Raw genomic sequence first — 226935 nt, forward strand, 5'->3', positions numbered from 1 at the left:
TGGGGAATATCTGCATCGGGTCAGCGGGCTGGAGGGCGGCGTGCAGGGCGCGGCGGTGCAACTGTGGATCAGTCGCGCCCAGGCCTGTCAGCCGGGTTATGTCTTGCGTGACGGCGAGCTGACGGTGGTGGCCGATATCTGCCAGGAACTGGACGGCCTGCCGTTGGCCATCGAACTGCTGGCAGCGCAGCTCGATGTATTCTCGCTCACCGGTCTGCGGGCGCAGATGGCCGACCCGCGCTGGCTGTTCGGCCTGACACGGCGTACCGGTATCGCACGCCAGCAGTCGCTGGCGGCGGCGCTGGACTGGCGCCATGCGCGGCTGGAGGAACAGCAGCAGAGGCTGTTGATGGGTCTGGCGGCCTTGCCCGCCGTCTTCACGTTCGCTTCGGCGGCCTGTGCGCTCTGTGGCGCCGATTACGCCGTGGAGCAACTGCGCGAAGGGCTGCTGCGGCTCGAGGAAGAGTCGCTGCTTGTTCAGGTCGTCGATCAGCAGGGTGGGCGTTACCGACTCCTGCAGATCGTGCGCCTGCATGCCCTGGCCGGGCGCCAGGACTGGCCGCTGGGGTGGACTGTGGAACGCTGGACAGCCATGGGGCGGGATGTCGACATCCGAAGGCTGGAAGAGCGTGAGTCCCGTGTCTTCACGGCTGAAGCCGGTCCTACAGGTTAGGTTTTGTACGAAAAGTACTGGCGCTCGGCCGTGCGGCTAAAAAAGGCTGGTCCACCAGCCCGATGGATCGCCACCCGACCGCGGCTTGAGCTGCCAAGCGTGCTCATTCCCCCCTCAGCAGCGCTCGCGCTGCGGGCAGTTCCGGCACTTCGCTGTCGCTGGCAAACCCCGCCAGCACCGGCACCAGCAGGGCCTGGCTTTCGGCATTGCGGCCCTCGGCCTGGCAGAGGCGCGCCAGGCTGATGGCGCTGCGCAGTTCCCAGAGCTTGGCGCCTTGTTGGCGGGCGATCTCCAGGGCCTGGCGCAGTTGCCCCTCGGTGCGCTCGTCGGCCTGAGCTTCGGCGTGGCAACGCAGCAGTTCCGCCGTGCACCAGCCGGCCTCGCCCTGCCGGGCGCGTTGCAGCTGCTCGCTGCCGACCGGCCCGCCACGCAGGGTCAGCAGGATGTCACGTAGCAGGCCGGTGGCCGGGCTGGCGGGTTGCACCGGCAGGTTCAGCAGCCGCGCATAGTGCTGGGCCCAGGTATAGAACAGCACTACCGAATGTCGATGGGCGTGGCGCAGCAGCAGTTGCACACGTTCGTTGGCCTGCTGCGGCTGCTCGCTGTACAGCGCGATGGGGCAGCCGGCCAGGGCCAGGGTGTAGCACACCGACAGCCCGTGATCGATCTGCAGGGCCAGTTCCAGGGCCTGATGCGCGATGTGCTGGGCCTGCCGGAGTTCACCCTGCAGCCAGAGGATGCGTGCCAGCACGGTCAGCGCCGCGACGCGCTGGTCGTACTGGATGCCGAAGCCGTAGCTGAAGCGATTGGCGTGTCCGCTCGAGGCCAGGCTCTGGATGACTTCCTCGGCCAACTGCCGGGCGGCGCCCTGTCGGCCACTGTAGTGCAGCGCCAGTACCTGCAGGCGGCGGGCGCTGAGGTCGTTGGCGGCAGCGCCGTTGAGTTGGTCGAATTGCTGGCTCTGCCGCCAGGCGGCCTGATAGTCGCCACGGCACAGATTGACCGCCATGTGCCCGGATACCGCGCGCATCAGGCCATCGGCTTCACCGGCCTGTTCGGCGAGGCGGCGTGCTTCTACGAAGGCATCCACGGTTTCCAGGTCCGGGCCGCGACTGTGGTAATGATCATTGCCCAGTGCCAGGCGCAGTTGCAGCTCCAGGCGCGGGCAGCGGCTGCTGCCCTGATGCAGGGCCTGCAGGGCCTTGCGCACATAGCTGCCATGTTCCTTGAGTCGCGAGAGTTCCTGCCACAGTGGTGCGGAATGCGCCACCAGCGACACCGCCAGCGCCCGTGGCCCTTCACCATTGAGGCCCCAGTCCAACACTTCGCGCACGTCATCCAGGCAGCGCGCATAGCGTGCCAGCCACTGCCGGGTGGGCAGCCGCTGCCAGTCATCACGAGCCTGCTGCATGAGTGCCAGACAGTGTTCGGCATAGCGTTCGAGGGTGGCGGGCAACTCGCCGTGCCGGCGCAGTTTGTCCAGGGCGTAGAGGCGGGTGGTGCCGAGCAGGCGATAGAAGACTTCGTCATCGTCGATCTCGACATTGAGCATCGACTTGTTGGCCAACTGACCGATGACGTGGCTCAGACCCGAGCCGGGCAACCGGGCGTCGCCGGCCACCGCCAGGGCCGAGTCCAGGGCGAAGCGCCCCTTGAACACCGCCAGGCGGTTCAGGCACAGCTGTTCGCCGGGGGCGAGCAGGTTGAAGCTCCAGTCCAGGGTGGTCAGCAGTGTCTGCTGGCGCGGTGTGCCGTCCGGGCGAGCGGCGATGCTCAGCCCGGGGTCGTTCTGCAATTGCTGATGCAGGCCCTGCAGACCCAGCTCGGCCACCTGTGCGGCGGCCAGTTCGATGGCCAGCGGAATGCCCTCCAGGTGCCGACAGATGTCGCTGGCCAGGGCGATGTCATGCGCATCGAGGTTCACGGGTTCCGAGCCGTTCGCGACCCGTTCCAGGAACAGTTGCACGGCAGCGAAACCCAGGGCCTGGGCCTCGGGCAGCTCGCCGGGTGGGCAGTCCAGGCCGTCCAGTCGCTGTACGGTTTCACCTTCGGCACGCAGGCGCTCGCGGCTGGTGGTGAGGATATGCACCTGGGGGGCGCTGCGCAGGATCTGTTCGCAGAGTACGGCCACCGCATCGATCAGGTGCTCGCAGTTGTCGATCACCAGCAGCAGGTGCCGGTCACGCAGCCAGTGGCACAGTGGGCCTAGAGGATCGCCGGCGTCCGGTGCCAGCTCCAGCAGCGCGGCCAGTTGCGGTGCCACGCGCAGCGGGTCGGAAAGGGTCGCGAGGTCGAGCAGGCGGATGCCATCGCGGTAATGACCGATCAACTGCTCGGCGATACTCAGGGCCACGCAGGTCTTGCCGATGCCGCCCGGCCCGGTGAGGGTGATCAGACGCTGCTCGTGCATGTGCTGGAGCACCTGCTCGACCACGGCCTGGCGGCCGATCAGCCGCGCCTGGCGGGGTGGCAGGTTGTGGCTGGCCATCGTGGGCTCCGTGGGCTCGACTCTCGGCGCTGAATGCTGCAGACGCACCACCGGCGCCACCAGGCTGTAGCCGCGCTGGGCGACGGTGACGATGTAGCGCTGGCCATTTTGGCCGTCGCCCAAGGCCTTGCGCAGCGCCGCCATGTGCACGCGCAGGTTGCTGTCCTCGACCACGCTGGTGGGCCATACGCGGCTCATCAGGTGCTGACGGCTGACTACCTCGCCAGGCTGTTCGAGCAGCACCAGCAGGATGTCCAGGGCGCGGCTGGACAGGCGTAAGGGCTGGTCGGTGTCGAGCACCAGGCGCTGCTGCGGGTAGATACGGTAGGGGCCGAATTGCAAAGCCTGGTCACAAGTGGGCAGCACGGCCGGATTCCTGAGCATGAGCCGATGAGGTCAGGTCGCGATCTGCATGTCACGGCCCTGGGGGTTCTTTAGCGCATGACCGCGCCAGGTCAAGGGCGTGATGCCTTCGCTGCGTGAAAAGATATGCGAAAAGTGCGATTGATCACAGAACCCGCACTCCTGGCTGATCTGGGTCAGGCTCAGGTCGGTGTGGGCGATCAGGCACTTGGCACGCAGGATGCGCTGCTCGCGGATCCACTCTTGCGGTGACAGGCCGGTGCTGCGCTTGAACGCTCGCGAGAAGTAGCTGCGTGACAGGGCGCAGGCCTGGGCCAGAACCGTGACTTCGATGTTCTCCCCCAGATTGTCGAGGATCAGTTGCTTGGCCAGCTTTTCTCGCCATGGGCTGAGTCCGCCTAGGGCCGTTTTCGCCGGGCGTGTCGGCGTATGCAGGCGCACGCAGAGGGCACAGGGTAGGCTTCGCGGGAGTCGGGAATTTTGAGTCATGGCCATTGTCCGTAAGTTTCGGGGAGGCATCGCTGCCTGGTACTAGCCCGCACCTTCCATGGGCAAACGTCCGCACAGAGGCCTTCATTTTTGGTGGGACGAAGAGGTATGACGAGTTAATCGTTGTTAATTCTGTCGGCTTCGATAGTGGCTTTTTGCTTTGCGCTGCAGGCCCGGCAGGTCCCGGGCCAGAGCGCCCGGCGGCCTCAGACGCGGCGTTGCAGCCAGCTCAGGAAACCCGCTTTGCGGGTTTGCACGGGGCGGGCGAGCAACACCGCATGGCTGTTTTCCTGACGTACCGCCTGCAGTTTGTTGAAAGCCCGATTGACCTGCTTGCACTGTTCCAGGCAGGCGCGCGCGGTGGCTTTGTCGATGCGGTAGATGATGCTCGAGGTCAATGCCGTGAAGCTGGCCTCCGATGGCGTGTCGCCCAAGACGCTCTGCTCGCCCATGATCTCGGTCGGCCCCATGCGCCCGGCCTCGACACGCTGCTCACCGTCCATCACCGCTGCGCTGACCACCCCGGTGCCGATCACGAACAGCGAGTCGGCCACCTCGTTGACATCCAGCACCACCTGCCCGGCGACGTACTGCTCGGCGATCATCGACTCGGCCAGGCGGTCGCGTTCGGCATCGCTGAGCGAACGGAATACCTTGACCTCGTCGAGCAGCGCCCTGGCACGCGAGGTGGGTGCGCTGTTGCCTTCGCTCTGGCGGATAATGCCGGCCGCTTCCAGGTGCCGGTGTGCCAGATCGAACAGCTGGTTGCGCACCTCGCCCTTGCGCGACAGGTCGGCGATGAAGCCGCTGGCCACGTACTCGGCCATGCTTTCCCCGGACTCCTTGAGCACGGCCTTGGGCGCCGGGGTCAGCAGCAGGCTGTCACTGCCTTGCAGCGCGCGTTGCAGGGCGTCGAGCACCCGGCGTGGACGCACGTGCTTGGGCACCTGGATGCTGATCGACACGCCATGCATGTGGCTGGGCCGGCTGAGGTTGACGATCTTGGCCTTGGCCGCCACCGAGTTGGGCACCACCGCCGTGGCGCCGGCGCTGGTCTGCAGGTGAGTGGCGCGCCAGTCGACGTCCACTACCTTGCCTTCCACGCCATCGAGGGTCACCCAGTCGTCCACCTGGTAGGGGCGCGTGGCGTTGAGCACGATGCCGGAGAACACGTCGCTGAGTGTGCTCTGCAACGCCAGGCCGACGATGATCGCCATGGCCCCGGAAGTGGCCAGCAGGCCCTTGACCGGAAGTTCCAGCACATAGCCGGCGGCGGCCACTGCACAGGCCAGGAAGATCAACGCACCGAACACATCCTGGAGCAGGCGGCCCGACTGCCCGACCCGACGCATCAGCGCCAGGCCGATCAGCACGGTCATGACTCGCGCCGCGTACAGCCACCAGAGGATCGCCAGCGCCGTGGCGCCCAGTTGCATGACGCTGTCGTCGCCCCAGGCCGGGGCCAGCAGCGGGCTGATGCCGCTGTTGATCAGCAGGCTGCCGTAGGCGATGAACAGCGTCAGGCGCAGCGCGGCGCGGGCGATGCGCAGGGGCTGGGGCAGCAGGTGCCACAGCGAGACATCGGCCAGCAGGATGAACGCGCTCCACAACAGCGGGTGATCGAGTAGCAGGGACATGACGGCGGCTCCGCAAGGCAAGGCGCCAGGCCGTTCGCACGGCCTGGCTGGGCAGGATCAGTTGAGGTGGGCTTTCAGCTCGCCGGCGGCCTGGCGCATCGCGGCGCGGACTTCCGGGATGTGGCTCAGCGGGTTGAGCAGGCCGTAGTCGTGGATCATCCCGTTGTAGCGCACGGCGGTGACCGGTACGCCAGCGGCGTCCAGCTTGCGGGCATAGCCTTCGCCTTCATCGCGCAGCACGTCGAACTCGGCGGTCTGCACCAGCGCCGGCGGCAGGCCGCGCAGTTGCTCGGCACTGGCACGCAGCGGCGAGGCGTGGATCTGTGCGCGCTCGCTGGCATCGGTGGTGTAGTTGTCCCAGAACCACTTCATCATGCCCTTGGTCAGGAAGTGCCCTTCGGCGAACTGGTTGTACGAGCCGTCATCGAAGTTCGCGTCGGTCACCGGCCACAGCAGCAGCTGGAAGCGCAGCGCCGGGGTTTTCTGCTCCTTGGCCATCAGCGCGACCACTGCCGCCATGTTGCCACCGACGCTGTTGCCGGCCACGGCCAGGCGCTTGCCGTCGACGCCGATTTCCTTGCCGTGCTCGGCGACCCAGCGGGTAGCGGCGTAGGCCTGGTTGATCGCGGTCGGGTAGTGGGCTTCCGGCGACGGCGTGTAGTCGACGTAGACCGCTACGGCCCCCGAACCCACCACCAGGTCACGGATCAGTCGCTGGTGGGTCGGGAAGTCACCCAGCACCCAGCCGCCACCGTGGAAGAACATGAACACCGGCAGGTCACCCTTGACCTTGGCGGGGCGGACGATCTGCAGGCGGATCTCCTGGCCGTCGGCCTTGATGGTGCGCGGGGTCACTTCCACGCCCGACAGGTCCACCTTCACCGAGGCCTGGGCGCCGGTCAGCACGGCCCGGGCATCTTTCGGGCTCAGTTGCTCCAGGGGCTTGCCACCGCCAGCGGCGAGGGCCTCCAGGAACGCCTGGGTGTCGTGTTCCACACCGGGGCTACCGGCAGCGAAGGCGCTGTTGACGGACAATGCGAGGAGGCTGGCGGCGAGTACTTGGCGAATCGGTTTCATGGCTTTTTCCCTAGTCTTTTCAATTGGATAAGTGTTGGTTGTGGTGAGCGTTCGGGCTCGCTTGCAACGTGGACACAGATTAATTTGGTGCCATCAGGGGAAAAAGCGGCTATAAGGCGTTTAACTGTCAATCAGGAAGAGACAATGAACCCCTTCGAAGACATGCGTATCTTTTGCCAGGTGATGGAGTCGGGCAGCTTCACCGCTGCTTCCGAGAAGCTTGGGTTGTCCAAGCAGTTCGTCAGCCGGCGCCTGATGCAGCTCGAAGAACGGCTCGGCGTACGCCTGCTCAACCGCTCGACGCGACGCCTGGACGTCACGCCACTGGGGCGCAGCTATTACGAAGCCTCGTTGCGCCTGCTCAGCGAAGTGGAACAGGTCGAGCAGGGCATCGCCGGGCAGAACAGCGAGCCGCGCGGCACCATTCGCATCAGTGCGCCGCTGTCGTTCGCCATCGCTCACCTGGGGTGCCTGGTGCCGCTGTTTTTGCAGCGCTACAAGGAGGTCAGTATCGAGGTAGACCTCAGCGACCGCCCCGTGGACCTGATCAGCGAGGGCTACGACCTGGTGTTGCGTATCGGCACGCTGGAGGACTCTTCGCTGGTCGCCCGGCGTATCGCGAGCATTGAGCGGGTGTATTGCGCCAGCCCGCTGTACCTGGCCGAGAGGGGTCATCCAGCCAGCCCGGAAGAGCTTCACGAACATGACTGCCTGCCCTACGGCCATAGCCGCCAGGTGCAGTGGCGCTTCGAAGGGGCGGGCAAACCGACCACCGTGAACGTCGCCGGGCGCATGCGCGTCAACAACGGCGACCTGCTGCGTGATGCAGCCGTCGCCGGCCTGGGCATCACTTACCTGCCGACCTTCATCGTCGGCGCGGCACTGCGCAGCGGCAGCCTGGTTCGGGTGCTGGACGACCTGCGTCCGGCACCGCTGACCCTCTCGGCGGTGTACCCGCAGCATCGCCAGACGTCGCGCCCGGTGCAGGCCTTCATCGAATTCCTCAAGGAGCGTCTGGAAGGCAGCATCGAGGCGGGTGATCGCGACCCGGCCTGAGGCCTGCCTGGTGTGCGGCGCCGATGGTCAGCGCGGCAGCAGGTCGAAGGGGTATTGCACGATCAGGTAGACGCGATCCAGGTCATCGTTGCCTTGCGCGGCATTGCCGCGATGGGTGACGTAGGAGAGTTCCACCGAGAGGTCCTTGAGCGCGCCTCCTGGGGCCTTGTAGGCGAGGGTCAGGTCGCGCTCCCAATGTCGGCCGCCGTTGCCCTGGGCGGGCACGTAGCGCTCCAGGTCGGCGTCGAACGGGTTGTAGGCCCCGCCCTCGGGTGCATGGCTGCCGTCGATGTGGCTGCCGCGCACATAACGTCCCATGAAGCTCAGGCCGTCCCACAGGCGGCTCAGGTCCAGGTCGTAGCGGGCTTGCCAGGATTGTTCGCCGGGGCCGTTGAAGTCGGCATATTTGATGGAGTTTGCCAGGTAGATCGAGTCGCCGCCGACGAAGTCGAATGGCGTATCGCCGTGGATCTTCTGGTAACCGAGGCTGAAGACCTGAATACCGTGACGCAGCTTGAGCATGAGACTTGCGGCCGTGGTGGCGATGGCGCCGGCCCTGGCGTTGCCGCTGTCCAGGGTCCGGTACAGGTTGGCGTCCCAGGAAAAGTGTGTCGCGTCACCCGCCAGCGGATGCAGCCCATGCAGGTTGAAGTAGTACTGCCGCCAGGTGTCGCTCAGCTCGCCGACATACACGGCGGCACCCAGCGGCTGGTCGCCGCGGGTCTCGACGCCCGCCAGGCGCAGGCTGCGACCGGCGGTGCTGGCACCGTAGCCCTGGAAGTCGCCGTGGCCGCTGGACTGGTCCTGGTTCTTGAACGCATCGAACTGCCCGGCGACCAGGCGCAAGCTCGGCAGGGCCTGACTGTCGAGCAGCCAGCCCCGTGCATATTCGGCTTGCAGACGCTTGTCGGCGGTGTCGAACACCGGGGTTTCCACCTCCATTTCGCCGACCAGTAGCCGGGTATCGCCCAGGCGCAGCTTGAGCGCCGCGCCCGCGGATGAGTAGTCCGGTTCGGCGCGCCCATCGCTGTCCAGCGGCAGCAGGCCGGTGCCTGCGGTGCCGCGGCCGCTGTCCAGGCGCAGGCCGACGAAACCGTGTGCGTCTACGCCCAGGCCCACCAGGCCGGGGGTGTAACCGGAACTGAAGCGGGCGGTGAAGCCCTGCGCCCATTCGCGCCGGTAGTTCTGTTCGCGTTGGCGATCATGCCGGTAGTCGCTGTACAGCCAGTAGTTACGCAAGTCCAGGTTGGCCCTGGCGTCTTCCCAGAAACCACCTTCATCGGCCATCGCCGCCTGAGCCAGCAACCCCAGCCAGAGACCGCTCAGCCAGATGAATCCACGCATGCCTGAAGCCTCCGCTGTCAAAGGCACACTATCGCGGTGGCCAGGCCTGGCGGATTGAGGGGATGTGCCCAGGTGGCGGCAGGCTGCTCAGTCGTTGACTTCGATGATGCCCTCGCGCACGGCGAACAGCACCAGGCTGGCGATATCGTGAATGCCCAGGCGGTGCATGACCTGCGAGCGGTGGGCTTCTACGGTCTTCACCGAGAGGCCCAGGCCAACCGCGATGGAGCGGGTCGATTCACCACGGGCGATCAGGCGCAGGATTTCCAGTTGCCGTTCGGTCAGTGCCACGCTGCCGTTGCGCACCGTCTGGCCCTGGGCTTTCTTGACTGCCTGGCTGACCACCAGTGGCACCACGGCCGAAGACAAGTACTGATCGCCACGGCGCAGAGCCTGCAGCGCCAGTTCCAGCTCCAGCACGCTGGCGCTCTTGAGCAGGTAACCATGGGCGCCCAGTTGCAGGCACTTCATGACGAATTCCGAATCGGTGTGCATCGACAGCATCAGCACCTTGCAATGCGGCGCGTGCAGCGCAAGTTCCTCCAGTGTCTGGACGCTGGCGGTGCGCTCCACCGACATGTCCAGCAGCACGATTTCAGGAGCCAGCACGACGGCCAGCTCGATGGCGCTCAGGGTGTCGTCGGCTTCACCGACGATTTCGTATTCGTTGTGTTTTTCCAGCAGTGCCCGGATGCCGGCCCTGAATAGCGGGTAGTCATCGGCGAGCAAGATTCGGCAAGGCATAGATCAGGCCTGTGGCGCATGAGTGTTGGGATGCCGTCTTCGCAAGTGGTTTGAAAACTTCTGCGGGCGTTAGCGCTGCGTTGTTAGTTGTGCCGTACTGCATCGAGACCAGGTGCAATGTGTTTATTCACTATAAGTAAACTTTGATTTTTCGCCTGTTTACTTTTCGGCATTCACTCCATGAGCCTGTACCGAGGTTTACCCCGTCCGGTGAATCGTGCGTCGCCAAGGTTCATTCCCGTCAAGTCTTCGCGCAACTTGTGCGTTCAGGTGGCGTTGTTGTATCCCGTGGCAGATCTGGCTGAGTTGCCATATCGAAGCGAATGCTTCGATCCGCATCCGTCGTGCTGACGCGGACGCCACAGGCAGGCGTCCTTATCCTGTGATTCCAGCTGATCCGTCAGCCGTGTCGAGCATGGTCACCGAACTGCTGGATCAGCAGCGGTACCCTGGATAACGGTTCCACCGTCTGCGCCGCGCCCATGCGGATGGCTTCCTTGGGCATGCCGAACACCACGCAGCTGGCTTCGTCTTGCGCCACCGTCTGTGCGCCACTTTCGCGCATGGCCAGCAGGCCGCGAGCACCGTCGTCACCCATGCCGGTCATGATGATGCCCAGTGTGTTGGCCCCCGCATGGCGCGCCACGGAGCGGAACAGCACATCCACCGAAGGTTTGTGACGATTCACCGGTGGGCCGTCGAGTACCTCGACCTGATAATGCGCACCGCTGCGCTTGAGCTGCATGTGGAAACCACCTGGAGCGATCAGGGCCAGGCCAGTATGCACGCGATCAAGGTGCTTGGCTTCGCGAACTTCGATCTGGCACAGATTATCCAGGCGCCGGGCGAAATCCGCAGTGAATTTCTCCGGCATGTGTTGAACGATCACAATGCCCGGGCAGTCACGCGGCAACTGCCGAAGTACGTATTCCAGTGCCTGGGTGCCGCCTGTGGAACAGCCCAGCGCGACCACCCGGTCGGTGGTCTGCAGGAGTGGGCTGACCGGGGCAGGGGCCTGGGTCTTCTTCGCTGCCAGCCCAGGCACAGCGTTGAATAGCCGCGGGCGTGTGCGGGCGGCTTCTTCGATCTTGCGGATCAGGTCCCCGGACATCTGCTCCAGGCTCTGGCGCAGACCCAGGCGCGCTTTGGTGAACACGCCGACGGCGCCGGCCGAAAGCGCTTCTACGGAAACCCCGGCACCGTCTTCGGTCAGGGTCGAGCAGATCAGCGTCGGCGTCGGTCGCTCGCTCATGATCTGGCGCAGGAAAGTCAGGCCGTCCATGCGCGGCATCTCGATGTCGAGAATCAGCACGTCGGGCCAGTCGCGGCGCATCTTTTCGATGGCATACAACGGATCGCCGGCCTGCCCGATGACTTTGATACCCGGATGATTGTCCAGGCAGCCGGTCAGAACCTGGCGTACCAGGGCCGAGTCGTCGACGATGAAAACCTTGATCATGATATCCGTCTCTGCTGTAAGGCCAGCCTCATCAGCTTGCGCTCGCAGTCGATGCGGCCGCTGTGGCCGTCGATGCTGAGGCGCCGATAGAGGTCGCCCTCCAGGTCACAATGGTCTACTTGCCAGTTGCGTTGCTGGAACTGGCGCAGTGCGAATTCGCTGTTGCTATGGCCAACCTGGCGCATGCCACGGCGCGGCGAGCCGTTCAGCGTACCGCCACCGAACAGGCTCTTGCGGTACTCGCCGGGGCGGGTGCCGAAACGTTGCATGTCTTGCTCCAGGCGACGGAACACCGCCTCGCCGTAACGGGTATCGGCGTCTTCGTCTGGGCCGTTGCTGCGTGCAGGGTCGCGGGGCAGTACGTAGTGGGACACCGACAGCAGGCGCCAACGCGGGTGCCAGAGGATGATCGACACGCAGCTGCCCAGCAGCGTCGTGACCGGCCCATCGTGGCGACCGAAGAAATAGTCGCCCGGACGCAGGAAAAGCGAAGAAATCACAGACATTCGTATACCGAGGGTTGGACCAGTCGCACAGGCAACTGCAGGCCATGGATACTCTCGGCATGGCCAATGAACAGAAGCCCACCTGGGCGCAACTGGCCGATGACGCGCTGCAGGATGCGTTTCTTCTCGTCACCGTCGAAATAAATCAGGACATTGCGCAGGAAGATAGCGTCGAACGGCCCCAGGTCTTCGGCCAGCGGCTGAACAAGGTTGACCTCGCGCAGGGTGAGTCGTTCACGCAGGGCCGCCTGGACGCGGAAGCGCCCGCTCATGTCGCCGATGCCGCTCAGGCAGTAGCGCTGCAACCAACCTTCGGGGAAGTACTTGGCCTGGGCGAGATCGTAGATGCCGTCCTGGGCCTTTTTCAGCACGCTCAGGCTCAGGTCGCTGCCGGTGATCGACCAGTCCTTGGTCGCAGCATGTTCACTGAGCACCATGGCGATGCTGTAGGGCTCTTCGCCGGAAGAGCAGGCGGCGCTCCACAGGCGCAGCGAGCCACGCTGCCGCGCTGCCCACTGGCCCAGGAAGTCGAAATGCGGATGCTCGCGGAAGAAGTAGGTTTCGTTGGTGGTCAGCAGGTCGACGACCAGACGTTTTTCCTGGCGGTACTGCGGCTGTTCGATCAACTGCAGGTATTCCCTGAAGCTGCCCAGACGGTAGTGGCGCAGGCGCTTCATCAGACGCCCGGCCACCAGTGGCCGCTTGTTGTCGGCCAGCTGGATGCCGGAGGCCTCGGCCATCATCTTTTGCAGCTGCCGGAACTCGCTGTCACCGAGTGTCGGCATCTTGAGTGCATCGGCCATCTCAGCTTCCCTTGGCAATCGCTAGGCTGAGCTGGCGAATATCGTCGAGGGACAACACCTGCGGAATGTTCAGGATGATGGTGAAGGTCTGCTCGTTGCGCGCCATGCCGGCGATGAAGTCGGTACGGATGCCCGCGCCGAACGGCGGCGGTGGCACCACCTGCTGCGGGTCGATGTCCAGCACCGCGTCCACCGCATCGACCACCAGGCCGATGCGCTGTTGCTGGTCTTCCATGGGCAGGTCGATGATCACGATGCAGGTGCGCTTGCCGGCTTTGGTCAGCTCGAAGCCGAAGCGTGCCGCCAGGTCGAGCACCGGTACCACGTTGCCGCGCAGGTTGATCACCCCGTGGATGAACGCCGGCATCATCGGTACCGCCGTCACGTCGTGGTATTCGATGATTTCCCGCACCAGGTCGATGGGCAGGGCGTAGGCGGCGTCACGCACGCGGAACGACAGGTGCTGCACGCTCATGTCGTGGGCATTGTCGAACGTTGAGTCGATGGGCTTGGCAAGGTTCATGGTCACACTCCATCAACCGAAACTGACGAACTGACCTTCATCCACCTGGCCCTTGCTGCGCTGCCAGGAGGACGAGCCACCCGAGTGCGTGTCCTGGACACGCGGCAGCGGACGGCTGGCGGCGTTCTCGTCGAAGCGGAAGAAACCGATCAACTCCTGCAACTGGCCAGCCTGGGCGTTCATTTCTTCGGCGGTGGCGGCCAGTTCCTCGGAGGCCGAGGCGTTCTGCTGGGTGATCTGGTTCATCTGGCCCATGGCGATGTTGATCTGCCCGGCCGCGCCGCTCTGCTCCTGGGACGCGGCAGTGATCTCCTGCACCAGGTCGGAAGTCTTCTGGATGTTCGGCACGATCTCGTTGAGCAGGCGACCGGCCTGCTCGGCCAGTTGCACGCTGCTGGAGGCCACCTGGCCGATTTCCTGGGCCGCGACCTGGCTGCGTTCGGCCAGCTTGCGTACCTCGGCAGCCACCACCGCGAAGCCCTTGCCGTGGTCACCGGCGCGTGCCGCTTCGATGGCCGCGTTGAGGGCCAGCAGGTTGGTCTGGTAGGCGATGTCGTCGATGATGCTGATCTTGTCGGCGATCTGCTTCATGGCTTCGACGGTATCGACTACTGCGCCGCCACCCTGGACTGCGTCGTTGGCGGCCTTGCCGGCGATGCCGTCGGTGATCTTGGCGCTTTCGGTGTTCTGCGCGATGGAGGCGGACATCTGCTCCACCGACGCCGTGGTTTCTTCGACGCTGGCGGCCTGTTCGTTGGCGGCCTGGCTCAGCGACTGCGAGGTCGAACTGACCTGCTCGGACGCCGAAGACAGCGCGTCGGCGGCACTGCGTACGTCGCCCAGTATGCTGCGCAGGCGCACCGTGGTGTTCTGCATCGAACTCAGCAACTGGCCAGTCTCGTCCTTGCTGTTGACCTCCAGGTCCTTGCTCAGGTCGCCGGCGGCCATGCGGTTGGAGGCTTCGACGGCGGTGTTCAGCGGCCTGGTGATGCTGCGGGTGACCAGCACGCCAATCAGCATGCCCAGCAGGGTGGCGGCGATAAGCAGGCCGATCATCTGCACACGCGAGCTTTCCGCAATGCTGGTGATTTCATCATTGGCCTGGCCGGTACGGGCTTTCTTTTCCTGGACCATATCGCCCAGCATGCCGTCGATCACGTCGCCGCTGGTTTTCAGCACCGGTATCATTGCCGTGATTTCACTCGCGTCCTGGTACTGGCCGGAGCGATTGCTGATATTCATCGCCTGCTTGACCTTTGCCTCATAGTCGGCCAAAGGCGCATTCAATTTATCCAGTCGTTCCAGACCATCCTTGGTCACGAAGTTGTCGCGGGCCATGGTCATTTGCTTGCGCGTCTCGTCCAAGGCTGCCTGCGCCCTGGCGAAGGCAGCATTGCGTTCTTCCGCGTTGGTGGCCAGCAGACCAGTGCGCAGGGCACGTCCGGAGGTGATCAACTGGATGTTGGCTTCCTGCAGCTGCACCATGCCTTCGACGTCGACGCTGTACATGCGGTCCGACAGCGAGTTGACCTGGTCCAGGTTACGTATGCCCAGCCCGCCGATGATGGCGGTCAGGATGATGACCACCAGAAAGCCCAGTGTCAGCCTTGCTCCTATCTTCATGTTGCGTACGAACTGCATGATGAATCTCCTGAAGGGCTGTTGTATCAGTAGGCATTGGCCGCGTTGGCCGAGCTGGGTGAGGGGGTGTCCACCAGGGACTGCAAATGGCGGAACAGGCTGGGTATATCGAGAATCAGCGCCACCTGGCCGGAGCCGAGAATGGTCGAGCCGCTGATCCCGCGCAGGTGCTGGAACATCTTGCCCAGGGGCTTGATCACGGTCTGCAGTTCGCCATGCAACTGGTCGACGATCAGGCCCGCCTGCAGGCGACCCTGGCTGACCACCACGATGTTGCGCCGCCGCGCCGGCTTGCTGTCCAGGCCGAAGTGGCTGTCGAGGGTGATGCAGGGCATGGGGGCGCCCCGCAGGTTGAGGTAGCCATAGCCGTTGTCCAGGGGTAGGTCAGTGGCTTCCATGCACTCGGTGACCATGTCCAGCGGAATGACGAAGCTGTCATCGCCGACACTGACCAGAAACCCGTCGATGATCGCCAGGGTCAGCGGCAGGCGGATGCGGAAGGTGCAACCCTGGCCGGCGACCGAGTCGATCTCGATGGTGCCGCGCAGCTGGTCGATGGCGCTGCGCACCACGTCCATGCCTACGCCACGCCCGGACAGGTTGGACACCTGCTCGGCGGTGGAGAATCCGGCTTCGAAGATCAGCGCATGGATGTCACGGTCGCTCAGTTGCGCGTCGGCTTCGACCATGCCCTTGGCGATGGCCTTTTCCAGGATGCGCGCGGTGTTCAGGCCACGGCCGTCGTCACTGATTTCCAGCACGATCATGCCGGAGTCGTGATAGGCATTGAGGCTGAGGCTGCCTTCTTCCGGCTTGCCGGACTCCAGCCGTGCGGCGGCCGACTCGATACCGTGATCGATGGCATTGCGCACCAGGTGGGTGAGGGGATCGGCGATCTTGTCGATCACCGATTTGTCGAGTTCGGTTTCCCCGCCACGGATGGTCAGCTGGATCTTCTTGCCCAGCTCCTGGCTGACGTCACGGACCACGCGATGGAAACGGTTGAAGGTCTCGCCGACCTCTACCATGCGCAGCTTCAGGGCGCTTTCGCGGATCTGTTCGACGTGCTGGAACACCGCCTGGGTACTCTCGATGCAACGCGGGTCGCCAGACAGACGCGCCTGCATCTGTGCGCCAGCGGTGCTGATCACCAGTTCGCCCACCAGGTTGATCAGTTCGTCGAGCTTGCTGGCCGAGACCTTGACCAGGGTGTTTTCAATGCTGCGTTTTTCTCGTCCAGCGTTGGCGGCCCCGCGTTCGGCAGGGGCCGCCGGTGCGGGCGACGCCTTGGCCTGAGCCGGCATCGGCGGCATGGGTTGGACCTGCTGGCTGGCCACGGTCGCCGCCGGCGGCAGAACATCCGCCGACGCCAGCACCGGCAGGCCGGCGACACGCTCGATGCGCAGGGTGCAGAAGTCCTGGATGAACTCGAAGACATCGGCGATTTCCTGCTCGCCGGCCGAGCTGTGCAGCTCGATCTCCAGGGCCAGGTAGCACTGGTGCGGGTCCAGTGCGTGCAGGGCAGGCAGGCGATCGGTTCGGGTCTGTACGCGGGTCAGCGTGCCGAGCTTGCTCAGGTAGCGTACGAAGGCTGCAGGGTCGAAACCGTTCTCGAAGAGTTCAGGGGCGAATTCGATATTGATGCGCCAATCGTTTGCGTCTTCGACCTTGGCTTCGATAACGGCCGGTGTGGACGTCTCCATGGGCGCGGGAACGTGCCCCTGGGCCTGCCCGAGGGCGGCAATCAGCGGCGCGTGGCGAGATTCATCGACGTTCAGCTGGCCGCTTTCATCGACGCTTTCGAGCAGGGTGCTCAGTTCGTCCATGCAGGTCAGCATCAGTGAGGTCATTTGCGAGGTCAGGGTCAGCTGGCCATCGCGCACCAGCATCAGCAGGCTTTCCAGATGGTGGGTCAGATTGACCAGTGCGGTCAGGGAAAAGATGCCCGCTGAACCCTTGAGCGTATGCACCGCGCGGAACAACTGGTTGACGGCGTCTTCGTCATCGGGAGAGGTCTCCAGCCGCAACAGGCTGTCCTCGGCGTCCTTGAGCAGATCCCGGCCTTCATCCAGAAAGCCTTGCAGCAATTGATTCCACTGATCGCCACTGAGCATCGGTCAATCCTCGCCAGGGGGCATGGGGTGGAGCATATCCAGAGCCAGCAGCCCGGCCATTTCCATCACGCTGGGCGAAGCCGCCACCACCTCGGTGGGCTGGCCCTGCTCCGTGAGGTGCCGGTGCAGGGCAAGCAACAGCTGCGCCCCCGCGCTGTCCAGCTCGCCGATGCCAGAAAGATCCAGCTGCCAGGCCGGGGCATCGGCAGCCAGCAGCTCCTTGAGCTGCTCATGGGCCTGCTGGACTTCGTAGATGGTCAGGTCGCCGGCCGCCTGCAGCAGGGCCGGAGCTTCAGGGGACGGCTGGCTGAGGGTAAACATGGGCTCAGCCCATCAGCTTTTCGACTGCCGCAAGCAGCTGCTGGGGCTGGAAGGGCTTGACGATCCAGGCCTTGGCGCCAGCCGCCTGGCCTTCGGCCTTTTTCGACTGCTCGCTCTCGGTGGTCAGCATCATGATGGGCGTGAAACGGTATTCCGGGCGGGCCTTGACGGCCTTGACCAGACCGATGCCATCCAGGTTGGGCATGTTGACGTCGCTGATGATCAGGTTGATCTTCTGCCCGGTCAGCTTGCTGAGCGCGTCACGGCCATCGCTGGCCTCGATGACCTGGTGGCCGGCGCTGGTCAGGCTCATCTTCACCAGTTGGCGCATCGAAGCGGAGTCGTCGACGATCATTACGGTCTTGGCCATGTTTCAGGTCCTCGCTAAGGAAAGGCTGTAGTCAATAATTCTGGTAAACCAGGCTTCACTCATTGACGCCGCTCAGAAGAAGGTGACTTCGCTGGCGTTGGTCTGGGTTCGCCCGTGGCGCTCTTCCTCGGTGGTGAAACGCTGGTGCAAGCGTTCGAGCCAGGCGCGCGGATCGTGCAGGCTGTCGTCCTGGTTGCGCAGGGCATCGAGCAAATGCTGCTGGTCGATCTGTACGTGGTCGAGCATCTGGTCGGCACGGTCCTGGAACTGCAGGTTGACCATGATGGCCTGGATGTCCTGCTGAGTATCGCGGGCATCGCGCTGCAGGTCATTGGAGGCACTGGACAGCTCGTTGAGGTTTTCCTCCAGGCGGCCCATGACGGTAGTGACCGAGGCGTCGAGGAACTCCAGGTTGCTGCGCTCGTTTTCGCCCAGCTCGGCGGCGGCGGTGATGGTGGACTGGATGGCGTGGTTGATTTCTTCGACCTTGGAGTCCATGCCCTGGCCGGTTTCCGCCGACAGGGAAGACAGCTTGCGCACTTCATCCGCCACCACCGAAAAGCCCCGGCCATGCTCACCGGCACGGGCGGCTTCGATGGCCGCGTTGAGGGCCAGGAGGTTGGTCTGGCTGGCGATTTCCTGCACTCGCTTGGCCATCTGCTGCAACTGGTCGGCATAGTTGCCGAGCTGGCTGATGGTGCCGATGAGTGTCTGCTGGCGCTGGCTGCTGGTCTCGAATGCCCGGGTGACTTCCGCCAGGCGCTGGTTGGCATCACGCAGGCTGGCCCCGACCCCGCCATTAGCGAGAATGTTCTCGGAATTGCCAAGACTGCTTTCGAGGCGGCTGGCGATATTGCTGAAGCGTTCGAACAGATCGCTGATGTTGCTCTGCAGCAGATCGCGGCTTTGCGCGATGCTGTCACTCCAGCTGGGGACCACGGTGTGCAGCAGGGCAGGGATATCCGCTTGCGAGGTCGCTGCAACGCGTTCGACGGGGTCGATGGCCGGGGGCGGTGCTGCCGGTTTGCGTAGATGCAGTGCCAAGGTGGCGGCGGCGATGACCGCGAGGCCGATGATCACGACGGTGGTTTGTGCGACTACCAGTCCTGTAGCACCAATGGCGATGCCGACCCAAAGAGCAAGATTAATCAACATCCTCGCATCCATTCGAAAACTGGAAAGTTCGAGGATCATATCGGTGGCAAATTGACGCCAATATCGGGGTAACCCTTAAGCCGGACCAACGGTTTTACAAAATTTTTCGCCGAATTTTTTCTTGGATCCAGTGCATGATGCATCAAGAAAAGATTGGCGATTCAGTAAGTTCCTGGCTTAGAGCGCAGATGCAAAACGTGTGTTTCATACACACGCATAGGAAATTTCCTTAAGGGTTGTAGGCAGGGGTGAGCGCTTCCGTCGGGTTTTTATGACGAAAATATGAAGGCCTACGTCGCAGGGGTGATTGGCAGACGGCTGCAGCAATGCTATGCGGCATCTAGGGGAGCAGCCTAGTGTGTCCACTAATTCGATAGGGTGCTGACTATAAGGGTTCTAAGTATTTTTGTTCATGAAAATATTTAATGAGAGTGATTAATATTATTTTTCGGCTGAATCGTTTTTTCGATCTTAGTCGGATACCCCTATAAAGAAAAGGGAGATTCCCGACAGCGCAGCTGCATCGCGCGATGACAGCCGCGGGCGGAGTGACTGACGCAGAGGCCAAAGGCATAACCCCGCCCTCGGCAGGTCGATGCGGGTGGGATGATTTCCACGCCTTACCACTCCCAGCGTTCTTCGCTGTACTGGACATGGGGCGGCAGCACAGCCTTGAGAAACGCCACGTAGCGCTGCAGATGCGCGTCATCGGGCAGGTGAGCTTTGAAGCCGATGGTGGGGTCGTCGATCAGAAGCACGACGAGTCGATACTTGCGATCGATGATCATCCGCTGGAATTTTTTCCAAGGCGGGCTGACGACGAGTTCTGGTTCGGGTCGTTTCCAGCACATCAATTGTGGCGCGCCGTTCAAGAGCAAGTACGCGGTGCCTATCACAAAGACCGACAGAGATTTCAGAACGACGGCAGCGACAGCAACGCCGACAAAGAGGCTGATGATCGACCGTTTAAAACGGGCTTCTGCATTTTCAGGGTAGTCAAGGCAGTGGGTATATTGCAGGTGGGTGGCGTGGACGACATAGTGGAAGACGGATTTTTGATGAAAGAGTCTCAGGGCCAAAAGTGAGGAGAAGGTCGCGCCTAACGCCAGCGCGGAGGCGAATGTTCGACTATCTTCCGAACCTGTCAATGCAACCCATGCCACAGCGGTCCAGGCAAATAAGATGATTCCGATAAGAACTTTTCTTATGAATAGAATTGATTTGCGTGACGCATGAATGGCTTTGATTGTCCACTTGAGTGGGGCAGGTTGCGAGTCTTTCATGAGTTTGGACTGTGTGAGGGCGTCTCGCTGGCCCATGAAGTGTTCCACGCTGAGTGCTCCGGTATGCTTGTCTGGGGTGAATAGAGGTGCTGTTTGTTAAAGTGCATGTTTGAATATTAAGGCGCGACGAGCATGCGTCGTCATGTATTACCATTCCCACGTCTCTTCTCGGTATCGCACATGGGGTGGCAAGACCGTTTGCAAGAAGGCCAGATAACGCTCCACATGTTGGTCGTCGAGTAGGCGTACCTCAAAGCCGATGGTGGGTTCGTCGATCAGTAGCATGACGATTCGATACTTGCGGTCGATGATCACGGTCTTGAAGTCTTGCCAAGGAGCACTTTTGATCAGCTGCGGGGCAGGGCGTTTCCAATGCCATAGACGAATTACGCCATTGTAGATTAGATAGATGATACAAAACAGCAGAACTTGCAGAGATTGCAGGTAGAGTGCAATACTGAAAACAGTGATGAAGAATCCGATTACGATGTGTCTTAGAACGCTCTCCATGTTTTTGGGGTGGTCGAGAGAGTAATGATATTGGCAGTGAGTGGGGTAGAGAATGTAGTGAAAAACTGATTTTTGAAATGCTAGCTTCATGGCTATAAGAAGATAGCAGGTACAGAAGATGGCGAGAGATTTTGCCAGAAGCGAACCGTCCTCCGAGCCGTACGCTATGAACCAGCTCGCGATTATCCATATTAGTAAAATCAGCGTCGTGAAAAAAATCTTCGTATTTCGCGTTTCCTTTCTGCCGCCGTCCAAGCATTTTATTATCCATTCATCCATAGGCTGAATTCCGAGGCTCTCGGTATCCTCTAAATGTTCTGCGTTTTCGCTCGCGATTATCGTTTTTAGTGACATCCAGGGTGCTCCAGTCTCTAAGGTATGACCAGGATCGGTTGTGCGCTGTCGCGATTTTCATGAGTGATAAACCAGGATGATTCTGTCAGCCTCTCATTACTGTCCTGCGTAAAAAGTCTGAGGTAGGATTGAAGGCGATAACTTAAGTTCAAGTGTTTAGTGGGCAACAGAGTGGGCGGATACCAAATTTGTAACTCAGTCGTCTCAGGTCGTTGCCAGCGTGTCAATTGCGGAGCACTCCCAGTCAATGCATGAGGAATTTTGAGACGGCGTAATCTAAGGAGATGATGTGGTTGCACGTTTAGATGTACATCTGAAAGTCGTCAGGCTGGTGAGATTTTATGTGCAAGTTTTATTTTTTCTCAATGTGCCGAATGTTAGGCCGTAATACCGATTTCAGGTAGGCTATATGGCGTTCGAGGTGCGTTTCTTCAATAAAATATAACTTAAATTCATGTGCGATTTTTTCGGTTCTTAGCACGATAAAGTTGTGTTTTCGATCAATGAGCATGGTGTCAAATTTAGTCCATGGGGCGCTCGTTATAGTTTGCGGCTTTGCATTCTTCCAGCTCATGAGGTTGAACAGCCTACTGGCCTGCAGGTAGGCTGCTCCAAGAAAAATGGCGATGAGTGACTCCATATATAACGCGATGATGATATAAAGCGAGAAAAGTCCAATTACAAAGTATTGAAGCAGGATTTCTGTATTGTTGTATTGGTAACGGTTACAGCGGTATTGACCGTGTGTGGAGTGCAGGGTGTAGTGAAAGACCGATTTCTGCATAACGAACTTAAAAAGAAAAAGCAAAACAGTGGTCAGAATCACCGCAGTGGCTTCAACAGCAAATTTGTCAACCTCTAAATTTGCCTGCCACGTCCAGCTAGCCACCCCCCACACGACCGCGATCAAGCCGGCAAAGGTTAGCTTTATGCCCATGATCTTCGTTGGGGAGGCGTCATAAGCTTTTACCGTCCATTCGGGGGAGTACTCGCTATGGTTGATTTCTTTGGCTTGATTGTTCTCGAGGTTTATGCTTGAAAGTAAGGTGTGTAGGGACATGGCGAGCGTTGTTCCGCGCTGAAGGAAAGGAAAGGTACTTAGTTACAGGTCAGCTGCTGGCTGTTATTGCCGCCAGCACCTTTCGATGTAAGAAACATGCCGTGGTAAATGACGTTTGAGAAATACAAGGCATCGTTCGAGGTGCTCATGATCATGTAAGTACATTTCGAAGCCAGCGGTCGTGTCGTCGACGACTAGAGCGATAATGCGATTTTTTTTGTCAATAATCGCCGAGTTGATCGCACCCCAAGGCGGACTATTTACTAGTTCCGGATCCGGAGCTTTCCAGTAGAGCAGATGGAGAGCGCCGTTAAAAATCAGATACAGGCTTCCTAGCAGCAGGACCTCCATGGAGTCCAGTTGCACGGCCAGTATAATCACGAAAATGAAGCATCCCATGATGAAATACCGAAGGATGAGTCTAGAGTCTCGGTGGAAGTAAGGGCAGAAGCTATACTTGGCGAAGTGGTCGAAAAGTGTGTAATGATATATATTTTTTTGAGGGGTGAAATTTAGAAAGTAAATAAACAGCACGGTCGCGGAGATGGCCGGATAAGACACCAGGTAAAGGGCGTCGTCTGGACCGACCCAAATGAAGAAGCCGGCCGCAAGCCATATCGTAAATATCGTGAGGGTGAAAAAGGCTCTAACGCGTATGACGCCTTTTCTATCGCTATCGAACGTGATTATTTTCCATTCGTTCAACACCTGAATGCTGGCGAATGTCTCTTCTTGGGCGGACATGGCGCTTTGCTGCGAGAGAAGGAGGTGGGATGGCATGCAAGGACCGATTCTTGTAAAGGGGTTTTTCGATATGGAGGTAATGAATAGCTTTACGGAATGATCCAGATTTTTTTCGTGCCCTCTCTATCTTTTTTGTAGGTGATTAGCTGATCTGGACTGGTTAATCCGTCACTATGAACGGAACCGGATGTTTTTAATTCGATGTGAAAACGATAGGCTCTGTCTTTTTTATTAAATTGAAACAGGTTTTCTGGATACCATATTTGCATTTCCATGTACTCGGCGTGTTTGTCCAGCGGTACCCAGACTTCCCAGATGACGCTCTGTTTGTACTCTAACTTTGGCCAAGCGGCTGATGAGCGATGTGTGCTCGGTCTCTCATTTTTAACGTGACCCCAGTCGGCGTCACTTTTGAATTCGCCGTTGTGGAAGAAAGCGCTGTTCAGATTTTCTTCTATCTTTTTCTGTGGTGCAGCTGCTAAAAATTGCCGCGTGCTGCAAATTTCAATGTTGACGTACTGTCCACGCAGTTCGCCAGGGATAAGAACTTGTATCCATGCTCCATTCTGTACGGTAGGCGTGTCTTCCATGGTGTCGCCGGCTGCGTAAGGGTCGTAGTAAGTGCTCTTACTAAAAATCAAGGGGCTGAGCTCAATTTCGCGGAAATCTTCTTTTTCCTGAAGGCGACCTTCTGGTGTTTTCGAGTATCTGAGTGGCTGATGGATAGACCAGCTGCATTTGGCGAGCCATGTACCTAGCGCGTCCCGTTTAAGTTTATTCAGTGCAAGAGATGTGGCTAAGTAGCCAAGCCCTAGGACCACTGCGACTATGAAAAAGATCACGTTTCCGACAATACGGGAAGTATATTTTCCGACTACGGTTGGCGCGCTGGTGATCTGCAGGAAACCGGCGACCCCCATGCCCATGACAAACGCCGACTTTATCCGAAGCAGGTTCCGTTCTTCAGAGTCTTTGGCTTTACTCAAATCGCTTTGTATCTCCATTAGCTCCAGCAATGCGGCAGTGAGCAAGAAAAGCCCACTTGCAAAAATCCTGGCCCTAAAAGCCGAAACCGTCTTGCTCAACTGCGCATGACCCTGTGCTTTCCAGAAGTGTGCAGAGCGGTCTAGAAGCGAAAGATTGTTATTGCCTACCCGGATAGCCGGAGCATCCTTAATGATGCTCCAAGGAGCATCGACGAACAGCGACATGAACAGGTTTGCGGTATACCCCAGGTTATATCCAATCTTGATCAGCTCTGGACTGCTTACCTTGCCGTCGTGAGTAGCGGCTTTTGTCACCAGCGCGGTATTGATGAGGTTGATGAAAACCACGCCCACACTGAACCCTACACTCAAGTTGAGGCCACGGCTTTGCATCCATTGCTTCTTGTGTGTGGTCCAGTCGGCTGCTGTGGTCTTACCCAAAGTGATGAAGTCGCTCATCATCGCGGTGACTGCGGTTGTGTACCGGCCGTTTTGGTAGTCGAGCAGCGCGGGGATCTTGATGTCATGGGCCTGAGCCTTCCGCATCAGGCTTTCCAGTTCGTGGGTCAGGCCGTTACGACCCCAGGGTTCTGTGACGAACCAGCGGCGCTGCAGGCTTTGCAACTGCTGGTGCAGGCGCGCGCGTTCCTGCTTCCATTCGTGCAATTTGCGCGGAATATCCGGATCGATCTTCAAACTGTGCGGCGCGTTGGTCAGCACCTGCCCCATCAGCAGGTTGCGCAGCAGTGCTGGAAGATTCTGATGTTCGCCAGCGGCCAGTCTGGCGTCGATCGGGGTGAAGACCATCAGTAGTTTTTCGGTGAGAGCGGCCATGGCGGCGGTGCCGCTGCGCGCCAGGGTCTGCAGAGCGGCGAAGGTATCGCGGGCCGGTTGCTTTAGAGTGTTCATCCATGGCGAATTCGCGAACTCGGTGTGGTTAAGTACGCTGTTCAGCTCCCCGGCACGGCTGGCGATATTGGCGATATCCGAGAACCCGCCAATCAGCTTGCCGGATTCCTGGTGCAGCGCCTCCTTCAGCTCCGGTGAGAAACCGTAGCGCAGGGTGCCGAACAGGGTCGTGGCGTTCTGCTCCTGCTTCAACATCCATAGAGTGGCGTCTTCGCCCTGCACGAAGATCTCCGCCAAATGCAGCATGAGCTCCTCGAGATAGAGCAGGGTGCGCGGGTTGCCGTTGTCGATGAACAGTTTGAGCGTATCCAGGCTGATATGGTTGGACCAGCGCTTGAAGTCGGCCTGGGTCTGCTTCACGCGATCAAGCAGTGTTTTCTTCGTGGCGTGTTGTTGCTGGAGATATCGACGCGCGCCGGGCAGGTCGACTTCACGCCGCCATTTGTCGCGCTCTTTCCATTCCAGGAAGTCGCTGTCTGTGGGTTGGCTCCTGTAGTTTTCGCGCAAGGCATAAAACAGGCGCGAACTTTCATATAGACCTTCCGTCGCATCTTCCGATGGGGGATGGGGAACGATATCGCCGCGGTCCATTTTCCACTGCACCAGATACGCCTCCGCGTCCAGCAGATACTCCTGCGTCCTGCCCGGATCTCCCCGTACCGTCTCCGGCAGCTTTTCCTTGGGCTCGCTAGGCAAGCCACACAGTTGGGAAACGATGTTGGCGATCTGAATGCGATGTTCATGCTCTTCCTGCCAGAGGTGATAAGCCGCCTGGTCCGCCGCGAGTTGCAGGCCAAGGTCCTGGAGGACGGCCAGTGGATCGTCCAGGGCAATGAGCAGGGCGCTGTCTTTGTCGGGCACGCTGCCCAGCCAGTGCACGTCGGCGCCCACCGCGACCCAGTTAGGCTTCTGGCCCTTCGTCGGCGCTTCTGGTGGTGCCTGGGTGGGCACGCTGGTGTCTGCGAAACGTGCGTCTTCGGTGACTTGGCCCGCGTCGATGTCGGCGACTGCCAGTGCCAGTTCGCTCAGCGGCAAGGTATCCGGTTCGTTCATGCTCAGGCTGTAGGCGGCCAGGTCCAGGCGTTTCATCCATTGGGCGCGGCTGCCTTCATGCGAGCGCAGGTGTTCGCAAATGCGCCAGGTCCACTGCATGGGCGCGTAGGCGATATGCAGCACATGCTTGCGCGGATAGAGCAGGTAGGGCTTGGCGTCGCTGTTCTGGTCGACTTTGGGCTTGCGCTGGTCCTGGCCGACATGGGCGTCGCCCCAGATGATGCGCGTGAGGCAGGCATCCTTGGCGCGATACTGGTATTCATGCAGGGTTTTCGCGGTTTCGTCGAAAACATAGAGGTAGCCGTCCTGCAACTGGCGCAGTGTGTAAGGGCGAGTTTGCAGTTGCGGCAGCACGGTCCATCGGCCTTGTGCCGGCAGTGGCTTGAGCGCATTGGGGTCGCTGTCGTGGCGCGATCTGTCCAGGGCGTAGCGCACCGGCACGATGGCAATGTCCGGCCCCTTGAATGGGCAGGTACTGGTGCCGCTGGCCGGTGTCTTGTCGAAGCAACTGGCTAGGCGCTGGCGGCGGTTTCCGGATTTGTCAGTCATGGTCAGGCTCGCAGGCTTGAGGGGCTGGCTGCATGCGGTACTGGTCGAAGGCGTCCAGGCGCAGCTCGGGTGGCAGTTCGGCGCACTGAGGCTGCAGTTGCAGCCAGGTCTGGTAAGGGCCGTCAGCCACGTCGATGAAGTCCGTGCCCAGTTCATGGCGATACCAGGCCCAGGTGGCCAGGGCGAACTCGCTGGTCAGCCCCCAGTCGCGGCCGCTACAGAGCGCATCGGCCAGCCAGGCATCGATGGCTGCGCTGGGCAAGGCGGTGAAGGCTGCAGGGTCTTCATGGTGTATGGCCTGGTAGAGGCGGCGCTGGAACAGGAAGTCATTGGCTTGCTCCAGTGCATCCAATTGCGCCTGGCCCTGAAGGGCGAAGCCGGGGTCCCAGGTGGTCACCGGGGTCAGCACGGCGAACTGCACGGTTTCCTCCGCGCTGGCGTGAGGTGGTTGCCAGGGTTGCCGGGGCCTTTCTACCCACAGGCTGTCTATAGGACCCAGCACCCGATCCCGGTGTGACTGATCGAAGCTGCCCAGCCAGTGGTACAGCACCAGTGGGTCGGCAAACCGCAGCAGGCTGGCATTGCCCAGGTAGTCTGGCGGGCAGAGGAAGCGCCGCAGGTGCCGGGCGAGGTCGACCATCGAGGCGCGGGACTGCAGCAGGCAGGCACAGCGTCGCCAGTCTGCATCGCTGCGCCAGGTCTGGCTCAGACGCTCGCTGGCCTTGACCAGGATGGGCCCCTTGTCTTTGAGTTGGCTCCAGCGGGTGCCCATGTACAGTGGTTCGATATCGAGATTTTCCTGGCGAGCGTACAACTGCCGCAGCGCGTCTGGCTTGAGCAGGCCGTCGACCAGCAGGAACAGCGCACCGCTCATGCTGTGTCCCCTTGGGCAGCGCGCTCACAGACCTCGCAACGACCGGTGCGTTTGAACGCAACGTTCTGTGCCGGCACCAGCAACTGGCCGGCCTGGCCTTGTTCAGCGGCTTGCGCGTGGCCCGGCAGGCGCGGCTGAGCCGGGGTCCCGGTGGCCGGGCTGGCGCCACAGTTGATCCGCACGTCCGGGCCGCTGAGGCTGATGCCGCCGGGGTCGAGCGTGATGCAGCTGCCGCCGGCCATCAGGGTGATCTGCTGGCCGGCATCGAGGACCAGCTTGCTGCCGGCCTTGAGATGGATCTCCTGGCCGGCCTCTATCAGTTGTGCGCTACCGATGCGGATGTGCTGGTTCTGCGCCACGCTGAGGTGGTCGCTGGCCTGCACGTCGGTAAGGCGATCACCTAGCGTGGTGCGGTGTTCCTCGCCTTGGAAATGGCTGTAGCTGTTGGCTTCGATGCGCTCGTGGCGTTCATGGCCGACATGGATTTTCTGGTCGTGGCCGATCTCTTCGTCCCAGTCGCGTTGCGCATGGATGTAGATCTGTTCCTGGCCCTGGCGGTCTTCGATGCGCAGTTCGTTGAATCCGCCTCCGCCGGGGCTGCTCATGCTCTTGAACAGGCTGCGGGTGCGATGTTCCGGCAGGGCGTAGGGCAGCGGGTGGTCGCCGTGGTAGAGGCAGCCGCTGACCAGCGGCTGGTCCGGGTCGCCCTCCAGGAAGGTGACCAGCACTTCCATGCCGACCCGTGGCAGGCTGACCGCGCCGTAGCGGTTGCCGGCCCAACTGCTGGCTACACGGATCCAGCAGCTGGAGTGTTCGTCGCTCTGCGCCTCGCGGTCCCAGTGGAAGCGCACCTTGATTCGCCCATGGGCATCGCAGTGGATCTCCTGCCCGGCCGGGCCGGTGACGATGGCGGTCTGGCTGCCGAGCACGCGCGGCTTGGGGTGTCGCAACGGCGGCCGGTAGAAGGTGTTGGCGGGGATGGCCAGGAAGCGGTTGCGATAGCCCTGGCGCAGCCCCTCGCCACTTGCGCGCGATGTGCCTGCGGACTCTTCCAGCACCTGTGGCTGGCGCCCCTCATGATGGACTTCAGTCAGTAGCCACAAGGTGTTCCAGGTGTCCCGGGGATGATCGGTCAAGGGCAACAGGTGGCCGCTGCGCAGTTGTGGCTGGCCGCTGTGACCGTCGGCCTGGTACTGGTCGTGAAGGTGCCGCTGCAGCGCACGGTTGGCCAGGACCTGGCCGCGTTCACGATGGGTGAAGCGGCCCGGGTAATCGTAGTCTTCGAGCAACACCAGGCTTTCACTGCCGGCTTCGCTGTGCAGCGGCACCCGGGGAATCTCGAAGTGCCAGTCGCGTCGCGCCGTATGGTTGCTGCGGGTCGCCAGACGCAGGTTGAAACGCGTCACCGCCGGGCCGTCGCCCGCCATGCCGGTGTCCGGGTGGTAGCTCTGCGCTGGCAGGCTGGGGAAGAAGGTCTGGTCGTCGCCGAATACCAGTACATGGCCCTGCCGATCGTGCTCGAAGTGATAGTGCAGGCCTTCTTCTTCGCATAGGCGCTGGATGAAGTGCAGGTCGGACTCGTCGTACTGCACGCAGTATTCGCGTGGCGGGCAGGGGGTATAAAGATGGAAGCGCCAGGCATTGGCGAGGATGCCGTGCTCCTTGAGCAGTCGGCCGATGATTTCGGGGGCACTGAGGTTTTGGAAGATCCGCTGGTTGATGCGGTAGGCCAGATTGGCCAGGCGCGGCTGCAGACTGACCTGATAATGGCTCAGCCGCTGACCGCGCTCGCCCTGCAGGATACGCGCGACCTGGCCGTGGATGCCGTGGCCGGCGGCGTCCAGTTGCAGCCAGGCCGGCTGATGGAGCAGGGTGGACAGGTCAAGGTCATGGCGTTCGCTGACCAGTTGCAGGTCGAAGCGAAACGGCTGGTTGAGCGCCTCGAAGCCATCGAAGGCCAGAACCTGAAAGTCGTGCTGGCCTGCGAGGTTCAGGGTGAAGGCCGCACGGTCGGCAGCGGGCATGCCGGATCTCCTTGGTCAGCAGCGGTTTCTGGTCGCGCCCGGGCGGGAAGGCCAGGCTGTGGATGCAACCTTTACCAAGATCCGTGCCATTCCTTTTATTTTCTTTTATATCAATGACTTATGACTTTTTAAGGAGGCGAGCGGGGAGGCTTCACGCGGTTTTCGCGCAATCTTCTGCCTGCCGGTGTGCAAGCCATTGCGCGCGCCGCCAACGCCATGCATGACAGGCCTCTACAGTTCATGGAGGCGCATCAGCTCGACACTGTCGCGCAGAACGTTGCGCACCTGAAGGTTGGAGAGGGGCAGGGCAGGCTCGACGGGCGTATCATGGGCGTTCTTCATTCCCGTGCCCGGAGCCCTGCATGAGCGACGCCAAAGCCGAAATCGTCATCACCTACTGCACCCAGTGCCAATGGCTGTTGCGTGCTGCCTGGTTGGCCCAGGAGCTGCTCAGCACTTTCGGCGACGACCTGGGGCGGGTGTGCCTGGAGCCGGGCAGTGGCGGGGTGTTCCGCATCACCTGCGACACGGTGCAGATCTGGGAGCGCAAGGCCGATGGCGGCTTCCCGGAGGCCAAGGAACTCAAGCAGCGGGTCCGTGACCAGATCGATCCTGAGCGCGACCTTGGCCACAACGATCGCGTGGCCCGCTGACGATTTCAGGGTGCCGGCTGGCGACGTGGCTTGAGTCCGGCCAGCAGGATCGCTGCTACGATCAGCGCCGCGCCGGCCAGCATGCGCGGGCTGGGCGTTTCGGCGAACAGCAGCCAGGCGAAGGCGATGCCGTAGACCGGCTCCAGAGTGAACACCATCGCCGCGACTCGCGCCTTGACCACCGCCAGGCTGGCGATGAACAGGCCATGGGCAAGCCCGGTGCAGAACACCCCGAGCAGGCCCAGCCACAGCCAGTCGATTGTGTTCAGTTGGGTCAACTGCGGGGCGGCCAGTGGCGCCAGGCACAAGGCGACGATGAGGTTCTGACACAACGCGGCCTGGGCGGCGGGCAACTGCCCGGCACTGACGCGGTTGGCCAGCGACAGCAGGGCGAAGGTCAAGCCGGAAAACACCCCCCACAGCAGCCCGCCGGTGGCCTCGCTGCGCAGATCGAAGTGCGGCGTAACCAGCACCAGGCCGGCGCTGACCAGAGCCAGCAGGAGCATTTCCCGGGCGCCGACCCGCTCACGGAACAGCAGCGCTTCGAGCGCCACGGTGAAGGCGGGAAAGGTAGCGAAGCCCAGGGTTGCCACCGCGACCCCGGCCGTTTTCACCGCTAGGAAGAACGCCACCCAATGCACGCACAGCAGCACGCCTGCAAGGACCTGGCGTAGCCCGTGTGTGAGTGACAGGGCCTGCCAGCGCCGTTTACCGGCCCAGCGTATGAATAACGTCAGGGCCAGTGCCGCGAAACCGGCGCGGGCGAACACTATGACCGTCGGGGTGGTGGCCGCCAGCTTGCCGAGTACACCGGCAAAACCCACCAGCAGGGCCCCGCCATGCAGGGCACCCAGTGCAGTACGTGGAGTCATGAGCGTCCTTGCAATAAGAAAGGAAAGGCAGGCGCAGTCTACACAGGCCGCAGCCTGGAGGGTTGTCACTGTACTGCCATGCAGGCGTCACATTCAGGTCACCGCTGCCGGGCAAGCTGGGCAAAACCCAGCGGAGGTCCTCCCATGAGCAGCGCCGAGTTCGCCAAACCCAGCCGCAAGCAACGCGTGCGCACCCTGTGGATCTCTGACGTGCACTTGGGCACCCGCGACTGCCAGGCCGAGCACTTGTCCAGTTTCCTCAAGGGCTATCAGGCCGATCGTATCTATTTGGTGGGCGACATCATCGATGGCTGGAAGATGCGCGGCGGCATGTACTGGCCGCAGGCGCATACCAACGTGATCCGCCGCCTGCTGACCATGAGCAAGCGTGGCACCGAAGTGATCTACATCACCGGCAACCATGACGAATTCCTGCGCCGCTATTCCAAGTTGATTCTTGGCAACATCCAGCTGCTGGACGAGGCCGAGCACGTCACCGCCGATGGCCGCCGCCTGCTGGTGATTCATGGCGACCAGTTCGACGTCATTACCCGCTACCACCGCTGGCTGGCGTTCCTGGGCGACTCGGCCTACGAATTCACCCTGACCCTCAACCGCTGGCTCAACCACTGGCGCGCCCGCTACGGCTATGGCTACTGGTCGCTGTCGGCCTACCTCAAGCACAAGGTCAAGACGGCGGTGAACTTCATCAGCGACTTCGAGCAGGCCATTGCCCACGAGTGCGTGCGCCGCGGCCTGGATGGTGTGGTGTGCGGGCACATCCACCATGCCGAGATCCGTGACGTAGGCGGGGTGGAGTACCTCAACTGCGGTGACTGGGTGGAGTCCTGCTCCGCGTTGATCGAACACCTGGACGGCACCATCGAGTTGTACCGGCTGGCCGACGCCCAGCAGCTGGAAAAGCAGCGCGAGAGCGAAACCGTGCCGGCCGCCTGACCGCGCTGCCTAGAAGGGCACACGCCCCAGCAGCATGTCGCGGAACATCATGAAGTCGCCCAGCAGGCTGTAGAAGGGATGCTGGAAGGTCGCCGGGCGGTTCTTTTCAAAGATGAAGTGGCCGACCCAGGCGAAGCCATAACCGGCCAGCGGGACCAGCCACAGCAGCCACCAGCGGCCACTGCCGATGCCGAATGCCAACAGGAAGATCACCAGGCTGGTGCCCACGAAGTGCAGGCGACGGCAGGTGCTGTTGCGGTGCTCCTGCAAATAGAAGGGATAGAACTGGGCAAAGCTTGAGAATTGCCTGACCTGTTCCATGGGCTGCGTCCTCTATTGGGTCCAGTGCCGTGAGTCTAGCCCCATGCGCACCGGCTCGTCATCAATGGCGCCAGAAGGCCGGGACGCAAAGCACCAGAATGGTGATGATCTCCAGGCGGCCGAGCAGCATGCCAGCCGAGAGAATCCACTTGGCGGCATCGGGCAGGCTGGCGAAGTTGCCCGCCGGACCAATGACCTCACCCAGCCCCGGGCCGACGCCGGACACGGTACTGGCCGCGCCGGTCAGCGCAGTCATCCAGTCCAGGCCCAGCAGCGACAGCAGCAGGGCGATCACGCAAATGGTGATGGTGAAGAAGAACGAGAAGGTCAGGATCGATCGCACGATCTCGTCGTCCAGGCGATGGCCGTTGTACTTCTGCTTGATCACCGCCCGCGGGTGGATGAGCTGGTTGAGGCTGGCCTTGAGCAGGATGTAGGCGACCTGGAAGCGAAAGATCTTCACCCCGCCGGCGGTCGAGCCCGAGCAGCCGCCAATGAAGCCCAGGTAGAAGAACAGCATCAGCGAGAAATTGCCCCACAGGCTGTAGTCGCCCAGGGCGAAGCCCGTAGTGGTAATCACCGAGGTCACGTTCAGCGCGACGTGGCGCAAGGCGTCCAGCCAGGGCAGGTCGGTGGTCAGGCCGTACCACAGAGTCATCAGCGCCCAAGTGACCAGCAGCAGGCCGATCAGCCCCTGCACCTGTTCATCGCGAATCAGTGCTTTACGGTGGCCACGCAGGGTGGCCACGTAGAGGGTGAAGGGCAGGCTGCCAAGGATCATCACCACGATGGCCACCCAGTGCACCGCCGGTTGTGGCCACTTGGCCAGCGACAGGTCTGAGGTGGAAAAACCGCCGGTGGAGATCGCCGACATCGCATGGTTGATGGCGTCGAACAGGCTCATGCCCGCCCACCAGAAGCCCAGGGTGCCCAGCACGGTGAAGCCGACGTAGGCGAGGATGATGTACTTGGCCACCATGTGCGAGCGCGGCATGACTTTTTCCGAGCGGTCCGAGGACTCGGTCTGGAACAGGCGCATGCCGCCGATACGCAGCAGCGGCAGGATCGCCACCGCCATGCCGATGAAGCCGATACCGCCCAGCCAGTGCAGCATGGAGCGCCAGATCAGGATGCCCGGCGACATGTCGTCCAGATGATTGAGCACTGTCGAGCCGGTGGCGGTGATCCCCGACATGCTCTCGAAGAACGAGTCGGTGTAGCTGATGTGCTGGGTCAGCAGAAAGGGCAGGGCCGCGAAGACGCACACCACGATCCAGCTCGATACGGTGAGCATGTACATGTCCCGAGGGCGCAGGTGTACGTGTTCGGGGCGGCCGGGAATCACCAGCGCCAGGCCGGCAATGAAGGTGATGGCACTGGCCCAGAGGAACGAGCGCAGGTCGTCGAGACGGTCGTAGATCACCAGGGTGAGCATGGGCACAACCATGGCGACCGCCAGGGTGATCAGGAAGATGCCGATGATGAAACCGATGATGCGAAGGGTCGGCAACGCCATGAAACTGCTCTGACTGCTGGAAAAGAGGCGCCATTCTACCCGCGTCGCCTGCCAAGTAAACCGCCTGCCCGTCGCGTGCCTGGCACTCGATCGCACGGCGCACAGCCCCTACAATGCCCGACCATCGTTCAAGGAGATTCACCCCATGCAGGCACTCGATGTATTGCTCAATCGCGTTTCGGTTCCGCGGCTGGTCGAACCGGCCCCGGACGCCGCGCAGCGGGAAATCCTCTTTGGCGCGGCGCTGCGCGCCCCTGACCACGGCCTGCTCAAGCCCTATCGTTTCCTCTGCGTCGAGGGCGCGGCTCGCGAACGCATGGGCGATCTGCTGGCCGAGGCCTTGCTGCTGCAAGGCGGCAGCCCGACCGAACAGCAGCTCGACAAGGCGCGCCTGGGGCCGTTGCGCGCACCGCTGGTGGTGGTGGTCATCGCGCGCCTGCAGGATCACCCCAAGGTGCCGCGCTCCGAACAGCGGCTCACCGCTGGCTGCGCTGCCCACGGCATTCTGCTGGCCGCCTACGCCCTGGGCCTGGGCGGTGTGTGGCGCACCGGCGAACTGTCGTTTTCGCCCCATGTGGCCAAAGGCCTGGGGCTGTCGGACGACGAAGAGGTGCTGGGCTTCCTCTACCTGGGCACCCCGCAGAACCCGCCGCGTGTCGCCGCCAAGGAAGACACCGCCACCTTCGTCAGTGCCTGGCAGGGCTGAGGCGACTCAGAGGCTGGCAGTGATCGGCTCTGGCGGCAGCTCCAGCACCGCCAGAAAGCCACCTTCGGGATGATTGGTCAGGGTCAGGCTGCCGCCGTGGCGTTCGGCGGCGCGGCGGGCGATGGCCAACCCCAGGCCATGTCCGGCGCTGGCCTGGCCGGGTGCGCGGAAGAAGGGCTCGCCCAGTTGCGCGAGGTGTTCGCTGGCCGCCCCAGGGCCGTGGTCGCGGACACTGATACGGATGCGCCCGTCACGGCGACTGGCATGCAGCTCCACGGCACGATCGGCCGGGCTGAAGCGCCGCGCGTTACGCAGCAGGTTATCCACCGCCCGCTCGATCATGTCTGGCCAGCCCTCGACGCTCAGCGGCGCCTGCACCTGCAGGTCGATTGGCGGTGGCAGGCCATCGAGCAGCGCGTCGTTACTGACCCGCTGCAGCAGTGTCTGCAGGTCGACCGGCTCGGTCTTGGCCATGTCGGCGTCAAGACGCGCCAGGGTGAGGATTTCGCTGATCAGCGCCTCCAGGCGGTCGCATTCGCGGTCCAGGCGTGGCCAGAGCTTTTCGCGTTCTTCGGGCGAGGCACGGCCGGCCAGGGCCAGGGCGATGCGCAGGCGCGCCAGTGGTGAGCGCAGTTCATGGGACACGTCACGCAACAGCTGGCGCTGGCTGGCGATCAGGCTTTGCAGGCGCGCGCCCATACGGTTGAAGTCGGTGGCCAGCACGCCGAATTCGTCGCGGCGGTTGGCCAGCTGCGCCAGGCTGTGCTGCTGGTAGCTGGTCTGCCCCAGGTCGTACACGGCACTGCGCAGGCGGCTCAGCGGGCGGGTGATGGACAGAGTGACCAGCAGGCTGAACAGGGTCAGCACCACCAGCGCGATGAGCAGTGCACTGATGGGCCAGACCAGGCTCTGACGGTGCCATTGGTCCAGCTCCGGGTGCGGGATGCGGTAGATCAGCAGGTAGGTCTCACCGCTGTTCGGGCTAGTGTATTCAGTGGTGAGGCGGCGCCAGGGCAACTGCTGCGGGTCGTCCTTCTGGCGGGCTTCGAAGGCGGCGGCACGCGGCGGGAAGGTGCCGGGTATGACCGGCTCGCCGCTGCTGTTGAGCACCTGCACATCGATGCGGTGGCGACGCTTGAGCTTTTCCAGGAAGTCCTGCGCCGCGCCTGGGCCTTCTTCTTCGAAATGCGTGGCCCAGCGCTTGGGCAGCTCGTTGAGTACCGGATGGCGGCTGAGGATCCAGGCATCCTGGTTAAGCATGTGGCCGACCAGGATCGACAGGCCTGCCACCAGGGCGATGGCCAGCCAGAAACTGGCCAGGATTCGCCAGAACAATGAGCGCACGGAGCAACCTCTTTCGAACAGGAAAACCCGACATGCGCGGCATGTCGGGTCGGGATGGAGCGAAGGTTACGCGAGAAGCCTGGGTTATTGCGCCTTTTTGGCCTTTTCGGCTTTCCAGGCCTGGAACTCTGCCCACTCGGCACGGCGCTCGTCACGTTTTTGCTTCTCGACGTCGAAGGCCTTCTGCTGCTCGGGGGTGAGCAAGGCGCGAATGGCGTTATCGGTCTTGTCGCGGCTGGCCTGCAGCTCGGCGTCCATGGCCTTCTGCTCAGGGGCAGGCAGCTTGGCGAGGAAGCGCTGGTTGATCTCGCGGCGCTCGTGGGCCTGTTCACCCATCAGCCGCCCGACTTGCATGCGCTGCTCGCGGGTCAGGTCCAGGTAGGCGAGAGGACCGCGTGGCTTGCCGGGGCCGAAGTCCTGGTGCATGCGTGGGCCGGCGTCAGGGCCGTCGATGGGTGGTACGGGGGGCGCGGCCATGGTCACGGTGGGCAGGGCTGCTGCGAACATCAGGGCGATCAGGGTCTTGCGCATGGTGTCTCTCCTGGTTTCCATTGCGGCTCGTGGCCGTTGGTGGACAGTCTAGGGAGAGCAAGGTCAAGCGCGGTCAGGGGTGGGTAAAGCCTTTGTAAAGGGACGCCGCTGCGAAGCTGGCATTCGCGGCGGCACCCTGGCTCACGGGCTGTAGTAGTAGCCGCGGCTGCGCAGCGCGACGATACGCGGCCTGCCGTCGGCATGCGGGCCTATTTTCTTGCGCAGGTTGCTGACGTGCATGTCCAGGCTGCGGTCGTAGAGGGTCAGCTTGCGGCCCAGCGCCAGCTGAGCCAGTTCCTGTTTGTCCAGTGGCTCGCCGGGCTGGCGCAGCAGCGCTTCGAGCAGGCGGCTTTCGGAGACGGTGAGGGTGGTTTCCTTTTCATCGATACTGACCACGCCGCGCATCGGGCTGAAGCTCAGGTCGCCCAGCTCCAGCTGGCTCGGGGCGCTGACCGGGTGGCTGCGGCGCAGTACGGCGCGCAGGCGGGCGGTGAGTTCACGGGGGTCGCAAGGTTTGGCCAGGTAATCGTCGGCGCCCAGCTCCAGGCCGAGAATGCGGTCCAGCGGCTCGCCCCTGGCCGAGAGCATCAGCACCGGCAGTTCGGCATGCTCCGTGCGCAGTTGCTTGAGCAGTTCCAGGCCGCTGCCGTCGGGCAGCATCACATCCAGCACAACGGCTGCCGGGGCGTTCTGCGCCAGCGCATCGCGCGCGCTTTGCCCGTCGTGGCAGGCGCGTACCTGAAACCCTTCCTGCGACAGCCAGCTGCCCAGCAGCTCGCAGAGTTCCTGGTCATCATCAATCAGTAACAGCTCGCTCATGACTCACTCAATTCAGCCAGTGACGACGTTGTTTGCGCCAGCCGCCGGCCAGCATGCCGAGCAGCAGCGCGATCAGGGTAAGGCTGCCGCCGACGGCGAACCACTGCTGAGGTTCGCTCAGCAAAGGCGGCGGTACGGCGGCCTGGGCTTCGCGCAGTTGCAGCCGCAAGCGCTGGTTTTCCTGGCGCAGGCGCGCCACCTGGGTGGTTTCCCGCTCGCCGGCGGCCGCTTCGAGCTGCTGGATGCGTTCGGCGTGTTCGCGTTCCCGGCTTTCCAGGCGTTGCCTGAGCTGGGTCAGCTCGGCTTGTACCGGATCAGGCGAAGCCACCGCTTGCGAGGCGGCCCCGGCATCCTGTTGCACCTCTTCGGCCTGGGCCATCGGGCCGCATGCCAGCCATACCGCCAGCCACCATCCTGAACGCATTCGTCATCCCCTGATCGTCAGTTCGCTGCATCAACAGTGTCGGCAGCGAACCCGCAATGATGAGGGAGGCGATGCGCCAGTAGTGACTGGCACGTGGCTCAGGGCAGGACCTGGCGGAACGGCTTGACCACCACATTGGCATAGACACCGGCGGCCACGAAAGGATCGGCCTTGGCCCAGGTTTCGGCGGCGGCCAGTGAATCGAACTCAGCCACGATCAGGCTGCCGCTGAAGCCGGCCGGACCCGGGTCGTTGCTGTCGATGGCCGGGTGCGGGCCGGCCAGTACCAGGCGGCCGGCATCCTTGAGGGCATTGAGGCGCTCGAGGTGCGCCGGGCGCACGCTCAGGCGCTTTTCCAGGGAGTCCGGGGTGTCGGTCGCGATGATGGCGTAGAGCATGTCAGTCCTTGGTCTTGGTCTTGGTCGTGGAAGAGGCGTCGCTCAGGTAGCGCGCCAGGTAAAGGCCCTGGCCTACCAGGAACAGCAGGGTCATGGCCAGGCTGCCGAAGACCTTGAAGTCGACCCAGAAGTCTTGATAGGTGAAGGCTACATAGAGATTGGCGGCACCGCTGAAGATGAAGAAGACGATCCAGGCGATGTTCAAACGTACCCATACCGGCTGCGGCAGGGTCAGGGCGTGGCCCATGACGCGCTGCACCAGTGGCTTGTCGCCGATGAAATGGCTGCCGAGAAAGGCCAGGGCGAACAGCCAGTTGACCACCGGGGCCTTCCACTTCAGGAAGGTCTCACTGTGGAAGGCCAGGGTCAGGCTGCCGAATACCAGGCAGGCACCGAGGGTCAGCCACTGGCTCTTCTCCAGCATGCGCTGCTTCAGGTAGAGGATGCCGTAGACCACCACGGAGCTGATGATCAGCACCGCCGTGGCACTGAAGATGCCCCCCAGCGTCACTTCGTGACCCAGGAGTTCGACGGCGCGAGGTTCGGTTTTATAGACGATGAAGAACAGCAGCAGCGGAATGAAATCGATGAATTGTTTCACAATGGCAGCCAGAAGCGGGATGTGACGGCATAATAACAAACATCAATGACCGCGAAAGCTTTCCCATGATTGTCGACCTGCACTGCCATAGCACCGCTTCGGACGGCGCCCTAGCGCCCTCCGCGGTGGTCGCCAGGGCTCATGAAAACGGCGTGCGCGTCCTGGCCCTGACCGACCACGACACCCTCGAAGGGCTTCCTGAAGCCCGCGCCGCCGCCCAGGCACTGGGCATGCAACTGATCAACGGTGTGGAGTTGTCCTGCACCTGGGGCGGGGCGACCATCCACGTGCTGGGCTATGGCTTCGCCGCCGACGCGCCGGCGCTCAACGAGGCCATCGCCAGGCTGCATGAGGGCCGCTGGCTGCGCGCCGAGGAAATCAGCCGCAAGCTGGAACTAAAGGGCATGCCCGGGGCTCTTCAGGGAGCCAGGGCGGTGCAGCAGGCGTTGGGCGACAGCGGCAACGCTCCGGCCCGGCCGCATTTCGCGGACTTTCTGGTCAACGCCGGGTTCGTCAAGGACCGCAGCGAAGCCTTCCGCAAGTGGCTGGGCGCCGGCAAGCTGGGTGACGTCAAGCAGCACTGGCCGACCCTGGAAGACACCGTGGCCACCTTGCGGGCTTCGGGCGCCTGGGTGAGCCTGGCCCACCCCATGCACTATGATTTCACCCGCAGCAAGCGGCGTCGGCTGGTCGGCGAGTTCATCCAGGCCGGCGGCCATGCCATCGAGGCGGTCAACGGCATGCAGGCTGCCGAGCAGGTGGGCAGCCTGGCCATCCTGGCCCGGGAGTTCGGCCTGCTGGTGAGTGCCGGCAGTGACTTCCACGGCCCGGGCCACTGGTCGGAGATTGGCATTTACCGGCCCCTGCCCGAAGACCTGCCATCGCTGTGTGAGCGTTTCAAACAAGAATCCAGCGTCGCTGCTGGCTGATACAGGAAGTTACCGTGAGCCAATTCTTTCAGGTCCACCCGGAGAACCCGCAACCGCGCCTGATCAAACAGGCCGTGGAGATCATCAAGGCCGGCGGGCTGGTGGTGTATCCGACCGACTCGTCCTATGCATTGGGCTGCCAGATCGGTGACAAGGGCGCCATCGAGCGCATTCGCCGTCTGCGCCAGCTGGACGACAAGCACAACTTCACCCTGATGTGCTGCGATCTCTCGCAGCTGGGGCTGTTCGCCAAGGTCGATACCGGAGCCTTCCGTGCGCTCAAGTCGCACACCCCCGGCCCGTATACCTTCATCCTCAATGCCACCCGCGAAGTACCGCGCCTGGTGCTGCATCCCAAGCGCCGCACCATCGGCCTGCGCGTGCCAGGGCACCCCATTGCCCAGGCGCTGCTGGCCCAGCTGGGCGAGCCGATGATGAGCGTCAGCCTGATCCTGCCCGGCGATACCTTACCGCTCAGTGACCCGGAAGACATGCGCGAGCGCCTCGAGCGCCACGTCGATCTGATCATCGACGGCGGCATCGGGGGCGTTTCGGCCTCTACGGTGATCAACCTGGCCGAAGGCGAAGCGCAGATCGTCCGCGTCGGTTGTGGCGACCCCACGCCGTTCGCCGAGCCTGCCTGATGACCGAACTCGACGGCCCGGCCGGGCTGCAGCAACAACTGGCGCTGGTGTACGGGCAGCCGTTCAACCAGTTGCCGCTGGACCTGTACATTCCGCCCGATGCCCTGGAAGTCTTCCTCGAAGCCTTCGAAGGGCCGCTGGACCTGTTGCTGTACCTGATCCGCAAGCAGAACATCGACATTCTCGACATCCCGGTGGCGGAAATCACCCGGCAGTACATGGGTTACGTCGAGCTGATGAAGAGCGTGCGCCTGGAGCTGGCTGCCGAGTACTTGCTGATGGCGGCCATGCTGGCGGAGATCAAGTCGCGCATGCTGCTGCCACGCTCCGAAGAAGCCGAGGTCGAGGAAGAAGACCCGCGCGCCGAACTGATCCGCCGGCTGCAGGAGTACGAGCGCTTCAAGAACGCCGCCGAAGGTATCGATGAACTGAGCCGGGTCGGTCGGGACGTCGTGGTGCCGCGCCTCGAGGCACCGCAGGCCAAGGCGCGCAAGCTGCTGCCCGATGTCGCCCTGGAAGAGCTGCTGATGTCCATGGCCGAGGTGCTGCGGCGTGCCGACCTGTTCGAAAGCCACCAGATCAGCCGCGAGACACTGTCGACCCGCGAACGCATGAGCGATGTGCTCGAACGCCTGAAGGGCGGTGGCTTCGTGCCGTTCGCCGAGCTGTTCAGCGCCGAGGAGGGCCGCCTGGGTGTGGTGGTGACTTTCATGGCGGTGCTCGAGCTGGTCAAGGAACAACTGGTCGAACTGGTGCAGAACCAACCCTTCGCCGCCATTCACGTGCGTGCCCGAGCCGAATAGAGCCCCTAGTCATGAATCTCAACGAACCCCGTGATCTGGCTCCTCTGCTGGAAGCCTTCCTGCTGGCCTCGGGCAAGCCACAACCGCTGGAGCGCCTTTACGAGCTGTTCGAAGAAGCGGAAAGGCCAGGGCCGACGGTGTTCAAGAAAGCCCTGCAGATTCTCGGCAAGTCTTGCGAAGGGCGGGCCTTCGAACTCAAGGAGGTGGCTTCCGGTTACCGCCTGCAGATCCGCGAGCGTTACGCACCCTGGGTCGGTCGCCTGTGGGAAGAGCGACCGCAGCGCTATTCCCGGGCGATGCTCGAAACCCTGGCGCTGATCGCCTACCGGCAGCCGATCACCCGAGGGGAGATCGAGGACGTGCGCGGGGTGACGGTCAACAGCCAGATCGTCAAGACCCTGCTGGAGCGCGAGTGGATCCGTGTGGTGGGCTACCGCGACGTGCCGGGCAAACCGGCGATGTTCGCCACCACCAAGGCGTTTCTCGACCACTTCAACCTCAAGAGTCTCGAAGAGCTGCCGCCGCTGGCCGACCTGCGGGAGATGGAGCCCGAGCCGCTGCTGGATATCGACGACGCGCCCGTGCCGGCACACCTGCAGGCACTGGCCGATGCCAGCCTGGACTTCGACGAGGAGGCCGGCGAGGCATCGCCTCCGAAGGAGGAAACCAGCTTCCGCAGCCTGCTGCTGGAACTGGATTCCATGGAACACGGCTTGAAGACCGACTTCGATGACTTGCTGGCCGAGGAACCGCAGGACGACCCGCAAGACCAAGACAGTGAAGAGGATCAGGACCGGCCATTGAACGGTCCGCATTGAGCAGGCCGCGTGTCTGCCCTGTGACCGTGAACATGAGGTAGCCAATGAGCAAGAGCCCCTGCATCAGCCTGTGCAAGTTCGACGCTGACATCTGCATCGGCTGCGGGCGCAGCAAGAAGGAAATCAAGGCCTGGAAGAAGCTCGACAAGGAAGAGCGCAAGGAGATCCTGGCCCTGGCGCGTCAGCGCCTGGACACGCTCAAGCGCACCGGCCGGCGGAAAAAGAAGTGACTCGGCGTGCGCCAGCGGGCACAAGCGCGTATCATGCGCGCCCCTCCGGCCCGCTATGGCCGCAGGCTTATTGAATTTCGCCAGGGCGCGGCACACACTGCCCGCCGGGCAACAGGCATTGCCGGTCCTCGGCAAACCCTGAATCGACACACCGGGAGGTGCCCAGATGAGTGAAAAAGAATTGCAAGAACCCCAGGCCGAGAAGCCGGCTGGCGAGAAGCTGCAGAAAGTGCTGGCGCGTATCGGCGTCGGCTCGCGCCGCGACGTCGAGGCCTGGATCGGCGAAGGCCGCATCAAGGTCAATGGCGTGGTCGCCACTCTCGGCCAGCGCGTCGACCTGCACGACGCGATCAGCGTCGACGGTCAACTGGTCAAGCGTGAGGAAGCCCGCGAGACCGTGCGCCGGGTCATCATCTACAACAAACCGGACGGCGAGATCTGCACCCGTGACGATCCTGAGGGCCGTCCGACCGTGTTCGACCGCCTGCCGCGCCCCAAGGAAGGCCGTTGGGTCAACATCGGCCGCCTGGACATCAACACTACAGGCCTGCTGATGTTCACCACCGACGGTGAGCTGGCCAACCGCCTGATGCACCCGTCCTATGAGATGGACCGCGAATACGCGGTGCGTGTGCGTGGCGAGGTGGACGACGACATGCTGCTGCGCCTGAAGAACGGCGTGATCCTCGAAGACGGCCCGGCGCGTTTCACCGACGTGCAGAAGGCGCCGGGCGGCGAAGGCTTCAACCATTGGTACCACTGCGTGGTGATGGAAGGCCGCAACCGTGAAGTGCGTCGCCTCTGGGAGTCCCAGGGCCTGGTGGTCAGCCGCCTGAAGCGCGTGCGCTACGGCCCGGTGTTCCTCAACTCCGACCTGCCGATGGGCCGCTGGCGCGAAATGACCCAGCAGGAAGTCGACATCCTCGCGGCGGAAGTGGGCCTCAAGCCTGTGGCCCTGCCGGCGATGAGCGGCAAGAGCCGTGAGAAGCTGGAGCGCCAGCAGCGCCAGTCTTCGCGTCCACTGGGCAAAGGCGAGCGTGTGCGTCAGCTGCGTCCGGCGGCCGACGCGCCCGCCGCGGGCGAACGTGCCCCGCGCCAGCCCAAGGGCGAAGAGCGCCCGCGGCCGAACCTGCGCAACGATGCCAAGGGCGGTGATTCGCGCTCCGGCGGTCGCGGCCGTGGTACCCCGGTCGCCGAGCGCCCCAGCGAAGTGCGTCAGCGCCCAGGCAAGCGCCCCGGCCCGGGTCGAAAGCCGTAACTGAGTTCTCCTGCCTCCTGCAAACGCCGGTTTCGACCGGCGTTTGCATTTTCGTACCCGCAACAGACATCAGGTAGCTTCAATGACTGCAAGCGACTCCGGCTTCAAGCGCCGGTTGAAGAACCGCCATATCCAGCTCATCGCCCTGGGTGGCGCGGTGGGCACCGGCCTGTTCCTGGGCTCTGCCGGTGTGCTCAAGAGTGCCGGGCCATCGATGATCCTGGGCTATGCCATCTGCGGCTTCATCGCCTTCCTGATCATGCGCCAACTCGGCGAGATGATCGTCGAAGAGCCGGTGGCCGGCTCGTTCAGTCATTTCGCGCACAACTACTGGGGTGGCTTCGCCGGCTTTCTGTCGGGCTGGAACTGCTGGCTGCTGTACATTCTGGTGGGCATGTCGGAACTCTCCGCCGTGGGCAAGTACGTGCATTACTGGTGGCCGGAGATTCCGACCTGGGTCACCGCAGCGGCGTTCTTCCTGCTGATCAACGCCATCAACCTGACCAATGTGAAGGTTTTCGGTGAAACCGAGTTCTGGTTCGCGATCATCAAGGTCGCGGCGATCGTTGGCATGATCGGCCTGGGCTGCTACTTGCTGCTCAGCGGTCAGGGTGGCCCCGATGCCTCGGTGAGCAACCTGTGGGCGCATGGTGGCTTTTTCCCGCACGGCGTCAGCGGGCTGGTCATGGCTTTGGCGTTCATCATGTTTTCCTTTGGTGGCCTGGAAATGCTCGGCTTCACCGCCGCTGAGGCCGAACAGCCGAAAACGGTCATCCCCAAGGCGATCAACCAGGTCATCTACCGCATCCTGATCTTCTACATCGGTGCGTTGCTGGTGCTGTTGTCGCTGACGCCCTGGGACAGTCTGCTCGGTACGTTGAACGCCTCTGGCGATGCCTACAGCGGCAGTCCTTTCGTGCAGGTGTTCTCCCTGCTGGGCAGCGATGCCGCCGCTCATCTGCTCAACTTCGTGGTGCTGACTGCGGCGCTGTCGGTGTACAACAGCGGCACCTACTGCAACAGCCGCATGCTGGTGGGCATGGCTGAGCAGGGCGATGCGCCGCGCGGCCTGGCCAGGGTCGACCGGCGCGGCGTGCCGGTGCCGGCGATTCTCGCCTCGGCGGCGGTCACCGTGATTGCCGTGCTGCTCAACTACCTGATGCCCGGCGAGGCGCTGGAGCTGTTGATGTCGCTAGTGGTGGCGACGCTGGTGATCAACTGGGCGATGATCAGCTATTCACACCTGAAGTTTCGCCAGCATCTGCAGCGCAGTGGCCAGGTTCCGGCCTTCAAGGCACTGTGGTATCCCTGGGGCAACTACCTGTGCCTGGCCTTCGTGGGGCTGATCCTCGGCATCATGCTGTTGATCCCCGGTATTCGCATCTCGGTGTTCGCGATACCGGTGTGGCTGGCGGTGATGGCTGTGTTCTACTGGCTCAAGCCGCGCCGGGCCAAGCTCGCCTGAGCTGGGTGCGTGGCTGAACACTTCGACGGGAGGCGCTGATGCTGGTCATTTCCAACACGGTCCAGCTGCCGGACAGCGAGATCGAATGGTCGGCCATTCGCGCCCAGGGCGCGGGTGGGCAGAACGTCAACAAGGTCTCCAGTGCCATTCACCTGCGTTTCGATACCCAGGCGTCTTCGCTTCCGGCGCTCTACAAGGAACGCCTGCTGGCCTGGCGTGACAGCCGCATTACCGCCGATGGGGTGATCGTCATCAAGGCCCAGCAGTATCGTACCCAGGAGCAGAATCGCGCCGATGCGCTGCTGCGCCTGGTGGAGCTGATCCAGGCCGCGACCAGAGTGGAGAAGAAGCGCCGGCCGACCAAGCCGACCCTCGGTTCACAGAAACGCCGCCTGGAAGCCAAGAGCCAGCGCGGTTCGATCAAGGCCGGGCGCGGCAAGGTCGATTACTGACTACGGGCCAGTCGGCTGCGGCGATACAGGGTGACGCTGAGTGCCAGGCCGGCCAGTGAGGCCAGGGCGGCGAACAGGAAGATCGACACGAAGCCGAAGCCGGCGGCAATGGCACCGGCCAATGGGCCGGTCAGGCCCAGCGACAGGTCGATGAACAGCGAATAGGCGCCCACTGCGGCGCCACGACTGGACGCCGGCACCAGATTCACCGCCTCGACTCCCAGCGCCGGGAACACCAGCGAGAAACCAAAGCCGGTGAGTGCTGCTCCGAGCAGCGCCAGCTCCGGCGTATTGGCCATCCACAGCGCCAGCAGGCCGAGGGTTTCCACGCTCAGGCAGGCGATCGCCACGCGAAAGCCGCCCAGGCGATTGATGAGGTTGCCGAACAGCAGCCGCGCAATGATGAAGCAGGCGCCGAACAGGGTCAGGCACAGTGCGGCGTTGGGCCACTGCTTGCTGGCGTAATAGAGGGTGATGAAGGTGGCGATGGTGCCAAAGCCGATGGAGCCCAGCGCCAGGCCCATGCCGTGCGGGAATACCCGGCCCAGCACATGGATGAACGGCATGCGCTCGCCGTGCACGATCGGCACCGGGGCTTTTTTCCAGGCCAGCAACTGGCTGAGCAGCCCCAGCAGGATCAGGCTTGTGCCCATGCTGGCCAGGCCGAAAGTCTTGACCATCCAGACCCCCAGTGGGGCGCCGATGGCCATCGAGCCGTAGCTGGCGATCCCGTTCCAGGAGATCACTTTGGCGGTATGTTGCGCACCGACCCGGCCAATGCCCCAGCCGATGGCGCCGGACCCTACCAGGCTTTCGGCACTGCCGAGGATCAGCCGGCCGACGAACAGGCAGGCCACGCTGAGCAGCGGCCATTGCTGCAGCCACACGGCTACCAGCATGAATACACCGCTGACGGCGCAGCCGAGCAGGCCGAACTGCACGGCCTTCTTGCAGCCCAGGTTGTCGATCACTCGCCCGGCCCAGGGCCGGCTGAGCAGGGTGGCCAGGTACTGCACGCTGATCACCAGGCCGGCGGTGATCGTGCCCAAGCCCAGCTCGTTGTGCACATAACCCGGTAATACGGCGATGGGGATGCCGATGTACAGGTAGCCGATGAAGGTGAACATCACGATGGACACGACCTGCAGGGTTACCTGCAGTTGGGTCGGTTGTGGAGCGGATTCAGGTGTGGTCATCAGGCGTCGCAGGTAGTGAAGGCGGTCGAAAGCGTCGAGAGCCTGGAAACTTAGCCTGCTCACGATCGCCGCCCATCATACCGTCAATGCATTGATGTACGACAAGTGTGGGAGAGGATGGCTAACCGATAGCCGCTCGCAGGCGAATTCGCCCAGGCGTAGCGCTGATCAGTTGTTGGCGGGGGACAGCAGACGGGTGGTCACCAGGGCGGCCAGGGCATTTTCCCGGGTGCCGAAGCGGCTGAGCAGGGCGCTCTGCTTTTCCGGGCTCAGGCGGCTCCAGATCTGGATCATTTGTTCGGCGGTGCCGATCAGGGTGTCGGCTTGCTCCGGGGTGAATTCACTCATGAGGGACTTCTTCAGAACGGGGTAGATCGGTCATGACAGGCGCATGGAAAACGGAGGGTCCGTTTTCGATACGCCTGTGGTCAGCCTTCAGTCTTCGCCGAGGGTCTGCTGGCTGTCGTCAGCCGGGGTGCTCTGGTGTTCGGCGGCGACGCCGAGCTCTTGTTGCGCCAGGGCCGACTGGGCGGTTTCCTGGTTGCTTGTGAAGGGAAAGTTCGGGATTTCATGCATAGTCATTGCTCCTCGCAAGGGGTTTGCAGATAGAACCGTGCTTAACAAAGCTGCGACAGGATAACGCAGTGAAGATGACAATCAGACTTTTTTATTTGCCCTGGAAGAAACAAACGCCGTTTCCGGCTGTCTGGCTGGGCCGCTCATTGATGGCCTGGCGCCTGCTCGGCGGCCCCTTCGGTGCGCGCCGCAAGAATGAAGTCGTTGGCATGCAAGCCGCCGATGGCATGCGTCCACCAGGTCACGGTGACCCGCCCCCATTCGGTCAGCAGGGCAGGGTGATGATTTTCGGCCTCGGCCAGGGCCCCTATGGTGTTGGTGAAGGCCAGGGCGCTGGCGAAATCCTTGAAGGCGTAGGTCTTTTCCAGCTGCTTGATGCCATCGCGGGTGTGCAATTGCCAGCCGGGCAGCTGCGGCATCAGCACGACCAGGTCTTCATCGGTAACGGGGCTGGCCTGGCCGTGACAGGGCTGGCAGGGGCGTTGGTCCAGGGTGCTCATGAGCAGACTCCGAGTGGCAGGCTGAACCGACAGGATAGCCTGCCCGGCGCGGCGCTTTGCAGGCATGGACGAAAAAACGCCTCGCCGGGCGTGCCGGGAGGCGTTTTCTTGTTGTTATGAGGGTCAGCTGTTGCCGCAGCCGTTGGCCATGATCTGGTAGCTCATGACGTGCCGCTGGCCGTGGGAGTCTTCGTAGGTCATGCGCACTGGCACCACCTTGCAGACGTTGGGGGTGGGGCTGATCGAGATCACCCGGGCGATATCCGGGTGCGAGCCGTAGGTGTAGGTTTCCACGGCAGGGATGGCGGAGTCTGCCTGGCTGGCCGTTCGGGCAGCGGGTTCGTCAGCCATGACCAGTGTGCTGAAACCGCAGAGTGCCAGAACCCAGAGTGAGCGTTTCATTTTCGGACCTTCTTCAAGTGCCAAATTCAGTGTGCAAGGGGGCGCATCGACCGTTTTCAGGTCGATGGGCGAGCCTTTTTGCGTGGGGGGATGTCGCTTGGTTGCCGATTGGCGAGGCCCATTCTAGGGAGCTGACGACGGGGGATATACGAGTCATGCTGATAAGCGTCTTTGGCAAAACTGCAACAATGCGCCAGGTGGGCGCCGGGCTGCGGGCGGCGCAGGACAGGCACCGAACGGTAAGACCATCGTCGAATGGCCCCACATCCGGTAGCGGGATACAACAACGGCATACAACAACAACTATTCACCGAGGTAACCAAGATGAGTGCAGCTTCCCTGTATCCCGTCCGCCCGGAAGTCGCGGCCAATACGCTGACCGATGAGGCGACCTACAAGGCCATGTACCAGCAGTCGGTGGTCAACCCCGATGGCTTCTGGCGTGAGCAGGCCAAGCGCCTCGATTGGATCAAGCCCTTTACCCACGTCAAGCAGACCTCTTTCGACGATCATCGCGTCGACATCAAGTGGTTCGCCGACGGCACCCTCAACGTCGCCTACAACTGCCTCGACCGTCACCTGGAAGAGCGCGGCGACAGCATCGCGATCATCTGGGAAGGCGACGACCCGTCCGAACACCGCGAGATCACCTACCGCGAGCTGCATGCCGAAGTCTGCAAGTTCGCCAACGCCCTGCGTGGCCAGGACGTGCACCGCGGCGACGTGGTGACCATCTACATGCCGATGATTCCCGAGGCCGTGGTGGCCATGCTGGCCTGTGCGCGCATCGGTGCCATCCACTCGGTGGTGTTCGGTGGCTTCTCTCCCGAGGCTCTGGCCGGCCGCATCATCGACTGCCGCTCCAAGGTGGTGATCACCGCTGACGAAGGTCTGCGGGGTGGCAAGAAGACGCCGCTGAAGGCCAACGTCGACCGCGCCCTGACCAACCCCGAGACCAGCAGCGTGCAGAAAGTCATCGTGTGCAAGCGCACCGGTGGCGAGATCGAGTGGAACCGCCACCGTGACATCTGGTACCACGCCCTGCTGGAAGTGGCGTCGAGCACCTGTGCGCCGAAGGAAATGGGCGCCGAAGAGTCGCTGTTCATCCTCTACACCTCCGGTTCCACCGGCAAGCCCAAGGGCGTGCTGCACACTACGGCGGGCTACCTGCTGTATGCCGCGCTGACCCACGAGCGCGTATTCGACTACCGCCCCGGCGAGGTCTACTGGTGCACCGCCGACGTGGGCTGGGTCACTGGCCACAGCTACATCGTCTACGGTCCGCTGGCCAACGGTGCGACCACCCTGCTGTTCGAGGGTGTACCGAACTACCCGGATATCACCCGCGTGTCGAAGATCATCGACAAGCACAAGGTCAACATTCTCTACACCGCGCCTACCGCCATTCGCGCGATGATGGCCGAGGGCACCAAGTCGGTGGAAGGCGCCGACGGCTCCAGCCTGCGCCTGCTGGGCTCGGTGGGCGAGCCGATCAACCCCGAGGCCTGGGGCTGGTACTACGATACCGTGGGCAAGCAGCAGTGCCCGATCGTCGACACCTGGTGGCAGACCGAGACCGGCGGCATCCTGATCAGCCCGCTGCCCGGCGCCACCGCGCTCAAGCCAGGCTCGGCGACCCGGCCGTTCTTCGGTGTGATCCCCGCGCTGGTCGACAACCTGGGCAACCTGATCGAAGGGCCGGCCGAAGGCAATCTGGTGATTCTCGACTCCTGGCCAGGCCAGTCGCGTTCGCTGTACGGCGACCACGACCGTTTCGTCGACACCTACTTCAAGACCTTCCGCGGCATGTACTTCACCGGCGACGGTGCGCGCCGCGACGAAGATGGCTACTACTGGATCACCGGACGTGTGGACGACGTGCTCAACGTTTCCGGCCACCGCATGGGCACCGCCGAGATCGAGAGCGCCATGGTCGCCCACCCGAAAGTCGCCGAAGCGGCGGTGGTCGGTGTGCCGCACGACCTCAAGGGACAGGGCATCTACGTGTACGTGACCCTCAACTCCGGCGAGGTGCCCGACGAAGCGCTGCGCATGGAGCTGCGCAACTGGGTGCGCAAGGAGATTGGTCCTATTGCCTCGCCAGACGTCATCCAGTGGGCGCCGGGGCTGCCGAAGACCCGTTCCGGCAAGATCATGCGACGTATCCTGCGCAAGATTGCCACCGGCGAGTACGACGCGCTGGGTGACATCTCCACCCTGGCCGACCCGGGCGTGGTACAGCACCTGATCGACACCCACAAGACCATGAGCGCGGCCTGATCGCCGATGCCCACGATGCCCCATCTGGCCTGGCCGGGTGGGGGGTTTTCGTCTGGCAAGCAGGATATTTATCCGTTTGTAGCCAGGCGGGCAGCAGGCCCGCCACCCGTTCCCGCAGCCCATTTGGACGTGCCGCGTCATGCAGGCCGGACGCTGTCGGGCTTGCCGTGCAGCGGGGCTTTGCGAATAATGTGCGGCTTTGCGGCGCGGATTTCTGTTTCAAATGATTTGCGCAAAGCAGCTCGCTTCAGATTTGTCAATGTGGCTTTCATGCAAAGCTAGAGCTTCTGTAACTAGTTGTCGCATTGAAGAAATATCGACTTTCGCCCTGCCGTTAAAATGCCCGCCCATTCGCAATGTCCCATGCAGTTGCTCAACATTGCGCATCGCACATCCGCTACCGCTTGGCGCATTGGGCTCTATGCTCAATCTGTCGCCCACATGATCTACCGATGGAGTTCCAGGAATGAAGAAGCTAGTGCTTTTTGGCGCTTTGGCGTTGTCGATGATCGTCCAGCCGGTATTCGCCGATGAGAAACCCCTGAAGATCGGCATCGAAGCGGCCTATCCTCCGTTCGCCTCCAAGGCCGCCGACGGCAGCATCGTGGGCTTCGACTACGACATCGGTAATGCCCTGTGCGAAGAGATGAAGGTCAAATGCACCTGGGTCGAGCAGGAGTTCGATGGCCTGATCCCGGCGCTGAAGGTCCGCAAGATCGACGCCATTCTGTCGTCCATGTCCATCACCGACGACCGCAAGAAGTCCGTGGACTTCACTGGCAAGTACTACAACTCCCCGGCACGCCTGGTGCTCAAGGAAGGCGTAGCGGTCAGCGACAGCCTGGCGGAAATCTCCGGCAAGCGCATCGGCGTGCAGCGTGGCTCGATCCACGAGCGCTTCGCCCGTGAAGTGCTGGCACCCAAGGGCGCAGTGGTCACGCCCTACAGCTCGCAGAACGAAATCTACCTGGACATCACCGCCGGCCGTCTGGACGGCACCGTCGCCGACGCCACCCTGCTGCAGGACGGCTTCCTGAAGACCGACGCCGGCAAGGGCTACGCATTCACCGGCCCGGCCTTCACCGACCCGAAATACTTCGGCGAAGGGATCGGCATTGCCGTGCGCAAGGGCGACAAGGAAAACCTCGAGCGCCTGAACGCCGCCATCGCGGCCATTCGCGCCAACGGCAAGTACAAGGCCATCCAGGACAAGTACTTCGACTTCGATATCTACGGTAAGTGATACCGGCGGCAAGCAAAGCCGTAATGGCTGCTGTCGAAATGGCGCAACACGGGAAAATCCCGGTTTGCGCCATTTTTTATCTGCCTGTTTGAGGACCACTGAACATGTTGAATGGCTACGGGGCCGTGATCCTCGAAGGCACCTGGCTGACGCTGCAGCTGGCATTGTCGTCGATGGCCCTGGCAATCGTCCTGGGCCTGCTTGGCGTGGCAATTCGCCTGTCGCCCCTGCGCTGGCTGGCCTGGCTGGGCGACCTGTACAGCACCGTGGTGCGCGGAATTCCCGACCTGGTGCTGATCCTGCTGATCTTCTATGGCGGCCAGGACCTGATCAACCGCATCGCGCCGCTGCTGGGCTTCGATGACTACATCGACCTCGACCCGATGGCGTCGGGCATCTTCACCCTCGGCTTCATCTTCGGCGCTTATCTGTCGGAAACCTTCCGCGGCGCGTTCATGGGGATTCCCAAGGGCCAGGCCGAGGCCGGCATGGCCTACGGCATGAGCCGTTTCCAGGTGTTCTGGCGCATCCAGGTGCCGCAGATGATCCGCCTGGCGATTCCCGGCTTCACCAACAACTGGCTGGTGCTGACCAAGGCCACCGCGCTGATCTCGGTGGTCGGCCTGCAGGACATGATGTTCAAGGCCAAGCAGGCGGCGGACGCGACCCGTGAACCGTTCACCTTCTACCTGGCGGTGGCGGCACTGTACCTGCTGATTACCAGCGTCTCGATGCTGGCGCTGCGCTGGCTGGAAAAACGCTACACCGTGGGTGTGAGGGCGGCCGAGCTATGATTTTCGATTACAACGTGGTCTGGGACAGCCTGCCGCTGTACTTCAGCGGCCTGCTGACCACCCTCAAGCTGCTGGGCATTGCGCTGTTCTTCGGCCTGCTGGCGGCCCTGCCGCTGGGTATCATGCGCGTCTCCAGGAACCGCTGGGTCAACCTGCCGGCCTGGCTGTACACCTACGTGATTCGCGGCACGCCGATGCTGGTGCAGCTGTTCCTGATCTACTACGGCCTGGCGCAGTTCGCCGTAGTGCGCGAGAGCTTCCTGTGGCCCTGGTTGTCCAGCGCGACGTTTTGCGCCTGCCTGGCGTTCGCCATCAATACCAGCGCCTACACCGCCGAAATCATCGCCGGCAGCCTCAAGGCCACCCCGGCGGGGGAGATCGAGGCGGCGCGGGCCATGGGCATGTCGCCAGTGACCTTGTACCGGCGCATCCTGCTACCCTCGGCGTTGCGTCGTGCGCTGCCGCAATACAGCAATGAAGTGATCATGATGCTGCAGACCACCAGCCTGGCCTCCATCGTCACCCTGATCGACATCACCGGCGCGGCGCGTACCGTCAATGCCCAGTACTACCTGCCTTTCGAGGCCTATATCACCGCAGGCGTCTTCTATCTGTGCCTGACTTTCATTCTCGTGCGGCTGTTCAGGTTGGCTGAACGCCGCTGGTTGGGGTATCTGGCCCCGAGGAAGGTCTGACATGCAACGTATCGATCATTCATTGCCCTGGAGCAGCCTGGGCACTTCGCGCCAGCTTTCGGTCTTCCGTTTCGGTGCCGGCGAGCGCAAGGCCTACATCCAGGCCAGCCTGCACGCCGATGAACTGCCGGGCATGCGCACCGCCTGGGAACTCAAGCAGCGCCTGGCGCAACTGGAGGCCCAGGGCGCGCTCAAGGGCACCGTCGAGCTGGTGCCGGTGGCCAACCCGCTGGGCCTGGGCCAACTGCTGCAAGGCGCGCACCAGGGGCGCTTCGAATTCGCCAGTGGGCGCAACTTCAACCGGGACTTCTTCGAGCTGAGCGAGCCGGTGGCGGCGCAGGTCGAGGGGCGCCTGGGCGACGACCCACGGGCCAATGTGCAGTTGATTCGCCAGGCCATGCGCGACGCGCTGGCCGCGCTGCCGGCCGCGCAAAGCGAGCTGGAAGGCTTGCAGCGCCTGCTGATCACCCATGCCTGCGATGCCGACGTGGTGCTCGACCTGCACTGTGACGCCGAAGCGGCGCTGCACATGTACGCCTTGCCGCAGCATTGGCCGCAGTGGCGCTCGCTGGCCGCCCACATGGGCATGAAGGTCGCGCTGCTGGCCGAGGACTCCGGCGGCAGTTCATTCGACGAAGCCTGCTCGCTGCCGTGGCTGCGCCTGTCGCGGATCTTCCCACAGGCGCAGATTCCGCTGGCCTGCCTGGCCACCACCCTGGAACTGGGCGGCCAGGCCGACACCCGCCGCGAGCAGGTGCAGGCGCACGCCGACGGCATCCTGGCGTTCCTTGCCGAGCAGGGCTTCATCGAAGGCGCCTGGCCACAGGCTGCCGGCCAGGCGTGCGAGGGCATGCCGTTCGAGGGTACCGAGCTGTTCTATGCACCGCATCCGGGCGTGGTGAGCTTCCTGCGTCAGCCGGGGGTATGGGTCGAGGAGGGCGAGCCGCTGTTCGAGGTCATCGACCCGTTGTCCGACCAGGCCAGCACCGTCTGTTCGACCACCGCTGGCGTGCTGTTCGCCGTCGAGCGGCTTCGCTACGCACAACCCGGTTTCTGGCTGGCCAAGGTGGCGGGGCGCACGGCGCGACGCCAGGGGCGCCTGCTCAGTGACTGACCGCTCTTTTCGGGAAAACCAGATGAACAAACTGCAAGTCCAGGATCTGCACAAGCGCTACGGCACCCACGAGGTGCTCAAGGGTGTGTCCCTGACCGCCCGGGCCGGTGATGTCATCAGCATCATCGGCTCCAGCGGCTCGGGCAAGAGCACCTTCCTGCGCTGCATCAACCTGCTCGAACAGCCGCACGCCGGCAAGATCCTGCTCAACGACGAGGAGCTGCGCCTGGTGCCGGGCAAGGACGGCGCCCTGCGCGCCGCTGACCCCAAGCAGTTGCAGCGCATGCGCTCGCGGCTGTCGATGGTGTTCCAGCACTTCAACCTGTGGGCGCACATGACCGCCCTGGAGAACGTCATCGAGGCGCCGATCCAGGTGTTGAGGGTGTCGCGCAAGGAGGCGATCGAGCGCGCCGAGCACTATCTGGCGCGGGTGGGCGTAGCGCATCGCAAGGACGCCTACCCGGGGCACATGTCCGGTGGCGAGCAGCAGCGCGTGGCCATCGCCCGTGCCTTGGCCATGGAGCCGGAGGTGATGCTGTTCGACGAGCCGACCTCGGCGCTGGATCCGGAGCTGGTCGGTGACGTGCTCAAGGTCATGCAGAGCCTGGCCCAGGAAGGCCGCACCATGGTGGTGGTCACCCATGAGATGGGCTTTGCCCGCGAGGTGTCCAACCAGTTGGTGTTCCTGCACCAGGGGCTGGTTCAGGAGCAGGGCGACCCCCGCGAGGTGCTGGCCAACCCCAGTTCCGAGCGCCTGCGCCAGTTCCTGTCGGGCAGTCTCAAGTAGTACCGCCCTGTGAAGGTGCTTTTTGCCGTTGAACAAGGCATGCTGCGTCAGGCCCGCGGGGCCGGCAGCGTCAGCGGGTGTGCCGCCAGCCAAGGTGGCTGTGGGTGCGGGTCTTATCAGTACTGGATGTCCGAATGACTGCCCATCGAATAGGTTTTCTCGTCTGGCCCGGCACCAGGGCCCTTACGCTGGCCCTGGCCGAGGAAGCCTTGAGCGTGGCCCAGAGGGTCCACCCCGAAGTGCGCTACGAAGCCGTGTTCCTGCAGGCCGAGGCGGCCGGCGCGGTGGCCGAGGAGGGCTGGCGCCTGCCGGGCGAGCCCTGGTCGCCTGCCGCGCTCGAGGGGCTGGGCAAGCTGTTTCTGCTGGCCGACGAGCCACCGGCGCCGGTTTCTGCCAGCCTGGGCAGCGCGCTCAAGTTCCTGGTGCGCAGCGGCTGCATGATTGGCGGCCTGTCGGCCGGGGTCTACCCGCTGGCGCAGCTGGGCCTGCTCGACGGCTACCGCGTGGCGGTGCACTGGCGCTGGCAGGATGATTTCAGCGAGCGCTTCCCCAAGGCCATCGCCACCAGCCACCTGTTCGACTGGGATCGCGACCGCCTTACGGCCTGTGGCGGCCTGTCGGTACTCGACCTGCTGCTGGCGGTGCTGTCCCGCGACCACGGCGCGGAACTGGCCGGTGCGGTGTCCGAAGAGCTGGTGGTCGAGCGCATTCGCGAAGGCGGCGAGCGCCAGCGCATTCCGTTGCAGAATCGCCTGGGGTCCAGCCACCCGAAGCTGACCCAGGCCGTGCTGCTGATGGAGGCGAACATCGAAGAACCGCTGACCACCGACGAGATCGCCCAGCATGTCTGCGTATCGCGCCGCCAGCTGGAGCGCATCTTCAAGCAGTACCTGAACCGCGTGCCCAGCCAGTATTACCTGGAGTTGCGCCTCAACAAGGCGCGGCAGATGCTGATGCAGACCAGCAAGTCGATCATCCAGATCGGCCTGTCGTGCGGCTTCTCGTCCGGCCCGCATTTTTCCAGCGCGTATCGCAACTTCTTTGGCGCCACCCCGCGCGAAGACCGCAACCAGCGACGCAGTAACAGCCCGTTCGAACTGTCCTCGGTGCCCGCTGAGCGCGGTTGAGCGCAACGGCAAGCCATAAGCCGCAGGTTGCAGGCAGGGATTGGCGCTCGTCGCCAGACTTCTTGCAGCTTGCAGCGCAAGCCCTGGCTGTTTTCAATTACCGGTTTGTGAAGCAATATGTCGCCTCTCTGAAAAACGGCCTGCGCTACTGCTCCTGAGCTGTAACAACTTGTCGCCTGCCAGCAAGGCCGGACAAAATGCAGTCCTTACAATTCTTTTCGATGCGCTTGCCAGTTCCAGGCGGGTGCTTCTCTCCAGGAGATTCTGATGTCCGTTGAGCATGCTGCGGTGCAACGCGCCGATTTCGACCAAGTCATGGTTCCCAACTATGCGCCGGCCGGGTTCATTCCCGTGCGTGGCGCCGGTTCGCGCGTATGGGACCAGGCGGGCCGTGAACTGGTGGATTTCGCCGGCGGCATTGCGGTGAATGCCCTGGGCCACTGCCATCCGGCGCTGGTTGGTGCGCTGACCGCCCAGGCCAACAACCTGTGGCATGTATCCAACGTGTTCACCAACGAACCGGCGCTGCGCCTGGCGCACAAGCTGGTCGACGCCACCTTCGCCGAGCGGGTGTTCTTCTGCAACTCCGGCGCCGAGGCCAACGAAGCGGCCTTCAAGCTGGCCCGCCGTGTCGCCCATGACCTGTACGGGCCGGAGAAGTACGAGATCATCGCTGCGCTGAACAGCTTCCATGGCCGTACCCTGTTCACCGTCAGCGTGGGTGGCCAGCCCAAGTATTCCGACGGCTTCGGGCCGAAGATCACCGGTATCAGCCATGTGCCGTACAACGACCTGGCTGCGCTGGAAGCGGCGATCAGCGACAAGACCTGCGCCGTAGTGCTGGAGCCGATCCAGGGCGAGGGCGGGGTGCTGCCCGGTGACCTGGCCTACCTGCAGGGCGCCCGCGCGCTGTGCGACCGCCACAACGCGCTGCTGGTCTTCGACGAAGTGCAGAGCGGCATGGGCCGTACCGGCAAGCTGTTCGCCTACCAGCACTATGGCGTGACGCCCGACATCCTTTCCAGCGCCAAGAGCATTGGCGGTGGCTTCCCGCTGGCGGCGATGCTGACCACCGAGAAGCTGGCCAAGCACCTTGCGGTCGGCGTTCACGGCACCACCTACGGCGGCAACCCGCTGGCCTGTGCGGTGGGCGAGGCGGTAATCGACATCGTCAATACCCCGCAGGTGCTCGAAGGCGTGGCCGCCAAGCACCAGCTGTTCCGCACCCGCCTGGAACGTATCGGTGAGCAGTACGGCGTGTTCAGCCAGGTGCGCGGCCTGGGTCTGCTGATCGGTGCGGTACTGAGCGATGCCTGGAAAGGCCGTGCCAAGGACATCTTCGCTGCTGCCGAGGCCGAGGACCTGATGATTCTGCAGGCCGGCCCGGACGTGGTGCGTTTCGCGCCGAGCCTGGTGATTCTTGATGCGGACATCGAGGAAGGCCTGGACCGCTTCGAGCGTGCCATCGCCAAACTGACTGCCTGATCCAGACCGCCGCGACCTGCCAGCTTCTGGCCGGTCGCGGTGCCCGTTTCCACTGCATGCCGGCTGTCGGCGTGCAGCCCTGACCGCGACACACGCTAAGGAGTGACGCCATGCTGGTGATGCGCCCTGCGCAAATGGCCGACCTGGCCGAGGTCCAGCGCCTCGCCGCCGACAGCCCGATCGGTGTCACCTCCCTGCCTGACGATGCAGGCCGCCTGGGTGACAAGATCGCCGCATCGGAGTCGTCCTTCGCCGCCGAAGTCAGCTTCAACGGTGAAGAAACCTATTTCTTCGTGCTGGAAGACAGCGAGACCGGGCGCCTGGTCGGTTGCTCCGGCATCGTCGCTTCGGCCGGGTATTCCGAGCCGTTCTACAGCTTTCGCAACGAGACCTTCGTCCACGCCTCCCGTGAACTGAAGATCCACAACAAGACCCACGTCCTGTCGCTGTGCCACGACCTGACGGGCAACAGCCTGCTGACCAGTTTCTATGTGATTCCCGAACTGGTCGGCACCGCCTGGTCGGAACTCAACTCCCGCGGGCGCCTGCTGTTCATCGCCAACCACCCGGAGCGCTTCGCCGATTCGCTGGTTACCGAGATCGTCGGCTACAGCGACGAGCATGGCGACTCGCCGTTCTGGGACTCCATCGGCCGGCACTTCTTCAATCTGAACTACGCCGACGCCGAACGCCTTTGCGGCCTGAAGAGCCGAACCTTCCTGGCCGAGCTGATGCCGCATTACCCCATTTACGTGCCGTTGCTGTCCGACGACGCGCAAGAGGCCATGGGGCAGGTGCACCCGCGTGCGCAGATCACCTTCGACATTCTCATGCGCGAAGGCTTCGAAACCGATCACTACATCGACATTTTCGACGGTGGACCGACCCTGCATGCGCGGGTCTCGGGCATTCGTTCCATTGCCCAGAGCCGCCTGGTGCCGGTGAAGATCCAGGCGGGTGAGGACGTACCGCGTGGCGGGCGCCTGTATCTGGTGGCCAATGACTTGCTGCAGGATTACCGTGCCGTGCTGCTGGAGCTGGACTGGGCGCCGGGTCGTCCGGTCACTCTCACCCAGGCAGCAGCGCTGGCCCTGGGGGTCGGGGAAGGCGCCAGTGTGCGCATCGTTTCGGTCTGACGGCCCAGGTCGCCAGGTTAGCCGGGCCCGCAGAGGGTCCGTTGAGGAGAAGAGATGATCGTTCGTTCCGTACGCAGCAGTGACCTGCCCGCGCTGATCGACCTGGCGCGCAGCACCGGCGCCGGCCTGACGACCCTGCCAGCCAATGAGCAGCGCCTGACCCACCGGGTCGGCTGGGCGGAAAAAAGCTTTCGCGGCGAGGCCGAGCGCGCCGACTCCGACTACCTGTTCGTTCTCGAGGACGACGATGGGCGGGTCATCGGCATTTCTGCCATCGCCGGTGCCGTGGGGCTGCGCGAGCCCTGGTACAACTACCGGGTGGGGCTGACGGTCAACGCTTCGCAGGAGCTGAACATCTACCGCGAGATTCCCACGCTGTTCCTGGCCAACGACCTGACCGGCAATTCCGAGCTGTGCTCGCTGTTCCTGCACGCCGATTCGCGCACAGGCCTCAATGGCCGTCTGCTGTCCAAGGCGCGCATGCTGTTCATCGCCGAATTCCCGCAGTTGTTCGGACCGAAGATCATCGCCGAGATGCGCGGCATCTCCGATGCTCATGGCCGTTCGCCATTCTGGGAAAGCCTGGGGCGGCACTTCTTCAAGATGGAATTCAGCCAGGCCGACTACCTGACCGGCGTGGGCAACAAGGCGTTCATCGCCGAGCTGATGCCCAAGTTTCCGCTGTACACCTGCTTCCTGTCCGATGATGCGCGCAACGTCATTGGCCGCGTGCACGCCGAGACCGAGCCGGCGCTGACCATGCTCAAGAGCGAAGGCTTCACCTACCAGGGCTATGTCGACATCTTCGACGCCGGGCCGGCCATCGAGTGCGAGACCAACAAGATTCGCGCCGTGCGCGACAGCCAGGCGCTGGTGCTGTCGATCGGCACCGCCGGTGACGAAGCGCCGCTGTACCTCATTCATAACCGCAAACGCGAAGACTGCCGCATTACCGTGGGGCGTGCGCGGTCGGTGGCCGGCACCCTGGTGGTCGACCCGGCCACGGCCCGGCGCCTGCGCATGGGGCCGGGTGACAACGTGCGCGCCGTGCCGCTGTCGGCGGGTGCCTGATGAACGGCCTGTACATCGACGGCGTCTGGTTGCAGGGGCAAGGCGAGGCCTTCGCTTCACGCAACCCGGTCAGCCAGCAGGTGGTCTGGTCCGGCCAGGCGGCCACGGCGGCGCAGGTGGACCAGGCGCTGCAGGCGGCACGTCGGGCCTTCGCCGGCTGGGCTGTGCGTCCGCTGCAGGCACGCATCGATCTGCTGCAGGCCTTTGCCGCTTGCCTGAAGCAGCGGGCCGATGAACTGGCCCGCCGTATCGGTGAGGAAACCGGCAAGCCGCTATGGGAAGCTGCGACCGAAGTCACCAGCATGATCAACAAGGTGGCCATTTCGATCCAGAGCTACGGCGAGCGTACCGGGGAGAAGAGCGGGCCGCTGGGCGATGCAACGGCGGTGCTGCGGCACAAGCCGCATGGCGTGGTGGCGGTGTTCGGCCCCTACAATTTTCCTGGCCACCTGCCCAACGGGCATATCGTCCCGGCGTTGCTGGCCGGCAATACCGTGGTGTTCAAGCCCAGCGAGCTGACCCCTGGCGTGGCCGAACTGACTCTGCAGTGCTGGGCCGAGGCCGGCCTGCCCGCCGGCGTACTCAACCTGCTGCAAGGTGGGCGCGACACCGGCAAGGCGCTGGCGGCGCACCCGGGTATCGATGGCCTGTTCTTCACCGGTTCCAGCCACACTGGCCAGGCCCTGCATCGCCAGTTCGGCGGCCAGCCGCAGAAGATCCTGGCCCTGGAAATGGGCGGCAATAACCCCCTGCTGGTCGATGAGGTGCAGGACGTCGATGCGGCGGTGTACACGGTGATCCAGTCGGCGTTTCTCTCTGCCGGCCAGCGCTGCACCTGCGCGCGTCGGCTACTGGTGCCGCGCGGCGCCTGGGGTGATGCCTTTCTGGCGCGTCTGGTGCAGGTCAGCGGCAGCTTGCGGGTGGGCGCCTTCGACAGCACGCCGGCGCCGTTCATGGGCGCGGTGATTTCCCTGGCAGCTGCCGAGGCGCTGCTGCAGGCCCAGGCGCAACTGCTTGCCGAGGGCGCCACGCCGCTGTTGGCCATGACCCGTATACAGGACGGCACCGCCTTGCTCAGCCCGGGCATCATCGATGTCACTGCCGTGGCTCAGCGCCCTGACCAGGAGCTGTTCGGCCCGTTGCTGCAAGTGATCCGCCACGCCGATTTCGCCTCGGCCATGGCCGAGGCCAACGCCACGCAGTACGGCCTGGCCGCCGGGCTGCTGTCCGACAGCGAGGCGTTGTACCGCGATTTTTGGCTGCAGAGCCGCGCCGGTATCGTCAACTGGAACAAACCCCTGACCGGTGCCGCCAGCAGTGCGCCGTTCGGTGGGGTAGGGGCGTCGGGCAATCACCGCGCCAGTGCCTATTACGCCGCCGACTACTGCGCCTGGCCGGTGGCGTCGCTGGAAAGCCCGGCGCTGGGCTTGCCGGCCAGCCTGTCGCCAGGCGTCTGCCTGGGCTGAGCCAGGCGTGTTGCAGCATAAGAAAACAGAGCCGTGGAGCCGTGCCGATGAAAACCCGTGAAGTCAATTTTGACGGCCTGGTAGGCCCGACCCACAACTATGGCGGCTTGTCCTACGGCAACGTCGCTTCGCAGAACAACGGCCAGCTCAGCTCCAACCCGCGCGAGGCTGCCTTGCAGGGCCTGGCGAAGATGAAGGCGCTGATGGACCTGGGCTTCACCCAGGGGGTCATCGCCCCACAGGAGCGCCCGGACGTCGCCAGCCTGCGCCGTCTGGGCTTTACCGGCAGCGACGCGCAGGTCATCGAGAAGGCGGCGCGCCAAGACATGCCGCTGCTGGCTGCCAGTTGCTCGGCTTCCAGCATGTGGGTGGCCAATGCCGCGACGGTCAGCCCCAGTGCCGACACCGGCGATGGCCGCGTGCATTTCACGGCCGCCAATCTCAACTGCAAGTACCACCGCAGCCTGGAGCACCCCACGACCAGCCGCCTGTTGCAGACGATGTTCAGTGACCCCCGTCACTTTGCCCATCACCCGGCATTGCCGGACGTCGCGCAGTTCGGTGACGAGGGCGCGGCGAACCACAGCCGCCTGTGCCGGGATCATGGCCAGCCGGGGGTGGAGTTCTTCGTCTACGGTCGCAGCGCCTTCGACACCCGCTATCCGGCCCCGCAGCGCTACCCGGCGCGCCAGACCCTGGAGGCCTCTCGCGCCGTGGCCCGCCTGCATGGCCTGAGCGACGACCGCGTAGTGTTCGCCCAGCAGAATCCGGCGGTGATCGACCAGGGGGTGTTCCACAACGACGTGATCGCCGTGGCCAACGCCCAGGTGCTGTTCCACCATGAAGACGCCTTCCTCAATGGGCCGGCGGTGCTGGGCGAGTTGCAGGACAAGCTGGCGCGGGTCGGCGCCAGCCTGCAGGCCATCGCCGTGCCGCGCGCCGAGGTTGGCGTCGAGGATGCGGTGCGCTCGTACCTGTTCAACAGCCAGCTACTCAGCCGTGACGACGGCTCCATGCTGCTGGTGGTGCCGCAGGAGTGCCAGGCCAACCAGAAGGTCTGGTGTTACCTGCAGGGCCTGCTGGCCAGCGGCGGGCCGATTCGTCAGGTACGGGTTTTCGATCTCAAGCAGAGCATGCGCAACGGGGGTGGCCCGGCCTGCCTGCGCCTGCGCGTGGCCCTCACCGAGGCGGAGCTGGCGGCAGTCAACCCGGCGGTGCTGCTTGACGATGCGCTCTACCAGGCGCTCACCGGTTGGGTGGTTCGGCATTACCGCGACCGCATGCATGAAGAGGACCTGGCCGACCCGCAATTGCTCATCGAATGCCGCACGGCATTGGACGAGCTGACGCAAATCCTTAAACTGGGCGCCGTTTATCCGTTTCAAACAGACTGACCTTCGCGGCGCAGCTGGCTGCGCCCGCCTTATCAAAATGCCTGGAGCACCGGAACATGAGCGACGCCCTGCAGTTGATCCTTGAAGACGCCGATGGCAGCACCCGCACGGTTTCCAGCTCGCGGCTGGCCGTGGTCTGGCAAGGCAAGGAAGTGTGGATCCAGCACGACGGCCGTGGCCAGCTGCTGATCGGGGTCGATGTCGAGGAAGGTGACACCGAATACGCCAACCTGCTGCTGCGGCCCCTGGCGACCAACCTGATGAGCCTTCAGTTGGAGATGGAACCCGCCGATCTTGAGGAAGAAGACGGTCACGTCCATGGACCGGACTGCAATCACTAAGACAGGGAAACGCCTATGCTGGCCCTCGGTAAGCTGCTTGACCTGACCCTAGCCGGCCGTGAGCCGGCGGAAAAGACTCAACTGACCGTCGGCGGCGTGCGTATGCGCTGGCTGGGCGAGGGCGCCTTGGAAGTGCGCCCACCCCAGGGCGGCGACAACGGCCTGGACCTGCTGCTGTCGGCCGGTATCCACGGTAACGAGACCGCGCCCATCGAGTTGCTCGACGAGCTGATTCGCGGCATCGCCCGGGGTGAACTCAAGCCCCGCGCGCGCATTCTCTTTCTGTTCGGCAATCCCGAGGCGATGCGTCGCGGGGTGCGGTATGTCGAACAGGACGTCAACCGCTTGTTCAATGGCCTGCATGAACAGAGCGGCGGTGTCGAGGCGTTGCGCGCCTGTGAGCTGGAGCGCCTGGCCGCCAGCTTTTTCAGCCTGGCGGAGCGCTACCGCCTGCACTATGACCTGCATACCGCCCTGCGTGGTTCGAAGATCGAGCAGTTCGCCCTGTGCCCCTTCAAGGAAGGCCGACCCACCTCCCGCCACGAGCTGGCCTGTCTGCGAGCGGCCGGCATCCGCGCGGCGCTGCTGCAAAGCAAGCCTTCGTCGGTGTTCAGCGCCTATACCCGTGACAAGCTGGATGCCGAAGCCTTCACCCTGGAACTGGGCAAGGCCCGGCCGTTCGGGCAGAACCAGCAGGTCGACCTGTCGGCATTGCGCACGCGGCTGGTCCAGATGATCGAAGGGCGTGAGCCGGAGAACGAGGATGACAGCCTGGAGGGCCTGCAGCTGTTCAGCGTCGCCCAGGAACTGATCAAGCGAAGCGATAGCTTCGTGCTGCATCTGGCCGGTGATGTGGAGAACTTCTCCGAACTGGAAAAAGGCTTTCTGTTGGCCGAGGACGGCGCCACGCGCTGGGTGGTGGAGCAGGAAGGCACGCGGATCATCTTCCCCAACCCTCGGGTCGCCAACGGGTTGCGGGCGGGGATCCTGATTGTCCCGGCAGGCGAGGATGCCCTGCAGGCGCGGGTCACGCCTGCAGGGTGATGCCGATCAGCTGGCCGCTTTCTGCGGGGTGCTGAGGTGGTGCAGCTGGCGGACCTTGGCCAGGGTGTCGGCGCAGGTGCGCGCGGCTTCCTGGCCCTTGTGCACGAAGTGCTCGAAGAAGAATTTCTGGTGCTCTTCGCCGGCGTGGAAGTGGTGCGGGGTGAGCACCACCGAGAATACCGGGGTGCGGGTTTCCAGCTGCACCTGCATCAGGCCGCTGATCACCGACTGGGCCACGAACTCATGGCGGTAGATACCGCCGTCGACCACCAGGCCTGCCGCGACGATGCCGGCGTAGCGGCCGCTTTCGGCCAGCAGCTTGGCATGCAGCGGGATTTCGAAGGCACCGCCGACCTCGAAGAAGTCGATGTCCTGCTCGCTGTAGCCCAGACGGGTGATTTCCGCGACGAAGCCCTGGCGGCTCTGGTCGACGATTTCCTTGTGCCAGCAGGCCTGGATGAAGGCGATGCGCTCGCCGGCGTGGCTCTTGCTGCCGATGGAAGTGGGTTGCACGTGTTCTGACTCCTGTTTATGAATAAAACAGGGCGTTTGGATCGAAGGGGATACTGGCTGCGTAGGAAAACATCTAGGGCCTGCGGCCTTCGCGGAAGCTTTTCCGTATACGATCGACACATCCCGTTCTCTCTTCATCCGGACTATGACCGTCGGCCCCGGAATCGCACCGGGTCTGCTGACCTTCAGGCACGGGTGCCTGAAGCGCTCGCGGGCTAGGCGCGTTGCGCCATTACCGCCGGTGGGGACTTGCACCCCGCCCTGAGAACGTTGCCGGCCCTTTTGACGGGCGGCGCAGGTTTTTTATCACAGTTGCGGACAACATGCTTGGACACTTTGGTAGGGTGTCCAGTCATTTGCTTATAAGCAGTCAGTTCAGGGAGTCTGACAGTGATCGATTTGCGCAGCGATACCGTGACCCAGCCCACTGCCGGCATGCTCCAGGCCATGACCCGGGCACCGCTGGGTGACGATGTGTACGGCGAAGATCCGACGGTCAATCGCCTGCAGGCGGTACTGGCCGAGCGCCTGGGTTTCGAGGCGGCGCTGTTCGTGCCGTCCGGCACCATGAGCAACCTGCTCGGGCTGATGGCGCATTGCGAGCGCGGTGACGAATACATCGTCGGCCAGCAGGCCCACACGTACAAGTACGAGGGCGGCGGTGCTGCCGTGCTCGGCTCGATCCAGCCGCAGCCGCTGGATCACCAGGCCGATGGCTCGCTGGACCTGGAGCAGGTGCGAGCGGCGATCAAGCCCGATGACTTCCACTTCGCCCGTACCCGCCTGCTGGCCCTGGAAAACACCATGCAGGGCAAAGTGTTGCCGCTGGAATACCTGGCTGCAGCCCGACAGCTGACTCACGAACAGGGCCTGGGCCATTACCTCGACGGCGCGCGGCTGTACAACGCAGCGGTGAAACTGAGCGTCGAAGCACAGCAGATCACCCGGCATTTCGACTCGGTTTCAGTATGTCTGTCCAAGGGGCTGGGCGCGCCGGTCGGGTCGGTGCTATGCGGCAGCCGCGAACTGATTGGCAAGGCGGCGCGGCTGCGCAAGATGCTCGGCGGCGGGATGCGCCAGGCCGGGGTGCTGGCTGCGGCCGGGCTGTATGCCCTGGACCATCAGGTCGAGCGCCTGGCCGAGGATCATGCCGCTGCCCAGCGTCTGGGCGAGGGGCTGCGTCGGCTGGGCTACGCCGTGGAGCCGGTGCAGACCAACATGGTCTACGTGCAGGCAGGCGAGCGGGTGGCCGCGCTCAAGGCCTTCTGCGCTGCGCGCGGGGTGGCCATCAATGCCGCGCCGCGCCTGCGCCTGGTTACACACCTGGACGTTTCGGCGGCACAGGTCGAGCAGGTGCTGGAAATCTTCGCCGCCTTCCTGAACACCTAGGCGACCGATAATCCAGTGAATCGTCTCTATCGTACAAACACACTGTACCGGGGACGCAACGCCTATATAATGCGGCCCTTTGCCGTCGTTACGTCATCGCGACGTTCGGATGGGCCTGGCTGCAGTCTCCGTGGAAGAACCAAATGAAAAGCGCAGAAATCCGTGAAGCCTTCCTGAGCTTCTTCGAAGAGCAAGGCCACACCCGTGTAGCCTCCAGCTCCCTGATCCCGGGCAACGACCCGACCCTGCTGTTCACCAACGCCGGCATGAACCAGTTCAAGGACTGCTTCCTGGGCCAGGAAAAACGTGCCTATACCCGCGCCGTGACCAGCCAGAAATGCGTGCGCGCCGGTGGCAAGCACAACGACCTGGAAAACGTCGGCTACACCGCCCGTCACCACACCTTCTTCGAAATGCTGGGCAACTTCAGCTTTGGTGACTACTTCAAGCGCGATGCCATCACCTTCGCCTGGACCTTCCTGACCTCCGAGAAGTGGCTGAACCTGCCCAAGGACAAGCTGTGGGTGACGGTCTACGCCACCGACGACGAGGCCTACGACATCTGGACCAAGGAAGTCGGTGTACCCGCCGAGCGTATGGTGCGCATCGGTGACAACAAGGGCGCTCCGTACGCTTCCGACAACTTCTGGACCATGGGCGATACCGGCCCGTGCGGCCCATGCACCGAGATCTTCTTCGACCACGGTCCGGACATCTGGGGTGGCCCGCCCGGCTCGCCCGAGGAAGACGGCGACCGCTACATCGAGATCTGGAACAACGTCTTCATGCAGTTCAACCGCACCGCCGATGGCGTCCTGCATCCGCTGCCAGCGCCGTCGGTCGACACCGGCATGGGGCTGGAGCGAGTCAGTGCGGTGCTGCAGCACGTGCACTCCAACTACGAGATCGACCTGTTCCAGAACCTGCTGGCGGCCTCGGCGCAAGCCATCGGCTGTGGCAATGAGGGCCAGGCGTCGCTGAAAGTGGTGGCCGACCATATCCGTTCCTGCGGCTTCCTGATCGCTGATGGCGTACTGCCGTCCAACGAAGGTCGTGGCTACGTGCTGCGCCGCATCATTCGTCGCGCCTGCCGCCACGGCAACAAGCTGGGCGCCAAGGGCAGTTTCTTCCACAAGATCGTCGCCGCACTGGTCGCCGAGATGGGCCAGGCCTATCCGGAGCTGGTGCAGCAGCAAGCGCACATCGAGCGCGTGCTCAAGGCCGAGGAAGAGCAGTTCGCCAAGACCCTCGACCAGGGCCTGAAGATCCTCGAGCAGGATCTGGCCGAGCTGAAAGGCAGCGTGGTGCCGGGCGAAGTCATCTTCAAGCTGTACGACACCTACGGCTTCCCGATGGACCTCACCGGGGACATCGCCCGTGAGCGCGAGCTGACCCTCGACGAGGCCGGCTTCGAGCGCGAGATGGAAGCCCAGCGTGAGCGCGCTCGTTCTGCCAGTGCCTTCGGCATGGACTACAACAGCCTGGTCAAGGTCGACGTAGCCACCGAGTTCACCGGTTACGCCGCGACCAGCGGTGCGGCCAAGGTGGTGGCGCTGTACAAGGACGGCCAGTCGGTCAGCCAGCTGAACGAAGGCGAGGAGGGCGTCGTGGTGCTCGACACCACGCCCTTCTATGCCGAGTCCGGTGGCCAGATCGGCGACAGCGGCTACCTGCAGGCCGGCGCCGTGCGCTTCGACGTGCGTGACACCACCAAGACCGGCGGCGCCTTCCTGCACCACGGCGTCGTCGCCGCAGGCAGCCTTAGCGTCGGCACCGAAGTGCAGACCCAGGTGGCAGCCGAAGTACGCCAGGCCACTTCGCTGAACCACTCGGCCACCCACCTGTTGCACGAGGCCCTGCGCCGCGTGCTGGGCGACCACGTGCAGCAGAAGGGCTCGCTGGTCGACAGCCAGCGCCTGCGTTTCGACTTCAGCCACTTCGAGGCGATCAAGCCCGAGCAGCTGCGTGCCCTGGAAGACATGGTCAATGCCGAGGTGCGCAAGAACACCCCGGTACAGACCGAACTCACCGACATCGAGACCGCCAAGGCCAAAGGCGCCATGGCCCTGTTCGGTGAGAAGTACGGCGACACCGTGCGCGTACTGACCATGGGCGGTGACTTCTCCGTCGAGCTGTGCGGCGGTATCCATGCCGAACGCACCGGCGACATCGCGCTGTTCAAGATCGTCAGCGAAGGCGGCGTGGCCTCCGGCGTGCGGCGTATCGAGGCGGTGACCGGCGAAGCCGCGCTGAACTGGGTCAATGCGGCCGAAGATCAGCTCAAGGAAGCGGCCAGCCTGATCAAGGGCAACCGCGACAACCTGCTGGACAAGCTGTCGGCGGTGCTCGAGCGCAACCGCCAGCTGGAAAAACAACTGGAACAATTGCAGGCCAAGGCGGCCAGCGCAGCGGGCGACGATCTGTCGGGCCAGGCGCTGGATGTCAAGGGTGTGAAGGTCCTGGCCGCGCGCCTGGATGGTCAGGACGGCAAGGCGCTGCTGGCGCTGGTCGACCAGTTGAAGAACAAGCTCGGCCGCGCAGTGATCCTGCTCGGCGGGGTTCAGGAAGACAAGGTCGTACTGGTCGCAGGCGTGACCAAGGACCTGACTGGCCAACTCAAAGCCGGTGATCTGATGAAGCAGGCCGCCGCTGCCGTAGGTGGCAAGGGCGGTGGCCGTCCCGACATGGCCCAGGGTGGCGGTGTCGATGCCAGCGCTCTCGATGCGGCGCTGGCACTGACCATTCCTTTCGTGGAACAGGGTATCTGATCCGTGGCGCCGGGCCCGCTGCCTGTCGGCAGGCCCGGTGCGGATCTGAATGTTTAACGGGTGCCCTTTACAGGGCTCTGAGGCGGCTTTGAGATGGCTTTGATCGTACAGAAATTTGGCGGCACCTCCGTCGGTTCCATCGAGCGTATCGAGCAGGTGGCCGAAAAGGTAAAGAAATTCCGCGAGGGCGGTGACGACCTGGTGGTCGTTCTGTCGGCCATGAGCGGTGAGACCAACCGTCTGATCGAGCTGGCCAAGCAGATCACCGATCAGCCAGTGCCACGCGAGCTGGACGTGATCGTCTCCACCGGCGAGCAGGTGACCATCGGCCTGCTGGCCATGGCGCTGATCAAGCGGGGCGTCCCGGCGGTGTCCTACACCGGCAACCAGGTGCGCATCCTCACCGACAGCGCGCACACCAAGGCGCGCATCCTGGACATCGACGACCAGAAGATCCGCGCCGACCTGAAAGCCGGTCGGGTGGTCGTGGTCGCCGGCTTCCAGGGGGTCGACGAGAGCGGCAACATCACCACACTGGGCCGTGGCGGCTCGGACACCACCGGTGTAGCCCTGGCGGCGGCCCTGAAGGCCGATGAATGCCAGATCTACACCGATGTGGACGGTGTCTACACCACCGACCCGCGTGTCGTGCAGCAGGCCCGTCGCCTGGAGAAGATCACCTTCGAAGAGATGCTGGAAATGGCCAGCCTCGGTTCCAAGGTGCTGCAGATCCGCTCGGTGGAGTTCGCCGGCAAGTACAACGTCCCGCTGCGCGTCCTGCACAGCTTCAAGGAGGGTCCAGGCACCCTCATTACCATTGATGAAGAGGAATCCATGGAACAGCCGATCATTTCCGGCATCGCCTTCAACCGCGATGAAGCCAAGCTGACGATCCGTGGTGTGCCGGACACTCCGGGCGTGGCCTTCAAGATTCTCGGCCCGGTGAGTGCCGCGAACATCGAAGTCGACATGATCGTGCAGAATGTCTCGCACGATAACACCACGGACTTCACCTTCACCGTGCACCGCAACGACTACCAGTCTGCCCTGCAGATCCTGGAGAACATCGCGCGTGACATCGGTGCTCGCGAAGCCGGTGGCGACACCAAGATCGCCAAGGTGTCCATCGTCGGCGTCGGCATGCGCTCGCACGCCGGTGTCGCCAGCCGCATGTTCGAAGCGCTGGCCAAGGAAAGCATCAACATCCAGATGATCTCGACTTCGGAAATCAAGGTGTCCGTCGTGATCGAAGAGAAGTACCTGGAGCTGGCCGTGCGCGCACTGCACACAGCCTTCGAACTGGACGCTCCTCGCCAGGGAGAATGAGTCATTTTGTGCCAAGGCGCGGATAATCCGCGCCTTTTGTTTTCTGATCTGCGCACAAAGACTGTTCTTTTCGTTGCGTTAGTCAATACTCAGGCTTGGCTGGTGGCCATTCGGTCTCCGGCTCGTGCCTCGTGGTTTTTCAGACTGTTGTCCCTGAATGTATTGCGTGAGGAGGTAGGTAATGCTGATTCTGACTCGTCGGTGCGCAGAGAGCCTGATCATTGGTGATGGCGAAATCACCGTGACGGTGCTGGGCGTCAAGGGTAACCAGGTACGCATCGGTGTGAACGCGCCCAAGGAAGTCGCGGTTCACCGCGAGGAAATCTACCTGCGTATCAAGAAAGAGAAGGATGAGGAACCAAGCCATTAATTTATTTGGAATTTTTGTTTGCAAACGGGAAAAAGCGTAGTTATTATACGCCCCGTGTTGCGGAGAGCTGGCCGAGTGGCCGAAGGCGCTCCCCTGCTAAGGGAGTACACCTCAAAAGGGTGTCGGGGGTTCGAATCCCCCGTTCTCCGCCATTATTCAAGGCTCGTTGAACGTGGCTTTCCGGTAAAGAAAGCGCTTTACAAATCGATTCGACGACCTAAAATGCGCAACACCCAAATACGCACTCGTAGCTCAGCTGGATAGAGTACTCGGCTACGAACCGAGCGGTCACAGGTTCGAATCCTGTCGAGTGCGCCATTTCAAGATCCTTAGCTGTCATCGGCAAGCCGTATGAAGGTTGGGTGATCTGATACAACCAGCGGTAGGTCTGGTATAAAACCTCCATACGCACTCGTAGCTCAGCTGGATAGAGTACTCGGCTACGAACCGAGCGGTCACAGGTTCGAATCCTGTCGAGTGCGCCATATAGGGAAAGCCCATGTCGAAAGACATGGGCTTTCTGCTTTCTGCCGGACTGGTTCTGTAATGGCTGGCAGGCCGTTGAATTCAAAAAGTTTTTGCATGCGGCAGGCGAGGCGATTATCATACGCGCCTTGTTGCGGAGAGCTGGCCGAGTGGCCGAAGGCGCTCCCCTGCTAAGGGAGTACACCTCAAAAGGGTGTCGGGGGTTCGAATCCCCCGTTCTCCGCCATAACACGCACTCGTAGCTCAGCTGGATAGAGTACTCGGCTACGAACCGAGCGGTCACAGGTTCGAATCCTGTCGAGTGCGCCATACCTGACAAGCCCGTATCAAACGATACGGGCTTTGTCTTTTTGCCAGTGCTGAATTTCAGAAGTTGTCTTTCTTCGCATAAGTGATTGAATTATTTGAAAAAAGATCTTTACAAGCTACTGAATTAGCCTATAATGCGCCCCACGAAACGCACTCGTAGCTCAGCTGGATAGAGTACTCGGCTACGAACCGAGCGGTCACAGGTTCGAATCCTGTCGAGTGCGCCATACGTCAAAAAGCCCGTATCGCCTGATACGGGCTTTTTGTTTTGCGTTTCATTTACCTTTCACGCAGCCTTGCGGGTCGAAACTGACCTGATTGCTGCGGCCATTCTTCTGCGCATAGTGATAGCGCAGCTCACCATTGCGCTGGGTGATCCGGTCTGGGCGCCCCAGCAGATTCTCGACATCGCTGCGGGTCATGCCAGGTGGTGTGCGCCGATCGATGATCGCCAGGCGCCGCTGCTCGGGGCTCAGGCGATTGCCGCAGCCGTCGTCGCGCTGTCCGACGACCACGATCTCCTTTTGCCGCTTCGACGGATAGGCGTCGTAGCGCTCGGGCAGCTGTTCGGGTGTCACGCTGCCGGGCAATGGGTTATAGGCATCCACCGTGCGCGAAGCCTGCCGGCCGTCGCAGCCCAGCGAGGTGAAGGTAACGTGCCCGGCGGCATCTTCGCAGCGCTGGATGGTGCCGGCATGGCCGGTGACGGGCAGGCAGAGCAGGGTGCTCAGCAGGGCGGGGTGCATAAGGTGGCGCATCGTCGAGTCCTCCATGGCGATCGGCGCGTCCAGCCTAGATTCGAACAGGGGCGTCGGCGAGCGTGTTTTCTTGGCTGGATGTGACGTCGTAGCAATACTGACTCGTACGATTGTTAGCTTTGTGCTGCAAGCATCTGTTCTTGCCCGAATTTTCACACGTGCTATCCGGTCAAAGCGGTGTATCATTGCGCCCGTCAGCCCCGCCGGGGCTTGTGGAATACCTCCATGGACTTACCCAGTAGTTACTTGACACCCGTTTTCAGCAATCTAGCTCTACCTGATTGATCTCCCGGCGTGCCCCGCTGCTGGGAGTGGAGTTCGCCTATGACCGAAAGAGAAGTAAAGAAAACGCAGGAAAGCCTGCAGGACCGCCTGGCCCAGGTCGTTGACCTGCTGCATCGCCAGCGCCTGGTCGAAGACCTGACCCACCGTCAGGAGGGCCAGCACCAGGATCGTGTGGAAAACCTGGTTCACCGGCAGAACCTGGTCGAGCTGCAGCGCAAGCTCGATGACCTGCACTCCGCCGACGTCGCCTATATTCTCGAAGCTCTGCCGCTGGAAGACCGTCTGACCGTCTGGCAGCTGGTCAAGGCCGAGCGCGATGGCGATATTCTCCTGGAAGTATCCGACGCGGTCCGGGAAACCCTGATCGCCGACATGGATGACCACGAGCTGCTGGCGGCGGCCAAGGAAATGGACGCCGACGAACTGGCGGACCTGGCCCCCGAGCTGCCTCGCGACGTCGTCCATGAGCTCATGGAAGCCCTGGACGTCCAGCAACGCGAGCGTGTGCGCTCGGCATTGTCCTATGACGAGGAACAGGTCGGCGCCCTGATGGACTTCCAGATGGTCACCATCCGTGAGGATGTGAGCCTGGAAGTGGTCTTGCGTTACCTGCGTCGCCTCAAGGAACTGCCCAGCCATACCGACAAGCTGTTCGTGGTCGACCATGATGGCGTGCTCAAAGGCGTGCTGCCGATCAAGCGCCTGCTGGTCAACGACCCCGACAAGCAGGTGGCCGAGGTCATGGCCGATGATCCGGTGACGTTCCATCCCGAAGAGGACGCCTACGATGCGGCCCAGGCGTTCGAGCGTTACGACCTGATTTCCTCGCCTGTCGTCGACAAGAACGGCAAGCTCATCGGCCGTCTTACCATCGACGAGATGGTCGACCTGATTCGTGAAGAAAGCGAAAGCGAAGTGCGCAGCATGGCCGGTCTGCGTGAGGACGAAGATATCTTCGCCTCGGTGTGGCGCTCACTGCGTAACCGTTGGTCCTGGCTGGCGATCAACCTGATCACCGCCTTCCTGGCTTCGCGGGTGATCGGCCTGTTCGAAGGTTCCATCGAAAAGCTGGTGGCACTGGCGGCCCTGATGCCTATCGTGGCGGGCATAGGTGGCAACTCGGGCAACCAGACCATCACCATGATTGTCCGGGCCATGGCCCTGGACCAGGTCAACACGGGGAATACCGCGCGGCTGTTGCGCAAGGAACTGGTCGTGGCGCTGCTCAATGGCCTGATCTGGGGCGGAGTGATCGGCGCCGTGGCCTATGTGCTGTACGACAGCTGGTCGCTGGGCGTGGTGATGACCGCGGCGATGACCCTCAATCTGCTGCTGGCGGCCTTCATGGGCGTCATCATCCCGATGGGGCTGGCGCGGGTTGGCAAGGACCCGGCCATGGGTGCCAGTGTGATGATCACGGCGATGACCGACAGCGGCGGCTTTTTCATCTTCCTCGGATTGGCCACTGTCTTTCTGCTTTGACGTGCTGATTGGTCGACATAAAAAAACCGCCTTAATTGGCGGTTTTTTATTGAAGCTGATTCTTACAACAATAAAAGAAAAGGACTACAAGAAAAAAGCCAGCACTAGGCTGGCTCCAGGTACTGCTTGCCGCTTACGACTCTTCGGTCGCAAGTTCGGTATCGTGAGCGATCAACGACACCAAGGCGTTCTGTTGACGATGGGAAAGTTGACGGAAACGTTGAAGCAGCTCGCGCTCATTCAGGGTCAGCTCAGGGCTGTCGATGCGTACCGCCGGCTCATCGCCGAAGGCCGCTTCCTGCAGCAGACTCTGTTCAAGCCGCGCGATGATTTCCGAGTTCATGCTGCGGTGGTGGTTTTTAGCTACCTCTTGGACACGGTTACGCATGCCATCAGGTAGGCGGACGACGAACTTGTCAGCCGTACGGCTGGAATAAGTAGCCTGTTTCATAGGGCTCATATATTTAACCGGTTAGTTCAGGGAAAGCGGTTCTAGCAAGTGGCCGCAAGTTGTCTTTGTGTGACAGCACTTTTGGCTAAATGTTCAACCGCGCTATCAAGGGGTCAGCATCATGCCCCAAGACGCCGGATCTTTGGCGCCAAATCTGTGACAAATATTGACTCAGATAAAGGCGTATGGCCAGCACCAATTATCAGAATTGCGAAGGAATTTGCATAGGGCCGATTCCATGCTCCGACAGGATGCCGATCGCCTGACTGCTTTTTGCCATCATGGCTATCTGTATTCAGAGCGTAGAAGGTTACGGCGTGGAATACGAACCTGCTCCGACAAACGTACGTAGCAAGCGGGGAAGGGGGGGCGTCAGCGACGGCTACCGGCAGATGCCTGCACGCCGTACGACCGCCGACTGAAGGGGTGAGTCGTCTGGGTCTAGCGCAGAACAGGATCGAACTTGATGCGCCGGCCCACGACCAGCGCGCCGACGAACAGGCTGGCGAATACGCCGACGGCTATCTTGGCCATCAGGTTGCCTTCTACGGCCTGAGCGGGCAGCAGCAGATCGACGGCAACGGACATCACGGTAAGGATCAGGAACGACAGTGCGGATTTGGACATGGCGACTCTCTCGTTGATCAAGGTTCTACGAGGCGTTTCAGAATACCCAGCGTTGTGTCGCACTGCCGGTCGCCTGGGGCATCTGTTGCGCGTCATTGGTCAGCATAGCCGGGTTGGCAGGTCTTTCCGCCATGATCGCCAGTTGAGGAACCTGGTGCACACCGGTCTGCACCTGAACCTGTTGCACGGGCTGAGCGGGACTTTGCAGAAAATGAAAGGCCACCAGAGCAACCAGGGTCGCGGCGTTCAGTGTGGTGAGGATCATGTTCATTTTCTTGTCCCTGCCCGGAAATGAGAAAGAAAGGGTGTATTGGCAGATAGACATATTGCAGTCTGCATGCCAAATCAAAATCCATAAAAAAACCTTTGAAATCAACAGCTTGAATTGTTTAAGCGGCAGGTGGCTCATGCGTTTTGCAATAATGGCCTTTTGCTGAATTGCAATTTGCACGATCCCTGATGGAACCAAAGCGAAATGCATGGGTCAGGCCCTTGCCGCTGGCCTTGCATCGCGCGGGGAAAGAGCCTAAGCCTCAGGCAGGCCTGAACCTTTTGCTAAATGCTTGTTTTTGCGTAGAATGCCCAGCACCTGATGCCTCGCATCGGGCCTTCTTGCGTTGCGTCCTCTTAGTTCAATGGATAGAACGAGCCCCTCCTAAGGGCTAGATGCAGGTTCGATTCCTGCAGGGGACACATCCTCTCTTCCTGATCCATCCTTCAGGTTTCCCAAGGCCGTTGCCTTGGCTCATCGACCTTCCTGCGTATCGACCTTCCTGTAGGCCAGCCCTGCCGTTCATGCGTCGACCGCCTGGCTGATTCACGGAACGATTTTCGCGGCGTTTTTTCCACTGCATGCAGGCCAATGACTGGCCACGGAGAATAGCCATGATGTCGCAACTTGAATTACGCCAGATCATTGAATCCGGCTTTCTGCCTACCCGTTGCGTATGCAGCATCGGTGTCAATCACCTGATGACGATCAGCCTTTACCACCCCGATCGCGTGCAACCGGCGTTCGTGGCCCATAACCTGAATGCGGCCGAGTTGACGACCTCCCGCGCCATCTCCAGCCTGGTGCACGAACTCAGGCAGGAATATTCGCGACAGGCCAAAAACATCATGGAGGAGCGTCATCAGCGCCAGGTGTCTGCCTGACTTCAAGCGCGTGGTCCCGGCTGCCGGTCGGGACCGCAGATTCAAAAGCGTTCGCCCAGCTCGGTGGTCAGCAGCATGTGTTCGAAGCGCTCTAGGAAGAGGGCTTCGGCCTGGGTATGTTTCTGCTCCCGATTCCACAACAGATAGACATTCACATCGCTGACGCCATCCCCCGGCGGCAGGCGCCACATCTTGCCGGCCTGCACATCGGCCGCGACGATGTGCTCGGGCAGGCAGCCAATGCCGAACCCGCAATCCACCAGGCGCAGAATTTCGTCCAGGCTGGCCGATGAGGCCACGATCCGCCCGGTAAAGCCCTGCTGGTCGCGAAACACGGTCAGCGGCGACAGATTCCCGCCCAACTGGTCGCTGGTGAAACTCACGAAGTTCTCGCTTTGCAGGTCTGCCAGATTGAGGTGCTTGCGACCGAACAGCCGGTGTCTGCGACCGCAGAAGAAGGCGTAGCGCTGTTGCAGCACCAACCGCTGTTCCAGGCGCGGCTGCGGCGTACGGCACAGGCTCAGGCCGAACGAGGCGGTTTTCTGCAGCAGTGCGCTGATCACGTCCGAGCTGCGCAGCACGTCCACTTCCAGTTCGACCTGGGGATAGTCCTGATGGAAGCGGGCCAGGAAGTCGTCGTAGCAGCGTGACTGAATACGGCTGATGCTCAGCAGATGCACCCTGCCAGTCACCGTCTCGGCGGGCTCTTCCAGGGCCGGGCCCAGGCGTGACACCGTGCCGTAAAGCTCGGCAGCGATCTGCAGGACCTCCTGGCCAGCACTCGACAGGCTGATACGTGGACCACGGCGGATCACCAGCGACACCTGCAACTGTTCTTCAAGCCTTTTCAGCGCCTGGCTGATGGCCGGCTGGCTCAAGTGAAGGCGCGCGGCCGCGCGGCTCAGGCTGCCTTCCTGGCCGATCACCAGGAAAGTGCGTAGCAGGTTCCAGTCCAGGCGGTCGTTGAGAAAACGCCGAGCTTCGGGGGAGCGCAGGCCAGAGGAGGGAACGGTCATTATTGTCGCTGCTTATACTGAACTATTCGGATTAGAAGCTTTGCCTAGCATAGGCATTGGCGCATGATCCAGCAACGCACCGTCAGAGTGCCCATGCCTTGCCGCACCACCGCTTTTTCTCCTGCCTATAACAACGACCCTTCAGGAGCCTGCGAAGATGAGCCAGACCTCAACGCCCAGACGCGCCGCCGCAGCTGCCTTTATCGGCACCACCATCGAGTTCTACGACTTTTATATCTACGCCTTCGCGGCCGCACTGGTGCTCGGGCAACTGTTCTTTCCCAGCGACAACCCGACGCTCAGCACCATGGCCGCGTTCGGCAGCTTTGCCGTGGGGTTCATCGCCCGCCCGTTTGCCGGCATGGTGTTCGGCCATCTGGGCGACCGCCTGGGACGCAAGAAGATGCTGCTGTTCACCATGGCGCTGATGGGCCTGGCGACGACGTGCATCGGTTTGTTGCCAACCTATGCCCAGGCCGGGATCTGGGGGCCGGCGGGGCTGGTGCTGCTGCGCCTGCTGCAAGGCATTTCGGTCGGTGGCGAGTGGGGCGGTGCGGTGTTGATGGCCAGCGAGCACGCGCCCAAGGGGCGCAAGGTGTTCTTCGCTTCATTCGCCCAGTGGGGCAGTCCGGCCGGTCTGCTGCTGGCGCTGATCGCCTTTCGCGTGATCAGTGAGATGGACCAGGAAGCGTTGCTCAGCTGGGGCTGGCGCATTCCGTTTCTGCTCAGCGGGGTGTTGATGATGGTCGGCCTGGCCATTCGCTTCGGCGTGCCGGAGTCGCCGGAGTTCACCGAGGTGCGTGAGCGTGACAAGACGGCGCGCTTTCCGGTAATGGAGGTGCTGCGTGGCTACTGGAAACAGATCCTGTTTGCGGCGTCGGCGGTCACCATCGGTTCGGCGGGGTTCTTCTTCACCAACACCTTCATGATTACCTACGTGACCCAGTACCTGGGCATTGCCAAGACCACCATCCTCGATTGCCTGTTCGTTGTCACGGTCCTGCAATTCATCTCGCAGCCCTGCTCGGCGCTGCTCTCCGAGCGGGTCGGCGAAGGGCGTTTCCTGAAGTGGGTGGCGGCGCTGTGCATACTGGCGCCTTATCCGATGTTCCTGCTGGTGCAGACCGGCAATCTGGTCTACATGACCGCCGGTATCGCCCTGGCCGTCGTGCTGCTGGCGGCCCTCTACGCCGTGATCGCCGGCTACATGGCCGAAGCCTTTCCGGCCCAGGTGCGCTATTCCGGCATTTCCATCGCCTACCAGCTCGGCAGCGCCGTGACCGGGGGCACCACTCCCATGCTTGGCACCTTCATCGCCGGTCAGTACACCGGCCAGTGGTGGCCATTGGCGATTTTCTTCAGCGTCCTGGCGCTGATGTCGCTGGTTGGCGTGCTCGGCCTGTCCCACCTGCGCGGCGCCGCTGCACCGCGTGTTGCCCTGTCTACCTCCGAAGGAGCTGCCTGATGACCCGGCCTACCGCCATGCCCGAAGCCGAATGGCAGGCCCGCTGCGACCTCGCGGCGCTGTACCGGCTGATTGCCTATTACCGCATGACCGACCTGATCGACACCCATATCACCCTGCGCGTACCGGGGCCGGAAGGGCATTTTCTGATCAATCGCTATGGCGTGGCCTTCGAGAAAATGCGCGCCAGCGACCTGGTACGCATCGACCTGAACGGCCAGGTGGTCGAGGCCGACTACAACCACGGGCCGGTGAATGCCGCCGGTTTCGTCATCCACTCGGCGATTCACGCGGCACGCCCCGACCTGCACTGCATCATCCACACCCATACCGCTGCCGGCATGGCGGTGGCGGCGCAGCGCGACGGCCTGCTGCCGCTGACCCAGCACGCGCTCAAGTTCTACGGCCGACTGGCTTATCACACCTATGAAGGCATCGCTCTGTCGCTGGATGAACGCGAGCGTCTGGTCTCCGATCTGGGCCGCTACAAGGCGATGATCCTGCGCAACCATGGCTTGCTCGCCGCCGGTGGCAGCGTGGCCGAAGCCTTCCACGAGATCTACTTCCTGGAGCGCGCCTGCCAGGCGCAGATCCAGGCCATGTCGGCCGGTGTGGCGCTGAACTTCCCGAGTGAAGAGGTGTGCCGACACACCGCCGAGCAGTTCGGCCGTGATGGCATCGACGGCATCATCGACCTGGCCTGGCGCGCGGCGCTGAGCCTGATCGAAGAACAACGCATGCAGTGGTGCAGCTGATCATGACGGCCATCGTATTGCTTTGCCAGGACCCGGCACTCGGCGATTGGCTGGCCGGCCTGTTCGCCCGTCACGCCCCGCACTTGCAGGTGTTGCGTGCGCATGAGCCGCAGGCGCGCCAGGCTCAGGTGGCGGTGTGCTGGTTCCCGCCGGCCGGCAGCCTGGCCGAGCTGCCGAACCTGCGCCTGATCCATTCGATCGGCGCAGGCGTCGATCACCTGGCCCAGTACCCGTCCCGCGACCCGCAGGTGCCGGTATGCCGGGTCGTCGATCCGGACCATATCCACGGCATGAGCGAGTACGTGCACTGGGGCGTGCTGCATTTCCATCGTGGTTTCGACCAGGTGCTGGCCGGGCGCGTCGACCAGCGCTGGCAGCGCCCGGTGCAGCGCCAGGCCCGGGATTATCGCGTGGGTGTCATGGGCCTGGGCGCCATTGGCGCTCCGGTCGCGCAGCGCCTGGCGACGGCAGGCTATGCGGTACGCGGTTGGGCCCGTGCGCCCCGGCACATCGACGGGGTGCAGAGCTTCGCCGGTAGTGAAGGGCGGGCGGCGTTTCTCGATGGGCTCGACCTGCTGGTCAACCTGCTGCCGCTCACCGCAGCGACCCATGGCCTGCTCGACCGGCAGGTCTTTGCCTGCCTGGCGCCTGGTGCGGCACTGATCAATGCCGGGCGTGGCCAGCACGTCAATGAAGCCGACCTGCAGGCCGCGCTGGCCGCCGGGCAGCTGCGCGGAGCCTTGCTGGATGTCTTCGAGCGTGAGCCGCTGCCCGCTGATGCCGCGCTGTGGCACACGCCGGGTGTGTGGGTAACACCGCACATGGCTTCGGCAGCTTCCGATGCCTGCATCGCCAGCCAGGTGGCCGCCAACGTCGGGCGGCTGGAAGCCGGGCTGGCACTGAACAACCGGGTCGATCCCGAACTGGGTTACTGAACGGCGGACCACACGTGCCGCCCTGCAAGACGAGGTCATGCATGAAAGCCTTTTTCCACCCCAAGCAACGCCTGCATCACCCGCGCTCCTACCTGTCCCGTGGGCAGATGCGCGAGCCTCAGGAAATCCCCGCACGCATCGACCCCTTGCTGGCGATGGTCGAGCGCCTGGGCTATCCGCTGGTCGAACCTGCCGACCAGGGCATTGCGCCGCTCGCCGCCGTACACAGCCAGGCTTATCTCGATTACCTGCGCAGTGCCTACCAGGAGTGGCACGCCGTGCCGGAAGACTGGGGCGACGAGGTGATGTCGAACATCTTCATCCGCGAGAACAATCCGCTGCGCGGCATCCTCGGCAAGACGGCACGCTATCTGGCCGATGGCAGCTGCCCGATTGGCGCCCACACCTGGGAAGCGGCCTACTGGTCCGCGCAGAGTTCCATCGCTGCAGCCCAGGCGGTCGCCGATGGAGAACCGGCGGCCTACGCCCTGTGCCGCCCGCCTGGCCATCATGCGCGGGCCGAGGCGGCGGGCGGCTTCTGCTTCCTCAACAACGCGGCGATTGCCGCACAGCAGCTCAGGTCGCGCTTCGCCAGGGTCGCGATTCTCGACACTGACATGCATCACGGCCAGGGCATCCAGGAAATCTTCTACGAGCGCGATGACGTGCTGTACGTGTCGATCCACGGTGACCCCACCAATTTCTACCCGGTGGTCGCCGGCTTCGATGACGAGCGCGGCCAAGGGCGTGGCGAGGGCTTCAACCTCAACCTGCCGATGCCCCACGGCGCCAGCGAAGAAGACTTCTTTGCGTGCCTGGCCCAGGCGGAAACCGCGCTGCGCGACTTCGCCCCCGAGGTGCTGGTGCTGTCACTGGGCTTCGACATCTACGAGAACGACCCGCAGTCCAAGGTCGCCGTCAGTCATGCCGGCTTCCAGCGGCTTGGTGAGCGCATTCGCGCGCTGGGCCTGCCGTGCGTCATCGTTCAGGAGGGCGGTTACGACATCGCCACCCTCGACGAGAACGCCCAGCGCTTCTTCAAGGGCCTGGCAGGTCACTGACCGAACGCCGACATGGTCGGGTGAGCGCGTTCAGGCTATCTTCTGCGACATGCCCGGTGTGAGCGACACAGGGAGATATCTGCCAGGAGAGCGAAATGAAGTCCGTCACCACCGCCATTGCGGCCACCCTCGCCATTGCGTGCATGGCGCAGGCGCACGCCGCCTCGGTATACAAGGGGTTGTTCACGGATGGTCAGTCCCGGGTGCTGATGACTCTGCAACTGGAACCGTCGGCCAAGCCCGGCGAGCGGGCGGGGCAACTGCGCATGGCCGAGCCGTGGATGTGCCAGCTGCAGCTGCGCGCGACGGACGGCTACGGCCAGGCGCGCCGTTACGTCTTTGCCGGTGTCGGCGCGGGACGTTGCGATCGCCTGTCGCAAGGCCACCTGAGCGTCGAAGTCGACGGTGACAATGCGGCCGTGCGGGTGTTCGACGCGAAGGGGGCCGAGCGCTACAGCGCCGACCTGATCGAGATCCGTTCCTGAGCGCCTGGTCCCGGCCCATCGGGCACCTTCAGCTCAGACAGCCTGGGCGCCACCTAGAGAGTCATCCACCGGCAGGGGGTTGGACACCCGACCGGGGGTGAGGATCACCTTGCGGCAGTCCTGCTCCTTGCGATCGAACAGCCGGTAGCCCAGGGCGGCGTCCTCCAGCGACAGGCGATGGCTGATGATGGCCTCCGGGCGCAGTCGGCCTGCCTCTATGTGGCCCAGCAGCTCGGGCATGTATTTCTGGACATGGGTCTGGCCCATCCGGAAGGTCAGGCCCTTGTCGAAGGCGTCGCCGAACAGAAAGCCGTGGATGAAGCCGGCATACACGCCTGGCACGCTCACCACGCCGCCACGTCGTACCGTGGCGATGCACTGGCGCAGCGCTTTGCCGCTGCTGCCTTCGAGCTTGAGGGTGGCCAGTACTGTCTCGGTGGTGCTGCCCTTGGCCTCGAAGCCCACCGCATCGATCACCGCATCCACGCCGCGCAGGCCGGGGGTCTGGCGAATGATGGTGTCGGCCGGGTCGTCGTCCTCGGCGAAATTCACCGGTATCACGCCATAGACCTGCTGGGCGTAAGCCAGCCGGTACGGGTGATGGTCGACCATGAACAACCGCTCGACCCCCAGCATGCGCGCGCAGGCCGCGCACATCAGGCCGACGGGGCCTGCGCCGTAGATCGCCAGGCTGGAACCGGGCCCCACGCCACTGTTAAGGACCGCCTGCCAGCCGGTGGGCAGGATGTCGGAAAGAAACAGCACCTGCTCGTCGTCCAGCACGCTCGGCACCTTGATCGGGCCGACATTGGCCTTGGGCACCCGCACATATTCGGCCTGTCCGCCGGGCACGCCACCGTACAGGTGGCTGTAGCCGAACAGCGCCGCCGCTGGCGGAATGGATTTGCGGTTGAGGATCGCACCGCGCCCGCTGTTGGTGGTCTCGCAGGCGGCGTATTGCTCCAGCTTGCAGAAGAAGCAGTCGCCGCAGGCGATGACGAAGGGGATCACCACCCGGTCGCCGCGTTGCAGGCGGGTCACCGCCGGGCCGGTTTCTTCGACGATGCCCATGAACTCGTGGCCGAAGATATCGCCATGGGCAACCGACGGTACTTTGCCGTGGTACAGGTGCAGGTCTGACCCGCAGATGGCCGTGGCAGTGACACGCAGAATGAGGTCGTCGTCGTCCTGCAAGGTCGGGTCGGGCACATCCTCGACCTTGACGTGGTAGGCACCTTGATAGGTCAGCGCTCGCATGGCGTTCCAGCTCCCTTGTGAATGGCCTGTTCAAGCAGAGGAACCCGGCGTGGCAACGATGGTTCAGCCGCGCCCGGAGCCGCTGGACCAACGGACAGGCAGTTCGTCGGCGGGCTGGAGCAAGGCCGGGGTGGTCCCGGTCGATGTTCACGAGGGAGACATGCGCGGTTCCTTCTCCATCCACCACATCGAGCAATGAGGTTCGTGATGAGCAAAGCAAGCGCAAGCAGAAAGACCTTTGACGATCTGTTCGTCCATGAGCTTTCGGACATCTACAGCGCCGAGAAGCAGATCACCCGGGCACTGCCCAAGCTGGCCAGGGCGTCCAGCGATCCGGAGCTGGCCGAGGCCTTCAATTCGCACCTGGAGGAAACCCACGGGCAGATCCAGCGTATCGATCAACTGGTCGAGTCCGCCGGGCTGAAACTCAAACGCATGAAATGCGTGGCCATGGAAGGGTTGATCGAGGAGAGCAAAGAGCTGCTGGATGAAATCGAAAAAGGCCCGATCCTCGATGCCGGGCTGATCGCGGCCTGCCAGAAGGTCGAGCATTACGAAATTGCTGGCTACGGCACCCTGGTGGCCATGGCCCGGCAACTGGGCATGGAGGACGCCGCTTCGCTGCTGGAGGAGACCCTCCAGGAAGAGAAATCCGCCGACGAGAAGCTGACCCGCATCGCCGAGCAGAGTGTCGCCCAGGCGCAGCAGCAGGAGGGGCAGGACGATCAGGCGTAGGAGGCGCTTTCAGCCGCGAAGAGGCCGAGAACCCACAGCCTCTGCGGTGAGCACGAGGTCGCTGCGCGGCTGAAGCCGCTCCTTGTACTGCGCTCTGATCGATCTGTGCTGCAGCAACAGCCGCTCGCGGCAAAGCCTGAGCGGCCCGGATCGGAACCCGACGGTCTCAGCACTCCACCAGGCTGACCGCCAGGCCGCCGCGGGAGGTTTCCTTGTATTTGTCGTGCATGTCGGCACCGGTGTCGCGCATGGTGCGGATCGCTCGGTCGAGGGAGATGAAGTGTTCGCCATCGCCACGCAACGACATCTGCGCGGCGTTGATGGCCTTCACGGCGGCAATCGCGTTGCGTTCGATGCACGGCACCTGCACCAGACCGCCGACCGGGTCGCAGGTCAGCCCCAGGTTGTGTTCCAGACCGATCTCGGCGGCGTTCTCCACCTGCTGTGGGGTGGCGCCGAGAATTTCCGCCAGTCCGGCGGCGGCCATGGCACAGGCCGAGCCGACTTCGCCCTGGCAACCGACTTCAGCGCCGGAAATCGAGGCGTTTTTCTTGCACAGGATGCCCACTGCCGAGGCCGCGAGGAAGAAGCGCACCACGTCGTCGTCGTTGGCCGCCGGGTTGAACTTCATGAAGTAGTGCAGCACGGCTGGCACGATGCCGGCGGCGCCGTTGGTGGGCGCGGTGACCATGCGCCCGCCGGCGGCGTTCTCTTCGTTGACCGCCAGGGCGAACAGGTTGACCCATTCCATGGCGCTGAGGGTCGAGCCGATCACGTTGGGCTGTTCGATGGCCTGCAGGCTCTGGTGCAGGCGCCAGGCACGGCGGCGCACGTTGAGGCCACCGGGCAGGATGCCCTGTTCGTTCAGGCCCTTGTTCACGCAGTCCTGCATGGCGCCCCAGATGTGCAGGATCTTGGCGCGGATTTCCGCTTCGGAGCGCCAGCACTTTTCGTTCTCCAGCATCAGCGCGGAGATGCTCATGTTGTGCGTCTTGCACAGGTGCAGCAGTTCGCGGGCGCTGGAGAAATCATAGGGCAGCTCGGTGCTGTCGCTGTCGAGCCGGCCGCTGGCAGCCTGCTCGGCATCGATGATGAAACCGCCGCCGATGGAATAGTAAGTCTGCTCGTACAGCTCGCCGGTCGGGCCGTAGGCGCAGATCGTCATGCCGTTGGGGTGGAACGGCAGGTTCTCGTCGAGCAGGCGCATGTCGCGGGCCCAGGTGAACTGGATTTCCCGCTCGCCGCCAACTTGCAGGCGGCCGTCCTGAAGCATTTTCTCGATACGCTGGTTGACGTCGGCGATGTCCACGGTGTCGGGCCATTCACCCATCAGGCCCATGACCGTGGCACGGTCGCTGGCGTGGCCGATACCCGTGGCCGACAGAGAACCGTACAATCGCACCTCGATGCGCTCGACGCTGTGCAGCAGCTCGCGCTGGCGCAGATCCCCGACGAAGGTCGCCCCGGCGCGCATGGGGCCTACAGTGTGCGAACTGGATGGACCGATGCCGATTTTGAACATGTCGAAGACGCTGATAGCCATGCCGTATAACCCTCGGATAAATAGCCTGAGGCCTCAGGCCCCCACTCGTGGAGGCTATCTTTGGGCTGCGCTGCCGAAACAACAAACGATTGTTCCTATGCAACGCTTTAGCGGAACTGTTCAATGAGCCGAATCGTCAACGCACAGATGCATGCCTGGCTGCAGGTATTCGCCTGTGCCGCCAGGCACCTGTCTTTCACCCGTTGTGCCGATGAGCTGCACGTCACCCCTGGCGCGATCAGCCAGCAGATGCGCCAGCTTGAAGAGCGGCTGGGTTTCGCGCTGTTCCATCGCGTGGGGCGCGGCCTGGAACTGACCGCCGAGGGCCAGCGCCTGGCCCTGGTCGCCAACGAGGTGCAGAGCCGTATCAGCGATGAACTGCGCCTGTTGTATTCCGGGCAGATCGGCGGGGTGTTCAAGCTGCGTTCGATTCCGTCCTTCTTGCATAAATGGCTGATGCCGCGCCTGCCGCGCCTGCAGCAGGCGTTCCCCGACATCCAGCTGCGGGTGATCGCCGAGGACAGCAGCGGCTCGCTGCGCGACGATGACTTCGACCTGGCCATCGACCTCAACGACGGCAGTTATCCTGGGCTGCTGACTACGCCGCTGCTGGAAGAAGAGCTGTTCCCGGTCTGCTCACCGGCGCTGCTTGAAGGTCGCCCGCCACTGGACGGCCCGAGCCAGCTGGTGCATTACCCCTTGCTGCACGACATCACCGCCTGGCGTGGCAGCTATGAATACGCCGAGTGGGAGTTCTACCTCACCGCCATCGGTGCCGAGGGCGTGGATGTGCGGCGCGGGCATACCTTCAACCGCAACCACCTGACCATCGAGGCTGCGCGTATGGGCATGGGCGTGGCGATCGCGCGCAAGACGCTGATCACCGATGAACTGGTGGAAGGCTCGCTGATCGTGCCGTTCGGTCATCCGATCCAGGCGCGCAAGAAGTACGTGCTGGTCTATCGCGAAGGTGCCCTGAGCACCCCGTCACGCCGTGCGGTGCATGACTGGTTGGTGAACGAGGCGCTGCACGGCTGAGGTTGCACAGACCTGAAGGCTGGCGTGGTCAAGGTCTGGCGACCTCCCGGTTGAACCGGGGTTAGCCGCAATACTGATCTTTTAGACCAAAGCAATCCGATCTGGCGTCGCTTTTGCTTTTCAAGCGCAGAACTTACAGACGCCGCCAAACGCGACTTCGGTGCAGGCCGAGTGGAGGTGTCATGGAAGGGGGTAAGCCGGCAGGGAAGCCGGCTTAGGCGCACTGGGCCAGGGACGGCCCATTGCGCCGGCCCCCTGGAATGGCGCCGGAAGGAGGGAAGTCTGCCCGTAGGGCAGACCCAAGCCAGGAGCAATGGCTTTTGGTTACTTTTGGCGCGCAGGGCACCTGGAAACCAAAAGTAACCCGCCGTAAAGGCGGAAAGGTGACTAAAGGGCATGATGCTGCGGCGGGTGTACCCGATCCAGATAGCCTGCCATTCGCGAGCAAGCTCCCACCGAGCCGCAAAGCGCTTAATCGAACTGTATTGGCTCCAGCCGGCCGCAGGGGCGTTCCTTGCGGCCTGTCGATGCGCCAGTCTCAAGCCAGCGCGGCCAGGCCCAGCCGGTTGGCGCAGTCCTGCAGCGAGCGGCGCTGGGTGTCGGCGTACAGCGCCAGTTCGTCGATGGTTTCGCGGCCCAGGGCCTGCTGGAACTGCTCGCGGTTGGAGTTGCCCTGATAGTGCGCCTGGGCGTCGTCACCGAGGTTGGACTGGAAGATCCCGGCCGCGCTGACCGGCAGGAAGTCTTCGTACACCAGCGGTTCGAACGCGATATGCCCGGCCGCGATCAGCCCTTCGAGGTCCTTGGCCGGTTGGCCGGCGCTGCCCGCCGCGATGCCTTTGGCCGTAGGGAAATAACGGAAGTACGCCAGGTCCTGGCGCCGCATGCTGTCCAGGTCGTCGGGGAAGTCCTTGAAGGTCTTCTCCAGCAGCTCGGCGTAGCGCACCGAGTTGGCTTCGTTGGGGAACTCGCCCAGCTCGTCGCGGGCCACATTCAGCAACTGGTCGTACAGCGCCCGGCCACGCGGGGTGAGTGCCGCGCCGCGCTGCTCGATCTCGCCGAAGCGCGCCGAGTGGCTGCCCGACTCGCTGACCCCCTGGCCAACGAAGGTGATCGGCTCCTGCAGGGCCTTGAAGCTGGTCTGACGCAGCAGGATCGGATGCTGGCGCCGCGGTGGGCCTTCGACCACCGCCTTGGGGGTGATGCCCTTGCGCGGCATGCCGCTCTGCACGGTGTCGATGTCCAGGGTGCGTGGCGTCAGGTGGTTGATGTGCGGCCCGCGGAAGGCCACCACATCGGCGATCAGGCGATGCTGGGCCAGCAGCTGCTGATACTCGGCAAGGGACACGGTGGCGGTGCTGTGCCAGCGGAAGGTCTCCAGCGCCTGCTGGACGAATGCCTCTGCGTCGCTGGCATTCAGGCCGCCGTCGCGCTCGCTCTGTTCGATCAGTTCCAGCACCCGGGGGGTGAAGATCGAACGCTTGGCCAGTACCTGCTCGGCGAAGGCGCGCAGCTGGGCGTCGCCGATCAGTTCCAGGCGCAGCAGCGAGGTGAAGACCCGGAACGGGCTGACCTGCAGGGCATCTTCATGCACTGCGCGAAAGGCCGTCGAATGCACCGGCACCCCGGCCGGAGTCAGGTCGTAGTAGCCCACCGGCTGCATGCCCATCACGGCGAACAGCCGTGCCAGGGTCGCCAGTTCCGCAGGCGTGCCGACACGGATCGCGCCATGGCGCTCCATATCCAGGCGCTCGATCTCGCCGGTGCGTTGCAGGCTCTCGGCCACCGCAGGCTGGTTGGCCAGCACGCCCTGGTTGGTCTCGGCGACCAGCTCCATCAGCGTGCCGTACAGCGGAACTTCCTGTTGGTACATCTGCGACATGGCGCGGGAAAAGCTGGCGCGTATCTCGTCGCGGCTGGCGAAGCGTGCAGTGCTCATCGCAATGGGGTCTCCGGACAATTTCCAGTCATCGGTTCACGGGTATTCAGTCGAGGGCGGCCAGGCATCGTTCGAAGATGTCCAGGCCTTCCTCCAGGATCTCGGGTTCGGTGGTCAGCGGTGGCAGCAGGCGGATGATGTGCCGTGACTTGCCACTGGGCATCAGCAGCAGGCCAGCGTCGCGGGCCAGGCCCAGCAGTTGCGCCAGTTGCGCGCTGCCCGGCGTGCCTTGCGGGGTCATCAGCTCGATGCCGCGCATGCAGCCAGTGCCGGTCAGACGCCCCAGGTAGGGCGAGACGCGGGCTTCCTGCCAACGGCGGTAGCGATTGACGATCGCCTGTTCCTGGCGCTGGCCCCAGAGCGCCAGGTTGTCGTCGCTCATCTGTTCCAGCGAGGCCAGGCCGGCGGCGCAGCCAATCGGGTTGCCGGAATAGGTGCCGCCCAGGCCGCCCTTGGGGAGGGTATCGAGCAGGGTCTTGCGACCGACCACCGCACCCAGCGGGATGCCGCCGGCGATGCTCTTGCCGAGCAGTATCAGGTCGGGCTCGATGCCCAGGCGGGTGAAGGCGAAGCGCTGGCCGGTGCGGCCGAAACCGGACTGGATCTCGTCGGCGATCAGCAGGATGCCATGCGCATCGCACAGCTTGCGCAGGGCCACGGCGAACTCCGGCTCCAGCGCCAGGAAGCCGCCTTCGCCCTGCACCGGCTCGATGATGAAACAGGCCACTTCATCGATATCGATTTCGACGCTGAACAACCGCTCGATGGCCTTGAGCCCCTGTTCGGTGGTCACCCCGGTGTCCTTGCTCGGATAAGGCACGTGGTACACCGCGCCGGGCAGCACGCCCACCTTCTGTTTATAGGGCGCGACCTTGCCATTGAGGTTGAGGGTCGCCAGGGTGCGTCCATGGAAGCCGCCGTCGAAGGCGATCACGGCCGTGCGGCCGGTCACGGCGCGCACGATCTTCAGGGCGTTTTCCGCCGCTTCCGCGCCGCTGTTGGTGAGCATGCCGCTGAGCGGGTAGCTGACCGGTACGAAGGCTTCCAGGCGGTCCATGAAACGCAGGTACGGGTCGTGAGGAACGGCGTTGAAGGCGTAGTGGGTGAGCTTTTCCGCCTGGGCCTGGATGGCCTGTACCACCGCCGGGTTGCAATGACCCAGGTTGAGCACGCCGATGCCGCCCATGAAGTCGATGTAGCGCTTGCCCGAGGTATCCCAGACTTCGGCGTTCTTGCCGTGGGACAGGGTCAGCGGGTGGACCACCGAGATCGACTGGCTGATGTTCGCGCGGGTCATGGGCGACGCTCCGTGCGCAAGGCGCAGGGCAGGGGCGATGGGAGGGCGGCTGGCGAAGACATGGTTCATCCTGAGGTGGTGGACGTTTTGGCTATCTAAGCGAACAACCGGCGCCCGCCGCAAACGAAATAAACTCGCCGAGTCATTCCAATAATTCAGGATGTACCGAACGCCTTTCAGGCCACGGGGGTGCCCAGTCGTGCCTTGATCCAGCCCACGAACGCCTTGACCTTGGGCACCTGAGCGGCATGTTCGGCATGCGCCAGGAAGTGCGAGCCGTCGCTGGGCAGGGGATGATTCCAGGGAATCACCAGCTTGCCTTCGGCGAGTTCCTCGTTGACCAGGTAGCGCGGCACCAGGGCGATGCCGCAGCCGGCCTGGGCGGCGCGGATGCACATGTAGAAGGTGTCGAAACGCGGACCGTGGTAGCTGTTCTGCGAGTGCAGGTCCTGTTGCAGGAACCACTCGTGCCAGGCCTCCGGGCGCGAGGTGCATTGCAGCAGGGTATGGCGGGTCAGCGCCGCGGCGCTCTCGAAGACGTGGCGGGTGAGGACCTCCGGTGCACAGACCGGCACCACCTCTTCCTTGAACAGCTCGATGCAGGTTGCACCCGGCCAGGTGCCCTGGCCGAAGAAGAACGCCACGTCGGCCTTGGCGCGCACCAGGTCGAAGGGTTCCAGTTCGCTGCGGATATCCAGGTGGATACCCGGATTGAGCGCACCGAAGCCCTTGAGGTTGGGGATCAGCCAGCGGTCGCCGAAGGTCGGCTGGGTCGCGATTTTCAGGACCTCGGTCTCGCCGCCATAGGTGAGGATGTAGCGGCTGGAAATGTCGACCTGGGTGAGGATCTTGTTCACCTCGGCCATGTACAGCTCCCCGGCCGGGGTCAGGTGCAGGCGCCGGCGCACGCGCTGGAACAGCGGGTGGCAGAGCATTTCCTCGAGCTGCGCCACCTGCTTGCTGACCGCGCTCTGGGTCAGGTGCAATTCCTGGGCGGCGCGGGTGAAGCTCAGATGCCGGGCCGCTGCCTCGAAGCATTGCAGGGCGGTGGTCGAGGGCATCAGGCGCTTGGACATCGTGGAGTTCCTGCAGAGGTCGAGAAAAAAACTACAGAGGTTATGCTGCTGCACGCCAGCGGTCGAGCGTGCGCTGTGAATGATCGACAACATTCCAAAAAGGAATCATGTTTTTCTAAATCGTCGTTTGTGACGCTGGACAATGTAGATCGATACTGACCGGCATCAATGATTCCCAACCGTCTCACAAGGCAGGAGAACATCACCGTGGTTGCCAAACTCTTGGAAAGTCTGGGCGTGGACAAGAATGCCTACACCGGCGGCGCGCACGCCGTCTACACCCCCATCGATGGCAGCCAGATCGCTTCCGTCAGCCTGGAAGGCAAGGCGCAGGTCACTGCCCGGGTGCAGAGCGCCCACGATGCTTTCCTCAAATGGCGCAGCGTGCCGGCACCGCGTCGCGGCGAACTGGTGCGGATCTTTGGTGAGGTGCTGCGTGAGCACAAGGCCGAGCTGGGCGAGCTGGTGTCCATCGAGGCCGGCAAGATCACCCAGGAAGGCCTGGGCGAAGTGCAGGAAATGATCGACATCTGCGACTTCGCCGTCGGCCTGTCGCGCCAGCTCTACGGTCTGACCATCGCCTCCGAGCGCCCCGGCCACCACATGCGTGAAACCTGGCACCCGCTGGGTGTGGTCGGGGTGATCAGCGCGTTCAACTTCCCGGTGGCGGTCTGGGCCTGGAACACCGCCCTGGCCCTGGTGGCCGGCAACGCCGTGCTCTGGAAGCCTTCGGAAAAGACCCCGCTGACCGCCCTGGCATCCCAGGCACTGCTGGACAAGGCGCTCAAGCGCTTCGGCAGCGACGCGCCTGAAGGCCTGGCGCAGCTGATCATCGGTGACCGTGAAGCAGGCGAAGTGCTGGTCGATGACCCGCGCGTACCGCTGGTCAGCGCCACCGGCAGCACCCGTATGGGCCGTGAAGTCGGCCCGCGTGTCGCCGCACGCTTCGGCCGTACCATCCTCGAGCTGGGCGGCAACAACGCCATGATCCTTGCCCCGAGCGCCGACCTCGACCTGGCCGTGCGTGGCATCCTGTTCAGCGCCGTGGGTACTGCCGGTCAACGCTGCACCACCCTGCGTCGCCTGATCGTGCATCGCTCGATCAAGGACGAGGTGGTGGCACGGGTCAAGGCCGCCTACGGCAAGGTACGCATCGGCGACCCTCGCGAAGGCAACCTGATCGGCCCGCTGATCGACAAGCAGGCGTTCACCGCCATGCAGGATGCCCTGACCAAGGCGCGCGACGAAGGTGGCCAGGTGTTCGGTGGCGAGCGTCAGCTGACCGATCGCTATCCCAACGCCTACTACGTTTCGCCGGCCATTGCCGAGATGCCTGCGCAGAGCGAGGTGGTACGCCACGAGACCTTTGCACCGATCCTCTACGTGCTGGCCTACGACGATTTCGAAGAAGCGCTGCGCCTGAACAACGAAGTGCCGCAGGGCCTGTCGTCGTGCATCTTCACCACCGACGTGCGTGAAGCCGAAGCCTTCCAGGGCGCGGCCGGCAGCGACTGCGGCATTGCCAACGTCAACATCGGCACCAGCGGTGCAGAAATCGGCGGCGCTTTCGGCGGGGAGAAGGAAACCGGTGGCGGGCGTGAGTCCGGCTCCGATGCCTGGAAAGCCTACATGCGCCGCCAGACCAACACCGTCAACTATTCCCGTGAACTGCCGCTGGCCCAGGGCATCGTGTTCGACTGAAGTGTTGCCAGGCCGGGCTCCTGACGGACCCCGGTCTTTTTTTCGTCTTCAGGGCGGGCGGCTGAAGCCGTTCGCTCTGGATTGCCGCCACGTTGATCGCTCTGGGGTTTTTCAATGGCGCAACTCAAACAGGGGTGTCTCTGGGAACAGCTGACCCCGCAACGCCCCGCGTATCCGCCGTTGACCGGCGAGCGCAGCGCTGATGTGTGCATCATCGGCGCCGGCTTTACCGGCCTGTCGGCCGCCTTGCGCCTGCTCGAAGGCGGCAAGTCGGTGGTAGTCGTAGAGGCGCACCAGGTCGGTCACGGTGGCTCGGGTCGCAATGTCGGCCTGGTCAATGCCGGCACCTGGGTCGCCCCGGACGAGCTGGAGAAGGTGCTCGGCAGTGCCGAGGCCACGCGTCTGAACACCGCCCTGGGCGCCGCGCCGGCACTGGTGTTCGCCACCATCGACAAGTACGGCATCGACTGCCAGGACACCCGCACCGGCACCCTGCACATGGCGCATAACGCCAAGGGCCTGGCCGACCTGCGCAGCCGTGTCGAGCAATGGCAGCGGCGCGGTGCGCCGGTGGAGCTGCTGACCGGCAAGGCCTGTGAAGACGCCTGCGGTACCGACCGCATCGCCGGGGCCGTGCTGGACCACCGCGCTGGCACCGTCAATCCCATGGCTTATGTCTCCGGGCTGGCGCTCAATGTGGCGGCCAGGGGCGGGGAGCTGTATGGCGAGTCACCGGTCAGCGGACTGCGGCGCACCGCCGACGGCTGGCAGGTGAGCACCGCCGCTGGCAGCGTGCAGGCCGAGAAGGTCATCATCGCCTCCAATGCCTATACCGAAGGTGACTGGACCGAGGTTCAGCGCCACATATTCGCCGGTTATTACTACCAGGTCGCTTCCGTGCCACTGGAAGGCGCCGCCCAGGCCGAGATCCTCAAGGGCGGCCAGGGTTCCTGGGACACCCGCACGGTGCTGAGCAGCATCCGTCGTGATGCCCAGGGGCGCCTGGTGCTGGGCAGCCTGGGCAATGCCGGCAACTATCCGCTGTGGTTCATCCGCCAGTGGGCCGACCGCATTCAGCAGCATTACTTTCCGCAACTGGGCAACCAGGTGGAGTGGGAGTGCACCTGGACCGGGCGTATCGGCTTTACCCCGGACCACCTGCTGCGACTTCTGGAACCGGCTCCCGGCCTGTTGGCGGCCACCGGCTTCAATGGTCGCGGGGTGACCACCGGCACGCTGGTGGGCAAGTGTTTCGCCGACTACCTGCTCGGCGATAACGATCCCCAGGCCCTTCCGGTCTCCTTCTCGACCAGTCAGCCGGCGCCAGGCAACGCCTTGCGCAGCCTGGGCTACGAGGCAGGCTTCACGCTTTACCATGCCGGACAGTGCCTGCGCGTGGTGCTCTGACCCCAGGAGCGTGCGCGACCTGCTGCTCGGCAGGCCGCGCCTGAGCCAATGACCCGGCCCTGCCTCAGGGCCTGTACATCGCTTACCCGTATACGTGCCCCCATCGCGCGACGCGGCTTTCGGCTGCCTGCGGGGGTGACGTTCACCTTGAGGAAACACCATGGCTACACCGCACAACAAGAACGAGCACCGCTCACTCAAGCACGGCCTGACCTCGCGCCAGGTGTCGATGATTTCGATTGCCGGGATCATTGGTGCCGGCCTGTTCATCGGTTCGTCCAATGCCATCGCCAAGGCCGGCCCGGCGATCCTGATCTCTTACCTGATCGCTGGCACCCTGGTGTTGCTGGTGATGCGCATGCTTGGCGAAATGGCCGTCGCCAACCCGGACAGCGGCTCGTTCTCCACTTATGCCGCCCGCGCCATCGGACCGCGTGCCGGTTTTACCATCGGCTGGCTGTACTGGTGGTTCTGGGTGCTGATCATCCCGGTCGAAGCCATCGCGGGTGCGGACATTCTGCATGCGTGGATGCCGGCCGTACCGTCCTGGCTGTTTGCCTTCCTGATCATGATCGTGCTGTCGGCCACCAACCTGGTCAGCGTGAAGAACTTCGGCGAATTCGAGTACTGGTTCGCGCTGGTCAAGGTGGTGGCGATTCTGGCGTTCATCGGTATCTGTTCGGCGGCTGTGCTCGGTATCTGGCCGCTGGCCGAGGTGTCCGGCGTGCAGCACCTGTGGCAGAGCGGCGGTTTCATGCCCAACGGCTTTGGCGCGGTGCTGGGCGGCGTGCTGGTGACCATCTTCTCGTTTTTCGGCGCCGAGATCGTCACCATCGCCGCCGATGAAACGGCCAACCCCAAGGACAAGATTCGCCGCGCCACCAATCTGGTGGTCTATCGCATTGCGATCTTCTACCTGTTCTCGATCTTCTTCATCGTCTCGCTGGTGGCCTGGAATGATCCGGCGCTGGTCAAGGTCGGGTCGTTCCAGCGCGTGCTCGAAGTGCTCAATGTGCCGGGTGCCAAACTGGCGGTGGATATCGTGGTGTTCGTCGCGGTTACCAGCTGCATGAATTCCGGGCTGTACACTGCCTCGCGCATGCTCTATTCCCTGGCAGCACGTGGCGAGGCGCCCGAGTCGGTGCGCCGGGTGTCCGGCAGCGGGGTACCGACGGTGGCGGTGGTGCTGTCGACCCTGGCGGGCTTCGTGGGCTGCTTCGTCAACTATGCCTTCCCTGGGCAGGTCTTCGGCTTCCTGCTGTCGACCACCGGCGCCATCGCCTTGCTGGTGTACCTGGTGATCGCCATTTCCCAACTGCGCATGCGCGCCATCATGGAGCGTGAAGGCACCGAGATCGCTTTCAAGATGTGGCTGTTCCCATGGCTGACCTGGTTCGTCATCGGCCTCATCACCCTGGTGCTGGGCTATATGCTGGTCAGCCCGAGCTACCGTTACGAAACCCTGCTGACCGCTGCGGTGACCGGTGCGATTCTGTTCATCGCCTTCCTGCGTCGCCAGCCTGTCGCAAGCCCCCGCACTCGACATCGCGAATCGAGGGGCTGACCGCTCCTTCACCGGCTCAGGCCGGCGCGCCCGGCGCGAATGAGGACCATCGATTGATGGCCTTCATTCGCGCCATCGCACCTTCAAATGCCTTTACTCGTTGTCGGCCTCCCTCTTGGCTTGAAGGAACACGTGCCTCGGCGGTATGTCGCTGCGCTATTCTTTCCAGGCTGAGACGTTAGCAATAAGCAGACGAATTATTTAATGGCCTCATATGAAGGGAGTACTTCATATGAAGGGGTATTAGCGTCGCGGGCAAGGCCATGGAAAGCTGAAGTAGTTGAAGTAAAAAACTGTCATATATTGAGGCTGGCGATTGTTTTCGCTGTGTATCGCTTATTTAACTGAAATCTATTTGACAGCGCTTTGACACTTGGACATTCTGGCGCCTTCGCGCTTGGTATGCCACGGAAAATCCTGTTCTTGAAGGGTTCTTTTCCCCCTGAACACTTGCTCGCCCGATGAGGACGAGGGCCATCTCATAATTATAATTTCCAACGCCGCGGCGTGGCTCAAGGGTGGCTGTTCTTACTGCCGTTTCTAACCGATTCTTTAAGGGTGGCGGGTGGTTGATGATCCTCGCCATTAATATTGATAAATAGGTATAGAGCATCTGTGCATGGAATCGCATAGCCTTAACGGTATCGCTATCAAACCTGCTGCAGGTTCGGGGTTCTGGTGGGCGGGGGCGCCGGGGAACTATCCAGTGTCTCGGTCGCGTCTGTTGAAACGTCATTCGAACGCTCGCCAGCATATCGAAACCCTGTTGCCGATCGGCTTCGCCTCGGCCGAGCGCGGCATCGCAGGGGCACTGAGCAGCCTGGCGACGATCACTTCCAGCCTCATCGCCAACCGGCAGTATTGGACGAGGCGGGCGCGGCAGTGGAGCCGGTTGGTCACGCCCGCGCCGTTACACCGAACCCTCTACGAGGCAGCGCTGCATGAAGGCGCCGAGCTGTTGTTCGACGCTTGGCGAGACAGTGGCGCCCAGCGGGGGTGGATGGTTGCGGAGATCGAGCCCAGCGAGTTGCACAGTGCCCTGGGCATGTTCAGGCGAGCCCGGGAACTGGGCAACCTGATGCCCAACATCATGCCCGGTGTGCCAGTCAGTGATATTGGCTGCGAGGTGATCGAAGAGCTGGTCGCCACCGGCCATGCGGTAAACGCCAGCCTGTGTTTCAGCGTTGCGCAGGTGCAGGCCGCGCAGGCCGCTATTCGGCGGGGGCGCTGGCGGGCGCTGCGTGAAGGCATAGGTCTTGCGCGCACCAGGCACCTGATCAGCGTGGTGCCCGCAACGATGTTCGAACACCCAGCGTTCACCGCCCAAGCCGCACGGGCAGGCATCGAATTGTCCGAACAGGACCGCGCCTGGGTGGAAGTGGCCGTTTACCAGGCGCAAGTCAAGGCCAGGTGCGGCCCATCCGACTCGACCAGCCTGGTAATGATGGCGGGCAATTCGCGTTGCCGGTGGCGCGCGCCTGGCCACTGCGCGTCTAACGCCAATCCGCTGGCGAACGGCCTGTACTGCGCGGGTGAAGCGGAGCTGGAAGCGCTGCTCAATCGGCGCAACGATGAGGCGCACGGTGCTGTGCATTTTGACGAACCGGTGCCGGCCGACGTGCTGCATCGCTTGCTGGCGATTCAGGGCGTGCGCCAGCTTTGCGGCATCGAGTCTCTGGACACGGCCTGTTTTTCCAGGCATCCGCTGTACCTTCAGGGGATCTCCAAGAGCCTGCGGGCCTACACGCGGCTGTTGGGCTTCGCCAGGCAGTTGGGTTTGCCGCTGCACGCGGATATCCCGCAGGCCACTGCGGCTGGGCGTTTCTGACCGCTCACCGGGTGAAAATGCTGTCGGCGCCAAGGCATAGTCTGTATGGTGGCTCATCATATCGCTGGGACGCGTTTTGCAGTCCAACTCCCTGAGAGTCTTACCGGATGTCGGCAACCCCCTCTTGCCTGGATTCACCCTCGGTCCTCGATGCCTTGAGGACCCGTACGGGCCACTTGCACACCAGGCTGGAGAAACGCATGCCGTTCTTTTCCAGCCGCCTCGACCTCCTTCTGTATCAGCGCCTGGTGCGTGCCTATTACGGCTTCTACGCCCCCCTCGAGGCCGCCCTGGCGAGCAGCGGGTGGGTTCCCGCCGGGCTGGATCTCGCCGAACGCCGCAAGCTGCCGACCCTGCTGCGTGACCTGCAGGCCCTCGGTGACGATGCCCAGGTGTGTGCCCAGTTGCCGCTGTGCCAGTGCCTGCCGGTGGTCGACAGTCAGGCCGCTTGCCTGGGTGTGCTATACGTTCTTGAGGGGGCGACCCTGGGTGGTCAGGTGTTGCGCCGCGAAATGCACGCCCGGCTGGGGCTGGACGAGCACAACGGCGCCGCATTCCTCGACGTCTACGGTCGCGACACCGGGCGGCACTGGAAAGCCTTCCTGAGCCTGCTGGCGGTGCAGCCGCCCGATCCGGCTTTCCAGCGTGCTGCAGCGCTGGCGGCTGAGTCCACGTTCAGCTGTTTCGAGCAGTGGCTCGAGCAACGGGAGGTTCTCTCTTGAGTCAGATCGACCGTGCCACGTTCGAGCGGCTGCTGGCCAACTGCGCCAGCGAGCCGATCCAGTTCCCCGGTGCCATCCAGCCCCACGGCGTGCTGCTGACCCTCAGCGAGCCGGGTCATGAGCTGCTGCAGGTCAGTGCCAATATCGAAACCTTGCTCGGCCAGCGCCCTGAACAGGTACTTGGCCAGCCCCTGGCCCGGCTGATCGGCGCCGACGCGGCGGCTGCCGTGGTCCAGGCCAGCCAGACCGAGTCATTGGCTGATGCGGCACAGATGCTGATGACGCTCAACGGCCTGGCGTTCGAGGCCCTGCTGCATCGTCACGACGGCGTGCTGGTGCTGGAGCTGGAGTGTCAGGACGTGCACCAGCTGGCGGCCAACGACAAAGGCCTGACCAGTAACATGGGGCGCGTGTTGCGGACCCTCCAGGCGGCGCCGACCCTGCCGGCACTGTATGAAGCCTGCGTTCGCGAAATCCAGAAACTTACCGGTTACGACCGGGTACTGGTCTACCGCTTCGAGGAGGCCGGTCACGGTCAGGTGGTCGCCGAGGCCTCTTCGCCGGACATGGAACTCTACAACGGGCTGTTCTTCCCGGCTTCCGATATTCCTGAGCAGGCCCGCGAGCTGTATCGCCGCAACTGGCTGCGGATCATCCCGGATGCATCGTATAGCGCGGTGGAGCTGGTCCCGCGCTTGCGACCCGACACCGGCCAGCCGCTGGACATGAGCTTCGCCACGCTGCGCAGCGTATCGCCGGTGCATTGCGAGTACATGCGCAACATGGGCGTGCTGTCGTCCATGAGCGTGTCGTTGCTCAAGGGTGACAAGCTCTGGGGCCTGATCACCTGCGGTCACCGCACGCCGCTGTACGTGCCCCCTGAACTGCGCATCGCCTGCCAGACCCTGGGGCAAGTGCTGTCGCTGCAGATCAGCGCCATGGAGGCTCTCGAGGTCAGTCGTCAGCGCGAGGCCAAGCTGCATACCCTGAGCCTGCTCAACCGGGGCATGATCGATGCCGAAGAGAATGTCTTCGACGGTCTGGCGGCCCAGCCCGAGCTGCTCATGCAACTGGTCGACGCCACCGGCGTGGCGATCATCGAGGGCTCGCGCCTGCATTGCCATGGCAGCTGCCCGGAGCCGGCGCAGATCCGTGCCCTGCATGCCTGGCTGAAGGCGCGCAACGAGCCGGTATTCGCCAGCCATCACCTGTCCAGCTTGTATTCGGCTGCCGAGGACTACCAGAAGGCTGCCAGCGGGGTATTGGCAATGAGCCTGCCCAAACCGGTGGACAACGGCGTGCTGTGGTTTCGCCAGGAAGTGAAAGAAAGTGTGGCCTGGAGCGGCAACCCGGAGAAACCGCTGGACATGTGCGATTCCGAGGCCGGCATGCGTCTGCGTCCACGCACTTCGTTCGAAATCTGGAAGGTGGAGATGACCGGCATCGCCACGCGCTGGAGCCATGGCGACGTATTCGCCGCCAATGACCTGCGTCGCTCGGCCCTGGAAGACGATCTGGCGCGCCAGGTACGCCGCGAGCAGCAGGCGGTGAGAGCGCGCGACGACCTGGTGGCGGTAGTGTCCCACGACCTGCGCAACCCGATGACGGTGATTTCCATGCTCTGCGGCATGATGCAGAAGTCGTTCAGCTCGGAGGGGCCGCACACGTCGCGGCGCATTTCGTCAGCCATCGACACCATGCAGCAGGCCGCCAGTCGCATGAACGTGCTGCTCGAAGACCTGCTCGACACCTCGAAGATCGAAGCCGGGCGCTACACCATTTCACCCAGGCCGCTGGAGGTCACGCAGATCTTCGAAGAGGCCTATACGCTGCTGGCACCGCTGGCGCTGGACAAGGCCATCGACCTGGTGTTCTTGCCGGGCCAGGCGCTGACGGTGAATGCCGACCCGGAGCGGCTGTTCCAGGTGTTGTCGAACCTGATCGGCAACGCCATCAAGTTCACCCCCAAACAGGGGCAGATCACCGTGACCGCACAAGCCCATGGTGACCATGTGCTGTTCAGCGTGCGCGATTGCGGCGAAGGCATTGCGCCCGACCAGCTGCCGTTCATCTTCGACCGTTACTGGACGTTGAAAGACAACAATCCCACCGGTACCGGCCTGGGGCTGTACATCTCGCAGGGCATCGTCAAGGCTCACGGCGGTGTGATCACCGCCGAAAGCGAAGTCGGGCAGGGCAGCGAGTTCCGCTTCACCATGCCCATGGCGGTCTGACAGATCCGCAGGCACGGTGTCTGTCGCGGCTGTAGCGCTCCTGTCCGGGGCGCTTCAGCCGGGTGGGTACTCAGTGGCGAATCATCACCGACTTCAACTCGGTGTAGTCATCGATGAACGCCGAACCGAATTCCCGGCCGATTCCCGAGGCCTTGATACCGCCGAACGGCACCGCCGGGTCGAGCAGCGTGTGCATGTTCACCCATACCGTACCGGCCTCGATACGCGGCACCATGCGCATCGCCTTGCCCAGGTCGTTGGTCCACAGGCTGGCGCTCAGGCCGTAGGGCGTGCCATTCATCATCGCCAGCAGTTCTTCTTCGTCATCGTAGGGCAGGAAGGTGGCGATGGGGCCGAAGGTCTCTTCCTTGAGCAGCGTGTCGTCCAGCGAGCGGGCGAGGATCACCGTGGGCTCGACATAGAAGCCTTCGCGATCGAGCAGCCGACCGCCATGCACGATGGTGCACTGCTCGGCCCGTGCCCGCTCGAAGAACTGCCCGAGCTTGTGCTGATGAGTGCGGTTGGTGACCGGGCCGAACTCGGTGCCTTCGTCCAGCGGCGAGCCGATCTTCAGCGCGGCGAGGCGCTGGCTGAGTTTTTCCATCAATTCATCGATGCGCTGGCGCGGGGCGAAGAAACGCTCGCCGGCGGCGCAGATCTGCCCCGAATGCAGAAAGCCCGCTTCGATGGCGCCAGCCACGGCTTTGTCGATGTCCACGTCAGGCAGAAAACCCACCGAGTTCTTGCCACCCAGCTCAAGGGTGGCGCGGGTCAGGTTGGCACCGAAGGCGGTCTTGCCCACCGCGATGCCGGTGGGCACCGAGCCGGTGAACGACACCTTGTCGGTGCCGGGGTGCTCGATCAGTGCCTGACCCACCTTGCCCAGGCCGGTGATCACGTTCAGCGCGCCGGCCGGCAGCCCGGCTTCGATGCCCAGTTCGGCGATGCGCAAAATGGTCAGCGGGGTGAATTCGCTGGGCTTGATGATCACGCTGCAGCCGGTGGTCAGCGCCGAGGCCAGCTTCCAGATGGCGATCATGGTCGAGAAATTCCACGGCACGATGCCGACCACCACGCCGATCGGTTGGCGCAACGTATAGGCGGTGTACTGCTCACCGTTGAACGAAGGCAATGACGGAGTGATGGTCTGCCCGGTGATCTTGGTGGCCCAGCCAGCGAAGTAGCGCAGGAAGTGCGCGGCCTGGCCGACTTCGAAGGCCCGCGAGATCTGGATGATCTTGCCCGACTGCAGGGTCTCCAGCTGCGCGAGTTCCTCGGCGTGTTGCTCCAGCAGGTCGGCGAGTTTGTGCAACACGCTGCTGCGCAGCGCCGGAGCGGTCTGTGACCAGGCGTTGAAACCCTGGCGCGCGGAGGCCACTGCGGCGTCGATGTCCGCCTCGCCCGCATCGCTGACACGGGCGATGACCTGCGCGTCGGCGGGGTTCACCACCTCGATGCGCTGGCTCGACTGGGCGCTGACGCTGCGCCCGTGGATGAACAGTCCGTGGTCGCGTTCGAGGAACGCGCGGACCTGGGGAAGCAATGGAATGTCGGACACGGGGATTACCTCAGGCAGGCGGAGAGCAAAATTGGAAAGGCACGCCAGCAGGGTACGTGCCGGCCTCCTGGCAAGCTTGACCGAGCCTGTCGCGGTCTTGTCCGTGGCTGCCAGATGCAGCGGCGTGTTGCGCGATGGGGGCTGTGAAAAGTGCAATCTTCCGCCCGGAAGGTGCATTTTCCAGGTTTGGGGTGGCGCCCATACTGGCCCCATCACCACTGGGCAGGGCCCGATGGACAAGGCCTGTGGCCGGTCCTGCCGGTGAAGAGTCCTTCCAATAATAAGCAGAGCCTGCTCATGAAAAAGCCCAACCCCTTGCTCGAAGACCTGCGCTCCGTCCTTCCGCAAATCGCCGCCAATGCGGCCAAGGCCGAACAGGCGCGCAGCGTACCTGCCGAGAACATTGCCTTGCTCAAGCGCATCGGCCTGCACCGGGCCTTCCAGCCACGCCACTACGGTGGCCTGGAAATCTCCCTGCCGCAGTTTGGTGACTGCATTGCGCTGCTGGCCGGCGCTTGCGCCAGTACCGCCTGGGCCATGAGCCTGCTGTGCACCCACAGCCACCAATTGGCGATGTTTCCGGCGCGCCTGCAGGACGAGGTGTGGGGCGAGAACCCGGACGCCACTGCCAGCAGCAGCATCGCGCCGTTCGGGCGTACCGAGGAGGTCGACGGCGGCGTACTGTTCAGCGGTGAAATGGGCTGGAGCAGCGGCAGTGACCATGCCGAATGGGCCATCGTCGGCTTTCGTCGGCCGAATGCCGAAGGCGCTCAGGATTACTGCTTCGCCGTGCTGCCACGCAGCGACTATCAGATTCGTGACGACTGGTATGCGGCAGGCATGAAGGGCAGCGGCACCAAGACGCTGGTCATCGACAAGGCCTTCGTACCTGAGCATCGCATCCAGAAAGCCAAGGACATGATGGAGGGCAAGTCTGCCGGTTTCGGTCTGTACCCGGACAGCAAGATCTTCTATGCGCCGTACCGGCCGTATTTCGCCAGTGGTTTCTCGACCATCAGCCTGGGGATCGCCGAGCGCATGCTGGAAGCCTTTCGCGAGAAGACCCAGAACCGTGTCCGCGCCTATACCGGCGCCAGTGTCGGCACCGCAACCCCGGCCTTGATGCGCCTGGCCGAGTCCACCCACCAGGTGGCTGCGGCCCGCGCGTTCCTGGAGAAGACCTGGCAGGAGCATGCCGAGCATGGCGAGCGGCACGAATACCCCTCGCGGCAGACCCTGGCCTTTTGGCGCACCAACCAGGGTTATGTGGTGAAGATGTGCATCCAGGCGGTGGACCGTCTGTTCGAGGCAGCGGGCGGCACCGCCTGGTTCGAAGCCAACGAAATGCAGCGGCTGTTCCGCGACGTGCACATGACCGGCGCCCATGCCTACACCGACTACGACGTCTGTGCGCAGATTCTCGGTCGTGAGCTGATGGGCCTGGAGCCCGATCCGAGCATGGTCTGAACGGCTCGGCCGCGCACCGCTTCGCGTTTGCTCTCGCTATCCACCATCCTTCTTTTCAGGGCAGCCCTGTGCGGTTGCCTGGGAGTCTTGCATGTCTGCATCCATCGCCCCTGCCGCTGCCGCCAGCACGTTCGATCCACGGGCCTTCCGCCGTGCCTTGGGCAACTTCGCCACCGGTGTCACGGTGATCACCGCCATCGATGCCGGCGGGCAGAAGGTCGGCGTCACGGCCAACAGTTTCAACTCGGTGTCCCTGGACCCGCCGCTGATCCTCTGGAGCCTGGACAAACGCTCCGGTAGCCATGAGGTCTTCGACCAGGCCAGCCATTTCGCCGTGAACGTCCTGGCAGCCGACCAGATCGACCTGTCGAACAACTTCGCCAAGCCCCGTGATGACCGTTTCGCCGGCATTGCCCATGAGGCTGGCGTGGGCGGCTCGCCGCTGCTGCTGGACTGCGCGGCGCGCTTCGACTGCGAGAAATTCCAGCAGCTCGACGGCGGCGACCACTGGATCCTGATCGGCAAGGTGGTGGCCTTCGATGACTTCGGCCGTGCCCCGTTGCTGTACCACCAGGGCGCCTATTCGATGGTCCTGCCGCACACCCGCATGACCCGGCGTGAAGAAGGCCAGCCGCCGAGCAGCCACTTCCAGGGGCGTCTGCAGCACAACCTGTACTACCTGATGACCCAGGCACTGCGCGCCTACCAGGCTGGTTACCAGCCACGCCAGTTGTCTACCGGCCTGCGCACCAGCGAGGCGCGCATGCTGATGGTGCTGGAAAACGACGCCGGCCTGGGGCTGGTCGAGCTGCAACGCGAGGTGGCCATGCCGGCGCTGGAGATCGACGAGGCGGTGGCCAACCTGCGCCGCAAGGGACTGGTCTGTGATCGCGACGAGCGCGTGTGCCTGACGCCCAGGGGCGTGGAGGAAACCGAAGCCTTGTGGCGCATTGCCCGCGAGCAGCAGGACAAGGTGTTCGGCGCCTTCAACGACGAGCAGATTGCAACCTTCAAGGCCGTTTTGCAGGCCGTCATCCGCGGCCGTTGAAACGTGGCGCCCCGAATCTGCGTGGCGGATGGGTGACGTTGGCAGAGGCATACAAGCCATCTGGCAGTCATGCACATGCAGCGTCGGCTGATCCGCGATCAGATCGGTATTGGTGTTCTTCACGTCCGGGGTGCGCAGATGCTGTTCAACAACAAGAAACGATGGGGCGACGAACTCAGCCAGGTGTTGCAGCGGCTGGCCGGTGGCGAATCAGCGCTGGCGGCGGATGCCGCGCTGTGGCGTGACCATCCGCAACTGCTCATTGACTTGCAGCGCCTGGCGCTTCAGCGCGAGGCGCTGACCCGGCAGCTACAGCAGGCTGAAGCCGCGCGGGCCGCGTTGCAGGCCGACCTGGATGCCCGGGGTGAGGCCCTGCAGGCCTTGCGTGCCGAACATCTGGATCTGCAGGAGCAATTGCCGGCCTTGCAGACCCATAACGGCCAGTTGCAACAGGCCCTGAGCGCCCAGCAGGACGAGAATGCCTCTTGGGAGCTGCTGCATTCGACCCTGACCGAAGGCTTCTGGGACATTCGCGTGGCCAACGGTCGCATCGACGATCCGGCCAGCTACATGCGCATTTCCGATGCATTTCGCAGCCTGATGGGCTATACGCGCCAGGAGCTGCCCGATGGCTGGGATGCCCAGGTGAACATCTCTCACCCCGATGACCTGCCGCAGGTCATGGCCATCTTCGAGCGCGAAATCGTCCAGCCTGGCGGCAGTGGCGAGTACATGTTCGAGTTCCGCATGCGCCACAAGACCCGTGGCTACATCTGGTGCCGCGAGCGTGGCCGCGCCCAGCGTGATGCTCACGGGGTACTGCTGCGGGTGATGGGGGCGGTGCGGGACATCAGTGACGAGCGCTCGGCGAAGGCCAGCCATGCGCAGATGCTCGAACAGAACGAAGCGACCTACGGGCAGATTTCCACCGTGGTGGGGGTGATCAAGGGCATCGCCGAGCAGACCAACCTGCTGGCCCTCAATGCCGCCATCGAGGCGGCACGGGCGGGTGAGGTCGGGCGCGGCTTCGCGGTGGTGGCCGACGAGGTCAAGAAGCTGGCCCAGAGCACGCGGCATGCCACCCAGCAGATCCAGACCATGCTGGTTCAGGACAACCGCAGCTAGGCGCAAGGCTGTTCAGTTGGACCAGATAGGAGCGGCTTCAGCCGCGAAGCGGCCGCATGTTCACGACAGGTGCAATGGATTTTCTGGCGCTTTCGCGGCTAAAGCCGCTCCCACCGGGCCAGTATTGCGGCTCAAGCCAATACTGGTCAGTTAGGCCGGGTAGGAGCGGCTTTAGCCGCGAAGCGACCGCATGTTCACAGCAGATGCAGTGGATTTCCTGGCGCCTTCGCCGCTGAAGCGGCGCCTACGGGTTTTTACGGTCATAGATGAGGCAGTGGCTCAGCCGAAGTCGTAAAGACTGACCGGGTTGTCCCGCAGAATCCGCGTACGGTCCTGGCTGGAGGGTGCCCACTCGGCCAGCAGGTCGAGGATCGCGGCGTCGTCGGGTTTGTTCTGGTTCACCGTCGGATGCGGCCAGTCGCTGCCCCACACCAGCCGCTGCGGGTTGATGCGCACCAGTTCGCGGGCGACGGCCCCGACGTCCTGGTATCCCGGTGCACCCTGTTTCGAGCGCAGGTAGGGGCCGGACAGCTTCACCCAGGTGCGCTGGTTGTCCAGCAGGCGAGTCAGCGTGGCGAAGGCCGGCGAGGTCACCCCTTCGGGCTGGGGGACGTGGCCCATATGGTCGATGACCAGCCTGGCAGGCAGGTTCGCCAGGCGGGTTTCCAGCTCCAGCAACTGGTTGCCGGGCGCGACCACCTGAACGTTCCAGCCACGCTCGTTGACCCGCGCCGCCAGGCGCTCCAGGTCGTCGAGGCTGGCACCTCCGTAGCTGAGGTTGAAGCGGATGCCACGCACGCCGGCCTCGTGCAGTTCGTTCAGTTGCGCGTCTGTGATGCTGCCGTCCACCACGGCGACACCCCGTGCCTCGCCCTTGGCCTGGCGCAGCCCGTCGAGCAGCAGGCGGTTGTCGGTGCCATAGGTCGACGGCGTGACGATGACCATGCGCCGCAGGTGCAGGCGCTCCTGGACCTGTCGATAGTCGGCCAGCGAGGCATTGGGCGGCAGCAGCTTGGCGTCCGGGGCCGCCGGGTAGCGGTCGTCGTAGAGGTGCATGTGGCAGTCGACGCTGCCGGGCGGAGGCACCAGCCGGGCGGCGTTGTCGCCTGAGGAATAACGGTAGCTGGCCAGTGCGTCCATCGACAGCAGGGCGCCGGTGGCGGCACTGGCCTGGAGGAACTGGCGTCGGGTCATGCTCATGCGCGAATCTCGTTGTTGTTGTCATGAAATGCCGGCCCGTTGCGGGCCGGCGATGCGATCGATCAGGCGCCTTTTTCCTCGGCGGTCTGCGCGAGGCCCGGTTGCTGGCGGCGCGCCGGATCACCCAGCCAGAGCATCAGGCAGACCCCGAGCATGAGGATCGACGCCACCGCATAGAAGGGCACGGAGAACGACTGCGTGGCGTCCTTGATCAGGCCGATCAGGAACGGTCCGGCGAAGCCGCCCAGGTTGCCGATCGAGACGATCAGCGCCAGGCCGCCTGCCGCCGCGCGACCGGTGAGGATGGTCGAGGGAATGGCCCAGAAGGTGGCCTGGAACGCCAGAATGCCGGACACGGTCATTGCCAGGCAGGCGACCTTCAGCACCGAGTTGTCTGCCAGTGCCGCACCCACCAGCGCGACGGCGGCGAAGGTCAGGGCGCTGACCACGTAGGGCAGGCGGTGTTCACTGCGGTTGGCCAGGCGTGCCCAGAGGGTCATCGACAGGGCACCGAGGATGTAGGGCAGGGCGGTGACCAGGCCGACGCTACTGTTGCTCATGCCCAGGCTCTTGATGATCTGTGGCATCCACAGGCCGATGCCGACCGAGCCGACGATGCAGCAGAAATTGATGACCGCCAGGGTGAAGACCTTGGGGTTGGTCAGCGCGCTGCGCAGGGTATGGCCGTGGGACGAGCCGATGGCTTGCTGTTCCTGCTTCAGGCGGTCGTTGAGCCAGGCTTTCTCGCGCTCGTTCATCCAGCGCGCCTTGGCCGGCGTGTCGACCAGCACGAACAGGCAGGCGATGCCCAGCAGCACGGCGGGCAGCGCTTCCACCACCAACAGGAACTGCCAGTTCTTCAGGCCCATGATGCCGTGCATTTCCATCAGCCAGCCCGACAGCGGCGAGCCGATGATGTTGGCCGTGGGAATGCCCAGCAGGAACGCGGCGATGGCCTTGGCCCGCCATTTGCCGGGGAACCAGTAGGTGAAGAACAGGTAGACGCCAGGGGTGAAACCCGCCTCGGCGACGCCGAGCAGGAAGCGCAGGATGCTGAAGCTGACCGGCCCGGTGGCGAAGGCGGTGGCCATCGAGATCAGGCCCCAGGTCACCATGATCCGGGCGATCCAGATCCGCGCGCCGAAGCGCTGCATGAGCAGGTTGCTGGGAATCTCGAAAATGAAATAGCCGAAGAAGAACAGCCCGGCGGCCCAGCCGAACATCGTGGCGGTCAGGCCCAGGTCCTTGTTCATGCTGATGGCGGCGAAGCCGACGTTGGTGCGGTCCAGGTAGCTGACCACGTAGCACAGGAAGATGAACGGCATGATGCGCAGCATGACGCGGCGCAGCAGTTTTTCACCCTCGGCGTCGGACAAGGGGGGGAGCGGAGCGGTAGTGTCCTGAGTCATGACGTCACTCTTTTATTGTTCTTGGACGGTTTTTTTTGCGGGCTGTCAGCTGTGTGAGTACATCGCCAGGCCCGCTGTGCTGGTGGTCACCTGGAGGATCGAGCCGGATTCCGATTCGGTGATGTAGAGGTTGCGGTTGTCTGCGCCGCCGAACGCCAGGTTGGTGTTGCTGATGCCCTGGCAGGAAACGATGCGTTGCAGCGGCTCGGCGACCTTCGACAGCTTCCATACCGAACCGAACCCGGTATGCGCGATGTACAGGTTGCTGTCCTGGTCGAGAGCCAGGCCGTCGGGGCCGCCCAGGCCGCCGTGCAGTTGGGCGAACACCCCGACCTTGCCGATGATCGAGCCGTTGCCCAGGGGGATGCGCCAGATCTGCTGGGCGCGGGTGACGGCGATCAGCAGGTGGTTCAGATGTGGGTCATAGACGATGCCGTTGGGGCTGGGGATGGTGTTGATCAGGCACGACAGCTGGCCGTCGTGGCTCAGCTTGTAGACCCGCCCGCTGGCATCCTGCAGGCCGGTCTGGCCCTGGTCGGTGAAGTAGAGGTCGCCGTTGGGCGCGAACACCAGGTCGTTGACGCCCTTGAAGCCTTCGGAGCCGGCCGATTCCAGCAGAGGTTCGATGTGCCCGCTGTGCGGGTCGAGGACCATGATTCCGCGTTTGTAGTCGGTGATGAAGATCCGGCCATCGCGATGGATTTTCAGGCCATTGGGCCAACCGTCGTATTCGCAGACCAGGGTCCATTCGCCCTGGGGCGAGATGCGGAAGATGCGGCCGTAGGGGATGTCGGTCACGTAGAGATTGCCATGCCGATCAAAGGATGGCCCTTCCAGGAACGAGTCGATTGCACGCCCCTGGCGATTGGCGTCCGCCCAGGCGGTGCGACGCGCGTTGCGGAATTGCTCGGGCAGACGGGTGAAGACCTGGGTCTCGACGACGGCCGGGGCCGGAAAGAAGCTCATGCGGGCCTCCTGTTGCGCAGGTTGTTATTGGATTTAATGAAACGCCATTTCAAAATAAAGCATCAAAAACAAAAAAGCGACCCTGGGGCCGCTCGTTTTTTTGCGATTTACACTCTTTCTTGAATTTTTATCGGGTTTTTATTGACACATTGTTCTGAAGTAAGGGGGGCGTTTTCGCCTGGCGGTGGGTTCAGGCCTGCCGGCCGGAGACACTCAGAACGGCACGGCGACGATCAGCTGGCTGTAGACGTTGGTGCCGTTGCCACCGAACTGGCTGCCGCCGTTGTCCTGGCCCTTGCGTGGTTTGTACAGGCCCACCAGCGGCGTGATGATCAGATGTTCATTGATTGCCCACTCGGCGTACAGGTCGGTTTCCCGGCCGTCGAGGTTGAGCGCCTGGCCCGTATGCAGGGTGCGGTAGTCGAAGAACAGCGCGCCAAGGGTCAGGTTTTCCAACGGCTTGGCTTTCAACCCCAAGTGATGCACCTGCGTGTTGCTATTGAAGGGGCCGGCATAGTTGGCGGCCACCTCACCCTGGAACCAGGTACCGAACCCGCGGTTCTGACCGTTGAACAGGGCGTCCCAGCCTTGCGAGTAGCGGCTGTAGCGGTAGGTGAGGTCCGGGCTCCAGGGCAGGTTCGCGAAGGTGTAGCCGCCTTCCAGGTACCAGGCTTTCTCGGCGCCCGCGTCCTTGTCCTGCCAGGCGTATTCGAAGGAGAAATGCGCGTTGTCGATACCGGCATTGCCTGCACCGCGCAGGCTGTAGATGTTCATGCCATCGCGCTGGCGCTGGAAGTCGCTGGCGTAGCGGTCATCCACGCCCAGGCCGTGGATCCAGGTCAGCCCCAGGGTGCCGGGTGCGGCGCTGTACTCCAGGGTGCCAGCGGCCATTTCGGTCTTGGCCTGGGCACGATTGTCGGACTTGAACCACAGCAGGCTGCCGTGCAGGCCGTCCTTGCCGCCCAGGCGCAGCACTGCGGTCTTGTCGAAGGCATGCCGGGCTGCCAGGTAGTACGCACCGCCGCGGTTCAGGTCGCCATCTGCCACGCCCTTGCCCATGTTGATGCCGTCGTCGTTGATGATGAAGCCGTCGCCCAGGGTGATCACCTGGCGGCCCCATGACAGATCGACGCCATCCTTGCCCAGTAGCGGGAACAGTTCGCCGGACTTCCAGCCGGCGAAGGCTTCGTCGAATTTGCTCGTCCGTTCACTGCCGTCGGTGAAACCGGCGGCGTCGCCGTCACCCCAGGTCGCCGAGCTGACCAGGTTGGCGGTGCCGTACAGGCTGCCGAACGAGCCCAGCCCCTGGGTGCCGCTCAGACCGTACTTGATGAAGCCCTCGCGCCAGGTCGAGCCGCCGGACGTGCCGTCATAGTTCTTGCGGCTGTTGAAGTGCCCATATACGGCGAGGAAGTTGCCGGTCAGGGTGGTGTCGTCGTCGCTGTAAAGCGCCACGGCCTGAGCCTGGCTGGCACCCAGCAGGGTGCTCAGGCCAAGGCCGAGCAGGGTGGGCAGGGTATTGCGTCGGTTGAAGCGCTCCATGGGTGTCGTCCCCTTCGTCTGTGGTTGGCTGCCCGCACAGTTAGGGGTACCCGGTGGACCTGAGTCTTTGCAGCGGCTGCCAGTCTCTTGTCCCTGCTGGCCAGTCAGGCGCGACTGGCAGGCTGCAACAAGACGTCCGTCAGCCAGGGTCAAGACGTCGGGTGAGGGCGGGCGCAAAGTGAATGGCATCAAGCGGCCAGACCTGTGGCATCCGCGGCAACGGCCCGCGACTTGCCTGCCAGGGGTTGCCGCTCACGCCAACGACCACTCCAGGGGCCAGACATGTCACTTCATCAGCAGCTCGACGCGCACCTCAACCGCGGCACGGTCGGTTTTCCCACCGCGCTGGCCAGTACCATCGGCCTGATCATGGCCAGCCCAGTGATCCTCACCGCCACCATGGGCTTCGGCATCGGCGGCAGCGCCTTCGCCCTGGCGATGATCCTCGCGGTGATCATGATGCTGGCCCAGGCCACCACGTTCGCCGAGGCGGCTTCGATCCTGCCGACCACCGGCTCGGTGTACGACTACATCAACTGTGGCCTGGGGCGTTTCTTCGCGATCATGGGCACCCTGGCGGCCTACCTGATCGTCCATGTGTTCGCGGGCACGGCGGAAACCATCCTGGCCGGGGTCATGGCCCTGGTGAACTTCGAACACCTCAATACCCTGGCCGAATCGGCCGGCGGTTCCTGGCTGCTGGGCGTCGGCTTCGTGGTGGTCCTGGGCGTGCTCAACATGTTCGGGGTCAGTGCCTTCGGCAAGGCGGAGATCATCCTCACCTTCGGCATGTGGGTGACGTTGATGACCTTCGGTGTGCTGGGCCTGATCGCTGCGCCGGCGGTGCAGCTCGACGGCTGGTTCGGTGCGTCGCTGGTGGGCACCGATCTGGTGACCGTCCTGTCCCTGGTCGGCATGGCGATGTTCATGTTCGTCGGTTGCGAGTTCGTCACCCCGCTGGCACCGGACCTGCGCCGCTCGGCCAAGGTCATGCCCAAGGCGATGATCCTCGGCCTGTTGGGCGTGGCCAGTTGCATGTTCATCTACGGCGCGGCGATGAAGCGCCAGGTCGAGAACGTGGTGCTGGACGCCGCCACGGGTGTGCATCTGCTGGATACACCGATGGCGATCCCGCAATTCGCCCACCAGGTGATGGGCGATATCGGCCCGGTGTGGCTGGGTATCGGCTTCCTGTTCGCCGGCGCGGCGACCATCAATACCCTGATGGCGGGCGTGCCGCGGATCATCTATGGAATGGCGGTGGATGGCGCATTACCGAAGGTGTTCACCTACCTCAGCCCGCGCTTCAAGACACCAATACTCTGCATTCTGGTGGCCATGCTGATCCCGTGCCTGCATGCCTGGTACCTGGGGGGTAACACCGACAACATCATCCACCTGGTGCTGGCCGCCGTGTGTGCCTGGAGCACTGCCTATCTGCTGGTGACCCTCTCGGTGGTCAGCCTGCGTATCCGTCGCCCCGACTTGCCACGCGCCTATCGGTCGCCGCTGTTCCCGCTGCCGCAGATCGTTTCCAGTGTCGGCATCCTGCTGGGCATGTGGTTCATTACCCCGCCTGGCATGAACCCGGCGGACATCTATGTGCCGTTCGGCGTGATGCTGGCCGCCACGGCCGCCTATGCGTTGTTCTGGACCCTGGTCGTCCAGCGTGTCCATCCGTTCAGGCCGGCGCGGGTCGAAGACGTGCTGGCCAAGGAGTTCGCCAGCGAGCCCGGTGTGCACGCGAAGGAGGTTGGCAGCGATGCTTTCAAGACTGTTTGATCGTCTGAGCGCCGAGCGCAACCCCAGCGGCTACCGGCCTGGAGTGACCCTTGAGCACCTGCGGCGCAACCTTGGCGTGGCGGGTTGGCACCTGCTCGACGCGCAGCGTGCACGGCTGACGCTGGGCGAGCTGGTGTTTGAAGTGCGCGAGCGCACCGAGTCGCAGCTGTTCATGCACTTGGTGATGAGCGAATTCGTGCTGCAGGTGCAGGGCCGCTCGCGGTGCACGGGGCGCTATGCGGTGCACCATGGCGGCGCGATTCGGCGCACCGGCCTGCACTGCCGTGCGCGTGGCGGTGACGGCCAGGCGCTGGCTGACCTGCAGGCGGCACTGTTGCACGATGCGCCGTTGCGCGAGGCGCTGATGCCGCTGGACTTCAAGCACCTGCGCCTGGAAGTGATCGACGGCCTGTGGTGCCTGCGCCTGGAGCACATGGGCGGCAGCGAAGTGGTCAATCGCCTTCCGGCGTTTCGCCGCTACATCGCCCTGGGCGCCGAGCAGAAGGCCTGCCTGTTCGCGGCATTGCAAGCCTGGCGGCGCATCCTCGGCGAGATCTGAGCGCGCCTGGCACGCATCCTGCCTTCATCCGATGAATCCCAGTGACCGTTGTGCGCATATTGTTAACATGTTATCAATGCGCGCATAACAACAAGATTCTCGTGGAGGTAGGTATGCAATCTGATCAGCTCGCCCGCCAGGGCCTCGAACAATGGACGGCCACACTGCATGCCATCTGTGGTCGTTTCGACACCGAGCTGGCCTTCAATCGCTCTCTGTTCATCGGCCAGATCCACACCTGGAAGCGTTCCGGGCTGGAGCTGGCCAGCCTGCGTACCAATGCCGGCAACATCACCCGCCAGGCTGGCAGCGCCGACCTGGACAACGATGCCGAATGCTTTCTGGTCAGCCAGCGCTCCGGCTACTCGCAGATCACCCAGCACGGCACCAGCATCCGCCTGGCGCCCGGTGAGCTGTTGCTCATGGACTCTGCCGGGCACTGCCAGATCACGCCGTTCGGGCTGATCGAGCATGCCTCGCTGTCACTGCCGCGTCGTGACGTCTACAAGGGGCTCAAGGGCCGCCCGGCATTCGGCAGGATCTCCGCCACGCGTACCTGCGGGCGCATGCTGCACGTGCTGATGGATCAGATGTGCAAGCACGCCGGGGATGACGAGAACCCCGAAGACGACCCGTACGGCCTGCAGAATGCCCTGGTCTCGTTGCTGCCGTCGGCCCTCGAACAGGCTGAGGCAGCCTGTGTCGATGCGGCGGTGCTGGGCAATGCCAACCTGCGCGGCTGCGTGCAGAAACTCATCGACGAGTCCCTGGGCCAGCCTGGCCTGACCCCGGCGGCCCTGGCGGCGCGGTTGAATATTTCGGTGCGCCACCTGTACCGGCTGTTCGAAGAGGAAGGCGACAGCGTATGCCGCTATATCCAGCGTGCCCGCCTCAAACGCAGTGCCGAGGACCTGGCCAACCCCTTCCTGCGCAACGAATCCATCACCACCATCGCCTACAAGTGGGGGTTCACCGATTCGGCGCATTTCAGCCGTTCGTTCAAGAAGCAGTTCGAGCAGTCGCCCAAGGATTTCCGCAGCTTGAGCCTAGTGCAGGCTACGGGCACTGCCTGAACAGGTGCGGGCGCAACGGCGCGGTGTCTGGCAGGGTGTCGATGCAATGCACGCTGGCGCCGATCACCTCTTTGGCGTAGTGCTTGGCCTGGGAGGCGAGGTCGGCCAGCTGGTTGGCGTCGATGCGGCCGCAGGCCTCCTGGCGCAGGTGCACGACCCCGATGGACAGCGACAGCAGGGGAAACTCCTGGCGCAGACCCTGGCGATTGAGGGCGATGAAACAACCCGCCTCCAGGTGCTCGGCGCGGTAGAAACGTCGGCACTGGTTCTGGAAATCGTCGAGCAGCGTCTGCAGGCGTTTTTGCCAGTCGTCCGGTCCCAGCACCATCAGGAAGTCATCGCCACCGATATGCCCGACGAAATCGCGGCTCGGGTCGATGCGGTCGTTCAGGCACTGTGCCAGGCACAACAACACCTCGTCGCCACGCGCATAGCCGTAGATGTCGTTGAAAGGTTTGAAGCTGTCGATGTCCACGTAGCAGATCACCGACTCCCGGCCCTGTTGCAGCAGGCGCGCCAGGCACTGTTGGATCGGTACGTTGCCGGGTAGCAGGGTCAGCGGGTTGGCGTAACGGGCCTGCTGGATCTTCATCTCGGTAATCAGCTTGAGCACGTCGATCAACCGGCCCAGTCCCACGTAGCTGCCATTGCAGGTAATGATGAAGTCTTCTTCGATGCGCTGGCGGGCACGGCTGGTCAGCAGCCGGCTGACCTGTTGCAGCGATTGGTTCTGCTCCACGGCCAGGAAGTCTTCGCTCATCAGCCGGCTGATCGGCTTGCGCGCGAACAGCTCGGTGGCGAAAGGCTTGAGCAGCGCTTCAGAAAGCGAATGACGGTGCACGATGCCGCACGGGCGCTGGTGTTCGTCCAGTACCGCGACGGAGTTGAGGTTGGCCTGTTGGCGAAAGGCTTCGAGCACCCGCGCCGTCGGCGTGTCATGGCTGACCGCCGCCTGGCGGTTGAGCAGGGCGCTGAGGTCGGCGTTATCCTCATTCAGCGAGGGGCTGGGACCTTCCGCCTTCGGCAGCATCAGGCGGGCGTCCTGCACCGGGTTTTCCTGCGGGCGGGCCAGCAGATAGCCCTGCACCAGGTCCACGCCCATGTCGACCAGCACACTCAGTTCTTCAGCCAGTTCGATACCCTCGGCGATCACTGTGGCCCGCGAGGCCTTGGCCATCTGCAACATGGAGCCGACGAACTCGCGCTTGACCGCATCCTGGTGGATGCCGTCGATGAAATGGCGGTCGATCTTCACGTAGTCCGGGCGCAGTTCCGACCACAGGCGCAGGCTGGAGTAGCCGGCGCCCAGGTCGTCCAGGGCGATGGAGAAACCCATGTCGCGATAGTGATGCAGGGCCTTGTAGAGCAGGCCGAAGTCATCGGTGGGGGTCTGCTCGGTGAGTTCGATGACCACGTCCTGGGGCGCGATGCCATAGCGCTGCAGCATGCCCAGGGTGCGCCCTGGCGGGTGTGAGGCCTCCAGCAGCGATTCGGGCGAAACGTTGAGGAACAGCTTGCCCGGCAGGGCCTGCTGGCTGAAGCGGCGGCAGGCATTCTCACGGCAGGCCAGCTCCAGCTCGCTCAGTCGGCCGCCTTGGCGGGCTACGGCGAACAGGCTGATCGGTGAATGCAGGGTACTGTTTGACGGGCCGCGGGTCAGGGCCTCGTAACCGAGGATGCGCCGCTCGGAGAGCATGACGATGGGCTGAAACAGACTGTGCAACTCACCACGAGCCAGGATGGAACTCAGCGCGCTCAATTGCTCGGTCACGGTCATGGTGGTCTCTGCTACAAAAATAAAAGGTCTGACCCCCTTACAGGGGACAGACCTTTATTTGACTACAGAATCATGACTGCTTGATGACGGATTGGCAATTTGCCATTAGTTCCGTCGGTTGTTCACTTTTTTGCCACCGAGGCGCTGAGACCCAGATAGTCGATGAGAATACGCCCGGTCTCGGCCAGGTAGGCGTCATCCTCGGGCTTGGCCTTCTCGTCGTCGGTCGGCAGCGCGTCTTCGTCTTCCTTCTTCAGCTCCTTGAGCGGTTCCTCGCCCTTGGCCTTGCGCCGGGTGTTTTCCAGCGCCAGTTGCTGGTTCTCGATGGAGGTATGCTCGGCGCGACGATCGGCTTCGTTGAGGCTGACGGTCTTCTCGCTCATCAGCTTGCGCGCCAGGGCCAGACGGTCTTCGATGAACACGAACTCCGCGTCCTTGACCTTGCGCTGGTCGTGGCGCGCCTGCAACTGCGCGAGGAACGGCTTGAACGGGTCGACTGCCGGACGCACGGCCGGGCGGATGCTGTCCCACGGCATGGCTTCAGGCAGCGCGCTCTCGCCGATTTCCTTGGTGTCGATCAGCGACGGGTAGGTGATGTCCGGCACCACGCCCTGATGCTGGGTGCTCTGCCCGGAAACCCGATAGAACTTGGCCAGGGTCAGCTTCAGTTCGCCATGGTTGAGCGGCTGGATGGTCTGCACGGTACCCTTGCCGAAGGTCTGGCCACCGATGATCAGCGCCCGGTGGTAGTCCTGCATGGCGCCGGCGAAGATCTCCGAGGCCGAGGCCGAGAGACGGTTGACCAGTACCGCCATCGGGCCTTTGTAGAAGGCGCCCTTGGCTTCGTCTTCGAGCACATCGACCTTGCCGTCGGCGTTGCGTACCAGCACGGTCGGGCCCTTGTCGATGAACAGGCTGGTCAGCTCGGTGGCCTCCTGGAGCGAACCACCGCCGTTGTTGCGCAGGTCCAGCACCAGGCCGTCGACCTTCTCGGCCTGCAGCTCGGTAAGCAGTTTCTTCACGTCACGGGTGGTGCTCTTGTACTCGGGGTCGCCCGCGCGATAAGCCTTGAAGTCGAGGTAGAACGCCGGAATCTCGATTACGCCGAGCTTGTAGTCACGGCCATCCTGGTTCAGGTGCAGAATGGATTTCTTGGCGGCCTGTTCTTCCAGCTTCACGGCCTCGCGGGTGATCGACACCACCTTGCTGGTCTGGTCGTTCGGCGCATTGCTGGCCGGGATGATTTCCAGGCGCACCACCGAGCCTTTCGGCCCGCGGATCAGCTTGACCACTTCGTCAAGGCGCCAGCCGATCACATCGACCATTTCCTTGTCGCCCTGGGCCACGCCGATGATCTTGTCGGCGGTGGACACCTGCTTGGTCTTGGCGGCCGGGCCGGCTGGCACCAGGCGCACGATCTTGACGTTGTCGTTGTCGCTCTGCAGCACCGCACCGATGCCTTCCAGCGACAGGCTCATGTTGATGTCGAAGTTTTCCGCGCTGTCAGGTGACAGGTAGTTGGTGTGCGGATCGTAGGACATCGCGAAGGAGTTCAGGTAGGCCTGGAAGATGTCCTCGGCGCGGGTCTGGCTCAGGCGCGCCAGCTGGTTCTTGTAACGCTTGGTGAGGGTTTCCTGGATCTTGGCCGGGTCCTTGCCCGCGATCTTCAGGCGCAGCACCTCGTCCTTGACCCGCTTGCGCCACAGGTCGTCCATCTCGGCTTCGTTCTTCGGCCAGGGGGCGTCCTTGCGGTCGACCAGCAGGGTTTCCTTGGTGGCGAAGTCCATCTTGTCGACGCCCTTGTTCAGCTCCGCCAGGGCGAACTCCAGGCGCGATTTGCTGCGGTCGAGGAAGCGCTTGTAGATGGTGAAGCCGGCGTTGAGGTCGCCGCTTTTGAGGAAGTCGTCGAACTGCGTCTGCCACTTATCGAATTCGGCGATGTCACTAGCCAGGAAGTAACTGCGCGACGGGTCGAGCAGCTTGAGGTAGCTGTTGTAGATGATCACCGAGCGCTTGTCGTCCAGCGGCGGCTTGCTGTAGTGGTGGCGCTTGAGCAGTTCCACCACGTTGAGGCTGGCGATCACTTCGTCGCGGTCGGGCTGAAGCTTGTCCCAGGCGTTGGCGGCAAAGGTGCTGGCGGACGTCGACAGGGTGCCGAGGCCAATGAGCAGGGCGAGGGCGGTGCTCGGGAAGAAATGCTTCATGCTGATTCGACGCGGAGACAATTGATAACGCATATTAGGCCGTCTTAGAAATCGCCGGTTCCATGGACCCGGTCGCATAATGCACAAGCCCGCGCAAAGGCGGCGGGCTCAGTCCTGACTCACTATGGAGGCACCGTGAAGGCATTGCAAGGCGTTAACGGACAGTTGGAATGGGTCCAGACACCAAGTCCGACCCTGGACGTCGGTCAAGTCCGCATCAAGGTCGCGGCGGCGGGGCTCAACCGTGCCGACCTGCTGCAGATCAAGGGCCACTATCCACCACCGCCTGGAGCCAGCGAATTCCTTGGCCTGGAGTGCTCCGGGGTGATCGCCGAGGTAGGTCCCGGCAGCAGTTGGCAGGTCGGCGACCGGGTCTGCGCCTTGCTGGCCGGGGGTGGCATGGCCGAGGAAGTCGTGGTCGACGGTCGCCATGTGCTGCCAGCCCCGGAAAACCTGAGCCTGGCCGAGGCCGCCTGCCTGCCGGAGGTGTATGCCACGGCCTGGTTGAACCTCTTCGAACTGGCCGCCATCAAGCCCGGCGAGAAGGTTCTGCTGCACGCCGGGGCAAGTGGAGTTGGTTCAGCGGCCATTCAGCTGTGCAAGGCCTTCGGCAACCCGGTATGGGTCAGTGTCGGTTCCGCCGAACGCCTGGCCTATTGCGTCGAGCTGGGCGCTCAGGGGGGTGTGGTGCGCGGTGACAACCTCGCCGGCCTGGAAGCCTTCGCGCCGTTCGATGCAGTGCTCGACCCGGTGGGCGGCAACGAATACGCCGCGCTCAACCTCAAGCTGCTGGGCCAGGACAGCCGCTGGGTGCTGATCGGCGTGATGGCCGGGCGCAAGGCCGAGATCGACCTGGCCCAGGTGCTGGGCAAGCGCATTCACCTGTTGGGGTCGACCCTGCGCAGCCGTGACGAGCAGTTCAAGGCCACCCTCATCAGCGACCTGGCCCAGCAGGTCTGGCCGCTGTTCGTCGAGGGCCGCCTCAGCCCGCAACTGTCGCGCACCTTCCCGGCCGAACAGGCCAGCGAGGCCTATGCCACGTTGGAGAGCAACCAGGTGTCAGGCAAGGTCGTGCTGGTCATCGACCCGCAACTGCAATGAGGCGCAGCGGGCCCGGCAACCGCTGCCGGGCCCGCTGCGTTCGGGCCGTTGTCACTTCCAGTGATGGATCGGCCAGCCGGCCTCACGTGCGTGTTCCAGCAGCACCGGGTCGGGATTGACCACGTGCGGGTGGTCGACGGTCTGCAACAGCGGCAGGTCGTTGCGCGAGTCGGAATAGAAACTCGCGCCTTCGAGGTTTTCCCCTTCGGCGTCCAGCCACTGCATCAGCCGTGCGACCTTGCCCTGCTGGTAGGTCAGGGTGCCTGTGGTGGCGCCGCTGTACACGCCATGCTGGACGTCCAGGTCGATGGCCAGCACTTCATCGATGCCCAGGCGCTCGGCGATGGGCGCCACCAGGTGCACGCTGGAGGCGGAGATCACCAGGATACGGTCACCCTGGGTACGGTGTTCGGCGATGGCCTTGCAGGCGTCGCTGAAGATGATCGGCTCGATGACGTCCTCGACCCAGGGGCCGACCAGATGCTCGACTTCTTCGGGGGTACGCCCGGCCATGGGCTCCAGGCTGAACGCCATATAGTCTTCCATGGCCAGCTCGCCGGCCTTGTAGGCGTCCATCATCTCGTTGTTGCGGCGCATGAACGACTCGGGGTCGACCCAGCCCAGGCGGCCCATGTGCTCGCACCACAGCGTCGAGCAGTCGCCGTCGATGAGGGTTTCGTCCAGGTCGAAAATGGCTACGGGCATTGTTGCGGTCCTTTGTCAGCGTGAGGGCGGCACTGTAACCCGTCGCGGCGCCCTCGGTCGCGATAACCCTGCTTCAGGTTCGGCAGAGTGGCGTTGGCACAGGGGCAGTCGTGGCCCGCACGCCGGTCAGGAAAGTGTGCAAATGGCGGCCGGGTCGATGCTCAGCCCGACCCTCTGGCCGTCGGCCTTCAAGTCAGCCGCCGAGCGGTTGAGTACGTCGACCACCAGATCCACCTCGTTGCTGCGTACCCGGTAGCGGATCACGTTGCCCAGCAGGCTGTGGCTGAGGATTTCCCCGGCCAGCGGGCCGTCGGCGTGCAGCTCGATGGCCTCCGGGCGGATCGCCACGCGCCCGGCCATAGGGCGTTGCAGCAGGCGGCTGGCGACAGCGGCGTCGAGCAGGTTGTAGTTGCCGATGAACCCGGCGGCAAAGGCGTCCACCGGCGCGGTGTACAGCGACTCGGCATCACCGCTCTGCACGATACGGCCCTGGTTCATCAGCACGATACGGTCGGACAGGGTCAGGGCTTCTTCCTGGTCATGGGTGACGAAGATCGTGGTCAGGTTCAGTTCGCGCTGGATGGCGCGAATCTGCTCGCGCAGGTGCTTGCGGATGCGCGCGTCCAGGGCCGACAGCGGCTCGTCGAGCAGCAGCAGGCGCGGGCGGGTGACCAGCGAGCGGGCCAGGGCCACGCGCTGGCACTGGCCACCGGACAGCTGGTGCGGGTAGCGCCCGGCGAAATCCTGCAGTTCTACCAGGCGCAGCATCTCGGCGACACGCTGGGCGCTTTCCTCGCGGCTGACTTTCTGCATGCGCAGGCCGAAGGCCACGTTCTGTTCCACGGTCATGTTGGGAAACAGCGCGTAGCTCTGGAACACCATGCCGATGTTGCGCTTCTGCGGGTTGAGCGGCACCAGGTCCTGGCCGTCGAGCAGGATGCGCCCGCTGTCCACCGGAGTCAGCCCGGCGATGCAGCGCAACAGGGTCGACTTGCCGCAGCCGGAAGGACCGAGCAGGGTGATGAACTCGCCCTTGTCGATGCGGCAGTGGATGTCGCTGAACACGGGCGTGCCGGTGTAGCTCTTTTGCAGGTTCTCGATACTGATGAAGCTCATTTCAGTCCTTGTCCTTGTTCAGTCGGTTGGCGACCCAGGTCAGTACCAGCACGAAGAGGAAGTAGGAAATCACCAGGGCACTGTTGAAGTGGCCGCTGCTGTTGCGCATGTTGTTCAGGTACACCTGCAGGGTCTCGTAGCGGGTGCCGACCAGCAGGTTGGCGAACACGAACTCGCCGAACAGGAAGGAGAACGACAGCAGCACGGCGACCATCAGGCCCTTGCGCAGGTTGGGCAGCACCACCATGAAGGCCGCCTGCCAGGTGCTGGCGCCGAGCAGGCGCGCGGCGTCCATCAGGTCGATCAGATTGATCGCCTGCAGGTTGTTGGTGATGGCGCGGTACATGAAGGGCAGGGCGATGGTGAAGTAGCAGCCGATCAGGATCCACGGCGTGCCGACCATGGCCATGCTGCCTGAACCATAGAGCTGCAGCAGGCCCACCGAGGACACCACCGGCGGCACCGCGAAGGGCAGCAGGATGAGGATGTTCATCAACCCGTCGAGCCGCGGGAAGTGGTAATGCACCACGAACAGCAGCGGCAGGATCAGTACCACCGAAAGCAGCAGCGCACCGACGCAGACCAGCAGCGACTGGGCGAAGGCGTTGAGAAAGCGCGCGTCGCTCCACAGCGCCAGGTACCACTTGAAGGTCAGGCCGCTGGGCAGGATGGTCGCCGACCAGCTGGTGGCGATCGAGTACAGGAAGGTGCCGGCCAGCGGCAGCAGCAGGATCAGGAACAGCAGCCAGACCACCGTGCGGTGGTAGAGGCTGGCGGGGCGTCGTTCAGCGCGCGACATGGTAGCTCCTCTTCAGCAGCCACTGGTGTACCAGGGTGACCAGGGTCATCAGGCCGACGAGAATCATCGCCAGGGCGCTGGCCATGTTCGGGTCCAGGGTGATATCGCCGGAGACCATGGCGGCGATGCGGATCGGCAGCACGTTGAAGTTGCCGACGGTCAGGGCGTACACCGTGGCGTAGGCACCGAGGGCGTTGGCCAGCAGGATCACGAAGGTGCCCAGCAGCGCCGGGGTCAGCACCGGCAGACCGATGTGCCACCAGAACTGCCAGGGTCCGGCGCCGAGCAGCGCGGCAGATTCGGACCAGTCCTGGCGCAGGGCGTCGAAGGCCGGGTAGAGCAGCAGCACGCCCAGGGGAATCTGGAAATAGGTGTAGACGATGATCAGCCCGGTCTTGGAGTACAGGTTGAAGTCACCGATGATCCCGCTCTGCTTGAGAATCAGCGTCAGCGCGCCGTTGAAGCCAAGCAGGATAATGAAGGCGAAGGCCAGCGGTACGCCGGAGAAGTTGCTGGTCATGTTGGCGAAGGCGGTGACGAAGTCACGCAGCCGCGAGTCGACCTGGCGCAGCGACCAGGTGCCGATCACCGCGATGACGATGCCGAACAGGCTCGACCAGAAGCTGATTTCCAGGCTGAACTGCATGGCCTGGCGATAGAAGCGCGAGTTGAAGGCCTTGCTGAAATTCTCCAGGCCCCAACCGTTGTCGGACTGCAGGCTGTGGATCGCCACCCAGGCCAGCGGGGCGATCTGGAATACGATGAAGAACAGGGCGAACGGTAACAGGCATGTCAGTGCCAGCCATTGCCCGCGGGAGAACTGCTTCAAATCCGTTGCTCCGGGCCATGAGGTGTAGCGCTGGCGGACGCGGTGTGCGCCACGCCCGCCAGCCGGGTGTCAGTTCATCTCGATGATGACCTGCTCGTTCCACTTCTGTGGCAGGGCCTTGGAAGTCTTCTCCCAGGCCTGCGCGTCCTTGATCGGCGTGACGTGCTTGTACTGTTCGTTGGGCAGCAGCTTGGCCTTCACGTCGTCCGGCAGGGTGATGTGCTCGGCACGAATCGGCCGCGCGTTGCCCTTGGCCAGGTTGATCTGCCCGGCGTCGCTGAAGATGTATTCGCGGGTCAGCTTGGCGGCGTTGGGGTGCTTGGCGTACTTGTTGATGATGGTGGTGTAGCCAGAGATCACCGAGCCGTCGGAGGGGATCAGCACCACGAAGTCATCGGGGTTGGCCATCTTGGCCTTGTAGCTCAGGCCGTTGAAGTCCCAGACCACACCGACTTCCACTTCACCCTTCTCGATGGTCTGGATGGTCGGGTTGGCCAGCGACAGGCGCTTCTGTTTGGCCAGCTCGGTGAACAGCTGCAGGCCCGGCTCGATGTTGGTCTCGTCGCCCTTGAAAGCGAACGAGGCAGCCAGCACGCCGTTGGCGGCCTGGGCGGCGGTGCTCACGTCGCCGATGGAAACCTTGTATTTGCCGGTCTTCAGGTCGGCCCAGCTTTTCGGGACGTCCGAGCCGTGCAGCAGCTTCTTGTTGACGATGAAGGCGATGGTGCCGGTATAGGCCAGCGCCCAGTGGCCGTCCTTGTCCTTGGCCCAGTCCGGAACCTGTTCCCAGGTGCTCGGCTTGTAGGGCTGGGTCACGCCCTTGGCGGCGGCGATCGGGCCGAAGGCCGCCCCGACGTCACCGATGTCGGCGCTGGCGTTATCTTTCTCGGCGTCGAACTTGGCCACTTCCTGGGCCGAACTCATGTCGGTGTCGGTGTGCTTGAGGCCGTACTTGGCGGTCAGGTCGGTCCAGGTGCCTTTCCAGTTTGCCCAGTCGTCGGGCATGCCGACGCTGTTCACGGCGCCTTCGGCCTTGGCGGCGTCTTCCAGGGCTTTGATGTCGGTGTTCGCAAAGGCCGCGTTGCTCAAGGCAATGGCCGAACCCAGCAGTGATGCCAACAAAAGGTGTTTCATTCGAAGCTCCTTGGTGCACTTGCGGCAAGAGGTGTTGGTCGTGGTCTAGATCAGCAATACCTGAGCCAAATTAGGCGCTTTGCATGACATTTTCGTGTCGGGCGCTGGGACTGGCGCGTTTGTTGTTCGCTCAGATGGCGCTGCGAACTAAGCGTAGACTACCGCCCGGGCCTTGCTGGACAAGGTGTTGCGCCGTGTCATGGACTAGTCTTGGCAAGCTTGGCCAGGCGAATGTCACAGGACAGTCATGTCCAGGACATAGGCTCACAGGCAGGTTCCAGAGAGGCGCGCGTGCCCTTGTCTGGGGCTGGTATAGACCAGAAAGGTAGCTTATGCGCGATGATGAACCACGAGCGGTGACCACCATTTGCCACGCCTTGCAGGAGCAGATCCAGCGTGGCCTGTTGCCGCCGGGTGAAAAGCTGCCGGCCGAGCGTCAGCTCAGCGAATTGTTCGGCACGACGCGCATTACCTTGCGTGAAGCCCTGGTGCAGCTCGAAGCCCAAGGCCTGATCTACCGCGAAGAGCGGCGCGGCTGGTTCGTTTCGCCACCCCGGCTGGCCTATGACCTCAACAGCCGCAGCCACTTCCACGCGATGGTCGCCGCCCAGGGGCGCGAGCCACAGACCCAGATGCTCTCGGCGCGCCTGCAGCCGGCCTCGGCGTCGATCTGCCAGCGCCTGCAACTGCCGGCGCTGTCCAGCGTGATCCAGATCTGCCGGGCGCGCCGCATCGACCGGCGGCCCGTGCTGTATGTCGAGCATTACCTCAAGCCAGAGTATTTTCCCGGCATTCTCGACTGCGATCTCGACCAGTCACTCACCGAGCTGTACGCCGAGCGCTACGGGGTGCACTACGGGCAGGTGACTTTCGACCTGTTGCCGACTGCCCTGCATGCCGAAGCCGCTGCGGCCTTGAAGGTGTCACTGGGCACGCCCGGCTTGTGCATCGCGAGGGTCAATCATGACCGCGAGGGGCGGCTGATCGATTGCGACCTGGAGTACTGGCGGCACGACGCGATTCACGTCAGTGCGGTGATGCGCGACCGCTGAGCAGTGCAAGCGGCTTGAGCCGGGATTTACTTGCGGCTCAAACCGGTCCTGCAGGAGTGCTCAGGGCAATTCGGTGCTGGCGTAGAACGCCCCGAGGACCTTGACCAGGTGCGCCAGGTCGTGGCTGCCGGCCAGCTCGCGGATCGAGTGCATGGCGAAGGTCGGCAGGCCGATGTCCACGGTGCGGATACCCAGGTGGCTGGCCGTGATGGGGCCGATGGTCGAACCACAACCCATGTCGCTGCGCACCACGAAGCTCTGCACCGGGACTTCTTCGGCCATGCACAAGTGGCGGAAGAAACCGGCGGTTTCGCTGTTGGTGGCGTAGCGTTGGTTGCTGTTGACCTTGATCACCGGCCCGGCGTTGAGCTTGGGCCCGTGGTTGCCATCATGCTTGTCGGCGTAGTTGGGGTGTACGCCATGCGCGTTGTCGGCCGAGACCAGCAGCGAACGCTGGATGGTGCGCACGTAGTCTTCGTGGTCGCCGACCAGGCGCTGGACGATCTGTTCGAGCATCGGGCCGTCGGCGCCGCAGGCCGAGGCCGAACCGATTTCCTCGTGGTCGGTGCACACCAGCAGGCAGGTCTGCTCGCTGTCGCTGTTGAGCAGGGCCTGCAGGCCGGCGTAGCACGACAGCAGGTTGTCCAGGCGCGCCCCGGCGATGAAGTCCTGGTTGAGGCCGATCACGGCGGCGCTCTGGGTATCGTAGAAGCTCAGCTCGTAATCGAGCACCACGTCGGCGTTGAGGTCGTGCTCGCGGGCCAGTTGGTCGGTGAGCAGCGCACGGAAGTCCGCACGTTCATCACCGGCCACCTGGGCCAGGATCGGCGGCAGTTCGGTCTGCGGGTTGATGTGCCAGCCTTCGTTGGCGCTGCGGTTGAGGTGGATCGCCAGGTTGGGGATCACCGCGATCGGCGCACGGAAGTTGATCAGTTGGCTCTCGACCTTGCCGTCACGGCGGAACGTCACCCGCCCGGCCAGCGACAGGTCGCGGTCGAACCAGGGCGCCAGCAGGGCGCCGCCGTAGACTTCCACGCCCAGTTGCCAGAAACCCTGGCGCTGCAGTTCAGGCTGCGGCTTGACGCGCAGGCAGGGGCTGTCGGTGTGTGCGCCGACCATGCGGATGCCGCTGATCAGTGGCGAGTGGCGACCCATGCGAAAGGCCACGATGGACGAGTCGTTGCGGGTCACGAAATACCGGCCACCGGCTTCGACGGCCCAGGTGTCACGTTCGTCGAGGCGCTGGAAACCGGCGGCTTCCAGATGTTGTACGAGGGTGGCGGTGGCATGGAACGGGGTGGGCGAGGCCTTGAGGAAGTCGATCAGGCCCTTGTTCAACTCTTCACGCATAAATCACTCCAGACAGCAGTGCCGCGAGTTTATCGCATCGGGGCGGTTTTGGCCGCGCAGGATCAGAACGGTGCCGGGCATTCGAAGCGCAGGCGCTCGCCGCTGACCGGGTGGCTGAAACTCAGCATGCTGGCATGCAGGCACAGTCTCGGGGAAGCGGCCAGCGCCTCGGCATGCGCATACAGGCCGTCGCCCAGCAGTGGGTGGCCGATGGACAACATGTGCACGCGCAGCTGGTGCGAGCGACCGGTGATGGGGGTCAGTTCCACGCGGCAGTGATCGGCATGACGTTCGAGGATCTTCCAGAAGGTCAGGGCGTGCTTGCCCTGTTCGTGGTCGACGACGTGGCGTGGCTTGGTCGGCGGGTCGTAGCGCAGTGGCAGGTCGATACTGCCGCTGTCCAGTTCTGGCTGGCCCCAGCACAGTGCGGTGTAGGCCTTCTCGGTCTCGCGGTCGTGGAACTGCCGGGACAGCTCGCGGTGGCTGTCGGCGTCGCGGGCCAGCAGGATGATGCCGGAGGTTTCCCAGTCCAGGCGATGGACAATGCGTGCCTCGGGGTAGCCGTTATCCTGCAGGCGGGTGATCAGGCAGTCCTTGTTGTCCTCGGCGCGGCCGGGCACGGACAGCAGAAAGGCAGGTTTATCGACCACCAGGAGGGCGGCGTCCTGATGAAGAATGCGGATGTTCGACAGCGGCATGCGGGTAGACGGCCTCGGTGCACGATGAAAAACGCGAGCGGCGCAACCGGAGGCCTCCCTGGCGGGAAGCTCCGATTGCGCCGCTGGCGGTTGCCGGATCAGCGATCAGGCAGGGTTACGTTGAGTTCCAGGATCGAGCAGCTGCCCTGGTTTTCCAGAGCGACCTGCACCTGGTCGGACTCAATGCTGACGTATTTACGGATCACTTCCACCAGCTCCTTCTGCAGGGCAGGGAGGTAGTCGGGGGCCGTGTTGCCGCGTTGGCCGCGCTCGTGCGCTACGATGATCTGCAGACGCTCTTTCGCCACCGAAGCGCTGTTGGCTTTCTTGCGGTCGCGAAAGAAGTCGAAAATATTCATGCGTCAACCCCCGAACAGACGTTCAAAGAATCCCTTCTTCTGTACATCCAGGAAACGGTGTTCCCGGTCCTTGCCCAGCAGGCGGTCCACGGCATCGCTATAGGCCTGGCCGGCATCGCTCTGTTCGTCGAGGATCACCGGTACGCCCTGGTTGGAAGCCTTGAGCACCGCCTGGGATTCCGGGATCACGCCCAGCAGGGTGACGGCGAGGATTTCCTTGACGTCGTCGACGCCGAGCATTTCGCCCTTGCTCACGCGCTCCGGGTTGTAGCGGGTCAGCAGCAGGTGTTCCTTGATCGGGTCTTCGCCGTTCTCGGCGCGGCGCGATTTGCTGGCCAGGATGCCCAGCATGCGGTCGGAGTCGCGAACCGAAGACACCTCGGGGTTGGTGACCACGATGGCTTCGTCGGCGAAGTACATCGCCAGGTGCGCACCGGTCTCGATGCCGGCCGGGGAGTCGCAGACGATGTATTCGAACGACTGGCGCAGCTCGTCGAGCACGCGTTCCACGCCTTCCTTGGTCAGGGCTTCCTTGTCACGGGTCTGGCTGGCGGCCAGCACGTACAGGTTTTCGATCTTCTTGTCCTTGATCAGCGCCTGCTGCAGATTGGCCTCGTTGTTCACGACGTTGACGAAGTCGTATACCACGCGGCGTTCACAGCCCATGATCAGGTCCAGGTTACGCAGACCGACGTCGAAGTCGACGATTACCGTCTTGTGGCCGCGCAGTGCGAGGCCGGTACCGATGGCGGCGCTGGTGGTGGTCTTGCCCACACCACCCTTGCCGGATGTAACTACGAGAATCTTGGCCAAGGTGTTTCACCCCTAGAGCAAACGGACTTTCAGTCCAAGAAGAGCGTCCCTTGAAGCGGCGGTAGTCGAACAATGCTGGAAATCACGGAATTTTCGGCTTTAAGGCGGCTATCTGGACAGCACGGGTTAAAACACAAAGTTCTCTGGATTTCCTACAACCTTTGCTACGTTTTCGCGACGAGTCAGAGATGCTTTGATAAATGGCGGCAGTATCCGTTAAAGACGAATGATGTTCAACACATCCCCGGACAGGCTGATCTGCACGCCAGTACCCCACAGCGGATCGCGCCGCAGGTCTTCGGAAACCTTGTACTGGCCGGCGATGGACACCAGTTCGGCGCCCATCTGCTGGCAGAAGATCCGTGCCTTGGCATCACCCTTGATGCCTGCCAGCGCCCGGCCTCGCAAAGGACCGTAGACATGGATGTTGCCATCGGCCAGAAGTTCCGCACCGGGGCTCACCGGGGCGACGACGACCAGGTCACCGCCCTGGGCGTAGATCTGCTGGCCACCGCGCACCGGCGAGGTGATCACCCGGGTCGGCTTGACCAGGGGTTCGGCCGGTTTTTCCACGGGCTTGGGCGCAGGGGCGGGGGCCTCGACCGGATCCAGCGGTCGTTCACGGGCGCCTGAGGGCGGCAGTACCGGCAGATCGATGGCGATGGCGGCGGCGATGTCCTCGATACGGCTGGCGCGAATCGCCAGGGTTCGCAGGCCATGCTGGCGGCAGATGCGCATCAGGCCGGGCAGGTCGACGGTGCCGTCCTGCGGGGCGATCTTGTCCAGGGCCAGGATCAGCGGCGTGTTGCTGAAGAAATTGGGGGCCAGGGCGACCTTGGCCGCCAGTTGTCTGTCCAGGGCCTCAAGGTCGGTACGCGCCAGTTCCATCACGGTGATGGCAAGCATGCTGCCCTTGAGCTGGAACACGGGGTCGAGGTTTTGCTGTTCGGTCTGACTCATGGTCGGGATAGACAACGGCTTGTCGCTAAAAGTGCCGAGACTTATAACGAGAACGTTCGTCAGCCGCAAGCCATGGCGAACCGATGTAGAATGCGCGGCCATCGTTCTGACGGAAGCCTAAATGGATCGCCCGCGTTTTCGCCCCTATTTCCTTCATCCGCGCTTCTGGGCCCTGTGGCTGGGCCTTGGCCTGCTGTGGCTGGTCGTGCAGTTGCCGTTTCGCGTGCTGCTGGTCATCGGCCGCCTGCTGGGCCGGGTGATGTACGGTTTCGCCACTGATCGCAAATACATTGCCGCACGCAACCTGGAACTGTGCTTCCCGCAGCTGTCGGCCGCTGAACGCAAGCGCCTGCTCAAGGAAAACTTCGCCTCCACCGGCATCGCTTTCTTCGAGATGGCCATGAGCTGGTGGTGGCCGCGCAAGCGCCTGGCCAGGCTGGCGCATATCGAGGGGCTGGAACACCTGCGTGAGGCGCAGCAGCAGGGCGAGGGGGTGATCCTCATGGCGCTGCACTTCACCACTCTGGAAATCGGCGCCGCGCTGCTGGGCCAGCAGCACACCATCGATGGCATGTACCGCGAGCACAAGAACCCATTGTTCGACTTCATCCAGCGGCGTGGTCGCGAGCGGCACAACCTCGACTCGCTGGCTGTGGAGCGCGAGGACGTGCGCGGCATGCTCAAACTGCTGCGCAATGGCCGCGCCATCTGGTACGCGCCGGACCAGGACTACGGCGCCAAGCAAAGCGTGTTCGTGCCGCTGTTCGGCATCCAGGCCGCCACCGTGACGGCTACCAGCAAGTTCGCCAAGCTTGGCCGTGCCCGGGTCGTGCCTTTCACTCAGCAACGCCTGGCCGATGGCAGCGGCTACCGGTTGGTGCTGCATCCGCCGCTGGACAATTTTCCCGGCCAAAGCGACGAAGACGATTGCTTGCGCATCAATCAATGGGTAGAAAGGGCCATTACCGAATGCCCCGAGCAGTACCTCTGGGCACACCGTCGCTTCAAGAGCAGACCGGAAGGCGAGCCCAGGCTGTACGCGAAAAGACAATAAGAAAAGGCGATCACTGAGGTTCGTTCGATGTTGGAACCCGCTGTAGTGACACCCCCCGATGACCAGGCCGTGACCGGCCTGATCCTTTCCGGCGGCGGCGCGCGTGCCGCCTACCAGGTCGGCGTGCTGGCCGGTATCGCCGAGCTGCTGCCCTACGGGGCGGCCAATCCCTTTCCGGTGATCGTCGGCACCTCGGCCGGTGCCATCAATGCCGTCAAGCTGGCCAGCGAGGCCATGCGCTTTCGTGTGGCGGTGCACCAGCTGACGCTGTTCTGGCAGAACTTTCGCAGCCATCAGGTACTGCGCAGCGACTGGCCGGGGGTGATTCGCCAGGCCAGTCGCTTCGTGGGCAAGAGTTTGCTGGGCCTGGGCTCGCAGCGTCCGGTGGCGCTGCTCAACAGCGAGCCATTGCGCGACCTGTTGACCGAGCGCCTGGACCTCTCCGGCATCGAGCAGGCGGTCGAAGGCGGTCACCTGCGAGCCGTCGCGGTGACTGCCTTTGGCTACGAGTCGGGACAGGCAGTGACCTTTTATCAGGGGCGCGGCACCATCGACTCCTGGCTGCGCCATCGGCGCATCGGCCTGCCGACGCGGTTGACCGTCGACCACCTGCTGGCCAGCTCGGCCATTCCGCTGCTGTTTGCGCCGGTGAGGGTCGAGCAGGAGTATTTCGGCGACGGTGCGGTGCGTCAGTCGGCGCCGATCAGTCCAGCCCTGCACCTGGGCGCCAACCGCGTGCTGGTCATCGGTGTCAGCGGCAATCCGCGGGGCGTGCAGGCCAACCAGGGGCCGCGAATCACCAGCGGCCACCAGCCGACCCTGGCGCAGATCAGCGGCCATATGCTCAACAGCACGTTCATCGACAGCCTGGAAAGCGACATCGAGCTGCTCGAGCGTCTCAACGGCCTCAGCGCCTTGCTGCCCGACGAGCAAATGCGTCGCCAGCCGGGCATGGCGCCGGTAGAGGTGCTGGTGATTTCGCCCAGCCGTCCGCTGGACGAAATCGCCGCACGGCACCGCCACGAACTGCCGCCAGCGCTGCGCACCTTCCTGCGCGGGCCGGGGGCGACCAAGACCAGTGGCGCCAGCGTGTTGAGCTACCTGCTGTTCGAAGCGGGATACTGCAGCGAGCTGATCGAGCTGGGACGGCATGATGCCAAGATGCAGAGCGAAGAACTGAAGCGTTTCCTGCGCATCGCCTAGCGGCACTACCGGCTGAAGCCTGTTTCCGCTCGTCCCTGGTAGGAGCCAACTGTCTTTCACCGAAGATCGACCAACGGTCAAATTGCACCCTCTCGCCATGGTGCACCATCTCGCACCATGGCGTTTAACCTCACCAGCAGGACTCGCATGCACGCCGTCAGCGCCACCTTCGCGCACTTACCTCGGGCGCGAAGTTGAGCGTATCGGTTCTTGAAGTCCTCGTTGTAACGGACCATCACCAAGGTACTCATGTACATCGCACGGCGTAGCTTCGCGCGTCCGCCGTAAATGTGCCGGTTACCGCGCTTAGTCCCACTGTCGTTGTTGTAAGGCGCCACTCCTGCCAAGGCCGCCACCTGTCCACGACTCAGATCCCCCAGCTCGGGCAGATAGCAAAACAGGCTGGAGATCGACACCGCGCCGATGCCTTTGATCGCTTGCAGGCGGTCCACCAAGGCCCCATCGACCTGTCGAGTCTGTGCAGCAATGCGTCGGTCTGCTGCCTTGATCATCTCTTGGATTTTGGCATTGAGCTCCCGATAGGCCTGCTGCACTTCAGGTTCTTGCGCTTGTTGAATACGGCGACGGTTGTCATCACGCTGCTGAACGAAGGCGTCACGCTGGTTCACCAGTTCGGTCAACTTATCGCGCGCTTCATCGGCCACCACAAACTCTTTCTTTCGCAAGGCATGGGCGAACATGGCCAGCATCTGCGCATCGATCGAGTCGGTTTTGGCTTGCTTGCCCATGGCCAGAGCGAACTGGCGAGCACGCAGCGGATTGATACGCATGACCTTGAATCTGGCCTTGGCCAGGAGTTTGACCGATAACCTTTCATAGCCGCCTGTGGCCTCAACCAGTACCTGCTCGACCCGGTTATCACTCAACCATTGGATAAGCTGGTGGATTCCTTCAGAGGTGTTGGTGGTGCAGAAGCTATTGCTCTGGGGATACAGCGCAATCTGCAGGGTATCTTTGGCGACATCGATTCCGGCGTAGGCGGTCATAAGAAAAACCTCTAGGCTTAAGGGCGAGAGGTCACTCTGAACGGGCTCACGCTTGTTGTTCGAGGTCGGACTCAGTCAACTGTTCGAGCTTGGGGTCAGAGTGAAAAGAGTGGATGGCAGTTGGGCTCCTACACGTGCTCCAGGGCACTGCGGCTTAACAGTTGCCATCCACCCCTCTCACCTCTGACTTTACCCTGTCGAAAGACACAAGCGGCTTCAGCCGCGAAGCCACCGCATTTTCACAGCAAATGCAGTGAATTTACCGGCGCTTTCGCGGCTAAAGCCGCTCCTACCGGGCCACATGACGACCAACTGAACTGTATTGCGGCTCAAGCCGGTCCCTCCGGGTAGGCGCGGCTTCAGCCGCGCAGTGCCTCAGGCGGTCAGGCGATCGTTGCGAAAGTCCTGCAGGGCCTGTTCGATTTCCTCGCGGCTGTTCATCACGAACGGGCCGTACTGCACGATCGGCTCGCCCAGCGGTTTGCCGGCGATCACCAGCACCCGCGCACCCTCGGCGCTGTCGATGCGCAGCTCGCCTGCTTCACCCAGGCGCACCAGGCGGCTGGACGCCACGGTCTGCGCGCAGCCGGCGACCGCGATGCTGCCTTCGTAGACATACAGCAGCACCCGATGCCCCTGGGGCAGTTTCGGGCTGATGCCGGTGCCGGCCGGCAGGTGCAGGTCGAAGTAGTGCGGTTCGGTGTCGGGCCGTTGCACGGCGCCGTCCTGCTGGACCTGGCCGTCGTCGAAGTGCCCGGCGATGGTCACCACCTCGATGCCGTCCGGTGTGGTCAGACGAGGAATGTTCTCGGGCTGAATGTCGCGGTAGCTGGCATCCATCAGCTTGTTCTTACCCGGCAGGTTCAGCCACAGCTGGAAGCCGCGCATCACGCCTTCTTCCTGTTCCGGCATTTCGCTGTGGATGATGCCCCGCGCTGCGGTCATCCACTGCACGCCGCCGCCCTGCAGCAGGCCGACGTTACCCATGTGGTCTTCATGGCGCATGCGTCCTTCGAGCATATAGGTCACGGTTTCGAAGCCGCGATGCGGGTGGGGTGGAAAGCCGGCGATGTAGTCGTCGGGACGGTCGGAGCCGAACTCGTCGAGCATCAGGAAAGGATCGAACTGCTCGACGCCCGGCCCGCCGAATACGCGGGTCAGCTTGACGCCAGCACCATCGGAGGCGGGCTGGCCGACATGGATCGAATGGACTTTGCGGTACGCGCTCATGGGCGGCTCCTCGAATATCAGATGGCGCCATGATAAATGCTTTAAATCGATCAATGGTCCCGAATTACCCATGCAAAGAATCGACTGATTCGATGATTTGGATGGCTTACGACCATGAGAATGCAGGAGTACGAAGAGAAAGGACGTTTCCCACCGCGCTGGCTGCGGTGGCTGGCAGTCAGCTCGGAACAGGACTTTATAGTGGCGTGCTTCTGAAATTGACGGGGTCTACCCGCCGGGAGCGTTGATGAAGGTCCTGCTGCATATCTACAAGAACACTTTGAACTTCGAGGGGCGCGCCAGTCGCCGAGAGGCGGTGTATTACCTTATCCATATGCTGCTGATCGTTGGCGTGCTGGTGTGGATGGACTTCCATTTCAATCTTATTGATCCCGACTGGGGGATTGGCCCCTGTACAGGCATCTTCTCGATGCTGATCTTCCTGACCAATCTGAGTTTCACCATACGCCGCTTGCATGACACAGACCTCAGTGGCTGGTGGTTTCTGATCAATTACGTACCCCTGGTGGGGCCTTTCATATCCCTTTGGCTGATGCTGCAGGCTGGCACACCTGGCGACAACCGCTTCGGTCCGCCCCCCGCACGCATCTGAGCAATGTCGCTGCCGGTGGGGTGCCTTTACCAAGGTTAGGCCCCGGCTTCCAGCAGTATATGAAACGAAAAACGGCCAATCCGGTGCTCCGGATTGGCCGTTTTTCATCAGCCCGAGCCTTACTCGGAAATCATCAGCTTGCGCGATTCGGTGTACACATAGCGCACCTTCTCGTACTCGAACGGCGAGTCCATCTGCCCGTAGCGGAAGCTGGTCACGTAGCGCTTGTCGATACCCCGCAGAATGAGGATTTCCGGGTGGTCGCTGCTGACCTGCGCGACGTTGAGGAAGTTGATCTGCGACTCGGCCGCGATGTCGAACACCAGTCCGCCGGTGTCACGCAGGTTGGACGGGCCGAACAGTGGCAGCACCACATAAGGGCCGGCTGGTACGCCGTAGAAGCCCAGGGTCTGGCCGAAGTCTTCGCTCTGCTTGGGCAGGCCCATGAGCGTCGCCGGGTCCCACAGACCGGCAACGCCGATGGTGGTGTTGAGCAGCAGGCGCCCGGTAGTCTGCAACGAGCGCTGACCCTTGAGCTGCAACAGGCTATTGAGCAGGTTGGGCACGTCGCCCAGGTTGCTGAAGAAGTTGCTCACCCCACTGCGCACGAAGCCGGGGGTGATGTAGCGGTAGCCGTTGACCACCGGCAGGAACACCCACTCGTCGAAGCGATAGTTGAAGTGATAGACGCGGCGGTTCCACGACTCGAAGGGGTCGTAGACCTCCAGGGCGTTGGTCGAGGCGCGTTCGAACTCGCGCTGGTCCAGGCCTGGGTTGAACTTCAGCGACTTGAGCGGCTGAGTGAAACCGTCAGCGTCGTAGTTGCGTACCACCGTGGCCTGGTCTTTGGTGGCGTGGGAAATTTCGGTGGTATCCGCCGCGTGGGCGGTACCGGCGGCCAGCAAGGCGGCCAGCACTAAAGGACGTTTAGCCACGGAAGAACTCCAGCATGGCGTCGCTGTTGACGCGATAGTTGAGGTTGCCGCAATGACCGCCGTATGGGTACACGGTCAGGCGATCGCCGAAGGTCTGGCGCAGGAAACCCAGGTCGCCCGAGCCGAGGATCAGGTCGTCGGCGTTGTGCATGACAGCGATCTTGCTGCTGTTGTGCAGGTAATCCTTCAGCGAATACAGGCTCACCTGGTCGACCAGCTGCAGCAGGCTGCCACCGTCGGTGCGGGCACGCCACATGGGAATCAGCTGTTCGGTCATGTAGCAGTCGAAGTCGCACTGCATGGCCCGCTTGAGGAACGGCGTGAGGCTGGTGCCTTCGGTGATCGGGAACTTCGGTGGGGTGATCAGGCCGCGGCGGTTGATCAGGTCCGAAGTGAAGGCGATATCGGCCGACGAGAAGCGGAACGAGGTGCCGATGAGCATGGCCATCTGTTCGTTGGACAGGTGTTCCTTGGACATCTGGAAGTCGTAGAGCAGCGCATCGTTGAGGTCGATGTAGCCTTTCTGCTGGAAGTAGCGAGTCAGCTTGGCCAGCACCAGCTCATAGAAGGTGGTGGTGTTGTTGATGCCCTTGACCTGGGTCTGTACCAGCTTGTCGAGGTTGCTCACCGAGGTGTACAGGTTGACCGGCGGGTTGAGCAGCAGCACTTTCTTGAAGTTGAAGCTGCGCCGGGTTTCGTCCAGGTGGCTGACGAACGCGGCGTTCAGCGCGCCCAGGCTGTAGCCGGTGAGGTAGAAGTCGGTGATCGGCAGGTCGGTGTGCTGCGCGCGCACGGCCTGCATCACCCGGTACAGGTCTTCGGCGTCTTCTTCGGAAATGCCGGGGGTGGCATAGCGCGAGGCGGAACTCATGAAGTCGTAGCTGGTTGGCGACGACAGCTGCACCACGTGGTAACCGGCGCCGTAGTAGAGCTTCTTCAGGTATTCGTTGAGTGTGCTGTTGTACGCCGCACCGGTGCCGGCGATGAGGAAAATCAGCGGCGCTGCATGGTCCTGGCGGGCCAGGCGATAACGCAGTTTCTTCACGGCCCAGAAGTTGTCTGGCAGGGTGAACTCACGCTCCGGGTGCAGATTGAGGTAGTAGTCGTCCTGGTCGATGTCGTCATCGGACGGCAGGTCGGGGCGCAGGTCGGGTGGCGTCGTGGCGATGGTCGCTTCGAAAGGGTTAGTCAGCGGGTAGCCATAAGTGGCGGGGTCGACGTTTTTCGCCAGGGCGGCTGCACTCAGGCAGAGGCCACCCAGGACTGCAGCGAGGCGCAGGAGACGGAGCATGACTTGATCCCTTGGGAAAGAGGTACAGATGAGAGTCGCAGGCTATGACCATCGGTATGGTGCCAAAGTGCCGTACCTGCAAGCGAGCCTTGTTAAAAGGGTGAAACGATACACCTTTCCAAGGGAATGACCTGTAGGAATGTGCGCTTTTGCGTGTGAAGGCGGATCAGCGGCGGGGGAGGGCAGGAAGGTGTAGGCGGATAGCATAAAGGGAGCCCTGAGGCTCCCTTTTGAATGGCTTTGCATGCTCTTTTTGTTTTTATAGGGCGGTCTGTTGTTGTTTTTGTCAACCGCCCTTCACCGCTTCATGTGCGACCCCCATACGGGGTCAAGAGCAAACGTATTTTTTTGAGCGCTGACTCGCTTCAATCGCCTGCCTGCACAACAGTACGATCCAACCAGTGCCGTGCTACCTCAAGGTAGTTTTATTGTTCTTGCCTGGTTGCGTGGCCTTCCGCAAAAGGCCCGGTGGAGCTGAATCGACTCCAAAAAAATCAGTTGGCTGCGCCTCTGTCCGTGTTGTTCTTGTTATGTCAGAGCCGTTACGTCTTGTTTTTATTGGTTTGTCGCTTGTTTTTGTTCTTGTTGTGCCAGAGATATAGCAGTTGTCGTGCCAACTTTTAAAAATCATTGAATATCAATGACTTAAATGTTTTTGGTGCGCCGTCGAAGGCGTTTTGCGCGTCGATGTGTTCCCGTGTTACCCGCCTGCGGAGCTGTCGGGTCCGCGTCGGGTAACACATTTTGTTTCTATCCTGAGGGTGGGAACGTCGGCGGCTGGGGCGGCTGCCGTACCAGGAAGGGGACGTGTGAAGTGAAACGGCCCCTGCTCATGTCGCATTTACTTCTATGCTGTCGTTGATGGCCGTGTGATGTCGTTTACCGCTGCCTGGGGGTCGTTGGCAGATCATGCCGCTTCACCCGTGAAGCCGATTATCAATGGGCCGGCTGTGCATGGCGCGGTCGGTCGCAGTCGCAAGCGTTAACGAAACGTGGAGGGCGCGCATTGCCCCTTGTGGGCGGGATGGGTCAGCCTGAGAAAAACAACGTAACGATGCCCGACGCTCGTCGGCGCAAGAACTCGACCGGGGAAGTAACGATGAAGATGCGCAAACTCCTGGCGGCCGGTGCCGCTCTGGTACTGGCTGCCAGCTCCACACTGGCCAGTGCTGAAACCAAGACCCTGACCATTGGCTATGTCGAAGGCTGGTCCGACAGCGTCGCCACCACCTTCGTGGCAGCCGAAGTGCTCAAGCAGAAGCTCGGTTACGACGTCAAGCTGCAGTCCGTTGCGGCCGGGATCATGTGGCAGGCCGTGGCTTCCGACAAACTCGACATGATGCTCTCGGCCTGGCTGCCGGGCACTCATGGTGAGTACATGGCCAAGTACAAGGATCAGGTCGTGGACTACGGCCCGAACTTCAAGGACGCCAAGATCGGCCTGATCGTGCCTGAATACGTCAAGGCCAAGAGCATCGAAGACCTCAAGACCGACGAGTCCTTCAAGAACAAGATCACCGGTATCGACGCTGGCGCCGGTGTGATGCTCAAGACCGAGCAGGCCATCAAGGACTACGGCCTGGACGGCTACAAGCTGCAGGCCAGTTCCGGTGCCGGCATGATCGCCGAGCTGACTCGTGCGGAAAAACGCAATGAATCCATCGCCGTTACCGGTTGGGTGCCGCACTGGATGTTCGCCAAGTGGAAACTGCGCTTCCTGGAAGACCCTAAAGGCGTCTACGGCGCCGCTGAAACCGTCGACAACGTCGGCAGCCTGAGCCTGGAGAAGAAAGCCCCGGATGTGGTCGCGTTCCTGAAGAAATTCCAGTGGGAATCCAAAGACGAGATCGGCACCGTGATGCTGGCCATCCAGGAAGGCGCCAAGCCTGAAGCCGCCGCCAAGGAGTGGGTCGAGAAGAACCCGGCTCGCGTGGCGGCCTGGACCGGCAAGTAAGCTTCATCCTGAGTTGATTCGCGGCCCGCGAGCCGTGTCTGGCAAAGCCACCCGGCGCAATGCGTCGGGTGGCTTTTTCGTTTCTGAAGTCTGTTGCGCAGCACGGTATACAGCAGCGTCGGAAAATTAATGTCGTTCTAATACTAAGGTCGTCTGGAGTCGTCTCAAGAGCCGACTAAAGTGAAGCTGTGTCATCTCTCTTATGCTGCGAGGACAAAAACAATGAACGACAGCATCTACCAATCGATACAGAACAACGCGCGCTTCAAGGAGCTGGTGGCCAAGCGCGAGCGGTTCGCCTGGATCCTCTCGGCGATCATGCTCGGGCTCTATGTCGCTTTCATCCTGCTGATCGCCTACGGTCCCCATCTGTTGGGTGCCAAGCTCAGCGCCACTTCCACCGTCACCTGGGGCATGCCGATCGGGGTCGGCCTGATCGTCACTGCATTCATCCTCACGGGTGTCTACGTGCGCCGCGCCAACAGTGAATTCGACGAGCTGAACAACGCCGTACTCAAGGAGATTCAGCAATGATCCGTCGTCTCTTCGCGGCCCTCGGCCTCGCAGCGTTCGCCCCGGCCCTGATGGCAGCTGATGCCCTCACTGGCGCGGTACAGAAACAACCACTCAACGTTGCCGCGATCGTCATGTTCGTGGCTTTCGTGCTGTTCACTCTCTACATCACCTACTGGGCTTCCAAGAAAAACAACTCCGCCTCGGACTACTATGCCGCTGGCGGCAAGATCACCGGCTTCCAGAACGGCCTGGCAATCGCGGGTGACTACATGTCTGCCGCGTCCTTCCTGGGCATTTCCGCGCTGGTCTACACCTCTGGCTACGATGGCCTGATCTACTCGATCGGCTTTCTGGTGGGCTGGCCGATCATCCTTTTCCTGATCGCCGAGCGCCTGCGTAACCTGGGCAAGTACACCTTCGCCGACGTAGCCTCGTACCGCCTCAAGCAGAAGGAAATCCGCACCCTGTCCGCCTGCGGTTCGCTGGTGGTGGTGGCCTTCTACCTGATCGCCCAGATGGTCGGTGCCGGCAAGCTGATCCAGCTGCTGTTCGGCCTGGACTACACCGTCGCGGTGATCCTGGTCGGCATCCTGATGTGCCTGTACGTGCTGTTCGGCGGCATGCTGGCCACCACCTGGGTGCAGATCATCAAGGCGGTGATGCTGCTGTCCGGTGCCTCGTTCATGGCGCTGATGGTCATGAAGCACGTCAACTTCGACTTCAACCAGCTGTTTGCCCAAGCCGTGGCGGTTCACCCCAAGGGTGAGGCGATCATGAGCCCTGGCGGCCTGGTGAAAGATCCGATCTCGGCGTTCTCCCTGGGCCTGGCGCTGATGTTCGGTACCGCTGGCCTGCCGCACATCCTGATGCGCTTCTTCACCGTGAGTGACGCCAAGGAAGCCCGCAAGTCGGTATTCTTCGCCACCGGTTTCATCGGCTACTTCTACATCCTGACCTTCATCATCGGCTTTGGCGCGATCCTGCTGGTCAGCACCAACCCCTCGTTCAAGGATGCAGCCGGCGCGCTGATCGGCGGCAACAACATGGCTGCGGTGCACCTGGCCAATGCCGTGGGCGGCAGCCTGTTCCTGGGCTTCATCTCGGCGGTGGCCTTCGCCACCATCCTCGCGGTGGTTGCCGGCCTGACCCTGGCCGGTGCTTCGGCGGTGTCCCATGACCTGTACGCCAGCGTGATCAAGAAGGGCAAGGCCAACGAAAAGGACGAGATCCGTGTGTCGAAGATGACCACCATTGCCCTGGCCGTGGTCGCCATCCTGCTGGGTATCGCCTTCGAGAGCCAGAACATCGCGTTCATGGTCGGCCTGGCGTTCTCCATCGCCGCGAGCTGCAACTTCCCCGTGCTGCTGCTCTCGATGTACTGGAAGAACCTCACCACCCGTGGCGCCATGATCGGCGGCTGGATGGGCCTGATCAGCGCCGTGGTGCTGATGGTGCTCGGTCCGACCATCTGGGTGCAGATCCTGCACAACCCGAAACCGATCTACCCCTACGAGTACCCGGCGCTGTTCTCCATCGCCATCGCCTTCGTCGGCATCTGGTTCTTCTCGATCACCGACAAGTCCCAGGCTGCCGAAGACGAGCGTGCACTGTTCGTGCCGCAGTTCGTCCGCTCGCAGACCGGCCTGGGTGCCAGCGGTGCGGTCTCTCACTGATCCGCCATCCGGCGCACAGCAAGAAGCAGCCCTCGGGCTGCTTCTTTTTTTTCACTTCAGCGTCGGCCCGGTGGTGGCCGGGCCGTGCAGTCATATCCTGCCCAGCAGCACCAGCACCAACAGGATGACCAGGATGGTGCCGATCACGCCCGACGGTCCGTAACCCCAGCTGCGCGAGTGTGGGAAGACCGGCAGGCCACCGATCAGCAGCAGGATGAGGAGGATGATGAGAATAGTACTGATGCCCATGACGAGTTCCTTCTAACGATTGGGGAAGCCAAGACTGCCGTGAAGATTCAAACCGCGGGGGATTGAAGTTTCAGGCCTCTTGAAAGATCCGACTCTCTGCGTTTATGAAAGGTTCTGAAACAATACGGCGTTTGCCGCCACTTTTTCTGTGTTCGGTTAATGGCGATGTAACTGGTCTGAAAGTTGAAACTTTTTCTGCACGCGGGTATCGCGCTCTATCCGTGGTAGTCACTTGAATAAACTGCGCAGGTTTTAACGCGCCGGCTGTAATCTTGCTTAGGTTCATGTTTACAAGCGCTTGCAGGAGGAGTCATGGGTATGCGCCTGATCGCCGATGCGCTGGTCGTGGTGCATCTGCTGTTCATCATCTTCGTGTTGCTCGGCGGCCTGCTGATGCTGCGTTGGCGATGGCTGGCGCTGTTGCATCTGCCTGCCGTGGCCTGGGGCGCGCTGGTGGAGTTCCTGCACCTTTACTGCCCCCTTACGCCACTGGAAAACCACTTTCGCCAACAGGCCGGACAGCAGGGGTACAGCGGTGGCTTCGTTGAGCATTATCTGATTGCGCTGATATATCCGGCAGGGCTGACGCCGAGTGTGCAGACAGGCCTGGGGATAGTCGTTGTGGTCATTAATGTTCTGGCGTATGGCTGGGTACTATGGCGTCGTCGCGTAAGTTAAGGTGACTTTTCTGACACTCGATACAAGAAAGTAGGAATGTTCTTTCAGTGGTATCTGGCAACTCTGTCAGGCGCAACTGATTTGAAGTTGTCGCATTGAAGCACTTTGCCACTCGCGGCAACCTGCATGTTCCGTCGAACGAGTGAGTGCAGAACATGTTGGTATTAACGCGGGACGTGGGTGAAACCTTTTCCATCGGTGATGAAATCACCGTGCAGATCCTGGGCGTGAGCGGCAACCAGGTGCGCTTCGGCTTCGAGGCGCCCAGGCATGTGAAGATCCACCGCGCCGAGGTGTTCAAGCGCATTGCCCAGACCCTGGCCCGGCCGACCGAGCAGGGACAAGCGGCTCGGCGTGAGGGCGCTTGTCAGTCGAAGAGTTCCTTGGGGACTTCGTGACGCGCCATCAACTGGCACTGCTGGCTCTCGACATCGAAGAAGATCACCGCCTGGCCTTTGGTCAGCGCGTGGCGTACACGCAGCACGCGGGTCTGCAAGGGGGTTTCGTCACCGTTGTCGGTGCCGTCGCGGGTCACGAAGTCTTCGATCAGGCGGGTGAGGGTTTCGGGTTCGAGTTGCTCGTAGGGGATCAGCATGGACGGCTCTCACTGCAGGGCCGGGAATCATAATGCACGGCACAGGGCGGTGCATCAGGCGGATGGGCATCGTGTGGCTCAGTGGGAGCGGCTTCAGCTGTGGAAGGGCTGGCAAATTCACAGCATCGGCGGTGAACATGCGCTCGCTTCGCGGCTGAAGCCGCTCCTACGCGGTGAACGAATCGAATCGCGGCTGAAGCCGCGATGGCGATTACTCGCGTCCTTGGCCGATCAGGCTGTCCACCGGCGGTACGCGGGTTTCCGGCTCCATCTGGGTGTCGTGCTCCAGCTGGTGGCTGAAGCTTTCCAGCGAAGCCTTGGACGGCTGCGCATCGCTGTCGAACACCGGCGGGCTGAGGATGTAGGCGCTGAGCAGCTTGCTCAGGGCCGCCAGGCTGTCGATGTGGGTGCGCTCGTAACCGTGGGTGGCGTCGCAACCGAAAGCCAGCAGGGCGGTGCGGATGTCATGCCCCGAAGTGATCGCCGAGTGCGCATCGCTGAAGTAGTAGCGGAACACATCGCGGCGCACCGGCAGTTCGTTGTCCACGCCCAGTTTCAACAGGTGCCGCGACAGGTGATAGTCGTAAGGCCCGCCGGAGTCGAGCATCGCCACGCTCACTGCATGTTCGCTGGAGTGCTGGCCTGGCGCGACCGGGGCGATGTCGATGCCGACGAATTCGCTGACGTCCCAGGGCAGCGCCCCGGCGGCGCCGGTGCCGGTCTCTTCGGTGATGGTGAACAGCGGGTGGCAGTCGATGACCGGCTCCATGCCGCTGTCCACCACCGCCTTGAGCGCGGCGAGCAGGGCGGCGACGCCGGCCTTGTCGTCCAGGTGGCGAGCACTGATGTGGCCGCTTTCGGTGAACTCCGGCAACGGGTCGAAGGCCACGTAGTCGCCGATACCCACGCCCAGCGACTCGCAGTCGGCGCGGGTGGCGCAATAGGCGTCCAGGCGCAGCTCGACGTGCTCCCAACTGACCGGCATCTGGTCGACGGCGGTGTTGAAGGCGTGCCCGGAAGCCATCAGCGGCAACACGCTGCCACGGATGACCCCGGTATCGGTGAAGACGCTGACCCGGCTGCCTTCGGCAAAGCGGCTCGACCAGCAACCCACCGGCGCCAGGGCCAGGCGACCGTTGTCTTTCACTTCACGCACACAGGCACCGATGGTGTCCAGGTGCGCCGAGACCGCGCGGTCCGGGCTGTTCTTGCGCCCACGCAGGGTGGCGCGGATGGTGCCGCGGCGGGTCAGTTCGAAAGGAATGTCCAGTTCTTCCAGGCGCTCGGCCACGTAGCGCACGATGGTGTCGGTGAAGCCGGTAGGGCTGGGTATCGCGAGCATTTCCAGCAGGACTTTCTGCAGGTAATTCAGATCCGGATCAGGGATGGTCGCATCAGACATGATGGAGGGCTCCTTCAAAGCAGCCGCAACGGCCAGGCCACAGGTAGCAAGCCGGTGTGAAGCGGCTTGCTGCCTGTGGCGGCTGGTGTGCAACTGCCCTAGTTATGGGCGGGCAGGCTATGTGGAAAGAGTAGATCGACAAAGCGTTCTGCGGTGGGTTGCGGTTCATGATTGGCCAGGCCTACCCGTTCGTTGGCTTCGATGAACACGTATTCAGGCTGGTCGGCGGCCGGCACCATCAGGTCCAGGCCCACCACCGGAATGTCCAGCGCCCGTGCGGCGCGCACGGCGGCATCGCTGAGCACCGGGTCAAGAATGGCGGTGACGTCTTCCAGGCAGCCGCCGGTGTGCAGGTTGGCGGTGCGGCGTACGGCCAGGCGCTGGTCCATGGGCAACACGTCGTCGTAGCTGTAGCCGGCATCGCGCACCGTGCGTTCGGTTTCCTGATCCATGGGAATGCGGCTTTCGCCACCGGTGGCGGCGGCGCGACGGCGACTCTGCGCTTCGATCAGTTGCTTGATGGTATGTCGCCCATCGCCGATCACCTCGGCGGGCCGGCGGATTGCCGCAGCCACCACCTCGAAACCGATCACCACGATGCGCAGATCGAGGCCTTCGTGAAAGCTTTCCAGGATGACCCGGCTGTCGAACTGCCGAGCGTGCTCGATGGCCTGCTGTACTTCGTCGAGGCTGCGCAGGTCCACGGCGACGCCCTGGCCCTGTTCGCCGTCCAGCGGCTTGACCACCACGCGGCCGTGCTCTTCGAGAAAGGCCAGGTTGTCATCGGCGCTGCCGGCGCGTTGCTGGGCCGGCAGGCACAGGCCGGCGGCCTTGAGGGTGCGGTGGGTGAGGCTCTTGTCCTGGCACAGGGTCATGCTCACCGCGCTGGTCAGGTCGCTGAGCGATTCGCGGCAGCGCACGCGGCGTCCGCCATAGCTCAGGGTGAACAGGCCGGCGTCGGCGTCATCGACCTGCACGTCGATGCCCCGGCGGTGCGCCTCTTCGACGATGATCCGCGCATAGGGGTTGAACTCCGCCTGCGGGCCGGGGCCGAGGAACAGCGACTCGTTGATGCCGTTCTTGCACTTGATGGCGAAGGTCGACAGGGTACGAAAGCCGAGCTTGGCGTACAGCGCCTTGGCCTGATGGTTGTCGTGCAGTACCGACAGATCCAGGTAGCTCAGGCCGCGGCTCATGAAGTGCTCGATCAGATGCCGCACCAGCACTTCGCCGACGCCGGGCCGCGAGCAGTTCGGGTCCACCGCCAGGCACCACAGGCTGCTGCCTTTTTCCGGGTCGTTGAAGGCCTTGAGGTGGTTGAGGCCCATGACGCTGCCGATCACCGCATTGCTGCTTTCGTCCTCGGCCAGCCAGTACACCGGCCCGCCCAGATGCCGTGGCGTCAGCAGCTCGGGGTCGACGGGCAGCATGCCGCGCGCCAGGTACAGGTTGTTGATCGCTTGCCAGTCGGCCTCACTCTGCGCCCGACGAATGCGAAAGCCGCGAAACACCCGGTGCGCCGGACGATAGTCGCTGAACCACAGGCGCAGGGTATCGGACGGGTCGAGGAACAGCTGCTGCGGCGCTTGCGCCAGCACTTGCTGAGGCGCGGCCACGTAAAGAGCAATGTCACGCTCGCCGGGTTTCTCGTTGAGCAGTTCCTCGGCCAGCACCGCAGGTTCCGGGTAGGTATGGCCGATCAACAGCCGCCCCCAGCCACAGTGCAGGGCCAGCGGGCCGCCGTCAGGCTGCGCGCCGTCTTCGGCGAAGCGCGCCTGCAGGCGTTCGTAGGAGGGGGACTGACGACGCAACAGTCGCTGGCTGTAGGCCGTAGAGTGGGGTTTCATCGATCAGAGTCCTTGTTCGCTCAGCCACAGGTTCAGGGCTGCCAGTTGCCACAGCTTGGAGCCGCGCAACGGGGTGAGCTGGTCCTTGGGGTTGGTCAGCAGGCCGTCGATGGCCGCCGGGTTGAACAGGCCGCGGTCCTGGCTCGGGTCGAGCAGCAGGTCACGCACCCAGTTCAGGGTGTTGCCTTCCAGGTGCTTGAGACCCGGTACCGGGAAATAGCCCTTCTTGCGGTCGATGACCTCGGCCGGGATGACCAGGCGTGCGGCTTCCTTGAGCACGTGCTTGCCGCCATTGGGCAGCTTGAAGCGTGCCGGTACACGGGCCGACAGTTCCACCAGGCGGTAGTCGAGGAACGGCGTACGGGCTTCCAGGCCCCAGGCCATGGTCATGTTGTCGACCCGCTTGACCGGGTCGTCGACCAGCATCACCGTGCTGTCCAGGCGCAGCGCCTTGTCCACTGCCGCCTCGGCACCGGGCTGGGCGAAGTGCTCGCGCACGAAGTCGCCGGCAGCGTCGTGGTCCACCAGCCATTTTGGCTGCACGGTGCGCGCATACTCGTCATAGCTGCGGTCGACGAAGGCCTGGCGATAGGCGGCGACCGGGTCGCTGGCGCCATCGACCTGCGGGTACCAGTGGTAACCGGCGAACAGCTCGTCGGCGCCCTGGCCGCTCTGCACCACCTTGCAGTGCTTGGCGACTTCCCGCGACAGCAGGTAGAAGGCGATGCAGTCGTGGCTGACCATCGGTTCGCTCATGGCGCGGAAGGCCGCCGGCAGTTGCTCGATGATCTCGCTTTCCTGGATGCGCAATTGATGATGGCGCGTGCCGTAGTGACGGGCGATCAGGTCCGAGTACTGGAACTCGTCACCGCGTTCTCCGCCGGCGTCCTGGAAGCCGATGGAGAAGGTCGACAGGTCTTCGACACCCACTTCACGCAGCAGGCCGACCAGCAGGCTGGAGTCCACACCGCCCGACAGCAGCACCCCGACGTCCACCGCCGCACGCTGGCGAATGCCCACCGCCTCGCGAGTGCTGTCCAGTACGCGCTGGCGCCAGTCTTCGAAGCTCAGCTCGCGCTCGTCGTCATGCGGGCCGTAGGGCAGGGTCCACCACACTTGCTGTTCGGTGTTGCCATCGGCATCGATCAGCATCCAGCTGGCCGGCGGCAGCTTCTCGACACCGGCCAGCAGCGTGCGTGGTGCAGGCACCACGGCATGGAAATTCAGGTAGTGATTCAATGCCACCGGGTCGAGCAGCGGGCTGATGTCACCGCCCTTGAGCAGAGCCGGCAGGCTGGAGGAGAAGCGCAGGCGCTCGCCGGTGCGCGAAAGGTACAGCGGCTTGACGCCGAGACGGTCGCGGGCGATGAACAGACGCTTGGCGTCGCGTTCCCACACAGCGAAGGCGAACATGCCGTTGAGCTTGGGCAGCATGTCCTTGCCCCAGGCGTGATAGCCCTTGAGCAGCACCTCGGTGTCACCACCGGAATGAAAGGCATACCCCAGCGCTTCCAGTTCGGCACGCAGCTCGGGGTAGTTGTAGATGGCACCGTTGAAGGCCAGCGACAGGCCCAGGGTGTTGTCGATCATCGGCTGCGCCGACCCGTCCGACAGGTCCATGATCTTCAGGCGCCGATGGCCGAGGGCGACCGGCCCCTGGCTGTGGAAGCCCCAGGCATCGGGGCCACGCGGCGCCATGTGGTGGGTGATACGTTCAATGGCGGCTAGATCCGCCGGTTGATGGTTGAAACGAAGCTCACCTGCTATTCCGCACATAATTCCTTACCGGTTTTCCGTTGGGGAGAAGGGGCGCCCGAAGGCAGCCACTCAGGAACTGACCCGGAGGGCGGCGCAGAGTTTTAGAACAACTGGTTATAAGAAGTTTGAGGATAACGCTGGTTTTTGAAGGATTTGGTCGGGTTTTTCCGGTCAGCAGGGCGCTCTCACTTATGCCATGGGTGAACGTCTAAACGAATGATCTGGGCCTTCGCGTCTCCGCATTAATTGCTCCGGTCGGAGGTGTGTTGCGCCAACTGCTCTACATGCGCGAGCTGGGCAGCCGACTCCTACCTGACCAGGCCTGTATTGCTGGAGTACTCGATGTACGCCGGCTGGTACTGGCAGAAAAACGGCCTGAACACCCTCGCCGACCGGGGTGAACTGGTGGCGATCACAAAGGCAATAAACGGCGGCACCAATTGCTTGGCGGATCGCACGGCGCTGGGCGTGGTGCTCGGCTCGGCCGCCACCTGGACCTTGCAGGACAACGCTTATGGGAAAGTGTTGGCCAGGCAATCAGCGGGTTTCGCTGATGAGCGTGCCCGGTACGGGAAAGAGCGTGAGGACGCGGTAACGGCTGCGCTCGACAAGCTGAAAGATCAGCAGGACCAGCGGCGTGCGCTGGAAGATCGCCTGCGCGCGCAAGATGAGACCCACTACACGGAGATGCAGAATGCTCAGAATGACCGGACGCGTTTGCGTGATCGCCTTGCTACTGCTGAGCTGCGGCTGTCAGTCCTCATTGCCCAGCCCGCCACGGGTGGTGACAGTGGGGTGCGAAAAGCCGCCGGCGCCGTCAGCCTGGTGGATGGCTCCACGAGAGCCGAACTTGACCCAGCGCATGCTCAACGAATTGTCGGCATCGTCGGTGACGGTGACGACGGACTGAGGGCGTTGCAGGCATGTCAAGCTTATGTTGCTGAGTTGACGAACTGAGCCTTTACGGGCCGGAGTGATGGTTGAGTTTCTCCGGCCGCTTGAAGGTGAAGACGCTCTGGCTCGATGGTGCAAATTTCAACCCGTTTCGGCCTGTACCTTGGATTGACTAAGGTTAAGCCGGTGCGAAGTGCTAAGGTTTACGTGAGGAAAAGACTAAGTATTGAGCCTAGTGAAAGAAATATGAGTCCCAGCAAAACCTGGTAGAAGTTGCCGATGCTTATCCCTCTGATTTGTTCGGATAACTGGTTGTGTTTGTTTTTCGAGTTGTCTTCAAGTAATTCGACTCGGAAGGTTAGTTCTTCATTGTTTTCGGACAGCGTATGAAATTCATTAATGCTCTTTGCTTCGAGAAGATTAAGTCTGTCGTTTAATTCGTCGATTCTTTGTCGATCCGTAGCGTGCTCGGATAACTTTACTCGGAGGGATCCACCAACCCTGAGCGATGGCATTCTCAGCCTAGCGTAGCCGCGAACAATTCTAGGCTTTCGGTATGGGGGGAAGTCTGCAAAGATCTTTTTGAGTGATGCCAAGGGGCCACCGGCTTTCATTTCATAAGCTGTATAGATTAGTGAGCCTGCACTCAAAACCAGCCCTATGACTTGCAAGATGAAGCTAATCCACCATAGCACAGGCTTAGATGACGTGATGGCGAACGCGCATAAGGCTCCAGTGCACCCTGCGATGGGCGTGAACCATATGGCCCAATGTCGAAGCAGCCAAGGTAAGAAAAGCTCCTTTGCCCAGACTTTTAGTGGGATTTTTTCGTCAGCATAGTCGTTTTCATATTTGTTCATTGTGGTTCGCTTTTGGTGCGTGGAATCTCAGTGAGTGTTCCTCTCAAGGTGTATCGGCCAGTTGCTCGGCATCTTTGGTGGTACATCGTCCATAGTCGTAAAACCTTCTCCTTCGCAGCGATCGCAGCTATCTCGTTCTGCAATCTGGTCTAGGCACGCGGGACATCTTTGGAAAATAGAAAAGTCTCGCCGTGTCCACCACTTCCAGTACTCGACAAAGCGACCTTTTTCCAGCGCAAGATTGCACATCTCACCAGCGAGGCGGTAGGCGTCTGGATCAACTGACCTGTAGCGCGTTACGTTGTCGATTAGGCGACGCAGCTCGACAAGCACGGACCACTGCCCGTCCCGCTTCAGCCATCGACCGAACAGGCGGGCATGTTCTACGCCAGGGTGGCTGCGCTTGTAAATGAACGTTGAATCCCGCTCATCCAGGTATCCGCTGATCATGCCTGAGTTGAATTCACCCCAGCACAGAAGGTTGCCCGTGAGCACCCCGATCTGTATTTCCCGGCGATTCATTACCGCATACGTTGATGCAGGATGTACCCAGCTGTCGCGACGTTCCTCGGTCCAATACGAAATGGCTCCCGTGAGCAGATCGGCCATGTCCAGGCGCTCCAGCGGCTCTATAAGTCCCGCAAATAGCATGTCGTCTGCCAAGTCACGAAGCATTGCGGCTTGCTCGCGCATGCGACGGTTCCACCGGTCCTCATCGTCGAGGGCTCTTCGCCATTCGGCCTGTGCTAGAGAGCGGATCGAGTCAGTCAAGGAGTACAACTCATATGCTGTTTATATATACAGTAATTCTGCCTTTAGGGCCTGTATAGGTCGCCGCGACAAAAGGAGCTACCCGGTCCGGTGCGCCAACACCTGACCGGGTTGCCGAACCCGCAGACCCTTCCTGCAAGTCCAGCGTGGCCCCTGCTTCGTGCACAAAACACCGCTTGGCCGACCGCCTGATCCTTCTCTTTCCCCCTCATGAAGCATTCACCGGGGGGCGCCCGCTGCACTTCATGCGCCATTTTCGTTGCGGCATACTTAGCTGTGATTGTAAAGTGCCAGTTTGTGGTAAGCGAAGCGTCTATGAAAATTTACGATATGGTGCTCAAAGGAGTTTAAGGAATGTCTACAAGGGCGCTTGAAAGAATTGCGGTTAAGGGATTGCATAATCATATCGATCTAGAGCTAGATTTTAATCCTGGGTTAAATGTTATTTACGGTAAAAACGGCAGAGGGAAGACAACTCTTCTTCATATTATTGCAAATATTCTAGAGTTGGATTTTGTTCGGTTTGTATATCTAAAGTTTGAAAAGATAACGTTAGATGTGGCTGGGGGAAGTAGGCTTGAGATATATAAGTATGAAAAAGGCTATGTTTACATTGAGTTGAACGGTAATGCTGTTGGGATCCGGCTTGATGGACATCCCGTGCCCGCTATATCCGAAAGTGAAATGGATATGCTTAGGGAGGCGTTGGGCGATCGAAGTGTATACCTTCCTGCCTACCGCGCCGTTTTGGAAAAAGTGAGGCCGGCTAGCTATGATCAGGCGCGTGATGCAACCTTTGAGGCAATAAAAAAATCTGAGATAAGCGCGCTGTCAAAGGTAAATAGATCAAAGTTTTGGGCTGGTTTTGATAAGCGGGCTACCCTAGTAGCGCGTAAGACTACGCAGTGTCGGGATTGGTTTGGCCAATTTGTTCCTATTATTCGCTATCCCTCACTTACAGAAGTTATTGAACAAATATCTGAAGAGTTTACTGATGCACAGATGGAGTCTTCCCAGTCTGAGCGTCGGATGCTTTCCACGTCATTCATTGATGTATTCAGGTCTTTGGTGTCGAGGCAGAATACGCCCAGCGACGGTGAGATAGGGTCTTTTATTGAGCGAGTGAAATCCGCGTTAGATATTGAAGAAGATGAACAAGGCAGCTTTCCAGATTACTTCAGAAGTCTAATAGGCGAGTTGCAGAATGCCACTGAATATACGTCATCGCAGGAAAGTGCAGCCCAAAAGCGTGTGCTGAAAATTTATGCAGAGTTGCTAGAGCGTCGTAAGACTGAAAAACTTGCTGCTTTTGAAAAAATAAGAAATTTTGAATCTGCAGTTAATATGTTTTTGGATCATAAGCGATTGAAAGTTGCTCGTCGAGGTTTGGAATCAGGCAGGGATTATGTATTTGTTGAAACTGAGGCTGGTTCTAAATATCCGGTGTCTACTCTCTCATCCGGAGAGCGTCAGATTCTTACAATGCTTTTCTCCGCAACTCGAATGAGTTATCTGACTACAGGAGTTTTCTTGATTGATGAGCCTGAGTTATCGCTTCATGTTGATTGGCAACGGATCATCCTGAGCGAGCTAAACTCGCAGGCTCCTCTGCGGCAAATAATTGCCTGTACCCATTCCCCGGAGGTGGGTGCCGACCATTATGAATCAGTCCAACTTTTTACGCCTGCGGTAGCCTCCAGAAATAACGGGCCCACGATTCCGGCTGATGAAGGTTTTATGGAAGATTTTACATGAGTTCATACAAGGATGTTTCATCGTACGGATTGGCTGTTAGGGTTAGAAGCCACAAAACCGTGCTTGTAGAGGGAGCGACCGATAAGATCGTTATATCTAAATTAATACTATCTAAGACTTACAGTCAAGGGCAAAAGTTACGGTTTTTCATTGATGATGCTTCGATGATCAAAGAAGACCCTATGCTGGCGAGGTTGGGAAATAAAGAAAAGGTTTTGTTAATTGCTAACAGGGTCTCGGATGATAAGTTTGGTGTGGTTGTGGATCGGGAGTGGGATCAGCTGGATATAAGAAACTTGTCAGATGCTGATTTTTGTCAGAATCGCATGGGTGTATATGTCACGAAAGGGCACTCAATAGAAAACTATTGGTTTGATTGTGATGCTGTGATAAGTTTTATTATATCGTCGTTCTCCTCAGTTATTGGAACTGACTTGTTGGATGAAATCAAGGCTAGGTTTCCTGCCATGATTAGGTTCGCTGCGGCTTATTCTATAGCTGCCAAAGAAAGCTCTGCTATAACTCGACTGGGTGATCTGCTTTCGGCGGCGGATGTCGGAATCTCTGGCGGGGTTATTAATCTATTGCCAGTGTACAATGCCAAGGCTCAGGGAAGGGGTGTTATGGGAGATATCCCTTCTCTTGTGGGGGCGAAGTTGCAAGAACTAAATGCTTGTGATGTGGGCCTTTTGAGGTGGATTTGTCATGGGCATTTGGGGGAGGAGGCCATAAGAGCAAGCGTTGCGAAATTAGCTCATTCTTGCGGTGTGAGTCAGAATGTATGTCGCGAGATTGAACGTGGTAAGAAAGTTGAGAAGCTGTCCCATGACACGGACTACCTCAGTCGGCAGGATGATCAGAGTCTGGAGCCTTTGAATCAAGTATTGAGGTGGGTAAGAGAGTAGCTGAACTTAAATTTTTTAAAGCATAGCTCCGAGAGCCCTAGGTATACCCATTTGTCCGGGTAATATGCCCTCGGGCTCAAGGTGCTAAGTCATGATCCGTACCAAATTTTGTACCATTGGGAGTTCCTGTTAGGGGCGGTTGGAGGGCTTCCGCTTTGGAGCGAATGTTGTTGGTGCGTTAGTGGGATTCGTAACCTTCGCTGTTTTTGCTGGCATTTTTGCTCGTAAGCCAGCTGCGCTAACCCCAGAGCAAGTGGCTGCGCGAGCTGAGGCCAAGCGAGTGAACGATGAAGAGGAGCGGGCTGCGAAAGCGAAGAAGGACGCTGAGGCAGCCTTGGCGGAGAAGAACAAGGACCGATCTATCATGGCCGCGATATCTGCAGTAGCTTCGTTGAGGCATCGCTTAAGGCTCCCAAGAGCGCAGATTTTCCCTTTAGCCGGAGCGCGGGTGGTACTCAGCAGTTGGCCGATCAAACCTACATCGTTAGGTCATACGTAGATGCACAAAACTCATTCGGCGCTGAGCTTCGAAATTGGTACACCTGCAAGATTCAATACAGGTCCGGCGAGGACGCTGATTCGAGGAACTGGAAGCTGCACGCGCTGAAGTTCGAAGAATGAGTCTGGGTCAAAACCTGAGCCAATCTGTCGGGAAAGGGAGGGGCGGTCGGAGGATTTGGGGCTTTCAACCACCCGTAAAATCTGGCGCAAAGCCCCGTGCAGCCCTATGGTTCGGTTATAAACATAGGTCGCAGTGCGGGGCGGTTATTTTTTACTCGCAAAGTTGTGGAGATTAAAACTTTGCGTTTTTGGTTTAGGGGGTTATTGTTTTTACTCCGTGCGTGCATAGTTTTTGGTGTTGATCGGAAGTCGAGGGCGCGGTGGCATGCCTGGTGCATATCTTCCTCTACTGAATCGTAGAATAAAGGCGCTTATTTGAAGTTTGATTATTTTGTGAAGTGGTAGTGTGTTGTTGAGTATGTAAACTCTACCTGTTTCTAGTTGCACGCAAACCCCGAACTTGTCGCTGGGTATTTTGTTTCTATAGGGGCATAATTCTATGGGGAATAGCGAGCGCGGTTCTATTTTAATGGGGTAGCTTATAAATTTATTGGTGTTGTGGTCGCTGATTATTTTTATCCACTCAATGTGGTTGGGGGACTGGAAGTATCCAATCGATAGAATGCCAAAAGCTACAGCGCTATCATTGTTTACTCCAAGAACTAGCGAGAGATAATCAATGGCTGATAGCTCCAGTCGCACATGGTGAGCATCTTTTCTTAATGCAAAGAAAAGTGCAAATGTGGCTATGATTATGCTGAATATGGATAGCGTTATAGTTAAATATGCTGGTGGCATTTGGAGTCTTCATAAGTTTTAATGGTGCTGAGTAAGTTATACTTGCAGCATGAAAACTGTCAATCGATATATCGAGGAGAATAGAATTCGACCGCTTGTGTGCTGAGAGGTGTGTGGGACTTCGTAGCATAGGCGCAGAGGCAAGAGAGATAGCTGGTTGATCTACCATGCCCGGAGCGCGTTCTTGGCCTAGGGAATGGATGATGGGTATCGACTATCTTCGCTGGACCATGAAGCTGAGTCTTCGCACGTCACGAGTGGTTTGTACCAATTTTTGTACCAACCGCTGTTCCCGTTAAGGTAAAAATGGGGTCTTGGCACACGCCAAAAGCCCGCTTCAGGCACCTTCCTCATGCACCTGCTATTCCGCACATAATTCCTTACCGGTTTTCCGTTGGGGAGAAGGGGCGCCCGAAGGCGGCCACTCAGGAACTGACCCGGAGGGCGACGCAGAGTTTTAGAACAACTGGTTATAAGAGATTTTTGGATAGGCTGAATTTTTCAGGTCTTGAGGGAGGGTGCCCCGGCCAGGAAAGGCGCGCCCACTTATGCCGTCGAGGGCCTTCAAAGCCACTATGGTCCGCTTGGGCATTATGGGGGTAGGAGCGGCTTCAGCCGCGAAGCGGCCACATGTTCGCAGCCGATGTAGTGATTTTCCTCGCGCTTTCGCGGCTAAAGCCGCTCCCACCCAACCCGAGCCGTATGGATGTCAGGCGTAGGCGTCCACGCCGGCATGCGCCATCAGCCAGTCGCGGTAAGTGGCCAGGTCACTGGTCGACGTGCTGCCGTTGCTGGCTATCAGGGTCTTGCCGTCCAGGCGGCCGAAATCCAGCAGGTATTGCAGGCCCTGCTGGATGTGGGCAGCGCCACTCTTGCTGAGGCTCTGAACGTCGGGCAACTGCACGGTATTGGTGGTGTCGTCGAACTTCGCCCAGTCGGGGTTGCTGCGGTAGCGAGCGGTTGCTTCGGCCAGGGCGCTTTGGGTGCCTTGGTAGATCTGTTCTTCACGGGCCTGCAGCTCGGGCGTCGTGGCGTCAGGGTCGATCACCGTGCTGGCGCCGTCGACCCGTACCTGGTCGCCGGGGGAGTTGATCTTGATACGCGCCGCCTGGGCGGTGCCGGTCTGTAGTGCATTGCGCAGTGATTCGCCGAAAAGCGGCGAGAAGGTGAGTCCTGTCATGCTCTTGCTCCTGAGTTCAGCGTCGATGCGCAGCGCTGGAGCAAGAAACGCACCAGCTGCCGCCAAACCACAGCCCAGAGCCTCTTGTCGGATGGTAAGGGTGTTTGGCAAGGCAGGCCGTTGCCGGGCGGCGGCAGGCTGTGGCCGCTGCCGGACTGCGGGCAACCCCGGCAAGCGTCGTGGCATGAAATCTAAGACAGGCGCTCAGTACCCGGTCATCTCCAGGTAGCCCTCGCCACTCTGGCTGCCACTGACTTCCACAGGCCCTTCCCAGTACGGCACGTCCAGGTCCATCCAGGCCTGGGCGTTGAGTGCCGTGGTGGTCACCCGCAAGCCCTTGCCGGGAATCTCGATGGCCCAGCGGGTCGGCAGGCGACGGCCGGCGACTTCGCTTTGTTCAAGGGGCTGCATGCGCAGCGCTTCCGGACCCAGCGGCTGCGCCGTACCGTCCGGGTCGATCCAGGTGCCGGTGAGGTAGGCCGGGCCCTGGCGATGGCGGATGCGGTAGAGCATCAGCCGCGTGCCGTCCTGCAGGTGCAGGGAAAACCAGTCCCAGCCCTGCTGGTCAGCGGTCAGGGGCTGGCTGCTCCATTCGCGGTCCAGCCAGGCCTGGCCGTTGACCGTATGGCGCTGGCCGTCGATCTGCAGTTCACCGCTGACGGTGAAGAACGGCTGGCTGTAGTAGTAGGACGCCTGACCGGCTTCGGACTTGCGGCTGTAGCCCTGGTCGCCCTGCAGCACCATGGGGCGTTCGCTGCGCAGTTGCAGCTGGTAGGCGAAGGCTTGGTCTTTGGCTTGCAGGTGCAGGTCGCGCATCGGCTCGCTGGCCCGGCTGGTCATCGACCAGTCGTCGATCCAGGCTTCGAAGGGCGCCAGCTGCACTCCGGCCTGGTCGACGCCGCCGCGGGCCAGGCGCTGGGCGGCATGATGGACGTTGGCCGAGGTCACGGCCGCATGGCCCATCCACAAGGTGCTGCTCTGCCAGCCACTGGCCTCGGTGCCGGGCTGCAGGGCGTTGCGAAACAGCGTCCACTGCACGCCGAAGCGCTGGCCCTGGGCGTCCTGCAGGTTGGCGGTGATGTACCACCACTCGATGCGAAAGCCAGGGTGTGGCGCGTGGTCGGCGGGGAAGGCGAAGTGGCGCCCCGGCGTGACCGGGGTATAGCCTTCGACCCGGCTGCCCATGCCGGCGAAGCCCTCGGGGGGCGTTTGACTGTCGTCGCAGGCGCCGAGCAGCAGGGCCAGGCAGATCATCAGCCATCTATTGCTCACGGTCGAAGGTCCTCAACAGGTCGGCCGGCTGGCTGCGCCGCAAGCGCCACAGCGGCCAGGCCGAGGCCAGCAGCGTGGCGCCGAGGGCCAGGGCACCCAGGCTCAGCCATTGCAAGGGGAACAACCGGGTCGGCAGGCGCCAGCCAAAAGCCTGCACCTGGATCACGGCGTTCAGGCACCAGGTCAGCAACACGCCCAGTGGCAGTGCGACCAGCAAGGTCAGCCCGGCCAGCAGCCAGGTCTGGCCGAGGTTGAGCCACATCAGCTGGCGGCGTTCGACACCCAGCGCCCAGAGCGGCGCCAATTGCCCGATGCGTTCCTGGCTCTGGGTGAGCAGGCTGATGAACAGCGCGATGGCGGCCACGCCAAGGGTCAGGGCATTGAGGGCGGCGGTGGCCGCGAAGGTGCGTTCGAACACCTGGGTCGACCATTGCTTGAGCTGGTGCTGGTCGATGATGCGGCTGGCGTCGAGGCCGAAGCGCTGCTGCAGGGCCTGGCTCAAGGCTGGGATGTCCTCGGGCGCCATGCGCAGGTTGAAGCGCATCGGGGCCAGGTCGGGCCAATGGCGCGCCAGTTGTATCGCGCTGGCGAGCAGGTGGCCGCGCGCGTTGCCGTAGTCGGCATACAGCCCCACCACCTGGAGCGACCAGTGTCCGGCAGGCAGCGGAATCTCCACGCGGTCGCCCAGGCCCACACTCAGGCGACGAGCCAGTTGTTCGCTGAGCATGATGCCCTGCTGCTCGGCCAGGCGCTGCCAAGGATCGCCGCCCATGGCCGCCAGCAGTTGCCAGTGCTGGCGGTAGTACGGGTGGTCGAGAATGCCGTGCAGTTCGGCAGGCCAACCCTGCAGACGCAGGCTGACCTGCCAGTCGGGCAGCACTGCGCTGACGGTCGGTTGCTGCTGCAGCCAGGTTTGCAGCTCGCGGGCCTGGGCCGGGTCGACGGGGGTGACGTACAGCTCGGCGCTCAGGCGTTGCTCCAGCCAGCCATCGAAGGTCTGGCGGAAACCGGCGGTCATGCCGCCGGTGCCGACGCTTGCCGCCATGGCCAAGAGCAGCGCCATCAGCGCCAGGCTCAAGGCCGGCAACTGTTGCCGACAGTCGGCCAGGAACCACTGCGCGAGTACCGAGCGCCGGCCTGCCAGCAGTGTGTTCAGCACCCGGTCGAGCAACACCGGCAGCCCCAGGGCAGTACCGAGCAGCAAGGCGGTCACCATTAGAAAGCCACTGGCCAGGCCGCTACCGAAGCTGGCCAGCAAGGCCACCCCCAGGCCGAACACGGCCACCTGCCCCTGGCGCCGTAGCCAGCGGGCATGCACCTTGCGCCAGGCCTGGGCGCGGGCCAAGGCCAACAGCGGCAGGCGCGCGGCGCGCAGCAGGCTGCTGGCGCCGGCCAGCAGGGCGCCGAGCAATGCCATGCCGAGGCTGCCCAGCCACCACAGCACGCCCGGATGCAGCTGGTTGGCCACCTGTGCGCCATACAGGCCGCGCAGGCTGGCGGTCAGGTCTGGCAATAGCAGTGCGGCGAGCATGTAGCCGCTCAGCACCCCGGCACCACCGGCCAGCAGCGCCATGCCCAGCAACTCCAGCACCAAGGCAACGATCAGCGAGCGGGCGCTGACGCCGCTGGCGCGCAGGTTACGCAACAGGCCACGACGCTGTTCCAGGGCCAGGCCGATGGCGGCATGCACGATGAACAGGCCGACCACGAAGGCCAGAATGCCCAAGGCGTTGAGGTTGAGGTGAAAGCTCTCGGTGAGCCGCCCCAGATCGTCGGCAGCCTCGCCGTGTTGCAGGCGCAGTGGTTCATCCAGCCCGGCGGGCAGGGTCGGCGCGCGGGCGGCGAAGGCCGTGTCCAGCCACAGGCGGCTGAGCTGGCCGGGCATGCCCAGCAGGCGCTGGGCCTGGCCGATGTCGGTGAGCAGGGTGCCGGGCGGCATGTTGGGTACGGCGCGCAGGGGCGGCAGCGCCTGGCCGCTGTCGGTGACTGGCTGCTGACCTTCCTGCAGGCCAAGGCTGCCCAGGGTATCCGGCGCTATCCAGGTGACCCAGGGCGGGCGCAGGAAGTCCAGCAGCGCTGCGTTGTCCAGATGCTGCCCGGCCACCGCCTGGTCACGGGGCAGGCTCAGCGGCTCGATGCCCAACAGTTGCAGGCGCTCACCGTTCAGGCTGATACGCCCTTGCAGTTGCGGCGAGACCGGCCAGCCAGCGCGGCGCAATTGCACGAACAGGGTCTCGGGCAGAACCGCGCCTGAGGGGCTGCTCAGCCAGTATTGCGGGCTGCCCCCCAGCCACTGGCTGGCGCGTTGGTAGCTGTCGCGGGCCTGGCCGTTGAGGGCCTGCACGCCGGTGAGCAGGCCGGTGGCCAGCCACAGCCCGACCAGCACGCTGGCCAGTTGCACGGGGTGGCGGCGCCAATGGCTGAGCAGGGCGTACAGGGTCCAGCGCAGCACGGCCATGTCAGCCGGCCTCGGCGCTGCGAATGCGTCCTTTGTGTAATACCACCCTATTGTCCAGACGTGCGGCGACGCGCGGACTGTGGGTGACCATCAGCAGGCTGGTCTGGGTGTCGGCCAGCAGGTCGAGGAGCAGTTGCAGCACCTCGTCGCTGGTGGTTTCGTCGAGGTTGCCGGTGGGTTCGTCGGCCAACAGCAGGCCCGGTCGCGAGGCCAGGGCGCGGCCGATGGCGACGCGTTGTTGCTGGCCGCCGGACAGTTGCTCCGGGTAGCGCTGCAACAGCTCGCCCAGACCCAGGCGCTGTACCAGGTGCGTTTGCCAGTTCGGGTCATGACGCCCGGCCAGGCGTGCCTGGAACGCCAGGTTGTCGGCCACCGACAGGCTGCCGATCAGGTTGAACTGCTGGAACACCAGGCCGATTCCAGTCCGGCGCCAGGCGGCCAGGCCCGCCTCGTCCAGGGTTTCCAGGCGACGGCCCTGAACCTCGATGCGCCCGCTGTCCGGGCGGTCGAGGCCGGCGATCAGGTGCAACAGCGTGCTCTTGCCGCTGCCGGATTCGCCCATGAGTGCCAGGCTCTGCCCGGCTTGCAGGTGCAGGTCCACGCCGTCGAGCACCTGCAAGGGGCCTTGGGCGGTGGGGTAGCGTTTGCGCAGTGCGCTGACCTGCAGCATGGGCGTGTCTCGCGGTGGCCGGTGTCAGAGGCGCCCGCAGGCACGGTTGGCGGCCAGGGCCACGTTCAGCAGGCGCGGCGGCGGCAGGTGCTGGCCGTCCATCAGTGCCGCGTATTCCTCGGCGTTGGCCACTTGCAGGCGTGGGTTGTGCCGACGTTCTTCACCGATGCTCGAACAGGTCCAGCCTTTGTAGTCGTGGGCCGGGAACACCAGGGTGTCGTCGCCCAGGTCGAGCAGGCGCTGCAGGCTGCTCCACTGTTGGCGGGCACTGCCGTTCTGGAAGTCGGTGCGCCCGCTGCCACGAATCAGCAGCGTGTCGCCGCTGAACAGCCACGCCGGCTGGCGGCCCCGGGCGGCAAGCAGGAAGCAGTAGGAGTCGTGGGTGTGGCCTGGGGTGTGCAGCACTCTCAGTTCCCGACCGCCGAAGGCCAGGCTCTGCCCATCATGGAAATTGAAACTCACGCAGCGGGTCTGGCTTTCCTGGCCCAGGCCGGTGTTGCAGCCGGTGGCCTCGCGCAGGTCGCCCAGGGCGGTGATGTGGTCGGCGTGGGTGTGCGTGTCGAGGGCCATGACCAGTTGCAGGTCGAGGTCCGACAACAGCTGCAGGTAGGTGTCCAGGTGCTCCTTCACCGGGTCGATCAGCACCGCCTGGCCGCGGTCGGCCAGCAGGTAGCTGTAGGTGGACGTCTGGCTGTCGAACAGTTGACGAAACAGCATGCGAACCTCCGGTTTTTCAGCACATACAGACACCACCCTAGGGACTATTGCGCTTGAGGTCAAAGCCGCAGGCCGCAAAGCGCCTTTACCGAATCACCATCAATCAGCCCTTGGGCCCGCGAATCAGGCTGCGCAGCACAAAGCGGTTGGGGTGGCAGGCTTCGGCGACGCTGCGTGGCAACGGCAAGGGTTCGTCGTCCAGCCAGGCCGCCAGCAGTTCGGCGGCCAGGGGCGTGGTGATCAGCCCCCGCGAGCCATGCCCACTGTTGACGTACAGGCCATCCAGCCAAGGGCAGGGCACCTGCGGAACCTGGCGGGCATCCCGGGCCAGCGCGGCATACGCCTGTGTGAACGCGGCACGGCCGGCCAGTGGCCCGACGATGGGCAGGTAGTCCGGGCTGGTACAGCGCAGCGCCGCGCGGCCCTGCAGACGTTGCGGGTCGAGCTTGGCGGCGTCGAGGCGCTCGGCCAGGTCCGGGGAGATTTCCTGCAGCAGGTCCAGGTTGCCACGGTGCTCGGCGGCGGTGGGCGTCATGTCCAGGTTATGGAAATCGAAGCTGGCCCCCAGGGTATGTTCGCCGTCGCGCGCCGGCGCCATGTAGCCTTCGGCGCAGACCACGGTGGCCAGCGCCTGGCTGCTGGTGCTGGCGGGCAGGCGGGTAATCTGCCCGCGAATCCGCTTGAGCGGCAACTCGGCGCTCTGTGCGAAACGCTGCACGTCGGCGGCGTTGGCCAGCACCACCACCGGCGCGCTGGCCAGCAGGCGCTCGCCGGCCCAGGCTTGCCACTGATCGTCGTGGCGGCGCAGTTCCAGCACTTCATGGTGCGTAAGCACCTGAATGTTCGGGTGTTCGGCTTGTTGTTGGCACAGCGCCGGTGGATGCACCCAGCCGCCCTCGGGGTAGTAGAGCCCGCCGCAGGGCAGGCCGACCCCGGCCAGGTGCTCGGCGGCGTCACGCGTCACCGGGTGCAGCAGCTCGGCGGAAAAGGCCGTGGCCAGCTGTGCCTGACGCTGTTGCTCCTTGGCGTCGAAGGCCAGTTGCAGCACACCACAGTCGCTCCAGGCGCTGCCGCGTTGCAGGTTTTCCAGCAGGCGCCGGGTATGCCCGAAGCCGCTGAGGATCATTTGCGACAGTGCCGTACCGTGCGCCGAGAGTTTGAGGTACAGCACGCCTTGGGGATTGCCGGAGGCCTCGCTGGCCAGCGCCTCGTGGCGTTCCAGCAAGCTGACCTGCCAGCCGCGCTGGGCCAGGCTGCGCGCCGTGCAGCTACCGGCCAGGCCAGCGCCGATCACCAGGGCCCGACGCTCGGCGGACAGCACAGCCGGGCGGGCGAACCAGGGCTTGGCAGGCGAAGCCTGGGAGGCCTCGGCAGGCAGGCCGTTGAATACGCCGCGCATCACTTCCCACTTTTTGCCGATGCCCGGTATGCGGCGCATGCCGAAACCGGCGGCGATCAGCGCGCGGCGCACCCAGCCGGTGCTGGTGAAGGTGCCCAGGGTCGCGCCGGGGGCCGAGAGCCGGGCCAGCTCGGCGAACAGTCGGTCGTTCCACATGTCGGGGTTCTTGGCCGGCGCGAAGCCATCGAGGAACCAGGCGTCGACCTGCGCATCCAGCTGCGGCAGCATCTCCAGTGCATCGCCGATCAGCAGGGTCAGGGTCACCCGACCGTCGTCGAAGACCAGGCGCTGAAAACCGGGGTGAATGGCTACGTACTGTTTGAGCAACGCAGTGGAAAAGGCGGCCAGCTCCGGCCACAGGCGCAGCGCCCGCGCCAGGTCGTCGCGCTGCAGCGGGTATTTTTCGACGCTGACGAAGTGCAGCCGGGCATCGGCGGGCGCGCATTTTTCGAACAGCTGCCAGGCGCAGAAGAAATTCATCCCGGTGCCGAAGCCGGTCTCGCCGATCACCAGCCGCCCGCCTGCCGGCAGCGCGGCGAAGCGCACGGCCAGGTCATTCTGGGTAAGAAATACATGGCGGGTTTCTTCCAGCCCCAGTTCGGTGGCGAAGTACACGTCGTCAAAGTCGCTGGAGTGCGGGTTGCCCTGTTCGTCCCAGGTGATGGAGGCATGTTGCAGCGGGTTGGTCATGGCAGGCTCGGCGGTGAAGAGGGCGGCATTTTAACCCTGTGCGCCGGTGATGCGCATTGACCCATCCGGTCAAGTAATGGTCTTAATGGGCAAGGTGCTATCAATCAGGGAGATTCCGATGTTCGAATCCGCCGAAATCGGCCATGCCATCGACAAGCAGACCTACGACGACCAGGTGCCGGCGTTGCGCGAGGCGCTGCTCGATGCCCAGTACGAACTGCACGAGCAGGCCCGGCGACCGGTCATCGTGCTGATCAATGGTATCGAAGGGGCCGGCAAGGGCGAGACCGTCAAGCTGCTCAACGAGTGGATGGACCCGCGGTTGATCGAGGTGCGCACCTTCGACCAGAAGACCGACGAAGAACTCGACCACCCGCCGATGTGGCGCTATTGGCGGCAATTGCCGGCCAAGGGGCGCATGGGTATTTTCTTCGGCAACTGGTACAGCCAGATGCTGCAGGACCGGGTGCACGGGCTGCTCAAGGACGCCGAGCTGGACCAGGCGATCAGCGCCGCCGAGCGCCTGGAGAAGATGCTCAGCGACGAGGGCGCGCTGATTTTCAAGTTCTGGTTCCACCTGTCGCGCAAACAGATGAAACAGCGCCTCAAGAGCCTGCGCGACGACCCCTTGCACAGCTGGCGGATCAGCCCGCTGGACTGGCAGCAATCCAAGACCTACGACAAGTTCGTGCGCTTCGGTGAGCGTGTGCTGCGGCGTAGCAGCCGTGAATATGCCCCTTGGCACGTGATCGAGGGCGCCGACGCCAACTACCGCAGCCTGACCGTCGGGCGCCTGCTGCTCGAAGGTCTGCAGGCGGCGTTGCAGGCCCCGCCGGTGGAACCCCAGGGCCTGGCTGTAGGGCCGCGCGGCACCCATGACGACGAATTGACCCTGCTCGACAGCCTCGACCTCAGCCAGCAACTGGACAAGGACGATTACGAGCATCAGCTGATCACCGAACAGGCACGGCTGTCGCGCAACATGCGTGACAAGCACATGAAACGCCATGCCCTGGTGGCGGTGTTCGAAGGCAACGACGCAGCCGGCAAGGGCGGTGCGATCCGCCGCGTGGCGGCCGCGCTGGACCCGCGCCAGTACCACATCGTGCCGATCGCCGCACCCACCCAGGACGAACTGGCGCAGCCTTACCTGTGGCGCTTCTGGCGGCAGATCCCGGCGCGCGGCAAGTTCACCATTTTCGACCGCTCCTGGTATGGCCGGGTGCTGGTGGAGCGGGTCGAGGGCTTTTGCAGTGACACCGACTGGCTGCGCGCCTATGGCGAGATCAACGACTTCGAGGAGCAACTGACCAATGCCGGTGTGGTGGTGGTCAAGTTCTGGCTGGCCATCGATGAACAGACCCAGCTGGAACGCTTCCAGGCTCGGGAGAAGATTCCGTTCAAGCGCTACAAGATCACCGAGGACGACTGGCGCAACCGCAAGAAGTGGCCACAGTACCGGCACGCAGTGGGCGACATGGTCGACCGCACCAGCACCTCGATCGCACCCTGGACCCTGGTGGAGGCCAACGACAAGCGCTGGGCGCGGGTGAAGGTGCTGCGCACCCTCAACGAGGCACTGGAAGCGGCCTTCGCCCGCGATCGCAAGAAGAAATGATCAGCCGCCCCACAGGCCGGCCAGTGCGCCAGCCACCACCACCAGCCAGGGCGGCAGGCGCAGCCAGGTCAGCGCCAGCAGGGCGGCGAGGCCAAGCAGCAGGTCGCGGCTACCGCTGATTGCACCGCCGGCCAGCGGTGCAATCAGGGCCGCCAGCAACAGGCCGACCACGGCGGCATTCACCGCTGTCAGGGCCGCGCGCAGCGCCGGCAATGCGCTCAGCCGTGACCAGAACGGCAGGGCGCCGGCCACCAGCAGAAAAGACGTCGCGAAAATCGCCAGCAAGGCCAGGGCGGCACCGCTCCAGGGGGCCAGCCCGGTATTCAGCGAGGCGCCCAGAAACGCAGCAAAGGTGAACAGTGGGCCGGGCACCGCCTGCGCCGCGGCATAGCCGGCGAAGAACACCGGCTCGCCGACCCAGCCGTTGACCACTACCTCGCTGTGCAGCAAGGGCAGCACCACATGGCCACCGCCGAACACCAGCGCGCCAGACCGGTAGAAGGCGTCCAGCAACGCCAGCCCGGTCCCGGGAAACGCCCCATGCAATAGCGGCAGGCCGAGCAGCAGTGCGACGAACAGCAGCAACCAGGCCACGCCGGCACGTCGACCCACCGGTACGGGTAGTGGGTCTGCGGCACTGGCAGTGGCAGGGCGAAACAGCAGCAGACCCAGCAGGCCGGCAACCAGCAGGACCGCCATCTGCGCGCCGGGCCAGGTCAGCCACAGCGTCAGGCCGCAGGCGGCGAGCATCAGCGCCAGTGCCGCCGGGCCGCGACAGTGCAGGCGGGCCATGGCGTACACCGCCTGAGCGATCACCGCCAGCGCCACCACTTGCAGGCCGTGCAACGCACTGTCGGGCAAGCCCTGTGAATGAGCGATGCCCAGTGCCAGCAGAGTCAGCAACAGGGCCGAAGGCAGTGTAAAACCTGCCCAGGCCGCCAATGCGCCCAGGTAACCACCGCGCGACAAGCCCAAGGCCATGCCCACCTGACTGCTGGCCGGGCCGGGCAGGAACTGGCACAGCGCGACCAGGTCGGCATAACTGCGCTCGCTCAGCCACTGCCGACGCACCACGAAGGCTTCGCGAAAATAACCCAGATGCGCCGCCGGCCCCCCGAAGCTGGTCAGCCCCAGGCGCAGGAAAACCAGGAAGATGGCGGCACCGTTACGCAGCTGGCTGAGAGCAGGGGACATGGCGAACTACTGTGAGATGAGGGCGAGCGGATGTGCTTGCGAAGGCCGCGTCACGTTACAGCAGATGCACAGACTTTGCTGGCCTCTTCGCGAGCAGGCTCGCGCCCACAGGCGACTCGTTCAGCCATCGCTGGCGCTGAGCAATCCGGCGACCTGGCGTGGCTGGCAATTGATATACAACGACGACTGCAACCAGCGCTTGTCCGGGTAGAACGAAAACATGAACTGCCCGCCCTTGAGGCTGTCCACCACCATGCGGGCGACCTCCGGGCGTACCGCCGGGCAGCCCTGGCTGCGACCGATGCGGCCCTGGGTCTGGATCCAGGCAGGGTTCACGTAGTCGGCCGGGTGAATGACGATGGCGCGCTGGCGTGCCTGGTCGTTGAAGCCCGGCTCAAGGCCATCCATGCGCAGGGAGTAGCCATGCTTGCCGGTATAGCTTTCTTCGGTTCGGAACAGACCGATGCTCGACTGATGGCTGCCTTCGAGGTTGGAGAAGCGCGTGGCGAAGTTGTCGCCGGATTGCTGGCCGTGGGCGACCAGGTCGTTGAGCAGCAGGCGTTTGCTCTTCAGGTCGAAGATCCACAGGCGGCGTTCGCTGGAGGCCAGCGAGAAGTCGATGATCGCCAGGCGTTCGGCGGGTGCGGCGCCATTGTTGATGGCACAACGCATGGCCGCCAGGGCGTAAGCCAGCACCTGGCGCTCCAGGCCCGGGGCCTGGCTGCCCAGCTTTTGCAGCAGCGGGTCGCTGGTCGGTCGGGCGGCGAACGCGGCCTGGGCGGGCAGCGCCAGGCAAGCGAGGGCGAGGCAGATCCCCCGGATCGTCTTGAGCATGATCAGGTCTCGATGACAGCAGCCAGCCCCTGCGAGCGGCATGCAGGTGTGTCGGGCACCATTTCGCAGGCGCGGAAAATTCGCGATTCTAACAGCCCGTTCTTCGGGGCCTGCGGGCCAATCCGACGGGCTGCGCTACGTTCGTCGTAAACAGGGAGTGGTGCGTTGGAATTTTCGAACCTTTTGAAGGTCGCTGCGCTGGTCCTGGTGGCACCCTGCGCCGTGGCGCAGCAGGCTTTTCCCGTGCCCACGCCGGTGGCACAGATTCTCAGCGGCCCGGCACTCGACTGCCTGACCCCACCGCTCCCGACGGGCGAGGGCGAGCGGCAGTGGCTCGACGCCTTGTATGCGCCAGGCGGCTACCAACCGCTGTGGAACCGTAGCAGCCTTCAGGCTCTGGTCGGCCAACTCGATGCGTTGGCCGATGACGGGCTCGAACCGCAGGTCTATCACCTCGATGCCCTGCGCCATCTGGCTGCTCAACCGGAGTCTGCCGAGCGCGCCCAGGCCTGCCAGGACGTGCTGGCCTCCACGGCCTACCTGCAGGCACTGCATGACCTCAACGGTGGGCGTCTGGCGCAGGCCCGGGTCGAGCCGCTGTGGCAGCCGGACGACATGCCCCCGGCAGCGGACTTCAACGCCATGCTGGGCATGGCCCTGGCAGAGGTGGCCCGGCCGGAGCGCGCTTTCGAGCAGGCGCGACCCAGCCTGGCGCGCTATCGCGACCTGCGCCAGCGCTATGCCGCGCTGCGTCGCGAGCCGTTGCCACAATGGCTGGCGATACCCGACGGCCCGTTGCTGCGCCCCGGTGCGGTGGACGAGCGAGTAGCCCTGCTCGAACAGCGCCTGCAGGTCCAGGGGGATCTGTCCCAGGGTGTGTTGGCGCCTACACCCTTGCCGTCGACGGTGTACGGCACGGCGCTGGTCGAGGCGGTCAAGCTGTTCCAGCGCAACCACCTGCTCAAGCCCGATGGCGTGGTCGGCCCTGGCACCCTGGCCGAGCTGAACCGCACGGCCGATGAACGCATGGACCAGATCCGTATCAACCTGGAGCGCCTGCGTTGGCTGGCCCATGAGATCCAGCCGACCAGTGTGCTGATCGATATCGCTGGGGCCGAGGTGTTCTTCTTGCGTGACAATCGCGTGGCCTGGCAGGCGCGCACTCAGGTGGGCCGTCCCAGCCGCGCCACGCCGCTGTTGCGCTCGCACATCACCCACCTGACCCTGAACCCGACCTGGACCATTCCGCCGACCATCCTGCGTGAAGACAAGCTGCCCGAGTTGAGCCGCGACGCGGCCGGCTACCTGGCGGCCAATCGCATGCGCGTGATCGACTACGAGGGCAATGAGGTCGACCCGCACAGCGTCGACTGGCAACGCCCGGGTCGGGTACTGGTACGCCAGGACGCGGGTCCCGGCAGCGCCTTGGGGCGGGTGGTGGTGCGCTTCCCCAATCCGTTCTCGGTGTACCTGCACGACACCCCGAGCCAGCGCCTGTTCGACAACCTGCCGCGGCTGTTCAGCTCGGGCTGCGTGCGCATCGAGCGTGTCAGCGAGCTGGTCGACCAGCTGCTGGCCGAAGCCTCGCCGAGCGAGCGCGAGCGTGTTGCCGAGCTGTGGAACAGCGGTGAAACCAAGCGCGTGAACCTGCCCCGGCCGATTCCGATCGTGATGGCCTACTGGACGGTACAGATGGGCGGCGATGGACAATTGCAGTTCCGCCCGGACATCTATGGGCATGACGCGCGCCTGCTCAAGGCGCTGAATCAGGCCAATCGCATCTGAGTGGCCGTTGGTTTCAGTGGCGGGGCGGCAGGGTCGGTTGTCGGGCGATCCACAGGCTTACCAGTAACGCGCAGACCGGCAGCAGGATCCGTACCCAGGGCAGGCTGATGAACCAGCAGGACACGCCGATGCTGATCCACATCAGGCCAATGGCATAGACCTTGGCTTTGAGGGGTATGCCCCGACCCTCCAGATAATCGCGGATCCACGGGCCGAGGCGCGGGTGTCCCACCAGCCAGGCATAAAAGCGCGGCGAGCTGCGTGCAAAGCAGGCCGCCGCCAAAAGCAGGAATGGAGTCGTGGGCAGCACCGGCAGGAAGATGCCGATGATGCCCAAGGCCACGCTCAGCCAGCCGACGCCCAGCAACAGGTAGCGCAGCCACCCGCGAGCGCGGGGGCGCGGTGCAGGGGCGGTCAACTCAGTGGTGGCGGGGCTTGAGGATCGCCGGCTTCTCGTCAGGAGCCTGGCAAAGCAGGAACAGCGCGGTAAGGGCTTCGGGAATCTGCACGATCATGTCGTCCATCAGGTTGGCGTCCTGGGCGATGTCGGCGAATTCAGGCTGTTCGTCGAACAGGCCGGAACCTACCATGATCGGCAGGAGCATTTCGCTGACTTCTTCCTCGGCGCTTTCGAACCAGGCGTTTTCACGCAGGAACACGCCTTCCATGAAACCGATGCACCAGCCGCGCAGGTCGGAGTCGTCCGGGTCGTCGCCCAGGTCCAGGTCGCATGGCAGCTCGAACTCTTCGTCAGAGGCCAGCTGGCGGGCGATGTGCGCTTGCAGCAGGACCAGGGTGGTTTCGATTTCTTCGCGTTGCGCGTCACTGGAATAGTGTGGCGGCTCGGAGAACAGGGCGTCGATCCATTCGCGCTCGGGTACCGGCTCCGAGCAGATCGACAAGGCGGTCAGGTAGCCATGGGCGGCCACGTAGTCCAGTGCTTCTTCATGCAGATCATCTGCATCGAGGAAGACTTGCAGGCGGGTAAGTTGCTCAGCGAAGGACATGGACGGACTACCTTGGAAATAAACGATGCTGAATTCTAGGCCCTGAGCGTTCCAGACGCCAGCCGCGCGGCATGGCCGAGGCCGATTGGCGCATTGCTGTCGGGAACGACCCTTGACCGGGGAGGCTCGGGTATACTGCCGCGTTTTCCGGCTGCGTGGTTCCACTCACGCAGCCCGCTGTGGCAGTACGAACCGGGGTTTTTATGCTCGAACAGGCGCAACGCATTCTCAAGGACATCTTCGGCTACGACCATTTCCGGGGCAGTCAGGGTGCGATCATCGAGCGTGTGGCCAGCGGTGGTGATGCGCTGGTACTGATGCCGACCGGTGGCGGCAAGTCGCTGTGCTTCCAGGTCCCCGGTCTGCTGCGCGACGGCCTCTGCGTGGTGGTTTCCCCACTCATCGCGCTGATGGACGACCAGGTCGCGACCCTCGACGAACTGGGTGTTTCAGCGGCGGCGCTGAATTCCACGCTAAGTGCCGACCAGCAACGTGAACTGGCCGCACGCATGCGCCAGGGGCAGCTGAAGATGCTCTACCTGGCCCCAGAGCGGCTGGTGCAGCCGCGCATGCTGGCGTTCCTGCAAAGCCTGAAGATCGCCCTGTTCGCCATCGACGAGGCGCATTGCGTGTCGCAGTGGGGCCACGACTTCCGCCCCGAGTACCTGCAACTGGGCCAACTGGCCGAGCTGTTCCCCGACGTGCCGCGTATCGCCCTCACCGCCACCGCCGACAAGCGGACCCGCGAGGAAATCGTTACCCGCCTGCACCTGCAGAACGCCGAGCGCTTTCTGTCCAGCTTCGACCGGCCGAACATCTTCTATCGCATCGTCGCCAAGGAGCAGCCCCGCAAACAGTTGCTGGCGTTTCTATCCGAGCGGCGTGGCGATGCCGGTATCGTCTACTGCCTGTCGCGCAAGAAGGTCGAGGAAGTCGCCGCCTTCCTCAGCGACAACGGCTACCCGGCATTGCCTTATCACGCCGGCCTGCCGGCCGAGACACGTGCCGACAACCAGCGGCGCTTCCTCAATGAGGAAGGCTTGATCATGGTCGCCACCATCGCGTTCGGCATGGGCATCGACAAGCCCAACGTGCGCTTCGTCGCGCACCTCGACCTGCCCAAGTCGCTGGAGGCCTACTACCAGGAAACCGGTCGTGCCGGTCGCGATGGCCTGCCCGCCGATGCCTGGATGGCCTACGGTCTGCAGGACGTGCTGATGCTCAAGCAGATGCTGCAGAATTCCGAGGGCGATGAGCGGCACAAGCGCCTGGAGCATCACAAGCTCGATGCCATGCTGGCGCTTTGCGAGGAAACCCGCTGCCGGCGCCAGGCGCTGCTGGCCTATTTCGATGAAGAGCTGCCGCAACCCTGCGGGCATTGCGACAACTGCGTCGACGGCGTACAGACCTGGGACGCCACCGAGGCGGCGCGTCAGGCGCTGTCGACCATCTATCGCACCGGCCAGCGCTACGGCGTCGGGCATCTGGTGGATGTGCTGCTGGGCAAGTCCAACGAAAAGGTACAGAACTTCGGCCATCAGCATCTTTCGGTGTTCGGCGTCGGCAAGGGGCGCTCGGAAGGTGAGTGGCGCTCACTGTTCCGCCAACTGGTGGCGCGCGGCCTGGCCGATATCGACCTGGAAGGCTACGGCGGCCTGCGCCTGACCGACGCCTGCCGACCACTGCTGCGCGGCGAAGTAAGCCTGGAGCTGCGTCGGGACCTCAAGCCGCAGGCCAGTGCCCGCAGCAGCGGCGGCAGCCCGGCCAGCCAACTGGTGCGTGGCGAAGAACGCGAACAGTGGGAAGCGCTGCGCGTGCTGCGTCGGCGTCTGGCCGAAGAGCATGGTGTGCCGCCCTATGTCATCTTTCCCGACTCGACGCTGCTGGAGATGCTGCGCAGCCAGCCGCGCTCCATGGCGGAAATGGCCCGCGTCAGCGGGGTCGGTGCGCGCAAGCTGGAGCGCTATGGCGAGGCGTTCCTCGAAGTGCTCGCCGGCGAGGCCGAGGCGCCCAAGGCAGTGACTGACGTGCGTCATGAGCTGATCAGCCTGGCACGGGCCGGCATGACGCCCGCACAGATCGCGGCGCAGCTGCGCTGTTCGGAAAAGAACGTCTACAGCTTGCTGGCTGAGGCCATCGGCCAGCAGCAGTTGTCGGTGGACCAGGCCCTGGACCTGCCTGAAGATCTGCTCGGCGAGATCCAGGACGCTTTCCTCGATGGCGAGGGTGAACTGCCCGCCGTCAGCGACATTGCCGCCCAGTTCAGTGGCCGGGTGCCCGAGGGCGTGCTTTATTGCGTAAGGGCTGCCTTGCAGTCGGAATTCGAGATGTGAGGCGGCGTCACGCACCTTGCATCGTCGCCATCAGGTTCCTGCATCGCTGCTATCAAGAACCGTTTCAAACAAGAGCTTGTTATGTCATTGACTGATGAACACCGCTTCGGGATGCAACTGGGTCAGCTGACCCGGGGCTGGCGTGCCGAACTGGATCGCCGCCTGGCCGGCCTGGGATTGTCCCAGGCGCGCTGGCTGGTGCTGCTGCACCTGGCCCGCTTCACGACCGAGGCGCCCACCCAGCGCGAACTGGCGCAGAGCCTTGGTGTTGAAGGGCCAACCCTCGCGCGCTTGCTCGACAGCCTGGAGAGCCAGGGGCTGGTGCGCCGCCAGGCGGTACTGGAAGACCGCCGGGCCAAGAAAATCGTGCTCTGCGAAAGCGCCGAACCCTTGATCCAGCAGATCGAAGCCATTGCCAGCACCTTGCGCGCCGAGCTGCTCGCTGGGATCGACGAGGCGGAACTGCAGGTGGCCATGCGGGTGCACGCACGCATACTGGCGAACCTGGAAAGAACCTGAGGCATGGCCCCAGGTTCTCACGCATACTGTCGTTTCATTACCGGGTGTGGAAAGCCAGGAACGGTTTTCTTAAGGGGTCGCATGCTGAAAAGAGTTCGGGTCGCCGGCAGCAGGTTCAGGGCCGGTGTGCGGTTCACGGCGCTTGCCAGCGCCATCGGGATCGGCTCGCTGGGCTGGTCGGGGCTGGCCTTGGCCCTTGGCCTGGGCGATATCCGCCTGAATTCGGCGCTCAACCAGCCGCTGGACGCGCAGATCGAGCTGGTCGAAACCGCCGGGCTGGACCCGGAAGACATCATCGTCAAGCTGGCTTCGCCGGAGGCCTTCGCCAAGGCTGGTGTGGAACGCGCCTTCTTTCTGAACGACCTGCGCTTTACCCCGGTGATTCGCGGCAATACCGGCTATATCGAAGTGGTGTCGAACAAACCGGTGGTCGAGCCCTACCTGAGCTTCCTGGTGCAGGTGTCGCGCCCCAACGGCGATCTGCTCCACGAATACACCGTGCTGCTTGACCCCGCGACCTCGCCAGAAGGGCAGGCGGCGACCCGTGGTCGCACCCAGCGCCAGCAACAGGCCGCCGCCGTGGAGTCGCGCATGCCGGTCGCGCCGCCGATGGCGGTGCAGGGCAAGCACTACACCGTGGTGGCGGGCGACACCCTGGCCAGTATCGCCAGGCGCGTCCAGGGACCGGGGGAAAGAGGCTCGGCGGCGCAGGTGGCCGAGGCCATTCAGGCGCTCAACCCGCTGGCCTTTCCCAAGGGACCGGGCAGTGCGCTGCGTGCCGGTCAGAACCTGCTGCTTCCCGATGCGGCGCAGCCACCGGCCGTACAGCCACCTGAACCCGCCGCCAGCGAGGCAGCGGCGGCAGCCGAGGCCGAGGCGCAAAAGGCCGTGCAACTGGCGGCCGCCGCCATCGAGACGCAGCAACTCGACGATCTCAAGACGCTCAATCGCAGCCTGCAGGAGCAATTGTTCGAGCGCGACAAGGCCGTGACCGAGCTGCGCGCTCAACTCACCGAACTGCGCGATGCTGGCAAGCCTCCAGTGCCCGCGGCGACGACCGCACCGGCACCGGCGGCAGCGCCTGTGGCTGCTGCGGCGCCGGCGCCGGTGGCGTCCAGCGAGGAGAGTTCCTGGTTCAGCCTGCCCTTGCTGATTGCCGCCGCCGTCGTGCTGCTGGCAGTGCTGCTGGTGCTGCGCATGCGCCAGCGTCGCCAGCAGGCCGAGGTCGAACCCGCTGAACGCGAGGAACCGCTGCTCAAACCGGCGCAGCCGATCACCCTGCCAGTGTATGAAGTGCCCGCCGTGGTGTCCCCGGTGGCGGCGGCGCCAGCGGCCTCGTCGCCTGTTCCGACGCCAGCCAGCGCAACCACCTTGAGCAAGGCCCCTGCGGCGCAACGCCCGGCGGGCACTGCGCCCGACGCGCTGGACGGTGTCAGCATCTATATCGCATACGGGCGCTTCAACGAGGCACTGGCCATCCTGCGCGATGCCTCGCACAAGCAGCCGGAGCGTGAAGACATCCGCGAGCGCATTCTCGAACTGCTGGCCGACCAGGGTGATGCCCAGGGCTTCGCGGCCGAGGAGAGCGCCGCGCTGGGCCAGGGTATGAGCGCCGAGCGTATTCAGGCGATCCGGGCCCGTCATCCGCAACTGGAAAAGGCCGCACACTCCGGCGCTGCCCCCGCGGTGGCCGCTGCAGCGGGCATCGTGGCCGGTGCCGGGTTGGCTGGCGCGGCTGCAAGCGAGCCTCAGCCCAGCCCGGCAAGCGTTCCCGCCGAACCCGCGCAACTGGATGAAACCGCTGCCGCTGCGCTCAATCCCGAACATGAAGACGCCTTTCAGCTCAATCTCGACGAGCTATCGCTGGATGCGGACTGGGACCTAGTCGACCCGTTCGACAAGCCGGTGCCCGTCAGCAAGGCCGAGGTCCCGCCCGCAGCCGCCGCCGACCCGAATTTCGCCTCCAACCTGACCGAACTGCCTGAGGTCTTCGAGCTGCAGGACGAACAGTTCCTCAGCGACTTGTCACTGCCGGAAGACGAGGCAGAAGAGTCCATCGAACTGATCGAGCCGGTCGAACCTTCCGGCCTCGACACGGCATTCTCCGTTTCCGGGGTCGATCTGCTCGACGGTCTGGGTGATCTTGGCGAGGTGCCGGACATGCAGGTCGAGGCCATTGAACTGGCTGAGCCGGTGGTCGATAACGAGGCGCTGGACGAAGCGTTCCTCGACAGCTTCGCTGACGATGAAGGCATGGAGTTCGACCTGCTGGAGCTGGACGAAGAGCCGCTGACGCAGATCAACCAGGCGCAGTTGATGATCGACGAGGGCGATATCGACGGTGCCCGGCTGCTGTTGCAGGAGGTATTGGACGGTGCCGACGAGGCGCATCGGAAAATGGCCGAGGACCTGCTGTCGAGCCTGGAATGATCACTGGGCCCGGATTGCGTCCAGCCGAGCAGTAGCGGCCTTAGCCGCAATACTGGTCAGTTAGACCGGGTAGGCGCGGCTTCAGCCGCGAAGCGGCCGCCTGTTCACAACAGACGGTTTCCTGGCGCTTAACCGAAAGGTATTGGCCTTAGCCGCGATCAGGCTGCGTGACGCGTCAGTGCCTTTTCGCGGCTGAAGCCGCTTATGCACTGGCCTGCGGCCGTCAAGCGGCCTCACCGCGCCCGGCTCGTCAGTTGGCCGGACCCTGGGTGCTCAGTGCCAGCAGCTGTTTCTCCTGAACCCAGTCGAAGGGCTCGTCGTTCTGCTCGGCTTCGTAGCGGCGCTCTTCCAGCGCCTGGTACAGGTCGATTTCCTCGTCCGGCATGAAGTGCAGGCAGTCGCCGCCGAAGAACCACAGCAGGTCGCGTGGGACCAGATGGGCGATCTGCGGATAACGCTGGATCACCTGGCAGAGGATGTCCTGGCCCAGGTACTGACTTTCCAGCGGGTCTTTGGGCAACTGCTCGATCAGCTCGTCGAAGCGCTCCATGAACAGCGCATGGTTGGCCTCGTCCACCTGTTCGGCCTCGCCCAGCGCGACCAGGATGCTGCGCAGGTGGGTCAGCAGACCCAGGTGATGGTCGAGAATGGCATCGGCCATGGTGAAGTCCTCATAAGCGAAAAAGGCGCGAGAGTATAAAGCCCTGCGCGCCTGTTGTGGGTGTTGCCTTGGACTAGCGGGTCTTGCCCGGTGCCAGGCTCAGTTGCTCCTTGTCGAAGTCGTCGACGTCGATGACCTTGCGGCGTGCCTGTTCAGCCTGCTCCAGGGCCTGCAGCTCGGCGGGTTGCAGCACGCCGACGCGCAACGCGGCATCGCTGGCCGACTCGCCGGCCTCTACCTGCAACTGGCCATTCTTGTGCGCCTGTTGCAGTTTGCGTCGCACAGGATGGCTGGCCTGCAGCTGATCATAGGCATGCTGCAGGGCGCCTACCGGGTCTTCGGCATCCTGAGGGCGGAAGCAGCCGGCAAGCAGCTGCTCCAGCGCCGCATCGCCCTTGGCGCGACCGAGCAGTTGGGCGATCTCGGCATCCAGCGCATCCGAAGGTCCCTTGTGCCGGCGCCCCAGGGGGAACACCACGACGCGCAACAGCGCGCCCATGAGTTTGTTGGGGAAGTTGCGCAGCAGCTCGTCCAGCGCACGTTCGGCCTGGCCCAGGCTTTCTTCCATGGCCCAGCGCAGCAGCGGGCGCAAGTAACCCGGCGAGCCCAGGTCGTGGTAGCGCTTGAGCGCTGCGGAACCCAGGTACAGGTAGCTGAGCACATCACCCAGACGTGCAGACAAGCGCTCGCGGCGCTTCAGCTCGCCGCCCAGCATCATCATGCTCAGGTCGGCCAGCAGGGCGAACGCTGCTGCCTGGCGGTCCAGGGCGCGGAAATAGCCCTGGCTGAGGCTGTCGCCCGGATGCTTGTCCAGGCGGCCCAGGCCAAGGTTGAGGACCAGGGTGCTGGCGGCATTGCCGACGGCAAAACCGATGTGGCGCATCAGCAGGTCGTCGAACTCGTACAGCGCGCGGTCGTGGTCCTCGCGGGCGGCCAGGGCCATTTCCTTGAGTACGAATGGATGGCAACGGATCGCGCCCTGGCCGAAGATCATCAGGTTGCGCGAGAGGATGTTGGCGCCCTCGACGGTGATGAAGATCGGTGCGGTCTGCCAGCTGCGCGCCAGGTAGTTGTTGGGGCCCATGACGATGCCCTTGCCGCCATGGACGTCCATGGCGTGGGCGATGCACTCGCGGCCGCGCTCGGTCAGGTGGTACTTGAGGATCGCCGAGAGCACCGAAGGCTTTTCGCCGAGGTCCACGGCATTGGCAGTGAGGATCCGTGCGCTGTCCATCAGCCAGGCATTGCCGCCGATGCGCGCCAGGGCTTCCTGGATACCTTCGAAGGCCGACAGCGGCACGTTGAACTGTTCGCGCACCTGGGCGTACTGGCCGGTGACCAGGCTGGTGAACTTGGCAGCACCGGTGCCCACCGCCGGCAGCGAGATGGAGCGGCCTACCGACAGGCAGTTCATCAGCATCATCCAGCCCTTGCCGAGCATGGCCTGGCCGCCGATCAGGAAGTCCAGTGGCACGAAGACGTCTTTGCCGGAGTTCGGGCCATTCATGAAGGCGGCGCCCAGTGGCAGGTGACGACGGCCGATGTTCACGCCGGGTGTGTCGGTGGGGATCAGCGCCAGGCTGATGCCCAGGTCGGTGTCTTCGCCCAGCAGATGGTCCGGGTCGTAGGCTTTGAAGGCCAGGCCAAGCAGGGTGGCCACCGGCCCCAGGGTGATGTAGCGCTTTTCCCAGTTCAGACGCAGGCCGATGACTTCTTCACCTTGCCACTGGCCTTTGCAGATGATCCCGGTGTCGGGCATGGCGCCGGCGTCGGAGCCGGCCAGCGGGCCGGTGAGGGCGAAGCAGGGAATGTCTTCGCCGCTGGCCAGGCGTGGCAGGTAGTGGTTGCGCTGCTCGTCGGTGCCGTAGTGAAGCAGCAGCTCGGCAGGTCCCAGGGAGTTGGGCACCATCACGGTGGACGCCAGGTCGCCACTGCGTGTCGCCAGCTTCATTGCCACCTGCGAGTGGGCATAGGCCGAAAAGCCCTTGCCGCCGTATTCCTTGGGAATGATCAGGGCAAAGAAACCGTGGGTCTTGATGTGCTCCCAGGCTTGCACGGGCAGATCCATCTGCTGGCCGATCTGCCAGTCGCTGACCATGGCGCAGAGTTCTTCGGTGGGCCCGTCGATAAACGCCTGTTCCTCTTCGCTCAGCTGTGCGGGCGGGTAGGCCAGCAGGGTGTTCCAGTCGGGGCGGCCACTGAACAGCTCGCCGTCCCACCACACGGTGCCGGCGTCGATGGCATCGCGCTCGGTGGCCGACATCGGCGGCAGCACCTTCTTCAGCCAGCTGAACATCGGTGCGCTGAAATGCTTGCGGCGCAGGTCAGGCAGGGCCAGGGGCAGCAGCACGGCCAGCCACAGCAGCCAGAAGATCGTCAGCAGCCAGCCGGGCGCCGTGCTCCACAGTCCCATGGCCAGCAGATACAGGGCGACGATGCCCAGCGTGCCCATGGGGGTGAAGCGCCGGTGCGCCAGCCAGGCGATGCCGACTATCAGTCCTGCAATCCACAACAACAGCATATGCAATCCTCCATGGGCGACGGGCGGCCGGTGCGCCGGCCAGGTATCAGGGTTAGTGACCCTGAGCGCATGAGTAAGTTGCGACTGTTACAGGTTAGACTGTCGCCCGACCAACGGTGGTCATCACAGGGAGGAAAGGGAAATGCTCAAGATCTGGGGCCGCAAGAATTCCAGCAACGTACGCAAGGCCTTGTGGATGGCCGAAGAAGTGGGCGTGTCGTATGTGACCGAAGACGCTGGCGGCGCCTTCGGTGTGGTGGACGAGCCGGAGTATCGGGCCAAGAATCCCAACGGCCGGGTGCCGATGATCGAAGACGGCGAGCTGGTGCTCTGGGAATCCAATGCCATCGTGCGCTACCTGGCGGCCCGCTACGCGCCCGACACACCGCTGTATCCCGCCGACCCTGTGCTGCGCGCCCAAGGGGACAAATGGATGGATTGGACCACCTCGACCTTGGCCGGTCCGTTTCGCCCGGTGTTCTGGGGCTTGCTGCGCACACCACCGGAAAAGCGTGACCCCGAGGCCATCGGCCAGGGCATCGAGGTGCTCAATGGGCTGCTGGCCCTTCCTGATGCGGCGCTGGCCGAGCAGCCTTACCTGTCGGGCGCGGAGTTCGGCATGGGTGACGTCCCGCTGGGCTGCTTCGCCTATGCCTGGTTCGAGATGCCCATCGAGCGCGCGCCACTGCCGCATCTGCAGGCCTGGTACGAGCGCCTCAAGGCCCGCCCGGCGTTCCGCAAGGCCGTGATGACCGAACTGACCTGAAGCGCTCGCCACCCACGTCGCGCCATTTCGATAATTATTATTAATGAATGTGTCTGTACTTGGGTGGTCTGTCCTAGCACCATGGCCGCAGTCCACTGGCGCACCACCGCGTGCGCCAGCCTGATCAATTCCTAGAACCTTCCTGATGGGTGCTTTTTCCGCTATGAGTTCTGCCCTGTCCATCCGACAGCTCACCAAGACCTACGGCAACGGCTTCCAGGCCCTCAAGGGTATCGACCTGGACGTTGCCGAAGGCGACTTCTTCGCCTTGCTCGGCCCCAATGGCGCCGGCAAATCCACGACCATCGGCATTCTCTCCACCCTGGTGAACAAGACCAGCGGTACGGTGAACATCTTCGGTCATGACCTGGACCGTGAGCCGGCTGCGCTCAAGCGTTCCATCGGCGTGGTGCCGCAGGAGTTCAACTTCAACCAGTTCGAGAAGACCTTCGACATCGTCGTCACCCAGGCGGGCTACTACGGCATTCCGGCGCGCATCGCCAAGGAACGCGCGGAGAAGTACCTGACCCAGCTGGGCCTGTGGGACAAGCGCGACGTGCCGTCGCGGTCGCTGTCCGGCGGCATGAAGCGCCGGCTGATGATCGCTCGTGCGCTGATCCACGAGCCGCGCCTGCTGATCCTCGACGAACCCACCGCCGGGGTGGACATCGAGCTGCGCCGCTCGATGTGGAGCTTCCTCACCGAGCTGAACCAGAAAGGCATCACCATCATTCTCACCACCCATTACCTGGAGGAGGCCGAGCAGCTGTGCCGCAACATCGGCATCATCGACCATGGTGAGATCGTGCAGAACATGGGCATGAAGCAACTGCTCAACACCCTGACCGTGGAAACCTTCGTGCTCGACCTCAAGCAGTCGTACACGCAAGCGCCCCAGTTGCCAGGTTTCCCCGGCCGGCTGATCGATGCGCACACCCTGGAAGTGCAGGTCGACAAGAACGTTGGCATCACCGCGCTGTTCAGCCAGCTGGCCCAGCAGGGCATTGAAGTGCTGAGCCTGCGCAACAAGGCCAACCGTCTCGAAGAGCTGTTCGTGTCCCTGGTGGAAAAGAATCTGGCGAAGGTGGCCCAATGAGCAAGCCTATGGGCGAACTGCGCCCCAACCTGGTGGCGCTGAACACCATCGTCTACCGCGAAGTGCGGCGCTTCATGCGCATCTGGCCGCAGACCCTGCTGCCGCCGGCGATCACCATGGTCCTGTACTTCGTGATCTTCGGTAACCTGATCGGTCGACAGATCGGCGACATGGGCGGCTTCAGCTACATGCAGTACATCGTGCCGGGGCTGATCATGATGTCGATCATCACCAACTCCTACGGCAACGTGGTGTCGAGCTTTTTCGGTGCCAAGTTCCAGCACTCCATCGAAGAACTGATGGTCTCGCCGGTGTCGCCGCACATCATTCTCATCGGCTATGTGCTGGGCGGTGTGCTGCGTGGCCTGATGGTCGGCCTGATCGTCACGCTGCTGTCGATGTTCTTCACCGATCTGCAGGTGCATCACCTGGGCGTGACCGTGGTGGTGGTACTGCTGACCGCGACCATCTTCTCGCTGCTGGGCTTCGTCAACGCGGTGTTCGCCCGCAACTTCGATGACATCTCGATCATCCCGACCTTCGTGCTGACCCCGCTGACCTACCTGGGGGGCGTGTTCTACTCCATCACCCTGCTGCCGCCATTCTGGCAGACCGTGTCGCTGGCCAACCCGGTGCTGCATATGGTCAACGCCTTTCGCTACGGAATCCTCGGCGTGTCGGATATCCGCATCAGCATCGCCCTGGCGTTCATGGCCTGCGCCACCGTGGTGCTCTACATAGCCTGCGTGCGCCTGCTGGTCAGCGGCCGCGGCATGCGCCACTGAGCCTCTCGGGCCGCCAAGTCTCGGCGGCCCACCTCATTCCTGGTCCTCGTGGCCGTTCAAAACCGGTAACAAAGCTCGCTTGAAGCCTCGTGCTACGGCATCGATCTTCTCGCCCTTTTCGCAAGGGAAGGAGACTGCTCATGCGCACGGGGATGGTCGCGCTGGCGCTGGGGCTGCTGAGCCTGCGTTTTCTGCCGGCACTGCCGCCGGGCTGGCTGTTGCTGTTGATGCCACTGCTGGCGCTGATGCTGCTGCCGTATCGCACTTACCCGCTGGCGCTCTGGTTGCTGGGTTTCACCTGGGCCTGTGTTTCGGCACAGGCAGCCCTGGATGATCGCCTGGCACCGAGCCTGGATGGCCGGACACTGTGGCTGCAGGGCCGGGTGAGCGGGCTGCCGGACAGCCGTGGTGAAGTGGTGCGCTTCGAACTTGAGGATGTGCAGTCGCGCCGTGTCGGCTTGCCGCAGCGCATCCGGGTGAGCTGGCGCGGCGGGCCACAGGTACGCAGTGGCGAGCGCTGGCGCCTGGCAGTCAAGCTACGGCGCCCGGACGGGCTGCTCAACCCCGGCACCTTCGATTACCCTGCCTGGCTGTTGGCGCAGCGCATCGGTGCCACCGGCACGGTGGTCGATGGGCAGCGTCTTTCTCCGGCAGCAGGCGCCTGGCGCGAGGCATTGCGGCAACGCCTGCTGGCTGTGGACGGCCAGGGCCGGGAGGGCGCCCTGGCGGCGCTGGTGCTGGGCGACGGCTCGGGCTTGTCGCGGGACGACTGGCAGGTGTTGCAGGATACCGGCACGGTGCACCTGCTGGTGATTTCCGGGCAGCATGTCGGGCTGCTGGCCGGGGCGCTCTATCTGCTGATTGCGGCGCTGGCCCGCTGGGGCCTGTGGCCGTCGGGCTGGCCCTGGCTGCCCTGGGCGTGCGCGCTGGCCTTTACGGCGGCGCTGGGTTACGGCTGGCTGGCCGGCTTCGACGTGCCGGTGCGGCGCGCTTGCATCATGGTTGGCCTGCTGCTGTGGTGGCGCCTGCGCTTTCGTCACCTGGGGCCGACCTGGCCCTGGCTGGTGGCGCTCAACGGCGTGTTGCTGCTGGAGCCGCTGGCCAGCCTGCAACCTGGGTTCTGGTTGTCGTTCGGCGCCGTCGGCGTACTGCTCATGGCGTTTGGCGGACGAGTCGGCGGCTGGTCCTGGTGGCGCGCCTGGACCCGTGCGCAATGGCTGATTGCAATCGGCTTGCTTCCGGCGCTGCTGGCGCTGGGGCTGCCGGTCAGTCTCAGTGGTCCGGCGGCCAACCTGCTGGCAGTGCCTTGGGTGAGTCTGGTGGTATTGCCCCTGGCGTTGCTCGGCACCCTGATGCTGCCGGTGCCCTTGCTCGGGGAGGCGTTGCTGTGGCTGGCGGGTGGCGCCTTGCAGCTGCTGTTCTGGGTCTTGGCCGAGTTCGCTGCGCAGTGGCCGGCCTGGGTGCCGCCGGGCCTGCCGATGTGGGCCTGGTGGCTGTGCCTGGCCGGTGTGCTGTGCCTGCTGCTACCGGCCGGAGTGCCGTGCCGACCCTTGGGTTGGCCGCTGGTGCTGATGTGTGCGTTCGTGCCGCAACAGCGGCTGCCCGCCGGACAGGCCGAGGTGCAGATGCTCGACGTGGGGCAGGGGCAAGCCGTGCTGATCCGTACCCGGCATCACAGCCTGCTGTATGACGCCGGCCCGGCCGCCGGGGATTTCGATATTGGCGAGCGCGTGGTGGTGCCCGTGTTGCGCAAGGCCGGTGTCACGCGCCTGGATCTGCTGTTGGTCAGCCATGCGCATGCCGACCATGCCGGTGGCGCGCCGGCCGTGCAGCGCGCCTTGCCGGTGGATCGGATGCTGGCGGGCGAGCCCGGTGAGCTGCCAGGCGCCGAGGCCTGCGTTGTGGGGCAGCGCTGGGAATGGGATGGGGTACGCTTCGCGACCTGGCGCTGGGATGCTGCCCGGCATAGCAACGATGCATCCTGCGTGCTGAGCGTGGAGGCCAACGGCGAACGCCTGCTGTTGACCGGCGACATCGAAGGTGCAGCGGGGCGCGCGCTGCTGGATTCCGGCTTCGAGCTGCGCGCGCGCTGGTTCCAGGCGCCTCATCATGGCAGCCGCACTTCTTCTTCGGCGGCTCTGCTGCGCCGGGTGATGCCTGAGGCGACACTGGTTTCGCGCGGCCGGCACAACAGCTTCGGGCATCCTCACCCGCTTGTACTGGCCCGTTACCGAAGCCTGGGTATCACCGTGCATGACACCGGCGAGCAGGGCGCCGTGAGCCTGCGCCTGGGGACTTTCGGCGAAGCCCTTGGCGCGCGTGCTGAGCGTCGCTTCTGGCGAGATTGAGCGGTCGGGGTCGAACAACCGGCACGACCCTATGGTAGAGTGGCCCCACATTTTCAGAGGGAGTCGGCACTGTGTGGGAACTGGTCAAATCTGGCGGCTGGATGATGCTTCCAATCATTCTGAGCTCGATCGCCGCAGCCGGCATCATCATCGAGCGGCTGTGGACCTTGCGCGCCAGCAGGATCACGCCGCCACACCTGCTCGGGCAGGTCTGGCAGTGGATCAAGGAAAACAAACTCGACAGCGACAAACTCAAGCAGCTGCGCGCCGACTCGCCCTTGGGTGAAATCCTCGCCGCCGGCCTGGCCAATTCCAAGCATGGCCGGGAAATCATGAAGGAAAGCATCGAAGAGGCTGCCGCGCGGGTCATCCACGAGCTGGAGCGCTACCTGGCGGCGCTGGGCTCGATCGGCGCGATGGCGCCGCTGCTCGGCCTGCTGGGTACGGTGCTGGGCATGATCGATATCTTCTCGTCGTTCAACGCCGCCGGTAACACAGGCAATGCCGTGGTGCTCGCCGGAGGGATCTCCAAGGCGCTGATCTGTACCGCTTCGGGGCTGATGGTGGCCATCCCGGCAATCTTCTTCCATCGCTACCTGCAGAGTCGTGTCGACGAGCTGGTGGTGGGCATGGAGCAGCAGGCCATCCGCCTGGTGGAAGTGGTGCAGGGCGACCGTGAGGTGGATCTGGTCGATGCGCCGGTTGACCTCAAGTCGCTGGCCAAGACCGGGGGCAAGCGCAAGTGAAGTTTCGCCGCCGCAAGCCGCGCGACACCATCGACATCAACCTGGTTGCCCTGATCGATGTGGTGTTCATCCTGCTGCTGTTCTTCATCCTCACCACCACCTTCACCCGTGAAACCCAGCTGCGCGTCGACCTGCCGCAGTCAGTCACCGGGGCGTCCAACGATGATGCCGCGCGCAAGCAACTGGACATCGCCATCAATGCCGATGGCGTGTTCTCGGTGAACAACCAGCTGCTGCCGCGCAACGACCTGGATGGCCTGGTCGAAGCGTTGCAGCGCGAGTCGGGTGGCGACAGCAGCCTGCCGCTGTCGATCAGTGCCGACGGCAAGACCCCGCATCAGGCGGTGATCACTGCCATGGACGCTGCGGGCAAGCTGGGTTTCAGTCACTTGCGCATGACCACGGTCGAAGCGACCCAGGCTAATTGATGGCACTCACCGACCGTTTGCTTGCCGCGTGGTACCAGGGGCATCCGGCACTGACCCTGCTGCGTCCGCTGGAGTGCCTGTACCGTCGGGTGGTCGAGCGCAAGCGTGCGCGCTTTCTGGCCGGTGAAGGCAGCATCTACCGTGCGCCGGTGCCGGTCGTGGTGGTGGGTAACATCACCGTAGGTGGCACCGGCAAGACCCCGATGATCCTCTGGCTGATCGAGCATTGCCGCCGCCAGGGCCTGAGGGTCGGGGTGGTCAGCCGTGGCTATGGCGCCAAGCCACCGAGCCTGCCCTGGCGGGTGCGCGCCGAGCAGAGCGCCACCGAGGCGGGCGACGAGCCGCTGCTGATCGTGCAACGCAGCGGCGTGCCGCTGATGATCGACCCTGACCGCAGCCGCGCCGTGCGCGCCTTGCTGGACAGCGAGCCACTGGACCTGATTCTTTCCGACGACGGCCTGCAGCACTATCGGCTGGCGCGTGATTTCGAGCTGGTACTGATCGACGCCGCCCGTGGCCTGGGCAACCGCCGTTGCCTGCCCGCCGGGCCGCTGCGTGAACCGGCCGAACGCCTGCAGGCGGTCGATGCCGTGCTCTACAACGGCGCCCTGGCCGACAAGAACGATGGCTTCGCCTTCACCCTCAGGCCCTCCGCGCTGGTCAACCTGCGCAGTGGCCAGCGGGTGGGCGTCGAACATTTTCCGCCCGGCCAGGCCGTGCATGCGGTGGCCGGCATCGGTAATCCGCAGCGTTTCTTCAATACCCTCGAGGGGCTAAACTGGCGGCCTGTGGCGCATGCCTTCGCCGACCACGCCGTGTTCGATGCCCAGGCGCTGAGCTTTACGCCGGCGCTGCCATTGGTCATGACCGAGAAGGACGCGGTGAAATGCCGTGCCTTCGCGGCCGACGACTGGTGGTACCTGGCGGTGGATGCGCAACCTTCCGAGGCCTTCGTCAGCCGGTTCGATGACTGGCTGGCGCATCTTAAACACTGATGGGACCCCACATGGATACCAAACTGCTCGACATCCTCGCGTGCCCGATCTGCAAGGGCCCCCTCAAGCTCAGCGACGACAAGTCGGAGCTGATCAGCAAGGGCGCCGGCCTGGCCTACCCGATTCGCGATGGCATTCCGGTGATGCTGGAAAGCGAAGCCCGCACCTTGTCCACCGAGGAGCGCCTGGATAAATGAGCGCTGCCTTCACCGTCGTGATTCCGGCGCGTTTCGGCTCCAGCCGCTTTCCCGGCAAGCCGCTCAAGAGCATCGCCGGCAAGCCCATGGTCCAGCATGTCTGGGAGCAGGCCTGCAAGAGCCAGGCGCGGCGCGTGGTGGTGGCGACCGACGATGCGCGTATCGTCGAAGCCTGCCAGGCCTTCGGTGCCGAGGTGCTGTTGACCCGTGACGACCACAATTCCGGCACCGACCGCCTCGCCGAGGTGGCGACCCAGCTGGGTTTGGCCGCCGACGCCATCGTGGTCAACGTGCAGGGCGATGAGCCGTTGATCCCCCCGGCGATCATCGATCAGGTGGCGGCCAACCTCGCCGCTCATCCCGAGGCGGCCATCGCCACCCTCGCCGAACCTATCGAGGACGTGGCGTCGTTGTTCAATCCCAATGTGGTCAAGGTCGCGACCGACATCAACGGTCTGGCACTGACCTTCAGCCGTGCACCTCTGCCTTGGGCGCGGGATGCCCTGGCCGCCAGTCGTGACGTGCTGCCGGTGAACGTTCCGTATCGCCGCCATATCGGCATCTACGCCTACCGCGCTGGTTTCCTGCACGATTTCGTCGCCTGGGGACCGTGCTGGCTGGAGAATACCGAATCCCTGGAGCAGCTTCGGGCTCTGTGGCACGGCGTACGCATTCATGTGGCCGATGCCCTGGAAGCACCGCCCGCCGGCGTCGACACTCCGGAAGATCTGGAGCGCGTCAAGCGCCTGCTGGAGGGTTAATGAGCCTGGACGTGCGCCCGGCGGTTTCGCTGAAACCCTTCAATACCTTCGCTGTGGATGTGCGCGCCAGCCTGTTCGCCGAAGCGCACAGCGACGACGACGTGCGCCAGGCGCTTGGCCTGGCGCATGCGCGGGCGATGCCGGTGCTGGTCGTCGGTGGTGGCAGCAACCTGCTGCTGACTGCCGACCTGGACTGCCTGGTGTTGCGCATGGCCAGTCGTGGCATCCGGGTTGTCGAGGAGCAGGACGGGCAGGTGGTGGTCGAGGCCGAGGCTGGCGAGCCCTGGCATCCGTTCGTGCTGCACTGTCTGGAGCAGGGCTTGGCAGGCCTGGAAAACCTCAGTCTGATTCCCGGTACGGTGGGGGCTGCGCCCATGCAGAACATCGGTGCCTATGGGGTCGAGATCAAGGACGTGTTCCACAGCCTGGTCGCCCTGGATCGTGAGAGCGGCGCGCTGCGCGAATTCTTCCTGACCGATTGTGCCTTTGGCTACCGCGACAGCCTGTTCAAGCAGCAGCCAGGGCGATGGATCATTCTGCGGGTGCGTTTCCAGCTGCAGCGCGAGGCAAGGCTGCACCTGGAATATGGTCCGGTGCGCCAGCGCCTGAGCGAGCAGGGCATCGAGCAGCCGACCCCAATGGACGTGAGCCGGGCGATCTGTTCGATCCGCAGTGAAAAACTGCCCGACCCGGCCAAGCTGGCCAATGCCGGCAGCTTTTTCAAGAACCCGGTGATTCCTGCCGAGCAGGCGCAGCTGCTCAAGCAGCGCTACCCACAGATGGTGGCCTATGCTCAGGCTGACGGGCAGGTGAAGCTGGCGGCAGGCTGGCTGATCGAGCAGGCCGGCTGGAAAGGCTTTCGTGAGGGCGATGCCGGGGTGCATCGATTGCAGGCGCTGGTGCTGGTCAATCATGGGCAGGCCAGTGGCCTGGAGCTGCTGAACCTGGCTCAACGTATCCAGGCCGATATCCTCGAACGTTTCGGGGTTGTTCTGGAGATGGAGCCGAACCGCTACTGAGCGCTGTGCTGGCGAGCGGCGTGAGCAGCTCGCTGCAACAGGCAATAAAAAACCCCGCTTGCTTGCGCAGGCGGGGTTTTTTCATGGCGGTGGATCAGGCCAGCGGTTTGCTTTCGCGGCTGTGTTCCTCGGCCTTGCTTTCGCTTGCTGCCTCGTCGGCCTTGGCTTCGGCTGCTTCGGCGGCCGGGGCTTCAGCCACGGCGTCTGCCGGGCTCCGAGCTTCGGCTGCCTCAGGTGCCGCAGTTTCGGCCACAGGGGCTTCTACCTGTGCTTCGACGGCAGCAGGCACTTCGACCGCTGGGGCTTCGACGACCGGCGCCTCAACGACCGGCTGTTGGGCCGGTGCTGCGGCAGCGGCCTCAGCCTGCTGGCGACGACGCTCTTCTTCCTCGCGCTTGCGGCGACGCACTTCACGTGGGTCGTTTGGCGCGCGGCCCGAGCTGCTGACCGGCAGGCTTGGCTTTTCTTCCACGACCGGGGTGGCAACCGGGGTTGGCTCGGCGGCCGGTGCGGCATAGGCTACAAGCTCTTCCTTGGCCGCTGGCGCTTCCTCGACCGGGCTGGCCGCAACAGGTGCGTTCAGTTCGGCGGACTCGCTGGCGGGAGCTGCCTCGATCTGCGGCTGGCTCACCGGCTCTGCAGCCGGTTCGGCCACGGGCTCTGGAGTCGGGACAAAGGCGGCAGCCGGCTTGTCGTCGGCAGCTACTACCTCGGCAGCAGGTGCTTCGCTGGCCAGTTCGACTGCAGGCGCGGCCGCTACCACGGCGGGCTCGTTGCGCTCTACCGCTGGAGCCTCCACGGCAGGGGCTTCAACGGCTGCAGCAGGGGCCTCGAACGAAACTTCCTGCGGTGCAGCTTCGCTGGCAGCCGGCGCTTCGAGTGTCGCTGCTGGAGCGGCGTCGGCCTGTTCGGCCGCCGCTTCTGCCTGACGGTTGGCGTCGGCTTCGGCGTTGGCGCTGATCACACCGCCGGCTACGGCAGCGGTGACTACCAGGCCGGCCGCGACGGCGTCGCCTTGACCTTCAGTGGTCTCTTCGCTGCCTTCGGCCAGTTCCACGCCGTTGGCATCACGCTGACGCTCGCGACGGTTGCTGCGACGGCGCTGGCCACGGGAGCGGCGGCGTGGACGTTCGCCATCGGTTCCTTCCTGCTGATCGTCATGGGCCTGCTCTTCGCCGTTGAGGATTTCCTCGTCAGCGTCGGCAGGGGCCTGCTCGGCACGTGGCTGGCGCTCTTCACGTGGTGGACGTGGTTGACGCTCTTCGCGTGGTGCGCGTTCCTCGCGTGGGGTGCGCTCTTCGCGAGCTACACGTTCTTCACGTGGTGCGCGCTCTTCGCGGGTGTCAGGCTTGTCGAGCGATGGCGCTTCGCTTGGTGCGGCGTCCAGAGGCTCACGCAGCTCGCGCACGCGCTCTTCGCGTGGCTTGCGCTCGCGCGGTGCACGTGGCTGGCGCTCTTCGCGTGGTGCGGAGTCGTCACGGGCTTCGCGGGGTGCGCGTTCTTCGCGTGGGGCACGCTCTTCGCGCGGGGCACGTTCTTCGCGTGGGGCGCGCTCTTCGCGCGGTGCACGTTCTTCACGTGGGGCGCGTTCTTCGCGCGGTGCGCGTTCCTCGCGCGGAGTACGCTCGCCGCGCTCTTCGCGGGGCTTGCGGTCTTCGTCGCGGCGGTTGCTGCGGCCACGGCTCTGCTGGCGACCGTTGCGGCGTTCTTCGTTGCGCGCCGGGCGCTCGCTGGTGGCGGGCTTCTCGGTGGCAGCGGCGGCCGGAGCGACGGGTTCCGGCTTGCTGGAGGCGAACAGACTGACCAGCGACTTCACCAGGCCCTTGAACAGGCTTGGCTCGTGTGCGGCAACGGGCTGGGCGACCGGGGCCGGGGCGGCTTCTTCCACGGGGACCGGTGCGTTGGCACGGGCCGGGGCGGTCTTCACGGCCGCTTCCTGGCGTACCAAGGTGCGGGTCGCGCTGGCCTGTGGTGCCATTTCCTCGATTTCGGCGGCAGCTGCGGCGATTTCGTAGCTGGATTTGTGCGAGTTGGCATCCGGGTTGTCGTCACGCAGGCGCTGCACTTCGAAGTGCGGCGTTTCCAGGTGGTCGTTCGGCAGGATGACGATACGCGCACGGGTACGCAGTTCGATCTTGGTGATCGAGTTGCGCTTCTCGTTGAGCAGGAAGGCGGCGACCGGGATCGGCACCTGGGCGCGGACTTCCGCGGTGCGGTCCTTGAGGGCTTCTTCCTCGATCAGGCGCAGGATGGCCAGCGAAAGGGATTCGACGTCACGGATGATGCCGGTGCCGTTGCAGCGTGGGCAGACGATGCCGCTGCTCTCGCCCAGGGAAGGGCGCAGGCGCTGACGCGACATTTCCAGCAGGCCGAAGCGCGAGATGCGGCCGACCTGCACGCGGGCGCGGTCGGCTTCCAGGCATTCGCGGACTTTCTCTTCCACGGCGCGCTGGTTCTTGGCCGGGGTCATGTCGATGAAGTCGATGACGATCAGGCCGCCAATGTCACGCAGGCGCAGCTGGCGGGCGATCTCTTCGGCAGCTTCGAGGTTGGTCTGCAGGGCGGTTTCTTCGATGTCGCTGCCTTTGGTGGCGCGTGCCGAGTTGATGTCGATGGACACCAGGGCCTCGGTGGGGTCGATGACGATCGAACCGCCGGAAGGCAGTTCGACGACGCGCTGGAAGGCGGTTTCGATCTGGCTTTCGATCTGGAAGCGGTTGAACAGCGGGACGCTGTCTTCGTACAGCTTGATCTTGCTGGCGTACTGCGGCATCACCTGGCGGATGAAGGTCAGGGCTTCTTCCTGGGCCTCGACGCTGTCGATCAGCACTTCGCCGATGTCCTGGCGCAGGTAGTCGCGGATGGCGCGGATGATGACGTTGCTTTCCTGGTAGATCAGGAATGGCGCGGCGCGGTCCTGGGACGCTTCCTTGATGGCGGTCCACAGCTGCAGCAGGTAGTCGAGGTCCCACTGCATTTCTTCGCTGCTGCGGCCCAGGCCGGCGGTGCGCACGATCAGGCCCATGTCGGCCGGTGCGATCAGGCCGTTGAGGGCTTCACGCAGCTCGTTACGCTCTTCGCCTTCGATACGGCGAGAGATGCCGCCGGCGCGCGGGTTGTTGGGCATCAGCACCAGGTAGCGGCCGGCGAGGCTGATGAAGGTGGTCAGGGCGGCGCCCTTGTTGCCGCGCTCTTCCTTCTCCACCTGGACGATCACTTCCTGGCCTTCGCTCAGGACGTCCTTGATGTTGACCCGGCCTTCGGGGGTCTTCTTGAAGTATTCGCGGGAGATTTCCTTGAGAGGCAGGAAGCCGTGACGCTCGGAGCCGAAGTCGACGAAGGCGGCTTCCAGACTCGGCTCGATGCGAGTGATCCGGCCCTTGTAGATGTTGGCCTTCTTCTGCTCGCGGGCGCCGGACTCGATGTCCAGGTCGTAGAGGCGCTGGCCGTCTACCAGTGCAACACGCAACTCTTCGGGTTGAGTCGCGTTAATCAGCATTCTTTTCATGTAGTACCGTCGGTTTCCGGGGCTGCCGGAAACGGCGTTCGGCACACACGACTTCTCACGGTCGGTGTCAGAGCACGTCAGGAGCGCCAGGGGCGCACCAGTGTCCAGCGAGCATCTCCGGCCAACGGGGCTGGAGGGTCGCGACGACGTTTCCTGCTTGCTGTGGTGACCAAGGGCACCCAGTCAGCAAAAGCTTTGTCAGGAGGAGGAATCGGTCATCGGCAGCGGACGCGATAAGGCGTCTGGAACAGCATTGTTGCTACACAGTCCGATGGTCGTGCGTCTCCACCCTACACGTATCCCTGATAATTCGGGTGCTGCCGCGCGCAGAATCCGCAGCGGGTTGGCATTTACCGCGCGCTTCCCATGGAAGCGCACGCATCATGGCTCGAGGCGTGGTTCGCAGGACTTGCGCTCGAAACACCTGGAAGCGACTGCACCTTGTGAACTGGCCGTGGGTTCTGCGCTCTGGAAGGCGAGTCTCGACTCTGCGATCCGGCGTATTTCAGGCCTCATGTCACCCGCGCTTGTTACGTTTCCTGATGCCTTCGTTGTCACCGAAAGCCTTGCAGGGCGGCCTCCCGCCCGGTGAATTGCGTGGGTCAGGGCCGGTTGTCAACCGTTTGTGCGCTGCCCGTCCGCTTTTGGCGGCGTTCGCGACTATAGCAGCAATCATTAAGTGCTTCAAATCCATAAAAAATTGTTATGATTCGCCGCATGACGACTAACACCCCCCCAACCCCCGGCGTTCAGCTGGTCGAGGTTGCCCCGGAATATGCCGGTCAACGCATCGATAATTTCCTGATCACGTACCTCAAGGGCGTACCCAAGACGCTGGTCTACCGCATCCTGCGCAAGGGCGAAGTGCGAGTGAACAAGGGGCGCGCCAAGCCGGAGTACAAGCTGCAGGCGGGCGACATCGTGCGCATTCCGCCGGTGCGCGTGCCCGAGCGCGACGAGCCGGTGCCGGTCGCCCAGGGCCTGCTGCAGCGTCTGGAAGCGGCCATCGTTCACGAGGACAAGGCACTCATCGTGCTCAACAAACCGGCCGGTATTGCCGTGCATGGTGGCAGTGGCCTGAACTTTGGCGTGATCGAAGCGTTCCGTCAGCTGCGCCCCGACGCCAAGGAGCTGGAGCTGGTGCATCGCCTGGACCGCGACACGTCTGGTCTGCTGATGATCGCCAAGAAGCGCAGCATGCTGCGCCATCTGCACGAAGCCCTGCGCGGCGACGGTGTCGACAAGCGCTACATGGCGCTGGTGCGCGGCCACTGGGCGACATCCTGCAAGCAAGTGCGCGCGCCGCTGCTCAAGAGCAACCTGCGTTCCGGCGAGCGCATGGTCGAGGTCAACGACGAAGGTAAGGAGGCGTTGACGCTGTTCAAGGTGCTGCGCCGCTTCGGTGACTTCGCCACGATGGTCGAGGCGCGGCCGGTGACCGGGCGCACCCACCAGATCCGTGTGCATGCCCTGCATGCGGGGCATTCGATCGCTGGCGATCCCAAGTACGGCGATGAAGATTTTTCCCGCGAGATCCGCGAGCTGGGCGGCAAGCGCCTGTTCCTGCACGCCTACATGTTGACCGTGCCGCTGCCCGATGGCGGCAAACTCGAACTGCAGGCCCCTGTCGACGAGATGTGGGCCAAGACCGTGGAGCGTCTGAGTGCGCCGTAATTACGATCTGCTGATCTTCGACTGGGACGGCACGCTGGCCGACTCCATTGGTCGCATCGTCCAGGCCATGCGCGAAGCGGCCATCAATGGCGATGTGCCGGTGCGTGACGACGAGGCCATCAAGGGCATCATCGGTCTGGGCCTGCCCGAAGCCATTCGTACCCTGTACCCGCACTTCACCCCCGATGCGCTGCTGGCGTTCCGTCAGCGCTATGTCGACAGCTACATGGCCATGGATGAAGTGGCCTCGCCGCTGTTCGAGGGGGTGTTGGAGTCGATCCATGCGTTCCGCGAGCAGGGCTATCGCCTGGCGGTGGCCACTGGCAAGGCCCGGCGTGGTCTGGATCGGGTGCTCGAGGCGCACGGCTGGCGGGAGTTCTTCGACATCACGCGTGCTGCCGATGAAACCGCCAGCAAGCCGGACCCGCTGATGCTGCATGAAATCATGGCGCATTGCGATGTGCCGGCCGAGCGCTCGCTGATGATCGGCGATTCGTCCTTCGACCTGCTGATGGCGCGCAATGCGGGTATGCACAGCGTGGCGGTGGGCTATGGTGCGCAGTCGCTGGATTCATTGCGTGAGTTCGGTCCGCAACTGGCCATCGAACACTTTTTCGAGTTGGGTGTCTGGTTGGGCAGGCCCTGAACGTCTTGCAGTCGAGGTGAGTGAGAAATGTCTGATCAATGGAAGGCGCCAGACTCGCAGAGTGGTGGGTCGGCGGAAGATGCCAAGAGTTGGAAGCTGCTGGAAAAGACTCTGCAGGCCAGTATCCAGGAACAGCGCCGGTCGCGGCGCTGGGGGATTTTCTTCAAGTTCCTGACCTTCGCCTACCTGTTCGGCGCGCTGCTGCTGTTCACGCCGCTGCTCTCGGAGACCAAGGCCGCGCGCGGCACCGAGCATACGGCGTTGATCGACGTGCAGGGCATGATTGCCGACAAGGAGTCGGCCAGTGCCGACAATATCGTGGGTGCGCTGCGTGCGGCCTTCGAAGACAGCAAGACCAAGGGTGTGATCCTGCGCATCAACAGCCCTGGCGGCAGTCCGGTGCAGTCGGGCTATGTGTACGATGAAATTCGCCGCCTGCGTGCCGAAAAGCCGGCGATCAAGGTGTACGCAGTGATCACCGATCTCGGTGCCTCCGGTGCCTACTACATCGCCAGCGCAGCCGACCAGATCTACGCCGACAAGGCCAGCCTGGTCGGCTCCATCGGTGTGACGGCAGCCGGCTTCGGCTTCGTCGGTGCCATGGAGAAGCTGGGCGTCGATCGTCGTACCTACACGTCGGGTGAGCACAAGGCGTTCCTCGATCCCTTCCAGCCGCCCAAGGAAGATGAAACCCGCTTCTGGCAGGGGGTGCTGGACACCACGCATCGGCAATTCATCGCCAGCGTCAAGCAGGGGCGTGGCGAGCGTCTCAAGGACAAGGAGCATCCCGAGCTGTTCTCGGGGCTGGTCTGGACTGGCGAGCAGGCCGTCGGCCTGGGTCTGGTGGATGCCCTGGGCAGCTCCAGCTATGTCGCCCGCGAAGTGATCGGCGCCAAGGATATCGTCGATTTCACCGTGCAGGAGTCGCCGTTCGACCGCTTCTCCAAGAAGCTGGGAGCCAGCATGGCCGAGCGTCTGGCGATGTGGGCAGGCTTCAGCGGACCTGCTTTGCGTTAAGGGCTGTCGCGCTGAAGAAAAACCCGACCTTTCGTCGGTTTTTCATGCTCAGGGAATGCTCACGCCTTCCTTTATTAGCATGTCCACAAGGCGGATGAGTGGCAGGCCGACCAGGCTGGTGGCATCGCTGCCTTCCGTGCTGCGAAACAGGCTGACGCCCAGGCCTTCGGCCTTGAAGCTGCCAGCGCAGTCGTAGGGTTGTTCGGCGCGCAGGTAGCGTTCAAGGGTGGCAGCGTCCAATTGCCGCATGTGCACGGTAAAGGGCACGCAGTCGATCTGACACTGGCCGGTGCGGGTATTGAGCAGTGCCAGGCCCGTGAGGAAGCTCACGCTCTTGCCGCTGGCAGCAGACAGCTGCGCCAGGGCGCGCTCGAAATCGTGGGGTTTGCCGAGTATTTCGCCGTCCAGCACGGCGACCTGGTCCGAGCCGATGATCAGGTGGTCGGGGTGGCGGTCCGCCAGGGCCTGGGCCTTCTGCTGTGCCAGACGCTGTACCAGAGCCGTAGCGTCTTCGCCCGGCTGGCGGCTTTCGTCGATGTCGGGCGAGCTGCAGGTGAATGGCAGGCGCAGGCGGGCGAGCAGTTCGCGGCGGTAGGGCGAGCTGGAGGCGAGAAGCAGGGAAGGCATGCGTATCTCCTTGGGCTGAGCGATGATTCTAATGAGCGTGCACGCAGGCGAACAGGCCCGAATTTCCTTTGACATGCCAAGGGGGCATCCCTAGAATGCTGCGCCTATGTTGAATGACCCGATTCCATCTCATATTGACCCGCGCAAACTGGCTGATCGCGGCACGACCCTAGAGGGTGAAGTGCAGCTGGCCGGCTTGCAGAGACTCTGTGACCCGCTGGCCGATGACGCCGGTGTGGTGCAGGCCAGGTTCGCCTTCGAACGGGACGAGCGCCGGGCCGTGGTTTTCCACAGCCACCTCGACGTTACCGTGAAGATGGTCTGCCAGCGTTGTCTCGAGCAGGTTACCCTGCCGATCCACAGTGAATGTACTTACGTGGTGGTGAAGGAGGGTGCGAACACCCAATCGTTGCCGAAAGGCTATGACGTGTTGGAACTGGGCGAGGATCCTTTGGATCTGCTGGCATTGATCGAGGATGAGCTGCTGCTCGCCTTGCCGATTGTGCCTGCTCATCATCCTGAAGAATGCCAGCAACCGGCGGGTCTCGATGAGCCCGAACCGAGCGTGGACGAGGTAGCACGGTCCAACCCGTTCAGTGTATTGGCGCAATTAAAGCGTGACCCAAACGTTTAGGAGTTAACTATGGCTGTTCAGCAGAACAAAAAATCCCGCTCTGCTCGTGACATGCGTCGTTCGCACGACGCTCTCGAAGCGAACGCTCTGTCCGTGGAAAAAACCACTGGCGAAGTTCACCTGCGCCACCACGTTTCGCCAGAAGGCGTATACCGTGGCCGCAAAGTGATCGACAAGGGCGCTGACGAGTAATTTCTTGTCCGCTCCGATCATCGCGATCGACGCAATGGGCGGGGACTTCGGTCCCCGCAGCATTGTCCAGGCTAGTCTTGCCTGTCTCGCTTCTACCCCCTCGCTTCACCTGGCCCTTGTCGGCCAAGCTCCCCTGATCGAAGACCTGATATCCCGTCATCCTGGCGTGGATCGCGCGCGCCTGCATGTCGTGCATGCCAGCGAGGTCGTCACGATGGACGAAAAGCCCTCCCAGGCGCTGCGTGGCAAGCCCGACTCCTCGATGCGGGTGGCGCTCGGCCTGGTGGCTGACGGTCAGGCACAGGCCTGCGTCAGTGCCGGCAACACGGGTGCGCTGATGGCCCTGTCGCGCTTCGTGCTCAAGACCCTGCCGGGCATCGACCGCCCGGCCATGGTGGCCGCCATTCCGACCCGAGCCGGGCATTGCCATCTGCTGGACCTTGGGGCGAACGTCGATTGTACGGCGGAGAATCTCTATCAGTTCGCGGTGATGGGGGCGGTGACTGCCGAGGCGGCAGGGGTGGACCGGCCCCGGGTCGCGCTGCTCAATGTCGGTACCGAGGACATCAAGGGCAATCAGCAGGTCAGGCAGGCGGCAGCGCTGCTGCAGCAGGCCCGGGGGCTCAACTACATTGGTTTCGTCGAAGGTGACGGCCTGTATCGGGGCGAAGCGGACGTGGTGGTGTGCGACGGTTTCGTCGGTAACGTGCTGCTCAAGTCCAGCGAGGGCCTGGCGACCATGATTGCCGAGCGCATCGAAACCCTGTTCACCCAGGGCCTGTTCGGGCGTGCCGCCGGGCTGCTGGCCTTGCCGGTGCTGCGCCGCCTGCGCGGCGAGCTGGCACCGGCACGGCACAATGGCGCCAGCCTGCTGGGCCTGCAGGGCATCGTGGTGAAGAGTCACGGGGCGGCGGGCGTCGACGGATTGCAGAGTGCGATCCAGCGTACCGTGACCCAGGTGCAGGAAAACCTGCCGCAACGCTTGCGCGGGCGACTGGAGGCGTTATTGCCGGGACCGTCTAAAATGTGACGCTGCCTGCCAGAGCGTCATCCAAACGTCAGTCATAACCAATCGAATCACTGCCGCCGGCAAGACCGGAGGCGCATTTCAAGAAAACCAATCAGGGGCCTGTAACATGTCTGCATCCCTCGCATTCGTCTTCCCGGGTCAAGGATCGCAATCGCTCGGCATGCTCGCCGATCAAGCGGCGCAGCATCCGTTGATCCTCGATACCTTCGAGCAGGCGTCCGACGCCCTGGGTTACGACCTGTGGGCTTTGACCCAGCAGGGGCCTGTCGAACAGCTCAACCAGACCGACAAGACCCAGCCGGCCATCCTCACCGCATCCATCGCGTTGTGGCATGTGTGGCTCGCCGAAGGTGGTGCGGTGCCGGCCTATGTCGCCGGCCACAGCCTGGGTGAGTACAGCGCCCTGGTGGCCGCTGGCAGCCTGGCACTGGAAGACGCCGTCAAGCTGGTCGAGCGTCGTGGTCAGCTGATGCAGGAAGCCGTGCCGGCCGGGCAGGGTGGCATGGCAGCGATTCTCGGCCTGAGTGACGACGACGTGCGTGCCGCCTGCGCCGAAGCGGCTCAGGGTCAGGTGGTCAGCGCGGTGAATTTCAACTCGCCGGGCCAGGTGGTCATCGCCGGTGCCGCCGATGCGGTGGCGCGAGCCATCGAACTGTGCAAGGCGCGTGGCGCCAAGCGTGCCCTGCCGCTGCCGGTCAGCGTGCCGTCGCACTGCGAGCTGATGCGCCCGGCTGCCGAGCGCTTCGCTGCATCGGTCGAGGCCATCGACTGGCAAGAGCCGCAGATCGCCCTGGTGCAGAATGTCAGTGCCGCCGCCGTAAGCGATCTGGCGACCCTCAAGCGTGATCTGCTCGAGCAGCTGTACAAGCCTGTTCGTTGGGTGGAGTCCATTCAGTGCCTGGCCGGCCTGGGTGCGACCCAACTGGTGGAATGTGGTCCCGGCAAGGTGCTTGCCGGTCTGAACAAGCGCTGCGCCGATGGCGTGGTGACCTATAACCTGGATACCCCTGACCCTGACGCCTTTGCCGCCATCCGTGCGGCACTGGCCTGAACAAAGGAGAAACCTGCATGAGTCTGCAAGGTAAAGTTGCACTGGTGACCGGTGCCAGCCGTGGTATCGGCCAGGCCATCGCCCTGGAGCTGGGCCGCAACGGTGCCGTAGTCGTTGGCACCGCCACGTCTGAGGCCGGTGCAGAGCGCATCACCGCGACCCTCAAGGAAAACGGCGTCGAGGGCTTTGGCCTGGCGCTGGACGTTTGCAAGGCCGAGTCCGTGGACGCCGTGCTGGCGACCATCGCCGAGCGCGTCGGCGCCCCGTTGATCCTGGTCAACAATGCCGGCATCACCCGGGATAACCTGATGATGCGCATGAAAGACGACGAGTGGAACGACGTCATCGACACCAACCTCAACAGCCTGTACCGCCTGTCCAAGGGTGTACTGCGCGGCATGACCAAGGCGCGTTGGGGGCGGATCATCAATATCGGTTCGGTTGTCGGTGCCATGGGCAACGTCGGTCAAGTAAACTACGCTTCCGCGAAGGCAGGGCTGGAAGGTTTCAGTCGTGCCCTGGCGCGTGAGCTGGGTTCGCGTGCAGTGACCGTGAATGCGGTGGCGCCAGGCTTCATCGACACCGATATGACTCGCGAGCTGCCTGAAACCCAGCGCGAAGCCCTGCTGACCCAGATTCCCCTGGGGCGTCTGGGCCAGGCACAGGAAATCGCCAATGTGGTGGCTTTCCTGGCGTCCGAAGGTGCAGGTTACGTGACCGGGGCCACCATTCCGGTCAACGGCGGTATGTACATGTAAAACGGCTTTTTGTCGGTTCGTTTCAGAAAAATGTCATACGGGCTGACTAAAATCCGTTATAAAGCTGCAATCTTTTCATAGGCCTGTGGTCGCTGGGGAGCCGGAGGGGAGCTTTGAGCTTGAAAAGCGCAAAACCTCTTCTATACACTTACCCACCGGCCAGATGCCTGAACATTTCCACTAGGAGTTAAAACTAGGTATGAGCACCATCGAAGAACGCGTCAAGAAAATCGTTGCCGAGCAACTTGGCGTCAAAGAAGAAGAAGTAAAACCTGAATCTTCTTTTGTTGAAGACCTGGGCGCTGACTCCCTGGACACCGTTGAGCTGGTGATGGCTCTGGAAGAGGAATTCGAGACCGAAATCCCTGACGAAGAAGCCGAGAAGATCACCACCGTTCAGGCTGCCATCGACTACGTGAACAGCCACCAGGCCTGATTTTTCGTAATCGCTGATTGCTGTCATGGGAAAACCGCACTGCTTACCGGCGTGCGGTTTTTTCTTTAAAAAGATGAAGATGTTTCGCCAACGAGAGAGAAGGAGAGTCCTGTGTCGCGTAGACGCGTCGTGGTCACCGGGATGGGAATGATATCGCCACTGGGCAATGATGTGCCCAGCAGTTGGCAAGGCATTCTGGCAGGGCAGAGTGGCATCGGTCTGATCGAGCACACCGACCTGTCGGCTTTCACCACTCGTTTCGGTGGTTCCATCAAAGGGTTCGATGTCAGCCCGTACCTGGCGCCCAAGGAGGCGCGGCGGCTCGACCTGTTCATTCAATACGGCCTGGCGGCCAGTTTCCAGGCGGTGCGCAATGCCGGACTGGAAGTCACCGACGCCAATCGTGAGCGTGTAGGTGTCGCCATGGGGTCGGGCATTGGTGGCCTGACCAACATCGAGGCCAGCAGCCGTCTGCTGCACGAGCAGGGGCCGGGGCGGATTTCGCCGTTCTTCGTGCCAGGCTCGATCATCAACATGATTTCCGGTTTCCTGTCCATCCACCTGGGTGCACAGGGGCCTAACTACGCCATTTCCACCGCCTGCACCACCGGTACCCACTGCATCGGCATGGCCGCGCGCAACATCGCCTATGGCGAGGCCGACGTGATGATCGCCGGTGGCGCCGAGATGGCCGCCTGCGGGCTGGGCATGGGCGGTTTCGGCGCAGCGCGCGCCTTGTCGACCCGCAATGATGAGCCGGCTCGCGCCAGCCGTCCGTGGGACAAGGACCGTGATGGCTTCGTGCTGTCCGACGGCTCCGGCGCCATGGTCCTGGAAGAACTCGAACACGCCAAGGCGCGTGGTGCGACCATCCTCGCCGAACTGGTGGGCTTCGGTATGAGCGGCGACGCCTTCCACATGACTTCGCCGCCGGACAACGGTGCCGGCGCTGCGCGCTGCATCGTCAATGCGCTGCGTGACGCACGCATCGACCCACAGCAGGTGCAGTACATCAACGCCCATGGCACATCGACCCCGGCCGGTGACCTGGCCGAAGCCCAGGCGATCAAGAGCGTGTTCGGCGATCATGCGCTGAAGCTGGCGGTCAGCTCCACCAAGTCGATGACCGGTCACCTGCTGGGTGCCGCCGGTGCGGTCGAGGCGATCTTCAGCGTGCTGGCCCTGCTCGACCAGGTGGCACCGCCGACCATCAACCTCGACGAACCTGGCGAAGGCTGCGACCTGGACTTCGTGCCGCACGAAGCCCGGCAGATGCCGATCGATGTCGTGCTGTCCAACTCCTTCGGGTTTGGCGGCACCAACGGCTCCCTGGTGTTCCGTCGGTTCAGCGAGTGATGCCCGCGTGGGTCGACGGCCTGGCTGCTGACAGCCTAGCCCTGGGTAACCGGGGCCTGGCCTATGGCGACGGGGTATTCGAAACCCTCGCCGTAAAGGCCGGCGTGCCGTTGCTGTTCGAGCGGCACCTGCAGCGCTTGCAATCCTCCTGCGAGCGCCTGGCCATCGATCTGGACCTGGCGCTGATTCGCGACGAGATGACCCGTTTTGCTGCACAGGCAGGCGACGGCGTCATGAAGCTGATCATCACCCGCGGCGACAGCCAGCGCGGCTATGCACCGCTGGCCGGCGCCATGCCCCGGCGCATTCTCCAGATGTCGCCAGCGGCGTCCTATCCGCCCGGCCACGCCCGGGAGGGTATTCAGCTTTTCGAATGCCAGACCCGCCTGGCCGAGCAACCGCTGCTGGCGGGTATCAAGCACCTCAACCGCCTGGAGCAGGTCATGGCTCGTGCCGAATGGCAGGACCCCGGGTTTGCCGAAGGGCTGATGCGCGACATGTCGGGCCGGCCCATCGAAGGGGTGTACAGCAACCTGTTTCTGGTGCGAGATGGCAAACTGCTCAGCGCCGACCTGGCGCGCTGTGGCGTGGCCGGGGTGATGCGTGCCGAACTGCTCGATCAGGCACGAACCCTGGGGATCGTGGTCGAAATCCGCGACCTGTCGATGTCTGACCTGCAGCAGGCGGACGAACTCTTCGTATGCAACAGCGTATATGGTGTCTGGCCCGTTCGCGGCTATGCCGGCCTGAACTGGCCGGTAGGGCCGCTCACCCGTACACTGCAGGCTGTTGCGCACTCACTACTGGGTGGCTGATTCGTGATTCGAAAATTATTGGTATTGCTGCAAGTCGCAGTGGTCGTGACCGTCCTGGGCGCAGGTCTTGCGCTGTGGAAGCAGAATCAGGCCCTGCACCAGCCGCTCAAGGTGACCGAAGAGCGCCTGCTCGACGTACCCACCGGCTCGACGCCGTCGGGCGTGCTCAACCGCCTGGAAGCCGACGGGGTGATCCAGGACGCCTTCCTGCTGCGCCTTTACTGGCGCTTCAACCTGGCTGGCCAGCCGCTGCACAGCGGCGAGTACCGCATGACGCCGGGCATGACCATGCAGGACCTGTTCGGGGGCTGGAAGCGCAAGGAAGTGGTGCAGTACAGCCTGACCCTGGTCGAAGGCTGGAATTTCCGTCAGGTGCGCGCCGCACTGGAACGCCAGCCCAAGCTGGAGCAGACTCTGGCAGGCCTCAGCGACAGCGAGCTGATGGCGCGCCTGGGCTACCCCGACGTCTTTCCCGAGGGGCGTTTTTTCCCCGACACTTATCGCTACGTGCGCGGCATGACCGATGCCGAGCTGCTCAAGCAGGCCTACAAGCGTCTGGATGACGTGCTCGAAGACGAATGGCGTGATCGTGCGCCAGACCTGCCTTACAAGGACCCTTATCAGGCGCTGATCATGGCCTCGCTGGTGGAAAAGGAAACCGGTGTGCCGCAAGAGCGCGGGCAGATCGCCGGGGTGTTCGTGCGGCGCCTGCAGCGCGGCATGCTGCTGCAGACCGACCCCACGGTGATCTACGGCATGGGTGAGCGCTACAACGGCAAGATCACCCGTGCCCACCTCAAGGAAGCCACGCCTTACAACACCTACGTGATTGCCGGCCTGCCGCCGACCCCGATCGCCATGGCCGGTCGCGAGGCGATTCATGCCGCATTGCATCCGGTAGAGGGCAACAGCCTGTATTTCGTCGCCAAGGGCGACGGCAGCCATGTGTTTTCCGTCGATCTGGATGAACACAATGCTGCGGTGCGCGAATACCAGCTCAAACGTCGCGCCGACTATCGTTCCAGCCCGGCGCCACAGGCGCCGCCAGCTGCATCGTCTTCCACCCTGTCCGAGCCCGCCGAGGCGCCCGCTGCGCCTGGCGAAGAGCCGGCCGAGCAATGAATTTCAAGGAATGCCCGTGACTGGCCTGTTTATTACCCTGGAAGGCCCGGAAGGCGCCGGCAAGAGTACCAACCGCGACTACCTGGCCGCGCAGCTGCGCGAGCAGGGCGTTGATGTGCTGCTGACCCGCGAGCCCGGTGGTACGCCGCTGGCCGAGCGGATCCGCGAGATCCTCCTGGCGCCCAGTGAAGAAAGCATGAGTGCCGACGCTGAGCTGCTGCTGGTCTTCGCGGCCCGTGCCCAGCACCTGGCCGAGGTCATCCGCCCGGCCCTGGCGCGTGGTGCGGTGGTGCTGTGCGACCGCTTTACCGATGCCACTTATGCCTATCAGGGCGGTGGCCGTGGCCTTTCTCCCGAGCGCATCGCCATTCTCGAAGACTTCGTGCAGGGCGCGCTGCGTCCTGACCTGACCCTGGTGTTCGACCTGCCGGTCGAGGTCGGCCTGTCGCGCGCTGCAGCTCGCGGTCGATTGGACCGTTTCGAGCAGGAGGGGCGCGGTTTCTTCGAGGCGGTACGCAACACCTACCTGGCGCGCGCGCACGCTGAGCCGGCGCGCTACCGCCTGGTCGATGCTGCTCAGTCGCTGGAACAGGTGCAGACGGCCCTGCGCGCCTTGCTGCCCGAGATGCTGGAGCGCGTTCGTGGCTGAAGCCTATCCGTGGCAGGCAGCGCTCTGGCAGCAGTTGGCCGGACGTGCCCGGCATGCGCATGCCTACCTGTTGCATGGGCCGGCGGGTATCGGCAAGCGTGCCCTGGCCGAGCGCCTCATGGCTCACCTGTTATGCCAGCAGCCGGGGGCAGTGGGCGCCTGCGGGCAGTGCAAGGCCTGCCAGTTGCTGGCCGCTGGCAGCCACCCGGACAACTTCATCCTCGAACCCGAGGAAGACGACAAGCCGATCAAGGTCGACCAGGTCCGCGACCTGGTCAATTTCGTGGTGCAGACCGCGCAGATGGGCGGGCGCAAGGTGGTGTTGATCGAGCCGGTGGAGGCCATGAACATCAATGCTGCCAACGCCCTGCTGAAGAGCCTCGAAGAGCCCTCGGGCAACACCGTGCTGCTGTTGGTCAGTCACCAGCCCAGCCGTCTGTTGCCGACCATCAAGAGCCGTTGCGTGCAGCAGGCCTGCCCCCTGCCCGGCGAAGCCATGAGCCTGGAGTGGTTGCAGGCCGCGCTGCCCGATTGCGACGAAGCGGCCCGCCGTGACCTGCTGGTGCTGGCGGCGGGCTCGCCGCTGCTGGCGGTCAAGCTGCACGGGCAGGGCGTCAGTGAGCAGCGGGCAATGGTGGTCGAGGGTGTGAAGAAGCTGCTCAAGCAGCAGCAATCGCCCACCCAGCTCGCCGAGGGCTGGAAGGACATTCCGTTGTTGCTGTTGTTCGACTGGTTTTGTGACTGGGCTCACCTGATTCTGCGTTATCAGCTCACCGAGGACGAAAGTGGCCTGGGCCTGGCCGACATGCACAAGGTGGTGCAGTACCTGGCGCAGAAGTCATCGCGCGACAAGGTGCTGGCCATTCAGGACTGGGTGCTGGCCCAGCGTCAGAAGGTCATGGCCAAGGCCAACCTCAACCGTGTGCTGTTGCTCGAAGCCTTGCTGGTGCAGTGGGCAGCGCTGCCCGGACAGGCGTAGACTCAGCCGTGAACTTCATTCCGAGGAGCTGCAATGAGCCTGCCGATCAACCCCGGCCCGCGTAACGGCATTCTGTCTCTGACCATCAAGGACAAGTCGGTGCTCTATGCCGCCTATATGCCGTTCATCAAGCATGGCGGCCTGTTCATCCCCACCGGCAAGAGCTACAAGCTGGGCGATGAAGTGTTCATGCTGCTTAACCTGATGGATGAGCCGGAGAAGGTGCCGGTGGCCGGGCGAGTTATCTGGATCACCCCCAAGGGCGCCCAGGGCAACCGTACCGCAGGCGTCGGCGTGCAGTTCAATGACGGTGACAATACCGCCCGCAACCTGATCGAAACCCACCTGGCTGGCGCCCTGAAGGCCGACCGTCCCACCCATACGATGTGATTGTGCGTTTTCCCATGCTTGTAGATTCCCATTGCCACCTTGATCGTCTCGACCTGGCCCAGCACCAGGGTTCTCTGGATGCTGCACTGCAGGCCGCGCGCGAGCGCGGTGTCGGCCATTTCCTGTGCATCGGCGTAAGTGCCGACAACGCCGCAGCCGTAAAAAGCCTGGCCGAGCGCTACGATGATGTCGATTGCTCGGTGGGTATCCACCCGCTGGACCTCAAGCCGGGCGAAGAGCCAGCCCTGGACTGGCTGCTGCGCGAGCTGGATCACCCTCGCGTGGTGGCGATTGGCGAGACCGGTCTGGATTATCACTACGAGCCCGAGGCCGCCGAGTTGCAGCAGGCGTCGTTCCGTCTGCACCTGCAGGCCGCTGGCGTGACGGGCAAGCCGGTCATCGTGCACACCCGTGCCGCGCGGGCCGACACCCTGGCGCTGCTGCGCGAGGCGGCCTTGCCGCAGGCGGGTGTGCTGCACTGTTTCACCGAAGACTGGGAGATGGCCAAGGCCGCCCTGGACCTGGGTTTCTATATTTCCCTGTCGGGCATCGTGACTTTCCGCAACGCCGATGCGCTGCGCGACGTTGCGCGCCAGGTGCCGGCCGACCGCCTGTTGGTAGAGACCGACTCGCCGTATCTGGCGCCGATACCTTACCGTGGCAAGCCCAACCTGCCGCAGTACGTGCGGGAGGTCGCCGAGTTCCTGGCCATGCTGCGCGGCGAATCGTACGAACGCTTCGCCGAGCAGACCACGGCCAATTTCGCCCGGCTGTTCCCGCTGGCCCACGTAGGCCTGCCCCAGGCCTGAATCGCGGGCAAAAAGAAACCCGGGTTCTGGGGGGTGAATCCGGGCCAAGACCATTAGGAGTAAAAACAAAGGCGCGCCATCCATGACTGCCCTTATTGGCGCAGCACTTGGGGGGAGTGCGTGCCAACACTTCAAGTATTGCCGAGGATGGTCAGTCGTCCAGTCGCTGTTGGTTATTTTTTAAACAGTTTTGGAATACTAAAACGAACAGTCAGTGCTCGATGAAAGCATGCCCGTCTGGGCGGCTACGAGCGCTTCGCGATCCTGCAGGTCGTCAAGAGGGTGTGGCATGGAGTTTTCCAACGGTTTTCTATTGAGCCTTTCGTTATGCCTGGACATCGGTCTGGCCAACATCGCGATGATGACCCTGGCCATGCAGCGCGGTTTTTCCAAGGGCTTGTGGCTGGGTGTCGGCACCTGCTTCGGCGACCTGGCCTATGCGCTGTTGGCCATGACCGGCATGGCGGTGCTGCTGCAGTACGAGACGGTGCGCTATGTACTGTGGCTGGGGGGTACTGCGGTGCTCACCTGGTTCTGCATCAAGATGATTCTCAGTGCCCTGTCGGCCACGCCGGCCTTGCAGGTTCAGGAGCAACGAAGCGCCGACAGCAATCGCAGCCTGTTCCTGCGCGGGGTATTCCTGGCGATGTCGTCGCCGACCGCGATTCTGTGGTTCGCGGCAGTCGGTGGCGCGATCATCGCTCGACAGGGCGCCGACCTGGCTGGCGCCTCGGCCTTCCTGAGCGGCTTTTTCGTTGCCGGGCTGGTCTGGTCCGTCGGCCTGTGCGCCGTGGCCCACCAGGGTGGTCGCCTGCTGGGTGAGCGGATGCTGAAGTGGTCCTATGTCGCTTCGGCTGCGATCTTTGCCTACTTCGCCCTCTACGTGGTGGTTAGCGGCTACCAGGAGTTCATCCTGGCGCCGACGCCGTCTTTCGAGCACTGATCGCGTGTGGGTTGCCTGCGCCGGCGGCGGGCGCTAGCCTTGCCGGGCGTGGGCGAAGCCAGGGCTGGCGTCGCCAAATGACTGGAAAAGGATGTTTCGTGCATTTTTGTATCAGTTAGGCATAATGTGTCGCTTCGATCCAGGCCCTTGCAGATCCTCTCACCATGCAAAAAGAACCTCGAAAGGTCCGTGAATTTCGCCGTCGTGAACAGGAAATTCTCGATACTGCGCTGAAACTGTTCCTGGAACAGGGTGAAGACAGCGTCACTGTCGAGATGATCGCGGATGCCGTTGGCATCGGCAAAGGGACCATCTACAAACACTTCAAGTCCAAGGCCGAGATCTATCTGCGGCTGATGCTCGATTACGAGCGCGACCTGAACGAGCTGCTGCACTCGGCCGATGTCGACAAGGACAAGGAGGCCCTGTCGCGCGCCTACTTCGAATTTCGCATGCGCGACCCACAGCGCTACCGGCTGTTCGACCGCCTGGAAGAAAAGGTGGTCAAGGGCAGCCAGGTGCCGGAGATGGTCGAGGAGCTGCACCGCATCCGCGCGTCGAATTTCGAACACCTGACCCTGCTGATCAAGGGGCGTATCAACGAAGGCAAGCTCGAAGACGTGCCGCCTTATTTCCATTACTGCGCGGCCTGGGCCTTGGTGCATGGCGCGGTGGCGCTGTATCACTCGCCGTTCTGGAGCAACGTGCTGGAAGACCAGGAAGGCTTCTTTCACTTCCTGATGGACATCGGTGTGCGCATGGGCAACAAGCGCAAGCGCGACAGCGACGTTTCCGGCGAATCCAGGCGCGACCCGGTTGCCGAGTAAGGCTTTCGCCGTCGTCTGAAGCCATCCTTGTGAAAAATGGCGCGGAAGCTGCATCCGACGGCCATTCGCCGGTTTTTCGTCACCGGCTCACGGGAGGAAGAGGGTAATGATGCGTAGCCTGGTTATGCTACTGGCGTTCGTCGCGCTGAGTGGCTGCATGAAAGTCAGCGACATGGGGGAGGGCGTGCGCGAGCAGTTCAGCGACGCGGGTCTGCTGGACCACAGTGAAACCCGACGCACCGCCAACTTCCGCCTGCAGCCCGACTCGTTCATCTATATCGCCCAAGGTGCGTTCGTGCCGCCCGGCAAGGCCTACCCGCGTCCGAACGTGGTGGCTGAAGAGGCGTTCAACAACTTCGTCGAGTTCTTTCCGCTGGTCCGCCGCGCCCGTGCTCCGGCGGGCCTCGACGAAGCGCTCACCGAGGCGCGCAGCGCCGGCGCCCATTACCTGCTGTACACCCGTTTCGCCCGCGCCGACGACCGGATCGGCACCTGGGACCAGTGGGCTGACGAAGAGGCGCTGGACCGCTTCGGCATCGACAGCGGTGTCATTCAGATGATGCTGATCGAGACCAGTACCCGCTACCTGATCGACAGTGCGCGGATTCGCAGTCGTGGCGGTTTGCTGACGCTGTACGACACCCGTCCCGAAGATTTGCTTGGCCCGCCCATGGAGCAATATGCTCGCAGCCTGATGGGTTTTTCACGCTAAGGGTCGAGGATGAGTGACGCCGACAAGACTTCCGAGCTGCTGGCACAGCTTCCCAAGGGCCGGGGGCCGGCGCCGGTGCACCTGTGGAACCCGGCATTCTGCGGTGATATCGACATGCGCATCGCCCGCGACGGGACCTGGTACTACCTGGGCACCCCGATCGGGCGCAAGGCCATGGTGAAACTGTTTTCCAATATCCTGCGCCGCGATGGGGATGACTGGTTCCTGGTCACGCCGGTCGAGAAGGTCGGCATCCGCGTCGACGACGCGCCGTTCGTGGCAATCTCCATGCAGGTGCAGGGCGCGGGCGAAAGCCAGGTGCTGCGCCTGACTACCCAGGTCGACGACGAATTCGACCTGGGGCCCGAGCACCCGCTACGCGTACACAGCGACCCGCATACTGGCGAGCCTTCTCCCTACGTGCGGGTGCGCAGCAATCTGGATGCGCTGATTCATCGCAATGTGTTCTATCAGCTGGTCGATCTGGCCGTGCCGCGCGAACTCGATGGGCAGCGCTGGCTGGGTGTGTGGAGCGCTGGCGAATTCTTCCCCATCGGCCTGGAGCCTTGAGCCAGACGCATCGCGCTGTCGATTGCCTGGCGTTCATGGCGCGGGTAAAGTGCCGCTCCCCCCGTTTTCCCGCCTGAGGTCTACCCATGAGCCAGCCCTTTGCTATTGCCGTGATCGGAGCCACTGGCACGGTCGGCGAAACCCTTGTCCAGATTCTCGAAGAGCGCGATTTTCCCCTCACTGAATTGCACCTGCTGGCCAGTGCCGAGTCTGCTGGCAGTTCGGTAGCGTTCAAGGGCCGGAACCTGCGTGTACGAGAGGTCGATGCGTTCGATTTTTCCAAAGTGGGCCTGGCGTTCTTCGCTGCTGGCCCGGCGGTGAGTCGCAGCTTCGCATTGCGCGCCGTCAAGGCGGGTTGCTCGGTGATCGACCTGACCGGCACCTTCGACCAGCAAGAGGCGCCGCTGGTGGTGCCGGAAATCGACGCGCAAGGGCTGGCTGGCGCAAACGGTCCGCTGCTGTTGTCCACCCCCGGGCCGAGTGCCACGGCGGTAGCGCTGGCGCTGGCGCCGCTGCGCGAGCTGCTGACCCTGCAACGGGTCGATGTCACCGGCTGCATGGCGGTGTCCACCCTGGGCCGCGAGGGTGTCAGCGAACTGGCGCGGCAGACCGCCGAACTGCTCAACATGCGCCCGCTCGAGCCGCGTTTCTATGATCGTCAGGTGGCCTTCAACCTGCTGGCTCAGGTCGGCACACCGGACCAGGAGGGACATGCTGCCGTGGAGCGGCGTCTGGTGCGCGAGTTGCGCGAATTGCTCGGGCTGCCTTTACTCAAGGTCTCGGCCAGTTGCATCCAGGTGCCGGTGTTCTTCGGCGACAGTTTCACTGTTTCGCTGCAGAGTGCTGAAGCCATTGATCTGCAGCAGGTTCGCGATTGCCTGGAAGCCGCGACCGGCCTGGAGCTGGTGGAAGAGGGCGACTACCCGACTCCGGTCGGTGACGCGGTGGGTCAGGACGTGGTTTACGTGGGGCGTGTGCGCGGCGGTATCGACGATCCTCACCAGCTCAGCCTCTGGCTGACGGCGGACAACGTGCGCAAAGGTGCCGCGCTGAATGCAGTGCAGGTGGCGGAATTGTTGATAAAAGGCCATGTGTAAAAGATACTTGGCAGCGATTTGTCAAAATGATTCTAGCGGCAACACGCCTTACTCCGGGTTCGGAGAGTCTTCAAACAAGGGATGGGCTATGGTTCAGGTTCGTAAACTGGTAGTAGCGATGGCTGCGGCTTCGGCGTTGTCATCGGGAATGGCCCATGCGCTGGGGCTCGGCGAGTTGTCGGTCAAGTCGACCCTGAACCAGCCTCTGCTGGCCGAAATCGAACTGACCGATGCGCGTGGCATCAATGCCTCGCAGATCGTGCCCAGCCTGGGTACGACCGCCGATTCCGCACAGGCCGGCGTGACTCGCCAGGCCCTGCTCAGCGATCTGACCTTCACCCCCGTGGTCAACCCGGATGGCAAGAGCGTGCTGCGCGTCACTTCCAGCAAGCCGGTGCAGGACCCTTACGTGAAGTTCCTGGTCCAGGTCCTGTCGCCCAACGGACGTGCCCAGCGCGAATACAGCGTGTTGCTCGACCCGCCGCGTCACTCCCCGGAAGCCGCCGCAGCGGCCGCGCCCGCCCAGGCGCCCGCTGCCGCACCGGCACAGCTGCCTTCGGTGGCGCCGCCCACCACCGTGCAGGCACCTGGAAGCAACCCGCCGGCCGCCGCGCCCGCCCAGCCTGCGCTGCCACCGCCGGCGGCAGACAAGCCTGCCCAATACGTCACCGTCAATAACGACACCCTTTGGGAAATCGCCGAAAAGGTCCGCAACGGCGGTTCCGTGCAGCAAACCATGCTGGCGATCCAGGCCTTGAATCCCGGCGCCTTCGTGGGCGGCAATATCAACCGTCTGAAGAAAGGCGAGGTACTGCGCCTGCCGACCCCGCAACAGGCCACGGCTCTGCCGCAGAGCCAGGCCATTGCCGAAGTCGCCCGCCAATATCAGTCCTGGCGTGAAGGGCGGCGTGGTGCCGCCGGTGTGCGTCAGGTCGATGCCACGCGTCGTGCCCAGGCCGGTGCCGCGCCGGCACAAGTGACTACCGGCGATAACCTCAGCCTGGTGTCGGCTGGCAAGTCGACCGGCCGCCCCGGCGCTGCCAGCGACAACGACCTGGCCAACAAGCTGGCGGTCACCCAGGAAGCGCTGGATACCTCACGGCGTGACAATGCCGAACTCAAGAGCCGCCTGAACGACCTGCAGAGCCAGCTGGACAAGCTGCAGCGCCTGATGGAGCTGAAAAACGACCAGTTGGCGAAGATGCAGGCCGCCGGCGCTGTGGGTGCCGCAGGTGCTGCCGGCGCCGCGCCTGCCGCCCCGGCAGGCACTGCCCCGCTTCCGGCCACCGCCGTGGATGCCAGTGGTGCACCGATCAAGCCGGCTGGCGAAGTCGCCCCCGAAGATGCCCTGCAGGCTGGTGCCGCCCAGCCCGCCACGCCGCCGGCCGAACAGCCGTTGGCCGTCGAGCCGGTGCCGGCGCCGGAGCAGAGCGACCCGTTCAAGGCCATTCTTTCCAACCCGGTAATGCTGGGTCTGATCGGTGGCTCCACCTTGCTGGTGCTGGCGCTGCTTCTGCTGTTCCTGGCGCGTCGGCGTGCCGCCAAGGCTGAGGAAGAAAAACACAAGCGCATGGCCCGGGCTCTGGCCGAAGAGTCGCAGTTCGTTTCCGACATGGACCTCAATGCACCGGCCGACAGCTTCGGCGGTCTGGACAGCGGCTCGCCTAGCTACACCATGGCACCTGCAGCCGTCGCCGCTGCGGCGGCCAACGCCTCTCGCGAGCGACCGACCGATCCGTTGGTACAAGCCGAGATCCACATCGCCTACGGCCGCATGAACCAGGCTGTCGAACTGCTCGAAGAGTCGGTCAAGGAAGATCCGGCGCGTGACGATATCCGCCTGAAGTTGATGGAAATCTACGCCGAGCAGGGCAATAACAAGGCATTCGCGGCCCACGAGCGCAAGTTGGTGGCTGCGGGAAAGCATCAAGCTGAGGTCGAGCAGCTAAAAGACAAATACCCGACCATGATCGGCCCTGCCAGGGTGGTGGAACCTGTCGTCGCTCCGGCGCCTGCGCCTGAGCCCGTCAAGGCCGCTGCTGTCGCAGCAGCACCGGTCGTTGAAACGCCTGAGAACAAGTCGGAATCCGTAGCACCCGTGGCAGCCGCCGCGGCGGCAGTGGCAGCCACCTCGGCCGCGGCCATGGCCGCCGAACTGGATGAAAAGTACCTTGAGCAGTTGCTCGCCGACGACGAGCCGGCGACAGACGAGCCTGAAGCTGCATCGGTCGAGGCTGAGCAGCCGCTTGCTGCCGAAGCGCCGGAAGATGACTTCGACCTGAGCCTGGACGACTTCGAAGCGCCGGCCAGCGATGAGGTGGTCACCCTCGATAACCTCGACGACCTGCTGCTCGATACCGAGTCCGAGCGCTCCGAGCCGGGGCTGTCGGAGCCTTCGCTGTCGGAGCCTGCGCTGGCCGAGCCGGTCGACCTGGATGAAGTGCTGTCTGAGCCTGTGTCCGTTGCGGTCGACGAGCCGCAGAGCCTCGAAGACTTCGATCTGGGCCTGGCCGAGGATGATCCGCAACTGAATTCCGAGGACGATCTGCTCCTGAGTCTGGGTGAAGACCCGCTGGACCTGGGCGCCTCCGAGCCGCCGGTGGCGGAGCACGACCTGGAGCTGCCGGAAGATTTCGACCTGTCGCTGGCCGACGAGATCGAGACCGACTCGGCCACCCAGGCCTTCGCTTCCGAGATCGACGATGTCAACGCCGAACTCGATCGTCTGTCCCAGGAACTGGAAAGCCCGCCGCTCGAGGAGCCAAGCTTCACTGCCGAGGATGCGGCGACGCTGGATGATGACCTGGAATTCGACTACCTGTCCGGTACCGATGAAGCCGCGACCAAGTTGGACCTGGCGCGGGCCTACATCGACATGGGCGATGCCGACGGCGCGCGTGACATCCTCGGTGAGGTGGTTAGCGAAGGCGACGACGCCCAGAAGAGCGAAGCTCGCGAAATGCTCGCGCGCCTGGCCTGATTCCTGTCCTGCCTGGCGGTCGGCATCACGCGACCGCCAGAGGTCTCCCACCGCTGGCGTCCTGCCGCGCGCCCCGTATAATGGCCGCCCTTTTTCGCAACCCAACGGGCTGTAACACCTTGGCCAACATAGACAACCCGGCTGCCGAAATGGCTGCCGAGGGCTTTCACCGCATTGCACTGGGCGTCGAATACAAAGGCTCGCGCTACAACGGCTGGCAGCGCCAGGCCGGTGGTGTGCTCACCGTTCAGGAAACCCTGGAAAATGCCCTTGGCAAGGTCGCGGCCTCTCCCATCGGCTTGATGTGTGCCGGGCGTACCGACGCCGGTGTGCATGCCTGTGGGCAGGTGGTGCATTTCGACACGCCGGTGGAGCGTTCGGAGAAAGCCTGGGTCATGGGTGCCAACGCCAGCCTGCCGCACGATATCAGTGTGACCTGGGCGCGTGCCATGCCAGCGCACTTCCACGCGCGCTTCAAGGCGGTCGCCCGGCGCTACCGCTACGTCATCTACAACGACCAGATCCGCCCGGCGCACATGGGCCAGGAAGTGACCTGGAACCATCGCCCGCTGGACGCTGAGCGCATGGCCGAGGCTGCGCAGGCGCTGCTGGGCAATCATGACTTCAGCGCCTTTCGCGCTGGGCAGTGCCAGGCCAAGTCGCCAATCAAGCAGATGCACCACCTGCGCGTCACTCGCCACGGCCAGATGATCGTCCTCGACGTGCGGGCCAATGCCTTCCTGCATCACATGGTGCGCAACATTGCCGGCGTGCTGATGACCATCGGTGCGGGAGAGCGCCCGGTGGAGTGGGCCGCCGAGGTGCTGGAAAGTCGCCAGCGGCGTAACGGCGGGGTCACGGCCCATCCTTATGGCCTGTATCTGGTGCAGGTCGAGTATCCGGAGGAGTTCGCCCTGCCGCAGCGCTACGTGGGGCCACATTTCCTCACGGGTTTCGCCGGCCTCGGCTGACGTCCGGAGAAGCTTTTGTTAACATCCGGGGCTTTCCGCCATGACGGAGGTTCGGCGACATGTCTGCCGTTCGCAGCAAAATCTGCGGGATTACCCGCATTGAAGATGCATTGGCCGCCGTCGAGGCGGGTGCCGACGCGATAGGCTTCGTGTTCTATGCGCCCAGTCCGCGGGCTGTCAGCGTGGCGCAGGCCAAGGTGATCATGGCCGCCTTGCCGCCTTTCGTTACGACGGTCGGGCTGTTCGTCGATGCCAGCCCCTGCGAGCTGCACGAAACCCTCGAGGCACTGCCGCTGGATTTGCTGCAGTTTCACGGCAATGAGTCGCCGCAGGCCTGCGAGGGCTACCACCGGCCCTACATCAAGGCGCTGCGGGTCAAGCCAGGCGATGACCTGCTGGCGGCCTGCCGAGCCTACGCACGGGCCCGTGGCATCCTGCTGGATGCCTATGTGCCGGGCGTACCGGGGGGCACTGGCGAGCGTTTCGACTGGTCGCTGATTCCTGCGGATCTGCCCAAGCCGGTGATCCTGGCCGGCGGCCTCGACCCGGACAACGTGGCGCAGGCCATCGCCCGGGTCAGGCCCTATGCCGTGGATGTCAGCGGCGGGGTAGAGCGTAGCAAGGGCATCAAGGACCACGACAAGGTGCGTGCGTTCGTCGACGCCGTGCGCGGGGCCTGATGTGACGGCTGGGAAACTGCCGCCGTCCATTAGCCTGTTCCCGGCATATTGTGTTCGCGGTTTGAATTGAACGGGCCAGGCTTCGATGCGCCTGGCGGGATTTTGCAGAGTACGGTTGAGCCCGTGCAGGTCTGGCCAGGCACCGACCGCAGGCTGCACGGCCAGCCACCATTTACGAAATTAGCTGAGGGCATGTGCCCGGCGCGTTGGCGCCAGGCACGGGAGCCGCACCGGTACTGGAGAAAGAAAGCATGAGCAACTGGTTGGTAGACAAACTGATCCCTTCGATCATGCGTTCCGAGGTCAAGAAAAGCTCGGTCCCTGAGGGTCTGTGGCACAAGTGCCCATCCTGCGAAGCAGTGCTGTATCGCCCTGAACTGGAAAAGACCCTGGACGTCTGCCCCAAGTGCGACCATCACATGCGCATTGGTGCGCGTAGCCGCCTGAACATCTTCCTCGATGCCGAAGGCCGTAACGAGCTGGGCGCCGAGCTGGAGCCGGTCGACCGCCTCAAGTTCCGCGACAGCAAGAAGTACAAGGACCGCCTGGTGGCGGCGCAGAAGCAGATTGGTGAGAAAGACGCGCTGATCTCCATGAGCGGTACCCTGCTGGGTATGCCGGTGGTGGCTTCGGCCTTCGAGTTTTCCTTCATGGGAGGGTCGATGGGCGCCATCGTCGGCGAGCGTTTCGTGCGCGCTGCCAACTACGCGCTGGAGCACCGTTGCCCGATGATCTGCTTCTCGGCTTCCGGTGGTGCGCGCATGCAGGAAGCGCTGATCTCCCTGATGCAGATGGCCAAGACCTCTGCAGTGCTTGCACGCCTGCGTGAAGAAGGCATTCCGTTCATTTCGGTACTGACCGACCCGGTCTACGGTGGTGTATCGGCCAGTCTGGCGATGCTGGGTGACGTGATCGTCGCCGAACCCAAGGCGCTGGTCGGCTTTGCCGGTCCTCGCGTGATCGAGCAGACCGTGCGCGAAAAACTGCCTGAAGGCTTCCAGCGCAGTGAATTCCTCATCGAGCACGGCGCCATCGACATGATCATCCCGCGCAGCGAAATGCGCGAACGTCTGGGCCGCCTGCTGGCGCAGATGATGAATCTGCCGACGCCCAAGACCGTCAAGCCGGTCTTCGAGGCGGTAGAGGTCCCTGCGCCGGCCGCCGTATGACCGCCAGGTCGCTGGGCGACTGGCTCGCCTATCTGGAGCAGTTGCATCCGTCGGCCATCGATATGGGGCTCGACCGCTCGCGGCAAGTCGCCCGGCAGTTGGGCCTGAGCCGCCCGGCGGCGCGGGTCATTACCGTGACCGGCACCAACGGCAAGGGCTCGACCTGTGCCTTCCTGGACGCGCTGCTGCAGGCCCAGGGGCTCAAGGTCGGGGTCTATAGTTCGCCGCACCTGGTGCGCTACAACGAGCGCGTCCAGGTACAGGGCGTACAGGCCAGCGATGCCGAACTCTGCGAAGCCTTCGCCGCCGTCGAGGCGGCGCGTGGCGATATAACCCTGACCTATTTCGAGATGGGCACCCTGGCGGCGTTCTGGCTGTTCCAGCGCGCCGGGCTGGATGCTGTGGTGCTTGAAGTCGGTCTGGGTGGCCGTCTGGATGCGGTCAACCTGGTCGACGCAGACCTGGCCCTGGTCACCAGCATCGGCCTGGACCACGCCGACTGGCTGGGCGATACCCGCGAATCGGTGGCCTTCGAAAAGGCCGGGATCTTCCGTGCTGGCAAGCCAGCGCTGTGTGGCGATCTCGATCCGCCGGCGCCATTGCTCGAACAGGCTGCCGAACTCGGCTGCCCACTGTCGCTGCGTGGTCGGGACTTCGACCTGCAGATCGAGGCGACGGCCTGGCATTGGCAGGGGCATGACCGCACAGGCCAGCCGTTGGCGCTGCGCGATCTGCCGTTGCTCGACCTGCCCATGGAAAACGCCGCGCTGGCGCTGCAAGCCTATGCCTGGCTGGACCTGCCCTGGCAGCCCGAGGTGCTGGCCGAGGCGCTGAACGGTACCCGTATCGTCGGGCGTCTGGACCGGCGGGTGCTGCGCTGGCAGGGCAAAACCCTCAAGCTGCTGCTGGATGTGGGGCATAATCCGCACGCCGCCGCTTTCCTGGCCCGGCGTCTCGCCCAGCGGCCCTTGGCGGGGCGGCGCCTGGCGGTCTTCGGCTTGTTGGCAGACAAGGACCTGGCTGGCGTGACGGCCGAGTTGGTGCCAGTGCTGGCGCACTGGGCGGTAGCGCCTTTGCCAACGCCGCGTACCCGTCCGGTTGGCGAGTTGCACGCCGCGTTGCAGAACCTTGCTGCCAGCGTGACGTCCTATCAGGACGTCGTTCAGGCGCTGCAGGCGCAGTGCGAGCGGGCGACGGACGACGATGAGATCCTGGTGTTCGGGTCTTTCTATTGTGTAGCCGAGGCTCTGGAATGGCTGGATCGGCACGCTGATTGAGGATTGAGGTGGCTGCGATGCTGGACAAGGCTTACAAACAGCGGATGGTAGGGGCCCTGGTGCTGATCGCGATTGCGGTGATCTTCCTGCCCATGCTGTTTACTCGCCAGGACGAGACCCGTAGCGTACGGGTCGACGCGCCGGCAGCGCCCGACGCGCCGGCCATGCAGCCGGTGCAGATCGAGCCGGTTGCCGTGCCCGAGCAGCAGCCGCTGGCGCAGACCGAGTCGACCCCGCCGACACAGCCCATCGGACCTGCGCCGACCCAGGCCGTCCCGGCTGCGCCTGCCCAACCTGCCACCAGCAACGCCGCTGCGACGACCGCGCCCGCCACCAAGCCGGCAGCGGCTGCAACGCCAGCGCCTGCCGCGAAACCAGCGGCAAAGCCCGCGCCGACCCCGCCGGCCAATGCTGCCGGCAACCAGGCGCCCACCCAGTCCTCTACGCAAGCCAAGGCGGCAACGCCGGCCGGTGTCGATGCCAACGGGCTTTCGGTGAGCTGGTCCGTGCAACTGGCCAGCATGTCCAACCGCGCCAATGCCGACAACCTGCAGAAGACACTGCGTGCCCAGGGCTACAATGCCTACATTCGCACCTCCGAGGGTGTGAACCGCGTATTCGTCGGGCCGCTGATCGAGCGTGCCGAAGCCGACCGGCTGCGTGACCAGCTCGACAAGCAGCAGAAGCTCAAGGGTATCGTGGTGCGCTTCCAGCCCGAGCGGGGCTGATCCCGCGCCACGGCCTGCGCGCCAGACAACCGTCTGGCGCGCAGGTTTCAAGAAATTTCAACCTGCCGATAATCGCAGCTTACCGACCGGCGGCCGCTCTGTTAAAATGCGCCGCCTTATCCGTCTGCAGGCTGCAACGTGGCACTTACTCCGGTTGACTGGGCGATCCTCGCGGTCATCGCCATCTCCGCTCTGATCAGCATCAAGCGCGGCTTCGTCAAGGAAGCCCTGTCGCTGGTGATCTGGATCGTCGCAGGTGTGGTCGCCTGGATGTTCGGTGCCGGACTGTCCTATTACCTGGCCGATTACATCGCCACGCCCTCGGCGCGGATCATCGCCAGTTGCATCATTCTGTTCGTGGCCACCCTGCTGGTCGGCGCCATGGTCAATTTTCTCATCGGTGAACTGATTCGGGTCACCGGGCTGTCGGGCACTGACCGGTTTCTCGGCATGGTCTTCGGTGCCGCGCGTGGTGCCTTGCTGGTCGTCGTCGCGGTCGGGCTGTTGAGCCTGGGGCCGGTGCAACAGGATCAATGGTGGCAGGACTCACGCCTGCTGCCGCAATTTCTCATGGTCGCTGACTGGTCTAAAAACCTGATTCTCGGGATGTCCAGCCAGTGGTTCGCCAGCGGTATCAGCGTTCCCGCTGAACTACCGTTCAAGGAGCAGGTACTGTCGCCGCAGATGGCGCAGGACGTGCTCGGTAAATCCAGTTCCACTAAGTAGGGGTTGTGTCGCATGTGTGGCATCGTCGGAATCGTCGGTAAGTCGAACGTCAACCAGGCGCTGTATGACGCGCTCACCGTCCTCCAGCACCGCGGCCAGGATGCTGCCGGTATCGTGACCAGCCATGATGGCCGGTTGTTCCTGCGCAAGGACAACGGGTTGGTGCGCGATGTGTTCCAGCAGCGCCATATGCAGCGGCTGGTCGGGCACATGGGTATCGGTCATGTGCGTTATCCCACGGCGGGCAGCTCCACTTCGGCCGAAGCCCAGCCGTTCTATGTCAACTCGCCCTATGGCATCACCCTGGCACACAACGGCAACCTGACCAACGTCGAGCAGTTGGCCAAGGAAATCTACGAGTCCGACCTGCGCCACGTGAACACCAATTCCGATTCGGAAGTGCTGCTCAACGTGTTCGCCCACGAGCTGGCCGTGCGTGGCAAGCTGCAGCCGACCGAAGAGGACATCTTCGCGGCGGTGGCCGACGTGCACAAACGCTGCCGTGGCGGCTATGCCGTGGTGGCGATGGTCACCGGTTATGGCATCGTCGGCTTCCGTGACCCGGATGCGATCCGTCCGATCGTCTTCGGTCAGCGCCACACCGACGAAGGCGTGGAGTACATGATCGCCTCCGAGAGCGTCGCGCTGGACGTGCTGGGCTTCACCCTGATCCGTGACCTGGCGCCGGGCGAAGCGGTGTACATCACCGAAGATGGCCGCCTGTTCACCCGCCAGTGCGCGCCGAACCCGCGCTATGCACCGTGCATTTTCGAACACGTCTACCTGGCCCGCCCCGACTCGATCATCGACGGCATCTCGGTGTACAAGGCGCGCCTGCGCATGGGCGAGCGTCTGGCCGAGAAGATCCGCCGCGAGCGCCCCGACCATGACATCGACGTGGTCATCCCGATTCCGGACACCAGCCGCACCGCCGCCCTGGAGCTGGCGAACCACTTGGGCGTCAAGTTCCGCGAAGGCTTCGTGAAGAACCGCTACATCGGCCGTACCTTCATCATGCCCGGCCAGGCGGCGCGCAAGAAATCCGTACGCCAGAAGCTCAACGCCATCGAGCTGGAATTCCGCGGCAAGAACGTGATGCTGGTCGACGACTCCATCGTGCGCGGCACCACCTGCAAGCAGATCATCCAGATGGCCCGCGAAGCCGGCGCCAAGAATGTCTATTTCTGCTCGGCCGCCCCGGCCGTGCGCTACCCGAACGTCTACGGCATCGACATGCCGAGTGCTCACGAACTCATCGCGCACAACCGCACCACCCAGGAAGTGGCCGATCTGATCGGTGCCGACTGGCTGGTCTACCAGGACCTCAACGATCTCATCGAAGCGGTCAGCGGCAGCAAGAAGATCAAGATCGACAACTTCGATTGCTCGGTCTTCGACGGCAAGTACGTCACCGGTGATGTCGACGAGCACTACCTGAACCGGATCGAGGACGCTCGTAACGACGCGGCGAAGGTCAAGAACCAGGCCGTCAGCGCGATCATCGATCTGTACAACAACTGATTCGGACAAGGAAAACGTGCATGTCTGAGCAATGGGATTCAGGCCGGCTGGACAGTGACCTGGACGGCGTGGGGTTCGACACTCTGGCCGTTCGCGCGGGCCAGCACCGCACACCGGAAAGCGAGCACAGCGATCCGCTGTTCTTCACCTCCAGCTACGTGTTCCGCACGGCGGCCGATGCCGCCGCGCGCTTCGCCGGCGATGTGCCGGGTAACGTCTACTCGCGCTACACCAACCCCACCGTGCGCACCTTCGAAGAGCGCATCGCCGCGCTTGAAGGCGCCGAGCAGGCAGTCGCAACCTCCACTGGCATGTCGGCCATCCTCTCGGTGGTCATGAGTCTGTGCAGCGCCGGCGACCATGTGCTGGTGTCGCGCAGTGTATTCGGTTCGACCATCAGCCTGTTCGAGAAGTACCTCAAGCGCTTCGGCGTCGAGGTCGACTACGTGCCGCTGGCCGAACTGGCCGGTTGGGATGCGGCAATCAAGCCCAATACCCGCCTGCTGTTCGTCGAGTCACCGTCCAACCCGCTGGCCGAGCTGGTCGATATCGCCGCGCTGGCGGAAATCGCGCATGCCAAGGGCGCCATGCTGGTGGTCGATAACTGCTTCTGCACGCCTGCACTGCAGCAGCCGCTGAAGCTGGGTGCCGATGTCGTGGTGCATTCGGCCACCAAGTTCATCGACGGCCAGGGGCGCTGCATGGGTGGTGTGGTCGCTGGCCGCGCCGAGCTGATGAAAGAAGTGGTCGGCTTCCTGCGCACTGCCGGTCCGACCCTGAGCCCGTTCAACGCCTGGGTGTTCCTCAAGGGCCTGGAAACCCTCAACCTGCGCATGCGCGCGCATTGTGCCAATGCCCAGGCCCTGGCCGAGTGGCTGGAGCAGCAGGATGGCGTGGAGAAGGTTCATTACGCCGGCCTGAAGAGCCACCCGCAGCACGAGCTGGCTCAACGTCAGCAGAAGGGCTTCGGCGCGGTGGTGAGCTTTGAGGTCAAGGGGGGCAAGGAGGGCGCCTGGCGCTTCATCGACGCCACGCGCCTGGTGTCGATCACCGCCAACCTGGGTGACAGCAAGACCACCATCACCCATCCGGCGACCACCTCGCACGGTCGTCTGACGCCCCAGGAGCGCGCTTCGGCGGGCATCAGTGATAGCCTGATCCGCCTCGCGGTGGGCCTGGAAGACGTCACCGACCTGCAGAACGACCTGGCTCGCGGCCTGGCAGCGCTGTGACCGATTGGGCCATGCAGGTCACCGGGCCGAGCAATGGCCGGGTGGCGCTGGTCACCGGTGCCGCCCGCGGCATCGGCCTGGGCATCGCCGCCTGGCTGATCAGCGAAGGTTGGCAGGTGGTGCTGGCGGATGTGGACCGCATTCGAGGTGCCACGGTTGCTGAAAGCCTGGGCGAGAACGCCTTGTTCATCGCCATGGACGTGGCCAGCGAGGACCAGGTGGTCGGCGGTGTGGCCCAGTTGCTGCGCCAGTTCGGTCGCCTGGATGCTCTGGTGTGCAACGCCGGGGTTGCCGATCCGCACAACGGCACCCTGGAAAGCCTGGGCGTGGAGCGCTGGAACCGGGTGCTGGCGGTCAACCTGACCGGGCCGATGCTGCTGGCCAAGCACTGTGCACCTTACCTGCGCGCCCATGGTGGCAGCATCGTCAACCTGGCCTCCACGCGGGCCCATCAGTCCGAGGCCGACACCGAGGCCTACGCGGCGAGCAAGGGCGGGTTGCTGGCGCTGACCCATGCGCTGGCGGTGAGCCTGGGCCCGCAAATCCGCGTCAATGCAGTCAGCCCTGGCTGGATCGATGCCCGTGACCCTTCTGTGCGACGTGCCGAACCGCTCTCGGAAACCGACCATGCCCAACACCCGGCGGGCAGGGTAGGGACGGTCGAGGACGTGGCAGCGATGGTCAGCTGGCTGTTGTCACGTAATGCCGGCTTCGTGACCGGACAGGAGTTCGTCGTCGATGGCGGCATGACGCGCAAGATGATTTACGCGCAATAACCCGTTCGCTACATCTCGTTTTGTAAGTGCTGCTACTCGGCGCAGGCGATTTGAGCGCCGCCGTCAGGCGCGTTTTCAGAGGTGCCAAAAAAGCCTGAATAAACCCGTATCTCCCTGATTTGAAAAATATTTCACTCAAGGTGTTGACTTAGGTAAGGGGGGTGCGTAAAGTTCGCGGCCTCAGCGAAGCAAAGGGTGATTAGCTCAGCCGGGAGAGCATCTGCCTTACAAGCAGAGGGTCGGCGGTTCGATCCCGTCATCACCCACCATCGTTGAGTTTGAAAGGCTGTTGAACTCAGTTTTCAAATATGCGCAGCGGTAGTTCAGTCGGTTAGAATACCGGCCTGTCACGCCGGGGGTCGCGGGTTCGAGTCCCGTCCGCTGCGCCACTTTCAGATCAGTGTTTCTGGTCTGGGGTTGAAAAGCCAAGGCTCTTCAACAGTGTTACTGAAGCAACTTACTCGAAGTTTGTTTCAGTCAGGTTTACAAGCGATACGCAGCGGTAGTTCAGTCGGTTAGAATACCGGCCTGTCACGCCGGGGGTCGCGGGTTCGAGTCCCGTCCGCTGCGCCATATTCGGTTCCAGAGCCCATGAACTCTCTGGAACAAACAAGAAAGCGACCTTAGGGTCGCTTTTTTGCTTTCTGCGCTTGCCGATGGTCTTGGCGCCTTTGCCCGGGTAGCCAGCGAGCGGTCGGCGTTGTGTCAACAAGCCGATACCAAGTCTGCGTTGATCCTCCGCCGACCTTGTTGCAGACTTATCGCCTTTTTCCGTCGCGCATTTTTCTCCGGGATTACCGATGTTCAATGTTCTGAATGTTCGCACCGCCTGCTGGGCCGCCGTCCTGCTGATGGCCGCAGGCTGTTCCTCGCCCAAGCAGGCGATCTATGATCATGAGCATTTCGACGATGCAGGGACCTTCTCGCGCACCTACCCGGCCAGCGACACTGCCTCCTGCGAGGCGGCACGCCGGGCGTTGCTCAGTCAGGGCTACATCATCACCAGCAACGACCCGAAGATGATCAGCGGTCGCAAGAGCTTCCAGCAGACCGGTGACACCCACATCGAGATCAGTTTCAACGTGGTCTGTGCCGACGACGTCAAGCCCGGCACCTCCAGCATGTTCGCCAACGCCTTGCAGGACCGTTACGCGCTGAAGAAATCCAACACCTCCGCCAGTCTTGGCGTGGGTGTGCTCGGTTCGGTGTCGATGCCCATCGGCTCCACCGACGACTCGATGGTCAAGGTCGCCAGCGAGACCGTGGCTTCAGACAAATTCTACGAGCGCTTCTTTGCCCTGGTCGAAAGCTTCCTGCCAGCGGAAGTGAAGCAGGCCGCGCATATCGTCGAGAAGCCCAAGGCCGACCTGGGCGTGCCAGAAGCCACCACTCCCGTGGCTCCTGCCGCTGCAGCTCCGGCAGCACCGACGCATCCCGCGGTCGAAGCGCCCGCCCCAGTTGCCGCACCGGCTCCGGCCGCCGCTACGGACAACGGCAGCCAACCTGTGGCAGCGCCTGTCGAGTCTGACGGTTTCAAGGTCGAAAGCACCGAGAGCCAGCCTGCTGCAACGCAACCAGCCCCCGAGCCAGCAGCCCAACAGGCCCCGGCCGAGCCGACACCAGCGGTCGAGCCGTCCCCACCCGCCCAATAAGTCCAGCCCGCTTGCTCAGGGTGCCGTCCTGGCGCTCTGCGCATGCAGTTGCTGCAGGAAGGCTGCCAGGGCGACTTCCTCGGCGCTCAGGCCCTTGCGCTTCCTGGCGCGTGGCAGCTTGGCCAGCTCCCCCAGCAGAAAGCCCTCCAGGACCGCCGGGTGGATGTAACACTTGCGGCACACCGCCGGCGTGTTGCCCAACTGGCGGGCCACATTCTTGACCATCTCCACGATATGCTTCTTGGCGTCGGCCTCCGGCTCCCACTGCAGCTTGCGCAGGGTCGCCAGGGCCAGCACGCTGCCAGCCCAGGTGCGATAGTCCTTGGCGGTGAAGTCTGCGCCGGTCAGGGAGTGCAGGTAGGCGTTGACGTCGCTAGAGCTGATGCCATGGCGCTGGCCGTCGTCATCCAGGTACTGGAACAGGTTCTGCCCTGGCAACTCCATGCAGCGCTTGATGATCTTCGCCATGCGCCGGTCCTTGATACTGATCTGGTGCTCGACGCCGCTCTTGCCGCGAAACTGGAAAAGGATCTCGCTGCCCTTGATGTCCACGTGCTTGTTGCGCAGGGTGGTCAGGCCGAAGGAGCGGTTGTCGCGGGCGTAACGTGAATTGCCGATGCGAATCAGTGTGGCGTCCAGCAGGCTGACCACGGCGGCGATGACCTTGTCGCGGCCCATGCCGGGCTGGCTCATCTGCGCTTCCAGTTGCTTGCGCACCTTGGGCAACGCGCCGCCGAAGGCGATCATGCGCGCGTACTTGTTCTCGTCACGGATCTCACGCCAGCGCGGGTGGTAGCGGTATTGCTTGCGCCCGCGCGCGTCGCGACCGGTGGCCTGCAGGTGGCCCTGCGGGTCGGCGCAGATCCACACATCGGTATAGGCCGGCGGTATGGCCAGGGCGTTGATGCGCTGGATCTCGGCCGGGTCGCGAATGCGCTGGTCGTTACGGTCGAAATAGGCGAACTTGCCGCGCAGCCGTTTGCGGCTCAGGCCCGGTTCGCTGTCGTCGACATAGTGCAGGTCGGGAGGTAGCTGTTCGGCGGCGATGGCATCTGGCATGAGCGTAACGTCCGTGTGGATGTACCTTCATTGACCGTCGCCGCTTTTACAGGTGCGATAAATCTGCAACCCGGCCTGGGCAACCTCGCGCGGGGTTGCCCAGAGGCCTCTCAACCGAGGAAAAACCGATACGCAGGGTTGTTGGTCTCGTCCCAGTAGGGGTAGCCGATCTCTGCCAGGGTGTCCTTGACCAGGTCGTGTTCGTCCTCCGGCACCACCAGCCCGGCCACCACCCGCCCGTCGGCAGCGCCGTGGTTGCGGTAGTGGAACATCGAAATGGTCCAGCGCCCGCCCAATTTGTTGAGGAAGTTGAACAGCGCGCCCGGCCGCTCGGGGAACTCGAAGCGCAGCACCACTTCGTCGCTGACCCGCTCCGAATGGCCGCCGACCATGTGGCGGATGTGCAGCTTGGCCAGCTCGTTGTCGGTCAGGTCCACCACCGGGAAGCCCTGCTCGGTGAGGCTGGCGATCAGCGCGCTGCGCGGGTCGCGCTCGGGGTGGGTCTGCACGCCGACGAAGATGTGCGCCTCGCGGTCGGTGTGGTAGCGGTAGTTGAACTCGGTGATCTGCCGCTTGCCCACCGCTTCGCAGAAGGCCTTGAAGCTGCCGGGCCGCTCGGGAATGGTCACCGCGATGATCGCCTCGCGGCCTTCGCCCAGCTCGGCGCGCTCGGCCACGTGGCGCAGGCGGTCGAAGTTGACGTTGGCGCCGGAGTCGATGGCCACCAGGGTCTGGCCCTGCACGCCGCGCTGCTCGACGTACTTCTTGATCCCGGCCACCGCCAGGGCGCCGGCCGGCTCGGTGATCGAGCGGGTGTCGTCGTAGATGTCCTTGATCGCCGCGCAGATCTCGTCGCTGCTGACGGTGATCACCTCATCGACATAACGGCGGCACACCTCGAAGGTGTGCTGGCCGATCTGCGCCACGGCCACGCCGTCGGCGAACAGCCCCACCTGGCTGAGCACCACGCGTTCACCGGCGGCCATGGCGGCCTGCAGGCAGTTGGAGTCGTCCGGCTCGACGCCGATGACTTTGATTTCCGGGCGCAGGTACTTCACGTAGGCGGCGATGCCGGCGATCAGCCCGCCGCCGCCGACCGGTACGAAGATGGCATCCAGCTGGCCCGGCTGCTGGCGCAGGATCTCCATGGCCACGGTGCCTTGCCCGGCGATGGTGTCGGGGTCGTCGTAGGGGTGGATGTACACCAGGCCGTCCTGCTCGACCAGTTGCAGCGAGTGGGCCAGGGCCTCGGGGAAGGAGTCGCCGTGCAGCACCACTTGCGCACCGCGTGAGCGCACGCCCTCGACCTTGATCTCCGGGGTGGTCTTGGGCATCACGATGACCGCACGGATGCCCATCTCCCGCGCCGCCAGGGCCAGGCCCTGGGCGTGGTTGCCGGCCGAGGCGGTGACCACGCCACAGGCGCGCTCGGCGGCGCTGAGCTGGGCGAGCTTGTTGTAGGCGCCGCGGATCTTGAACGAGAACACCGGCTGCAGGTCTTCGCGCTTGAGCAGCACCTGGTTGCCCAGCCGCTCGGACAGCTGACGGGCGCCCTGCAGCGGGGTTTCGATGGCGACGTCATAGACGCGGGAGGTGAGGATCTTGCGGGCGTAGTGGTTGAGCAGATCGGGCTGGGCATGGCTCATCGCGTCGGTTCCTTGTGCAGGCTGAGGACACGGCAATGCAGCTGGCTGGCGAACGGGGCGATGGAGCGGGGGATGGCGATCATGTCTGACTCCTGGTTCAAGCGCTTGGCGCCCGGGAGACAGAAGAAACCCGCCTCCAGGGCGGGTTTTTTGCAAACGTCGGCTAACCCGCCATGACTGGAATGACGGTAATAATAATCTGGCCGACGGAATGCTTTGAGGTGTTCATGGGCCGGAGCGTATGGCGTATCGCCAGGCAAAGTCAACAGGCCTGATGAGCGAGCGTCGAATTTAGCCGCGCTCGACACCTTTTCGTCACATGTGAACCTTAGTCTGGTTGGCAAGGTCAGTACCTGTGGGGCAATTGTCTGCCCCAGCTTTGTTGAATTGCCACAGGAGTCTCCAGTAATGGACGAATACCAGGAAGAACTGCTCGAATCTCGCGCCTTCGAACTCGATATGCCGGAACCGGCCGATGATGCCACTGAGCTGTGACGCTCAGCGGGTACCGAGCCGCTGACGGCGGCGAAAGGTTCCCGGTGTTTCCCCGCTCCAACGCTTGAAGGCCCGCTGGAAAGCCTCTGCCGAGGCGAAACCCAGCAGGTAGGCGATTTCGCCGAACGCCAGTTCGGTATCACGAATGTAAGTCATGGCCAGGTCGCGGCGCGTGTCATTGAGAATGGCGCGAAACTGCGTGCCTTCTTCGGCCAGCTTGCGGCGCAGCGTCCAGCTCGGCAGCTTGAGCAGGGCCGCCACTTCCTCCAGGTCGGGTTCCCGGCCACCATTGAGCAGCGGGCCGAGCATGCCGATGATGCGTTCGCGCAGGCTGCGCGTGCGAGTCAGGCGCTCCAGTTCCAGTTCGCAGAGTTGCAGCAGGTGTTGCCAGGTGCTGGGGCAGTGTTGCGGGTTGCGCAGCGCCAGGCTGGCGTTGCTCAGGCGCAGCTGGTTGGTCTCGGCGGTGAAAGCCGCTGCTTGCTCGCTCAGGGAGGTATAGCTGGCCGCGTAGCCGGGCGCAGCGAACTCGATTTCCAGCCGCTGCGCCTGTACAGGGCTGCCGACGATCCACGACAGCTGCGCCAGCCAGCCGCTGAGCAACGAGTCGACCACGAAGCGGTTGTAATCGTTGTAGGGGCTGATGGAGTAGAAGCGCAGCCAGGCGCCTTCGGCGTCTTCATGAAAGCTCGACTGGCCACGGTAGTTGGAGCCATACAGGGGTTCGAAACGCAGCAGGGTGCGTGCGGCTTCTCGCAGGTTGGGGGCCTGGGCCGCGGTGACCCCGGCCAGGCCGGCCTGGCCGGGGCGGCTGAAACGCCCCATGAGCAGGCCCAGCGCCGGCTCGCCGCTGAGCTGGATCGCCGCATGGCCCAGGCGCATGTAGCGGGCGATGCTCAGCCGTGCGCCGGCCTGGCCGAGGCGCTCGGTGTCCAGCCCGAAGCCTTGCAGCAAGGGCTCCGGGTCATGGCCAAGGCTGCGCAGGGCCTGATCCAGGCACTGCACGAAGCCCACCGACAGGTCACCCAGGCGCAGGGCAGGGCGGCTCATGGCTACAGCCAGAGATTGATCAGCCGCGCCCCGCCAGGCGAGGCCGCCGGTGCGGGCTGGCGGTGCAGGAAGCTGTTCCCGGAACTGCCTTGGTCCCAGAACTGGCCACGCATGAACACGCTGATGCCGGCTTTGGCGTGGCTGCGGGGGGCTTGCCCGGTGAGCGTCAGGCGTTGCCAGGCCTCGCCCTCACTGAGGTGAGCGGGTTGCTGGAGATCTTCGCCCTGATGATGTTCCCAGGCCTGCTCCCAGCGCTGTCGGCCGGGCACGAACGCGGGCACGGCGATCAACTGCGCGCCGCTGGCGTCGAGCCGCGCATAGTTGCCCGGTTGCCAGCTGTCGCTGCCGATCAGCACGCCCAGGCGTCCAGCCGGTGTGTCGAAGACCTGCAAGGGCGCCGAGCCGCCAGGCTGGATATAGCCGCCCTGATGAACGCTGGGTGACAACTGCCGCTGCGGTTCGCCGAGAATCTTGCCGTTGGCACCGAACACCAGGCTGACGTTGTACAGCGGCCCGCTGCCGGTGTGCAGCCGCCCCTGTTCCACGGTCGGCTCGGGAAGCACGATGGAGCCGGCCACCAGGGTGACGCCGAACTCCGCCGCCAGGCCGCCGAACAGCTGCTGATACTGGGCGGCCATGTCGTCGGCCTTCATGCGCAGGTGGGCATCGTCCAGGCGCTGTTCGCCGCGGGCCTGCAGCAGGGCGGTGACGAACTTCAGCGGGTTGCTCCAGGCCAGCCAGTCCATTGCCGCATCCACGCTGGGGGCCTGGTAGAACTGGTTCTTCTCGCCAACGGCGAACAGCCAGGTGCCGATGTGCTCGGGCAGCACCACCAGGGTCTTGTCGTTGACCAACCCCAGGTCGCTGGCCTGCTGCAGCCAGGCGGCCAGCTTGCGATGCAGGCGGCCGAGGTCCTGATAGTCGGTGGGGTACAGCTCGGTCTCGATGCCCAGCAGGTTGCCCCGCCCGGCTGCTTCGCCCTGGCTGACGGCCAGGCGGATGCGCAGGTCGGACAGGTAATGGCCCATCGGACGCTGGGTGGTCCATACGCCGTAGCTGACCAGCAGGGCGACGGCCAGGGCGGCCAGGCAGAGGCCGAAGAATTTGCGCATAGGTCCTGCGGCACGGTGAACGGGATGCCGGCTAGGTTAGGGGCGCGCGCCGTGCTTGCCAACCCCGCCGCTGTGCATTTGGATCAATAAGTTGTCAGTTTCGGTCATTGAGCGCCTCGTGGCGCCTCATTACTGTGGTCGACATACCGAAAAGGGGCCTGCCTGCACGGTCCCGAACAATCACCGTGACGACACCGATGGAGCCTGACCATGAGCGCCTCCGCTTATCCGCACCTGCTCGCCCCGCTGGACCTGGGGTTCACCACCTTGCGCAATCGTACCCTGATGGGCTCCATGCACACCGGTCTGGAGGAGCAGCCTGGCGGCTTCGCGCGCATGGCGGCGTACTTTGCCGAGCGGGCCCGTGGGGGTGTGGGACTGATCGTCACTGGCGGCATCGCGCCCAACGACGAAGGCGTCACCTACAAGGGCGCCGCCAAGCTCACCACTGCCGAGGAAGCGGCGCACCACCGGGTGGTCACCGACGCGGTGCACCAGGCTGGCGGTAAGATCTGCCTGCAGATCCTGCACACCGGGCGTTACGCCTACAGCCCGACCCTGGTCGCACCAAGCGCCATCCAGGCGCCGATCAACCCCTTCAAGCCACGTGAACTGGACGGAGCCGGAATCGAGAAGCAGATCACCGACTTCGTGCGCTGTGCCAGCCTGGCCCGCGAAGCCGGTTATGACGGCGTCGAGATCATGGGTTCGGAAGGCTACTTCATCAATCAGTTTCTCGCCGCCCGCACCAACCAGCGCAGCGACCAATGGGGCGGCAGCTTCGAAAACCGCATGCGCCTGGCCGTGGAGATCGTGCGCCGGGTGCGTGAGGCAGTGGGCAGCGACTTCATCATCATCTACCGCCTGTCGATGCTCGATCTGGTGGAAGGCGGCAGCGACTGGCCAGAGATCGTGCAGCTGGCCAAAGCCGTCGAGGCGG

The 226935-nt window shown here is 63.3% G+C and carries 207 protein-coding genes, 10 tRNA genes, 2 pseudogenes and 1 riboswitch (2 of these 220 running past the window's edge); of the genes and pseudogenes, 125 read left to right on the top strand and 94 right to left on the bottom strand.

What is annotated here, in order from left to right; translation table 11 throughout:
- On the top strand, positions 1–673 hold the 3' portion of the coding sequence (locus tag RRX38_RS23170) for an ATP-binding protein (RefSeq protein WP_315960820.1). The gene continues 776 nt to the left of window position 1, outside the view; only the last 673 of its 1449 coding nucleotides appear in the window; the start codon falls outside the window, past its left edge; the stop codon is at positions 671–673.
- Positions 674–776: 103 nt separating this feature from the next.
- On the opposite strand, the gene RRX38_RS23175 is transcribed toward RRX38_RS23170, so the two are convergent.
- The 4 genes from RRX38_RS23175 to RRX38_RS23190 form a co-directional block, all read right to left on the bottom strand.
- Positions 777–3527 (bottom strand): ATP-binding protein, encoded by a 2751-nt coding sequence (locus tag RRX38_RS23175; protein ID WP_315960821.1) that lies wholly within the window; start codon positions 3525–3527, stop codon positions 777–779.
- A 30-nt stretch (positions 3528–3557) separates the two neighbouring features.
- Positions 3558–4013 carry a helix-turn-helix transcriptional regulator gene (locus tag RRX38_RS23180; RefSeq protein WP_410524848.1) on the bottom strand — a complete coding sequence of 152 codons (456 nt, stop codon included), beginning with the start codon at positions 4011–4013 and terminating at the stop codon, positions 3558–3560.
- Positions 4014–4219: 206 nt separating this feature from the next.
- Positions 4220–5650, bottom strand: coding sequence for a mechanosensitive ion channel family protein (locus tag RRX38_RS23185; protein WP_295475766.1), 1431 nt, complete (start codon positions 5648–5650; stop codon positions 4220–4222).
- A 57-nt stretch (positions 5651–5707) separates the two neighbouring features.
- Positions 5708–6727 (bottom strand): alpha/beta hydrolase, encoded by a 1020-nt coding sequence (locus tag RRX38_RS23190; protein WP_295475768.1) that lies wholly within the window; start codon positions 6725–6727, stop codon positions 5708–5710.
- 144 nt (positions 6728–6871) lie between these two features.
- Between RRX38_RS23190 and RRX38_RS23195 the strand changes: the two genes are divergently transcribed.
- Complete coding sequence (locus RRX38_RS23195) at positions 6872–7783, top strand: LysR family transcriptional regulator (RefSeq protein ID WP_295475771.1); 912 nt, start codon at positions 6872–6874, stop codon at positions 7781–7783.
- A 27-nt stretch (positions 7784–7810) separates the two neighbouring features.
- Here RRX38_RS23195 and RRX38_RS23200 read toward each other — a convergent pair whose 3' ends face one another.
- From RRX38_RS23200 to tssI, 18 genes are all read right to left on the bottom strand, one after another.
- Positions 7811–9127 carry an OprD family outer membrane porin gene (locus tag RRX38_RS23200; protein ID WP_410524849.1) on the bottom strand — a complete coding sequence of 439 codons (1317 nt, stop codon included), beginning with the start codon at positions 9125–9127 and terminating at the stop codon, positions 7811–7813.
- 87 nt (positions 9128–9214) lie between these two features.
- Entirely contained in the window at positions 9215–9871 is a 657-nt protein-coding gene (locus tag RRX38_RS23205) for a response regulator transcription factor (RefSeq protein ID WP_295475774.1), read from the bottom strand.
- A gap of 400 nt (positions 9872–10271) precedes the next feature.
- A complete protein-coding gene (locus RRX38_RS23210) occupies positions 10272–11330 on the bottom strand; it encodes a chemotaxis response regulator protein-glutamate methylesterase (RefSeq protein WP_295475777.1) in 1059 nt (352 codons plus the stop codon).
- On the bottom strand, positions 11327–11830 hold the full coding sequence (locus RRX38_RS23215) for a chemotaxis protein CheD (protein WP_295475780.1): 504 nt from the start codon (positions 11828–11830) through the stop codon (positions 11327–11329). The genes RRX38_RS23210 and RRX38_RS23215 overlap by 4 nt, the downstream gene beginning before the upstream one ends.
- Positions 11827–12639, bottom strand: coding sequence for a CheR family methyltransferase (locus RRX38_RS23220; protein ID WP_295475782.1), 813 nt, complete (start codon positions 12637–12639; stop codon positions 11827–11829). Before RRX38_RS23220 ends, RRX38_RS23215 begins: the two co-directional genes overlap by 4 nt.
- A gap of 1 nt (position 12640) precedes the next feature.
- Positions 12641–13162 (bottom strand): chemotaxis protein CheW, encoded by a 522-nt coding sequence (locus RRX38_RS23225; RefSeq protein ID WP_295475785.1) that lies wholly within the window; start codon positions 13160–13162, stop codon positions 12641–12643.
- Positions 13163–13174: 12 nt separating this feature from the next.
- On the bottom strand, positions 13175–14803 hold the full coding sequence (locus tag RRX38_RS23230) for a methyl-accepting chemotaxis protein (RefSeq protein ID WP_315960823.1): 1629 nt from the start codon (positions 14801–14803) through the stop codon (positions 13175–13177).
- 26 nt (positions 14804–14829) lie between these two features.
- On the bottom strand, positions 14830–16917 hold the full coding sequence (locus RRX38_RS23235) for a chemotaxis protein CheA (RefSeq protein ID WP_315960824.1): 2088 nt from the start codon (positions 16915–16917) through the stop codon (positions 14830–14832).
- A 3-nt stretch (positions 16918–16920) separates the two neighbouring features.
- Positions 16921–17238: an STAS domain-containing protein gene (locus tag RRX38_RS23240; RefSeq protein WP_315960825.1), complete on the bottom strand. Its 318-nt coding sequence runs from the start codon at positions 17236–17238 to the stop codon at positions 16921–16923.
- Positions 17239–17242: 4 nt separating this feature from the next.
- Entirely contained in the window at positions 17243–17608 is a 366-nt protein-coding gene (locus tag RRX38_RS23245) for a response regulator (protein ID WP_295475796.1), read from the bottom strand.
- Positions 17609–17680: 72 nt separating this feature from the next.
- Positions 17681–18802 carry a methyl-accepting chemotaxis protein gene (locus tag RRX38_RS23250; RefSeq protein WP_410524850.1) on the bottom strand — a complete coding sequence of 374 codons (1122 nt, stop codon included), beginning with the start codon at positions 18800–18802 and terminating at the stop codon, positions 17681–17683.
- Positions 18803–19383: 581 nt separating this feature from the next.
- On the bottom strand, positions 19384–20094 hold the full coding sequence (locus RRX38_RS23255) for a hypothetical protein (protein ID WP_315960828.1): 711 nt from the start codon (positions 20092–20094) through the stop codon (positions 19384–19386).
- Positions 20095–20193: 99 nt separating this feature from the next.
- Positions 20194–20910: a hypothetical protein gene (locus tag RRX38_RS23260; protein ID WP_315960829.1), complete on the bottom strand. Its 717-nt coding sequence runs from the start codon at positions 20908–20910 to the stop codon at positions 20194–20196.
- A gap of 352 nt (positions 20911–21262) precedes the next feature.
- Complete coding sequence (locus tag RRX38_RS23265; protein WP_315960830.1) at positions 21263–21970, bottom strand: hypothetical protein; 708 nt, start codon at positions 21968–21970, stop codon at positions 21263–21265.
- A gap of 63 nt (positions 21971–22033) precedes the next feature.
- Positions 22034–22714: a hypothetical protein gene (locus RRX38_RS23270; RefSeq protein WP_315960831.1), complete on the bottom strand. Its 681-nt coding sequence runs from the start codon at positions 22712–22714 to the stop codon at positions 22034–22036.
- 89 nt (positions 22715–22803) lie between these two features.
- The gene (locus RRX38_RS23275) at positions 22804–26211 is read right to left on the bottom strand and encodes a T6SS effector BTH_I2691 family protein (RefSeq protein WP_315960832.1); all 3408 of its coding nucleotides are present in this window, start codon (positions 26209–26211) and stop codon (positions 22804–22806) included.
- Positions 26204–27085: a DUF4123 domain-containing protein gene (locus RRX38_RS23280; protein ID WP_315960833.1), complete on the bottom strand. Its 882-nt coding sequence runs from the start codon at positions 27083–27085 to the stop codon at positions 26204–26206. Before RRX38_RS23280 ends, RRX38_RS23275 begins: the two co-directional genes overlap by 8 nt.
- Complete coding sequence (tssI, locus tag RRX38_RS23285; RefSeq protein ID WP_315960834.1) at positions 27082–29109, bottom strand: type VI secretion system tip protein TssI/VgrG; 2028 nt, start codon at positions 29107–29109, stop codon at positions 27082–27084. The genes RRX38_RS23280 and tssI overlap by 4 nt, the downstream gene beginning before the upstream one ends.
- Before the next feature lie 362 nt (positions 29110–29471).
- On the opposite strand from tssI, the gene RRX38_RS23290 reads away from it, so the two are divergent.
- Positions 29472–29762 carry a SelT/SelW/SelH family protein gene (locus RRX38_RS23290; protein WP_295475822.1) on the top strand — a complete coding sequence of 97 codons (291 nt, stop codon included), beginning with the start codon at positions 29472–29474 and terminating at the stop codon, positions 29760–29762.
- Between the two features lie 5 nt (positions 29763–29767).
- Here RRX38_RS23290 and RRX38_RS23295 read toward each other — a convergent pair whose 3' ends face one another.
- The gene (locus tag RRX38_RS23295; protein WP_315960835.1) at positions 29768–30634 is read right to left on the bottom strand and encodes a DMT family transporter; all 867 of its coding nucleotides are present in this window, start codon (positions 30632–30634) and stop codon (positions 29768–29770) included.
- Between the two features lie 144 nt (positions 30635–30778).
- Here RRX38_RS23295 and RRX38_RS23300 point away from each other — a divergent pair, with 144 nt between their 5' ends.
- Positions 30779–31591 (top strand): UDP-2,3-diacylglucosamine diphosphatase, encoded by an 813-nt coding sequence (locus tag RRX38_RS23300; RefSeq protein ID WP_315960836.1) that lies wholly within the window; start codon positions 30779–30781, stop codon positions 31589–31591.
- Between the two features lie 9 nt (positions 31592–31600).
- On the opposite strand, the gene RRX38_RS23305 is transcribed toward RRX38_RS23300, so the two are convergent.
- Entirely contained in the window at positions 31601–31912 is a 312-nt protein-coding gene (locus RRX38_RS23305) for a DUF962 domain-containing protein (protein WP_315960837.1), read from the bottom strand.
- Between the two features lie 61 nt (positions 31913–31973).
- Positions 31974–33428 (bottom strand): TrkH family potassium uptake protein, encoded by a 1455-nt coding sequence (locus RRX38_RS23310; RefSeq protein ID WP_295475834.1) that lies wholly within the window; start codon positions 33426–33428, stop codon positions 31974–31976.
- A gap of 145 nt (positions 33429–33573) precedes the next feature.
- Between RRX38_RS23310 and RRX38_RS23315 the strand changes: the two genes are divergently transcribed.
- Positions 33574–34134, top strand: a complete 561-nt coding sequence (locus RRX38_RS23315) for a nitroreductase family protein (protein WP_295475837.1) — start codon at positions 33574–33576, stop codon at positions 34132–34134.
- Between the two features lie 6 nt (positions 34135–34140).
- On the opposite strand, the gene RRX38_RS23320 is transcribed toward RRX38_RS23315, so the two are convergent.
- The 6 genes from RRX38_RS23320 to RRX38_RS23345 all read right to left on the bottom strand — a co-directional run bounded on the left by RRX38_RS23320 (position 34141) and on the right by RRX38_RS23345 (position 38251).
- A complete protein-coding gene (locus RRX38_RS23320; RefSeq protein ID WP_315960839.1) occupies positions 34141–35478 on the bottom strand; it encodes a HAMP domain-containing sensor histidine kinase in 1338 nt (445 codons plus the stop codon).
- 84 nt (positions 35479–35562) lie between these two features.
- Positions 35563–36009: a Spy/CpxP family protein refolding chaperone gene (locus RRX38_RS23325; protein ID WP_295475843.1), complete on the bottom strand. Its 447-nt coding sequence runs from the start codon at positions 36007–36009 to the stop codon at positions 35563–35565.
- Positions 36010–36150: 141 nt separating this feature from the next.
- Entirely contained in the window at positions 36151–36828 is a 678-nt protein-coding gene (locus tag RRX38_RS23330) for a response regulator transcription factor (protein WP_315960840.1), read from the bottom strand.
- Positions 36829–36835: 7 nt separating this feature from the next.
- A complete protein-coding gene (locus tag RRX38_RS23335; protein ID WP_315960841.1) occupies positions 36836–37252 on the bottom strand; it encodes a hypothetical protein in 417 nt (138 codons plus the stop codon).
- Positions 37253–37350: 98 nt separating this feature from the next.
- Positions 37351–37650, bottom strand: coding sequence for a YciI family protein (locus RRX38_RS23340; protein WP_295475851.1), 300 nt, complete (start codon positions 37648–37650; stop codon positions 37351–37353).
- Position 37651: 1 nt separating this feature from the next.
- Entirely contained in the window at positions 37652–38251 is a 600-nt protein-coding gene (locus RRX38_RS23345; protein WP_315960842.1) for a septation protein A, read from the bottom strand.
- A 65-nt stretch (positions 38252–38316) separates the two neighbouring features.
- On the opposite strand from RRX38_RS23345, the gene RRX38_RS23350 reads away from it, so the two are divergent.
- From RRX38_RS23350 to arfB, 8 genes are all read left to right on the top strand, one after another.
- Positions 38317–39180 carry a PHP domain-containing protein gene (locus RRX38_RS23350; protein WP_295475856.1) on the top strand — a complete coding sequence of 288 codons (864 nt, stop codon included), beginning with the start codon at positions 38317–38319 and terminating at the stop codon, positions 39178–39180.
- Between the two features lie 14 nt (positions 39181–39194).
- Positions 39195–39824 carry an L-threonylcarbamoyladenylate synthase gene (locus RRX38_RS23355; protein ID WP_295475859.1) on the top strand — a complete coding sequence of 210 codons (630 nt, stop codon included), beginning with the start codon at positions 39195–39197 and terminating at the stop codon, positions 39822–39824.
- 104 nt (positions 39825–39928) lie between these two features.
- Positions 39929–40627, top strand: a complete 699-nt coding sequence (locus RRX38_RS23360; protein WP_315962735.1) for a ScpA family protein — start codon at positions 39929–39931, stop codon at positions 40625–40627.
- 11 nt (positions 40628–40638) lie between these two features.
- The gene (gene scpB / locus RRX38_RS23365; protein ID WP_295475862.1) at positions 40639–41445 is read left to right on the top strand and encodes an SMC-Scp complex subunit ScpB; all 807 of its coding nucleotides are present in this window, start codon (positions 40639–40641) and stop codon (positions 41443–41445) included.
- A 44-nt stretch (positions 41446–41489) separates the two neighbouring features.
- Positions 41490–41675 (top strand): DUF1289 domain-containing protein, encoded by a 186-nt coding sequence (locus tag RRX38_RS23370; protein WP_295475865.1) that lies wholly within the window; start codon positions 41490–41492, stop codon positions 41673–41675.
- A gap of 166 nt (positions 41676–41841) precedes the next feature.
- The gene (gene rluB, locus RRX38_RS23375) at positions 41842–42933 is read left to right on the top strand and encodes a 23S rRNA pseudouridine(2605) synthase RluB (RefSeq protein ID WP_295475868.1); all 1092 of its coding nucleotides are present in this window, start codon (positions 41842–41844) and stop codon (positions 42931–42933) included.
- An 82-nt stretch (positions 42934–43015) separates the two neighbouring features.
- Positions 43016–44398, top strand: a complete 1383-nt coding sequence (locus RRX38_RS23380; RefSeq protein WP_315960844.1) for an amino acid permease — start codon at positions 43016–43018, stop codon at positions 44396–44398.
- Positions 44399–44436: 38 nt separating this feature from the next.
- A complete protein-coding gene (gene arfB / locus RRX38_RS23385) occupies positions 44437–44850 on the top strand; it encodes an alternative ribosome rescue aminoacyl-tRNA hydrolase ArfB (RefSeq protein WP_315960845.1) in 414 nt (137 codons plus the stop codon).
- Here arfB and RRX38_RS23390 read toward each other — a convergent pair.
- The 5 genes from RRX38_RS23390 to RRX38_RS23410 form a co-directional block, all read right to left on the bottom strand.
- Positions 44844–46046, bottom strand: a complete 1203-nt coding sequence (locus RRX38_RS23390; RefSeq protein ID WP_410524931.1) for an MFS transporter — start codon at positions 46044–46046, stop codon at positions 44844–44846. The genes arfB and RRX38_RS23390 overlap by 7 nt on opposite strands.
- A gap of 168 nt (positions 46047–46214) precedes the next feature.
- A complete protein-coding gene (locus tag RRX38_RS23395; RefSeq protein ID WP_295475877.1) occupies positions 46215–46394 on the bottom strand; it encodes a hypothetical protein in 180 nt (59 codons plus the stop codon).
- An 87-nt stretch (positions 46395–46481) separates the two neighbouring features.
- Positions 46482–46622, bottom strand: coding sequence for a hypothetical protein (locus tag RRX38_RS23400; protein ID WP_295475878.1), 141 nt, complete (start codon positions 46620–46622; stop codon positions 46482–46484).
- 143 nt (positions 46623–46765) lie between these two features.
- On the bottom strand, positions 46766–47122 hold the full coding sequence (locus RRX38_RS23405) for a 4a-hydroxytetrahydrobiopterin dehydratase (protein ID WP_315960846.1): 357 nt from the start codon (positions 47120–47122) through the stop codon (positions 46766–46768).
- A 123-nt stretch (positions 47123–47245) separates the two neighbouring features.
- Complete coding sequence (locus tag RRX38_RS23410; RefSeq protein ID WP_315960847.1) at positions 47246–47524, bottom strand: DUF2790 domain-containing protein; 279 nt, start codon at positions 47522–47524, stop codon at positions 47246–47248.
- Positions 47525–47848: 324 nt separating this feature from the next.
- Here RRX38_RS23410 and acs point away from each other — a divergent pair, with 324 nt between their 5' ends.
- On the top strand, positions 47849–49804 hold the full coding sequence (gene acs, locus RRX38_RS23415) for an acetate--CoA ligase (RefSeq protein WP_315960848.1): 1956 nt from the start codon (positions 47849–47851) through the stop codon (positions 49802–49804).
- 137 nt (positions 49805–49941) lie between these two features.
- Here the strand turns inward: acs and RRX38_RS23420 are convergent, their stop codons facing one another.
- A complete protein-coding gene (locus RRX38_RS23420; protein ID WP_315960849.1) occupies positions 49942–50076 on the bottom strand; it encodes a hypothetical protein in 135 nt (44 codons plus the stop codon).
- Between the two features lie 194 nt (positions 50077–50270).
- Between RRX38_RS23420 and RRX38_RS23425 the strand changes: the two genes are divergently transcribed.
- From RRX38_RS23425 to astE, 13 genes are all read left to right on the top strand, one after another.
- The gene (locus RRX38_RS23425; RefSeq protein WP_295475890.1) at positions 50271–51047 is read left to right on the top strand and encodes an ABC transporter substrate-binding protein; all 777 of its coding nucleotides are present in this window, start codon (positions 50271–50273) and stop codon (positions 51045–51047) included.
- 104 nt (positions 51048–51151) lie between these two features.
- Positions 51152–51841, top strand: coding sequence for an ABC transporter permease (locus tag RRX38_RS23430; RefSeq protein ID WP_315960850.1), 690 nt, complete (start codon positions 51152–51154; stop codon positions 51839–51841).
- Positions 51838–52536, top strand: coding sequence for an ABC transporter permease (locus tag RRX38_RS23435; RefSeq protein ID WP_295475894.1), 699 nt, complete (start codon positions 51838–51840; stop codon positions 52534–52536). The genes RRX38_RS23430 and RRX38_RS23435 overlap by 4 nt, the downstream gene beginning before the upstream one ends.
- A 1-nt stretch (position 52537) precedes the next feature.
- Positions 52538–53650 carry a M14 family metallopeptidase gene (locus tag RRX38_RS23440; RefSeq protein WP_315960851.1) on the top strand — a complete coding sequence of 371 codons (1113 nt, stop codon included), beginning with the start codon at positions 52538–52540 and terminating at the stop codon, positions 53648–53650.
- A gap of 22 nt (positions 53651–53672) precedes the next feature.
- Positions 53673–54437 (top strand): ABC transporter ATP-binding protein, encoded by a 765-nt coding sequence (locus RRX38_RS23445; RefSeq protein WP_315960853.1) that lies wholly within the window; start codon positions 53673–53675, stop codon positions 54435–54437.
- A 134-nt stretch (positions 54438–54571) separates the two neighbouring features.
- Positions 54572–55564 carry a transcriptional regulator ArgR gene (argR, locus tag RRX38_RS23450; RefSeq protein ID WP_295475900.1) on the top strand — a complete coding sequence of 331 codons (993 nt, stop codon included), beginning with the start codon at positions 54572–54574 and terminating at the stop codon, positions 55562–55564.
- 267 nt (positions 55565–55831) lie between these two features.
- Positions 55832–57049, top strand: coding sequence for an aspartate aminotransferase family protein (locus RRX38_RS23455; protein WP_295475902.1), 1218 nt, complete (start codon positions 55832–55834; stop codon positions 57047–57049).
- Between the two features lie 110 nt (positions 57050–57159).
- On the top strand, positions 57160–58185 hold the full coding sequence (gene aruF / locus RRX38_RS23460) for an arginine/ornithine succinyltransferase subunit alpha (protein ID WP_295475904.1): 1026 nt from the start codon (positions 57160–57162) through the stop codon (positions 58183–58185).
- Between the two features lie 54 nt (positions 58186–58239).
- Positions 58240–59256 carry an arginine N-succinyltransferase gene (gene astA, locus RRX38_RS23465; RefSeq protein ID WP_315960854.1) on the top strand — a complete coding sequence of 339 codons (1017 nt, stop codon included), beginning with the start codon at positions 58240–58242 and terminating at the stop codon, positions 59254–59256.
- Positions 59253–60722, top strand: coding sequence for a succinylglutamate-semialdehyde dehydrogenase (gene astD / locus RRX38_RS23470; RefSeq protein ID WP_315962736.1), 1470 nt, complete (start codon positions 59253–59255; stop codon positions 60720–60722). Before astA ends, astD begins: the two co-directional genes overlap by 4 nt.
- Positions 60723–60769: 47 nt before the next feature.
- Positions 60770–62116, top strand: a complete 1347-nt coding sequence (gene astB / locus RRX38_RS23475; RefSeq protein WP_315960855.1) for an N-succinylarginine dihydrolase — start codon at positions 60770–60772, stop codon at positions 62114–62116.
- 56 nt (positions 62117–62172) lie between these two features.
- The gene (locus RRX38_RS23480) at positions 62173–62457 is read left to right on the top strand and encodes a topoisomerase II (protein WP_295475910.1); all 285 of its coding nucleotides are present in this window, start codon (positions 62173–62175) and stop codon (positions 62455–62457) included.
- 15 nt (positions 62458–62472) lie between these two features.
- Positions 62473–63501: a succinylglutamate desuccinylase gene (gene astE / locus RRX38_RS23485; protein WP_315960856.1), complete on the top strand. Its 1029-nt coding sequence runs from the start codon at positions 62473–62475 to the stop codon at positions 63499–63501.
- 6 nt (positions 63502–63507) lie between these two features.
- Here astE and RRX38_RS23490 read toward each other — a convergent pair whose 3' ends face one another.
- Positions 63508–64014, bottom strand: coding sequence for a 6,7-dimethyl-8-ribityllumazine synthase (locus tag RRX38_RS23490; protein ID WP_295475914.1), 507 nt, complete (start codon positions 64012–64014; stop codon positions 63508–63510).
- 121 nt (positions 64015–64135) lie between these two features.
- Positions 64136–64287, bottom strand: a riboswitch (FMN riboswitch).
- A 111-nt stretch (positions 64288–64398) separates the two neighbouring features.
- Between RRX38_RS23490 and ltaE the strand changes: the two genes are divergently transcribed.
- The 10 genes from ltaE to RRX38_RS23540 all read left to right on the top strand — a co-directional run bounded on the left by ltaE (position 64399) and on the right by RRX38_RS23540 (position 70889).
- On the top strand, positions 64399–65403 hold the full coding sequence (gene ltaE, locus RRX38_RS23495) for a low-specificity L-threonine aldolase (RefSeq protein WP_315962737.1): 1005 nt from the start codon (positions 64399–64401) through the stop codon (positions 65401–65403).
- Between the two features lie 143 nt (positions 65404–65546).
- A complete protein-coding gene (alaS, locus tag RRX38_RS23500; protein ID WP_315960857.1) occupies positions 65547–68171 on the top strand; it encodes an alanine--tRNA ligase in 2625 nt (874 codons plus the stop codon).
- A 93-nt stretch (positions 68172–68264) separates the two neighbouring features.
- Positions 68265–69497, top strand: coding sequence for an aspartate kinase (locus tag RRX38_RS23505; RefSeq protein ID WP_295475920.1), 1233 nt, complete (start codon positions 68265–68267; stop codon positions 69495–69497).
- A 181-nt stretch (positions 69498–69678) separates the two neighbouring features.
- Positions 69679–69867, top strand: a complete 189-nt coding sequence (csrA, locus tag RRX38_RS23510) for a carbon storage regulator CsrA (RefSeq protein WP_002554426.1) — start codon at positions 69679–69681, stop codon at positions 69865–69867.
- Between the two features lie 61 nt (positions 69868–69928).
- A tRNA-Ser gene (locus RRX38_RS23515) sits at positions 69929–70019 on the top strand.
- Between the two features lie 89 nt (positions 70020–70108).
- Positions 70109–70185, top strand: a tRNA-Arg gene (locus RRX38_RS23520).
- Positions 70186–70275: 90 nt separating this feature from the next.
- Positions 70276–70352, top strand: a tRNA-Arg gene (locus RRX38_RS23525).
- A gap of 136 nt (positions 70353–70488) precedes the next feature.
- Positions 70489–70579: transfer RNA gene (locus RRX38_RS23530), tRNA-Ser, on the top strand.
- Positions 70580–70585: 6 nt separating this feature from the next.
- Positions 70586–70662 (top strand) — tRNA-Arg (locus tag RRX38_RS23535).
- A gap of 150 nt (positions 70663–70812) precedes the next feature.
- A tRNA-Arg gene (locus tag RRX38_RS23540) sits at positions 70813–70889 on the top strand.
- Positions 70890–70937: 48 nt separating this feature from the next.
- On the opposite strand, the gene RRX38_RS23545 is transcribed toward RRX38_RS23540, so the two are convergent.
- The gene (locus tag RRX38_RS23545; RefSeq protein WP_315960887.1) at positions 70938–71420 is read right to left on the bottom strand and encodes a DUF4124 domain-containing protein; all 483 of its coding nucleotides are present in this window, start codon (positions 71418–71420) and stop codon (positions 70938–70940) included.
- Between the two features lie 324 nt (positions 71421–71744).
- On the opposite strand from RRX38_RS23545, the gene mgtE reads away from it, so the two are divergent.
- On the top strand, positions 71745–73187 hold the full coding sequence (gene mgtE / locus RRX38_RS23550; RefSeq protein WP_295476090.1) for a magnesium transporter: 1443 nt from the start codon (positions 71745–71747) through the stop codon (positions 73185–73187).
- A 133-nt stretch (positions 73188–73320) separates the two neighbouring features.
- On the opposite strand, the gene RRX38_RS23555 is transcribed toward mgtE, so the two are convergent.
- The 3 genes from RRX38_RS23555 to RRX38_RS25175 all read right to left on the bottom strand — a co-directional run bounded on the left by RRX38_RS23555 (position 73321) and on the right by RRX38_RS25175 (position 74746).
- Entirely contained in the window at positions 73321–73647 is a 327-nt protein-coding gene (locus tag RRX38_RS23555; RefSeq protein ID WP_315960888.1) for an Arc family DNA-binding protein, read from the bottom strand.
- Positions 73648–74079: 432 nt separating this feature from the next.
- Positions 74080–74265 (bottom strand): PA3371 family protein, encoded by a 186-nt coding sequence (locus RRX38_RS23560; protein ID WP_315960889.1) that lies wholly within the window; start codon positions 74263–74265, stop codon positions 74080–74082.
- A gap of 37 nt (positions 74266–74302) precedes the next feature.
- The gene (locus tag RRX38_RS25175) at positions 74303–74746 is read right to left on the bottom strand and encodes a hypothetical protein (protein WP_410524851.1); all 444 of its coding nucleotides are present in this window, start codon (positions 74744–74746) and stop codon (positions 74303–74305) included.
- Between the two features lie 140 nt (positions 74747–74886).
- On the opposite strand from RRX38_RS25175, the gene RRX38_RS23570 reads away from it, so the two are divergent.
- Positions 74887–74958, top strand: a tRNA-Arg gene (locus tag RRX38_RS23570).
- A 192-nt stretch (positions 74959–75150) separates the two neighbouring features.
- The gene (locus RRX38_RS23575; protein WP_315960890.1) at positions 75151–75420 is read left to right on the top strand and encodes a DUF1652 domain-containing protein; all 270 of its coding nucleotides are present in this window, start codon (positions 75151–75153) and stop codon (positions 75418–75420) included.
- A 41-nt stretch (positions 75421–75461) separates the two neighbouring features.
- On the opposite strand, the gene RRX38_RS23580 is transcribed toward RRX38_RS23575, so the two are convergent.
- Positions 75462–76436, bottom strand: coding sequence for a LysR family transcriptional regulator (locus RRX38_RS23580; protein ID WP_295476098.1), 975 nt, complete (start codon positions 76434–76436; stop codon positions 75462–75464).
- 157 nt (positions 76437–76593) lie between these two features.
- On the opposite strand from RRX38_RS23580, the gene RRX38_RS23585 reads away from it, so the two are divergent.
- The 5 genes from RRX38_RS23585 (at position 76594) to RRX38_RS23605 (ending at position 81137) form a co-directional block, all read left to right on the top strand.
- Positions 76594–77901 carry an MFS transporter gene (locus RRX38_RS23585; protein WP_315960891.1) on the top strand — a complete coding sequence of 436 codons (1308 nt, stop codon included), beginning with the start codon at positions 76594–76596 and terminating at the stop codon, positions 77899–77901.
- The gene (locus RRX38_RS23590; protein ID WP_315960892.1) at positions 77901–78656 is read left to right on the top strand and encodes a class II aldolase/adducin family protein; all 756 of its coding nucleotides are present in this window, start codon (positions 77901–77903) and stop codon (positions 78654–78656) included. The genes RRX38_RS23585 and RRX38_RS23590 overlap by 1 nt, the downstream gene beginning before the upstream one ends.
- Positions 78657–78658: 2 nt before the next feature.
- Positions 78659–79591, top strand: a complete 933-nt coding sequence (locus RRX38_RS23595; RefSeq protein ID WP_315960893.1) for a glyoxylate/hydroxypyruvate reductase A — start codon at positions 78659–78661, stop codon at positions 79589–79591.
- Positions 79592–79632: 41 nt separating this feature from the next.
- Positions 79633–80652 carry a histone deacetylase family protein gene (locus RRX38_RS23600; RefSeq protein WP_315960894.1) on the top strand — a complete coding sequence of 340 codons (1020 nt, stop codon included), beginning with the start codon at positions 79633–79635 and terminating at the stop codon, positions 80650–80652.
- A 95-nt stretch (positions 80653–80747) separates the two neighbouring features.
- Positions 80748–81137, top strand: a complete 390-nt coding sequence (locus tag RRX38_RS23605; RefSeq protein WP_315960895.1) for a hypothetical protein — start codon at positions 80748–80750, stop codon at positions 81135–81137.
- A gap of 33 nt (positions 81138–81170) precedes the next feature.
- Here RRX38_RS23605 and RRX38_RS23610 read toward each other — a convergent pair whose 3' ends face one another.
- Positions 81171–82394, bottom strand: a complete 1224-nt coding sequence (locus RRX38_RS23610; RefSeq protein ID WP_295476108.1) for a zinc-dependent alcohol dehydrogenase — start codon at positions 82392–82394, stop codon at positions 81171–81173.
- A gap of 49 nt (positions 82395–82443) precedes the next feature.
- Here RRX38_RS23610 and RRX38_RS23615 point away from each other — a divergent pair, with 49 nt between their 5' ends.
- Together RRX38_RS23615 and RRX38_RS23620 are read left to right on the top strand one after the other, a co-directional pair.
- Positions 82444–82593, top strand: coding sequence for a hypothetical protein (locus RRX38_RS23615; RefSeq protein ID WP_315960896.1), 150 nt, complete (start codon positions 82444–82446; stop codon positions 82591–82593).
- An 8-nt stretch (positions 82594–82601) separates the two neighbouring features.
- Positions 82602–83129: a ferritin-like domain-containing protein gene (locus RRX38_RS23620; protein WP_315960897.1), complete on the top strand. Its 528-nt coding sequence runs from the start codon at positions 82602–82604 to the stop codon at positions 83127–83129.
- A gap of 166 nt (positions 83130–83295) precedes the next feature.
- Here RRX38_RS23620 and RRX38_RS23625 read toward each other — a convergent pair whose 3' ends face one another.
- Positions 83296–84672 carry an L-serine ammonia-lyase gene (locus tag RRX38_RS23625; RefSeq protein WP_315960898.1) on the bottom strand — a complete coding sequence of 459 codons (1377 nt, stop codon included), beginning with the start codon at positions 84670–84672 and terminating at the stop codon, positions 83296–83298.
- Positions 84673–84795: 123 nt separating this feature from the next.
- Between RRX38_RS23625 and RRX38_RS23630 the strand changes: the two genes are divergently transcribed.
- Positions 84796–85710, top strand: a complete 915-nt coding sequence (locus RRX38_RS23630; RefSeq protein WP_295476115.1) for a LysR substrate-binding domain-containing protein — start codon at positions 84796–84798, stop codon at positions 85708–85710.
- Positions 85711–86248: 538 nt separating this feature from the next.
- On the opposite strand, the gene RRX38_RS23635 is transcribed toward RRX38_RS23630, so the two are convergent.
- The 3 genes from RRX38_RS23635 to RRX38_RS23645 form a co-directional block, all read right to left on the bottom strand.
- The gene (locus RRX38_RS23635) at positions 86249–87649 is read right to left on the bottom strand and encodes a VOC family protein (protein WP_315960899.1); all 1401 of its coding nucleotides are present in this window, start codon (positions 87647–87649) and stop codon (positions 86249–86251) included.
- Between the two features lie 46 nt (positions 87650–87695).
- Positions 87696–88946: an aspartate aminotransferase family protein gene (locus tag RRX38_RS23640; protein ID WP_315960900.1), complete on the bottom strand. Its 1251-nt coding sequence runs from the start codon at positions 88944–88946 to the stop codon at positions 87696–87698.
- 176 nt (positions 88947–89122) lie between these two features.
- Positions 89123–90022 (bottom strand): LysR substrate-binding domain-containing protein, encoded by a 900-nt coding sequence (locus RRX38_RS23645; RefSeq protein ID WP_315960901.1) that lies wholly within the window; start codon positions 90020–90022, stop codon positions 89123–89125.
- A 207-nt stretch (positions 90023–90229) separates the two neighbouring features.
- On the opposite strand from RRX38_RS23645, the gene RRX38_RS23650 reads away from it, so the two are divergent.
- From RRX38_RS23650 to RRX38_RS23675, 6 genes are all read left to right on the top strand, one after another.
- Complete coding sequence (locus RRX38_RS23650; RefSeq protein ID WP_295474646.1) at positions 90230–91723, top strand: aldehyde dehydrogenase family protein; 1494 nt, start codon at positions 90230–90232, stop codon at positions 91721–91723.
- 114 nt (positions 91724–91837) lie between these two features.
- Positions 91838–93130, top strand: a complete 1293-nt coding sequence (locus RRX38_RS23655; RefSeq protein ID WP_315960902.1) for an FAD-binding oxidoreductase — start codon at positions 91838–91840, stop codon at positions 93128–93130.
- Positions 93131–93290: 160 nt separating this feature from the next.
- Entirely contained in the window at positions 93291–94694 is a 1404-nt protein-coding gene (locus RRX38_RS23660; RefSeq protein ID WP_315960903.1) for an amino acid permease, read from the top strand.
- 724 nt (positions 94695–95418) lie between these two features.
- Complete coding sequence (locus RRX38_RS23665) at positions 95419–96522, top strand: transaldolase family protein (RefSeq protein WP_315960904.1); 1104 nt, start codon at positions 95419–95421, stop codon at positions 96520–96522.
- A gap of 107 nt (positions 96523–96629) precedes the next feature.
- Entirely contained in the window at positions 96630–97244 is a 615-nt protein-coding gene (locus tag RRX38_RS23670) for a biliverdin-producing heme oxygenase (RefSeq protein ID WP_315960905.1), read from the top strand.
- Complete coding sequence (locus RRX38_RS23675; protein ID WP_315960906.1) at positions 97241–99478, top strand: ATP-binding protein; 2238 nt, start codon at positions 97241–97243, stop codon at positions 99476–99478. The genes RRX38_RS23670 and RRX38_RS23675 overlap by 4 nt, the downstream gene beginning before the upstream one ends.
- 70 nt (positions 99479–99548) lie before the next feature.
- Here RRX38_RS23675 and RRX38_RS23680 read toward each other — a convergent pair whose 3' ends face one another.
- Entirely contained in the window at positions 99549–101036 is a 1488-nt protein-coding gene (locus RRX38_RS23680; protein ID WP_315960907.1) for an aldehyde dehydrogenase family protein, read from the bottom strand.
- Positions 101037–101333: 297 nt separating this feature from the next.
- On the opposite strand from RRX38_RS23680, the gene RRX38_RS23685 reads away from it, so the two are divergent.
- The 4 genes and pseudogenes from RRX38_RS23685 to RRX38_RS25180 form a co-directional block, all read left to right on the top strand.
- The gene (locus tag RRX38_RS23685; protein ID WP_295474628.1) at positions 101334–102503 is read left to right on the top strand and encodes a p-hydroxyphenylacetate 3-hydroxylase oxygenase component; all 1170 of its coding nucleotides are present in this window, start codon (positions 101334–101336) and stop codon (positions 102501–102503) included.
- 91 nt (positions 102504–102594) lie between these two features.
- Positions 102595–103551, top strand: coding sequence for a p-hydroxyphenylacetate 3-hydroxylase reductase component (locus tag RRX38_RS23690; RefSeq protein WP_315960908.1), 957 nt, complete (start codon positions 102595–102597; stop codon positions 103549–103551).
- Between the two features lie 138 nt (positions 103552–103689).
- Positions 103690–104412: pseudogene (locus tag RRX38_RS23695) on the top strand (PAS domain-containing protein); the annotation flags it as partial.
- Positions 104392–104661 (top strand): annotated as a pseudogene (locus tag RRX38_RS25180) (methyl-accepting chemotaxis protein); the annotation flags it as partial. The pseudogenes RRX38_RS23695 and RRX38_RS25180, both read left to right, overlap by 21 nt.
- A 294-nt stretch (positions 104662–104955) precedes the next feature.
- Here the strand turns inward: RRX38_RS25180 and RRX38_RS23700 are convergent.
- From RRX38_RS23700 to RRX38_RS23715, 4 genes are all read right to left on the bottom strand, one after another.
- Positions 104956–105876: an amidohydrolase family protein gene (locus RRX38_RS23700; RefSeq protein ID WP_315960909.1), complete on the bottom strand. Its 921-nt coding sequence runs from the start codon at positions 105874–105876 to the stop codon at positions 104956–104958.
- Between the two features lie 62 nt (positions 105877–105938).
- A complete protein-coding gene (locus RRX38_RS23705) occupies positions 105939–107285 on the bottom strand; it encodes an MFS transporter (protein ID WP_315960910.1) in 1347 nt (448 codons plus the stop codon).
- 45 nt (positions 107286–107330) lie between these two features.
- Complete coding sequence (locus RRX38_RS23710; protein WP_315960911.1) at positions 107331–108251, bottom strand: SMP-30/gluconolactonase/LRE family protein; 921 nt, start codon at positions 108249–108251, stop codon at positions 107331–107333.
- Between the two features lie 213 nt (positions 108252–108464).
- On the bottom strand, positions 108465–109793 hold the full coding sequence (locus RRX38_RS23715; RefSeq protein ID WP_315960912.1) for a hypothetical protein: 1329 nt from the start codon (positions 109791–109793) through the stop codon (positions 108465–108467).
- Between the two features lie 282 nt (positions 109794–110075).
- On the opposite strand from RRX38_RS23715, the gene RRX38_RS23720 reads away from it, so the two are divergent.
- The 3 genes from RRX38_RS23720 (at position 110076) to feaR (ending at position 113207) form a co-directional block, all read left to right on the top strand.
- The gene (locus RRX38_RS23720; RefSeq protein WP_315960913.1) at positions 110076–111575 is read left to right on the top strand and encodes an APC family permease; all 1500 of its coding nucleotides are present in this window, start codon (positions 110076–110078) and stop codon (positions 111573–111575) included.
- Complete coding sequence (locus RRX38_RS23725) at positions 111556–112134, top strand: DUF3156 family protein (protein ID WP_315960914.1); 579 nt, start codon at positions 111556–111558, stop codon at positions 112132–112134. The genes RRX38_RS23720 and RRX38_RS23725 overlap by 20 nt, the downstream gene beginning before the upstream one ends.
- Positions 112135–112247: 113 nt before the next feature.
- Positions 112248–113207: a transcriptional regulator FeaR gene (feaR, locus tag RRX38_RS23730; protein WP_315960915.1), complete on the top strand. Its 960-nt coding sequence runs from the start codon at positions 112248–112250 to the stop codon at positions 113205–113207.
- Here the strand turns inward: feaR and RRX38_RS23735 are convergent.
- Both RRX38_RS23735 and RRX38_RS23740 read right to left on the bottom strand, forming a co-directional pair.
- Positions 113191–114984 (bottom strand): bifunctional diguanylate cyclase/phosphodiesterase, encoded by a 1794-nt coding sequence (locus tag RRX38_RS23735; RefSeq protein WP_315960916.1) that lies wholly within the window; start codon positions 114982–114984, stop codon positions 113191–113193. The genes feaR and RRX38_RS23735 overlap by 17 nt on opposite strands.
- Before the next feature lie 122 nt (positions 114985–115106).
- Positions 115107–117188 (bottom strand): carboxy terminal-processing peptidase, encoded by a 2082-nt coding sequence (locus RRX38_RS23740; RefSeq protein WP_295474599.1) that lies wholly within the window; start codon positions 117186–117188, stop codon positions 115107–115109.
- A gap of 135 nt (positions 117189–117323) precedes the next feature.
- Here RRX38_RS23740 and RRX38_RS23745 point away from each other — a divergent pair, with 135 nt between their 5' ends.
- Positions 117324–118289 carry an NAD(P)H-quinone oxidoreductase gene (locus RRX38_RS23745; protein WP_295474597.1) on the top strand — a complete coding sequence of 322 codons (966 nt, stop codon included), beginning with the start codon at positions 117324–117326 and terminating at the stop codon, positions 118287–118289.
- 51 nt (positions 118290–118340) lie between these two features.
- Here the strand turns inward: RRX38_RS23745 and RRX38_RS23750 are convergent, their stop codons facing one another.
- The 5 genes from RRX38_RS23750 to RRX38_RS23770 all read right to left on the bottom strand — a co-directional run bounded on the left by RRX38_RS23750 (position 118341) and on the right by RRX38_RS23770 (position 122872).
- Positions 118341–118994, bottom strand: a complete 654-nt coding sequence (locus RRX38_RS23750; RefSeq protein ID WP_315960917.1) for an HAD family hydrolase — start codon at positions 118992–118994, stop codon at positions 118341–118343.
- Positions 118995–119120: 126 nt separating this feature from the next.
- Positions 119121–120110, bottom strand: a complete 990-nt coding sequence (locus tag RRX38_RS23755) for an ABC transporter ATP-binding protein (protein ID WP_315960918.1) — start codon at positions 120108–120110, stop codon at positions 119121–119123.
- Position 120111: 1 nt separating this feature from the next.
- Positions 120112–120909: an ABC transporter permease gene (locus RRX38_RS23760; protein WP_315960919.1), complete on the bottom strand. Its 798-nt coding sequence runs from the start codon at positions 120907–120909 to the stop codon at positions 120112–120114.
- Complete coding sequence (locus RRX38_RS23765; protein WP_295474585.1) at positions 120896–121738, bottom strand: ABC transporter permease; 843 nt, start codon at positions 121736–121738, stop codon at positions 120896–120898. Before RRX38_RS23765 ends, RRX38_RS23760 begins: the two co-directional genes overlap by 14 nt.
- 69 nt (positions 121739–121807) lie before the next feature.
- A complete protein-coding gene (locus RRX38_RS23770; RefSeq protein WP_315960920.1) occupies positions 121808–122872 on the bottom strand; it encodes an ABC transporter substrate-binding protein in 1065 nt (354 codons plus the stop codon).
- 332 nt (positions 122873–123204) lie between these two features.
- Here RRX38_RS23770 and RRX38_RS23775 point away from each other — a divergent pair, with 332 nt between their 5' ends.
- Complete coding sequence (locus tag RRX38_RS23775) at positions 123205–123924, top strand: UTRA domain-containing protein (protein WP_315960921.1); 720 nt, start codon at positions 123205–123207, stop codon at positions 123922–123924.
- Positions 123925–123984: 60 nt separating this feature from the next.
- On the opposite strand, the gene RRX38_RS23780 is transcribed toward RRX38_RS23775, so the two are convergent.
- From RRX38_RS23780 to minC, 5 genes are all read right to left on the bottom strand, one after another.
- Positions 123985–125274, bottom strand: coding sequence for a M18 family aminopeptidase (locus RRX38_RS23780; protein WP_295474576.1), 1290 nt, complete (start codon positions 125272–125274; stop codon positions 123985–123987).
- A gap of 62 nt (positions 125275–125336) precedes the next feature.
- Complete coding sequence (locus RRX38_RS23785; RefSeq protein ID WP_315960922.1) at positions 125337–125972, bottom strand: RluA family pseudouridine synthase; 636 nt, start codon at positions 125970–125972, stop codon at positions 125337–125339.
- Between the two features lie 98 nt (positions 125973–126070).
- Positions 126071–126331 (bottom strand): cell division topological specificity factor MinE, encoded by a 261-nt coding sequence (minE, locus tag RRX38_RS23790; protein WP_295474571.1) that lies wholly within the window; start codon positions 126329–126331, stop codon positions 126071–126073.
- Positions 126332–126334: 3 nt separating this feature from the next.
- Positions 126335–127144, bottom strand: a complete 810-nt coding sequence (gene minD, locus RRX38_RS23795; protein WP_295474568.1) for a septum site-determining protein MinD — start codon at positions 127142–127144, stop codon at positions 126335–126337.
- A gap of 216 nt (positions 127145–127360) precedes the next feature.
- Positions 127361–128104: a septum site-determining protein MinC gene (minC, locus tag RRX38_RS23800; protein WP_295474566.1), complete on the bottom strand. Its 744-nt coding sequence runs from the start codon at positions 128102–128104 to the stop codon at positions 127361–127363.
- Between the two features lie 121 nt (positions 128105–128225).
- Here minC and RRX38_RS23805 point away from each other — a divergent pair, with 121 nt between their 5' ends.
- Together RRX38_RS23805 and RRX38_RS23810 are read left to right on the top strand one after the other, a co-directional pair.
- Complete coding sequence (locus RRX38_RS23805) at positions 128226–129158, top strand: lipid A biosynthesis lauroyl acyltransferase (RefSeq protein WP_295474563.1); 933 nt, start codon at positions 128226–128228, stop codon at positions 129156–129158.
- A gap of 27 nt (positions 129159–129185) precedes the next feature.
- Positions 129186–130361, top strand: a complete 1176-nt coding sequence (locus tag RRX38_RS23810) for a patatin-like phospholipase family protein (protein ID WP_315960923.1) — start codon at positions 129186–129188, stop codon at positions 130359–130361.
- A 77-nt stretch (positions 130362–130438) separates the two neighbouring features.
- Here the strand turns inward: RRX38_RS23810 and RRX38_RS23815 are convergent, their stop codons facing one another.
- Entirely contained in the window at positions 130439–131368 is a 930-nt protein-coding gene (locus tag RRX38_RS23815) for an IS110 family transposase (RefSeq protein ID WP_315959592.1), read from the bottom strand.
- A gap of 375 nt (positions 131369–131743) precedes the next feature.
- Entirely contained in the window at positions 131744–132598 is an 855-nt protein-coding gene (locus tag RRX38_RS23820) for a pirin family protein (RefSeq protein WP_315960924.1), read from the bottom strand.
- A 247-nt stretch (positions 132599–132845) separates the two neighbouring features.
- Here RRX38_RS23820 and RRX38_RS23825 point away from each other — a divergent pair, with 247 nt between their 5' ends.
- Positions 132846–133211, top strand: coding sequence for a DUF805 domain-containing protein (locus RRX38_RS23825; RefSeq protein WP_295474555.1), 366 nt, complete (start codon positions 132846–132848; stop codon positions 133209–133211).
- Positions 133212–133330: 119 nt separating this feature from the next.
- On the opposite strand, the gene RRX38_RS23830 is transcribed toward RRX38_RS23825, so the two are convergent.
- Both RRX38_RS23830 and RRX38_RS23835 read right to left on the bottom strand, forming a co-directional pair.
- Entirely contained in the window at positions 133331–134074 is a 744-nt protein-coding gene (locus RRX38_RS23830; RefSeq protein ID WP_410524932.1) for a VacJ family lipoprotein, read from the bottom strand.
- Between the two features lie 64 nt (positions 134075–134138).
- On the bottom strand, positions 134139–135437 hold the full coding sequence (locus RRX38_RS23835) for a serine/threonine protein kinase (RefSeq protein ID WP_295474550.1): 1299 nt from the start codon (positions 135435–135437) through the stop codon (positions 134139–134141).
- A 1099-nt stretch (positions 135438–136536) separates the two neighbouring features.
- Here RRX38_RS23835 and RRX38_RS23840 point away from each other — a divergent pair.
- The 3 genes from RRX38_RS23840 (at position 136537) to RRX38_RS23850 (ending at position 139580) form a co-directional block, all read left to right on the top strand.
- Positions 136537–137391 carry a glycine betaine ABC transporter substrate-binding protein gene (locus RRX38_RS23840; protein ID WP_315960925.1) on the top strand — a complete coding sequence of 285 codons (855 nt, stop codon included), beginning with the start codon at positions 136537–136539 and terminating at the stop codon, positions 137389–137391.
- A gap of 222 nt (positions 137392–137613) precedes the next feature.
- Complete coding sequence (locus RRX38_RS23845; protein ID WP_295474544.1) at positions 137614–137925, top strand: DUF485 domain-containing protein; 312 nt, start codon at positions 137614–137616, stop codon at positions 137923–137925.
- Positions 137922–139580: a cation acetate symporter gene (locus RRX38_RS23850; RefSeq protein ID WP_295474543.1), complete on the top strand. Its 1659-nt coding sequence runs from the start codon at positions 137922–137924 to the stop codon at positions 139578–139580. Before RRX38_RS23845 ends, RRX38_RS23850 begins: the two co-directional genes overlap by 4 nt.
- 90 nt (positions 139581–139670) lie before the next feature.
- On the opposite strand, the gene RRX38_RS23855 is transcribed toward RRX38_RS23850, so the two are convergent.
- Positions 139671–139829: a DUF3309 family protein gene (locus RRX38_RS23855; protein WP_295474540.1), complete on the bottom strand. Its 159-nt coding sequence runs from the start codon at positions 139827–139829 to the stop codon at positions 139671–139673.
- 312 nt (positions 139830–140141) lie between these two features.
- Between RRX38_RS23855 and RRX38_RS23860 the strand changes: the two genes are divergently transcribed.
- On the top strand, positions 140142–140507 hold the full coding sequence (locus RRX38_RS23860) for a DUF2784 domain-containing protein (protein WP_315960926.1): 366 nt from the start codon (positions 140142–140144) through the stop codon (positions 140505–140507).
- A 155-nt stretch (positions 140508–140662) separates the two neighbouring features.
- On the top strand, positions 140663–140905 hold the full coding sequence (gene csrA, locus RRX38_RS23865; protein WP_315960927.1) for a carbon storage regulator CsrA: 243 nt from the start codon (positions 140663–140665) through the stop codon (positions 140903–140905).
- Here csrA (RRX38_RS23865) and RRX38_RS23870 read toward each other — a convergent pair.
- From RRX38_RS23870 to RRX38_RS23885, 4 genes are all read right to left on the bottom strand, one after another.
- A complete protein-coding gene (locus RRX38_RS23870) occupies positions 140875–141102 on the bottom strand; it encodes a YheU family protein (protein ID WP_295474531.1) in 228 nt (75 codons plus the stop codon). The two genes, csrA (RRX38_RS23865) and RRX38_RS23870, sit on opposite strands and share 31 nt — an antisense overlap.
- 211 nt (positions 141103–141313) lie before the next feature.
- Positions 141314–142504 carry an osmoprotectant NAGGN system M42 family peptidase gene (locus RRX38_RS23875; RefSeq protein ID WP_295474528.1) on the bottom strand — a complete coding sequence of 397 codons (1191 nt, stop codon included), beginning with the start codon at positions 142502–142504 and terminating at the stop codon, positions 141314–141316.
- A gap of 98 nt (positions 142505–142602) precedes the next feature.
- Complete coding sequence (gene ngg, locus RRX38_RS23880; protein ID WP_295474526.1) at positions 142603–144351, bottom strand: N-acetylglutaminylglutamine synthetase; 1749 nt, start codon at positions 144349–144351, stop codon at positions 142603–142605.
- A gap of 3 nt (positions 144352–144354) precedes the next feature.
- Positions 144355–146127: an N-acetylglutaminylglutamine amidotransferase gene (locus tag RRX38_RS23885; protein WP_315960928.1), complete on the bottom strand. Its 1773-nt coding sequence runs from the start codon at positions 146125–146127 to the stop codon at positions 144355–144357.
- Positions 146128–146451: 324 nt separating this feature from the next.
- Between RRX38_RS23885 and RRX38_RS23890 the strand changes: the two genes are divergently transcribed.
- The gene (locus tag RRX38_RS23890; RefSeq protein WP_315960929.1) at positions 146452–147066 is read left to right on the top strand and encodes a lysis system i-spanin subunit Rz; all 615 of its coding nucleotides are present in this window, start codon (positions 146452–146454) and stop codon (positions 147064–147066) included.
- Between the two features lie 140 nt (positions 147067–147206).
- On the opposite strand, the gene RRX38_RS23895 is transcribed toward RRX38_RS23890, so the two are convergent.
- Both RRX38_RS23895 and RRX38_RS23900 read right to left on the bottom strand, forming a co-directional pair.
- Positions 147207–147863 carry a hypothetical protein gene (locus RRX38_RS23895; protein ID WP_315960930.1) on the bottom strand — a complete coding sequence of 219 codons (657 nt, stop codon included), beginning with the start codon at positions 147861–147863 and terminating at the stop codon, positions 147207–147209.
- A gap of 27 nt (positions 147864–147890) precedes the next feature.
- Positions 147891–148556, bottom strand: coding sequence for a hypothetical protein (locus RRX38_RS23900; protein ID WP_315960931.1), 666 nt, complete (start codon positions 148554–148556; stop codon positions 147891–147893).
- Between the two features lie 432 nt (positions 148557–148988).
- Here RRX38_RS23900 and RRX38_RS23905 point away from each other — a divergent pair, with 432 nt between their 5' ends.
- Both RRX38_RS23905 and RRX38_RS23910 read left to right on the top strand, forming a co-directional pair.
- Positions 148989–150389, top strand: coding sequence for an AAA family ATPase (locus RRX38_RS23905; RefSeq protein WP_315960932.1), 1401 nt, complete (start codon positions 148989–148991; stop codon positions 150387–150389).
- Positions 150386–151294: a DUF4435 domain-containing protein gene (locus RRX38_RS23910; protein ID WP_315960933.1), complete on the top strand. Its 909-nt coding sequence runs from the start codon at positions 150386–150388 to the stop codon at positions 151292–151294. The genes RRX38_RS23905 and RRX38_RS23910 overlap by 4 nt, the downstream gene beginning before the upstream one ends.
- A gap of 2068 nt (positions 151295–153362) precedes the next feature.
- On the opposite strand, the gene RRX38_RS23915 is transcribed toward RRX38_RS23910, so the two are convergent.
- From RRX38_RS23915 to mnmC, 6 genes are all read right to left on the bottom strand, one after another.
- Positions 153363–153833, bottom strand: a complete 471-nt coding sequence (locus tag RRX38_RS23915) for a hypothetical protein (RefSeq protein WP_315960934.1) — start codon at positions 153831–153833, stop codon at positions 153363–153365.
- A gap of 204 nt (positions 153834–154037) precedes the next feature.
- Positions 154038–155087, bottom strand: coding sequence for a lipocalin-like domain-containing protein (locus RRX38_RS23920; RefSeq protein ID WP_315962739.1), 1050 nt, complete (start codon positions 155085–155087; stop codon positions 154038–154040).
- A gap of 7 nt (positions 155088–155094) precedes the next feature.
- Positions 155095–157563 carry an ABC transporter permease gene (locus RRX38_RS23925; protein WP_315960935.1) on the bottom strand — a complete coding sequence of 823 codons (2469 nt, stop codon included), beginning with the start codon at positions 157561–157563 and terminating at the stop codon, positions 155095–155097.
- 1 nt (position 157564) lies between these two features.
- Positions 157565–158233 carry an ABC transporter ATP-binding protein gene (locus RRX38_RS23930; RefSeq protein WP_315960936.1) on the bottom strand — a complete coding sequence of 223 codons (669 nt, stop codon included), beginning with the start codon at positions 158231–158233 and terminating at the stop codon, positions 157565–157567.
- A 24-nt stretch (positions 158234–158257) separates the two neighbouring features.
- On the bottom strand, positions 158258–158950 hold the full coding sequence (locus tag RRX38_RS23935) for an MBL fold metallo-hydrolase (RefSeq protein WP_295474512.1): 693 nt from the start codon (positions 158948–158950) through the stop codon (positions 158258–158260).
- A 103-nt stretch (positions 158951–159053) separates the two neighbouring features.
- Positions 159054–161039: a bifunctional tRNA (5-methylaminomethyl-2-thiouridine)(34)-methyltransferase MnmD/FAD-dependent 5-carboxymethylaminomethyl-2-thiouridine(34) oxidoreductase MnmC gene (gene mnmC / locus RRX38_RS23940; protein ID WP_315960937.1), complete on the bottom strand. Its 1986-nt coding sequence runs from the start codon at positions 161037–161039 to the stop codon at positions 159054–159056.
- Between the two features lie 118 nt (positions 161040–161157).
- Between mnmC and pap the strand changes: the two genes are divergently transcribed.
- The gene (gene pap / locus RRX38_RS23945; protein WP_315960938.1) at positions 161158–162657 is read left to right on the top strand and encodes a polyphosphate:AMP phosphotransferase; all 1500 of its coding nucleotides are present in this window, start codon (positions 161158–161160) and stop codon (positions 162655–162657) included.
- Here the strand turns inward: pap and chrA are convergent, their stop codons facing one another.
- Positions 162658–163851, bottom strand: coding sequence for a chromate efflux transporter (gene chrA, locus RRX38_RS23950; protein WP_315960939.1), 1194 nt, complete (start codon positions 163849–163851; stop codon positions 162658–162660). It abuts the gene before it with no gap.
- A gap of 120 nt (positions 163852–163971) precedes the next feature.
- The gene (locus RRX38_RS23955) at positions 163972–164685 is read right to left on the bottom strand and encodes a murein L,D-transpeptidase catalytic domain family protein (RefSeq protein ID WP_315960940.1); all 714 of its coding nucleotides are present in this window, start codon (positions 164683–164685) and stop codon (positions 163972–163974) included.
- Between the two features lie 165 nt (positions 164686–164850).
- On the opposite strand from RRX38_RS23955, the gene RRX38_RS23960 reads away from it, so the two are divergent.
- A complete protein-coding gene (locus tag RRX38_RS23960; RefSeq protein WP_315960941.1) occupies positions 164851–166470 on the top strand; it encodes a murein L,D-transpeptidase in 1620 nt (539 codons plus the stop codon).
- 13 nt (positions 166471–166483) lie between these two features.
- Here RRX38_RS23960 and RRX38_RS23965 read toward each other — a convergent pair whose 3' ends face one another.
- Positions 166484–166888 carry a YbaN family protein gene (locus RRX38_RS23965; RefSeq protein ID WP_315960942.1) on the bottom strand — a complete coding sequence of 135 codons (405 nt, stop codon included), beginning with the start codon at positions 166886–166888 and terminating at the stop codon, positions 166484–166486.
- 1 nt (position 166889) lies between these two features.
- Entirely contained in the window at positions 166890–167477 is a 588-nt protein-coding gene (locus tag RRX38_RS23970; RefSeq protein ID WP_295474495.1) for a YecA family protein, read from the bottom strand.
- Positions 167478–167680: 203 nt separating this feature from the next.
- Between RRX38_RS23970 and recQ the strand changes: the two genes are divergently transcribed.
- The 3 genes from recQ (at position 167681) to RRX38_RS23985 (ending at position 172759) form a co-directional block, all read left to right on the top strand.
- Positions 167681–169810 carry a DNA helicase RecQ gene (recQ, locus tag RRX38_RS23975; protein WP_315960943.1) on the top strand — a complete coding sequence of 710 codons (2130 nt, stop codon included), beginning with the start codon at positions 167681–167683 and terminating at the stop codon, positions 169808–169810.
- A gap of 81 nt (positions 169811–169891) precedes the next feature.
- The gene (locus RRX38_RS23980) at positions 169892–170329 is read left to right on the top strand and encodes a MarR family transcriptional regulator (RefSeq protein WP_295474489.1); all 438 of its coding nucleotides are present in this window, start codon (positions 169892–169894) and stop codon (positions 170327–170329) included.
- Positions 170330–170410: 81 nt separating this feature from the next.
- Positions 170411–172759, top strand: a complete 2349-nt coding sequence (locus RRX38_RS23985) for a FimV/HubP family polar landmark protein (RefSeq protein ID WP_315960944.1) — start codon at positions 170411–170413, stop codon at positions 172757–172759.
- Positions 172760–173009: 250 nt separating this feature from the next.
- Here the strand turns inward: RRX38_RS23985 and RRX38_RS23990 are convergent, their stop codons facing one another.
- Both RRX38_RS23990 and RRX38_RS23995 read right to left on the bottom strand, forming a co-directional pair.
- A complete protein-coding gene (locus RRX38_RS23990) occupies positions 173010–173420 on the bottom strand; it encodes a PA2817 family protein (RefSeq protein ID WP_295474483.1) in 411 nt (136 codons plus the stop codon).
- Between the two features lie 73 nt (positions 173421–173493).
- The gene (locus tag RRX38_RS23995) at positions 173494–175941 is read right to left on the bottom strand and encodes an acyl-CoA dehydrogenase (protein ID WP_315960945.1); all 2448 of its coding nucleotides are present in this window, start codon (positions 175939–175941) and stop codon (positions 173494–173496) included.
- Between the two features lie 142 nt (positions 175942–176083).
- Between RRX38_RS23995 and RRX38_RS24000 the strand changes: the two genes are divergently transcribed.
- From RRX38_RS24000 to murB, 10 genes are all read left to right on the top strand, one after another.
- Positions 176084–176707, top strand: a complete 624-nt coding sequence (locus tag RRX38_RS24000; RefSeq protein ID WP_315960946.1) for a glutathione S-transferase — start codon at positions 176084–176086, stop codon at positions 176705–176707.
- A gap of 163 nt (positions 176708–176870) precedes the next feature.
- Positions 176871–177803 (top strand): ABC transporter ATP-binding protein, encoded by a 933-nt coding sequence (locus tag RRX38_RS24005; RefSeq protein ID WP_295474474.1) that lies wholly within the window; start codon positions 176871–176873, stop codon positions 177801–177803.
- Positions 177800–178588 (top strand): ABC transporter permease, encoded by a 789-nt coding sequence (locus tag RRX38_RS24010; protein WP_295474472.1) that lies wholly within the window; start codon positions 177800–177802, stop codon positions 178586–178588. Before RRX38_RS24005 ends, RRX38_RS24010 begins: the two co-directional genes overlap by 4 nt.
- Before the next feature lie 140 nt (positions 178589–178728).
- Positions 178729–180936 carry a DNA internalization-related competence protein ComEC/Rec2 gene (locus RRX38_RS24015; RefSeq protein WP_315960947.1) on the top strand — a complete coding sequence of 736 codons (2208 nt, stop codon included), beginning with the start codon at positions 178729–178731 and terminating at the stop codon, positions 180934–180936.
- A gap of 71 nt (positions 180937–181007) precedes the next feature.
- Positions 181008–181682, top strand: a complete 675-nt coding sequence (locus tag RRX38_RS24020) for a MotA/TolQ/ExbB proton channel family protein (RefSeq protein WP_295474466.1) — start codon at positions 181008–181010, stop codon at positions 181680–181682.
- The gene (locus RRX38_RS24025; protein ID WP_295474463.1) at positions 181679–182110 is read left to right on the top strand and encodes an ExbD/TolR family protein; all 432 of its coding nucleotides are present in this window, start codon (positions 181679–181681) and stop codon (positions 182108–182110) included. Before RRX38_RS24020 ends, RRX38_RS24025 begins: the two co-directional genes overlap by 4 nt.
- Positions 182110–183105 (top strand): tetraacyldisaccharide 4'-kinase, encoded by a 996-nt coding sequence (gene lpxK / locus RRX38_RS24030; RefSeq protein ID WP_315960948.1) that lies wholly within the window; start codon positions 182110–182112, stop codon positions 183103–183105. Before RRX38_RS24025 ends, lpxK begins: the two co-directional genes overlap by 1 nt.
- Positions 183106–183116: 11 nt before the next feature.
- The gene (locus RRX38_RS24035) at positions 183117–183302 is read left to right on the top strand and encodes a Trm112 family protein (RefSeq protein ID WP_295474456.1); all 186 of its coding nucleotides are present in this window, start codon (positions 183117–183119) and stop codon (positions 183300–183302) included.
- The gene (gene kdsB, locus RRX38_RS24040; protein ID WP_315960949.1) at positions 183299–184063 is read left to right on the top strand and encodes a 3-deoxy-manno-octulosonate cytidylyltransferase; all 765 of its coding nucleotides are present in this window, start codon (positions 183299–183301) and stop codon (positions 184061–184063) included. Before RRX38_RS24035 ends, kdsB begins: the two co-directional genes overlap by 4 nt.
- On the top strand, positions 184063–185082 hold the full coding sequence (gene murB / locus RRX38_RS24045) for a UDP-N-acetylmuramate dehydrogenase (protein WP_315960950.1): 1020 nt from the start codon (positions 184063–184065) through the stop codon (positions 185080–185082). The genes kdsB and murB overlap by 1 nt, the downstream gene beginning before the upstream one ends.
- A gap of 94 nt (positions 185083–185176) precedes the next feature.
- Here murB and rne read toward each other — a convergent pair whose 3' ends face one another.
- The gene (gene rne / locus RRX38_RS24050; RefSeq protein ID WP_410524852.1) at positions 185177–188590 is read right to left on the bottom strand and encodes a ribonuclease E; all 3414 of its coding nucleotides are present in this window, start codon (positions 188588–188590) and stop codon (positions 185177–185179) included.
- Between the two features lie 717 nt (positions 188591–189307).
- On the opposite strand from rne, the gene rluC reads away from it, so the two are divergent.
- From rluC to RRX38_RS24065, 3 genes are read left to right on the top strand one after another with little or no spacing between them, the layout of a single operon-like run.
- Complete coding sequence (gene rluC, locus RRX38_RS24055; protein ID WP_315960952.1) at positions 189308–190264, top strand: 23S rRNA pseudouridine(955/2504/2580) synthase RluC; 957 nt, start codon at positions 189308–189310, stop codon at positions 190262–190264.
- Positions 190254–190910: an HAD-IA family hydrolase gene (locus RRX38_RS24060; protein WP_315960953.1), complete on the top strand. Its 657-nt coding sequence runs from the start codon at positions 190254–190256 to the stop codon at positions 190908–190910. The genes rluC and RRX38_RS24060 overlap by 11 nt, the downstream gene beginning before the upstream one ends.
- Positions 190911–190937: 27 nt before the next feature.
- Complete coding sequence (locus RRX38_RS24065) at positions 190938–191927, top strand: S49 family peptidase (protein WP_315960954.1); 990 nt, start codon at positions 190938–190940, stop codon at positions 191925–191927.
- Positions 191928–191975: 48 nt separating this feature from the next.
- Here the strand turns inward: RRX38_RS24065 and RRX38_RS24070 are convergent, their stop codons facing one another.
- Positions 191976–192554 (bottom strand): nucleoside triphosphate pyrophosphatase, encoded by a 579-nt coding sequence (locus RRX38_RS24070; protein WP_315960955.1) that lies wholly within the window; start codon positions 192552–192554, stop codon positions 191976–191978.
- A 106-nt stretch (positions 192555–192660) separates the two neighbouring features.
- On the opposite strand from RRX38_RS24070, the gene RRX38_RS24075 reads away from it, so the two are divergent.
- The 32 genes from RRX38_RS24075 (at position 192661) to RRX38_RS24230 (ending at position 220636) form a co-directional block, all read left to right on the top strand.
- Entirely contained in the window at positions 192661–193188 is a 528-nt protein-coding gene (locus tag RRX38_RS24075; protein WP_295474432.1) for a YceD family protein, read from the top strand.
- Between the two features lie 9 nt (positions 193189–193197).
- Positions 193198–193380: a 50S ribosomal protein L32 gene (gene rpmF / locus RRX38_RS24080; RefSeq protein WP_009406838.1), complete on the top strand. Its 183-nt coding sequence runs from the start codon at positions 193198–193200 to the stop codon at positions 193378–193380.
- A 4-nt stretch (positions 193381–193384) separates the two neighbouring features.
- Positions 193385–194410: a phosphate acyltransferase PlsX gene (gene plsX, locus RRX38_RS24085; protein WP_315960956.1), complete on the top strand. Its 1026-nt coding sequence runs from the start codon at positions 193385–193387 to the stop codon at positions 194408–194410.
- A gap of 106 nt (positions 194411–194516) precedes the next feature.
- The gene (gene fabD, locus RRX38_RS24090; protein WP_315960957.1) at positions 194517–195461 is read left to right on the top strand and encodes an ACP S-malonyltransferase; all 945 of its coding nucleotides are present in this window, start codon (positions 194517–194519) and stop codon (positions 195459–195461) included.
- A gap of 17 nt (positions 195462–195478) precedes the next feature.
- A complete protein-coding gene (gene fabG / locus RRX38_RS24095) occupies positions 195479–196219 on the top strand; it encodes a 3-oxoacyl-ACP reductase FabG (protein ID WP_295474420.1) in 741 nt (246 codons plus the stop codon).
- A 199-nt stretch (positions 196220–196418) separates the two neighbouring features.
- Positions 196419–196655: an acyl carrier protein gene (acpP, locus tag RRX38_RS24100; protein WP_295474417.1), complete on the top strand. Its 237-nt coding sequence runs from the start codon at positions 196419–196421 to the stop codon at positions 196653–196655.
- A 111-nt stretch (positions 196656–196766) separates the two neighbouring features.
- Entirely contained in the window at positions 196767–198011 is a 1245-nt protein-coding gene (gene fabF, locus RRX38_RS24105; protein ID WP_295474414.1) for a beta-ketoacyl-ACP synthase II, read from the top strand.
- Positions 198011–198826: an aminodeoxychorismate lyase gene (pabC, locus tag RRX38_RS24110; protein ID WP_295474411.1), complete on the top strand. Its 816-nt coding sequence runs from the start codon at positions 198011–198013 to the stop codon at positions 198824–198826. The genes fabF and pabC overlap by 1 nt, the downstream gene beginning before the upstream one ends.
- A 3-nt stretch (positions 198827–198829) precedes the next feature.
- Positions 198830–199948: an endolytic transglycosylase MltG gene (mltG, locus tag RRX38_RS24115; RefSeq protein ID WP_315960958.1), complete on the top strand. Its 1119-nt coding sequence runs from the start codon at positions 198830–198832 to the stop codon at positions 199946–199948.
- Positions 199949–199964: 16 nt separating this feature from the next.
- Positions 199965–200597: a dTMP kinase gene (gene tmk, locus RRX38_RS24120; RefSeq protein ID WP_295474405.1), complete on the top strand. Its 633-nt coding sequence runs from the start codon at positions 199965–199967 to the stop codon at positions 200595–200597.
- Positions 200590–201576: a DNA polymerase III subunit delta' gene (locus tag RRX38_RS24125; RefSeq protein ID WP_315960959.1), complete on the top strand. Its 987-nt coding sequence runs from the start codon at positions 200590–200592 to the stop codon at positions 201574–201576. The genes tmk and RRX38_RS24125 overlap by 8 nt, the downstream gene beginning before the upstream one ends.
- Before the next feature lie 33 nt (positions 201577–201609).
- Positions 201610–201966: a PilZ domain-containing protein gene (locus tag RRX38_RS24130; protein ID WP_295474400.1), complete on the top strand. Its 357-nt coding sequence runs from the start codon at positions 201610–201612 to the stop codon at positions 201964–201966.
- A 14-nt stretch (positions 201967–201980) separates the two neighbouring features.
- Positions 201981–202775, top strand: a complete 795-nt coding sequence (locus RRX38_RS24135) for a TatD family hydrolase (RefSeq protein ID WP_315960960.1) — start codon at positions 201981–201983, stop codon at positions 202773–202775.
- 289 nt (positions 202776–203064) lie between these two features.
- On the top strand, positions 203065–203718 hold the full coding sequence (locus RRX38_RS24140; RefSeq protein WP_295474394.1) for a LysE family translocator: 654 nt from the start codon (positions 203065–203067) through the stop codon (positions 203716–203718).
- A gap of 164 nt (positions 203719–203882) precedes the next feature.
- Positions 203883–204545 (top strand): TetR/AcrR family transcriptional regulator, encoded by a 663-nt coding sequence (locus tag RRX38_RS24145; protein ID WP_315960961.1) that lies wholly within the window; start codon positions 203883–203885, stop codon positions 204543–204545.
- Positions 204546–204654: 109 nt separating this feature from the next.
- The gene (locus RRX38_RS24150) at positions 204655–205257 is read left to right on the top strand and encodes a DUF4823 domain-containing protein (protein ID WP_315960962.1); all 603 of its coding nucleotides are present in this window, start codon (positions 204655–204657) and stop codon (positions 205255–205257) included.
- A 9-nt stretch (positions 205258–205266) separates the two neighbouring features.
- Complete coding sequence (locus RRX38_RS24155) at positions 205267–205827, top strand: DUF1285 domain-containing protein (RefSeq protein ID WP_315960963.1); 561 nt, start codon at positions 205267–205269, stop codon at positions 205825–205827.
- A gap of 86 nt (positions 205828–205913) precedes the next feature.
- Positions 205914–206924, top strand: a complete 1011-nt coding sequence (locus RRX38_RS24160) for an aspartate-semialdehyde dehydrogenase (protein WP_295474382.1) — start codon at positions 205914–205916, stop codon at positions 206922–206924.
- A gap of 88 nt (positions 206925–207012) precedes the next feature.
- The gene (locus RRX38_RS24165; RefSeq protein ID WP_315960964.1) at positions 207013–209904 is read left to right on the top strand and encodes a FimV/HubP family polar landmark protein; all 2892 of its coding nucleotides are present in this window, start codon (positions 207013–207015) and stop codon (positions 209902–209904) included.
- A 149-nt stretch (positions 209905–210053) separates the two neighbouring features.
- A complete protein-coding gene (gene truA / locus RRX38_RS24170) occupies positions 210054–210875 on the top strand; it encodes a tRNA pseudouridine(38-40) synthase TruA (protein WP_410524933.1) in 822 nt (273 codons plus the stop codon).
- A 59-nt stretch (positions 210876–210934) separates the two neighbouring features.
- Positions 210935–211555, top strand: coding sequence for a phosphoribosylanthranilate isomerase (locus tag RRX38_RS24175; RefSeq protein WP_315960966.1), 621 nt, complete (start codon positions 210935–210937; stop codon positions 211553–211555).
- A gap of 251 nt (positions 211556–211806) precedes the next feature.
- Positions 211807–212724 (top strand): acetyl-CoA carboxylase, carboxyltransferase subunit beta, encoded by a 918-nt coding sequence (gene accD / locus RRX38_RS24180; RefSeq protein ID WP_315960967.1) that lies wholly within the window; start codon positions 211807–211809, stop codon positions 212722–212724.
- Positions 212721–214001 carry a bifunctional tetrahydrofolate synthase/dihydrofolate synthase gene (gene folC / locus RRX38_RS24185; protein ID WP_295474367.1) on the top strand — a complete coding sequence of 427 codons (1281 nt, stop codon included), beginning with the start codon at positions 212721–212723 and terminating at the stop codon, positions 213999–214001. The genes accD and folC overlap by 4 nt, the downstream gene beginning before the upstream one ends.
- A 17-nt stretch (positions 214002–214018) precedes the next feature.
- Positions 214019–214729, top strand: a complete 711-nt coding sequence (locus RRX38_RS24190) for an SPOR domain-containing protein (protein ID WP_315960968.1) — start codon at positions 214019–214021, stop codon at positions 214727–214729.
- Between the two features lie 138 nt (positions 214730–214867).
- Positions 214868–215455, top strand: coding sequence for a CvpA family protein (locus RRX38_RS24195; RefSeq protein ID WP_295474361.1), 588 nt, complete (start codon positions 214868–214870; stop codon positions 215453–215455).
- A gap of 12 nt (positions 215456–215467) precedes the next feature.
- Positions 215468–216976: an amidophosphoribosyltransferase gene (gene purF / locus RRX38_RS24200; RefSeq protein WP_295474358.1), complete on the top strand. Its 1509-nt coding sequence runs from the start codon at positions 215468–215470 to the stop codon at positions 216974–216976.
- Positions 216977–216996: 20 nt separating this feature from the next.
- Positions 216997–218208, top strand: a complete 1212-nt coding sequence (locus RRX38_RS24205) for an O-succinylhomoserine sulfhydrylase (protein ID WP_295474355.1) — start codon at positions 216997–216999, stop codon at positions 218206–218208.
- A gap of 11 nt (positions 218209–218219) precedes the next feature.
- Entirely contained in the window at positions 218220–218984 is a 765-nt protein-coding gene (locus RRX38_RS24210) for an SDR family oxidoreductase (protein WP_295474658.1), read from the top strand.
- 193 nt (positions 218985–219177) lie between these two features.
- Positions 219178–219253: transfer RNA gene (locus RRX38_RS24215), tRNA-Val, on the top strand.
- Positions 219254–219296: 43 nt separating this feature from the next.
- Positions 219297–219373, top strand: a tRNA-Asp gene (locus RRX38_RS24220).
- A gap of 107 nt (positions 219374–219480) precedes the next feature.
- A tRNA-Asp gene (locus RRX38_RS24225) sits at positions 219481–219557 on the top strand.
- Between the two features lie 227 nt (positions 219558–219784).
- Positions 219785–220636, top strand: a complete 852-nt coding sequence (locus RRX38_RS24230) for a DUF2242 domain-containing protein (protein ID WP_315960969.1) — start codon at positions 219785–219787, stop codon at positions 220634–220636.
- 15 nt (positions 220637–220651) lie between these two features.
- On the opposite strand, the gene RRX38_RS24235 is transcribed toward RRX38_RS24230, so the two are convergent.
- The 4 genes from RRX38_RS24235 to RRX38_RS24250 form a co-directional block, all read right to left on the bottom strand.
- Positions 220652–221695, bottom strand: coding sequence for a DNA topoisomerase IB (locus tag RRX38_RS24235; protein ID WP_315960970.1), 1044 nt, complete (start codon positions 221693–221695; stop codon positions 220652–220654).
- A gap of 110 nt (positions 221696–221805) precedes the next feature.
- Complete coding sequence (ilvA, locus tag RRX38_RS24240) at positions 221806–223341, bottom strand: threonine ammonia-lyase, biosynthetic (protein ID WP_315960971.1); 1536 nt, start codon at positions 223339–223341, stop codon at positions 221806–221808.
- A 498-nt stretch (positions 223342–223839) separates the two neighbouring features.
- Positions 223840–224883: an AraC family transcriptional regulator gene (locus RRX38_RS24245; RefSeq protein ID WP_315960972.1), complete on the bottom strand. Its 1044-nt coding sequence runs from the start codon at positions 224881–224883 to the stop codon at positions 223840–223842.
- A gap of 2 nt (positions 224884–224885) precedes the next feature.
- On the bottom strand, positions 224886–225995 hold the full coding sequence (locus RRX38_RS24250) for a nitrilase-related carbon-nitrogen hydrolase (RefSeq protein ID WP_315960973.1): 1110 nt from the start codon (positions 225993–225995) through the stop codon (positions 224886–224888).
- 210 nt (positions 225996–226205) lie between these two features.
- On the opposite strand from RRX38_RS24250, the gene RRX38_RS24255 reads away from it, so the two are divergent.
- Positions 226206–226935 carry the beginning of an NADPH-dependent 2,4-dienoyl-CoA reductase gene (locus RRX38_RS24255; RefSeq protein ID WP_315960974.1) on the top strand. It continues 1307 nt past the right edge of the window, so only the first 730 of its 2037 coding nucleotides appear in the window; the start codon lies at positions 226206–226208; its stop codon lies beyond the right edge, outside the window.

The sequence above is a fragment of the Pseudomonas sp. DTU_2021_1001937_2_SI_NGA_ILE_001 genome (assembly GCF_032463525.1).
GTDB lineage: Bacteria > Pseudomonadota > Gammaproteobacteria > Pseudomonadales > Pseudomonadaceae > Aquipseudomonas.

What these genes read in the sequence shown, in the direction of transcription:
- fabD (WP_315960957.1), top strand. Translation starts at nt 194,517, where the DNA reads ATGTCTGCATCCCTCGCATTCGTCTTCCCGGGTCAAGGATCGCAATCG.
- rluC (WP_315960952.1), top strand. Translation starts at nt 189,308, where the DNA reads ATGACGACTAACACCCCCCCAACCCCCGGCGTTCAGCTGGTCGAGGTT.
- RRX38_RS23990 (WP_295474483.1), bottom strand. Translation starts at nt 173,420, where the DNA reads ATGGCCGATGCCATTCTCGACCATCACCTGGGTCTGCTGACCCACCTG.
- RRX38_RS23595 (WP_315960893.1), top strand. Translation starts at nt 78,659, where the DNA reads ATGACGGCCATCGTATTGCTTTGCCAGGACCCGGCACTCGGCGATTGG.
- RRX38_RS23350 (WP_295475856.1), top strand. Translation starts at nt 38,317, where the DNA reads ATGATTGTCGACCTGCACTGCCATAGCACCGCTTCGGACGGCGCCCTA.
- RRX38_RS23895 (WP_315960930.1), bottom strand. Translation starts at nt 147,863, where the DNA reads ATGAACAAATATGAAAACGACTATGCTGACGAAAAAATCCCACTAAAA.
- RRX38_RS23785 (WP_315960922.1), bottom strand. Translation starts at nt 125,972, where the DNA reads ATGCCGCTGTCGAACATCCGCATTCTTCATCAGGACGCCGCCCTCCTG.
- acpP (WP_295474417.1), top strand. Translation starts at nt 196,419, where the DNA reads ATGAGCACCATCGAAGAACGCGTCAAGAAAATCGTTGCCGAGCAACTT.
- astE (WP_315960856.1), top strand. Translation starts at nt 62,473, where the DNA reads ATGCTGGCCCTCGGTAAGCTGCTTGACCTGACCCTAGCCGGCCGTGAG.
- RRX38_RS23725 (WP_315960914.1), top strand. Translation starts at nt 111,556, where the DNA reads ATGCTTTCAAGACTGTTTGATCGTCTGAGCGCCGAGCGCAACCCCAGC.
- RRX38_RS23885 (WP_315960928.1), bottom strand. Translation starts at nt 146,127, where the DNA reads ATGTGCGGAATAGCAGGTGAGCTTCGTTTCAACCATCAACCGGCGGAT.
- ilvA (WP_315960971.1), bottom strand. Translation starts at nt 223,341, where the DNA reads ATGAGCCATGCCCAGCCCGATCTGCTCAACCACTACGCCCGCAAGATC.
- RRX38_RS23445 (WP_315960853.1), top strand. Translation starts at nt 53,673, where the DNA reads ATGAACAAACTGCAAGTCCAGGATCTGCACAAGCGCTACGGCACCCAC.
- RRX38_RS23995 (WP_315960945.1), bottom strand. Translation starts at nt 175,941, where the DNA reads ATGCTGTTGTTGTGGATTGCAGGACTGATAGTCGGCATCGCCTGGCTG.
- RRX38_RS24135 (WP_315960960.1), top strand. Translation starts at nt 201,981, where the DNA reads ATGCTTGTAGATTCCCATTGCCACCTTGATCGTCTCGACCTGGCCCAG.
- RRX38_RS23400 (WP_295475878.1), bottom strand. Translation starts at nt 46,622, where the DNA reads ATGCATGAAATCCCGAACTTTCCCTTCACAAGCAACCAGGAAACCGCC.
- folC (WP_295474367.1), top strand. Translation starts at nt 212,721, where the DNA reads ATGACCGCCAGGTCGCTGGGCGACTGGCTCGCCTATCTGGAGCAGTTG.
- pabC (WP_295474411.1), top strand. Translation starts at nt 198,011, where the DNA reads ATGCCCGCGTGGGTCGACGGCCTGGCTGCTGACAGCCTAGCCCTGGGT.
- RRX38_RS23840 (WP_315960925.1), top strand. Translation starts at nt 136,537, where the DNA reads ATGAAGATGCGCAAACTCCTGGCGGCCGGTGCCGCTCTGGTACTGGCT.
- RRX38_RS23970 (WP_295474495.1), bottom strand. Translation starts at nt 167,477, where the DNA reads ATGTCCTTCGCTGAGCAACTTACCCGCCTGCAAGTCTTCCTCGATGCA.
- RRX38_RS24005 (WP_295474474.1), top strand. Translation starts at nt 176,871, where the DNA reads ATGAGTTCTGCCCTGTCCATCCGACAGCTCACCAAGACCTACGGCAAC.
- RRX38_RS23205 (WP_295475774.1), bottom strand. Translation starts at nt 9,871, where the DNA reads ATGCCTTGCCGAATCTTGCTCGCCGATGACTACCCGCTATTCAGGGCC.
- RRX38_RS23660 (WP_315960903.1), top strand. Translation starts at nt 93,291, where the DNA reads ATGGCTACACCGCACAACAAGAACGAGCACCGCTCACTCAAGCACGGC.
- RRX38_RS23185 (WP_295475766.1), bottom strand. Translation starts at nt 5,650, where the DNA reads ATGTCCCTGCTACTCGATCACCCGCTGTTGTGGAGCGCGTTCATCCTG.
- RRX38_RS23780 (WP_295474576.1), bottom strand. Translation starts at nt 125,274, where the DNA reads ATGCGTGAAGAGTTGAACAAGGGCCTGATCGACTTCCTCAAGGCCTCG.
- RRX38_RS23835 (WP_295474550.1), bottom strand. Translation starts at nt 135,437, where the DNA reads ATGCTCCGTCTCCTGCGCCTCGCTGCAGTCCTGGGTGGCCTCTGCCTG.
- RRX38_RS23905 (WP_315960932.1), top strand. Translation starts at nt 148,989, where the DNA reads ATGTCTACAAGGGCGCTTGAAAGAATTGCGGTTAAGGGATTGCATAAT.
- RRX38_RS23690 (WP_315960908.1), top strand. Translation starts at nt 102,595, where the DNA reads ATGTCTGCATCCATCGCCCCTGCCGCTGCCGCCAGCACGTTCGATCCA.
- feaR (WP_315960915.1), top strand. Translation starts at nt 112,248, where the DNA reads ATGCAATCTGATCAGCTCGCCCGCCAGGGCCTCGAACAATGGACGGCC.
- RRX38_RS23930 (WP_315960936.1), bottom strand. Translation starts at nt 158,233, where the DNA reads ATGCTGCAGGTCAGCGCACTGCGCAAACGCTACCCCACCGCCCAAGGC.
- RRX38_RS23760 (WP_315960919.1), bottom strand. Translation starts at nt 120,909, where the DNA reads ATGTCGCGCGCTGAACGACGCCCCGCCAGCCTCTACCACCGCACGGTG.
- RRX38_RS23380 (WP_315960844.1), top strand. Translation starts at nt 43,016, where the DNA reads ATGACTGCAAGCGACTCCGGCTTCAAGCGCCGGTTGAAGAACCGCCAT.
- RRX38_RS23290 (WP_295475822.1), top strand. Translation starts at nt 29,472, where the DNA reads ATGAGCGACGCCAAAGCCGAAATCGTCATCACCTACTGCACCCAGTGC.
- RRX38_RS24075 (WP_295474432.1), top strand. Translation starts at nt 192,661, where the DNA reads ATGTTGAATGACCCGATTCCATCTCATATTGACCCGCGCAAACTGGCT.
- RRX38_RS23915 (WP_315960934.1), bottom strand. Translation starts at nt 153,833, where the DNA reads ATGACAGGACTCACCTTCTCGCCGCTTTTCGGCGAATCACTGCGCAAT.
- RRX38_RS23740 (WP_295474599.1), bottom strand. Translation starts at nt 117,188, where the DNA reads ATGAAGCATTTCTTCCCGAGCACCGCCCTCGCCCTGCTCATTGGCCTC.
- RRX38_RS24010 (WP_295474472.1), top strand. Translation starts at nt 177,800, where the DNA reads ATGAGCAAGCCTATGGGCGAACTGCGCCCCAACCTGGTGGCGCTGAAC.
- RRX38_RS23410 (WP_315960847.1), bottom strand. Translation starts at nt 47,524, where the DNA reads ATGAAACGCTCACTCTGGGTTCTGGCACTCTGCGGTTTCAGCACACTG.
- RRX38_RS24140 (WP_295474394.1), top strand. Translation starts at nt 203,065, where the DNA reads ATGGAGTTTTCCAACGGTTTTCTATTGAGCCTTTCGTTATGCCTGGAC.
- RRX38_RS23295 (WP_315960835.1), bottom strand. Translation starts at nt 30,634, where the DNA reads ATGACTCCACGTACTGCACTGGGTGCCCTGCATGGCGGGGCCCTGCTG.
- rne (WP_410524852.1), bottom strand. Translation starts at nt 188,590, where the DNA reads ATGAAAAGAATGCTGATTAACGCGACTCAACCCGAAGAGTTGCGTGTT.
- pap (WP_315960938.1), top strand. Translation starts at nt 161,158, where the DNA reads ATGTTCGAATCCGCCGAAATCGGCCATGCCATCGACAAGCAGACCTAC.
- RRX38_RS24150 (WP_315960962.1), top strand. Translation starts at nt 204,655, where the DNA reads ATGCGTAGCCTGGTTATGCTACTGGCGTTCGTCGCGCTGAGTGGCTGC.
- RRX38_RS23315 (WP_295475837.1), top strand. Translation starts at nt 33,574, where the DNA reads ATGCAGGCACTCGATGTATTGCTCAATCGCGTTTCGGTTCCGCGGCTG.
- RRX38_RS23180 (WP_410524848.1), bottom strand. Translation starts at nt 4,013, where the DNA reads ATGACTCAAAATTCCCGACTCCCGCGAAGCCTACCCTGTGCCCTCTGC.
- RRX38_RS23195 (WP_295475771.1), top strand. Translation starts at nt 6,872, where the DNA reads ATGAACCCCTTCGAAGACATGCGTATCTTTTGCCAGGTGATGGAGTCG.
- RRX38_RS23775 (WP_315960921.1), top strand. Translation starts at nt 123,205, where the DNA reads ATGCGCGATGATGAACCACGAGCGGTGACCACCATTTGCCACGCCTTG.
- RRX38_RS23855 (WP_295474540.1), bottom strand. Translation starts at nt 139,829, where the DNA reads ATGGGCATCAGTACTATTCTCATCATCCTCCTCATCCTGCTGCTGATC.
- RRX38_RS24130 (WP_295474400.1), top strand. Translation starts at nt 201,610, where the DNA reads ATGAGCCTGCCGATCAACCCCGGCCCGCGTAACGGCATTCTGTCTCTG.
- RRX38_RS23620 (WP_315960897.1), top strand. Translation starts at nt 82,602, where the DNA reads ATGAGCAAAGCAAGCGCAAGCAGAAAGACCTTTGACGATCTGTTCGTC.
- minC (WP_295474566.1), bottom strand. Translation starts at nt 128,104, where the DNA reads ATGAGTCAGACCGAACAGCAAAACCTCGACCCCGTGTTCCAGCTCAAG.
- RRX38_RS23275 (WP_315960832.1), bottom strand. Translation starts at nt 26,211, where the DNA reads ATGACTGACAAATCCGGAAACCGCCGCCAGCGCCTAGCCAGTTGCTTC.
- RRX38_RS23920 (WP_315962739.1), bottom strand. Translation starts at nt 155,087, where the DNA reads ATGATCTGCCTGGCCCTGCTGCTCGGCGCCTGCGACGACAGTCAAACG.
- RRX38_RS23235 (WP_315960824.1), bottom strand. Translation starts at nt 16,917, where the DNA reads ATGCTCAGTGGCGATCAGTGGAATCAATTGCTGCAAGGCTTTCTGGAT.
- RRX38_RS23245 (WP_295475796.1), bottom strand. Translation starts at nt 17,608, where the DNA reads ATGGCCAAGACCGTAATGATCGTCGACGACTCCGCTTCGATGCGCCAA.
- minE (WP_295474571.1), bottom strand. Translation starts at nt 126,331, where the DNA reads ATGAATATTTTCGACTTCTTTCGCGACCGCAAGAAAGCCAACAGCGCT.
- RRX38_RS23935 (WP_295474512.1), bottom strand. Translation starts at nt 158,950, where the DNA reads ATGCTGTTTCGTCAACTGTTCGACAGCCAGACGTCCACCTACAGCTAC.
- ngg (WP_295474526.1), bottom strand. Translation starts at nt 144,351, where the DNA reads ATGAAACCCCACTCTACGGCCTACAGCCAGCGACTGTTGCGTCGTCAG.
- RRX38_RS23335 (WP_315960841.1), bottom strand. Translation starts at nt 37,252, where the DNA reads ATGCGTTCAGGATGGTGGCTGGCGGTATGGCTGGCATGCGGCCCGATG.
- truA (WP_410524933.1), top strand. Translation starts at nt 210,054, where the DNA reads ATGGCTGCCGAGGGCTTTCACCGCATTGCACTGGGCGTCGAATACAAA.
- mgtE (WP_295476090.1), top strand. Translation starts at nt 71,745, where the DNA reads ATGACCGAAAGAGAAGTAAAGAAAACGCAGGAAAGCCTGCAGGACCGC.
- RRX38_RS23825 (WP_295474555.1), top strand. Translation starts at nt 132,846, where the DNA reads ATGAAGGTCCTGCTGCATATCTACAAGAACACTTTGAACTTCGAGGGG.
- RRX38_RS24250 (WP_315960973.1), bottom strand. Translation starts at nt 225,995, where the DNA reads ATGCGCAAATTCTTCGGCCTCTGCCTGGCCGCCCTGGCCGTCGCCCTG.
- RRX38_RS23300 (WP_315960836.1), top strand. Translation starts at nt 30,779, where the DNA reads ATGAGCAGCGCCGAGTTCGCCAAACCCAGCCGCAAGCAACGCGTGCGC.
- astA (WP_315960854.1), top strand. Translation starts at nt 58,240, where the DNA reads ATGATCGTTCGTTCCGTACGCAGCAGTGACCTGCCCGCGCTGATCGAC.
- RRX38_RS23390 (WP_410524931.1), bottom strand. Translation starts at nt 46,046, where the DNA reads ATGACCACACCTGAATCCGCTCCACAACCGACCCAACTGCAGGTAACC.
- RRX38_RS23430 (WP_315960850.1), top strand. Translation starts at nt 51,152, where the DNA reads ATGTTGAATGGCTACGGGGCCGTGATCCTCGAAGGCACCTGGCTGACG.
- RRX38_RS23405 (WP_315960846.1), bottom strand. Translation starts at nt 47,122, where the DNA reads ATGAGCACCCTGGACCAACGCCCCTGCCAGCCCTGTCACGGCCAGGCC.
- astB (WP_315960855.1), top strand. Translation starts at nt 60,770, where the DNA reads ATGAAAACCCGTGAAGTCAATTTTGACGGCCTGGTAGGCCCGACCCAC.
- scpB (WP_295475862.1), top strand. Translation starts at nt 40,639, where the DNA reads ATGAATCTCAACGAACCCCGTGATCTGGCTCCTCTGCTGGAAGCCTTC.
- RRX38_RS23685 (WP_295474628.1), top strand. Translation starts at nt 101,334, where the DNA reads ATGAAAAAGCCCAACCCCTTGCTCGAAGACCTGCGCTCCGTCCTTCCG.
- RRX38_RS23340 (WP_295475851.1), bottom strand. Translation starts at nt 37,650, where the DNA reads ATGCTCTACGCCATCATCGCGACCGACACCCCGGACTCCCTGGAAAAG.
- RRX38_RS23955 (WP_315960940.1), bottom strand. Translation starts at nt 164,685, where the DNA reads ATGCTCAAGACGATCCGGGGGATCTGCCTCGCCCTCGCTTGCCTGGCG.
- RRX38_RS23200 (WP_410524849.1), bottom strand. Translation starts at nt 9,127, where the DNA reads ATGCGTGGATTCATCTGGCTGAGCGGTCTCTGGCTGGGGTTGCTGGCT.
- RRX38_RS23190 (WP_295475768.1), bottom strand. Translation starts at nt 6,727, where the DNA reads ATGAAACCGATTCGCCAAGTACTCGCCGCCAGCCTCCTCGCATTGTCC.
- RRX38_RS23845 (WP_295474544.1), top strand. Translation starts at nt 137,614, where the DNA reads ATGAACGACAGCATCTACCAATCGATACAGAACAACGCGCGCTTCAAG.
- kdsB (WP_315960949.1), top strand. Translation starts at nt 183,299, where the DNA reads ATGAGCGCTGCCTTCACCGTCGTGATTCCGGCGCGTTTCGGCTCCAGC.
- RRX38_RS23715 (WP_315960912.1), bottom strand. Translation starts at nt 109,793, where the DNA reads ATGGAGCGCTTCAACCGACGCAATACCCTGCCCACCCTGCTCGGCCTT.
- alaS (WP_315960857.1), top strand. Translation starts at nt 65,547, where the DNA reads ATGAAAAGCGCAGAAATCCGTGAAGCCTTCCTGAGCTTCTTCGAAGAG.
- RRX38_RS23850 (WP_295474543.1), top strand. Translation starts at nt 137,922, where the DNA reads ATGATCCGTCGTCTCTTCGCGGCCCTCGGCCTCGCAGCGTTCGCCCCG.
- RRX38_RS23910 (WP_315960933.1), top strand. Translation starts at nt 150,386, where the DNA reads ATGAGTTCATACAAGGATGTTTCATCGTACGGATTGGCTGTTAGGGTT.
- RRX38_RS23310 (WP_295475834.1), bottom strand. Translation starts at nt 33,428, where the DNA reads ATGGCGTTGCCGACCCTTCGCATCATCGGTTTCATCATCGGCATCTTC.
- mnmC (WP_315960937.1), bottom strand. Translation starts at nt 161,039, where the DNA reads ATGACCAACCCGCTGCAACATGCCTCCATCACCTGGGACGAACAGGGC.
- csrA (WP_315960927.1), top strand. Translation starts at nt 140,663, where the DNA reads ATGTTGGTATTAACGCGGGACGTGGGTGAAACCTTTTCCATCGGTGAT.
- RRX38_RS23735 (WP_315960916.1), bottom strand. Translation starts at nt 114,984, where the DNA reads ATGACCGTGACCGAGCAATTGAGCGCGCTGAGTTCCATCCTGGCTCGT.
- RRX38_RS24160 (WP_295474382.1), top strand. Translation starts at nt 205,914, where the DNA reads ATGAGCCAGCCCTTTGCTATTGCCGTGATCGGAGCCACTGGCACGGTC.
- RRX38_RS23900 (WP_315960931.1), bottom strand. Translation starts at nt 148,556, where the DNA reads ATGCGCGAGCAAGCCGCAATGCTTCGTGACTTGGCAGACGACATGCTA.
- csrA (WP_002554426.1), top strand. Translation starts at nt 69,679, where the DNA reads ATGCTGATTCTGACTCGTCGGTGCGCAGAGAGCCTGATCATTGGTGAT.
- RRX38_RS24000 (WP_315960946.1), top strand. Translation starts at nt 176,084, where the DNA reads ATGCTCAAGATCTGGGGCCGCAAGAATTCCAGCAACGTACGCAAGGCC.
- acs (WP_315960848.1), top strand. Translation starts at nt 47,849, where the DNA reads ATGAGTGCAGCTTCCCTGTATCCCGTCCGCCCGGAAGTCGCGGCCAAT.
- recQ (WP_315960943.1), top strand. Translation starts at nt 167,681, where the DNA reads ATGCTCGAACAGGCGCAACGCATTCTCAAGGACATCTTCGGCTACGAC.
- RRX38_RS23810 (WP_315960923.1), top strand. Translation starts at nt 129,186, where the DNA reads ATGTTGGAACCCGCTGTAGTGACACCCCCCGATGACCAGGCCGTGACC.
- RRX38_RS23925 (WP_315960935.1), bottom strand. Translation starts at nt 157,563, where the DNA reads ATGGCCGTGCTGCGCTGGACCCTGTACGCCCTGCTCAGCCATTGGCGC.
- RRX38_RS23480 (WP_295475910.1), top strand. Translation starts at nt 62,173, where the DNA reads ATGAGCGACGCCCTGCAGTTGATCCTTGAAGACGCCGATGGCAGCACC.
- RRX38_RS23770 (WP_315960920.1), bottom strand. Translation starts at nt 122,872, where the DNA reads ATGAAACACCTTTTGTTGGCATCACTGCTGGGTTCGGCCATTGCCTTG.
- RRX38_RS23395 (WP_295475877.1), bottom strand. Translation starts at nt 46,394, where the DNA reads ATGAGTGAATTCACCCCGGAGCAAGCCGACACCCTGATCGGCACCGCC.
- RRX38_RS23870 (WP_295474531.1), bottom strand. Translation starts at nt 141,102, where the DNA reads ATGCTGATCCCCTACGAGCAACTCGAACCCGAAACCCTCACCCGCCTG.
- rpmF (WP_009406838.1), top strand. Translation starts at nt 193,198, where the DNA reads ATGGCTGTTCAGCAGAACAAAAAATCCCGCTCTGCTCGTGACATGCGT.
- RRX38_RS23605 (WP_315960895.1), top strand. Translation starts at nt 80,748, where the DNA reads ATGAAGTCCGTCACCACCGCCATTGCGGCCACCCTCGCCATTGCGTGC.
- RRX38_RS23230 (WP_315960823.1), bottom strand. Translation starts at nt 14,803, where the DNA reads ATGCAGTTCGTACGCAACATGAAGATAGGAGCAAGGCTGACACTGGGC.
- RRX38_RS23600 (WP_315960894.1), top strand. Translation starts at nt 79,633, where the DNA reads ATGAAAGCCTTTTTCCACCCCAAGCAACGCCTGCATCACCCGCGCTCC.
- RRX38_RS23425 (WP_295475890.1), top strand. Translation starts at nt 50,271, where the DNA reads ATGAAGAAGCTAGTGCTTTTTGGCGCTTTGGCGTTGTCGATGATCGTC.
- aruF (WP_295475904.1), top strand. Translation starts at nt 57,160, where the DNA reads ATGCTGGTGATGCGCCCTGCGCAAATGGCCGACCTGGCCGAGGTCCAG.
- RRX38_RS23545 (WP_315960887.1), bottom strand. Translation starts at nt 71,420, where the DNA reads ATGCGCCACCTTATGCACCCCGCCCTGCTGAGCACCCTGCTCTGCCTG.
- RRX38_RS23985 (WP_315960944.1), top strand. Translation starts at nt 170,411, where the DNA reads ATGCTGAAAAGAGTTCGGGTCGCCGGCAGCAGGTTCAGGGCCGGTGTG.
- RRX38_RS23580 (WP_295476098.1), bottom strand. Translation starts at nt 76,436, where the DNA reads ATGACCGTTCCCTCCTCTGGCCTGCGCTCCCCCGAAGCTCGGCGTTTT.
- RRX38_RS23630 (WP_295476115.1), top strand. Translation starts at nt 84,796, where the DNA reads ATGAGCCGAATCGTCAACGCACAGATGCATGCCTGGCTGCAGGTATTC.
- RRX38_RS23440 (WP_315960851.1), top strand. Translation starts at nt 52,538, where the DNA reads ATGCAACGTATCGATCATTCATTGCCCTGGAGCAGCCTGGGCACTTCG.
- murB (WP_315960950.1), top strand. Translation starts at nt 184,063, where the DNA reads ATGAGCCTGGACGTGCGCCCGGCGGTTTCGCTGAAACCCTTCAATACC.
- RRX38_RS23220 (WP_295475782.1), bottom strand. Translation starts at nt 12,639, where the DNA reads ATGGCCGATGCACTCAAGATGCCGACACTCGGTGACAGCGAGTTCCGG.
- RRX38_RS24175 (WP_315960966.1), top strand. Translation starts at nt 210,935, where the DNA reads ATGTCTGCCGTTCGCAGCAAAATCTGCGGGATTACCCGCATTGAAGAT.
- RRX38_RS24015 (WP_315960947.1), top strand. Translation starts at nt 178,729, where the DNA reads ATGCGCACGGGGATGGTCGCGCTGGCGCTGGGGCTGCTGAGCCTGCGT.
- RRX38_RS23455 (WP_295475902.1), top strand. Translation starts at nt 55,832, where the DNA reads ATGTCCGTTGAGCATGCTGCGGTGCAACGCGCCGATTTCGACCAAGTC.
- RRX38_RS23210 (WP_295475777.1), bottom strand. Translation starts at nt 11,330, where the DNA reads ATGATCAAGGTTTTCATCGTCGACGACTCGGCCCTGGTACGCCAGGTT.
- RRX38_RS24235 (WP_315960970.1), bottom strand. Translation starts at nt 221,695, where the DNA reads ATGCCAGATGCCATCGCCGCCGAACAGCTACCTCCCGACCTGCACTAT.
- RRX38_RS24205 (WP_295474355.1), top strand. Translation starts at nt 216,997, where the DNA reads ATGTCTGAGCAATGGGATTCAGGCCGGCTGGACAGTGACCTGGACGGC.
- RRX38_RS23755 (WP_315960918.1), bottom strand. Translation starts at nt 120,110, where the DNA reads ATGAGCTTCATCAGTATCGAGAACCTGCAAAAGAGCTACACCGGCACG.
- RRX38_RS23815 (WP_315959592.1), bottom strand. Translation starts at nt 131,368, where the DNA reads ATGACCGCCTACGCCGGAATCGATGTCGCCAAAGATACCCTGCAGATT.
- RRX38_RS23590 (WP_315960892.1), top strand. Translation starts at nt 77,901, where the DNA reads ATGACCCGGCCTACCGCCATGCCCGAAGCCGAATGGCAGGCCCGCTGC.
- RRX38_RS23265 (WP_315960830.1), bottom strand. Translation starts at nt 21,970, where the DNA reads ATGTCCCTACACACCTTACTTTCAAGCATAAACCTCGAGAACAATCAA.
- RRX38_RS23625 (WP_315960898.1), bottom strand. Translation starts at nt 84,672, where the DNA reads ATGGCTATCAGCGTCTTCGACATGTTCAAAATCGGCATCGGTCCATCC.
- RRX38_RS23705 (WP_315960910.1), bottom strand. Translation starts at nt 107,285, where the DNA reads ATGACTCAGGACACTACCGCTCCGCTCCCCCCCTTGTCCGACGCCGAG.
- RRX38_RS23420 (WP_315960849.1), bottom strand. Translation starts at nt 50,076, where the DNA reads ATGAAAGCCACATTGACAAATCTGAAGCGAGCTGCTTTGCGCAAATCA.
- RRX38_RS23710 (WP_315960911.1), bottom strand. Translation starts at nt 108,251, where the DNA reads ATGAGCTTCTTTCCGGCCCCGGCCGTCGTCGAGACCCAGGTCTTCACC.
- RRX38_RS23805 (WP_295474563.1), top strand. Translation starts at nt 128,226, where the DNA reads ATGGATCGCCCGCGTTTTCGCCCCTATTTCCTTCATCCGCGCTTCTGG.
- RRX38_RS24065 (WP_315960954.1), top strand. Translation starts at nt 190,938, where the DNA reads ATGTCTGATCAATGGAAGGCGCCAGACTCGCAGAGTGGTGGGTCGGCG.
- RRX38_RS24230 (WP_315960969.1), top strand. Translation starts at nt 219,785, where the DNA reads ATGTTCAATGTTCTGAATGTTCGCACCGCCTGCTGGGCCGCCGTCCTG.
- RRX38_RS23890 (WP_315960929.1), top strand. Translation starts at nt 146,452, where the DNA reads ATGTACGCCGGCTGGTACTGGCAGAAAAACGGCCTGAACACCCTCGCC.
- RRX38_RS24210 (WP_295474658.1), top strand. Translation starts at nt 218,220, where the DNA reads ATGCAGGTCACCGGGCCGAGCAATGGCCGGGTGGCGCTGGTCACCGGT.
- RRX38_RS23635 (WP_315960899.1), bottom strand. Translation starts at nt 87,649, where the DNA reads ATGAGCACTGCACGCTTCGCCAGCCGCGACGAGATACGCGCCAGCTTT.
- RRX38_RS23260 (WP_315960829.1), bottom strand. Translation starts at nt 20,910, where the DNA reads ATGTCACTAAAAACGATAATCGCGAGCGAAAACGCAGAACATTTAGAG.
- RRX38_RS23980 (WP_295474489.1), top strand. Translation starts at nt 169,892, where the DNA reads ATGTCATTGACTGATGAACACCGCTTCGGGATGCAACTGGGTCAGCTG.
- RRX38_RS23670 (WP_315960905.1), top strand. Translation starts at nt 96,630, where the DNA reads ATGTCGGCAACCCCCTCTTGCCTGGATTCACCCTCGGTCCTCGATGCC.
- RRX38_RS23280 (WP_315960833.1), bottom strand. Translation starts at nt 27,085, where the DNA reads ATGAGCGGTGCGCTGTTCCTGCTGGTCGACGGCCTGCTCAAGCCAGAC.
- RRX38_RS23655 (WP_315960902.1), top strand. Translation starts at nt 91,838, where the DNA reads ATGGCGCAACTCAAACAGGGGTGTCTCTGGGAACAGCTGACCCCGCAA.
- RRX38_RS23700 (WP_315960909.1), bottom strand. Translation starts at nt 105,876, where the DNA reads ATGAGCATGACCCGACGCCAGTTCCTCCAGGCCAGTGCCGCCACCGGC.
- RRX38_RS23720 (WP_315960913.1), top strand. Translation starts at nt 110,076, where the DNA reads ATGTCACTTCATCAGCAGCTCGACGCGCACCTCAACCGCGGCACGGTC.
- tssI (WP_315960834.1), bottom strand. Translation starts at nt 29,109, where the DNA reads ATGCCCGCTGCCGACCGTGCGGCCTTCACCCTGAACCTCGCAGGCCAG.
- chrA (WP_315960939.1), bottom strand. Translation starts at nt 163,851, where the DNA reads ATGTCCCCTGCTCTCAGCCAGCTGCGTAACGGTGCCGCCATCTTCCTG.
- rluB (WP_295475868.1), top strand. Translation starts at nt 41,842, where the DNA reads ATGAGTGAAAAAGAATTGCAAGAACCCCAGGCCGAGAAGCCGGCTGGC.
- RRX38_RS24145 (WP_315960961.1), top strand. Translation starts at nt 203,883, where the DNA reads ATGCAAAAAGAACCTCGAAAGGTCCGTGAATTTCGCCGTCGTGAACAG.
- RRX38_RS23820 (WP_315960924.1), bottom strand. Translation starts at nt 132,598, where the DNA reads ATGAGCGCGTACCGCAAAGTCCATTCGATCCATGTCGGCCAGCCCGCC.
- RRX38_RS24155 (WP_315960963.1), top strand. Translation starts at nt 205,267, where the DNA reads ATGAGTGACGCCGACAAGACTTCCGAGCTGCTGGCACAGCTTCCCAAG.
- RRX38_RS24190 (WP_315960968.1), top strand. Translation starts at nt 214,019, where the DNA reads ATGCTGGACAAGGCTTACAAACAGCGGATGGTAGGGGCCCTGGTGCTG.
- RRX38_RS25175 (WP_410524851.1), bottom strand. Translation starts at nt 74,746, where the DNA reads ATGCATTTCGCTTTGGTTCCATCAGGGATCGTGCAAATTGCAATTCAG.
- RRX38_RS23875 (WP_295474528.1), bottom strand. Translation starts at nt 142,504, where the DNA reads ATGTCTGATGCGACCATCCCTGATCCGGATCTGAATTACCTGCAGAAA.
- RRX38_RS24070 (WP_315960955.1), bottom strand. Translation starts at nt 192,554, where the DNA reads ATGCCTTCCCTGCTTCTCGCCTCCAGCTCGCCCTACCGCCGCGAACTG.
- lpxK (WP_315960948.1), top strand. Translation starts at nt 182,110, where the DNA reads ATGGCACTCACCGACCGTTTGCTTGCCGCGTGGTACCAGGGGCATCCG.
- RRX38_RS23645 (WP_315960901.1), bottom strand. Translation starts at nt 90,022, where the DNA reads ATGTCCAAGCGCCTGATGCCCTCGACCACCGCCCTGCAATGCTTCGAG.
- RRX38_RS24165 (WP_315960964.1), top strand. Translation starts at nt 207,013, where the DNA reads ATGGTTCAGGTTCGTAAACTGGTAGTAGCGATGGCTGCGGCTTCGGCG.
- RRX38_RS23305 (WP_315960837.1), bottom strand. Translation starts at nt 31,912, where the DNA reads ATGGAACAGGTCAGGCAATTCTCAAGCTTTGCCCAGTTCTATCCCTTC.
- purF (WP_295474358.1), top strand. Translation starts at nt 215,468, where the DNA reads ATGTGTGGCATCGTCGGAATCGTCGGTAAGTCGAACGTCAACCAGGCG.
- RRX38_RS23330 (WP_315960840.1), bottom strand. Translation starts at nt 36,828, where the DNA reads ATGAGCGAGCTGTTACTGATTGATGATGACCAGGAACTCTGCGAGCTG.
- RRX38_RS23270 (WP_315960831.1), bottom strand. Translation starts at nt 22,714, where the DNA reads ATGTCCGCCCAAGAAGAGACATTCGCCAGCATTCAGGTGTTGAACGAA.
- RRX38_RS24035 (WP_295474456.1), top strand. Translation starts at nt 183,117, where the DNA reads ATGGATACCAAACTGCTCGACATCCTCGCGTGCCCGATCTGCAAGGGC.
- RRX38_RS23750 (WP_315960917.1), bottom strand. Translation starts at nt 118,994, where the DNA reads ATGCCCGTAGCCATTTTCGACCTGGACGAAACCCTCATCGACGGCGAC.
- RRX38_RS23560 (WP_315960889.1), bottom strand. Translation starts at nt 74,265, where the DNA reads ATGTCCAAATCCGCACTGTCGTTCCTGATCCTTACCGTGATGTCCGTT.
- RRX38_RS23555 (WP_315960888.1), bottom strand. Translation starts at nt 73,647, where the DNA reads ATGAGCCCTATGAAACAGGCTACTTATTCCAGCCGTACGGCTGACAAG.
- arfB (WP_315960845.1), top strand. Translation starts at nt 44,437, where the DNA reads ATGCTGGTCATTTCCAACACGGTCCAGCTGCCGGACAGCGAGATCGAA.
- accD (WP_315960967.1), top strand. Translation starts at nt 211,807, where the DNA reads ATGAGCAACTGGTTGGTAGACAAACTGATCCCTTCGATCATGCGTTCC.
- RRX38_RS23250 (WP_410524850.1), bottom strand. Translation starts at nt 18,802, where the DNA reads ATGATCCTCGAACTTTCCAGTTTTCGAATGGATGCGAGGATGTTGATT.
- fabG (WP_295474420.1), top strand. Translation starts at nt 195,479, where the DNA reads ATGAGTCTGCAAGGTAAAGTTGCACTGGTGACCGGTGCCAGCCGTGGT.
- RRX38_RS24245 (WP_315960972.1), bottom strand. Translation starts at nt 224,883, where the DNA reads ATGAGCCGCCCTGCCCTGCGCCTGGGTGACCTGTCGGTGGGCTTCGTG.
- RRX38_RS23575 (WP_315960890.1), top strand. Translation starts at nt 75,151, where the DNA reads ATGATGTCGCAACTTGAATTACGCCAGATCATTGAATCCGGCTTTCTG.
- RRX38_RS23505 (WP_295475920.1), top strand. Translation starts at nt 68,265, where the DNA reads ATGGCTTTGATCGTACAGAAATTTGGCGGCACCTCCGTCGGTTCCATC.
- RRX38_RS23370 (WP_295475865.1), top strand. Translation starts at nt 41,490, where the DNA reads ATGAGCAAGAGCCCCTGCATCAGCCTGTGCAAGTTCGACGCTGACATC.
- RRX38_RS23860 (WP_315960926.1), top strand. Translation starts at nt 140,142, where the DNA reads ATGGGTATGCGCCTGATCGCCGATGCGCTGGTCGTGGTGCATCTGCTG.
- RRX38_RS23640 (WP_315960900.1), bottom strand. Translation starts at nt 88,946, where the DNA reads ATGACCCGCGCGAACATCAGCCAGTCGATCTCGGTGGTCCACCCGCTG.
- RRX38_RS23610 (WP_295476108.1), bottom strand. Translation starts at nt 82,394, where the DNA reads ATGCGAGCGCTGACCTATCAAGGTGCCTACCACGTCAAGGTCGAGGAT.
- argR (WP_295475900.1), top strand. Translation starts at nt 54,572, where the DNA reads ATGACTGCCCATCGAATAGGTTTTCTCGTCTGGCCCGGCACCAGGGCC.
- RRX38_RS23225 (WP_295475785.1), bottom strand. Translation starts at nt 13,162, where the DNA reads ATGAACCTTGCCAAGCCCATCGACTCAACGTTCGACAATGCCCACGAC.
- RRX38_RS23240 (WP_315960825.1), bottom strand. Translation starts at nt 17,238, where the DNA reads ATGTTTACCCTCAGCCAGCCGTCCCCTGAAGCTCCGGCCCTGCTGCAG.
- RRX38_RS23435 (WP_295475894.1), top strand. Translation starts at nt 51,838, where the DNA reads ATGATTTTCGATTACAACGTGGTCTGGGACAGCCTGCCGCTGTACTTC.
- RRX38_RS23585 (WP_315960891.1), top strand. Translation starts at nt 76,594, where the DNA reads ATGAGCCAGACCTCAACGCCCAGACGCGCCGCCGCAGCTGCCTTTATC.
- RRX38_RS23325 (WP_295475843.1), bottom strand. Translation starts at nt 36,009, where the DNA reads ATGCGCAAGACCCTGATCGCCCTGATGTTCGCAGCAGCCCTGCCCACC.